Annotated in this window: 214 protein-coding genes, 1 tRNA gene, 1 other RNA gene and 1 pseudogene (2 of these 217 only partly in view); 95 read left to right on the forward strand and 122 right to left on the reverse strand. The window is 67.9% G+C overall.

The annotated features are described in order from the left end of the window. Positions 1-433, reverse strand: the 5' portion of a protein-coding gene (locus AC07PR_RS04275; RefSeq protein ID WP_495134519.1) for a DUF1801 domain-containing protein. 11 nt of this gene lie to the left of the window's left edge; the window shows 433 of its 444 coding nt (coding positions 1-433); its start codon is at positions 431-433; its stop codon lies off the left edge, out of view. 61 nt (positions 434-494) lie between these two features. On the opposite strand from AC07PR_RS04275, the gene AC07PR_RS04280 reads away from it, so the two are divergent. Next, a complete protein-coding gene (locus tag AC07PR_RS04280; protein ID WP_495134520.1) occupies positions 495-863 on the forward strand; it encodes a glyoxalase superfamily protein in 369 nt (122 codons plus the stop codon). A 33-nt stretch (positions 864-896) separates the two neighbouring features. Here AC07PR_RS04280 and AC07PR_RS04285 read toward each other — a convergent pair whose 3' ends face one another. From AC07PR_RS04285 to AC07PR_RS04295, 3 genes are all read right to left on the reverse strand, one after another. Further along, on the reverse strand, positions 897-1,268 hold the full coding sequence (locus AC07PR_RS04285) for a YciI family protein (protein WP_431104880.1): 372 nt from the start codon (positions 1,266-1,268) through the stop codon (positions 897-899). Positions 1,269-1,365: 97 nt separating this feature from the next. Continuing rightward, the gene (locus AC07PR_RS04290) at positions 1,366-1,701 is read right to left on the reverse strand and encodes a YciI family protein (RefSeq protein ID WP_495134521.1); all 336 of its coding nucleotides are present in this window, start codon (positions 1,699-1,701) and stop codon (positions 1,366-1,368) included. 76 nt (positions 1,702-1,777) lie between these two features. Further along, on the reverse strand, positions 1,778-2,200 hold the full coding sequence (locus tag AC07PR_RS04295; protein ID WP_495134522.1) for a hypothetical protein: 423 nt from the start codon (positions 2,198-2,200) through the stop codon (positions 1,778-1,780). Positions 2,201-2,318: 118 nt separating this feature from the next. On the opposite strand from AC07PR_RS04295, the gene AC07PR_RS04300 reads away from it, so the two are divergent. The 13 genes from AC07PR_RS04300 (at position 2,319) to AC07PR_RS04360 (ending at position 15,540) form a co-directional block, all read left to right on the forward strand. Continuing rightward, positions 2,319-2,741: a hypothetical protein gene (locus AC07PR_RS04300; RefSeq protein WP_495134523.1), complete on the forward strand. Its 423-nt coding sequence runs from the start codon at positions 2,319-2,321 to the stop codon at positions 2,739-2,741. Next, positions 2,734-3,129: a nuclear transport factor 2 family protein gene (locus AC07PR_RS04305; protein WP_495134524.1), complete on the forward strand. Its 396-nt coding sequence runs from the start codon at positions 2,734-2,736 to the stop codon at positions 3,127-3,129. The genes AC07PR_RS04300 and AC07PR_RS04305 overlap by 8 nt, the downstream gene beginning before the upstream one ends. Beyond that, a complete protein-coding gene (locus tag AC07PR_RS04310; RefSeq protein WP_495134525.1) occupies positions 3,090-3,599 on the forward strand; it encodes a hypothetical protein in 510 nt (169 codons plus the stop codon). Before AC07PR_RS04305 ends, AC07PR_RS04310 begins: the two co-directional genes overlap by 40 nt. Positions 3,600-3,866: 267 nt before the next feature. Continuing rightward, positions 3,867-4,850, forward strand: coding sequence for a DUF4365 domain-containing protein (locus AC07PR_RS04315; RefSeq protein ID WP_495134526.1), 984 nt, complete (start codon positions 3,867-3,869; stop codon positions 4,848-4,850). Next, entirely contained in the window at positions 4,847-5,326 is a 480-nt protein-coding gene (locus AC07PR_RS04320) for a hypothetical protein (protein ID WP_495134527.1), read from the forward strand. Before AC07PR_RS04315 ends, AC07PR_RS04320 begins: the two co-directional genes overlap by 4 nt. Then, on the forward strand, positions 5,326-5,976 hold the full coding sequence (locus tag AC07PR_RS04325) for a DMP19 family protein (protein WP_495134528.1): 651 nt from the start codon (positions 5,326-5,328) through the stop codon (positions 5,974-5,976). The genes AC07PR_RS04320 and AC07PR_RS04325 overlap by 1 nt, the downstream gene beginning before the upstream one ends. 191 nt (positions 5,977-6,167) lie before the next feature. Next, positions 6,168-7,403 carry a hypothetical protein gene (locus AC07PR_RS04330; RefSeq protein ID WP_495134529.1) on the forward strand — a complete coding sequence of 412 codons (1,236 nt, stop codon included), beginning with the start codon at positions 6,168-6,170 and terminating at the stop codon, positions 7,401-7,403. Positions 7,404-7,409: 6 nt separating this feature from the next. Further along, positions 7,410-8,732, forward strand: coding sequence for a hypothetical protein (locus AC07PR_RS04335; protein WP_377155425.1), 1,323 nt, complete (start codon positions 7,410-7,412; stop codon positions 8,730-8,732). Then, positions 8,729-10,870, forward strand: a complete 2,142-nt coding sequence (locus AC07PR_RS04340; RefSeq protein WP_495134530.1) for a carboxypeptidase-like regulatory domain-containing protein — start codon at positions 8,729-8,731, stop codon at positions 10,868-10,870. The genes AC07PR_RS04335 and AC07PR_RS04340 overlap by 4 nt, the downstream gene beginning before the upstream one ends. Before the next feature lie 13 nt (positions 10,871-10,883). Beyond that, on the forward strand, positions 10,884-12,098 hold the full coding sequence (locus tag AC07PR_RS04345; RefSeq protein ID WP_495134531.1) for an aminotransferase class I/II-fold pyridoxal phosphate-dependent enzyme: 1,215 nt from the start codon (positions 10,884-10,886) through the stop codon (positions 12,096-12,098). Then, on the forward strand, positions 12,095-13,345 hold the full coding sequence (locus AC07PR_RS04350) for a hypothetical protein (protein WP_495134532.1): 1,251 nt from the start codon (positions 12,095-12,097) through the stop codon (positions 13,343-13,345). The genes AC07PR_RS04345 and AC07PR_RS04350 overlap by 4 nt, the downstream gene beginning before the upstream one ends. Positions 13,346-13,369: 24 nt before the next feature. Further along, entirely contained in the window at positions 13,370-14,731 is a 1,362-nt protein-coding gene (locus AC07PR_RS04355; protein WP_495134533.1) for a peptidoglycan recognition protein family protein, read from the forward strand. 14 nt (positions 14,732-14,745) lie between these two features. Beyond that, positions 14,746-15,540 carry an amidohydrolase family protein gene (locus AC07PR_RS04360; RefSeq protein ID WP_495134534.1) on the forward strand — a complete coding sequence of 265 codons (795 nt, stop codon included), beginning with the start codon at positions 14,746-14,748 and terminating at the stop codon, positions 15,538-15,540. On the opposite strand, the gene AC07PR_RS04365 is transcribed toward AC07PR_RS04360, so the two are convergent. Both AC07PR_RS04365 and AC07PR_RS04370 read right to left on the reverse strand, forming a co-directional pair. Further along, positions 15,488-16,849 carry a sigma 54-interacting transcriptional regulator gene (locus AC07PR_RS04365; protein ID WP_495134535.1) on the reverse strand — a complete coding sequence of 454 codons (1,362 nt, stop codon included), beginning with the start codon at positions 16,847-16,849 and terminating at the stop codon, positions 15,488-15,490. The two genes, AC07PR_RS04360 and AC07PR_RS04365, sit on opposite strands and share 53 nt — an antisense overlap. Before the next feature lie 174 nt (positions 16,850-17,023). Continuing rightward, the gene (locus AC07PR_RS04370) at positions 17,024-19,246 is read right to left on the reverse strand and encodes a bifunctional diguanylate cyclase/phosphodiesterase (protein WP_495134536.1); all 2,223 of its coding nucleotides are present in this window, start codon (positions 19,244-19,246) and stop codon (positions 17,024-17,026) included. Between the two features lie 148 nt (positions 19,247-19,394). Here AC07PR_RS04370 and AC07PR_RS04375 point away from each other — a divergent pair, with 148 nt between their 5' ends. Further along, positions 19,395-21,353: a T6SS phospholipase effector Tle1-like catalytic domain-containing protein gene (locus AC07PR_RS04375; RefSeq protein WP_495134537.1), complete on the forward strand. Its 1,959-nt coding sequence runs from the start codon at positions 19,395-19,397 to the stop codon at positions 21,351-21,353. Between the two features lie 37 nt (positions 21,354-21,390). Here AC07PR_RS04375 and AC07PR_RS04380 read toward each other — a convergent pair whose 3' ends face one another. Continuing rightward, positions 21,391-21,822, reverse strand: coding sequence for a hypothetical protein (locus AC07PR_RS04380; RefSeq protein ID WP_495134538.1), 432 nt, complete (start codon positions 21,820-21,822; stop codon positions 21,391-21,393). Positions 21,823-21,959: 137 nt separating this feature from the next. On the opposite strand from AC07PR_RS04380, the gene AC07PR_RS04385 reads away from it, so the two are divergent. The 3 genes and pseudogenes from AC07PR_RS04385 to AC07PR_RS04395 all read left to right on the forward strand — a co-directional run bounded on the left by AC07PR_RS04385 (position 21,960) and on the right by AC07PR_RS04395 (position 24,544). After that, on the forward strand, positions 21,960-23,189 hold the full coding sequence (locus AC07PR_RS04385; RefSeq protein WP_495134539.1) for an esterase-like activity of phytase family protein: 1,230 nt from the start codon (positions 21,960-21,962) through the stop codon (positions 23,187-23,189). A gap of 328 nt (positions 23,190-23,517) precedes the next feature. After that, positions 23,518-23,961 (forward strand): annotated as a pseudogene (locus AC07PR_RS04390) (serine hydrolase); the annotation flags it as partial. After that, positions 23,951-24,544, forward strand: a complete 594-nt coding sequence (locus tag AC07PR_RS04395; RefSeq protein WP_495134540.1) for a serine hydrolase — start codon at positions 23,951-23,953, stop codon at positions 24,542-24,544. The pseudogene AC07PR_RS04390 and the gene AC07PR_RS04395, both read left to right, overlap by 11 nt. A gap of 90 nt (positions 24,545-24,634) precedes the next feature. On the opposite strand, the gene AC07PR_RS04400 is transcribed toward AC07PR_RS04395, so the two are convergent. Then, positions 24,635-25,048: a YfeK family protein gene (locus tag AC07PR_RS04400; protein ID WP_495134541.1), complete on the reverse strand. Its 414-nt coding sequence runs from the start codon at positions 25,046-25,048 to the stop codon at positions 24,635-24,637. 112 nt (positions 25,049-25,160) lie between these two features. On the opposite strand from AC07PR_RS04400, the gene chrA reads away from it, so the two are divergent. Further along, positions 25,161-26,513: a chromate efflux transporter gene (gene chrA, locus AC07PR_RS04405; protein WP_495134542.1), complete on the forward strand. Its 1,353-nt coding sequence runs from the start codon at positions 25,161-25,163 to the stop codon at positions 26,511-26,513. Positions 26,514-26,598: 85 nt separating this feature from the next. Then, positions 26,599-27,990, forward strand: coding sequence for a 3-deoxy-D-arabino-heptulosonate 7-phosphate synthase (locus AC07PR_RS04410; protein ID WP_495134543.1), 1,392 nt, complete (start codon positions 26,599-26,601; stop codon positions 27,988-27,990). A gap of 24 nt (positions 27,991-28,014) precedes the next feature. On the opposite strand, the gene AC07PR_RS04415 is transcribed toward AC07PR_RS04410, so the two are convergent. Then, on the reverse strand, positions 28,015-32,262 hold the full coding sequence (locus AC07PR_RS04415; protein WP_495134544.1) for a P-loop NTPase fold protein: 4,248 nt from the start codon (positions 32,260-32,262) through the stop codon (positions 28,015-28,017). Between AC07PR_RS04415 and AC07PR_RS04420 the strand changes: the two genes are divergently transcribed. From AC07PR_RS04420 to AC07PR_RS04435, 4 genes are all read left to right on the forward strand, one after another. Next, positions 32,167-32,949: a 5'-nucleotidase, lipoprotein e(P4) family gene (locus AC07PR_RS04420; protein WP_495134545.1), complete on the forward strand. Its 783-nt coding sequence runs from the start codon at positions 32,167-32,169 to the stop codon at positions 32,947-32,949. The two genes, AC07PR_RS04415 and AC07PR_RS04420, sit on opposite strands and share 96 nt — an antisense overlap. Positions 32,950-33,072: 123 nt before the next feature. Further along, positions 33,073-33,525 (forward strand): BlaI/MecI/CopY family transcriptional regulator, encoded by a 453-nt coding sequence (locus AC07PR_RS04425; protein ID WP_495134546.1) that lies wholly within the window; start codon positions 33,073-33,075, stop codon positions 33,523-33,525. Then, a complete protein-coding gene (locus AC07PR_RS04430) occupies positions 33,518-34,780 on the forward strand; it encodes a M56 family metallopeptidase (RefSeq protein WP_495134547.1) in 1,263 nt (420 codons plus the stop codon). Before AC07PR_RS04425 ends, AC07PR_RS04430 begins: the two co-directional genes overlap by 8 nt. 241 nt (positions 34,781-35,021) lie before the next feature. Then, positions 35,022-35,333, forward strand: coding sequence for a T6SS amidase immunity protein Tai4 family protein (locus AC07PR_RS04435; protein WP_495134548.1), 312 nt, complete (start codon positions 35,022-35,024; stop codon positions 35,331-35,333). A 272-nt stretch (positions 35,334-35,605) separates the two neighbouring features. Here the strand turns inward: AC07PR_RS04435 and AC07PR_RS04440 are convergent, their stop codons facing one another. Beyond that, the gene (locus AC07PR_RS04440; protein ID WP_495134549.1) at positions 35,606-36,280 is read right to left on the reverse strand and encodes a hypothetical protein; all 675 of its coding nucleotides are present in this window, start codon (positions 36,278-36,280) and stop codon (positions 35,606-35,608) included. 218 nt (positions 36,281-36,498) lie between these two features. On the opposite strand from AC07PR_RS04440, the gene AC07PR_RS04445 reads away from it, so the two are divergent. Next, positions 36,499-37,302 carry a hypothetical protein gene (locus AC07PR_RS04445; protein ID WP_495134550.1) on the forward strand — a complete coding sequence of 268 codons (804 nt, stop codon included), beginning with the start codon at positions 36,499-36,501 and terminating at the stop codon, positions 37,300-37,302. A gap of 151 nt (positions 37,303-37,453) precedes the next feature. On the opposite strand, the gene AC07PR_RS04450 is transcribed toward AC07PR_RS04445, so the two are convergent. After that, the gene (locus AC07PR_RS04450; RefSeq protein WP_495134551.1) at positions 37,454-37,663 is read right to left on the reverse strand and encodes a hypothetical protein; all 210 of its coding nucleotides are present in this window, start codon (positions 37,661-37,663) and stop codon (positions 37,454-37,456) included. Continuing rightward, positions 37,647-37,895, reverse strand: coding sequence for a hypothetical protein (locus AC07PR_RS04455; RefSeq protein ID WP_495134552.1), 249 nt, complete (start codon positions 37,893-37,895; stop codon positions 37,647-37,649). The genes AC07PR_RS04450 and AC07PR_RS04455 overlap by 17 nt, the downstream gene beginning before the upstream one ends. 102 nt (positions 37,896-37,997) lie before the next feature. On the opposite strand from AC07PR_RS04455, the gene AC07PR_RS04460 reads away from it, so the two are divergent. The 3 genes from AC07PR_RS04460 to AC07PR_RS04470 are packed head-to-tail and all read left to right on the forward strand — an operon-like array spanning position 37,998 to position 41,869. After that, the gene (locus AC07PR_RS04460; RefSeq protein ID WP_495134553.1) at positions 37,998-39,707 is read left to right on the forward strand and encodes a hypothetical protein; all 1,710 of its coding nucleotides are present in this window, start codon (positions 37,998-38,000) and stop codon (positions 39,705-39,707) included. Further along, a complete protein-coding gene (locus AC07PR_RS04465) occupies positions 39,704-41,476 on the forward strand; it encodes a hypothetical protein (RefSeq protein ID WP_495134554.1) in 1,773 nt (590 codons plus the stop codon). The genes AC07PR_RS04460 and AC07PR_RS04465 overlap by 4 nt, the downstream gene beginning before the upstream one ends. A 54-nt stretch (positions 41,477-41,530) precedes the next feature. Next, positions 41,531-41,869, forward strand: coding sequence for an H-NS histone family protein (locus tag AC07PR_RS04470; RefSeq protein WP_495134555.1), 339 nt, complete (start codon positions 41,531-41,533; stop codon positions 41,867-41,869). Between the two features lie 119 nt (positions 41,870-41,988). Here AC07PR_RS04470 and ggt read toward each other — a convergent pair whose 3' ends face one another. From ggt to AC07PR_RS04640, 34 genes are all read right to left on the reverse strand, one after another. Further along, positions 41,989-43,659, reverse strand: a complete 1,671-nt coding sequence (gene ggt, locus AC07PR_RS04475) for a gamma-glutamyltransferase (RefSeq protein ID WP_495134843.1) — start codon at positions 43,657-43,659, stop codon at positions 41,989-41,991. Between the two features lie 144 nt (positions 43,660-43,803). After that, positions 43,804-44,298: a DUF1178 family protein gene (locus AC07PR_RS04480; protein WP_483106100.1), complete on the reverse strand. Its 495-nt coding sequence runs from the start codon at positions 44,296-44,298 to the stop codon at positions 43,804-43,806. Between the two features lie 12 nt (positions 44,299-44,310). Next, positions 44,311-44,970 (reverse strand): NUDIX domain-containing protein, encoded by a 660-nt coding sequence (locus tag AC07PR_RS04485; protein WP_377155448.1) that lies wholly within the window; start codon positions 44,968-44,970, stop codon positions 44,311-44,313. Then, complete coding sequence (locus tag AC07PR_RS04490) at positions 44,951-45,286, reverse strand: DUF2818 family protein (protein WP_377155449.1); 336 nt, start codon at positions 45,284-45,286, stop codon at positions 44,951-44,953. The genes AC07PR_RS04485 and AC07PR_RS04490 overlap by 20 nt, the downstream gene beginning before the upstream one ends. Positions 45,287-45,344: 58 nt before the next feature. Continuing rightward, positions 45,345-46,826 (reverse strand): NADH-quinone oxidoreductase subunit NuoN, encoded by a 1,482-nt coding sequence (gene nuoN / locus AC07PR_RS04495; RefSeq protein ID WP_377155450.1) that lies wholly within the window; start codon positions 46,824-46,826, stop codon positions 45,345-45,347. 12 nt (positions 46,827-46,838) lie between these two features. Continuing rightward, entirely contained in the window at positions 46,839-48,308 is a 1,470-nt protein-coding gene (locus AC07PR_RS04500) for an NADH-quinone oxidoreductase subunit M (protein ID WP_377155451.1), read from the reverse strand. Between the two features lie 18 nt (positions 48,309-48,326). Next, a complete protein-coding gene (nuoL, locus tag AC07PR_RS04505; protein ID WP_495134556.1) occupies positions 48,327-50,387 on the reverse strand; it encodes an NADH-quinone oxidoreductase subunit L in 2,061 nt (686 codons plus the stop codon). 25 nt (positions 50,388-50,412) lie between these two features. Then, complete coding sequence (nuoK, locus tag AC07PR_RS04510) at positions 50,413-50,724, reverse strand: NADH-quinone oxidoreductase subunit NuoK (RefSeq protein ID WP_067273420.1); 312 nt, start codon at positions 50,722-50,724, stop codon at positions 50,413-50,415. Next, entirely contained in the window at positions 50,724-51,365 is a 642-nt protein-coding gene (locus AC07PR_RS04515; RefSeq protein ID WP_377155454.1) for an NADH-quinone oxidoreductase subunit J, read from the reverse strand. The genes nuoK and AC07PR_RS04515 overlap by 1 nt, the downstream gene beginning before the upstream one ends. Positions 51,366-51,444: 79 nt before the next feature. Next, positions 51,445-51,927, reverse strand: a complete 483-nt coding sequence (gene nuoI / locus AC07PR_RS04520) for an NADH-quinone oxidoreductase subunit NuoI (protein ID WP_255362648.1) — start codon at positions 51,925-51,927, stop codon at positions 51,445-51,447. 15 nt (positions 51,928-51,942) lie between these two features. Next, positions 51,943-53,040: an NADH-quinone oxidoreductase subunit NuoH gene (nuoH, locus tag AC07PR_RS04525; protein ID WP_377155455.1), complete on the reverse strand. Its 1,098-nt coding sequence runs from the start codon at positions 53,038-53,040 to the stop codon at positions 51,943-51,945. Positions 53,041-53,053: 13 nt separating this feature from the next. Further along, complete coding sequence (nuoG, locus tag AC07PR_RS04530) at positions 53,054-55,387, reverse strand: NADH-quinone oxidoreductase subunit NuoG (protein ID WP_495134557.1); 2,334 nt, start codon at positions 55,385-55,387, stop codon at positions 53,054-53,056. A 21-nt stretch (positions 55,388-55,408) separates the two neighbouring features. Beyond that, positions 55,409-56,806 carry an NADH-quinone oxidoreductase subunit NuoF gene (nuoF, locus tag AC07PR_RS04535; RefSeq protein ID WP_431103177.1) on the reverse strand — a complete coding sequence of 466 codons (1,398 nt, stop codon included), beginning with the start codon at positions 56,804-56,806 and terminating at the stop codon, positions 55,409-55,411. Between the two features lie 12 nt (positions 56,807-56,818). Further along, positions 56,819-57,361, reverse strand: a complete 543-nt coding sequence (locus AC07PR_RS04540) for an NADH-quinone oxidoreductase subunit NuoE family protein (protein WP_377155458.1) — start codon at positions 57,359-57,361, stop codon at positions 56,819-56,821. A gap of 11 nt (positions 57,362-57,372) precedes the next feature. Continuing rightward, positions 57,373-58,629 carry an NADH-quinone oxidoreductase subunit D gene (locus AC07PR_RS04545; RefSeq protein ID WP_483106097.1) on the reverse strand — a complete coding sequence of 419 codons (1,257 nt, stop codon included), beginning with the start codon at positions 58,627-58,629 and terminating at the stop codon, positions 57,373-57,375. A 2-nt stretch (positions 58,630-58,631) separates the two neighbouring features. Then, entirely contained in the window at positions 58,632-59,228 is a 597-nt protein-coding gene (locus tag AC07PR_RS04550; RefSeq protein ID WP_297526090.1) for an NADH-quinone oxidoreductase subunit C, read from the reverse strand. Between the two features lie 20 nt (positions 59,229-59,248). Beyond that, a complete protein-coding gene (locus AC07PR_RS04555) occupies positions 59,249-59,725 on the reverse strand; it encodes a NuoB/complex I 20 kDa subunit family protein (protein ID WP_067273441.1) in 477 nt (158 codons plus the stop codon). Between the two features lie 173 nt (positions 59,726-59,898). Then, positions 59,899-60,258 (reverse strand): NADH-quinone oxidoreductase subunit A, encoded by a 360-nt coding sequence (locus tag AC07PR_RS04560; protein WP_067273444.1) that lies wholly within the window; start codon positions 60,256-60,258, stop codon positions 59,899-59,901. A gap of 264 nt (positions 60,259-60,522) precedes the next feature. After that, a tRNA-Leu gene (locus tag AC07PR_RS04565) sits at positions 60,523-60,607 on the reverse strand. A 134-nt stretch (positions 60,608-60,741) separates the two neighbouring features. Continuing rightward, complete coding sequence (gene secG / locus AC07PR_RS04570; RefSeq protein WP_377155460.1) at positions 60,742-61,134, reverse strand: preprotein translocase subunit SecG; 393 nt, start codon at positions 61,132-61,134, stop codon at positions 60,742-60,744. A 34-nt stretch (positions 61,135-61,168) separates the two neighbouring features. Further along, positions 61,169-61,909 (reverse strand): triose-phosphate isomerase, encoded by a 741-nt coding sequence (tpiA, locus tag AC07PR_RS04575; protein WP_495134558.1) that lies wholly within the window; start codon positions 61,907-61,909, stop codon positions 61,169-61,171. 48 nt (positions 61,910-61,957) lie between these two features. Further along, positions 61,958-62,944, reverse strand: coding sequence for an NAD(P)H-quinone oxidoreductase (locus tag AC07PR_RS04580; RefSeq protein WP_495134559.1), 987 nt, complete (start codon positions 62,942-62,944; stop codon positions 61,958-61,960). 28 nt (positions 62,945-62,972) lie between these two features. Further along, a complete protein-coding gene (gene pnp / locus AC07PR_RS04585; protein ID WP_377155463.1) occupies positions 62,973-65,111 on the reverse strand; it encodes a polyribonucleotide nucleotidyltransferase in 2,139 nt (712 codons plus the stop codon). Positions 65,112-65,394: 283 nt separating this feature from the next. Next, positions 65,395-65,664, reverse strand: coding sequence for a 30S ribosomal protein S15 (gene rpsO / locus AC07PR_RS04590; RefSeq protein ID WP_067273461.1), 270 nt, complete (start codon positions 65,662-65,664; stop codon positions 65,395-65,397). A gap of 187 nt (positions 65,665-65,851) precedes the next feature. After that, on the reverse strand, positions 65,852-67,183 hold the full coding sequence (locus AC07PR_RS04595) for a branched-chain amino acid ABC transporter substrate-binding protein (protein ID WP_495134560.1): 1,332 nt from the start codon (positions 67,181-67,183) through the stop codon (positions 65,852-65,854). Further along, positions 67,183-68,241, reverse strand: coding sequence for a tRNA (adenosine(37)-N6)-threonylcarbamoyltransferase complex transferase subunit TsaD (tsaD, locus tag AC07PR_RS04600; RefSeq protein WP_377155465.1), 1,059 nt, complete (start codon positions 68,239-68,241; stop codon positions 67,183-67,185). The genes AC07PR_RS04595 and tsaD overlap by 1 nt, the downstream gene beginning before the upstream one ends. Positions 68,242-68,253: 12 nt before the next feature. Further along, positions 68,254-68,592, reverse strand: coding sequence for an ISC system 2Fe-2S type ferredoxin (gene fdx, locus AC07PR_RS04605; protein ID WP_067273474.1), 339 nt, complete (start codon positions 68,590-68,592; stop codon positions 68,254-68,256). A gap of 58 nt (positions 68,593-68,650) precedes the next feature. Beyond that, positions 68,651-70,519, reverse strand: coding sequence for a Fe-S protein assembly chaperone HscA (gene hscA / locus AC07PR_RS04610; protein WP_377155466.1), 1,869 nt, complete (start codon positions 70,517-70,519; stop codon positions 68,651-68,653). A 55-nt stretch (positions 70,520-70,574) separates the two neighbouring features. Continuing rightward, positions 70,575-71,096, reverse strand: coding sequence for a Fe-S protein assembly co-chaperone HscB (gene hscB / locus AC07PR_RS04615; protein ID WP_377155467.1), 522 nt, complete (start codon positions 71,094-71,096; stop codon positions 70,575-70,577). An 84-nt stretch (positions 71,097-71,180) separates the two neighbouring features. After that, positions 71,181-71,504: an iron-sulfur cluster assembly protein IscA gene (gene iscA, locus AC07PR_RS04620; RefSeq protein ID WP_377155468.1), complete on the reverse strand. Its 324-nt coding sequence runs from the start codon at positions 71,502-71,504 to the stop codon at positions 71,181-71,183. Between the two features lie 8 nt (positions 71,505-71,512). Next, complete coding sequence (gene iscU, locus AC07PR_RS04625; RefSeq protein ID WP_377155469.1) at positions 71,513-71,929, reverse strand: Fe-S cluster assembly scaffold IscU; 417 nt, start codon at positions 71,927-71,929, stop codon at positions 71,513-71,515. Between the two features lie 71 nt (positions 71,930-72,000). Then, positions 72,001-73,221 (reverse strand): IscS subfamily cysteine desulfurase, encoded by a 1,221-nt coding sequence (locus tag AC07PR_RS04630; protein ID WP_377155470.1) that lies wholly within the window; start codon positions 73,219-73,221, stop codon positions 72,001-72,003. Between the two features lie 55 nt (positions 73,222-73,276). Beyond that, complete coding sequence (locus AC07PR_RS04635) at positions 73,277-73,810, reverse strand: Fe-S cluster assembly transcription factor (RefSeq protein WP_067273486.1); 534 nt, start codon at positions 73,808-73,810, stop codon at positions 73,277-73,279. A 168-nt stretch (positions 73,811-73,978) separates the two neighbouring features. Further along, positions 73,979-74,443, reverse strand: coding sequence for a low molecular weight protein-tyrosine-phosphatase (locus tag AC07PR_RS04640; RefSeq protein WP_495134561.1), 465 nt, complete (start codon positions 74,441-74,443; stop codon positions 73,979-73,981). 120 nt (positions 74,444-74,563) lie between these two features. Between AC07PR_RS04640 and AC07PR_RS04645 the strand changes: the two genes are divergently transcribed. The 3 genes from AC07PR_RS04645 (at position 74,564) to AC07PR_RS04655 (ending at position 77,568) form a co-directional block, all read left to right on the forward strand. Further along, positions 74,564-74,728, forward strand: a complete 165-nt coding sequence (locus AC07PR_RS04645; RefSeq protein ID WP_483106091.1) for a hypothetical protein — start codon at positions 74,564-74,566, stop codon at positions 74,726-74,728. A gap of 123 nt (positions 74,729-74,851) precedes the next feature. Continuing rightward, a complete protein-coding gene (locus tag AC07PR_RS04650) occupies positions 74,852-75,829 on the forward strand; it encodes an aliphatic sulfonate ABC transporter substrate-binding protein (RefSeq protein ID WP_377155473.1) in 978 nt (325 codons plus the stop codon). 56 nt (positions 75,830-75,885) lie between these two features. Next, positions 75,886-77,568, forward strand: coding sequence for a rhodanese-like domain-containing protein (locus AC07PR_RS04655; protein ID WP_495134562.1), 1,683 nt, complete (start codon positions 75,886-75,888; stop codon positions 77,566-77,568). Positions 77,569-77,710: 142 nt separating this feature from the next. Here the strand turns inward: AC07PR_RS04655 and uvrB are convergent, their stop codons facing one another. Next, the gene (uvrB, locus tag AC07PR_RS04660) at positions 77,711-79,876 is read right to left on the reverse strand and encodes an excinuclease ABC subunit UvrB (RefSeq protein WP_495134563.1); all 2,166 of its coding nucleotides are present in this window, start codon (positions 79,874-79,876) and stop codon (positions 77,711-77,713) included. A 133-nt stretch (positions 79,877-80,009) separates the two neighbouring features. Between uvrB and AC07PR_RS04665 the strand changes: the two genes are divergently transcribed. From AC07PR_RS04665 to AC07PR_RS04700, 8 genes are all read left to right on the forward strand, one after another. Beyond that, positions 80,010-81,212: an amino acid aminotransferase gene (locus AC07PR_RS04665; protein WP_495134564.1), complete on the forward strand. Its 1,203-nt coding sequence runs from the start codon at positions 80,010-80,012 to the stop codon at positions 81,210-81,212. A gap of 250 nt (positions 81,213-81,462) precedes the next feature. Next, positions 81,463-82,785: a polyhydroxyalkanoate depolymerase gene (locus AC07PR_RS04670; RefSeq protein WP_377155477.1), complete on the forward strand. Its 1,323-nt coding sequence runs from the start codon at positions 81,463-81,465 to the stop codon at positions 82,783-82,785. Positions 82,786-82,847: 62 nt separating this feature from the next. Then, entirely contained in the window at positions 82,848-83,480 is a 633-nt protein-coding gene (rsxB, locus tag AC07PR_RS04675) for an electron transport complex subunit RsxB (protein ID WP_495134844.1), read from the forward strand. A gap of 54 nt (positions 83,481-83,534) precedes the next feature. Next, a complete protein-coding gene (gene nth, locus AC07PR_RS04680; protein WP_377155479.1) occupies positions 83,535-84,173 on the forward strand; it encodes an endonuclease III in 639 nt (212 codons plus the stop codon). A gap of 47 nt (positions 84,174-84,220) precedes the next feature. Next, positions 84,221-84,475 carry a cell division protein ZapB gene (locus tag AC07PR_RS04685; protein WP_377155480.1) on the forward strand — a complete coding sequence of 85 codons (255 nt, stop codon included), beginning with the start codon at positions 84,221-84,223 and terminating at the stop codon, positions 84,473-84,475. After that, complete coding sequence (locus AC07PR_RS04690; RefSeq protein WP_495134565.1) at positions 84,472-84,804, forward strand: cell division protein ZapA; 333 nt, start codon at positions 84,472-84,474, stop codon at positions 84,802-84,804. The genes AC07PR_RS04685 and AC07PR_RS04690 overlap by 4 nt, the downstream gene beginning before the upstream one ends. A 29-nt stretch (positions 84,805-84,833) precedes the next feature. After that, positions 84,834-85,014: non-coding RNA, 6S RNA (ssrS, locus tag AC07PR_RS04695), on the forward strand. 124 nt (positions 85,015-85,138) lie between these two features. Further along, a complete protein-coding gene (locus AC07PR_RS04700) occupies positions 85,139-85,576 on the forward strand; it encodes an EVE domain-containing protein (protein ID WP_495134845.1) in 438 nt (145 codons plus the stop codon). A 33-nt stretch (positions 85,577-85,609) separates the two neighbouring features. Here the strand turns inward: AC07PR_RS04700 and AC07PR_RS04705 are convergent, their stop codons facing one another. Further along, on the reverse strand, positions 85,610-86,629 hold the full coding sequence (locus tag AC07PR_RS04705; RefSeq protein WP_377155482.1) for a GGDEF domain-containing protein: 1,020 nt from the start codon (positions 86,627-86,629) through the stop codon (positions 85,610-85,612). Positions 86,630-87,087: 458 nt separating this feature from the next. Between AC07PR_RS04705 and rpsU the strand changes: the two genes are divergently transcribed. The 5 genes from rpsU (at position 87,088) to AC07PR_RS04730 (ending at position 90,705) form a co-directional block, all read left to right on the forward strand. Then, a complete protein-coding gene (rpsU, locus tag AC07PR_RS04710; RefSeq protein ID WP_012346814.1) occupies positions 87,088-87,300 on the forward strand; it encodes a 30S ribosomal protein S21 in 213 nt (70 codons plus the stop codon). A gap of 157 nt (positions 87,301-87,457) precedes the next feature. After that, positions 87,458-87,904, forward strand: a complete 447-nt coding sequence (locus AC07PR_RS04715; protein ID WP_377155483.1) for a GatB/YqeY domain-containing protein — start codon at positions 87,458-87,460, stop codon at positions 87,902-87,904. Between the two features lie 38 nt (positions 87,905-87,942). Continuing rightward, positions 87,943-88,284 carry a protein tyrosine phosphatase family protein gene (locus AC07PR_RS04720; protein WP_377155484.1) on the forward strand — a complete coding sequence of 114 codons (342 nt, stop codon included), beginning with the start codon at positions 87,943-87,945 and terminating at the stop codon, positions 88,282-88,284. 283 nt (positions 88,285-88,567) lie between these two features. Next, on the forward strand, positions 88,568-89,176 hold the full coding sequence (locus AC07PR_RS04725; RefSeq protein ID WP_431103148.1) for a TRAP transporter small permease subunit: 609 nt from the start codon (positions 88,568-88,570) through the stop codon (positions 89,174-89,176). Next, positions 89,176-90,705 (forward strand): TRAP transporter large permease, encoded by a 1,530-nt coding sequence (locus AC07PR_RS04730; RefSeq protein WP_495134846.1) that lies wholly within the window; start codon positions 89,176-89,178, stop codon positions 90,703-90,705. The genes AC07PR_RS04725 and AC07PR_RS04730 overlap by 1 nt, the downstream gene beginning before the upstream one ends. Here the strand turns inward: AC07PR_RS04730 and AC07PR_RS04735 are convergent. Beyond that, the gene (locus tag AC07PR_RS04735; protein WP_377155486.1) at positions 90,702-91,022 is read right to left on the reverse strand and encodes a hypothetical protein; all 321 of its coding nucleotides are present in this window, start codon (positions 91,020-91,022) and stop codon (positions 90,702-90,704) included. The genes AC07PR_RS04730 and AC07PR_RS04735 overlap by 4 nt on opposite strands. A 143-nt stretch (positions 91,023-91,165) precedes the next feature. After that, positions 91,166-91,486: a quaternary ammonium compound efflux SMR transporter SugE gene (gene sugE, locus AC07PR_RS04740; protein ID WP_377155488.1), complete on the reverse strand. Its 321-nt coding sequence runs from the start codon at positions 91,484-91,486 to the stop codon at positions 91,166-91,168. A 99-nt stretch (positions 91,487-91,585) separates the two neighbouring features. Here sugE and AC07PR_RS04745 point away from each other — a divergent pair, with 99 nt between their 5' ends. Further along, entirely contained in the window at positions 91,586-92,605 is a 1,020-nt protein-coding gene (locus AC07PR_RS04745) for a LysR family transcriptional regulator (RefSeq protein WP_495134566.1), read from the forward strand. Here AC07PR_RS04745 and AC07PR_RS04750 read toward each other — a convergent pair. The 5 genes from AC07PR_RS04750 to AC07PR_RS04770 form a co-directional block, all read right to left on the reverse strand. Beyond that, positions 92,520-93,479: an amino acid ABC transporter substrate-binding protein gene (locus tag AC07PR_RS04750; protein WP_377155490.1), complete on the reverse strand. Its 960-nt coding sequence runs from the start codon at positions 93,477-93,479 to the stop codon at positions 92,520-92,522. The two genes, AC07PR_RS04745 and AC07PR_RS04750, sit on opposite strands and share 86 nt — an antisense overlap. 27 nt (positions 93,480-93,506) lie before the next feature. Continuing rightward, complete coding sequence (locus tag AC07PR_RS04755) at positions 93,507-94,919, reverse strand: replication-associated recombination protein A (RefSeq protein ID WP_483106082.1); 1,413 nt, start codon at positions 94,917-94,919, stop codon at positions 93,507-93,509. Between the two features lie 21 nt (positions 94,920-94,940). After that, a complete protein-coding gene (gene lolA, locus AC07PR_RS04760) occupies positions 94,941-95,561 on the reverse strand; it encodes an outer membrane lipoprotein periplasmic chaperone LolA (RefSeq protein ID WP_495134567.1) in 621 nt (206 codons plus the stop codon). A 65-nt stretch (positions 95,562-95,626) separates the two neighbouring features. Further along, positions 95,627-97,999: a DNA translocase FtsK gene (locus tag AC07PR_RS04765; RefSeq protein WP_495134568.1), complete on the reverse strand. Its 2,373-nt coding sequence runs from the start codon at positions 97,997-97,999 to the stop codon at positions 95,627-95,629. Between the two features lie 88 nt (positions 98,000-98,087). Further along, positions 98,088-98,756 (reverse strand): Crp/Fnr family transcriptional regulator, encoded by a 669-nt coding sequence (locus AC07PR_RS04770; protein WP_067273553.1) that lies wholly within the window; start codon positions 98,754-98,756, stop codon positions 98,088-98,090. Positions 98,757-98,948: 192 nt separating this feature from the next. Here AC07PR_RS04770 and trxB point away from each other — a divergent pair, with 192 nt between their 5' ends. From trxB to rpmG, 3 genes are all read left to right on the forward strand, one after another. Further along, positions 98,949-99,908 carry a thioredoxin-disulfide reductase gene (trxB, locus tag AC07PR_RS04775; protein ID WP_495134569.1) on the forward strand — a complete coding sequence of 320 codons (960 nt, stop codon included), beginning with the start codon at positions 98,949-98,951 and terminating at the stop codon, positions 99,906-99,908. 253 nt (positions 99,909-100,161) lie between these two features. Then, complete coding sequence (gene rpmB, locus AC07PR_RS04780) at positions 100,162-100,395, forward strand: 50S ribosomal protein L28 (RefSeq protein WP_377155495.1); 234 nt, start codon at positions 100,162-100,164, stop codon at positions 100,393-100,395. Positions 100,396-100,417: 22 nt separating this feature from the next. After that, complete coding sequence (gene rpmG, locus AC07PR_RS04785; protein WP_067273562.1) at positions 100,418-100,588, forward strand: 50S ribosomal protein L33; 171 nt, start codon at positions 100,418-100,420, stop codon at positions 100,586-100,588. An 88-nt stretch (positions 100,589-100,676) separates the two neighbouring features. Here rpmG and AC07PR_RS04790 read toward each other — a convergent pair whose 3' ends face one another. The 3 genes from AC07PR_RS04790 to AC07PR_RS04800 all read right to left on the reverse strand — a co-directional run bounded on the left by AC07PR_RS04790 (position 100,677) and on the right by AC07PR_RS04800 (position 104,057). After that, positions 100,677-101,195, reverse strand: a complete 519-nt coding sequence (locus AC07PR_RS04790) for a DUF3016 domain-containing protein (protein WP_483106080.1) — start codon at positions 101,193-101,195, stop codon at positions 100,677-100,679. 149 nt (positions 101,196-101,344) lie between these two features. Continuing rightward, positions 101,345-102,556, reverse strand: coding sequence for a DesA family fatty acid desaturase (locus AC07PR_RS04795; protein ID WP_377155498.1), 1,212 nt, complete (start codon positions 102,554-102,556; stop codon positions 101,345-101,347). A 232-nt stretch (positions 102,557-102,788) separates the two neighbouring features. Then, positions 102,789-104,057, reverse strand: coding sequence for an RsmB/NOP family class I SAM-dependent RNA methyltransferase (locus tag AC07PR_RS04800; RefSeq protein WP_483106079.1), 1,269 nt, complete (start codon positions 104,055-104,057; stop codon positions 102,789-102,791). 69 nt (positions 104,058-104,126) lie between these two features. Between AC07PR_RS04800 and AC07PR_RS04805 the strand changes: the two genes are divergently transcribed. After that, positions 104,127-104,405 (forward strand): DUF1653 domain-containing protein, encoded by a 279-nt coding sequence (locus AC07PR_RS04805; protein ID WP_495134570.1) that lies wholly within the window; start codon positions 104,127-104,129, stop codon positions 104,403-104,405. Positions 104,406-104,423: 18 nt separating this feature from the next. Continuing rightward, positions 104,424-105,074 carry a DUF1345 domain-containing protein gene (locus AC07PR_RS04810; RefSeq protein WP_377155501.1) on the forward strand — a complete coding sequence of 217 codons (651 nt, stop codon included), beginning with the start codon at positions 104,424-104,426 and terminating at the stop codon, positions 105,072-105,074. 59 nt (positions 105,075-105,133) lie between these two features. Here AC07PR_RS04810 and purN read toward each other — a convergent pair whose 3' ends face one another. Further along, entirely contained in the window at positions 105,134-105,772 is a 639-nt protein-coding gene (gene purN / locus AC07PR_RS04815; RefSeq protein WP_495134571.1) for a phosphoribosylglycinamide formyltransferase, read from the reverse strand. 157 nt (positions 105,773-105,929) lie between these two features. On the opposite strand from purN, the gene trpS reads away from it, so the two are divergent. From trpS to AC07PR_RS04830, 3 genes are read left to right on the forward strand one after another with little or no spacing between them, the layout of a single operon-like run. Continuing rightward, positions 105,930-106,946 (forward strand): tryptophan--tRNA ligase, encoded by a 1,017-nt coding sequence (gene trpS, locus AC07PR_RS04820; RefSeq protein WP_495134572.1) that lies wholly within the window; start codon positions 105,930-105,932, stop codon positions 106,944-106,946. 10 nt (positions 106,947-106,956) lie between these two features. Beyond that, a complete protein-coding gene (locus AC07PR_RS04825; RefSeq protein WP_377155504.1) occupies positions 106,957-107,412 on the forward strand; it encodes a DUF3717 domain-containing protein in 456 nt (151 codons plus the stop codon). Continuing rightward, positions 107,409-108,797 carry an MATE family efflux transporter gene (locus AC07PR_RS04830; RefSeq protein ID WP_377155505.1) on the forward strand — a complete coding sequence of 463 codons (1,389 nt, stop codon included), beginning with the start codon at positions 107,409-107,411 and terminating at the stop codon, positions 108,795-108,797. The genes AC07PR_RS04825 and AC07PR_RS04830 overlap by 4 nt, the downstream gene beginning before the upstream one ends. 3 nt (positions 108,798-108,800) lie before the next feature. On the opposite strand, the gene AC07PR_RS04835 is transcribed toward AC07PR_RS04830, so the two are convergent. From AC07PR_RS04835 to ettA, 4 genes are all read right to left on the reverse strand, one after another. Further along, positions 108,801-110,324 carry a sensor histidine kinase gene (locus AC07PR_RS04835; protein ID WP_483106075.1) on the reverse strand — a complete coding sequence of 508 codons (1,524 nt, stop codon included), beginning with the start codon at positions 110,322-110,324 and terminating at the stop codon, positions 108,801-108,803. 13 nt (positions 110,325-110,337) lie between these two features. Then, positions 110,338-111,051, reverse strand: a complete 714-nt coding sequence (locus AC07PR_RS04840; RefSeq protein WP_067282373.1) for a response regulator — start codon at positions 111,049-111,051, stop codon at positions 110,338-110,340. A gap of 94 nt (positions 111,052-111,145) precedes the next feature. Next, positions 111,146-111,733 (reverse strand): Spy/CpxP family protein refolding chaperone, encoded by a 588-nt coding sequence (locus tag AC07PR_RS04845; RefSeq protein WP_377155507.1) that lies wholly within the window; start codon positions 111,731-111,733, stop codon positions 111,146-111,148. 289 nt (positions 111,734-112,022) lie between these two features. Further along, a complete protein-coding gene (gene ettA, locus AC07PR_RS04850; RefSeq protein WP_377155508.1) occupies positions 112,023-113,687 on the reverse strand; it encodes an energy-dependent translational throttle protein EttA in 1,665 nt (554 codons plus the stop codon). A 187-nt stretch (positions 113,688-113,874) separates the two neighbouring features. On the opposite strand from ettA, the gene AC07PR_RS04855 reads away from it, so the two are divergent. Continuing rightward, positions 113,875-115,521 (forward strand): ABC transporter substrate-binding protein, encoded by a 1,647-nt coding sequence (locus AC07PR_RS04855; protein WP_495134573.1) that lies wholly within the window; start codon positions 113,875-113,877, stop codon positions 115,519-115,521. Between the two features lie 70 nt (positions 115,522-115,591). On the opposite strand, the gene AC07PR_RS04860 is transcribed toward AC07PR_RS04855, so the two are convergent. Then, positions 115,592-116,299, reverse strand: coding sequence for a winged helix-turn-helix domain-containing protein (locus AC07PR_RS04860; protein WP_483106072.1), 708 nt, complete (start codon positions 116,297-116,299; stop codon positions 115,592-115,594). Between the two features lie 457 nt (positions 116,300-116,756). On the opposite strand from AC07PR_RS04860, the gene AC07PR_RS04865 reads away from it, so the two are divergent. Beyond that, positions 116,757-118,325 (forward strand): DEAD/DEAH box helicase, encoded by a 1,569-nt coding sequence (locus AC07PR_RS04865; protein ID WP_495134574.1) that lies wholly within the window; start codon positions 116,757-116,759, stop codon positions 118,323-118,325. 111 nt (positions 118,326-118,436) lie between these two features. Then, entirely contained in the window at positions 118,437-120,374 is a 1,938-nt protein-coding gene (mnmC, locus tag AC07PR_RS04870; RefSeq protein WP_495134575.1) for a bifunctional tRNA (5-methylaminomethyl-2-thiouridine)(34)-methyltransferase MnmC2/FAD-dependent 5-carboxymethylaminomethyl-2-thiouridine(34) oxidoreductase MnmC1, read from the forward strand. Positions 120,375-120,379: 5 nt separating this feature from the next. Here the strand turns inward: mnmC and AC07PR_RS04875 are convergent, their stop codons facing one another. Together AC07PR_RS04875 and AC07PR_RS04880 are read right to left on the reverse strand one after the other, a co-directional pair. Beyond that, positions 120,380-120,760 (reverse strand): hypothetical protein, encoded by a 381-nt coding sequence (locus tag AC07PR_RS04875; RefSeq protein ID WP_431103120.1) that lies wholly within the window; start codon positions 120,758-120,760, stop codon positions 120,380-120,382. Positions 120,761-120,909: 149 nt separating this feature from the next. After that, a complete protein-coding gene (locus AC07PR_RS04880; protein ID WP_483106069.1) occupies positions 120,910-121,272 on the reverse strand; it encodes a putative quinol monooxygenase in 363 nt (120 codons plus the stop codon). Positions 121,273-121,466: 194 nt separating this feature from the next. Here AC07PR_RS04880 and AC07PR_RS04885 point away from each other — a divergent pair, with 194 nt between their 5' ends. Then, positions 121,467-123,017 carry a methyl-accepting chemotaxis protein gene (locus tag AC07PR_RS04885; RefSeq protein WP_483106068.1) on the forward strand — a complete coding sequence of 517 codons (1,551 nt, stop codon included), beginning with the start codon at positions 121,467-121,469 and terminating at the stop codon, positions 123,015-123,017. A 67-nt stretch (positions 123,018-123,084) separates the two neighbouring features. Here the strand turns inward: AC07PR_RS04885 and rpiA are convergent, their stop codons facing one another. From rpiA to AC07PR_RS04910, 5 genes are all read right to left on the reverse strand, one after another. Beyond that, positions 123,085-123,744 (reverse strand): ribose-5-phosphate isomerase RpiA, encoded by a 660-nt coding sequence (gene rpiA, locus AC07PR_RS04890; protein ID WP_495134576.1) that lies wholly within the window; start codon positions 123,742-123,744, stop codon positions 123,085-123,087. Between the two features lie 67 nt (positions 123,745-123,811). Continuing rightward, positions 123,812-124,285 carry a DUF6152 family protein gene (locus tag AC07PR_RS04895; protein ID WP_377155519.1) on the reverse strand — a complete coding sequence of 158 codons (474 nt, stop codon included), beginning with the start codon at positions 124,283-124,285 and terminating at the stop codon, positions 123,812-123,814. Between the two features lie 37 nt (positions 124,286-124,322). Then, on the reverse strand, positions 124,323-124,751 hold the full coding sequence (locus tag AC07PR_RS04900) for a hypothetical protein (RefSeq protein ID WP_377155520.1): 429 nt from the start codon (positions 124,749-124,751) through the stop codon (positions 124,323-124,325). A gap of 4 nt (positions 124,752-124,755) precedes the next feature. Then, entirely contained in the window at positions 124,756-125,898 is a 1,143-nt protein-coding gene (locus AC07PR_RS04905) for a 3-deoxy-7-phosphoheptulonate synthase (protein WP_377155521.1), read from the reverse strand. A 52-nt stretch (positions 125,899-125,950) separates the two neighbouring features. Beyond that, complete coding sequence (locus AC07PR_RS04910; protein ID WP_495134577.1) at positions 125,951-126,925, reverse strand: DMT family transporter; 975 nt, start codon at positions 126,923-126,925, stop codon at positions 125,951-125,953. Positions 126,926-127,040: 115 nt separating this feature from the next. On the opposite strand from AC07PR_RS04910, the gene AC07PR_RS04915 reads away from it, so the two are divergent. From AC07PR_RS04915 to AC07PR_RS04935, 5 genes are all read left to right on the forward strand, one after another. After that, positions 127,041-127,991 (forward strand): LysR family transcriptional regulator, encoded by a 951-nt coding sequence (locus AC07PR_RS04915; protein WP_495134578.1) that lies wholly within the window; start codon positions 127,041-127,043, stop codon positions 127,989-127,991. A 155-nt stretch (positions 127,992-128,146) separates the two neighbouring features. Continuing rightward, complete coding sequence (locus tag AC07PR_RS04920) at positions 128,147-129,187, forward strand: quinone-dependent dihydroorotate dehydrogenase (protein ID WP_377155524.1); 1,041 nt, start codon at positions 128,147-128,149, stop codon at positions 129,185-129,187. A gap of 173 nt (positions 129,188-129,360) precedes the next feature. Continuing rightward, a complete protein-coding gene (locus tag AC07PR_RS04925) occupies positions 129,361-129,687 on the forward strand; it encodes an iron uptake protein (protein WP_495134579.1) in 327 nt (108 codons plus the stop codon). Positions 129,688-129,704: 17 nt separating this feature from the next. Further along, positions 129,705-131,390 (forward strand): PepSY-associated TM helix domain-containing protein, encoded by a 1,686-nt coding sequence (locus AC07PR_RS04930; RefSeq protein ID WP_495134580.1) that lies wholly within the window; start codon positions 129,705-129,707, stop codon positions 131,388-131,390. After that, the gene (locus tag AC07PR_RS04935; protein WP_377155528.1) at positions 131,383-131,694 is read left to right on the forward strand and encodes a DUF3325 domain-containing protein; all 312 of its coding nucleotides are present in this window, start codon (positions 131,383-131,385) and stop codon (positions 131,692-131,694) included. The genes AC07PR_RS04930 and AC07PR_RS04935 overlap by 8 nt, the downstream gene beginning before the upstream one ends. Positions 131,695-131,792: 98 nt before the next feature. On the opposite strand, the gene AC07PR_RS04940 is transcribed toward AC07PR_RS04935, so the two are convergent. The 5 genes from AC07PR_RS04940 to AC07PR_RS04960 all read right to left on the reverse strand — a co-directional run bounded on the left by AC07PR_RS04940 (position 131,793) and on the right by AC07PR_RS04960 (position 138,325). Next, positions 131,793-132,293: an FxDxF family PEP-CTERM protein gene (locus tag AC07PR_RS04940; RefSeq protein WP_377155529.1), complete on the reverse strand. Its 501-nt coding sequence runs from the start codon at positions 132,291-132,293 to the stop codon at positions 131,793-131,795. A 230-nt stretch (positions 132,294-132,523) separates the two neighbouring features. Continuing rightward, a complete protein-coding gene (gene parC, locus AC07PR_RS04945; RefSeq protein WP_495134581.1) occupies positions 132,524-134,884 on the reverse strand; it encodes a DNA topoisomerase IV subunit A in 2,361 nt (786 codons plus the stop codon). Between the two features lie 154 nt (positions 134,885-135,038). Next, positions 135,039-135,767 (reverse strand): lytic transglycosylase domain-containing protein, encoded by a 729-nt coding sequence (locus AC07PR_RS04950; protein ID WP_483106061.1) that lies wholly within the window; start codon positions 135,765-135,767, stop codon positions 135,039-135,041. Then, positions 135,764-136,309, reverse strand: a complete 546-nt coding sequence (locus AC07PR_RS04955) for a GNAT family N-acetyltransferase (RefSeq protein WP_431103104.1) — start codon at positions 136,307-136,309, stop codon at positions 135,764-135,766. The genes AC07PR_RS04950 and AC07PR_RS04955 overlap by 4 nt, the downstream gene beginning before the upstream one ends. A gap of 15 nt (positions 136,310-136,324) precedes the next feature. Beyond that, a complete protein-coding gene (locus AC07PR_RS04960) occupies positions 136,325-138,325 on the reverse strand; it encodes a DNA topoisomerase IV subunit B (protein WP_495134582.1) in 2,001 nt (666 codons plus the stop codon). A 214-nt stretch (positions 138,326-138,539) separates the two neighbouring features. Here AC07PR_RS04960 and AC07PR_RS04965 point away from each other — a divergent pair, with 214 nt between their 5' ends. From AC07PR_RS04965 to bamC, 7 genes are all read left to right on the forward strand, one after another. Further along, on the forward strand, positions 138,540-140,021 hold the full coding sequence (locus AC07PR_RS04965) for an amidohydrolase family protein (RefSeq protein ID WP_495134583.1): 1,482 nt from the start codon (positions 138,540-138,542) through the stop codon (positions 140,019-140,021). Positions 140,022-140,131: 110 nt separating this feature from the next. Beyond that, entirely contained in the window at positions 140,132-141,355 is a 1,224-nt protein-coding gene (locus AC07PR_RS04970) for an MFS transporter (protein ID WP_495134584.1), read from the forward strand. Positions 141,356-141,377: 22 nt separating this feature from the next. After that, positions 141,378-141,515, forward strand: coding sequence for a hypothetical protein (locus AC07PR_RS04975; RefSeq protein WP_377155534.1), 138 nt, complete (start codon positions 141,378-141,380; stop codon positions 141,513-141,515). A gap of 93 nt (positions 141,516-141,608) precedes the next feature. Continuing rightward, complete coding sequence (locus AC07PR_RS04980; RefSeq protein ID WP_377155535.1) at positions 141,609-142,412, forward strand: SDR family oxidoreductase; 804 nt, start codon at positions 141,609-141,611, stop codon at positions 142,410-142,412. Further along, positions 142,409-143,080: a class I SAM-dependent methyltransferase gene (locus tag AC07PR_RS04985; protein WP_495134585.1), complete on the forward strand. Its 672-nt coding sequence runs from the start codon at positions 142,409-142,411 to the stop codon at positions 143,078-143,080. Before AC07PR_RS04980 ends, AC07PR_RS04985 begins: the two co-directional genes overlap by 4 nt. A 62-nt stretch (positions 143,081-143,142) precedes the next feature. Beyond that, positions 143,143-144,024: a 4-hydroxy-tetrahydrodipicolinate synthase gene (gene dapA / locus AC07PR_RS04990; RefSeq protein WP_483106056.1), complete on the forward strand. Its 882-nt coding sequence runs from the start codon at positions 143,143-143,145 to the stop codon at positions 144,022-144,024. 83 nt (positions 144,025-144,107) lie between these two features. After that, on the forward strand, positions 144,108-145,268 hold the full coding sequence (bamC, locus tag AC07PR_RS04995) for an NlpB/DapX family lipoprotein (RefSeq protein ID WP_377155537.1): 1,161 nt from the start codon (positions 144,108-144,110) through the stop codon (positions 145,266-145,268). 284 nt (positions 145,269-145,552) lie between these two features. On the opposite strand, the gene AC07PR_RS05000 is transcribed toward bamC, so the two are convergent. The 3 genes from AC07PR_RS05000 to AC07PR_RS05010 form a co-directional block, all read right to left on the reverse strand. Next, a complete protein-coding gene (locus AC07PR_RS05000; protein WP_082938518.1) occupies positions 145,553-145,753 on the reverse strand; it encodes a hypothetical protein in 201 nt (66 codons plus the stop codon). Between the two features lie 157 nt (positions 145,754-145,910). Next, the gene (locus AC07PR_RS05005) at positions 145,911-146,435 is read right to left on the reverse strand and encodes a hypothetical protein (RefSeq protein WP_377155538.1); all 525 of its coding nucleotides are present in this window, start codon (positions 146,433-146,435) and stop codon (positions 145,911-145,913) included. A 44-nt stretch (positions 146,436-146,479) separates the two neighbouring features. Next, a complete protein-coding gene (locus AC07PR_RS05010; protein ID WP_495134847.1) occupies positions 146,480-147,607 on the reverse strand; it encodes a cupin domain-containing protein in 1,128 nt (375 codons plus the stop codon). Positions 147,608-147,714: 107 nt separating this feature from the next. On the opposite strand from AC07PR_RS05010, the gene AC07PR_RS05015 reads away from it, so the two are divergent. Beyond that, positions 147,715-148,248: an FKBP-type peptidyl-prolyl cis-trans isomerase gene (locus AC07PR_RS05015; protein WP_431103091.1), complete on the forward strand. Its 534-nt coding sequence runs from the start codon at positions 147,715-147,717 to the stop codon at positions 148,246-148,248. 54 nt (positions 148,249-148,302) lie between these two features. Here the strand turns inward: AC07PR_RS05015 and AC07PR_RS05020 are convergent, their stop codons facing one another. The 20 genes from AC07PR_RS05020 to AC07PR_RS05115 all read right to left on the reverse strand — a co-directional run bounded on the left by AC07PR_RS05020 (position 148,303) and on the right by AC07PR_RS05115 (position 166,974). After that, a complete protein-coding gene (locus AC07PR_RS05020) occupies positions 148,303-148,794 on the reverse strand; it encodes a hypothetical protein (RefSeq protein WP_495134586.1) in 492 nt (163 codons plus the stop codon). A 31-nt stretch (positions 148,795-148,825) separates the two neighbouring features. Further along, positions 148,826-149,278, reverse strand: coding sequence for a hypothetical protein (locus AC07PR_RS05025; RefSeq protein WP_495134587.1), 453 nt, complete (start codon positions 149,276-149,278; stop codon positions 148,826-148,828). A gap of 36 nt (positions 149,279-149,314) precedes the next feature. Continuing rightward, the gene (locus tag AC07PR_RS05030) at positions 149,315-149,833 is read right to left on the reverse strand and encodes a hypothetical protein (RefSeq protein ID WP_495134588.1); all 519 of its coding nucleotides are present in this window, start codon (positions 149,831-149,833) and stop codon (positions 149,315-149,317) included. A 15-nt stretch (positions 149,834-149,848) separates the two neighbouring features. Then, entirely contained in the window at positions 149,849-150,193 is a 345-nt protein-coding gene (locus tag AC07PR_RS05035; RefSeq protein ID WP_495134589.1) for a hypothetical protein, read from the reverse strand. A 264-nt stretch (positions 150,194-150,457) separates the two neighbouring features. Then, a complete protein-coding gene (locus AC07PR_RS05040) occupies positions 150,458-151,396 on the reverse strand; it encodes a YuxH family protein (protein ID WP_495134590.1) in 939 nt (312 codons plus the stop codon). Positions 151,397-151,591: 195 nt separating this feature from the next. Further along, a complete protein-coding gene (locus AC07PR_RS05045; RefSeq protein ID WP_495134591.1) occupies positions 151,592-153,691 on the reverse strand; it encodes a sensor histidine kinase in 2,100 nt (699 codons plus the stop codon). After that, positions 153,684-154,352: a response regulator gene (locus tag AC07PR_RS05050; protein WP_067273685.1), complete on the reverse strand. Its 669-nt coding sequence runs from the start codon at positions 154,350-154,352 to the stop codon at positions 153,684-153,686. Before AC07PR_RS05050 ends, AC07PR_RS05045 begins: the two co-directional genes overlap by 8 nt. Before the next feature lie 116 nt (positions 154,353-154,468). Then, entirely contained in the window at positions 154,469-154,738 is a 270-nt protein-coding gene (locus AC07PR_RS05055) for a hypothetical protein (RefSeq protein WP_495134592.1), read from the reverse strand. Positions 154,739-155,090: 352 nt separating this feature from the next. Further along, a complete protein-coding gene (locus tag AC07PR_RS05060; RefSeq protein ID WP_377155543.1) occupies positions 155,091-156,239 on the reverse strand; it encodes an ABC transporter substrate-binding protein in 1,149 nt (382 codons plus the stop codon). A gap of 109 nt (positions 156,240-156,348) precedes the next feature. After that, positions 156,349-157,671: a TRZ/ATZ family hydrolase gene (locus AC07PR_RS05065; RefSeq protein WP_495134593.1), complete on the reverse strand. Its 1,323-nt coding sequence runs from the start codon at positions 157,669-157,671 to the stop codon at positions 156,349-156,351. Positions 157,672-157,772: 101 nt separating this feature from the next. After that, positions 157,773-158,753, reverse strand: coding sequence for a nucleoside hydrolase (locus tag AC07PR_RS05070; protein ID WP_495134594.1), 981 nt, complete (start codon positions 158,751-158,753; stop codon positions 157,773-157,775). Between the two features lie 19 nt (positions 158,754-158,772). Then, positions 158,773-159,774 carry a ribokinase gene (locus AC07PR_RS05075; protein ID WP_495134595.1) on the reverse strand — a complete coding sequence of 334 codons (1,002 nt, stop codon included), beginning with the start codon at positions 159,772-159,774 and terminating at the stop codon, positions 158,773-158,775. After that, positions 159,771-160,787 carry a LacI family DNA-binding transcriptional regulator gene (locus tag AC07PR_RS05080; RefSeq protein WP_377155547.1) on the reverse strand — a complete coding sequence of 339 codons (1,017 nt, stop codon included), beginning with the start codon at positions 160,785-160,787 and terminating at the stop codon, positions 159,771-159,773. Before AC07PR_RS05080 ends, AC07PR_RS05075 begins: the two co-directional genes overlap by 4 nt. Before the next feature lie 209 nt (positions 160,788-160,996). Next, positions 160,997-162,307 (reverse strand): citrate synthase, encoded by a 1,311-nt coding sequence (gltA, locus tag AC07PR_RS05085; protein ID WP_421037247.1) that lies wholly within the window; start codon positions 162,305-162,307, stop codon positions 160,997-160,999. A 30-nt stretch (positions 162,308-162,337) separates the two neighbouring features. Next, positions 162,338-162,619 carry an FAD assembly factor SdhE gene (locus AC07PR_RS05090; RefSeq protein ID WP_377155548.1) on the reverse strand — a complete coding sequence of 94 codons (282 nt, stop codon included), beginning with the start codon at positions 162,617-162,619 and terminating at the stop codon, positions 162,338-162,340. A 28-nt stretch (positions 162,620-162,647) separates the two neighbouring features. Continuing rightward, positions 162,648-163,352 carry a succinate dehydrogenase iron-sulfur subunit gene (locus AC07PR_RS05095; RefSeq protein WP_495134596.1) on the reverse strand — a complete coding sequence of 235 codons (705 nt, stop codon included), beginning with the start codon at positions 163,350-163,352 and terminating at the stop codon, positions 162,648-162,650. Positions 163,353-163,374: 22 nt separating this feature from the next. Continuing rightward, on the reverse strand, positions 163,375-165,183 hold the full coding sequence (sdhA, locus tag AC07PR_RS05100) for a succinate dehydrogenase flavoprotein subunit (protein WP_377155550.1): 1,809 nt from the start codon (positions 165,181-165,183) through the stop codon (positions 163,375-163,377). Positions 165,184-165,186: 3 nt separating this feature from the next. Continuing rightward, positions 165,187-165,549: a succinate dehydrogenase, hydrophobic membrane anchor protein gene (gene sdhD / locus AC07PR_RS05105; protein ID WP_067273716.1), complete on the reverse strand. Its 363-nt coding sequence runs from the start codon at positions 165,547-165,549 to the stop codon at positions 165,187-165,189. A 75-nt stretch (positions 165,550-165,624) separates the two neighbouring features. Further along, a complete protein-coding gene (gene sdhC / locus AC07PR_RS05110; protein ID WP_377155553.1) occupies positions 165,625-166,065 on the reverse strand; it encodes a succinate dehydrogenase, cytochrome b556 subunit in 441 nt (146 codons plus the stop codon). Positions 166,066-166,191: 126 nt separating this feature from the next. Then, positions 166,192-166,974, reverse strand: coding sequence for a GntR family transcriptional regulator (locus tag AC07PR_RS05115; protein WP_377155555.1), 783 nt, complete (start codon positions 166,972-166,974; stop codon positions 166,192-166,194). 255 nt (positions 166,975-167,229) lie between these two features. Between AC07PR_RS05115 and AC07PR_RS05120 the strand changes: the two genes are divergently transcribed. From AC07PR_RS05120 to acnB, 6 genes are all read left to right on the forward strand, one after another. After that, on the forward strand, positions 167,230-168,216 hold the full coding sequence (locus AC07PR_RS05120) for a malate dehydrogenase (RefSeq protein ID WP_297531473.1): 987 nt from the start codon (positions 167,230-167,232) through the stop codon (positions 168,214-168,216). A gap of 190 nt (positions 168,217-168,406) precedes the next feature. After that, positions 168,407-169,417, forward strand: coding sequence for an HpcH/HpaI aldolase/citrate lyase family protein (locus AC07PR_RS05125; RefSeq protein WP_495134597.1), 1,011 nt, complete (start codon positions 168,407-168,409; stop codon positions 169,415-169,417). Between the two features lie 181 nt (positions 169,418-169,598). Continuing rightward, on the forward strand, positions 169,599-170,174 hold the full coding sequence (locus AC07PR_RS05130) for a hypothetical protein (RefSeq protein WP_377155557.1): 576 nt from the start codon (positions 169,599-169,601) through the stop codon (positions 170,172-170,174). 232 nt (positions 170,175-170,406) lie between these two features. Next, positions 170,407-170,652: an AbrB/MazE/SpoVT family DNA-binding domain-containing protein gene (locus AC07PR_RS05135; RefSeq protein WP_483106040.1), complete on the forward strand. Its 246-nt coding sequence runs from the start codon at positions 170,407-170,409 to the stop codon at positions 170,650-170,652. Between the two features lie 4 nt (positions 170,653-170,656). Further along, a complete protein-coding gene (locus AC07PR_RS05140) occupies positions 170,657-171,079 on the forward strand; it encodes a type II toxin-antitoxin system VapC family toxin (protein ID WP_377155560.1) in 423 nt (140 codons plus the stop codon). Positions 171,080-171,129: 50 nt separating this feature from the next. Then, on the forward strand, positions 171,130-173,718 hold the full coding sequence (acnB, locus tag AC07PR_RS05145; protein ID WP_495134598.1) for a bifunctional aconitate hydratase 2/2-methylisocitrate dehydratase: 2,589 nt from the start codon (positions 171,130-171,132) through the stop codon (positions 173,716-173,718). A 168-nt stretch (positions 173,719-173,886) separates the two neighbouring features. Here the strand turns inward: acnB and sodC are convergent, their stop codons facing one another. The 9 genes from sodC to AC07PR_RS05190 form a co-directional block, all read right to left on the reverse strand. Beyond that, positions 173,887-174,423, reverse strand: a complete 537-nt coding sequence (sodC, locus tag AC07PR_RS05150; protein WP_377155564.1) for a superoxide dismutase [Cu-Zn] SodC — start codon at positions 174,421-174,423, stop codon at positions 173,887-173,889. 15 nt (positions 174,424-174,438) lie between these two features. Continuing rightward, positions 174,439-174,936, reverse strand: a complete 498-nt coding sequence (locus AC07PR_RS05155) for a tetratricopeptide repeat protein (protein WP_495134599.1) — start codon at positions 174,934-174,936, stop codon at positions 174,439-174,441. Positions 174,937-175,076: 140 nt separating this feature from the next. Then, on the reverse strand, positions 175,077-175,814 hold the full coding sequence (locus tag AC07PR_RS05160; protein ID WP_495134600.1) for an anti-sigma factor: 738 nt from the start codon (positions 175,812-175,814) through the stop codon (positions 175,077-175,079). Further along, complete coding sequence (locus AC07PR_RS05165) at positions 175,811-176,386, reverse strand: sigma-70 family RNA polymerase sigma factor (protein WP_377155569.1); 576 nt, start codon at positions 176,384-176,386, stop codon at positions 175,811-175,813. The genes AC07PR_RS05160 and AC07PR_RS05165 overlap by 4 nt, the downstream gene beginning before the upstream one ends. Positions 176,387-176,432: 46 nt before the next feature. Beyond that, entirely contained in the window at positions 176,433-177,044 is a 612-nt protein-coding gene (locus AC07PR_RS05170) for a DUF3455 domain-containing protein (RefSeq protein WP_495134601.1), read from the reverse strand. A gap of 120 nt (positions 177,045-177,164) precedes the next feature. After that, on the reverse strand, positions 177,165-177,836 hold the full coding sequence (locus tag AC07PR_RS05175; protein ID WP_495134602.1) for a retron system putative HNH endonuclease: 672 nt from the start codon (positions 177,834-177,836) through the stop codon (positions 177,165-177,167). Then, positions 177,833-179,149, reverse strand: coding sequence for an AAA family ATPase (locus AC07PR_RS05180; RefSeq protein ID WP_495134603.1), 1,317 nt, complete (start codon positions 179,147-179,149; stop codon positions 177,833-177,835). Before AC07PR_RS05180 ends, AC07PR_RS05175 begins: the two co-directional genes overlap by 4 nt. A gap of 57 nt (positions 179,150-179,206) precedes the next feature. After that, complete coding sequence (locus AC07PR_RS05185; protein WP_431102879.1) at positions 179,207-180,088, reverse strand: YbgC/FadM family acyl-CoA thioesterase; 882 nt, start codon at positions 180,086-180,088, stop codon at positions 179,207-179,209. Next, entirely contained in the window at positions 180,085-181,170 is a 1,086-nt protein-coding gene (locus tag AC07PR_RS05190; protein WP_495134848.1) for an alpha/beta hydrolase, read from the reverse strand. The genes AC07PR_RS05185 and AC07PR_RS05190 overlap by 4 nt, the downstream gene beginning before the upstream one ends. 141 nt (positions 181,171-181,311) lie before the next feature. Between AC07PR_RS05190 and gbd the strand changes: the two genes are divergently transcribed. Further along, entirely contained in the window at positions 181,312-182,472 is a 1,161-nt protein-coding gene (gene gbd, locus AC07PR_RS05195) for a 4-hydroxybutyrate dehydrogenase (protein WP_495134604.1), read from the forward strand. 57 nt (positions 182,473-182,529) lie between these two features. Next, positions 182,530-183,117, forward strand: a complete 588-nt coding sequence (locus AC07PR_RS05200; RefSeq protein WP_495134605.1) for a TetR/AcrR family transcriptional regulator — start codon at positions 182,530-182,532, stop codon at positions 183,115-183,117. Between the two features lie 176 nt (positions 183,118-183,293). On the opposite strand, the gene AC07PR_RS05205 is transcribed toward AC07PR_RS05200, so the two are convergent. Together AC07PR_RS05205 and AC07PR_RS05210 are read right to left on the reverse strand one after the other, a co-directional pair. Beyond that, entirely contained in the window at positions 183,294-185,021 is a 1,728-nt protein-coding gene (locus AC07PR_RS05205) for an IlvD/Edd family dehydratase (RefSeq protein WP_495134606.1), read from the reverse strand. Between the two features lie 7 nt (positions 185,022-185,028). Next, positions 185,029-186,072, reverse strand: a complete 1,044-nt coding sequence (locus AC07PR_RS05210) for a Bug family tripartite tricarboxylate transporter substrate binding protein (RefSeq protein WP_495134607.1) — start codon at positions 186,070-186,072, stop codon at positions 185,029-185,031. A 162-nt stretch (positions 186,073-186,234) separates the two neighbouring features. Between AC07PR_RS05210 and AC07PR_RS05215 the strand changes: the two genes are divergently transcribed. From AC07PR_RS05215 to AC07PR_RS05235, 5 genes are all read left to right on the forward strand, one after another. Then, positions 186,235-187,125: a LysR family transcriptional regulator gene (locus AC07PR_RS05215; protein ID WP_495134608.1), complete on the forward strand. Its 891-nt coding sequence runs from the start codon at positions 186,235-186,237 to the stop codon at positions 187,123-187,125. Between the two features lie 129 nt (positions 187,126-187,254). Further along, positions 187,255-187,620 carry a helix-turn-helix domain-containing protein gene (locus AC07PR_RS05220; RefSeq protein WP_495134609.1) on the forward strand — a complete coding sequence of 122 codons (366 nt, stop codon included), beginning with the start codon at positions 187,255-187,257 and terminating at the stop codon, positions 187,618-187,620. Then, positions 187,617-189,008 carry a HipA domain-containing protein gene (locus AC07PR_RS05225; RefSeq protein ID WP_495134610.1) on the forward strand — a complete coding sequence of 464 codons (1,392 nt, stop codon included), beginning with the start codon at positions 187,617-187,619 and terminating at the stop codon, positions 189,006-189,008. Before AC07PR_RS05220 ends, AC07PR_RS05225 begins: the two co-directional genes overlap by 4 nt. 161 nt (positions 189,009-189,169) lie before the next feature. Beyond that, positions 189,170-190,135 carry a tripartite tricarboxylate transporter substrate-binding protein gene (locus AC07PR_RS05230; RefSeq protein ID WP_495134611.1) on the forward strand — a complete coding sequence of 322 codons (966 nt, stop codon included), beginning with the start codon at positions 189,170-189,172 and terminating at the stop codon, positions 190,133-190,135. Positions 190,136-190,346: 211 nt separating this feature from the next. Next, positions 190,347-191,360, forward strand: a complete 1,014-nt coding sequence (locus tag AC07PR_RS05235; protein ID WP_495134849.1) for a Bug family tripartite tricarboxylate transporter substrate binding protein — start codon at positions 190,347-190,349, stop codon at positions 191,358-191,360. 4 nt (positions 191,361-191,364) lie between these two features. Here AC07PR_RS05235 and AC07PR_RS05240 read toward each other — a convergent pair whose 3' ends face one another. Beyond that, positions 191,365-193,761, reverse strand: a complete 2,397-nt coding sequence (locus AC07PR_RS05240) for a M66 family metalloprotease (protein WP_495134612.1) — start codon at positions 193,759-193,761, stop codon at positions 191,365-191,367. Between the two features lie 188 nt (positions 193,762-193,949). Between AC07PR_RS05240 and AC07PR_RS05245 the strand changes: the two genes are divergently transcribed. Next, positions 193,950-195,485, forward strand: coding sequence for an alkaline phosphatase D family protein (locus AC07PR_RS05245; RefSeq protein ID WP_495134613.1), 1,536 nt, complete (start codon positions 193,950-193,952; stop codon positions 195,483-195,485). Positions 195,486-195,720: 235 nt separating this feature from the next. On the opposite strand, the gene AC07PR_RS05250 is transcribed toward AC07PR_RS05245, so the two are convergent. After that, positions 195,721-196,410 carry a M15 family metallopeptidase gene (locus AC07PR_RS05250; protein WP_495134614.1) on the reverse strand — a complete coding sequence of 230 codons (690 nt, stop codon included), beginning with the start codon at positions 196,408-196,410 and terminating at the stop codon, positions 195,721-195,723. Positions 196,411-196,515: 105 nt separating this feature from the next. Continuing rightward, on the reverse strand, positions 196,516-197,631 hold the full coding sequence (locus AC07PR_RS05255; RefSeq protein ID WP_495134615.1) for an AraC family transcriptional regulator: 1,116 nt from the start codon (positions 197,629-197,631) through the stop codon (positions 196,516-196,518). 137 nt (positions 197,632-197,768) lie between these two features. Between AC07PR_RS05255 and AC07PR_RS05260 the strand changes: the two genes are divergently transcribed. Further along, positions 197,769-198,620 carry a class I SAM-dependent methyltransferase gene (locus AC07PR_RS05260; protein ID WP_495134616.1) on the forward strand — a complete coding sequence of 284 codons (852 nt, stop codon included), beginning with the start codon at positions 197,769-197,771 and terminating at the stop codon, positions 198,618-198,620. Positions 198,621-198,677: 57 nt separating this feature from the next. On the opposite strand, the gene AC07PR_RS05265 is transcribed toward AC07PR_RS05260, so the two are convergent. The 3 genes from AC07PR_RS05265 to AC07PR_RS05275 form a co-directional block, all read right to left on the reverse strand. Beyond that, positions 198,678-199,394 (reverse strand): GAF domain-containing protein, encoded by a 717-nt coding sequence (locus AC07PR_RS05265; protein WP_483106022.1) that lies wholly within the window; start codon positions 199,392-199,394, stop codon positions 198,678-198,680. Between the two features lie 51 nt (positions 199,395-199,445). Next, on the reverse strand, positions 199,446-200,417 hold the full coding sequence (locus tag AC07PR_RS05270) for a bifunctional helix-turn-helix transcriptional regulator/GNAT family N-acetyltransferase (RefSeq protein WP_495134617.1): 972 nt from the start codon (positions 200,415-200,417) through the stop codon (positions 199,446-199,448). 100 nt (positions 200,418-200,517) lie between these two features. Then, positions 200,518-201,009 (reverse strand): response regulator, encoded by a 492-nt coding sequence (locus AC07PR_RS05275; RefSeq protein WP_377155589.1) that lies wholly within the window; start codon positions 201,007-201,009, stop codon positions 200,518-200,520. Positions 201,010-201,211: 202 nt separating this feature from the next. Between AC07PR_RS05275 and AC07PR_RS05280 the strand changes: the two genes are divergently transcribed. The 4 genes from AC07PR_RS05280 (at position 201,212) to AC07PR_RS05295 (ending at position 211,033) form a co-directional block, all read left to right on the forward strand. Next, the gene (locus tag AC07PR_RS05280; protein WP_495134618.1) at positions 201,212-206,350 is read left to right on the forward strand and encodes a HAMP domain-containing protein; all 5,139 of its coding nucleotides are present in this window, start codon (positions 201,212-201,214) and stop codon (positions 206,348-206,350) included. Then, on the forward strand, positions 206,341-208,752 hold the full coding sequence (locus AC07PR_RS05285; protein ID WP_495134619.1) for a response regulator: 2,412 nt from the start codon (positions 206,341-206,343) through the stop codon (positions 208,750-208,752). Before AC07PR_RS05280 ends, AC07PR_RS05285 begins: the two co-directional genes overlap by 10 nt. An 84-nt stretch (positions 208,753-208,836) precedes the next feature. Then, positions 208,837-209,034 carry a hypothetical protein gene (locus AC07PR_RS05290; protein WP_377155595.1) on the forward strand — a complete coding sequence of 66 codons (198 nt, stop codon included), beginning with the start codon at positions 208,837-208,839 and terminating at the stop codon, positions 209,032-209,034. Positions 209,035-209,173: 139 nt separating this feature from the next. Further along, on the forward strand, positions 209,174-211,033 hold the full coding sequence (locus AC07PR_RS05295) for a hypothetical protein (protein ID WP_495134620.1): 1,860 nt from the start codon (positions 209,174-209,176) through the stop codon (positions 211,031-211,033). A gap of 145 nt (positions 211,034-211,178) precedes the next feature. Here the strand turns inward: AC07PR_RS05295 and aceA are convergent, their stop codons facing one another. Next, positions 211,179-212,477: an isocitrate lyase gene (gene aceA / locus AC07PR_RS05300; protein ID WP_483106016.1), complete on the reverse strand. Its 1,299-nt coding sequence runs from the start codon at positions 212,475-212,477 to the stop codon at positions 211,179-211,181. 469 nt (positions 212,478-212,946) lie between these two features. On the opposite strand from aceA, the gene AC07PR_RS05305 reads away from it, so the two are divergent. Then, entirely contained in the window at positions 212,947-213,135 is a 189-nt protein-coding gene (locus AC07PR_RS05305) for a hypothetical protein (RefSeq protein ID WP_377155599.1), read from the forward strand. A gap of 337 nt (positions 213,136-213,472) precedes the next feature. Beyond that, positions 213,473-215,023 carry a methyl-accepting chemotaxis protein gene (locus AC07PR_RS05310; RefSeq protein WP_495134621.1) on the forward strand — a complete coding sequence of 517 codons (1,551 nt, stop codon included), beginning with the start codon at positions 213,473-213,475 and terminating at the stop codon, positions 215,021-215,023. On the opposite strand, the gene AC07PR_RS05315 is transcribed toward AC07PR_RS05310, so the two are convergent. The 3 genes from AC07PR_RS05315 to AC07PR_RS05325 all read right to left on the reverse strand — a co-directional run bounded on the left by AC07PR_RS05315 (position 215,010) and on the right by AC07PR_RS05325 (position 217,842). Next, positions 215,010-215,987 carry a tripartite tricarboxylate transporter substrate binding protein BugE gene (locus AC07PR_RS05315; protein WP_377155601.1) on the reverse strand — a complete coding sequence of 326 codons (978 nt, stop codon included), beginning with the start codon at positions 215,985-215,987 and terminating at the stop codon, positions 215,010-215,012. The genes AC07PR_RS05310 and AC07PR_RS05315 overlap by 14 nt on opposite strands. Before the next feature lie 79 nt (positions 215,988-216,066). After that, complete coding sequence (gene cuyB / locus AC07PR_RS05320) at positions 216,067-216,882, reverse strand: cysteate racemase (RefSeq protein ID WP_495134622.1); 816 nt, start codon at positions 216,880-216,882, stop codon at positions 216,067-216,069. An 18-nt stretch (positions 216,883-216,900) separates the two neighbouring features. Further along, positions 216,901-217,842 carry an amino acid ABC transporter substrate-binding protein gene (locus tag AC07PR_RS05325; protein WP_483109237.1) on the reverse strand — a complete coding sequence of 314 codons (942 nt, stop codon included), beginning with the start codon at positions 217,840-217,842 and terminating at the stop codon, positions 216,901-216,903. A 134-nt stretch (positions 217,843-217,976) separates the two neighbouring features. Here AC07PR_RS05325 and AC07PR_RS05330 point away from each other — a divergent pair, with 134 nt between their 5' ends. Further along, on the forward strand, positions 217,977-218,858 hold the full coding sequence (locus tag AC07PR_RS05330; protein WP_495134623.1) for a LysR family transcriptional regulator: 882 nt from the start codon (positions 217,977-217,979) through the stop codon (positions 218,856-218,858). Here AC07PR_RS05330 and queG read toward each other — a convergent pair. Continuing rightward, the gene (gene queG, locus AC07PR_RS05335) at positions 218,836-219,915 is read right to left on the reverse strand and encodes a tRNA epoxyqueuosine(34) reductase QueG (RefSeq protein ID WP_495134850.1); all 1,080 of its coding nucleotides are present in this window, start codon (positions 219,913-219,915) and stop codon (positions 218,836-218,838) included. The two genes, AC07PR_RS05330 and queG, sit on opposite strands and share 23 nt — an antisense overlap. A 95-nt stretch (positions 219,916-220,010) precedes the next feature. Between queG and tsaE the strand changes: the two genes are divergently transcribed. From tsaE to AC07PR_RS05350, 3 genes are read left to right on the forward strand one after another with little or no spacing between them, the layout of a single operon-like run. Continuing rightward, positions 220,011-220,517, forward strand: a complete 507-nt coding sequence (tsaE, locus tag AC07PR_RS05340; RefSeq protein ID WP_495134624.1) for a tRNA (adenosine(37)-N6)-threonylcarbamoyltransferase complex ATPase subunit type 1 TsaE — start codon at positions 220,011-220,013, stop codon at positions 220,515-220,517. A 36-nt stretch (positions 220,518-220,553) separates the two neighbouring features. Continuing rightward, positions 220,554-222,035: an N-acetylmuramoyl-L-alanine amidase gene (locus AC07PR_RS05345; protein ID WP_495134625.1), complete on the forward strand. Its 1,482-nt coding sequence runs from the start codon at positions 220,554-220,556 to the stop codon at positions 222,033-222,035. Then, positions 222,032-222,445, forward strand: coding sequence for a hypothetical protein (locus AC07PR_RS05350; protein WP_495134626.1), 414 nt, complete (start codon positions 222,032-222,034; stop codon positions 222,443-222,445). The genes AC07PR_RS05345 and AC07PR_RS05350 overlap by 4 nt, the downstream gene beginning before the upstream one ends. Before the next feature lie 45 nt (positions 222,446-222,490). Here AC07PR_RS05350 and AC07PR_RS05355 read toward each other — a convergent pair whose 3' ends face one another. After that, positions 222,491-223,852: the end of a S41 family peptidase gene (locus tag AC07PR_RS05355; RefSeq protein ID WP_495134627.1), read on the reverse strand. It continues 2,118 nt past the right edge of the window; the window shows 1,362 of its 3,480 coding nt (coding positions 2,119-3,480); the start codon falls outside the window, past its right edge; it ends in the stop codon at positions 222,491-222,493.

Raw genomic sequence — 223,852 nt, forward strand, 5'->3', positions numbered from 1 at the left:
ATGGGTGCTCTTGAGCCGGATAACGCCGACGAAGCTCCTCCACGGACGCCGACACCAACTGCTCAAGCACATCGACATCAACATCGGCGAGCTGCTTCACATACAGGCACCCCTTGCCGGCCTTGAACTTCCCGAGCCTGCTCAACCAGGCTTGCGCGCCTCCCCAGTCCGGCGCCAGATAGAGGACGAACTCCTTGCCCCGGATGGCGAAGCCCACGAGGCACGAGATGCCCGAGCGACCGGACGCGTAGGTGTAGCGGTAGGCGCCAAAGCCCACGATGCTGGCGCCCCACATCGCCGGCGCCTCGCCGGTGACGGCGGAGAGAAGCAGCACCAGTCGCTTCACGTCCTCGAGCTGCTTGGGCGTCGCCTTGGCGAGGAGATGGTCCCGCACCGCATCGGGGATGGGGAACGTCTTCATGTCGGAGTCCATGCCCCCTCCCTTTTCTCTGGCGAATGGGTTTGGAGACTGTAGCCGTAGGATGATCGCGCTCATGAAATTCGCCAAGACCACACCGATCCTGCGCATCTTCGATGAAGCCAAGGCGCTGGAGTTCTACGTGCAGTTCCTGGGCTTCCAGGTCGACTGGGATCATCGCTTCGAGCCCGCACTGCCGCTCTACCTGCAGGTCTCGCGGGACGGCTGCGTGCTGCACCTCTCGGAACATCACGGCGATGCCTGTCCGGGTGCGGCGATGCGCATCGAGACGGACGACATCGAAGGCTTCCACGCGGAACTGACCGGGCGGCAGTACGGCTACGCCCGGCCCGGGCTGGAGGAGACGCCGTGGGGGTCCAAGGACGTCTCAGTGACGGATCCGTTCGGGAACCGGTTGACGTTCACCAACGCGATCAGCACCTGACGCAGCCGGGCGCCGTGCAGTTCCTCCGAGTCCTCAACGGCTCAAGTAGAAGTCCATCGGAATCAGCTCCACGGCCCAGCCGCCCGCTTCGCCCAGCGTGGCGGCCGGATGCATGGAGGCGATGCGCAGCGCTTCTTCCTCGCTGTCCGCCTCGATGATGAACAGGCCCCCGACGACTTCCTTCGCTTCGGTGTAAGGCCCGTCGGTGACGTGCGTCTTGCCGCCGCTCGGACGAAGCGTCTTCCAGCCCTCCAGATCGCCAAGCGACGCGGACACCAGGACCTTGCCCGTGGCGCGCATCTTCTCGTCCAGCGGCGGACATTGGCTCACCAATGCCTTGACGTCTTCAGGCGACATCTTGGCGAATGCGTCGGGGGTGAAGTAGGCGAGGCCGAGGTATTTCAAGGGAAGTCCTTTGAAGGTGGTGATGCACTGACGACGAAGCGGAGGGTCGGAAATCGACAAGCCCGTGCAGAAATCTAGCAGCGGGATCCGATGATCGTCACTGCGGCGGTTCCTGCAGAGGCCAGACCTCCACGACGCCGTGCGCCACGGCGCATGGCGTCTTCGACACCATCGCGATCGCTTCCTGCAGGTCCTTCGCCTCGATCACGGCGAATCCGGCGATCGGCAAAGCGCTGCGCAGGTAGGCGCCCGACGTCGTCTGGACGCCCGAGTTGTCGGGGTTACGGACCTGCACAGGAGCGCCGGCCATTCCGATCAAGGCACCGCTGGCCTTGAGCTTCGCATCGTGCGCATGAGCCGCATCGCGCACGGCTGCGTCGGTCTGCCTGTATCCGGCCTCGTCGCCGTAGCCCACGGTGAGGAACTTTGCCATTGACGTCTCCTTGTCGAAGCCAATGGGTTCGGGGGAGCAAGCCGGGCTCCTGGAGACACGCAGAAGCGACAGCCACTCAGTCGCGGCAGTAGCCCTCTCCCGGATGAACCGTCAGGCACGTCGACTTGCCCGCAAGCCACTTCATCCCCGTGGCATCGCCGTTGGTGGGTTTGATCGACTCCTGCTTGCCGTCCCGTTCGAAGTGGACGGCGCCGTCCTTGGCAACGCCCTTGAACGTCCGTTCCGCATCCAGGTCCTTGATGCGCACTTCGTAGGTCGCATTGCCAGTGGCGTTCAGTTGCAAGTAGGTGCCTTCCGGCCCGTTCCATCGACCCAGCCAGGTCTGCGTGGGGTCAGGCGTTGCGGTTTCGGTTGCGGGCGCTGAGGCGATTGGCATCTGGGACGTTGGTGCCGATGTCGAGTTCCCAGTGCGGTCACAGCCGATGAGTGCCACGGACAGCACGATGGTCGAGGCTGCGGTGAATTTCATGATGATCACTTCCAGTTCTCCTTCAGCTCTGTGTTTCCGGTCGTCGATCCGGATTCCATGTTCGTGAGCAAGCCAGGTGCCAAGGCGACGCAACCCTGCCCCCGCGCCTATGATCGACACCGACCACATGAACGCCTACGAGACCGCCCCATTCGACACTGCCGCGCTGGAGCGACTGCTCGCCGATACCGGTGACCGACGCGGCGCCGGAACGGCCAGGATCTTCGCTTCAGTCCAGACGATCGTCGTCGGACACCGCGGCTACCTGGTCCGTCTGCCAGTGGAACAAGGTCCCGACCACCAGGCTGAGCACGCCTTCGTTCACGATGGAAACGCATTCCTTGTCGTGCTTGATCTCTGGGGCTGGGAAACGCTCATCGGAGAGCTTCGGGTCGTTCACCCCTACGACAGGGCCGATGTAATGACTGCGCTGATCTCCGCGCTGGAAGCTCAGGCCACGGACGGGTGCGGGAGAGCCGTGGTCAAGGAGAGTTTGTTCTGGACCAGCTTCCTCAATCGAGGCAAGCCGCAAGGAGGAACCGATGCATGACGATGAGCGCGCTCCGAACCTAGCCCCCGAAGACTTCTTCCCCGCCCTCGAGATCCGCCGCACGCGCGCCATCGTCGAGCGCGACATGCCGGTCATCGAGTCGCTGCACGCGCCGGAGTACGAGCTCATCACGCCGGCGGGCCGCTTGTTCAGCCGCGACAAGTACCTCGGGCTGATCGCCGAGGCGCCCTTCTACACCGGCTGGGAACACAGCGACATGCAAGTCCGCGCGTCCGCGGACCTCGCGGTCATCCGCTACCGCGCGCGACTGAGCTTCCCGTCGGGCAAGGTCGTCGACTGCTGGCACATGGACGTCTACGAGCGACGCGCGGCCGGTTGGATGGCCGTATGGTCCAAGGCAACGGCCGTCCCGGCCATCACGCCATGAAGCTGCGCGCCATCGCATTCTCCATCGGCAGTCTGCTGCTGTCCGCGCTCATCTTCGCGAAGGCGTTCACGATCGAGAGGCAGCCGCCGGAGGACCTCCAATTCATCAGCGGCGTCGTCGTCGACAGGGAGCCGATCTACACCCGCAAGCAACTCACCGGGTTCAAGCTGCGGATCGGTCACCCGAGCGTCACGTTCACCTACCAGTACCCGGACCCGGACGTGGCGCGCGCCTGGTCGACGATCCAGGCCGCACGCGCGGTGCGGGTCCGCTTCCACGCACATGTCGATGACCAACCCACCTTGTGGTCCCTGGACGCCGACGGCAAGCCGGTCGCCACCGTGGCGCAGGTCGAGGCCGCACGGAACACCTCGTTCTGGCTGCACTTCGGCGCCGCCGTGTTCGCGGGCGGCATCGGACTGACCTCAGTCGCGTCGTGGTTCAGGAAGAATTCGAAGTTTCGCCGTTGACCCTGTTCGACTGACAGTTCCTCAGACTTCGATTCATCGAAATGACGGCCATGAGCCTGGTGATAGGCTGCCGCCCGATCAGCACAGACCCTCTCGTCTCATGAGCAACGCGTCGCCCATCCCTGGGATCGATACGCGCCCGCCCAACCTGTGTTGCGGCTACGGCGGCATCCGCTTCGTGCGCGAAGGCTGTTCGAAACAACGGACACCTTGCGACTGCGGACGCGCGACGGCACAGTTGCTGCAGGCGTGCCCCGAGGAGAACTGATGACTGAAAGCAAATACCCTGTCGCGTCCGATAGCGAACAACAAGGCAGGACGGGGGTTCATCTCGTGGGCTTGAAGATTCACCAAGACTTGAAGTGGATCTTCAGGGAAAAACCCACGACAGACATCGGAATCGATGGCGAGATTGAAATCCGGCAAGACAAGGGCGAAAGCCATGGTCGACTGATTTCAGTCCAGATCAAGTGTGGCCCCTCCTACTTGAAAGAGCAGGACGGCACTTCAATCACTTACCGCGGCGACTACCAGCACCTCCGCTATTGGGCCGACTACGCAACCCCTGTCGCAATCATCATCTGCGACCCGAAAACAAACGTCTGCTGGTGGGAGGCCGTTGAGATGCGAAAGGTCTCGTTCCACGAGAAGGGCTGGAGTCTCATGGTGGACAAGGCCAATGTGTTGGGTGACTCAACCGCCACTGCGCTGCAAGCGTTGGCGGCAGGACTGCAGAGAAAGGATCTCATCGAACTCGCGCTTCGTGATTGGATCGGATGGAGATTTGAGCACCGCATGCGGTTGGCATCGATATTTGCCAGTCCGGAGGACTACTGGTGGTTTGCCATGCTTGGCCACTTGGACGAGGACTTCTTCATGATTGACTATGTCCTGGCAGACGTGGATGGATTCAATCAAGAAGAAGTTTCTCAATTCATCAAAGCGGCGCAGGTCAATCACTCCAGGTTTGATTACCAGAACGTACTTCTCGGCTTTGTAAGCGAATCGCCCCACCACCTGAAAACGCTGCCAGTTCCTCCTACCATTCCTGGTCTGCGCATTGAGTACGTTCCATTGCTCCTTCAGCTCAAGGAGACCCCTCCATTGAGTGAACTGGGCACTGGAGGCGAGTCGATCTTCTTCTATGAGCAAGGTGACACGCTCGGATCGGGGGCAAACGCGGTTGGGACCAATAGAAAGTTCTCCGACGCTCGAACTGTCCCTCCTTCGGCAGTCCCGCCCCCTCCATGAAGCCGAAGCCCATCCTCCTTCCCGCCGTGAACCTGATGCTCTGCGTGCTGTTCTTCGCGATGACCTTCATGGTCGACTCGCGAGCGCCGCAGGATCTGGAAATCGAGAGCGGCTTCATCGTCGACAAGGAGCCGCTCCGCGAGGCGGGCCTGCTGACAGGTTTCAGGATTCACGTTGGACACCCGCCCCTCACCTTGACCTATCGGCGCCCCGATCCGGACATGGAACGCGTCTGGTCCACCATCCAGACGTCCCGCACGGCAAAGGTCCGATATGCCGTTCACACCGACCGTCCGCCCACCCTGTGGGAGCTGGAAGCCGACGGCCGACCGGTCGCAACACTCGCCGACATCGAAGCAGCGCGGAGCACCTGGTTCTGGTTGCACCTCGGTGCCGCCGTGCTTGCGGGCGCCATCGGACTGGCCTCTGTCGCGTCCTGGTTCAGAAAAACTTCGAGGTTCCACCGTTGGCCCTGATGCGATCCACCGTGCTCACCGTCGCCGTGCTCCTCGGCGCCACGGCCTGCACGCCAGCCCCACCGTCCACGCCTGCCTCTCAAGGCGCGATGTCGCCCGAACTGCGCCAGGCGCTGCAGGAGATCGAACGGCAGGGCCGCGAAGAGGAAGCTCGTCGTCCGCGCTTGACCTCGCTGAACGGCGACGCGTGGCGCGCCATCCCCGAGGACCAGCTCGATGCCGCCGTGATGGCATTCATCGAGGGACGCATCCACGGCCAGATCGGCGAACCGAAGCCGCTGGCTTCCCTGCCGCGCGGATTCCAGATCTTCCACGTCTCTTTCATCGTCGAAGCCGAGGTCGCCAACGGCGGCTTCCATCAGTACTTCTGGAACAGCTCGGGCGAATCCGCACCCCAAGTGCCGGCCGCCTTGCGGACAATCGGCGCGGACGAAGCCGCCACCCTGTTCGAGCAAGTGCGGCGCGTCGCGGACCAGGACAGCCCGCGACGCGCCCCTTTCAAGGCGCAAGGATCCCTGCGGGCGTTTTCAGACTCCTACAAGGGCTCGCCGCTGAACGCCTTCGACAAGCCGTTCATGGAACTGGCGATGAAGTTCCCCGCGCTGCGCATCGAATACCTGAAGCGGCATATCGATCAGTTCCGGGAGTGATCGCCGCGGCCGACGCCGCACGCGCCAGACGGCCACGGACGAACGTCCTTTCGGCCATGAAGCCCTCTCCACGCCGAAAAGCGAATCGCGCTTCGCCGCCATCGCCGCTTTTGAGGCCCTCACCCAGGTAGATCCACGTCCCCGCGCAGTGGCACGGTGCTTGCAAAAGATGAGGCAAGGAGCACCGCCCCATGTCGCATCCACTGGTCGACTACAGCCCCGAGACCGAGGCTCAGGAAGGCACCTCGCCAGGTCCGCTGGCCGCCGTCGCGCAGCGCACGCCGGCCTCGGCCGGCGTGTTCAACGAAGGCCAGGTGCTGGAGCTCGCCGCGCAGCTGCTGGAGGCGCGCACCGCGCCCGCGCTGGCCGCTTCGCTGAACCATCTGATCGCCCGCACCTCCCGCCAGCTCGGCACGTCCGTCGATCCCGCCGCGGCGCGTGCGTTGCAAGGCGCGCTGCTCCAGAGCGCCGCCCGCGTCCTCCCCTGCACCGGCTGCCCGCGCGGCAACCAGCCCCTCGCCGCCGCGACGCGCGCCGCGGGCCTCGAACTCGAGGGCCTCAGCCCCGAGGACAAGGAGTTCGAGCTCGCGCGCAACTTCGTGCGCCTGTCCGCCGACGCCGTGCGCCATCTCGTCACCGCCCCTGCCCGCCTGTCCGCGCCCTTCGCGCCCTCACCGCAGCGGGCGGCCCGGGACGCCTTCGCACTGGCCGCGCGCCATCACGCCCCCGGCCTCCTTTCCTCACCCCACCGCAACCAGGAGCCCACCATGCACGACATCGACCGCACCCAGATGGAGTACGAGAACGAGCAGTTCGAATTCGGAGAGAACGAGTGGTCGACGGAATCCGGCGCCTTCAGCGAGGCCGAAGAACTCGAGCTCGCCGGCGAGTTGCTGTCCGTGGCCAACGAAGGTGAGCTCGACCGCTTCCTCGGCGACCTCGTCAGCCGCGCAACCAAGGCCGTCGGCTCCTTCGCGCGCTCCCCCATCGGGCAGGCCGTCGGCGGCGTGCTCAAGGGCGTGGCCAAGAAGGCCCTGCCCATGGCCGGCACCGCCATCGGCACCTACTTCGGCGGGCCGCTCGGCGCCAAGATCGGCAGCGGGCTGGCCAACGCCGCCAGCAATGCGCTCGGACTCGAAGCCGAGATGGCCGGCGAGGACCGCGAGTTCGAAGGCGCCAAGCAGTTCGTGCGTCTGGCCGCGCAGACCGCCGCGCAGGCCGCCTCCGCGCCGCCCAACGCGGACCCGCGCGCGGTCGCGCAGCAGGCCGCCGTCGCCGCCGCGAAGCAGCACGCGCCGGGCCTGCTCACCGGCGGTGCGTCCGCCGCGTCCGCCGCATCCGCCCCGCCGACCGCCGCACGCCCGGGCGCCGCCACCAGCGGCCGCTGGGTGCGCCGCGGCCATCGCATCGTCATCTTCGGCGCGTGAACCACCATGGCCATCGGCACCTATCCCGCGTGGTTCCTGATGCAGGAATCGCGTGCGCTGCTGACGCGCCTGGCGCGGGTCAAGCCCTTCGCGCTGGTCGAGCCGATGGTGCCCGCGGCCAACCTGCTGCCGGCCGCGCAGAGCGCGATTGAAGGCCACCTGATCGCCGGCCGGCGCGAGCTGCGCCGCCTGGTCCACGGCTTCATGGGCTGGCTCGACAGCGGCGCCGCGCAACGCGCCAGCGCCGCCGAGGCGCAACGCCGCTTCGCCTACCTGCGGCTCAAGTTCAACGCCGTGCTGACGCAGTTCGACCTCTTCAGCGACGTCGTCACGCAGCGCAGCGAAAGCGAGAGCGGCGTCTGGCTGTCCGGGCTGGACGTGCTGTCGGCCGATGCGCTCGCGCTGCGCGGCCGCTACTACCGCGCGCCGCCGGTGATCTGCTACCTCGACCGCGGCCCCGGCGCGGCCATCCGCCGCGCGCGCACCCGGCTGCCCGGCGGCGGCACCAGCCCCGTGGCCGTGATCCGCGTGCCGCGCGAACGCATGATCGGCAGCGGCATCGCCTCGTCGCTCGTGCACGAGGTCGGTCATCAGGCGGCGGCGCTGCTCGGGCTGGTCGATTCGCTGCGGCCGGTGCTGCGCGGGCTGCAGCAAGGCGCCGGCGACGGCGCGGTGGCCTGGGGCCTGTACGAACGCTGGATCAGCGAGATCGTGGCCGACTTCTGGTCCGTCGCGCGCATCGGCGTGGCCGCGCCGACCGGGCTGATGGCCGTGGTCAGCCTGCCGCGCGCCTTCGTCTTCCGCATCAACGTCGACGACCCGCACCCCGTCCCCTGGCTGCGCGTGAAGCTCAGCTGCGCGATGGGCGACGCGCTCTACCCGCATCCGCAGTGGGCGCGGTTGGCCGCGATGTGGGAAGCCTTCTATCCGACCCGCGGCCTGGACGCCGAGTCGCTGCGCCTGCTGGATCGCCTGCAGGCGCTGATGCCGGCCTTCGTCAGCGTGCTCGTGCAGCACCGCCCCGCGGCGCTGCGCGGCCGCACGCTGGCCCAGGTGCTGGACGTGGCCGAACGGCGTCCGGCGCGGCTCTCGGCGCTGTTCCGGCTCTGGACCCGGGTGCCGGCGCTGATGTACCGGGCGCCGCCGTCGCTCGTCTTCGCGGTCATCGGCCAGGCGCGCTGCGACGGCCGGCTCAGTCCCGAGGACGAATCGCTGCTGCTGGGCAAGCTGCTCACGCACTGGGCCCTGGCCAGCACGCTGGACACCACGCAAGCCTGCGCCGCGGCGCAGGGCCGCAGCTTCACTGTCACCGAAGGAGAACCCTCATGAGCAAGCACCATCACGACCACGATACCGATCGCCGGTCCTCGATCGAGGTCCGGGTGCGCGACAGCGGCGGCGCGCACCGTCCGATCGCCCAGGCCCAGGTCGGCCTGTTCCACACCACCGGGCTCGCCGCCGGGTCCCACCCGGCCGACGAGCAGGTGCTGCTGCTCAAGCGCAGCGACGGCGACGGCCACCTGTGCTTCGACGACGTCGCACCGGGCGAGTACGTGCTCGGCTTCCTGCACCACCCGCGGACCTACTCGGCCCGCTTCACCGTCGGCGACGGCGGCACCCGCACGCAAGACCTGGAACCGGAGTTCTGCGCCCAGCTGGAAGCGCGCTGGATGACGCGCGACTGCGAGACGCTGGACTGCCGCCCGCCCCAGGTCGGCGACTACCTGAAGGCCACGGTCAACCACACCGTCAATCCGCAGCTGCACATCGTGCCGCCGCACGGTTCGACCGAGCTGTCGCACGACGGCAGCTTCACCAGTTTCTCCACCCCCGTGTCGCGCGCCGGCCGCGTCGACTTCGTCTACGAGCTGCGCTCCCCGGCGCTGGGCGCCGCCGCGGGGCAGCCGCCGGCCGTGCTGACGCTGGCCCACTCCGGGCACGCCGGGTCGGTGCCGACGCAGCCGGTCTCCGGTCAGCTCGGCATCGCCCTCAGCCGCACCGGGACCGAGCCGACCGACGACATGGCGCTGTGGCTGGCCATCCGCAACGGCACCGATGCGCTGGGCTTCAACCACTACCTGCGCTTCATGGACGTGCTGTTCGGCGGCCGGCGGCACGGTCCGCGCCACGGCGACCGCCACAACGACCGTAACGGCGACCGCGACGGCGACCGCGGCGGCTTCGGCCACGGCGGAGGAAGCGGCAACGCCGGACGCGGCTTCGAAGCCGAGAAGGAGGCGTTCGAGAAGCTCTCGCTGAAGCGCTTCCTGCCCTTCAACGACAGCGACTCGTACCGGGTGCTGAAGGCCGCGACCGAGGCCTTCGTGATGGTCAACTGCGGCGTGCTGCAAGGCGGCGAACACGACCGGGCCTTCCGCCCGCGCCACGACAACGCCTACCTGGACCGGCGCGACCTGCCGGCCTTCGACGACGCGCGCGGCAGCTTCGACGACTACCTCGAACAGCCCGGGGGCCTGCTGCCCTACCTGGCGCTGGTGGCGCGCAAGCTGCCCGACATCCCGATCATCGAGGGCAACCCCGACGGCGCGAACCTGGCCGTCGGCTTCGTGCACGACAAGCTGGCCAACCCCTGCCTGATCGAGCTGATCTGGTCGTACTGGCATGAGGAAGCGATGCTCGTGCAGACGATGAACGCGGTGACGCGGCGCTTCCAGAACCGCGGCTCGCCGACCACGCCCGACCCGCTCGCCAACCTCGAGATCGATCCGCTGCGGCCGCTCAACAGCCTGCTGTGGGGCTACACGCAGGACGAGCAGCACCGGCTCACCGTGAACCGCCGCAACGCCGAGTACGCCCACCAGTACGGCCTGACGCTGCGCGGCAAGGCGGTGAAGGACTTCCGGATCGCCGACTCGCGCTCGCAGTTCCTCGAGGGCTTCCACCACCTGCTGCGGCTGCTGACGGCGTTCTACAAGCAGGACGACGACACCACGGTCAAGGCCGACGCCTTCCCGGTGCTGAACGCGCTCAAGGAGGTGCACCTGGTGATGTCGCAGGGCGCGCACAACAACTTCGGCGAGCTGGCGACCACCGCGCGCATCGAGATGCTGATGCAGCAATGGCTGCTCGGGCGGCCCGAGTTCCGCGAGTTCCTGCCCAGCCGCATCATGGTGGCCTACCCCGAGCCATGGATGGACCGCGTCGATGCGATGAAGAAGCTGCAGGGCTGGACCGACACCAGCGTCGTGCACTTCCGCAACCTGGCGATCTTCGGCGAGCAGGTGATGCTGGCGATCCGCGTCGGCAACTGGAGCGAGGTCTTCGAGCCGACCCCGGCCTTCAACTTCGCCCGCTACTGGCGGCCGCAGATCCAGGGCTACATCCATGCCTACCGGGCGGCCACCGGCATCGACCTGAGCAGCGAGACCGCCGATCCGAGCGCCGACGCGATGCTGCCCTCGCTGCTGATGCAGCGTCGGCTGGCCCAGCAGCAGCGCAACGCCTGACGGAGTCGCGGTCATGCTGGACTTCACATCGTCCCTGTACCTGGGGCTGCGCCACGCGGAAGGCAGCGCCCGGCGCTGGCCGGCCCTGAGCCTGGGCCGGCCCGCGGCGCTGCAGGCGCCGCCGGGCGCCGAGGCGGTGGCGCGCGAGCTGGCGGCGCTGCAGGGCTGCGAGGCGGCCACGCTGCTGCCGTCGACGCTGCACCTGTTCTGGGACCTGTTCGGCCTGCTGGCAAGACCTGGCACCGTGATCTGCGTGGAGGACGGCACCTACGCCATCGCGCGCTGGGGCATCGAGCGCGCCGCCGCACGCGGTGCGACGGTGCACGGTTTCGCGGCGTCGGATGCGGACGGCCTTGAACGCCTCGCCGCCGGCGCCGCCCGGGCCATCCAGACCGCCGGGTCCGCGGGGACCGACGGCGCGGGTCCGCGCCTGCTCATCGTCTGCGACGGCTTCCGTCCGGGCCGCGAGCAGCAGTCGCCGATCGCCCGCTACGCCGCGACGGCCGCGCGCCACGGCGGCTGCCTGGTGCTCGACGACACGCAGGCGCTCGGCGTGCTCGGGCCGGCGGGCGGGGGCTCGGTGCGCCGGCACGGCCTCGAGGGCGCGCCGGTGATCGTCGGCGCATCGCTCGCCAAAGGCTTCGGCGTGCCGATGGCGGTGCTCTCCGGCAGCAGCGCGACGCTGCGCTGGTTCGAAACCCGCAGCGAGACGCGCGTCCACACCAGCCCGCCGACGTTGGCGGTGATCGAGGCGGCACGCCACGCGCTGGCGCTGAACGGCCGCTTCGGCGACGCGCTGCGCGCGCGGCTGATGCAGCGCGTACGGCAGTTCCGCGACCGGCTCGCCGCGCTGCGCTTGCGTTGCGTGGGCGGCGACTTCCCGGTGCAGTCGCTCGCGCCGCTGCCCGGCGTCGACATGCCGGCGCTGCACGCCGCGCTGCTGCAGCGGCAAGTCCGCACCGTCCTGCACGCCGCAGGCGTGGCGGCGCCGTCGCATCCGCTGTCTCATCCTGCGTCGCATCCTGCGTCGCATCCGGCGTCGCACACGCAGTGGCGTCCGCAGTCGCGTTGGCCGTCGCCATCGCGATCGCAGGCGCAGGCACGGCTGAGTTTCGTGATCACCGCGGCGCACACCGCGGCCTGCATCGAGCGCGCCGTGCAGGCGCTGATGCAGGCCCTGGCGGCGTTGCGGCGGCCCTTCCACCCCTTCCTTGCGGAGGCTCCATGAATCCCACGACATCCTTCGAGTTGCTGTCCACCGGCAACGAATTCGAGACCGCGTCCGAGGAGTTCGAGCGCGGTTACCGGGGCGGCCGCTCCGGCGGCTCGCGCTACGGTGGCTCGCAGCGCCGCTCTCCGTCGTCGCAACGGCGATCGCCACAACGATCCCCGCAGCGTTCACCGCAACGGCCGCCATCGCATGCGTCGCGGCCCTCGCGCTCGTCGCCCTGGGGGCGCTATGGCGGCCCCGCCTGGGATCCCACGCCGTGGCCGGCCTGGGGCGGCCCCGGATCGCGCTACCAGCGCTGCATGCAGCAATGCCTGGCGTCGCCCTATGCGCCACCCGATGTGCCGCCGTACGCGCCACCTGAACCCGCCCCTGCTGCTGCCGCCGACCCCGGTCCCGCGGCAGCGCCCGATGCCCCCAGCGAGGAGATGACCATGCATCCGATCCGTTGCAATTGCCCCCGATGCGGGGGCGCCCAGGAGACCTTCGAGTTCGCCGCGGAAGGTGAAGGTGAATTCGAGGGGGCGTACGAAGGCGAAGGCGAGTACGAGGGTCAATACGAAGGGCAATACGAGGGCCAGTACGAAGGCCCTTACGAGGGCCCCCACGAGAGCCAGTTCGAAGGCGCGTACGAATACGAGGGCGAGTACGAAGGCGAATACGAAGGCCAGGGCGAATACGGACGCGGTAGCGGCTCGCCGTTCAGCGAGGCCGAGGAGATCGCCCTCGCCGCCGAGCTGCTGTCGGTGTCCAGCGAGGCCGAGCTCGAGCAGTTCCTCGGCAAGCTGTGGAAGGGGGTCAAGAAGGTCGCCGGCACGGTCGGCAAGATCGCCAAGCCCTTCTCGGGCGTGTTGAAGGCGGTGGCCAAGAAGGCGCTGCCCTTCGTCGGCGGCGCGCTCGGGTCGATGATCCCGATCCCGGGGGTCGGCACCGCGCTGGGCACGGCGCTGGGCAGCGCGGTGAGCTCGGCGCTGGAGATGGAGTTCGAAGGCCTGGAGCTGGAGGACCGCGAGTTCGAGATGGCGCGCCGCTTCGTGCGCATCGCCGGCACGGCCGCACAGCAGGCCACCGACGGCACGGCGCCGGCGGAGTTCGAAGCCGCCGTGGCGGCCGCCGCGCAGCAGCACCTGCCGCACTTCAGCGGCCGCGCGTTGCCGGGCCGGTCCGGCGCATCGGGCGGTTCGGGCACGCGCAACGGCGGCCGCTGGACGCGTCGCGGCTCGACGCTGGTGCTGCACGGCGTCTGATCAGCCATCCACCGGGAGACGCACATGGACACGCGTGAATTCGAGATCGTCGGCGAATGGGGCCTGGGCGACGTGATCGGCGGCATCGGCAGCCGCATCGGACAGGTCGCGGGCCAGATCGCCGGCACGCTGGCGGGTGCGGCGGGCGCCGCGAGCGCGGCCGGCGCCGGCATCATCGACCTGACCGACAAGGCCGACAAGAGCAACCGCCACGGCATGCGCCCGGCCGCGCAGGTGAAGGCGCTGGTGCTGCATCAGATGGCTTGCTGCCGCAACCGCAAGAACGCGCTGACGGACTACCTGAAGATCGGCTCGCACTTCGCGATCATGGCCGACGGCCGCATCCTGCAGCTGCATCCGGAGCTCGCGATGGTCTGGGCCAGCAACGGCTTCAACCACGGCAGCGTGGCGGTGGAGTTCGCGGGCAACTTTCCCAACACCAAGGGCAAGTGGTGGCAGGGCGACAAGTACGGCCGCGACCAGGTCACGCCGGCGCAGCTGGAAGCCGGCCGCCGGCTGGTGCGCTACCTGGTGGCGAAGATCGGCTTGAAGACGATCCTGGCGCATCGCCAGAGCAGTGCCTCGCGCGAGAACGACCCCGGTCCCGACATCTGGTACCACGTCGGGCAATGGGCCGTCGACACGCTGAAGCTCAGCGACGGCGGGTCGGGCTTCAAGGTCGGCGACGGCAACGCGATCCCCGACCTGTGGCGCACCTGGGGCCGCAGCGCGCCGGTGAAGGAGGCCGAGTTCGGCGGCGTCGGCGCCGGTGAGTTCGGCGCGTACGAGAGCGAACAGGAAGGCGAACAGCAAGCCGAACAGGAAAGCGCCTTCGGCCCGCTGAACGCGCGGCTGAGCTGGCTGCCGAAGTCCTACTCGCGGGCGCAGATCGTGCGGGCCGGCAGCTCGTTCACGGGCTTCGGCGGCGTGTACATCGCGTTCGAGCCTGCCGCGGCCGGCGGGGCCGACGCGAAGCCGAAGATCCTGAAGGTCGGCATGAGCGACACCTTCGCGCGGCGTATGGGCGATCCGGCGCACATCGCGCTGAACCGCGCCCACCCGAAGCTGCAGTACTACCTGGCCAAGGTGCACGGCCACCGCGGCTCGCACGGCGTGGCCGGCGTGGTGCGCATGGTCGAGCTCGCGCTGGCGCGGCTGCTGCGCCGCTCCGACGACCTCACGGATGCGCAGTTGCCCTTCAAGCCGTCGATGACCCGCGGTCCCGTGAAGATCGTCAACGTGCTGCCGCCGCAGCTGCAGGCCGCGATGACACGGGCCCTGCGCAAGACACCGATCGATCCGAAACCCTTCGACCCGATGCCGCCGGGTCAGCTGGTGCTGCCGCGCGGCGTGCGCTGGGAGTTCGAGCAGATCGGCCCGGCTTGACGACGAGCATCCCCATGATCATCGACTGCCACTGCCACGCCGGCCCCGGCGACGGCTTCACCGGCCCGTGGGACAGCGGCGCGCCGCTGCGCGACTACGCCCGGCGCGCCGCGCAGGCCGGCATCGGGCGCACGGTGATCTTCGCGGCCTTCCACTCCGACTACGGGCGGGCGAATGCCGAGGTCGCGCGCATCGTGGCCGCGCAGTCGGAGCGCTGGATCGGTTTCGTCTTCGTGCACGCGGCGCGCGATCGCGGCCGCATCGGCGAGCTGGTGCGCATCGGTGTCGAGGACCACGGCTTCGTCGGCATCAAGCTGCACCGCCACGATGCCAACATCTCGCGCGAGGTCTGCGAGGCGGCGCGCGAGCACGCGCTGCCGGTGCTCTACGACGTGGTCGGCGAGGTGGCGCAGGCGGAGCTGCTCGCGCAGGAGTTCCCGGATGTCGATTTCATCGTGCCGCACCTGGGCAGCTTCTCCGACGACTGGCGCGCGCAGCGCGCGCTGATCGATCCGTTGGTCCGCCGCGCCAACATCCACGCCGACACCTCCGGCGTGCGCCGCTTCGACCTGCTGGCCGAGGCCGTGCGGCGCGCCGGCGCGCACAAGCTGCTGTTCGGCAGCGACGGCCCGTGGCTGCATCCCGGCGTCGAGCTGGCCAAGGTGCGCGCGCTGGGCCTGTCCGCGTCCGACGAGGCGCTGGTCACCGGCGGCAATCTGCTGCGCCTGACCGCGCGGGCGCGGCGGCGCGCCGCGTTCACACCAGCGCCCGCTGACTGGCGCGCCGGATCTGCAAGGCACGGTCGGTGACGCCGAGCCGCGTCGCCGCGCGCTGCAGATTGCCCTCTTCGCACTCCAGCGCCATCTCCACCGCCAGTTCGGTGGCGCGCTGGCTGATGTCCTTCATGCCGATGCCCAGTTGCACCGCCGAGCGGATGGCCGACCGGAAGCTGTTGTCCGGCCACAGCGGCGGCGCGCCCGGCACCGTGTGGTCTTCCGGCGGAATGTCGCCGACGGTGATCGCCCCGCGGCCGCAATGGCGTTGGCAGATGCGCGTGACCAGTTGGCGCAGGTCGCGCACGTTGCCGGGGTAGTCGCGCGCGATCAGGAACTCGCGCACCGCCGGGTCGATGGTGAGCTCGGGCTGCGACGGGAGCAGCTCGCGCATGAAATGCAGCGCCAGCGGCAGCACGTCGTCCTTGCGCTCGCGCAGCGGCAGCGTGCGGCACCGCCAGCCGGCGATGCGGTAGTAGAAGTCGGCGCGGAAGCTGCCCTCGGCGATGCCGCGCTCCAGGTCGCGGTGGGTGGCCGAGACCAGGCGCAGATCGCTGTGCTGCCAGGTGTTGCTGCCCACGCGCTTGTACTGGCGCTCCTGCACCGCGCGCAGCAGCCGGGCCTGCAACTCGCACGGCAGCTCGCCGACCTCATCGAGGAACAGCGTGCCCTTGTGCGCCAGCGCGAAGGCGCCCTCGCGTGATCCGACCGCGCCGGTGAAGGCGCCGCGCTCATGGCCGAAGAACTCGCTGCCGGACAGCTCGGGCGACAAGGTCGTGCAGTCGACGACGACGAACTCGCCCTTGTCGGGACGCGGGTCGAGGTCGTGGATCAGCCGGGCGATCAACTCCTTGCCGGTGCCGCTCTCGCCGGTGATCAGCACCGACGACGAGGTGGAGACCGTCGCCTCGATCACGCTGCGCATCGAGCGCCGCCACGCCGGGCTGGTGCCGACCAGGCAGGACGCGACCGCCGGCGAATCGACCAGGGCGTCGACACGCAGCCACTGCTGCAGCCGCGCGCTGATCTCGTCGGCCGTCGCGGGCAGCTCGGGCCACTGCAGCACATCGCGCGCGCCGGCATGGACGAGGTGCCACTGCACCGCGCTCGACAGCGCCTCGGCGCCGACGCAGATCGCCAGCACCAGGGCGCTGTCGCCATGTCGTCGCAGCAAGGTGAGGACCTCGTCGTCGCACGCGCCGAAGACGACCAGGCCCAGCGCCGCGCCGTCCTCCGGCGCTGAAGCGCTCACGGCGATGCCCGCGCGCGTGAGCAGCGAGACGCAGCGCTCATGCAGACCGGCGTCGCACGACCCGGTAAAGGCGATCCAGGCCGATGGCGCCAATTGCTCCCCCCAAAGGAATGTCTTGTCCGATTCGTAACCGGCGACCTTCCCATTCCCGTCCGAGAGGCCTGAACCGCGATCACGTCCGAGTCAGTCTAGGTTCTGTCGTCGTGCGCGACATCCCTAACCTCGCGATGCAACGAGATGCTTCCTTACCCCGCCCTGAACCGGCCCTCAACCGGCCCTCACCCGCCCCTTCCCATCGCGCTTCCCCCGCAGCATCTCGTGGTCCGCGCGCTCGATGAGCTCGTGCGCGCCGACGGTGTCGTCCGGCGAGAACACCGCGACCCCCGCGGTGACGCCCACCGCCACCTTCGCCCCGGACGACAACACGATCGGCTCGCCGATCGCGTCGATGACGCGCGCCAGCACCGTGCGCCATTCCCCGTCCTCGATGCAGGTCAGGACCAGGACGAACTCGTCGCCGCCCAGCCGCGCGACCGTGTCCAGCGGGCGGATGCCCGCCGTCAGGCGCGCCGCCACCGTCTGCAGCAACTGGTCGCCCGCGTCGTGCCCCTGCGCGTCGTTGACCGCCTTGAAGCCATCCAGGTCCAGGTAGCAGACCGCCACCTGCTGGCGCTCGCGCCGCGCCAGCGCCAGGGCCTGCTCGATCCGGTCGTACAGCAGCACGCGGTTGGGCAGCTGCGTCAGCGCGTCGTGGAAGGCCGCGTGCGCCAGGTCCTCGTGCGCCGCCTTCATCGCGGTGATGTCGACCGCCATCGCGAAGATCTCCGTGTCCGACAAGGGCACCGCGCCGAAGTCCACCCACACCGCCTCGCCGGTCTTGCTCCGCATCCGGATCTGCGAGCGGTAGTAGCCGTGCTCGGCCAAGGCCGCGTAGACCTGCCGACCCACCTCCTCGAACTGCGCGTCGTCCCAATAGAACACCCGCGCCGACACGCCCTGCAGCTCACCGGGCCCGTAACCGAGCAGCCGCTCCAGCGCGCGGTTGCGCCAGCTGATCGTGCGGCGCGAGATCCTGGCCATGCCGACCAGGTCGCTCTCGAGCATCGCCGCCTGCTCGCGCAACAGCCGCCGCTGCTGCGTGACGTCGCGGCCCGAGGAGAACACCATCAGTTCCCCGCCGATCTCGGTGACGCTCAGCTGCAGTTCCACGTCGATCACCTCGCCGTCGTCGCGCCGGTGCTGCACGTCGACGCGCTGCCGGTCCCCGGCCTTGACTCCGGCGAGCCAGCGCGTGATCGCGGCCTCGTCCTGGTTGGCATCCCAGCTCGAGATGTGCCGCCCCAGCAGCGACGCACGCGTCGACTTCAGCATCTCCGCGAAGGCGTCGCTGAACTCCACCAGCCGTCCCTGCCGGTTGACGATGTGGATGCCGTCGGCCGAGACGCGCATCAGCGCCTGGATCCGCTTGCCCTGATCGGCCAGCGCCTGCATCGCGCCATCCTGCCGCCGCGTCACGCGATGGACCTGCCACGCCGCCAGCGCCACCAGCAGCCAGGCCAGCACCGCCAGCGAGGCCACCGTCCAGGCCTGCTGGCGCCAGGGCTTGAAGAAGCGCTCGTTGTTCACCCCGGCGTAGACGACGAAGGGCCAGTCGTCCAGCGCGCGGTACGCGCTGGTGCGGTTCTGCCCGTCGATCGTCACCGTCGACACGAAGGTCCCCTGGCGCGGCTGCGCGGCCTGCATCTCGCGCAGCTTGTCGGAGACCTGCGTCTCGCCGATCCCGCCCTGCGCCGGGCTGCCCGGCGCCATGCGCGCGACCAGGCGCAGGTCGTCGCGGCGCAGCGTCATCGCGTCGAGCGGCGCGAGGTCGTAGCGTTCGAAGAGATGCCGGAAATGATCGACGCCCACGGTCACGTAAAGGAAGCCCGCGAACCGGTTGCGCACCACCAGCGGCCGTCCGAAGCCGATCACCCAGTTGCCGGACACCCGCGAGACCAGCGGCCCGGTGACCTGCGTCAGCGGCTTCGAGAGGTCGCGGGCCTTGATGAAGAAGTCGCGATCGGAGATCCACGCCGGCGCGTCGGCCGGCAGGCGCGTGCCCCAGCGCACCTGCCCGGACGCGTCGGCGGCGCGCAGGGCCTCGATGCCGAAGAGCAGGCCGAAGCGCGCGTGGAGCACCTCGTTCAGCACCGCGTCGGAGGCGCCGCCCGGCGCTTCGAGCAGCCGTTCCATCTCGCCGGCGGTCGCGCGCAGCACCGCGTCGACGCGGCCCATCTCGGCCGCGACGTTGAGTTGCGCCACGGCGGCCAGGCCCTCGGAGACATCGCGCGCCTGCGCCGCATACGCGCGATGGGACGTGACCAGCACATGCGCCACGAGCGCGCCCAGCACCAGCGCGACGGTGAGGTTGGCGCCGATCAGCCAGGCCGTCATGCGGCGCCGGCGGCGCACGGCGCCATCGACGAGGTGTTGCGGATCGGAAAGCGGCATGCCCTGAATGGTGCCTCAGCGGGACGTCGTCCAACAGCCGCACCGGTCCCCCGGGCCCTGTGTTTTCCCGAGTCCCCACATTCGGGGATGACCGCCTGGCCCTTCCGTCCTAGCCTTCCGGTTTCGACAGAAGAAGCACAGAGGGGGGATGGCCATGGACACGAGCACGACGGGCGCCGGCAGCGGCGGCGGTGGCGGCCTCGACCTCCGCAAGCGCAACCTCGTGCTGTTCTGCGACGGCACGAACAACACGCTGACCGGTGGGATCGAGGACACCAACGTCCTCAAGCTGTTCGGCTACCTGCGCAGCCGGCGGCCGGCCATCGACTCGCTGCTGTACTACGACCCCGGCGTCGGCTCGCCCGACTCGGCACCGCCCACCGGGCTCATCGACCTGATCAAGCGCCGCTGGGCGCGCATCGCCGGGCTGGCCTCGGGCCAGGGCGTCTACGACAACATCGGCGAGGGCTACCGCTTCCTGATGCGCCACTTCGACGAGCGCATCGACGACCGCATCTTCTGCTTCGGTTTCTCGCGGGGTGCGTTCACGGCGCGCGCGATCGTCGGCATGGTCAACCTCTTCGGCATCCTGCGCCCCGAGCACGAGGAGCTGATCCCGACGCTGGTCCGGATCTATTTCTCGCAGCCGCCGATCGAGGAGCAGGCCGAGGGCCGCAAGAACTGGCGGCGCTCGCTGGCGCGCTTCGTCCACCGCGGGTTCGCCAGACCGGGCCAGGAAGGCGCGCGCGGCGCCCAGGGCGGCGAGGAGGCGACCGCGGCCACGCGCAACCGGCTCGCGGAGCAGGTCCGGCGCAACTTCGCGCGGCCCGCGGACGTCTTCTGGGTCGGCGTCTGGGACACCGTCGAATCGGTCGGCCTGCCGCCCTTCGGCTCGCGCGACAACCCGGCCACGGCGACCTTCGCGGACAAGCGGCACATGCTCAACGTCCGCCACGCGCTGGCCTTCGACGAGCACCGCTGGCCCTTCCTGCCGCGGGTCTACGACTCGCCGAGCCGCGTCGACGTGCCCGGGGTCGACCGCTTCAATCGCCCGATCGTGCGCACGCTGCGCCAGCTCTGGTTCCCGGGCGTGCATTGCGACGTCGGCGGCAGCTATCCGGCGCAATCGGCGGAGAGCCGCCGCTATCCCCACGGCCGCACCGGCCTGCCCGATGCGTCGATGGTGTGGATGGTCAACGAGGCGGCGGCGGAGCTGGGCGTCCCGCCGCTGTCCAGCCTGCCCGCCGGCAGCGATGCCTTCGGCATGCCGCTGCCCGAGTCCTTCGTCGGCACGCTGCCGCTGCGCCACGACGCGCTCCACGACACGCCGTTCTGGGCGCTCGCCGGCATGACGGTGCGGCGCATGACGACGGAGGTCGTCCGCATCCCCAAGGGCAGGCAGAAGATCCCGGTCGACGTGGCGCCCGAGTCACCGCCCGCGCCGTTCCAGGGCCCCAGCGTCTGGGACGAGCGGCGGTCGCTGCCGTGGCTGCTGTTCGCGGTCCTCGCGGGCGCGGCCTTCCTGCTGCTCTCCGGCTGGAACCTGCAGCAGCTGCCCTTCCTGCAGTCGAGGCTGCCGGCGCCGGGCGGCTGGTGGGAGTGCCTGATGCGCAGCGCCGTGGCGCCGTGGGAGTTCGCTCGCCACCAGGCGGGCTTCCTGGTCCACGTCGTGGTGCACGGCTGGCCCGATCACCTCGACTGGATCCGCCAGAACCGCGCGGGCATCTTCTGGGGCCTCGCGGGGGACCTGCTCTTCCTGCTGGCGGCGGCCTACCTGCTGTCGCGGCTCGCGTCGCGCGTGTTCACGTGGATGGCGGGATGGCGCCACCCGGGCGAGTCGCGGTCACGGCTGCTGCTGGCCATCGGCTGGCTGCCGGCGCTGGCCTTCGGCGCCGACGCGCTGGAAGACCTGTCGACGCTGGCCGCGGTCGCGATCGACACCCTCGGCATGCCCCGCCTTGCCGGCGTGGCGCTGCTGGCGATGAGCGCCTGCTCGCTGGTGAAGCTCCTCGCGTGGGGCCTCGGCATCGCCGTCTTCGGCGTGGGCCGCGTGCTGCTGGCGGTGCTGCCGGTCAAGACGGTCGGCAAGGTGGGACGCAAGACCTGACCCTGCGCGGACCTCGTTCGAGGCAGGCGCCGAGGCCTCAAAGGCCTTCCATCGCCTTCTCCTGCGCCTGGTCCTTCAGCGTGCCGCCCTTGGGCTTGAGCAGGTCTCGGGCGTTGGGGATGCCGGAACCGGCCGACGCGGGTGCCGGCGGCGCCTTGAAGGCCGGCATGACGGTGATCGTGCCGCCCTTGACCTGCTGCTCGGTGCTGCCCGCCGGGCAGGCATCGTTGGTGTAGAGCACGCTGCCGTTGACCAGGCAGCGGCGCGCGCGGCCGGGGACCGGATTCGTCCGCAGGTCATCCGCCGTGACGGGCGGGCTCTCGGCGAAGGGGTTCTTGGGAATCTCGACCTTGTCTGCCTGGCGCTCGACCTGCCGCGCGGCATCGCGCAGGAACGGGATCTCGTCGCGCTTCTTCCAGCCGACGACACCCAGGATGGCGACAACGATGATGAGCAGCACGGCTCGCATGACTTCTTCTCCCTGATCGGCCGGCCATGTGTTTCGAAATGATGCGGCGCGGCGGGTGCGAATGATAGCGACGGCCTGTCACCTCGGCGCAACCTTGCGCAACGAACATGACACGCATCACGACCTCCATCGCTGTCATGTCCTTCACCTCGACGCCGTCCTTCCGCCGTTCCATCGCTTGCTCCCTCGCCGCGACCCGCGGCCTCGTGCCGCTGCTGGTGGCGACCGCAGCGCTGGTCGCCTGCGGCGGCAGCGACGACGACGCCGGCGAGCCCATCAACGGCAACAACAACATCACCGTCTCCAGCCTGCGCCTGATCGGCCAGCAGGTGCTGCCGCGCCGGATGGACTACGCGGGCACGGTCGTCGGCGGGCTGTCCGGCGTCGACTACGACCCCAAGACCGACACCTACGTGCTGATCAGCGACGACCGCACGACGACGGACTCCGCCGGCGCGCCCCGCCTCTACACCGCCAAGCTGAGCTTCGACGCGAACACCTTCAGCGCGGCGAGCTTCACCGGCGTGGTGACGATGAAGCAGCCGGACGGCAGCGTCTATCCCAAGGTGCCGGACGCGAAGGTCGCGGATCCGGAGTCGGTCCGCGTGGATCCGGTCACCGGCAACTGGGTCTGGCTCAGCGAGGGCGACCGCACGCTGACGAGTACGCCGCCGCGCGTGATCAACCCCTTCATCCGCGAGATCTCGCCGCAGGGCGGCCACGTGCGCGAGTACACCCTGCCGGCGATGTTCCAGATGAGCGCGCAGGAGACCGGCCCGCGCGGCAACCTGGTCTTCGAGGGCCTGAGCTTCTCGCCCGACGCCCAGTCGGCCTGGGTGCTGATGGAAGGCGCGCTGATCCAGGACGGCGCCACACCGACGCCGGCGGCGGGCAGCGCGTCGCGCCTGACGCGCTTCGATCGCGCGAGCGGCGTGGCCAACGCGCAGTACGTCTATCCGATCGAGAAGGTGCAGGCCACGCCGGTGCCGGCCGACCAGTTCACGGTCAACGGTCCGACGGAGATCCTGGCGCTGTCGGCGACGCGTTTCCTGGTGCTGGAGCGCAGCTTCTCGGTCGGCGTGATCGGCAACCAGGTGCGGCTCTACGAGATCGACACCGCCAACGCGACCAACGTGCTGACGGCCACCTCGCTGACCGGCGCGACGCCGGTGAGCAAGAAGCTGGTGCTGGACTTCGAGACGCTGAAGACACAGCTCGGCGGCATCGCCAACCTCGAAGGCATGACCTTCGGGCCGAAGCTGCCCAACGGCAAGCGCAGCCTGGTCGTCGTCGCCGACGACAACTTCCCGACGGCGGACTCGCTGACGGACCGCAACCAGATGCTGGTCTTCGAAGTCCAGCCTTGAGGTCAGGGGCGCGTTACGGCGGCCGCCCGTAACGCGCCTTTCGCCTTCAGCCAGAGGGCGGCAGCCTCTATGGTCCGGGTTGAACGCCGCGCATCTCGCGCGGACCGATTCCAACGATTCCAACGAGGCTTCATCGATGCATGGGATTCCACGCGCCGCGGCGCGACTGACGGCACAACTGACGGCGCTCGCCGCGTCCGGTCTCGCGCTCTTCTCCGCGCAGGCAACGACTGACCCCGTGCGTGACCCCGTGCATGATGCCGCGGCGATCCGCGCGGCCGTCGACGCGGCGGTCCGCCCGATGATGGCGAAGAACGACATCCCCGGCATGGCCGTCGGCGTGACGGTCGGCGGACGGTCCTTCGTCTTCAACTACGGCGTCGCGTCGAAGCAGTCCGGCCAGCCGGTCGACGACAGGACGCTGTTCGAGGTCGGCTCCGTCAGCAAGACCTTCAACGCGACGCTGGGCGCGAAGGCGCTGGTGGCAGGCAAGCTCCAGCTGTCGGACCACCCCAGCCGTTTCCTGCCCGCGCTGAAGGGCCATCCGATCGACCGCGCGACGCTGCTGAACCTCGTCACCTACACGGCCGGCGGCCTCACGCTGCAGGTGCCCGACGCGGTGACCGACGAGGCGTCGATGCTGCGCTACCTCCAGCAGTGGAAGCCCGACTTCGCGCCGGGGGAGAAGCGTCGCTATTCGAATCCGAGCATCGGCCTGTTCGGCCGCGCTGCGGCCGCGGCGCTGGGACGCGATTACGCCGATGCGGTCGAAGCGGACCTGCTGCCCAAGCTCGGCCTGCGAGAGACCTACTTGCGGGTGCCGACGGCGGCCATGGCGAACTACGCCACGGGCTACGACAAGGTCGAGCACCAGGGAGCGACCCAGGACATGGCCGTTCGGGTCTCGCCGGGCGTTCGACGCGGAGTCCTACGGCATCAAGACGACGGCGGCGGATCTGGTGCGATTCATGCAGGTCAACATCGATCCCGGCGGCCTTGACGCGACGACTCGCCAGGCGGTCGAGGCCACCCACGTCGGTCACTTCCAGGTCGACGGCATGACGCAGGGCCTGGGCTGGGAGCAGTACCCGTGGCCGGTGTCGCTGGCGCAGCTCCAGGCGGGCAACACGCTGGGGCGCGTGACCACGGCGGTCAAGGCGCTGGACCACACGCCGGCGGGACCGCGGCTGTTCAACAAGACCGGCTCGACGCGCGGCTTCGGCGCCTACGTCGTATTCGTGCCGACGCAACGCATCGGCGTCGTGCTGCTGGGCAACCGGAGCTGGCCGATCCCGGAGCGCGTGGACGCGGCCTACGCGATCCTCGGCAAGCTCCAGGCGAGCACCACCCGCTGAAGCGACCCGGCTGGACAGCTTCAGCGTGAGAACTTCAGCGTGAGAACTTCAGCGTGATCGCTTCAGCGCAAGCGCTTCGGCAAGATGAACTCAGCGCGCGGGCGAAGGCGCCGAGGCGCCCTTCCCCGCGGCGCGCACGGTCGCGAGCTCGCGCGTGAGCCAGGTCTTGCTCTCGACCGGCGCCGCGCCGCCACAGCGCACGAGATAGGGCTTGCCGCTCATGCTGCTCTTGGACGCACCGAGGTCGATGAACTGCTCCGCGGTCTTCACGAGGTTCTTGTCCTCGAGGTAGCTCAGCTTGCGCTCGAGGTGGGTCTTCGCCTCGGCGGCGGAGTGCCAGTCCCCGTTGCGGTTGAACTGGCAGGACGACGCGGTCAGCTTGTCGAGCAGCGCGGCGACTTCGGCTTTCGCGGCCGGGGGCAGCGGGTCGGCCTTGACGAAGGCGGGTGCGAAGGTCGCGGTCAACGCAGTGGCGAGCAGCATCGTGATCACAGGGGCGCGCATGGCAAGGTCGTCGTGGCAACGGAAAGCGCGATGTTGCCATGGCGGCTGATGAGGCACACTTCGCTGCCATCGCCCGGCCCTCGCGTCCGGCCCGCCGCCATTCGATCTCCGCATGACCCGCCCTGTCTCCCCTCCGCCGGACCGCCCCCCCGCGGTCGGATTCCGGGAAGCCTTCCGCTTCTGGCTGAAGCTGGGATTCATCAGCTTCGGCGGTCCCGCCGGGCAGATCGCGATCATGCATGCCGAGCTCGTCGAACGGCGCCGCTGGATCAGCGAGGGGCGTTTCCTGCATGCCCTCAACTACTGCATGCTGCTGCCCGGTCCGGAGGCCCAGCAACTGGCCACCTACATCGGCTGGCTGATGCACCGGACCTGGGGCGGGCTGGTCGCCGGCGGGCTCTTCGTCCTGCCGTCGCTGCTGATCCTGGTCGCGCTGTCGTGGGTCTATGCCGCCTTCGGCACCCAGCCGGTGATCGCCGGGCTGTTCTACGGCATCAAGCCCGCCGTGACGGCGATCGTGCTGCATGCGGCGCATCGCATCGGCGGGCGCGTGCTCAGGAACGGCTGGCTGTGGGCCATCGCGGTCGCGGCCTTCGTCGCGATCTTCGCCTTCGACACCCCTTTCCCATTGATCGTGCTGACGGCCGGCGTCGTCGGTGCCGTCGGCGCGCGCCTGGCGCCGGCGGCGTTCTCCGGCGCCGGGCCCCACGCGGCCCGGAGCGGCTATGGCCCCGCGCTCATCGACGACGACACGCCCACGCCCCCGCATGCGCGCTTCACGCGGCGTCGGCTGCTGGGCGTGCTCGGCGTCGGTCTCGGCTTGTGGGCCGTCGCGATGGGCGGACTGGTGCTGCTGTACGGCGTCGACGGCGTGCTGACGCGGATGGGCGGCTTTTTCACGAAGGCCGCGCTGATGACCTTCGGCGGCGCCTACGCCGTGCTGCCCTACGTGGTCCAGGGCGCCGTCGACCAGCATCACTGGCTCAGCGGGCCTCAGATGATCGACGGGCTGGCGCTCGGTGAGACCACGCCCGGCCCACTGATCATGGTGGTGGCCTTCGTCGGTTTCATGGGCGGCTGGAACACGCATCCCTTCGGGCCCGAGGCGCCCTTCCTCGCCGGCGCCATCGCGGCCGCCGTGGTCACCTTCTTCACCTTCCTGCCGTCCTTCGTCCTCGTGCTCGCCGGCGGACCGCTGATCGAGTCGACGCACGGCAACCTGCGCCTGAGCGCGCCGCTCACCGCCATCACCGCGGCCGTCGTCGGCGTGATCGTCAATCTCGCCTGCTTCTTCGCCGGGCACGTGTTCTGGCCGGACGGCCTGCATGGCCGCTTCGACCTCGTGGCCGCACTGATCGCCGCCGGCGCGGCGTTCGCGCTGTTCCGCCTCAAGTGGGGCGTGCTCCCCCTGCTCGGCGCCTGCGCGGCGATCGGGCTGGCGTGGTCGATGGCCATGGGCGCTTGAGGTGTCGCAGGCCCTGCCCCCGCTCCTCGAAGACGCGCTGCGGCGGACGGCCCGGCGGTATCGCGCGCCCGCGCTGCCGGCGACCTTGCAAGACGCTCGCGCCGCGGGCGCGGCGACCGCGCTCGCCGTCGCGATCGAACACGCACGGACGGCACTCGCGAGCGGGGAGGCACCCGAAGACGCCGTGCAGACGCTGTTCCTCAACGCGCTCGCCGACCTGATCGGCGAGGCGATGCGTCCGCTCAAGACGCATGGCGACGACATCGCGGAAAGCGGCGGCGACCCCGCCTTCCAGGCCATGGTGTTGCGCCACCGCTCGGCGGTGGTCCGCGAGTACGCCTCGCTCAGCGCGCATGCCGAGCGCGATCGTCGCGCGGTCCGCGCCGCGGTCAACGCCCTCGCCCACCCCGCGAAGACGCAGCGCCGATCGCCGGGACCGGCGCGCGAGGCGCTCCTGGCGCTTCACGCCGCGGGCGAAGCGGGCGACTGGGCGCGTGTGTCCGACGTCATCGCGCCGTTGCGCGACCTGCCCGAGGTTCGCGCCGAGCCGCTGCTCCTTCGCGGCCTCGAGCGCCTCGCCGACGACAGTGCGATGAAGCATCTCCGGCGCCTCGACGCGCTGTCCTCGGATGCACTCGTGGCGCGTTATCGCGCGCTGTGGGACCGGCAAGGACCGGTCGCCGGTAGCGAGCAGGCGGCCGCCAGCGGCGCAGGCGCGCAGCAGCGCGGCGACGCGGTGGAGGCGCTGGCCACCGAGGCGCTCGACGCGCTCGTCAGCCGCATGAATGCTGAAGGCGGCAGCGGTGTCGGCACGGGCCACGGCGATGTTGGTATCAGTGCCGGTGTTGGTATCAGTGCCGGTGTTGGTGGCACGCGATACCGGGTCGCGACTTCGCTGCGGGTGCCGCCCTCCTTCCCCGGCGATGCGCAACGCGCGAAGAGCGAATGGGACGTGGCACTGCTGCGGCGCCATGAGACCGCGGAGCCTGGCGGCGAGGACTGGGACCTTTGCCTGCTCATCGAAGCCAAGGCCTCCCCGGATGCCGCGACGACGGACCTGCCCCGTCTGCTGCGCGGCTTGCGCCTGCTGGCGCGGGCCGACATCGGCACAACCTACGGGTTCGCCTCGAACGACGGCGACGTGCGCCTGCGCGGCGCCTCGCTGAGCACGCTGCCCACCGAGCAGGGCCATCTCGCGCGCGCCGTGCTCTATTGCTGCGACGGTCCGGAGGAGCGCGCGCCGCGGCTGCTCAACGCGGCGAGCCGCATGCAACTGCTCTCCGCGGAGGCCAGCCTGGACGTCGCCATGCGGCTGGAGGACGGCTCGCCGGTCACCCCTTCCCTGCTGCGCCCGGTCTGGCGACTGCTGCTCGAAGCGCCCGCCTTCACCTCGGTCCTGCACCAGTACGCGACGCTGCGCGTCGTGCGCGAGTTGATGGTCCATCCGCTTGACCTGCTGACTGCGGTGACGGCCTGAGAGCGATCGATCGGCAGCGACCGGTCATTTCATTTCGGGCCGACTGGACGAAGGCGAAGGCGAAGGCGGCTCCGAATCCGGCTCCGCATTTGCTGCCGCGCTGTTCTCGGACGGCCCGCGCATGTCGACCTCTTCCGATTCGCCAGGCATGCGGATCCCGTCGAGCAGGCGCGCGAAGACCTCCACCTCTTCCGGACGCGGCGGCCATCCGGTGCCGAACAGCAGTTCGTGCTTCGCGATGAAGCGCTCCGCGTCATCGATCAGTCGCACGTCGTCGTACTGGGAAAACGTCGAGAAGTCGCCTGGCCGGCTGTGACCCAGATCCGACCGGAATCGCGACAGCCAGTCTGCGCCGAAGGCTTCGTGCAGCGCGCCCAGCGCCACGAGCTGCTGCGCGGCGATCCGTCGATTCGGCTCTGCGCTCGGCGGGTTCGCCGCCGAGGCCGCGTCGTCGCCCTTCGTGGCGAAACGGCGCAGCCGCGCCTTGAGGTCATCGAGCAACGTGCGATCGCGCGCTTCCCCTTGCTGCAGCATCTCGAAGTAGCGCAGCTTGTTGCCGAAGCGCTTGACCGCGCGCGGGGTGTGGGCGGACTCGCGGACCAGCTCGGTCCAGACCTTGAGCGCGTCGCGGAAGTCCTTGGAATCGGTGGCCTCGCGATGGCGCCGGCTCGCGGCGCGCAGGAGCAGCAGTCCCGCCAATGCGGCGCCGACGACCAGCACGCCGGCCACGATCCATTCATCCGCATGACTGTCCGCGCCGGCTTGCACGAGCACCCGCGTCGCCGACTGCGCGGGGGATCGCCCCCAGGCCAGCGTCGGATCGGATGCGCCAAGGCCCGGTGTCGGTACCCAGCGCGGCGCGCTCGCGGCGCTCGCGACAGCGGCGGCTTCCGGCGCGGACGCGGCCGTCAACACAGGCCCCGTTGCCAGGTCTTGCGCTTGCGCCTTCAACGGAAGCTGCGGACGCAGCAGGACGCCCACGCTCACGCCGCCTGCGATCGCTCCCGCGAGCGCCAACCACATCGCGTGGCGACGGAGCCCCTGCATCGCCTCGCGCCGCCACGACGACGAGGCGGCCATCGCCGGATCGTCGGTCAGCAGCCGCCACGCCTCGTATGACTGCGCGGTCGGCACCTTGATCTCCAGGTTGATCAGCTTCTGCAGGTAGTTGGCCGCGTAGGCGCGGCGCTGTTCGCGCGCGGCCTGCTCGGGATTGGCGTTGGCATCGGACGCGGACGCGCTCGCCAACTCCTTCGCGATGCGCTCGAACGCGATCGCCAGCGCCGCCTGCACCTTGTCGGTCGCCATGCCGAAGAGCACGAAGCACTGCCCCGACGAGGTCAGGAAGTTCACCGCTTCCATGATCTCGAGCACGGCCTCGGGCCGGCAGCGGTCGAGATCGTCGATAACGACGACCACGCGCTCGGGCAAGGCGCGCGAGACCTCGCCGAACTGCTCGGCGAATCGCGTGCGGAAGCTGTTCTGCTCGGCGGCGAGCTTGGGTTTCATCCCTTGAAGCCCGCCGGCCAGCAGCGCGGCGGGATCCGCGCCGAAGGCCGTCAGCGCCTTGCGCAACGCGGCCAGCGTGGTGCCCGCGACCGTCAACAGCGCGAGCCATTCCGCCCAGGGCAAGGGCGGTGCACTCGGCGTCGTGCTCGAAGCGGCATCCGACGCCGGTCCCGCCGCCGTCCTTGTCGGCGCGGCGGCGGTCTTCGCGGGCTCCTGCCCTGCCAGCGAGCCCAGCACCTGGTCGACGCGCCGCAGCATCTGAGCCTCCGCTGCGGGATCGTTCATCCCCGCGTGCAAGGTCAGGATCAACGCCGCCGCCGCGCACAGCAGCACCGTGAACGCCCAGTGCTTGCGCGAGCGCAGCCACAACAGGCGCAGCCGGAAGCCGATGCCATCGAGGCTGAGCCAGGGCGGCAGCGCCTGCTTGCTCAGCGCGCCCAGCAGCGCGGCGAAGAGGTGATCCTCCTTCTGGTGGTGCCAGGCGTTGAACCAGATCGGACGCGAGCCATGCTTGCGCAGGTCCGCGCACACGAGGCCCATCAGCGAGCTCTTGCCCGAACCCCAGTCGCCGGTGACGGCGAGCGTCAGCGGCGGCTCGGTCGCCGGGTTGCGCAGGAAGCGGGAGATGCCCGCGGCGAGCGGCTCGAAGTTGAGCCGGTCCTGCTTCGGGTCGGTCAGCGCCGCGTCGGTGGCCGGCGTGTCGGCCATGCCGGCCACCACCTGGCGCGCCTGCGTGAACGACCGCCAGGCGCGAAGGAACATCGGCACCGACAGGAGCAAGGCGAGCCAGTACCAAGGCGCCGGGTAGCGCGCATAGACGCGCGGATCAGTCCAGGTCTTGCCGCCGTCGATCGTGGTCAACAGCAGACCGCCGTCACCGACAGCCCAGCCGCGGCCGCTGTCCGGCTCGACGTAGCCGCCGAGGGTTTCCCGAGGCACTGGCATTGGCGGAGACAGCGGCAGGCGAGCGCGCAGCATCAGCGCGCTCGCCTCCGGCGTCAGCTCGCCCGGCGCCCATCGCGCGCCGCCGTCTGTCGTCTGGAACACGCGACCGCTGTCCTGCGCCGTCACCCAGGCCTTCATGCCGTCGCCGCTCACTTGCAGCAGTCCAAGGTCGCTCGAAGTGCCCGACGTTTGTTGACGCCACGTGGCACCGCGATCCTCGCTTCTCAGCACGATGCCATCGGCGCCCACAGCCCAACCGCGGTGGCCATCGTCCGAGAACCCGACGCTCTTGAGCGAGCCCATGGCCTGTCTTGTCGTCGGGGACCAGGATCTCCCGCCGTCGCGAGACAAGACCAAGTAGCCGTCATCGCCCAACACCCAGGCATTCCGTCCGTCAGCGCTGAATCGGACCGACATCAAACGCCTGTACGAGGCTTTCGGCTCTTTCCGCCAAGTCAGACCTCCGTCTGCAGTAGTCGCGAGCCAGTGGAAGCCTCCTATCGCGACGCCCCTGCGACCGTCCGGGCTGAAGGCCCAGTCCGACGGGAGCACCGGCCCGCCAGATGCTGGTGGTGTCCAGGTCTTACGCTCGACCTCCCACCAGGAGACGCGGCCTTGCTCACTCAGCAAGCCGGCGCGCTTCCCATCGGGGGTCAACATGGCATGCGTCCACATGTCGCCTGCGGGCAAGGCGACTAGCGCATCGACTACACGCCAGGTATGCCCGCCGTTCTCCGACGTGAAAACACCCCCACTCCACCCTATTGCCAGCCCCGCGCGCCCGGCGTCGTCGAAGTGCAGATCTCTGATGCCGAACCTCGGCAGCCCTGGCATGCCTTTCCAGCCCAGCCCGCCGTCTTCGGTGAGGCTCGCCACGTATTCCCTGCCCGCAATCCATCCGCGGCGTGAGTCCGACGCCAGCTGAATGGTGGTGAGATATCGATCCGTGTCGGTGCGCAACTTGGCCCAATGCGCGCCGCCATCGTTAGACGCGATAAGCGTGCCGGCCTCGCCGGCGGCCCACAGATGTTGACCATCGGCGTTGGCATAGACCACGGCCAGTTGCCGAGTGGTCCCAGTGGCTTGAGGTTGCCAGGTCGCGCCGCCGTTGATGGATGCGACCATCGCGCCACCGCATCCGACTACCCACAGGCGCTCCCCACCTGCATCGACCGCCATCGAGTTGAAACAGCCATTGACCGCGGGTAGCCGGAGGAACGCGTTGCGCTCCACGGGTAAGCGCCACCAGTCCCACAGCCCGTGTTCGGTGCGGGTTGAGGGGAGCATCGACGTCACCGGCCCGGGCGGCTGCAACAGCGCCCCGACGGTGGCCGCGGCGCACCAGACCAGTCCCATCACCAACAAGATGCGGCCACCGCGTCGATGCGTCGCAGGCGAGCCGGTAGAAGGAGCGTCCATGGCGGGGAACGAGTGGGCCACGCCGTTCGTATATCCCGCGCCTGTGGCCGGTGCATCATCAATCTGTATGACGCCGGGGACGCCGCACAATCCACGCGTTCCGATGCCGAGAAAGCCTCCGACATGCGCCTCGCCGTGCCCCGTCCCCGCCTCGCGCGGCCCTTCCCTGCAGCGCTCACTGCTGCGCTCATGGCCATGGCGTCGATGAGCGCCGCGGCTTCGACGGCAGAGGCCGCTGCGGCCGTATCCGCGCCAAGCGCCGACACGCTGCCGATCGTGGGCCGCGAAGGCGTGACGGCCACCATGTGGTTCCAGACCGCCGTCGAGCGGCGGGCCGCGACGCTCGCGGTCTATCGCGCCGCGACCGCCCGCCTCCCCGCCGCGCGCAAGGCCACCCACGAGACCGCGTCGCTCGAACAGGCCGCGCAAGGCGGCTTCGCCCGCAAGCCGCCGGCGATCGTGCTGGACGTCGACGAGACGGTGGTCGACAACTCGCCGTACGAGGCGTGGCGCATCCAGGCGGGCAAGCCCTACGACAGCGCCTCGTGGGCCGCCTGGGTCGCTTCCGCGCAGGCCACCGCGATCCCGGGGGCGCCCGCGTTCATCGCCCGTGCGCGCGCCCTCGGCTTCCGCGTCGTCTTCGTCACCAACCGGACCTGCCCCGCCAACGGGCCTTACGGACCCGATGGCCTTCACGCCGCGTGCCCACAGAAGGCGCAGACGCTCGCGAATCTGGAACGGGTGCTGGGCCGCCCCGTCGCTCCCGGCGACCTGATGCTGCGCGGCGACCGCGCGGACTGGGCCGAATCCGACAAGAGCGCCAGACGCCTGGCGGTGGCGCGCACGCATCGCATCGCCATGCTCGTCGGCGACGACCTCAACGACTTCGTGCCCCGCGCGAAGTACGTCGAGCAGGACCACGCGAAACGCTGGGGCCTGACCTGGGTGCCGATCCCCAATCCGACTTACGGATCCTGGGGCGATTCCCTGACGCTGCCTCAACGCTACGACGCGCTGAAGCCCTGGCGCGGACCCGGCACCGTCGAACCAGCCGTCCCGGCGTCCGGAGCGTCCGCCGCTCAGTAATCGATCAACGCAAGGCCACCGGACGTGGCCCCTCTTGGGCCTAAGCGCTTGAGGGCTTGAGGGCTTGACGATTCCATTTACAGCTGTAATCATTCATTCGATTACATGCGTAAACGGAATCACATGCCCGACGATCTCCCGCCCATCACCTCCGCCGAAGCCGAGGTCATGGAAGTGCTCTGGCGCTCCTCGCCACTGTCGGCGGAGGACATCGCCGCGGCGCTTTCCGACCGGCAGGACTGGCAGCTCGCCACGGTGAAAACGCTGCTGAACCGGCTGCTGAAGAAGGACGCCCTCGTCGCCGAGCGCGACGGCCGGCGCTTCCTCTACGCGCCGCGCTTCCCGCGCGCCGACTGGGCGCACAGCGAGAGCCTCTCGCTGCTGGACCGCCTCTTCGGCGGCAGCCTCGCGCCGCTGGTGTCGCACTTCTCCTCGCAGCGCAAGCTCAAGGCCGGCGATGTGAAAGCGTTGAAGCAGCTCATCGACGACTACGAGCAGCGCGACGCGAAGCCCGCCAAGTCGGCCATCGCGGGCAAGAGCGCCAAGGGCGGCAAGGGCGGCAAGTCCCATGACTGACGCGCTCCTCCCCTCGCTGCTTCAGGCGGGGCTTCAGGCGCTGCTGCGCCAGACCGCCCTGCTCTCCACGATCGTGCTGGTCCTGCTGGCGCTGCGCCGCCCGTTGGCACGCCACGTCGGCCCCGGCTTCGCCTACGTCGCCTGGGTGGTGCTACCGCTGCTGCTCATCGTCGGTCTGCTGCCGGCGAGCCCATCTGCGACGCAGTTCTCGGCGGAATTCGTCCGCCAGATCGCACCGGCGCTGGGCCAGGCGACGGCCCCCTCGTTGCAAGTCCTTGCACCGACCAACGGTGCCGCCTTGTGGTTGACGCTCTGGGCCGCCGGCGCGCTCATCGTCGTCGCGCGGATGGCGTGGCTGCAGCGCCGCTTCAGCGTGCAAGGCCCCGCGCTGGTCGGGCTGTGGCCGCCGCGACTGGTCCTGCCGCAGGACTTCGAGCAGCGTTTCGACGCCGCTCAGCGCCCGCTGGTGCTCGCGCATGAAGAGGTCCATCGTCGCCGCTTCGACAACCACTGGAACGCCCTGGCCGCCGCCCTGTGCGTGCTGCACTGGTTCAACCCGCTGGCCTGGCTCTCGCTGCGCGCGATGCGCGCCGACCAGGAGCTCTCCTGCGATCACGCGGTGATGCGTCGTCACCCCGGCTGCGAAGCCGACTACGGCCGCGCGCTGCTCCGCGCCCAGCAGTCCCTGTCCCCGCTCCAGCCGTGGTCCGGCTGGCGCTCGTCCCACCCGTTGATCGAAAGAGTCGCCATGCTCGCCGTCCGTCCCCGTTCCCGCTCGCGCCGCCTGTTTGGCGCCTCCGCCCTCGCGGTACTCACCCTCGGCGCCGCCGGCGCCGTGCACGCGGTCAACGCGGTAATGCCGGAACTCGCCCGGGACCCGATTCCGCTGGAACTCTACGTCGAGGTCAACCGGCGCGACGGCAGCCCGCCGACGGACAAGCGCGTGTCCAAGATGCGCCTCGTCACCGAGGAAGGCAAGTCGGCGCTGGTCGTGCTCGGCGGCCGGCCGGATCAGCCGACGCCGGAACAGGTCCGCGTCGAGATCACCGCCAAGCGCCGCAACGACCGGCAACTGACGATGACCTTCTCCGTGACCGAGGGCGGCCAGCCGTTGATGAACAACACGGTCCTGGTGAAGGAAGGCGTCGAGGCGACCGTCTGGTCGGCGCCCGACGACCTCAAGCAGAGCGAGGTCCTCATCCGCGTGCGCAGCATCACGTTGGCGGAGGTGCCGGGCTACAAGCCGAGGCAGTGAGTCCGCGTCAACTCGCCAGCCACGCCGTATTCGCTAGCTAGTCGCAAGGCGCTTGCGCATTGGACGGTGCCCTTGAAGTGTTCTCCCCCGTCTGCCACCTGTTGCACTACCCCGACAACGGCCACTTCGTTCCGGAGACGGCCTCCATCTGGACCCTGCGATGAAAGCTCTCCTGTTCGGCGCCGCGATGGCCTCATCCGCCGTTTGCGCCCAGTCAGCTCCTGCCCCTGCAGCGAAGCCCGTGGCGAGCGCAACCGCCACCTACTCCCAAAGAACGCTGCTCAAGAACTGGGCCGTCAGCGTGTGCTTGGCCAAGGTGGCGAAGACCCAGGAGGCCAAGGAAGATGCGAACGCGACCGCCAGCGCCTACATGGAGTTCGGCAAGCAGCCCATCGAGGCCTACGAGCCCCTGCGCGAGCTCGCCGACAGCTACTCGAAGCGCGTCTATGGCGGCGCCGTCCAGTCGGAATTCAACACCATGAAGTGCATCGACCTGATGCACAGCAAGGAGCTCGATGTCCTTGCCACACGGCTGTCGAAGCAAGTCCGGTAGCGCCTCACATTGGCGACGGTGCTTTCGATAGGGATGCATCCTTCTTCGAGCGTTTCGCCAGCTAGGCGTCGAGTTCAGCCTGGGCCACCAGCGTTCGGAACGTAATCCAGCACTCGTCGCTGCAGTTCGGGCATTGCATCGGCCGGATCAAAGGCCGAGATCATCACGACCGTCAGGGGGGCGAAGCTTAGTGTTTTGATCGGCTATCCCGATCTATGTATCGCGCGAGCGGGAATCTATCGGGTCTGAAAACATTTGCAATGTGCCCATGCCTAGGGGCTTCGCCTCTCCCAGTTGAATGACTCCACGAACGGTTGACTGTCACCAGCGAAAGATCGCGCTGAATGGAAACTCGCTTCGTGTTGTCCAACGCTGCCACGGCCGTCCCTGAAGCCGATGACCAGCCTGACGTTGGCGTTTACGTCTATTCGGAACTTGATCCGTTCCGACCGGCCTGATGCGATGAATGGCAACGGGTGTAATTCGATGGAGATGGCTTCCACTGGGCCGGCGAAGAGCACCACGTCTGCCGCCGGGCCGCCCGAGTTGTGAAGTTGGCATGTCCAAACGAAGCAGTCAAGGTTGTCGAGCGTTGTCGCATGTTCATGGTGAAGGGTGAACACGGGCTGCGCGGCAATGTGCGCGGCGATCCGTTCTGCCTTCAGCGCCTCAGCCTCCTGCGCGAGCTGTGCCCGACTCACCTCCACCAATGCCGTTTGCTGCCTCACAGAGTTCTCGAGCTCCGCGGCCTGTGCTCGAAGCTCCTCGCCTTGCTGCATGTAGCCAAGAACTAGCCACAGGAAAGCGATCGGCGCAAAGAAGCCCGCGAAGAAGTCTCCCCAACCGTTGATCTCGGCGGGTCTCTTTCCCCAAATGATGAACGCCACCATGACGCCCAGCCACCCGACGGACAGCCCGATACCGAGCCAGAATCTCTTGTCTCTCATCTCCACCTCCCTTGGTGGAGTGATTCTGCCGCGCGGCCAGACCGGTCGCGGCCCGTCGCATCCTCGCTTAGCTTGATCACGGCCGGGACATGGTCGATCCGACGCCCGCCGCCTCGGTTGCCGGCCGCTCTATGTCGCGCTGGTCGCGCAGGAAGTGCTGATCCGCTAAACATTTCCCACCTCCTCGCGGCAGAATCAGTCTGCGGAGGAAACACCACATGACTGAAAACATGGGAAACGAAGGACGGAGAGGATTCTGGGATCGCGCGCAACGGTTTTCAGTATCTGGCCGCGGCGCCTTGGTCTTCGGCTTGGTTGGCCTCGTCGGCTTCGCGTTCGGCATCTACGCCTTCGTGTATCAGGAAAACAAACGCTCCGAACTAAGCATGGCGCTGGTCTCCACGGCAGATGCGGTCCACCCGGACGCACGATTCCCGAGCGTTTCCCTTACCCTAGGTGGCAAGAGCATCAATCCGTCCACGACAGCGGTGAAAGTCGTGGTTGTCCGGGTTTGGAACTCTGGCGACTTCACCATCAAGGCAAGTGATTTTGAGCCGGGTGTGCCGTTTGGGTTCCGCGTCAATGGCCCAGTGCTTGCCGTTGGTAGCGAATCGCAGAGTAGCGCGTACCTAAGTGAACGGTCCGCACCGAGCATGGGCGGCGACGCTGGGCAAGTCCTTCTGCCAGCGCTCACACTAGAACCTGATGATGCGATTCTGGTTCGAGCACTGATCCAGAAGGTTTCGCCCGAGGAGCTGAGTTTCGTTCCAACGGGGAAGGTCGCCGGGCTCAAGGATTTCACCCTGCGCGTCCCATTCAGAAACGAAAAAGGAGAGATCGTCAGCTACCCGACCCCATATTTTCACCGGTTCAGGGTCGAGTTTCCGAGGGCGCTCACTATCCTCAGCGGAGGGCTTCTGGCCATCTCCTTCCTTCAGCTCGCCAAACAACTGCTGCGCACGCGCAATGAGATGAAGAAGCAACTGGCCGACATCCAGCAGGCGGTCAAACGACTGAAGTAAATTCTCAGATGCGGTAGGTCGTATCGCGCATCGAACGGGTTAAGAGCGGCCCAAGGAGCCGCTCAATTATCGTTCCATGGCGGTCCATGACGATGGATTCCATGCCGTGGCTGTCGCGCAAGACCCCCCAATCCGGTCCAGTCGTCTCGATTCAAATCGCCGCCACGGGAGAGGGTCGCATGATGAAAGCGCGCTGCTCGTCCGCGAAAAGGTCAGCTTGGCCGACCGCGAGAAATGGCAGATGCCGTTCGTACCCATCGGGCTCTTCGTAGCCGCGCAAAGTGATCTTACGCATCCGGAACCAGCGCCCTGGGGCAATCTGGATCTCCAAGTTCAACGTCGTCTCAGCGTGCCAGTACATCGGAGACTCCCAGCAGACGCGCCATGTCGGCGCGCAGGAGCGAAACGCGTCGGTCCAGTGGGGCTGCCATCCATTCGGCATGCTCGCGCAACTTCGGCGGCACCTCGCGCGCCAGCGGGCGCTGGCCGATGGTGTGGCAGCAGCTGCACGCCTCAGGCGTCAGGCGGCCCGCGCCCTCGTCCGAGTCCTCGACCATCGCCTCGACGTAGCTCGTGCGCCGCTGAGGCTCCATCGCGCCCACCTCCTGCCCTACTAAAGTATGTGAGTCTTGGCGGTCGCCATGCTGCCCTGGACACCACTTCCAAAATCAACCGATGGCGTAGGCGGAGGCGCTATGGATTCCTTGTCCAGGGAAGAACTCGATGAGCGTCTCGCGCTCTTGATAGACGGGCGCTACGCGGAACTGCGGAGCCTCACCAGAGAGCAGGACGACGGGCAGGACGTTCAACTACAGCAACGGCTCGCTGAAGCGGACATGGGGGAAGTCGACCTCCTTGACGTCTTCGTGCAGTGGGTACCTGACGATCAGTTCGGCGCTTGCCACATCCTGCTTCCAGCTCTAGGCATGTCCGACCGAGCCGACGCTGCGCGGCTGGCTCGCCTCCTGAGGTTCATTCCTGACCGTGAGGATGGGCTCGCGCACTACATCGGCGAGACTCTTCAAGCCCGCTTCACGAGCGAACCGTCCCTAGCACTGGACCTGGTAGGCGGTATCTGTTCGGACACACCCCTCGGGGACCGGGCATGCCGAACGTGGGCGCTCAGCTTCGCGATGGCCCAGCCAGTCCTTGCGGCGAAGTTCGTCCTCGACCGCCTCGGATCTCCCGTGCGAGACGCTCGTGCCGTCGATGCGCTCGTGGTGATGCTTCCCTGGCGTTTCGAGATGGTCAAGGAGGTCATAGCGCCTCACCTCCAAGCGATCCTCGGCTACTTGGCGGCGCTGTCCGACACGAATGCAGCGAACGCCTGGTACTGCATCGTGGAGCTTGCGCAGTTCGACAAAGCCGCATTCCGCTTGGTTGCGGAGGCGCTCTCGGCGGGAGTGCCGGACGCTGCATCCCAAGTTTCACGCTCGGTATTCCGGGTCGAGGGTGCGAACTACGGCGCCGAGTCTGTCCCCCTGGATGACGTCCTCCGCCGGCTGGTAGAGCTCGCGCTTCAACACAAGAGCATCTGCCACAACGTCGACCTGGCCCTTAGTTCGTGCTTGCGGAATGCCGCTCAGAAGAGCTTCGCTATCGAGCAGCTGCTCGCGCTGGGAGACGGCCCAGGCGACGTCTTGCAGCGATTCAACCTCACGTTCCAATCGTCGGCGGATGACGCGGTGCTCTTCCAGACGCTTATCACCCACTGGTTGCTCAGTCCAACCGCCTCATTCCCGGTACTTCGCGGAATGCTCGAGTTCCTCTACGCCAGGCCCGCCCGAGCTGTCTTGGACGAGGCGCTGTTCGCCGCAGCCACTCCGCTCGTCAGGACGAAGGCGATCCGCCGTGTGCTCGGTCTCCATGAGGAAGGTCCAACCCTCTGCCATTTCGCAGCGAGCATCGCGCGGATGGAGAGCCTTGGCGACTCGGGGCTGTCCATGGCCGGCGACATGCTCAACTTCTTGAAGATCGAATACCCCGGTGCAACTGAGGCGTTCTTGAAGCCACTGTGCAGGCCTTCTTGCCGAAGCGCCCGCGGCGCGGTCGTATTTCGAGGTATCTATGCCTCCATCCTCAGATGGACGCGGCACCTTGAGCGCCTACCTCGCCGGCGCGAACTTCGAATCAGCGACGTCGATGCCTTCTCTCTGCGAAGCGCGCAAGCAAAGCAACAAGAGCACATCCAGCAGTTGGGGGAGCAGAACTCCGCCTTCGCTTCGCTTGTCACCAAAGCTCATTTGGCACAAGGAAGACGATTTGTGACTCACCTAGCAGATGGGCCAAGCCAAATTGTCGACTTGGTTTCTGGCGGCCTTTCGTTCGAGCTACCGTCCTCCGAACTCTCTGACCCGATGCAGGGGTACATCCGACGTTTCAAGATGCTGGAGCAAGCTCGATGAACGACGCCTTGCAACTGTTGGTGGCCGACTATCTGGAGTTGATGAAGGAGTCCGGCGAACTCGATGCCTTCATGCCACTCCTCATCTCGGCCATGGGGCATCAGGTGCTTCACACAGCTCAAAAGGGCGTGCGCGAGAACGGCGTGGATATGGCCTCTGTCGGGAAGGATGACGACGGCCGCAAGACGCTCTTCATGTGGGTACTCAAGTGCGGAACCATCGGGCGCACCGAATGGAACTCAGGACCTCAGTCCATTTTTCAGACCCTGCAAGACCTGGCACACACATACGTACGCGCGAATATCGCGCCCGAGCACAGCGGGTTGCCAAGAATGGCTCTGGTCGTCACCAACGGGGAATTCCTGTCCAGCATTCAAGGACAGATGGCGGGAGCCTACGAGAACTACGCGAGCCAATACGGGATCACGGTAGTGAACGTCAACGGTTCCAAGCTTGCAGCGTGGACCGTCGAACACCTCTTGGACGACCACATCCTCCCCGTCGAGCGGAGGTCCCTGTTCCGACGCATGCTGGCCAACGTGGGTCAACCGGACCTCTGCATCAGCGTCGGCAGGCAGTTGGTGAATGGCCTGGTGTCGGAGCTTCCCGCCAGTGGAGGAAGTGCCGCATCGCGCAAGAAGCGCACGCTGCAGGCCTTGCGGGGCATCCGCGCAGCGCTGTCTGCGCTGACTCTCCGAGCCGCTGAGGAAGACAACCTCCTCGCCCCATACAGGCATTCCGAGTACGCCGTCCTTGCGACATGGGCCAAGGTGCACGCCGATCTGCTCAATCCTGCATCTGCCTACGCGGTCGAGTTTGGCCAGATTCTGGGCGACGCCATGAGCATCGCCATGCGATATCACACGCGCCTCGATGCCTTCTATCGCACAGAGAACGGGTTCGCCTATGTCCTGCCTCACAACCTCTTTCTGTCGAAGCGAGTCTTCGAAGAAGCTGGTCGGCTTGGATTGCAGGGGTGTTTTTGGGCTTGGCACGCCTCGACTACCGGAAGCACAGCTGGAGGGCACTGGGCGTACTCCGCTCGGCTGGTCGATCTCCTCAGTTCCCATTCGAGCCTCCAGTTTCCCGCCTTCGACCACCAGGCGACTGACATCCATCTTGCGATGTTGCTGCTGGTCATTACCGGCCGCACCGAGGTTGCGACAGCATGGCTGACGTCGCTGTGTCAGCGGATCGGCGTCGCTCGCACGAAGCGGGATTTCTGGCCGACCGTGAAGACCATGGACCAGCAGCTCCAGGTGAGATTCGACCTTCAGGAGCCTACGGATGCCTCGACAGCAAGCTCCACATTGATCCCGGTCCTGCTGACCTGGACGGCAGCACTTGGGCTCGATGATGGTTATCAGTTCCTGCGCGAGGTTGTGATGCCCGAAAGCTCGTGGAGCACTCCCAACTTCTGGAGCTCGGACGCGGGGTATGACGATGTTGTAGCAGACCCGCGCGCGCTGCACAGCCACGGGATCGGCGAGGCCCTCGCCTTCGTGCCGGCTAAACCGAAGGACTTCCTTGAACGCATGGCCAAGCCGCTTCCCGGGGTAGAGAGCATTGAGGCCTCGGGCTGGTACAGGGCCCGATTCCCATTCATACCGATGCTCGCTGCACTGCAGTGGGAGCTTCAAATCCCACGTCAAATGCTCGTCCAGCAAGCGGTCGCATTCTGTGAAGTCGGGGTGTCCCTCAACAACAGCCCGCAAGCAGTAGCAGCGAGTGGGACTGAAGGACCGGCACGCGTCGAGGATGATGACTGACACAGGCAGCTACGATGCCGCAGCCTCAACCCTTGCTGGAAGTGAATATCGCAAATGGATGTCTCCCGCCTCTCATATGCAGAACTCGTTGCTCTGCGCAAGCAACTTGACCATCAGATAGACGAGAAGCGCGGGGAAGAACTCAAGGTTCTGGTGGACGGCTTTGCCAGAAAGCTCGTGGCGGCCGGGTTCACGGTTGCTGAGGCCGTTGAGGCACTCGCTCCGTACATGGGAACGGCAGGCAAGCGCGGGCGCCAGGCCGGCTCCGAGGCACCCGTGCTGTACCGCGACCCCACTAACGCTGCGAACACTTGGTCCGGGCGCGGCCGCGCTGCGAAGTGGCTGGCCGACTACGAGGCCCAGGGCCGTGACCGGCAGGAGTTCAAGGTGTGATCGTTCAACGGTGCTGACCACCGTGATCGGTGCGCAGCATGGCAGTGCGGCAGTTCGAACGCACCCTCGTTCATCACGAGGGTCAGGGCTTGCCCCGCGGACGCGAGGCGCGGCGGGCCTCAATACCCGGCCGCCAGACCCGTGTTCCGCCGCGGATCGTTCGCGCCGTAGAAGCGGTTGTTCCCCACCGGCTTCCCATTGAGCGACGGCGCGCCGACGATGATCGCCGCCAGGTGGTTCGCCGGATGCGGCGCGCCCAGCTTGTGGCCCATGCCCTCCAGCAGCTTGCGCGTGTCCGGCGAGAACGCATACGGTTCGACGTTGGTCACGTCCGGCAGCCATTGCTGGTGGAAGCGCGGCGCGTCCACCGCCTCCTGCACGTTCATGTCGAAGTCGATGGCGTTGAGCATCGTCTGCAGCACCGCCGTGATGATGCGGCTGCCGCCCGGCGTCCCCACCACCATCACCGGCTTGCCGTCCTTGGTCACGATCGTCGGGCTCATCGACGACAAGGGCCGCTTCCCGGGCGCGATCGCGTTCGCCTCGCCCTGCACCAGCCCATACATGTTGGGCACGCCGACCTTGGAGGTGAAGTCGTCCATCTCGTTGTTGAGCAGCACGCCCGTCTTCGCCGCCGTGACCTTCGCGCCGAACCAGTCGTTCAGCGTGTAGGTCACCGACACCGCGTTGCCCCACTTGTCCGCGATCGAGTAGTGGGTCGTGTTGCTGCCCTCATGCGGTGGCACGCCGGGCTTGATCTCCATCGACACGCCCGCCTTCGCCGGGTCGATCGCCGCGCGCAGCTTGGCCGCGTAGTTCTTGTCCAACAGCCGTTGCAGCGGGTTCTTCACGAAGTCCGGATCACCCAGCGTGCTGTTGCGATCGACGTAGGCATGGCGCATCGCCTCGATCTGGTAGTGCGCGCCCTGCGCCGATCCCCAGCCGAGCTGCCGCAGCGGGTAGCCCTCGAGGATGTTCAGCATCTCGCAGATGATCACGCCGCCCGAGCTCGGCGGCGGCGCCGACACGACGTGGTAGCCGCGGTAGTCGCATTCCACCGGGGGGAGCTCACGCGTCTGGTACTGGTCCAGGTCGGCCTGCGTCAGGATGCCCTTGCCGGCCTGGCTGGACTCGACCAGCGCCTTCGCCACCCAGCCCTTGTAGAAGCCGTCCGTGCCCTTGGCACCGATCTCGCGCAGCGTCTTCGCGAGGTCCTTCTGCACCAGCTTGTCGCCGGCCTGGAAGGGCTTGCCCTTGTTCAGGAAGATCGCGCCCGAGGCCGGGTCCGCCACGAAGTCCTTCGTGGCCGTCTGGAACATGTCGACGTCGCCCTGGTCCAGCGCGAAGCCGCGGTCCGCCAGCGCAATCGCGGGCGCGATCAGCGCGGGGCGCTTCATCGTGCCGTACTTCTCCCGCGCGTACTCCATGCCGGAGACCGTCCCCGGCACGCCCACCGCGAGGTGCCCGTGCGTGCTCAGGCCCTTGATGACGTTGCCGTCCTTGTCGAGGTACATGTTGGCCGTCGCGGCCAGCGGGGCCTTCTCGCGGAAGTCGAGGAAGGTCTTGCGGCCGTCGGCCAGCTGGATCGTCATGAACCCGCCGCCGCCGAGGTTGCCCGCCGCCGGGTACACGACCGCAAGCGCGTAGCCCACCGCCACCGCGGCGTCGACGGCATTGCCGCCGTCCTTGAGCACGTCGACGCCGACCCGCGTCGCGAGGTGCTGCGCGGTCACCACCATGCCGTTCTGCGCGGCCACCGGCGCGGCCGACGCCGCGAGGGATGGCGCCATCGGCGCAAAGGCCAGGGACGCGGTCACCGCCGCGGCACACGTGAGCAAACGGAAAGTCTTCATGAACCTGATTCCTCAAGAGATGCGACGGGGCATTCGACACCCGCGGCGGTGTCGCCCGCAATCCCAAGCGGCGTCAGGTCGTTACTGGAGAGGGTCTTTCAGCGCATCGGGCACCGGCAGTGCGACGATGTCGATGCCCTCGTCCGCGAGCTCGCGCGCCTCGTCCGGCGTCGCGCGGCCGCGGATGCCGCGCTCCTCGGCTTCGCCGTAATGGATGCGGCGCGCCTCGGTGGCGAATCGGTCGCCCACGTCCTCGGTCTTCGCCATCAGCGTGCGAACCGCCTGCAGGACCTGCTTCTGCATCTCGATCGCGATCGGCGGCACGCCGTCCGGCATCGAGGGCCCCGAAGGCAGCGACGGCGCTTCGGCGCCGCTCGTGCGCGACTTCGCCGTCGTCGGCTCGGCGGCGGAAGAGAGATTCAGCCGCGGTGCGCTCGGCATCCGCCGCACGGCCGCGCTGTTGCACAGCGGGCAGCTCAGCAGGCCGCGCGCTTGTTGCGACTCGAAATCGGTGGCGGAGGCGAACCAGCCCTCAAAGGCATGGCCGGCCTCGCAGGCCAGGTTCAGTACCAGCATGATGGACCGATGCTAGCGGCTGGACGCTTCGTCCGCCGGCATCCAGTCCAATGGCCATGCGCCGGCCCGCCAGCGCTGCAGCCATTGCAGGCAGATCAGCGTCTTCGCGTCGGTGACGCGGCCGTCGAAGGCCATGCGGTCGAGCTCGTCCTCGGCCACCGGCAGCAGGTCGAGGAACTCCTCGTCGTCGAGCTGCCGTTCGCCGGCGATCAGGCCGCGGGCGAAGAAGATCTCGATGCGTTCGTCCGAATAGGCGATCGCGTTGTGGAGCACGCCCGCGTAGGCCCACTCGCGCGCGCGGAAGCCGGTCTCCTCGAACAGCTCGCGCATCGCGCAGCGCAGCGGAGATTCGTCCGGATCCAGCTTGCCCGCGGGAAACTCCAGCACCACGCGGCCCATCGGATAGCGGTACTGGCGTTCCAGCAGCACGCGGCCGTCGTCGAACAGCGGCACGATCACCGCCGCGCCGGGGTGGCGGATGTACTCGCGCGTGGCCTCCCGGCCATTGGGCAGCGCGACACGGTCGCGCTTCACATGAAGAAAATTGCCCCGAAGGATCCACTCGGACGCCAGCGGGGCTTCGCGCAGATGTTCGTCGGCATCGGCGGCCGGCGGGATGCCGATCACGCCGTCGTCATCGGGTCGGTTGGCGTCAGGCAGCTTCTTCGTCATCGAACTCTCGCACCTTGGCCCGCGAGCGGCGCAGGTAGCGCCACACGAAACCCGGGAAGCCCAAGGTCACGAACATCGCCAGCGCCGCCGCGTAGAACTCCCAGCCCTGCGGGAAACGCTGGCCCTGCTGCGACTCGAGGCCGAAGCCCACGGCCAGCGTCACCAGCGCGAGCAGGAAGAGCTCCAGCAGGCGCCAGCCGCCGGCCTTGGGATCGCGACGCGGCCCCACCAGCAGGATGCGCGAACTCAGGTAAGGCAGGTTGGCCGCGACAAGCGCGACCACCAGCACCATCCAGACAGAAACGCCTTGATCCATGGTCGTGCTCCGTATCCCGTCGTCGGCCGCTGCCGTTTCCGCCCGCCGTCGCCGGCGATCAGTGCGCCAGCGCGCGCGTGACGGCCTGGCTGCACAGCGCCAGCAGGCCGCTCGGCACCAGGCCCAGCACCAGCACCGCGGCGCCGTTCAGCGACATCACCACGCGGGCGTCCGCGGGGGCGCTCAGCGGGCTGTGGTCGGTCGGTTCATCGAAGAACATGACCTTCACGACCCGCAGGTAGTAGAACGCGCCCACCAGCGACAGCAGCACCGCGATCACGGCCAGCCAGATGTAGAGCGACTGGCCCGTCGTGACCATCGCCTGCAGCACGGCCAGCTTGCCGTAGAAGCCCACCATCGGCGGGATGCCGGCCAGCGAGAACATGTAGATCGCCATCACGAAGGCGTACCACGGGCTGCGCTTGAACAGGCCGGCCAGATCGCTGATCTGCTCGGACTCGAAGCCCTGGCGCGCCAGCAGCATGATCAGGCCGAAGCTGCCCAGCGTCGTCAGCACGTAGGTGATCGCGTAGAACATCGCCGAGCTGTAGGCGTTCAGCGCATGCAGGTCCGGCTGGCCGTTCACCACGCCCGAAGCCAGGCCCAGCACGACGAAGCCCATCTGCGAGATCGTCGAGTACGCCAGCATCCGCTTCAGGTTGCTCTGCGCGATCGCGGCCAGGTTGCCCACGACCAGCGAGGCCACCGCCATCACCAGCATCATCTGCTGCCAGTCGGTCGCCAGCGGCAGCATGCCTTCCACCAGCAGACGCAGCGTCATGCCCAGCGCAGCCAGCTTGGGCGCGCCGCCGATCAGCAGCGTCGCGGCCGTCGGCGCGCCCTGGTAGACGTCCGGCACCCACATGTGGAACGGCGCGGCGCCCAGCTTGAAGCCCAGGCCGGCGACGACGAAGACCACGCCCAGCACCAGCACGCCCTTGTTGACGGTGCCGGTGGAGATGACCTCGAACACGCGCGGGATCGAGAGCGAGCCCGTGGCGCCGTACATCATCGACAGGCCGTACAGCAGGAAGCCCGAGGCCAGCGCGCCCAGCACGAAGTACTTCATCGCGGCTTCGGTCGAGATCGTGTGATCGCGACGCAGCGCCGTCAGCGCGTACAGCGACAGGCTCATCAGCTCCAGACCCAGGTAGGTGGTCAGGAAGTTGTTGGCCGCCACCATCACGTTGACGCCCAGCAGCACCAGCAGGCTCAGCGTGAACAGTTCGCCCTTGAGGATGTCGCGCGACTCGGCGTACGGACGCGCGTAGACCAGCGTGACGATCAGCGCGATGGCGCTGACGCCGCTCAGCAGGTGGCTGAGCGGGTCGACGACCAGCATGCCCTGCATCGTCTCGGTGGGCACGTCGCCCATCGCGGCGAAGTGCATCACGCCGACCACCGCCAGGCTGAGCTGCGTCAGCCAGTAGGTCGTCGTGCGGCGCGCGTCGGTGACGAACAGGTCCACCAGCGCGACCACGCAGGCCAGCGCCAGCAACAGGATTTCGGGATAGACCGCGACCCAGTTCATGTCGTTCATTGTGTTGGGCCCTTATTGGATCTTGGACACCGCGACGTGCTTGAGCAGCGCGTCGACGGATTGATGCATCACGTCGGTGAACGGCTTCGGGTACACGCCCATGTAGAGCGTCGCGATCGCCAGCACGCCCAGCATCAGGAACTCGCGGCCGTTGATGTCGGTCAGGTTGCGGACGTTGTCGTTGGTCACCGCGCCGAAGTAGACGCGCTTGATCATCCACAGCGTGTAGGCCGCGCCGAAGATCAGCGCCGTGGCCGCCAGCAGGCCGATCCAGAAGTTGTGGCCGACGGCGCCCAGGATCACCATCCACTCGCCCACGAAACCGGCCGTCGCCGGCAGGCCGCAGTTGGCCATGCCGAAGAACACCGCCAGCGCCGCGAACTTGGGCATCGTGTTGACGACGCCGCCGTAGTCGGCGATCTCACGCGAATGCACGCGGTCGTACAGGACGCCGATGCACAGGAACATCGCGCCCGACACGAAGCCGTGCGAGATCATCTGCACCAGGCCGCCGGCGACGCCCAGCTCGTTGAAGATGAAGAAGCCCAGCGTCACGAAGCCCATGTGGGCCACCGACGAGTAGGCCACCAGCTTCTTCATGTCGCGCTGGACCATGGCCACCAGGCCGATGTAGATCACGGCGATCAGCGACAGGCCGATGATGAACCAGTCGTAGTGACGCGCGGCGTCAGGTGCGATCGGCAGCGAGAAGCGCAGGAAGCCGTAGGCGCCCAGCTTCAGCATGATGGCCGCCAGGACCACCGAGCCGCCGGTCGGCGCCTCCACGTGGGCGTCCGGCAACCACGTGTGCACCGGCCACATCGGCACCTTCACCGCGAAGGCCGCGAAGAAGGCGAAGAACAGCAGGGTCTGCGCCGGCATCCCCAGCGGCAGCTTGTGCCACAGGAGGATCTCGAAGCTGCCCGACTGGCTGTACAGGTACAGCAGCGCGATCAGCATCAGCAGCGAGCCGGCCAGCGTGTACAGGAAGAACTTGAAGGCCGCGTACACGCGACGCGGTCCGCCCCAGACGCCGATGATGATGTACATCGGGATCAGCGTGGCCTCGAAGAACACGTAGAACAGCATGCCGTCGAGCGCGCAGAACACGCCGATCATCAGGCCCGACAGGATCAGGAAGGCGCCCATGTACTGGTGCACCCGCGTGTCGATCACTTCCCAGGCCGCGATCACCACGATGATCGAGATGAAGGCCGTCAGCGGGACGAACCACATCGAGATGCCGTCCACGCCCAGGTGGTAGTGGATGTTGAAGCGCGGGATCCAGGTCGCGACCTCGACGAACTGCATCGCCGCCGTCGAGTTGTCGAAGCCGCTGATCAGCGGCAGCGTCACCAGGAAGGACGCGACCGCCGCGACCAGCGCCATCCAGCGCACCGCGCCGGCATTGTTGTCGCGCCCGAGCGCGAGCAGCAGGCCACCGCAGACGATGGGCAGCCAAATGGAGAGACTTAGCAACATTCTTATTCTCCGCCCGCGTCAGAGGCCGAACAGGGCCTTGAATTGGGGCCCCATGTAAGGCCACAGCTGCCAGGTCATCAGACCCACGACACCCAGGATCATCACCAGCGCGTACCAGTACAGGTGGCCGGTCTGGATCAGCCGCACCAGGCCGGCGACGCCGCCCACCGTGCGCGCCGAGCCGTTGATCAGCACGCCGTCGATGACGCCCTGGTCGCCGCCCTTCCACAGGCCGGATCCGAGCGCGCGCGCGCCGCGGGCCAGCACGTTCTCGTTGAACCAGTCCATGTAGTACTTGTTCTCGAGGATCGTCACGATCGGGCGGAAGATGCGCGCGATCGCGGCCGGGATCGCCGGGCTGATCATGTAGAACCAGTAGGCCACGGCCACGCCGGCGATCGCCAGCCACAGCGGCAGCGTCTGCAGGCTGTGCACCGCCATCGCGACGGCGCCGTGGAACTCCTCGCCCAGTTCGGTCATCGCGTGATGGACCTCGTGGTTCACGAAGATCGAGTCCTTGAAGAAGTCGCCGTGCAGCATCGGCTTGATCGTGAAGAAGCCGATCAGCACCGACGGGATCGCCAGCAGCACCAGCGGCACCGTCACCACCCACTTCGACTCATGCGGGGTGTGGTCGTGCGCGTCACCGTGATGGTCGTCGTGATCATCGTGGTGGTCGTGCTCGCCCGGGAAGGGCTTGTGGTGGAAGTTCTCCTTGCCGTGGAAGACCAGGAAGTACATCCGGAAGCTGTAGAACGCCGTCACGAAGACGCCGGCCACCACAGCGACGTAGGCGAAGCTCGCGCCCGGCAGGTGCGAGGCGTGGACCGCCTCGATGATCGAGTCCTTCGAGTAGAAGCCCGAGAAGAACGGCGTGCCGATCAGCGCCAGCGAGCCCAGCAGCGAGGTGATCCAGGTCACCTTCATGTACTTGCGCAGGCCGCCCATGTTGCGGATGTCCTGGTCATGGTGCATGCCGATGATCACGGAGCCCGCGCCGAGGAACAGCAGCGCCTTGAAGAACGCGTGCGTCATCAGGTGGAACACCGCCACCGAGTAGGCCGAGGCGCCCAGCGCCACCGTCATGTAGCCCAGCTGCGAGAGCGTGGAGTACGCGACGACGCGCTTGATGTCGTTCTGGATGATGCCCAGGAAGCCCATGAACAGCGCCGTGATCGAGCCGATCACCAGCACGAAGCTCAGCGCCGTGTCGGACAGCTCGAACAGCGGGCTGAAGCGCGACACCATGAAGATGCCGGCCGTCACCATCGTCGCCGCGTGGATCAGCGCCGAGATCGGGGTCGGGCCTTCCATCGAGTCCGGCAGCCACACGTGCAGCGGGAACTGCGCCGACTTGCCCATCGCGCCGATGAACAGGCAGATGCAGGCCACGCTCAGCATCATCCAGCTCTCGCCGCCGAAGGGATTCGCGAAGCCGATCTTGGCCAGTTCCGCCGACTTGGCGAAGGTCTCGGTGTAGTTCAGCGAGCCGCCGTAGGCGACCAGCAGGCCGATGCCCAGGATGAAGCCGAAGTCGCCGACCCGGTTCACCAGGAAGGCCTTCATGTTGGCGAAGATCGCCGTCGGCTTCGTGTACCAGAAGCCGATCAGCAGGTAGGACACCAGGCCCACCGCTTCCCAGCCGAAGAACAGCTGCAGCATGTTGTTGGACATCACCAGCATCAGCATGCTGAAGGTGAACAACGAGATGTAGCTGAAGAAGCGCTGGTAGCCGGGGTCTTCCTCCATGTAGCCGATGGTGTAGATGTGCACCATCAGCGAGACGAAGGTCACCACGCACATCATCATCGCGGACAGGCCGTCGATCATGAAGCCGACTTCCATCTTCAGGCCGCCCAGCACCATCCACTCGTAGACGGTCTGGTTGAAGCGCGCGCCGTCGAGCACGGCGTTGAGCGTCATCACGGAGATGATCAGCGCCACCAGCACGCCGAGGATGGTCACCACGTGGGCGCCGCGGCGGCCCACCTGCTTGCCGAACAGGCCCGCCACGATGGCGCCGGCCAACGGCGCCAGGGGCACCGCCAGCAGCATGTTCTGAGAGAGTGTTGCAGACATTGTTTTTCTCGCTTCCTGACGCTCGTCAGCCCTTCAGGGCGTCCAGCTCTTCCACGTCGATGCTGCTGCGGTTGCGGAACAGCACGACCAGGATCGCCAGGCCGATCGCCGACTCGGCGGCCGCCACGGTGAGGATGAAGAACACGAACACCTGGCCGGCCATGTCGCCCAGGTAGTGCGAGAACGCCACGAAGTTCATGTTGACCGCCAGCAGCATCAGCTCGATGGCCATCAGCAGCACGATCAGGTTCTTGCGGTTCAGGAAGATGCCGATCACCGACAGCGCGAACAGGAACGCGCCCAGGATCAGGAAATGGTTCAGGCTCAGCGCACCCATCACGCGGCTCCTTCGTTCTTGTCAGCCGCCGGCAGCGACGGCGCTTCGACGGTCGGGGCGACCTTGACGATGCGCAGGCGGTCCGCCTTCTTCACGCGCACCTGCTGCGACGCGTCCTGGTGACGCGAGTCCTTGCGGCCGCGCAGCGTCAGCGCGATCGCCGCGATGATCCCCACCAGCAGCAGCACCGCGGCGATCTGCACCGGGAACAGGTAGTTGGTGTAGATCTCGATGCCCAGCAGCTTGGTGTTGCCCAGCTGCGCCATGTTGGGGATCTCCGGGGCGTTCTCGACGCCGCGGAAGCCGCCCATCAGCACGGCCGCGATCTCCAGCGCGATGACCGCGCCGACGAGGCTGGCCACCGGCAGGTGCTTCCAGATGCTCTCGCGCACGGCGGTGGACTCGAAGTCCAGCATCATCACGACGAACAGGAACAGCACCATCACGGCGCCGATGTAGACCAGCACCAGCGTGATGGCCAGGAACTCCGCCTTCAGCAGCATCCACAGACAGGAGGCGCTGAAGAAGGACAGGATCAGGAACAGGGCCGAGTGCACGGTGCTCTTGGCCGTGATGACACGGACCGCGGAGGCCAGCAGTACGAACGAGAAAACGTAGAAGAGCGCGGTAGTGATATCCATGCGATGTCCTGCAAGCAGGCCGCCGGTCGCGGTCCTCTCCCCTCGCCTCGCGGCGCGGTGGAAGAGACCGCCGGACCGGTCAGCGGTACTTGGCGTCGGCCTCCTTGCTGGCTGCGATCTGCGGCTCGTACCGGTCCCCCACCGCCAGGAGCATCTCCTTGGTGAAGTACAGGTCGCCGCGCTTCTCGCCGTGGTATTCGAAGATGTCGGTCTCGACGATCGAGTCGACCGGGCAGCTCTCTTCGCAGAAGCCGCAGAAGATGCACTTGGTCAGGTCGATGTCGTAGCGCGTCGTGCGGCGAGAGCCGTCCGCGCGCACCTCCGATTCGATCGTGATCGCCATGGCGGGGCACACGGCCTCGCACAGCTTGCAGGCGATGCAGCGCTCTTCACCGTTCTCGTACCGGCGCAGCGCGTGCAGACCGCGGAAGCGAGGAGACAGCGGGGTCTTCTCTTCCGGGAACTGCACCGTGATGTTCTTCGAGAGGAAATGCCGGCCGGTGAGGGCCATGCCCTTCAGCAGCTCGGTGAGCATGAAGCTCTTGACTAGGTCCTTGATCACAGCGGATACCTCGGATTACTTCCAGATATTGAACGGCGACTGGATCCACAGACCCACCACGACGAGCCACACCAGGGTGACCGGAATGAAGATCTTCCAGCCCAGACGCATGATCTGGTCATAGCGGTAGCGCGGGAAGGTCGCGCGCACCCACAGGAAGCAGGTCACGACGAAGAAGGTCTTGGCGAACAGCCAGAACCAGTTCCAGAACGCCATCGAGTGCTGGATCCACGCGGGCGTGTCCATGCCCAGCAGCGACCACGAGATCGGGGCCGACCAGCCGCCCAGGAACATCAGCACCGCCAGGGCCGACACCAGGATCATGTTGGCGTACTCGGCCAGGAAGAACATCGCGAACGACATGCCCGAGTACTCGATCATGTGGCCGGCCACGATCTCCGATTCGCCTTCGACGACGTCGAACGGGTGGCGGTTCGTCTCGGCCAGGCCGGAGATGAAGTACACCAGGAAGATCGGCAGCAGCGGCAGCCAGTTCCAGGACAGGATGTTCACGCCGTGCGATGCGAACCAGCCCTGCTCCTGGCTGGTCACGATGGCGCTGACGTTCATCGAGCCGGTCACCATCAGCACGACGACCAGGCAGAAGCCCATCGCGATCTCGTAGGAGACCATCTGTGCCGAGGCGCGCAACGCGCCCAGGAAGGCGTACTTCGAGTTCGAGGCCCAGCCCGCGATGATCACGCCGTAGACCTCGAGCGAGGTGATGGCCATCAGGAACAGCAGGCCGGCGTTGACGTCGGCGATCGCGACGCCCGGGCCGAAGGGCACGACCGCCCAGGCGGCCAGCGCCGGCATGATCGTCATGATCGGGCCGAGGAAGAACAGGCCCTTGTTCGCGGCGCTCGGGACGATGATCTCCTTGAAGATCAGCTTCACGGCGTCGGCGATCGGGGTCAGCAGGCCCAGCGGACCGACACGGTTCGGACCCGGACGGATCTGCGACCAGCCGATGGCCTTGCGTTCCCACAGCGTCAGGTAGGCGACGCAGCCCAGCAGCGGCAGCAGCACGGCGATGATCTTGAGCACGCTCCAGACCACCGGCCAGACCACACCTCCCAGCAGCGAGGCGCCGGCGTTATAGAAGTTTTCCATCGTCGTCTCGTCCTCAGGCCTTGGTCACGGCGATCGCGCCGGTGAACGCGCCCAGTGCGGCGGTCTCGGGGATGCCGGCGGGGATGCGCACCACGGTCGCGGGCAGCGATGCGTCCAGCTGCGCGGCCAGCACGGCCTCGCCGCCGTTCTGCGTCACGCGCACCTGCGCACCCTGCTCGGTCAGGCCGAGTTCGGTCCACAGCGCCTGCGGCAGCGAGGCGATCGCCGCGTCACGGCCGTCGCGGGTCAGCTGCAGCGAGGTGGCGCGGCGCACCAGGGCGTCGGTCGCGTAGATCGGCACCGTCGTCAGGCGTTCCAGGCCTTGCACCGGCGCGGCTGCGGCGGACTGGGCCGACACGGTGTTGCCCAGGCGGTTCGCCAGGTCCAGCGACGAGCCCAGGGCCGCGGTGCGGACCTGCTCGGAGCTGTCGAAGTCGAAGCCTTGCAGGCTCAGCAGGTTGCCCAGCACGCGCAGGATCTTCCAGCCCGGGCGGGTCTCGCCGCGGGCCTTGGCCACGCCGACGAAGCTCTGCAGGCGGCCTTCCGCGTTGACGAAGCTGCCCGAGGTCTCGGTGAACGGCGCCGTCGGCAACAGCACGTCGGCGAACTCGACCACCGGGCCGGTCTTGAACGGCGTCAGCACGACGACCATCTCGGCCGCGTTGACGGCCTTGGCGGCGGCGGCGGCGTTCGCGCCGTCCAGCACCGGGTCGGTGTTGAGCAGCAGCAGCGCCTTGGCCGGCTGGTCGTTCAGCAGCTGGGCCGCCGTGCGACCGCCCTGCCCCGGACGGGCGTTGACGAGCTGCGCGCCGACGCTGTTCGCCGCGGCCGACAGCACGCCGACGGTGGCGCCGGTCTGCTCGCCGATCCAGTTCGCCAGCGACAGCAGCGTCGCGGCCTGCGGATGCTGGATCGCGGCGTTGCCGATCAGCACGGCCTTGCGCTCGCCCGACAGCAGCGTGTCGGCGATCGCCTTGGCGGCGTCGGTCGCGTTGCCTTGCACCGGCGCGCTCACGCCCTTGGCGGCGCCGATGGCGGCGGCGACGTTGGCCAGTTCAGCGACCCAGGCCGACGGCGCGGCGGTGATCGCGGCAGCGACCGGCATCTTCCAGTCTTCGACCGAGCCGGCCAGCGACACGATCTGCGCGCCGCGGCGGGCGGCCTGGCGCAGGCGTTGCGCGAACAGCGGATGGTCCTTGCGCAGCGAGGAGCCGACGACGAAGGCGCGGTCCAGTTGCGACAACGATGCGATCGAGGTGCCCAGCCACAGCGCCTTGCCGTCCGCGGCGCGCAGCGCCGGGTCGACGACGCGCAGCTGCGTGTCGATGTTCTCGCTGCCCAGGCCGCGCACCAGTTGCGCCAGCAGGTGCAATTCCTCGACGGTGCTGTGCTCGGAGCCCAGCGCGGCGATGGACGCGCCGCCCTTCTCCGTCTTGACCTGCTTCAGGCCGTTGGCGACGTATTCCAGCGCGGTGGTCCAATCGACCGACTTCCACTCGCCGCCCTGCTTGAGCATCGGCGTGGTCAGGCGTTCGTCGCCGTTCAGCGCTTCGTAGGAGAAGCGGTCGCGGTCGGCGATCCAGCACTCGTTGACGGCTTCGTTCTCCAGCGGGACGACGCGCATCACTTCGTTGTTCTTGACCTGGACGATCAGGTTCGCGCCGGTCGAGTCATGCGGGCTGACGCTCTTGCGACGCGACAGTTCCCAGGTGCGGGCGCTGTAGCGGAAGGGCTTGCTGGTCAGCGCGCCGACCGGGCAGATGTCGATCATGTTGCCCGACAGCTCCGAGTCCACGGTGCGGCCGACGAAGGTCTGGATCTCGCTGTGCTCGCCGCGGTGCGCCATGCCCAGCTCCATCACGCCGGAGATCTCCTGGCCGAAGCGGACGCAGCGCGTGCAGTGGATGCAGCGGCTCATCTCTTCCATCGAGATCAGCGGGCCGACGTTCTTGTGGAACACCACGCGCTTCTCTTCCGAGTAGCGCGAGGCGCTGGCGCCGTAACCGACGGCCAGATCCTGCAGCTGGCATTCGCCGCCCTGGTCGCAGATCGGGCAGTCCAGCGGGTGATTGATCAGCAGGAACTCCATCACGCCCTGCTGGGCCTTGATGGCTTTCTCGCTCTTGGTACGGACGATCATGCCCTGCGTCACCGGCGTCGCGCAGGCGGGCAGCGGCTTGGGCGCCTTCTCCACGTCCACCAGGCACATGCGGCAGTTGGCCGCGATGCTCAGCTTCTTGTGATAGCAGAAGTGCGGGATGTAGGTGCCGGCCTTCTCGGCGGCATGCATCACCATGCTGCCTTCGGGCACTTCGACCTTCTGGCCGTCGAGTTCGATTTCAACCATAGTTCTTCTCAGCGGCTCCGATCAGGCGTGCGCCGGCGACTTCGCCGTGGCGGACGGGGACGACGCGGCAGGCGCCTTGTTCTGCTGGGCCTGTTCGATCATCGCGATGAACTCACCCTTGAAGTGCTTGAGCATCGCCCGCACCGGCATCGCCGCGGCGTCGCCCAGCGCGCAGATGGTGCGGCCCTGGATGTTGTCGGCCACGGAGTTCAGCAGGTCGATGTCCTCGACGCGGCCCTTGCCGTGGGCGATGCGCTCGATCACGCGGTGCATCCAGCCCGTGCCTTCGCGGCAGGGGGTGCACTGGCCGCAGGACTCGTGCGCGTAGAAGTAGGACAGGCGCAGCAGGCTGGTCACCATGCAGCGGGTCTCGTCCATCACGATGACGGCGCCCGAACCCAGCATCGAGCCGGCCTTGGCGATGGAGTCATAGTCCATCGTGCACTGCATCATGACGTCGGCCGGCAGCACCGGGGCCGACGAGCCGCCGGGGATGACCGCCTTGAGCTTGCGGCCGCCGCGCATGCCGCCGGCGAGCTCGAGCAGCTTCTCGAACGAGGTGCCCAGCGGGATCTCGTAGTTGCCGGGACGCTCGACGTCGCCGGAGATTGAAAAGATCTTGGTGCCGCCGTTGTTGGGCTTGCCGACCTCGAGGTAGGCCTGGCCGCCGTTGCGGATGATCCAGGGCACCGCCGCGAAGGTCTCGGTGTTGTTGATGGTCGTCGGCTTGCCGTACAGGCCGAACGAGGCCGGGAACGGCGGCTTGAAGCGGGGCTGGCCCTTCTTGCCTTCGAGCGATTCCAGCAGCGCCGTTTCCTCGCCGCAGATGTAGGCGCCGAAGCCGTGGTGGCCGTGCAGCTGGAAGCTGAAGTTGCTGCCCAGGATGTTGTCGCCCAGCAGGCCGGCCGCGCGGGCCTCTTCCAGCGCGGCTTCGAAGCGTTCGTACACCTCGAAGATCTCGCCGTGGATGTAGTTGTAGCCGACCTTGATGCCCATCGCGTACGCCGCGATCGCCATGCCTTCGATGACGATGTGCGGGTTGTACATGAGGATGTCGCGGTCCTTGCAGGTACCCGGCTCGCCCTCGTCGCTGTTGCAGACCAGGTACTTCGCGCCCGGGAACTGGCGCGGCATGAAGCTCCACTTCAGGCCGGTCGGGAAACCCGCGCCGCCGCGGCCGCGCAGGCCGGAGGCCTTCACTTCCGCGATGACCTGGTCGGAGGTCATGCCCTGACCCTCGCCCTGGGCGAGGATCTTGCGCAGGGCCTGGTAGCCGCCGCGCGCTTCGTAGTCCTTCAGCGACCAGTTCTTGCCATCGAGGCCCGCGTAGATCTGCGGGGTGATGTTGCGGTCGTGGAAGCAGGTCTCGGCGCCCGTGGCCTGCCACTTCGAGAGGTCGATGTTCGCGATGTTGGTCATCGTCCAGGTCCCTCAGTTCTTGTTGGCCACAGATTGCTGGCCATGGTGCGCTCTGAGCGCATCCACCAGCTCATCGAGACGTTCGGCGCTCATGAAGCTGAGCATCTGGCGATCGTTCACCAGCATCACCGGCGAGTCGGCGCAGGCGCCCAGGCACTCGCTCTGCTGCACGGTGAAGACGCCGTCGGCGGTCGTGCCGCCGGCCTCGACGCCCAGCTTCTTGCACAGGTGGTCCAGCGCCTTCTGGCCGTCGCGCAGCTGGCACGGCAGGTTGGTGCAGACGTTCAGCTTGAACAGGCCCAGCTTGCGCTGGTTGTACATGTTGTAGAAGGTCGTGACCTCGTAGACGGCGATCGCCGGCATGCCCAGGTACTGCGCGATCGCGTCCTCGGCCTCGCGGGACACGAAGCCCTGCTCCTGCTGGACGATGGACAGGCAGGCCATGACGGCCGACTGCGCCTGCTCGGCCGGGTACTTGGCGACTTCGCGCGCGAAGCGGGCCGCGGTGGCCTCGCTCAACACGAACCCGGTGCTCACAATTTCAGTGCTGCTCATGCGGTCACCACTCAACGGTCAATTTCACCGAACACGATGTCCATCGTGCCGATCACGGCCACCGCGTCGGCAATCATGTGTCCGCGGGCCATCTCGTCCAGCGCGGCCAGGTGCGAATAACCCGGCGCGCGGATCTTCAGGCGGTACGGCTTGTTGGCGCCGTCGCTGATCAGGTAGATGCCGAACTCGCCCTTCGGGTGCTCGACCGAGGCGTAGGCCTCGCCCTCGGGGACGCGGAAGCCTTCGGTGAACAGCTTGAAGTGGTGGATCAGCTCTTCCATGCTGGTCTTCATCGCCACGCGGCTGGGCGGCGCCACCTTGTGGTTGTCGGTGATGACCGGACCCGGGTTGGCCTTCAGCCACTTCACGCACTGCTGGACGATGCGGTTGGACTGGCGCATTTCCTCGACGCGCACGCAGTAGCGGTCGTAGGTGTCGCCGTTGGTGCCGACCGGGATGTCGAAGTCCATGCGGCCATAGACGTCGTAGGGCTGCGTCTTGCGCGTGTCCCACGCGATGCCGGAGCCGCGCAGCATCGGACCCGTCAGGCCCAGGTTCAGCGCGCGCTCGGGCGTGACGACGCCGATGCCCACGGTGCGCTGCTTCCAGATGCGGTTGTCGGTCAGCAGCGTCTCGTAGTCGTCGACGTTGGCCGGGAAGCGGGCGCAGAAGTCCTCGATGAAATCGAGCAGCGAGCCCTGGCGGTTCTCGTTGAGCTTGTCGATCGCCTTCTGGTTCTTGATCTTGCTGACCTTGTACTGCGGCATCGAGTCCGGCAGGTCGCGGTACACGCCGCCCGGACGGAAGTAGGCCGCGTGCATGCGCGCGCCCGAGACCGCCTCGTACATGTCGAAGATGTCCTCACGCTCGCGGAAGCAGTAGATGAGGATGTTCATCGCGCCGCAGTCGATGCCGTGCGCGCCCAGCCAGAGCAGGTGGTTCAGGATGCGGGTCAGCTCGCCGAACATCACGCGGATGTACTGCGCGCGCTCCGGCACTTCCAGGCCGAGCATCTTCTCGATGGCCAGGCAGTACGCGTGCTCGTTGGACATCATCGACACGTAGTCGAGGCGGTCCATGTAGGGCAGCGACTGGATGAAGGTCTTGGTCTCGGCCAGCTTCTCGGTGGCGCGGTGCAGCAGGCCGATGTGCGGATCGGCGCGCTGGATGACTTCCCCGTCCAGCTCCAGCACCAGGCGCAGCACGCCGTGCGCGGCCGGATGCTGCGGGCCGAAGTTCAGGGTGTAGTTCTTGATTTCGGCTGGCATGCTCACAGGCCCCCGTAGTTGTCTTCGCGGATCACGCGCGGCGTGATCTCGCGCGGCTCGATGGTCACCGGCTGGTAGATCACGCGCTTCTGCTCGGGGTCGTAGCGCATCTCGACATGGCCCGTCACCGGGAAGTCCTTGCGCATCGGGTGGCCGATGAAACCGTAGTCGGTCAGGATGCGGCGCAGGTCCTCGTGGCCTTCGAAGATGATCCCGTACAGGTCGAACGCTTCGCGCTCGAACCAGTTGGCGGCGTTCCAGATCGGGGTCACGGCGGCGACGGACGGGAAGTCGTCCTCCGGCGCGAAGACCTTCAGGCGCAGGCGCCAGTTCTTGTTGATCGACAGCAGGTGGGTGACGACCGCGAAACGCGCGCCTTCGTAGGCGCCGTCCTTGTAGGCGGAGTAGTCCACGCCGCACAGGTCGATCAGCTGCTCGAAGCGAAGCTCGGAGTGGTCGCGCAGCAGCTTGGCGACGTTGAAGTAGTCCTTGGCCGCGACGGTGATCGTGATTTCACCCAGCTCGCGCTTGAACGCGACGATCTGGTCGCCCAGCACGCTGTGCAGGGCCGCCTGCAGGGTGTCGAGTTTGATGGTCATGGGGGTCTGCCTGCTTCTGCTCAGCGAGCGATGGTGTTCTCGCGGCGGATCTTGGCCTGCAGCTGCAGGATGCCGTAGAGCAGCGCCTCGGCGGTCGGCGGACAGCCCGGGACATAGACGTCGACCGGGACGATGCGGTCACAGCCCCGCACGACCGAATAGCTGTAGTGGTAGTAGCCGCCGCCGTTCGCGCAGCTGCCCATCGAGAGCACCCAGCGCGGCTCGGCCATCTGGTCGTAGACCTTGCGCAGCGCCGGCGCCATCTTGTTGCACAGCGTGCCGGCCACGATCATCAGGTCGGACTGGCGCGGGCTGGGACGGAACAGCATGCCGAAGCGGTCGATGTCGTAGCGGGCGGCGCCCGCGTGCATCATCTCGACCGCGCAGCAGGCAAGACCGAAGGTCATCGGCCACAACGAACCGGTCTTGGACCAGTTCACCAGCTTGTCCAGCTGGGTGGTCATGAAGCCTTCCTTCATTACGCCTTCGTTACCCATATCGAATTCCCATCTTTCGAGATCAGCGGAGAAGGAACTTCGTGACTGCGGACGTTGCATTAACGCCGCGTTGACGCGTCGCCCTTCCCTAACGGACACGCGCCCGAAACGGGCGCCGTGTCCTGAAGCATTCACGGATCCGGCGCGTCATCGCGGATCCGCCCATCGGGTCGTCACTCCCAGTCGAGCGCGCCCTTCTTCCATTCGTAGGCGAAGCCCACCACCAGGATGCCGAGGAAGAGCATCATCGCCCAGAAGCCTGCCGGTCCGATCTCGCGCAGCGAGACGGCCCACGGGAACAGGAAGGCGATTTCCAGATCGAAGAGGATGAAGAGGATGGCGACGAGGTAGTAGCGCACGTCGAACTTCATGCGCGCGTCCTCGAAGGCCTCGAAGCCGCATTCGTAGGGGCTGTTCTTTGCCGCGTCAGGGCGACGCGGGCCCGCCAGGAAGCCCAGTACTTGCGGGGCGATACCCACTCCGCAACCGACCAGGATGAAAAGGATGACGGGCAGGTATTGTTCCAGGCTCACGACTTGCTCTCGTTTTATGGCCGGGAAAACCAATTCCCGACGTGTCACCGAAGATTGGCGGGCCAGGGCCGACCAACGATTCGGCAAAAGCAACGGGCGCGCCGCCAGCGATTATCCAATCGCTCACGGACCGCGCCCGCCTTGTCCTCCGGAAATTCGCACACGGGATGTGCGCTGGGATTTCCTGAGTCCTACGACCTGCTTGATCACCTTCGATCCGGCTTTCCGGCTAGATCGCGAAGACCATGGCAGGCCGATTTATTCTGGTGCCGACGGCGAGACTCGAACTCGCACAGCTTTCGCCACTACCCCCTCAAGATAGCGTGTCTACCAATTTCACCACGTCGGCTTGTCGTCACCTTTCAGTGACCTTGTCTTGACGGCTCGCGTTTCAGACAGCCTCGAATTCTATAGTGCTTTCTGAGCCCCAAAAGGAAACCAAAGCAATTTTGTCGAGGTGCTTGCGCTTGCCGCCCACCTCTGTCAGTTCGAGGCGCCGGATGCGGCAGCCGACGGCGCCGCTTGCGGAGCGATCGACGCGCCAGGCAGCACCGCGGCCGAGGCCGGCGCGGACGGCACGGCGGCGCGTTCGAGCAGTTGCTCGCCCGCCGACGGACCCGAACCGATGCCGCCGTCACGATGGCTGCCCATGTAGGCCAGCGCCAGCGTCGACACGAAGAAGATGGTCGCCGCGACGGCCGTCGAGCGCGACAGGAAGTTCGCGCTGCCGGTGGCGCCGAACAGCGAGCCCGAGGCACCGCTGCCGAACGACGCGCCCATGTCGGCGCCCTTGCCGTGCTGCACCAGCACCAGGCCGATCATCGCCAGCGCTGCGAGCAGTTGCAGCACCAGCACCAGATTCATCATCACTTGCATTGCTATTTTCTCCAGGAACCTTGAACGCCGGGCATCAGCCGGCAGCGCGGCAGATCGCCGCGAAATCGGCCGCCTTCAGCGCGGCGCCTCCGATGAGGCCGCCGTCGATGTCCGGCTGCGCAAACAGTTGGGGGGCGTTGTCGGGCTTGACGCTGCCGCCGTACAGGATCTGCATCTGATCGGCCTTCTGCGTGGCCGCGCGCAGTTGCTGGCGCAGCAGCGCGTGGACCTGCTGGGCCTGCTCCGGCGTGGCCGTCAGGCCGGTGCCGATCGCCCACACCGGCTCGTAGGCGACCACGATCTCGCCGATGCAGTGCGTCAGCGTGTGGATGACCGCCGCGAGCTGGCGCTTGACGACTTCCTCGGTGCGACCCGCCTCGCGCTCGGCCAGCGTTTCGCCGACGCAGACGATGGGCGCGACGCCGTGCGCCAGCGCGGCCTTGGCCTTGTCGGCCACCAGCTGGTCGCTCTCGGCGTGGTACGCGCGGCGCTCCGAGTGGCCGACGATCGCGTAGCGGCAACCCAGATCCGCGAGCATGGCCGACGACACCTCGCCGGTGTAGGCGCCCTGCTCGTGCGTGGACACGTCCTGCGAGCCGTAGGCGACCTGCGTGCCGGTCAGCGCCAGCGCCGTGTCCGTGATGTACGGGAACGGCACGCACACGGCGACCTGGGCGTTCCACGGACCCGCTTCCTTCAGGCCCGCCAGCAGCACGGCGTTGGACGCACGGGTGCCGTGCATCTTCCAGTTGCCGACCACCAGTTTCTTGCGCATCAGATCAACTCCCTTGAATCCGAAAAATCCTGCGGATGAGCGGACCGCTCACCAGCTCAGCACGATCTTGCCGACGTGCTCGCCCGACTCCATCAGCGCATGCGCCGCGGCGGCTTCCGACGCGGGCAACTGCTTGAAGATCACCGGCGAGATCGCCCGCGACTCGAGCAGCGGCCACACGCGTTCGCGCAAGGCACGAGCGATACCCGCCTTGAACGCGATCGGACGCGGACGCAGCGTGGAGCCAGTGATCGTCAGACGGCGGCGCAAGACCTGACCCGCATCGAACTCCGCCTTCACGCCGCCCTGCACCGCGATGATCACGGCACGGCCGTCGTCGGCCAGGCACTGCACGTTGCGGGCGACATAGCTGCCGGCCACCATGTCCAGGATCACGTCGACGCCGCGACCGTCCGTCGCCGTCTTCACTTCCTCGACGAAGTCCTGGTCGCGATAGTTGATCGCGACGTCGGCGCCGAGCGCCAGGCAGGCCTTCGCCTTGTCCGCGTTGCCGACGGTGACCAGCACCGTCGAGCCCAGCGCCTTCGCCAGCTGGATCGCCGTCACGCCGATGCCGCTGCTGCCGCCGTGGACCAGCAGGCTTTCGCCAGGCTGCAGGCGAGCACGCTCGAAGACGTTGCTCCAGACAGTGAAGAAGGTCTCCGGCAGGCTCGCCGCCTCGACCATGCTCCAGCCCTTCGGCACCGGCAGGCACTGGGCCACCGGCGCCACGCAGAGCTCGGCATAACCACCACCCGCCACCAGCGCGCAGACCGCGTCGCCGACCTGGAGGCCGGCGGCGGCCAGCGCCTGGACATCCCCCGACTCGACCGTGCCCGCAACTTCCAGACCTGGAAGATCGCTGGCACCGGCCGGCGCCGGATAGGCACCCTTGCGCTGCAGGACGTCCGGACGGTTGATGCCGTAAGCCTGCACGCGGATCAGGCACTCGCCAGCCCCGGCGGCGGGGTCGGCGCGCTCGATCAGCTGCAGGACCTCCGGTCCGCCGGGTTGGGTGATGGCGATGGCCTTCATGACGTGAGCTGCCGGGCTGCTTCGCCGATTACTCGGCCGAGCCTTCGCCGTGGAACGGAGCGGCCGGGGCCGCATCGCGGTCCAGCAGCGCCTTCATCGACAGCTTGATGCGGCCCTTCTCGTCGGTCTCGAGCACCTTGACCTTGACGATCTGGCCTTCGCTCAGGAAGTCGGTGACCTTCTCGACGCGCTGATGCGCGATCTGGCTGATGTGCAGCAGGCCGTCCTTGCCGGGCAGGATGTTGACCAGCGCGCCGAAGTCCAGGATCTTGGTGACCGCACCTTCGTAGACCTTGCCGATCTCGGCTTCCGCGGTGATCTCGGCGATGCGCTTCTTGGCGATCTCGGCCTTGGCGCCGTCGGTCGACGCGATCGTGATCGTGCCGTCTTCGCCGATGTCGATCTGCGTGCCGGTCTCTTCGGTCAGCGCGCGGATGGTCGCGCCGCCCTTGCCGATCACGTCACGGATCTTCTCCGGATTGATCTTCATCGTGTACAGGCGGGGCGCGAACTGCGAGATCTCGGCGTTGGCCGTGCCTTGCGCGCCGACCATGGCTTCCAGGATGTGCAGGCGGGCTTCCTTGGCTTGCGCCAGGGCGACCTGCATGATTTCCTTGGTGATGCCCTGGATCTTGATGTCCATCTGCAGCGCGGTGATGCCCGAGGTCGTGCCGGCCACCTTGAAGTCCATGTCGCCCAGGTGATCTTCATCGCCCAGGATGTCGGTCAGCACGGCGAAGCGGTTGGCGTCCTTGATCAGACCCATCGCGATGCCGGCGACGTGCGCCTTCAGCGGCACGCCGGCGTCCAGCAGCGACAGGCAGCCGCCGCAGACCGAAGCCATCGACGAGGAGCCGTTGGACTCGGTGATTTCCGAGACCACGCGGATCGAGTACGGGAAGTCTTCCTTGGTCGGCAGCACGGCGACGAGCGCGCGCTTGGCCAGACGGCCGTGGCCGATTTCGCGGCGCTTGGGGCTGCCCACGCGACCGGTTTCGCCGGTGGCGAACGGGGGCATGTTGTAGTGCAGCATGAAGCGCTCGGAGTACTCGCCGGCCAGCGCGTCGATGGTCTGCGCGTCGCGGTCGGTGCCCAGCGTCGCGGCGACCAGCGCCTGCGTTTCGCCGCGGGTGAACAACGACGAACCGTGGGCGCGCGGCAGCACGCCGTTGCGGATCTCGATGGCGCGGACGGTGCGGGTGTCGCGGCCGTCGATGCGCGGCTCGCCGGCCAGGATCTGGCCGCGGACGATGCGGGCTTCGATCTCGAACAGCAGGCCGTCGACTTCAACGCCGTCGAAGGCGGTGCCTTCGGCGGTCAGGGCGGCCTTGACCTTCGAGTAGGCGCTGCGGCAGGCCTCGGTACGGGCCTGCTTCGAACGGATCTGGTAGGCGGCGCGCAGGTCTTCCTCAGCCAGGGCGGTGACCTTGGCGATGAAGGCCTCGTCCTTGGCCGGGGCGACCCAGTTCCACGACGGCTTGCCGGCGTCGCGGACCAGTTCGTTGATCGCGGCGATGGCGACCTTGCCCTGGTCGTGACCGAAGGTCACGGCGCCCAGCATGATGTCTTCGCTCAGCTGGTCGGCTTCGGACTCGACCATCAGCACGGCGGCTTCGGTGCCGGCGACGACTAAGTCCAGCTTGGAGTCGATCAGTTGGGTCTTGCCCGGGTTCAGCACGTACTCGCCGTTGACGTAGCCCACGCGGGCGGCGCCGATCGGGCCGTTGAACGGGATGCCGGAGATGGCCAGCGCGGCGCTGGTGGCGATCAGGGCGGCGATGTCGGCCTGGACTTCAGGGTTCAGCGACACCGTGTGGACGACGACCTGGACTTCGTTGAAGAAGCCTTCCGGGAACAGCGGGCGGATCGGGCGGTCGATCAGGCGCGAGGTCAGGGTCTCGAGCTCGCTCGGGCGGCCTTCACGCTTGAAGAAGCTGCCGGGGATCTTGCCGGCGGCGTAGGTCTTCTCGATGTAGTCGACGGTCAGCGGGAAGAAGTCCTGGCCGGCCTTCGGGGAGGACTTGGCGACGACGGTCGCCAGCACCACGGTGTCCTCGATGTTCACCAGCACGGCGCCGGAGGACTGACGGGCGATTTCGCCGGTCTCCATCACGACTTGATGTTGGCCCCATTGGAAGGTCTTCACGACCTTGTTGAACATGCTCATTCGAGTTCTCCTCAGTTCAGGGATGCGCCGCTTGCGGTGCGGCACAGAGACCGGGAGTGAAACTGGGTTTGGCGGGATGCCATTCCAGAGCGGCTGCCTGTCCGGCTGCCACCGGCAAACGCTTTGGAATGACACATCGGCGCCACGTCAGTTCAACTCCGTTGTCCGACCGGTCCGTGGACCGGTCGGGCCGCCTGCCGGAACACTCCGGCCGACGGCACGCAGAAACGACAAAGAGCCTGTTGGAGTCAGACCAATCAGGCTCTTTGCTTTCATGCGCCGATTACTTGCGCAGACCCAGCTTCTGGATCAGGGCGGTGTAGCGGTCGGCGTCCTTCTTCTTCAGGTAGGACAGCAGGCTCTTGCGCGCGTTGACCATCTTCAGCAGGCCGCGGCGGCCGTGGTGGTCCTTGGCGTGCAGCTTGAAGTGGGGGGTCAGCTCGTTGATGCGCGCGGTCAGCAGGGCGACTTGGACTTCCGGCGAGCCGGTGTCGTTGGCGCTGCGCGCGTTGGCCTTGACGATCTCGGCCTTGTTTTGGTCGAAGCTGGACATGATGCGTTCCTTGTTCCGGAATGATTCGGAAGGTCCGCCGGCATGGCCAGTGAAGGCGTCAGGTGCGCAGACGGTTTCCGAGGTTGGACTTGCGATCACAGGTGAAACCGACCCGTGTCGTGCTGATTGCCGCCGCCAGGACGAACCTGACAGGACAGCCTGGGAGTATAGCCGCAAACCATACCTTTCAGTAGGGCCGCTTCATCCGGCAGCTGGAAGGCTGCTCCGCCTGCGCCGCATCGAGGAAGCGCAGCGTGCGGAAGCCGTAGCCGGACCCCTCGTTGTCGTGGGGCGTGCCGGCTTCGCCGGCGCGGCGCATGACGCTGACGTAGAGCGGCTGCTGGAGCTGGTGATCCGACGGCCGCATCCAGCCCTGGTGAGCCACGCCGAGCGGCCGACCATCGAGCCTCAAACCTTCCAGCGCCAGCGCGACCGCCTTCGGATCGGTGCTGCCGGCCTTCTCCATCGCGGCGGCCAGCATCTCGACCATCAGCTGCATGCGCGCATGGAGGTAGTCGTGCTCCGGCTTCGGGAAGCGCTGGCGGAAGGTCGCATAGAAGCGCTCCGAGTCCACGGTGCCGACGTTCGGATGCCACTCCGCCACCGCCAGCACACGGTCGACGCCCGCCTCGCCCAGCACGCCGGGCACCCCCAGCGCGTTGCCGTAGAACGTGTAGAAGCGTGCATCGAGGCCGATGTCCTTGGCCGCCTTGATCAGCAGCGTCAGGTCGTTGCCCCAGTTGCCGGTGAGCACGGCCTGGGCGCCACTGGCGCGGATCTTCGTCGCGTACGGAAGAAAGTCCTTCACGCGGCCGAGCGGGTGGAGTTCATCGCCGACGATCTGCAGGTCCGGACGACGCTGCGCCAGCATCGCCCTCGCCTGCTCTCGCAGGTGTTGGCCGAAGCTGTAGTCCTGCCCGATCAGGTAGAGCCGCTTGAGATTCCGATCCTGGGCGATCACCTCGACCAGCGCAGCCAGCCGCATGTCGGTATGGGCGTCGAAACGGAAGTGCCAGAAGCTGCACTGCGCACCGGTCAGCGCAGGGTCGACGGCCGCATAGTTGAGGAACAACGCGCGGCGGTCGGGCTCACGGGTGTTGTGCTTGTCGAGCGCGCCGATCAGCGCGCTCGCAACGGCCGAGCTGTTGCCCTGGAGGACCACCGGGATACCCTGGTCCGTCGCCGCGCGCAGCATCGACAGCGACTCCTCGACGGAGCCCTTGCTGTCGAAGCGGACGATCTCCAGACGGCGCGCGCCGCCCGGCAGCTTCACGCCGCCACGCGCGTTGACGCGCTCGGTCGCCCAGATGAGATTGCGGAAGACAGCCTCGCCGCCGTTGCCGAGCGGACCGGAGAGCCCCTCGATCAAGGCGAGCCGGATCGGAGCGGCAGGCGTCACCGGGACAGTCGGGACGGCGGCGGCCGGGGCGACTTGAGCGAGCACGACACCTGCGGCAAGCGCGGAAGCGACAACCGTCGCAGCGGTCAGCGCGACCGCCGCCCTCCTCGTCCAGCGCATCACAGCTGCGCAGGGCTGGCGAGCTGCGACAGGTCCCAGCGCGGCTTGACCTCGAAGCCACCATCGCGCGTCAGGTTCGCCATGTCGCGCTGCAGACGCAGTCCGGCCGCGAGGGCAATCATGGCGCCGTTGTCCGTGCACAGGTGCAACTCGGGATAGTGGACGCGCACGCGGCGCTTCTCGCAGGCTGCATCCAACTGCTCTCGCAAGCGCCTGTTCGCGCCGACGCCGCCTGCCACGACCAAGCGCTTCAGGCCGGTCTCCTTCAGCGCCAGCAACGCCTTCTTGACCAGCACCTCCACGATGGCGGCCTGCGTCGAGGCCGCGAGATCGGCCCGCTGCGACTCGGTGATGCCGCCGGGCTGCGCCTCGAGCTTGCGGACTTGCGTCAGCACCGCCGTCTTCAAGCCGGCAAAGCTGAAGTCCGGCTTGCCACTGTGCATGAGCGGGCGCGGCAGCGCGAAGGCTTCCGGATTCCCCTGCTCCGCCAGCTTCGACAGATGGGGACCACCGGGATACGGCAGCCCGAGCAGCTTGGCCGACTTGTCGAAGGCTTCGCCAGCGGCGTCGTCGATGGTCTCGCCGAGCAGCTCGTAGCTGCCGACGTCGTCGACGCGCATCAGTTGCGTGTGCCCCCCGGACACCAGCAGCGCGACGAACGGGAACTCCGGCGGGTCCGCCGAGAGGAACGGCGACAGCAGGTGCCCTTCGAGGTGATGGATGCCCATCACCGGCCGATCAAGCGCGACGCCCAGCGAGGCGGCAACGCCCGCACCGACCAGCAGCGCGCCAGCCAGGCCGGGACCTTGCGTGTACGCGACGACGTCGACATCCGCCAACGACAGGCCGGCGCTCGCAAGAACTTCGCGCGTCAACGGCAGCACACGGCGGATATGGTCACGCGAGGCCAGCTCGGGCACGACGCCGCCGTAGGCCTGGTGCATCGTGATCTGGCTGTGCAGCGCATGGGCGAGCAGCGTCGGCACGCCATCGCCGGACGCGTCGACCAGCGCCACGCCGGTTTCGTCGCAAGAGGATTCGATGCCGAGGACGCGCATGGGCTCAGACGCTCAATGGTTCTCTTTGGCGTGGTTGATCGAGTACTTGGGGATCTCGACCGTCACGTCCTTGTTGGACAGGATGGCCTGGCAGGACAGGCGCGAGTTGGGCTCCAGCCCCCAGGCGCGGTCCAGCATGTCTTCCTCGTTCTCCTCCATCTCGGACAGGGACGCGAAGCCCTCGCGCACGATCACGTGGCAGGTCGTGCAGGCACAGACCTGGTCGCAGGCGTGTTCGATGTCGATGTGGTTGTCGAGCATCGCCTCGCAGATCGTCGTGCCCGAGGGGGCCTCGATCGACTTGCCCTCGGGCGCGTATTCGGGATGGGGAAGGATCTTGATGACGGGCATGGGGAGGTGTCCTTGAGGCTGGCGAGCTGAGCTTGTCCGGCTGGGCGTCGGCTTGCGGTCAGACCTGATCGATGCTGCGGCCGGTCAGGGCCTGCTGGATGCCGCGGTTCATGCGCGCGGCGGCAAAGGCCTCGGTGCCCTTGGCCAGCGCCTCGACGGCGGCATCGATCGCATCGGCGTTCGCGACCGCGTCGTCGGCCTGCGCCTTGGCGAGCAGGTCCGTCTGCAGCGCGGCGATCTCGGCGCGCTCGGCGTCACTGAGCAGGTCGCCGTCGGCGCGCAGCGCGGACTGGGTCGCGAGGATCATCCGCTCGGCCTCGACGCGCGCCTCGCGCAGCTTGCGGGCGACCATGTCGCCCTCGGCACTCGCGAAGCCCTCGCGCAACATCGTGGCGATCTGGTCGTCGGAGAGCCCGTAGCTCGGCTTGACCTGCACCGCCGCCTCGACGCCCGAGCCCAGCTCGCGCGCGGAGACGCTCAGCAGGCCGTCGGCGTCGACCTGGAAGGTCACGCGGATGCGGGCGGCGCCGGCGACCATCGGCGGAATGCCGCGCAGCTCGAAACGCGCCAGCGAGCGGCATTCGCTCACCAGCTCGCGCTCGCCCTGCAGCACGTGCACCGCCAGCGCGGTCTGGCCGTCCTTGAAGGTGGTGAAGTCCTGCGCCTTCGCCACGGGGATGGTGGCATTGCGCTCGATGATGCGTTCGACCAGGCCGCCCATCGTCTCCAGACCGAGCGACAGCGGAATCACGTCCAGCAGCAGGATCTCGCCATCGGCGCTGTTGCCGGCCAACTGGTTGGCCTGCACGGAAGCGCCGAGCGCAACGACCTCGTCCGGATTCAGATTGGTCAGGACTTCGCGACCGAACAGCTCGCCGACGACGCGACGCACGATCGGCATGCGCGTCGAGCCGCCGACCATCACCGTGCCCTGGACCTCATCCGCGGTGACCTTGGCGTCGCGCAGCACGCGTCGCACGGCCAGCAGTGTCTTGTTGACCAGCGGCTGGGCCAGCTCGTCGAACTGACCGCGCGAGACCTCGACGCTCAGCGCGCCGGCATCCAGCGCGGCGCTCAGCGTCACGCGCTCGTGATCGGTCAACGCTTCCTTGGCCTCACGCGCGGCGACGAGTACGCGGCGCTTGTCCGCCGCGCTGCTGACGCTCAAGCCCGCCTGCGCCAGCGCCCAGTCGGCCAGCAGGCGATCGAAGTCGTCGCCGCCAAGTTGCGCGTCGCCGCCGGTGGCCACCACTTCGAAGACGCCCTTCGTCAGGCGCAGCAGCGAGATGTCGAAGGTGCCGCCACCCAGGTCGTAGACGGCGTAGAGCCCTTCGCTGCCGTTGTCGAGCCCGTAGGCGATCGCGGCGGCGGTGGGCTCGTTGATCAGACGCAGCACGTTCAGGCCCGCCAACTGGGCCGCATCCTTGGTCGCCTGGCGCTGCGCGTCGTCGAAGTACGCGGGCACCGTGATGACGGCACCGAACAGGTCGTCGTTGAACGTGTCCTCGGCGCGCTGGCGCAGCGTGGCGAGGATCTCGGCGCTGATTTCGACCGGCGACTTCAGGCCCTCGCGGGTGACCACGCTCAGCATGCCGGGCGTGTCCTCGAAGCGGTAGGGGAGCTTGTCGCGGTTGGCGATGTCGTCGAGCCGGCGCCCCATGAAGCGCTTCACCGAGACGATGGTGTTCTCCGGATCCTCGGCCTGCGCGGCGAGCGCCTCGTAACCGAACTGGCGGCGGCCTTCCGGCATCACGCGCACGGCCGACGGCAGGATCACGCGACCCTGCTCGTCCGGCAGACACTCGGCGACGCCGTGGCGCATCGCCGCCACCAGCGAATGCGTCGTGCCGAGGTCGATGCCCACCGCGATGCGACGCTGATGGGGATCGGGCGACGCGCCGGGTTCGGAGATTTGCAGCAGGGCCATGGTGTGTTGTCTTGTTCTTCGAAGGTCGAATCGAATGTCGAATCGGATGCCGGGTTCAGGAAGGCTCGAGCGCATCCAGCCGATGGTCGATGTCCGAGCGGAAACGCGTCAGGAACATCAGCGCGCGCACCGATTCGGCGGCGCCGGCGGCGTTGTCCTCGTCATCGAGCTGGCGGCCGGCCTGCGCCAGCAGCGCCCGTTCGCGATCGGCGACCTGCTTGTCGATGGCCAGGATCGCGTCGGGCGTCTTCGCCTCGTCGAGCGACTCGCGCCACTCCATCTGCTCCATCAGGAAGGCCGCGGGCATGCGGGTGTTCTCGTTGGCCTGGATCGGCGCGCCGCGCAGTTCGCAAAGGTAGGAAGCGCGCTTGAGCGGATCGCGCAGGCGCTGGTGCGCCTCGTTGACGCGCAGCGCCCATTGCATCGCCAGACGCTGCGACGCCGCGCCGTCGGCGGCGAAGCGGTCCGGATGCACCTTGGCCGCGAGCGCCTTCCAGCGCTCGGCGATCTCGGCGCCGTCCTGCGCGAAGCGCTGCGGCAAGCCGAACAGGATGAAGTCGTCGTCGTCGAGTTTCATGAACTCACGCTCGGCGCGAAGCCGAATCAATCGCACGAACAAAAAAGCGCGGCACCGTGGCCGCGCCTCTCTTCGCTTGCGAACTCAGACGCGGAAAGACTCGCCGCAGCCGCAGCGGTCCTTTTCGCGAGGGTTGCGGAACTTGAAGCCCTCGTTCAGGCCCTCGCGGACGAAGTCCAGCTCGGTGCCGTCCAGGTACGGCAGGCTCTTCGGGTCGATCAGCACCTTCACGCCATGGCCCTCGAAGATCACGTCCTCGGGGGTCACCTCGTCCGCGTACTCCAGCTTGTAGGCCAGGCCCGAGCAGCCGGTGGTCTTCACGCCCAGGCGCACGCCCACGCCACGGCCGCGCTTGGCGATGTAGCGCGTGACGTGCCGGGCGGCGGCTTCGGTCAGGGTGACGGACATCGCTGACCTCAGGCGGTGGCGGTGGCGCCCGCCTCGGCGTTCGAACCGTGCTTGGCGCGGTAGTCGTCCACGGCGGCCTTGATGGCGTCCTCGGCCAGGATCGAGCAGTGGATCTTCACCGGCGGCAGGGCCAGTTCTTCCGCGATCTGGTTGTTCTTGATGGACAGCGCCTGGTCCAGCGTCTTGCCCTTGACCCACTCGGTGACCAGCGAGCTCGACGCGATCGCCGAGCCGCAGCCGTAGGTCTTGAACTTGGCGTCCTCGATCAAGCCGGTCGCGGGATTGACCTTGATCTGGAGCTTCATCACGTCGCCGCAGGCCGGCGCGCCGACCATGCCGGTGCCGACGGACTCGTCGCCCTTGTCGAAGCCGCCCACGTTGCGGGGATTTTCGTAGTGGTCGATGACCTTGTCGCTGTATGCCATGTCGTGTTCTCCAACAACCTTGTTCGTAATGATCAGATGGCGATCAATCCGCCGCTATCAATGAGGGGCGCTCAATGCGCGGCCCATTGAATGCTGCTGATATCGACGCCTTCCTTGAACATGTCCCACAGCGGGGACAGTTCGCGCAGCTTGGCGACCCGGTCCTTCAGCAGCGAGACGGCGTAATCGATTTCCTCTTCGGTCGTGAAACGGCCGATCGTCATGCGCAGCGAGGAGTGCGCCAGTTCGTCGCTGCGGCCCAGCGCGCGCAGCACATAGCTGGGTTCCAGGCTCGCCGACGTGCAGGCCGAGCCCGACGACACGGCGATGCCCTTGATGCCCATGATCAGCGACTCGCCCTCGACGTAGTTGAACGAGGCGTTGACGTTGTGGGGCACGCGGCGGGTCAGGTCGCCGTTGATGAACACCTGCTCGATGTCCTTCAGGCCGTCCAGCAGGCGCTGCTGCAGCGCCTTGATGCGGGGCAGCTCGGTGGCCATTTCCTCGCGGGCGATGCGGAAGGCTTCGCCCATGCCGACGATCTGATGCGTCGGCAGCGTGCCCGAACGCAGGCCGCGCTCATGACCGCCGCCATGCATCTGCGCTTCCAGGCGCACGCGCGGCTTGCGACGCACGTACAACGCGCCGATGCCCTTGGGGCCGTAGGACTTGTGCGAAGCCAGGCTCATCAGGTCGACGGGCAGCGTGGTCAGGTCGATCTCGACCTTGCCGGTGGCCTGCGCGGCGTCGACATGGAAGACGATGCCCTTCTCGCGGCACAGCGCGCCGATGGTCGGGATGTCCTGGATCACGCCGATCTCGTTGTTCACGAACATCACCGAGATCAGGATCGTGTCCGGGCGGATGGCCGCCTTCAGCACGTCGAGGTCGATCAGGCCGTCTTCCTGGACGTCGAGGTAGGTGACCTCGAAGCCCTGGCGCTCCAGCTCACGCGTCGTGTCGAGCACGGCCTTGTGCTCGGTCTTGATCGTGATCAGGTGCTTGCCGCGCGACTGGTAGAAGTTCGCCGCGCCCTTGATGGCGAGGTTGTTCGACTCGGTCGCGCCGGAGGTCCAGACGATCTCGCGCGGGTCCGCGCCGATCAGCTTCGCGACTTCGACGCGCGCCTTCTCCACGGCTTCTTCCGCCTCCCAGCCCCACGCGTGACTGCGCGACGCCGGATTGCCGAAGTGCTCGCGCAGCCACGGAATCATCGCGTCGACGACGCGCGGGTCCACCGGCGTGGTGGCGCCGTAGTCCATGTAGATGGGGAAGTGCGGGGTCATGTCCATGGGAACGTTCTTCTTATCGACTACTGAATGGTTGACGTGGACCGGAGGGCCGGGATCACTTGCTCATGGCATTGCCGAGCGCGAACACGGAATTCGGCGCGGTGATGCGGATGGGCTTGACGACGGGAGTGCTCGAGATGGCGCGCTTGATCGGCGCTTCCTCGACGGTGACGCCCTTGGCGAGCTGGTCGTCGACGAGCTTGCGCAGCGTGACCGAGTCGAGGTACTCGATCATCTTGTTGTTCAGCGCCGTCCACAGGTCGTGCGTGATGCAGCGGCCGGTGTCGTCGCCCATGCAGTTTTCCTTGCCACCACAACCGGTCGCGTCAATGGGTTCGTCGACGGCGACGATGATGTCGGCGACCGTGATCTCATCGGAGCGGCGGCCCAGCGAATAACCGCCGCCAGGACCGCGGGTGGATTCGACCAGCTGGTGGCGGCGGAGCTTGCCGAACAGCTGTTCGAGATAGGACAACGAGATCTGCTGGCGCTGGCTGATCGCCGCCAGCGCGACGGGCCCGCCGTTTTCGCGCAGGGCCAGATCGATCATCGCGGTGACGGCAAAACGACCTTTGGTGGTGAGACGCATCGAACTTCTCCTTGGCGCCCTTGTCGGGCTACAGGACATGGAGGCGGCGGCTCGGCTGACGCCGGGTCGACTCACGGAGCAGGGTTAACCCCCGCTAAGTCCGACCATTTTACTCAATTAAGAGGAAGCTTGCTCGGGTTACCCCGGACAGGGGTCGAGGGGGCCCTTTCAGGCCAGTCGACTGGCTGCGATTTGCGCCAGACGACCGCAGCCTGACTCCAGCAGATCGAGCACCTGCTCGAAGCCGTCGGCACCGCCGTAATACGGATCTGGTACCTCGATCTCCCCGGGCAGCAGGGAAATCTTGTGCTGCAGCGCAGCAGGGCAGCGGCGTCGGAGCTCGCGAAGATGGCCGCCATCCATGGCGACCAGCAGGTCGAAGCGCTCGAAATCGTCGGTGCGAAGCGCGCGCGCCCGTTGATCGCAGAGCTCATAGCCCCTTTTTCGGGCGTGGTCTTGGGAGCGTTCATCCGGGGCCTCACCGGCGTGCCAGCCCTGCACGCCGGCGGAGTCGACGTGGACGCGGTCCGCCAGCCCCATCTCCACCAATTGGTGACGGAGCACGCCTTCGGCCGTCGGCGAGCGGCAAATGTTTCCCGTGCAGATAAAGAGGATGGAGAGCTCGGCAGGCATGGGGCGGCATTGTGGCGCCGGCGCCGCCGATTGCCATTCGGCAGATCCGCGATCGGCAGGACCGTCACATGGGACCAGAATTTGCTAATCGACCCATCACACCCACCCTGGAGCCCCGCCATGAACCTCACGCAAATCGAAACCGTCCGCGCCGCTCGCCTGCAGCTGATCGACCTCGGCGACGAGAAGACGGCGGCGCTACTGGAGTGGGCGCTAAAAGAGGAAGCCGCCCCCTCCCCGGCTTCCGGCACCACGCCTCAGCGTGACGATCCGCGGGCGGGCTGACATCCCGAACGCGCTTGAGCAGAGCGCGTTTATCGATCCTCGCTTTGCTTCCTTCCGATCCCCGGCCTGGATCCGTAGCCTGCGGCGTTCCCCTGTTTCACGCTCGATCTCGAGCACGCTGCCATGGTTTCCCTGCGCTTCCAGACCTCCCGCCGCCAATGGCTGGCACAAACCGCCGCCCTCGCGGGGGCGGCGGCCCTCCCCGCGTTCCCGGTCCGCGCGGCCGAGGCCAGGACCCTGCGCATCGGCTACCAGAAGTCCAGCACGCTGACGCTGTTCCTGAAGTCTCGCGGCATCCTCGAGAAGGCGCTCGCGCCGCAGCAGGTCGCCGTGAGCTGGCATGAGTTCACCTCCGGCCTGCCGCTGCTGGAAGCGCTCAATATCGGCGCGCTCGACCTCAGCGCGGACGTGGCCGACGCCGTCCCGCCGTTCGCGCTCGCCGCCGGGGCCAAGCTCACCTATTACGCGATCGAGACGCCGTCGCCCACCGCGCAGGCCATCGTGGTCCGCAAGGATTCGCCGATCACCAGTATCGCCCAGTTGAAGGGCAGGAAGATCGGCTTCGCCAAGGGCGCCGGCGCGCACTACCTGCTGCTGGAAGCGCTGAGCCAGGCCGGCCTGTCGATCCGCGACATCGAGCCCGCCTACCTCAACCCCGCCGACGGCCGCTCGGCCTTCGAGAACGGCGCCATCGCCGCCTGGGTCGTCTGGGATCCGTTCCTGGCCGCCGTACAGCGCCAGTCGGGCGCGCGCATCCTGGTCGACGGCACCCGCATCGCCGCCTACCGGCGCTTCTACCTGGCGGCCACCTCGTTCGCGCAACAGAATCCCGAGGTTCTCCAGCGCGTCTACGACGAACTTCAGCGTGCCGGCGAGTGGGTGAAGAAGAACCCCGCCGCCGCGGCCGAATGGCATGCGCCGGTGCTTGGCCTGGACGCTTCGATCGTCGCCGCCGCGAACGAGCGCCGCAGCTATGCGGTCCGCCCGGTCGACCCGGAGTCCCTGTCCGAGCAACAGCGCATCGCCGACGCCTTCAGCGGTGCGCAGATCCTGCCCCGCCGCATCGCGGTCCAGGAATCGCCCGTGTGGCGCCCGGCTTGAACACCGCCCCGTCACCCGACCCGCACCGCCCCGGTCCGATCGCAAGGAGCATCGCCATGTCCGTCCTGAACTCCGACACGGGAACCGCCCAAGGGCTGCCCCGTCCGCCGGCCCCGAAGCACCCTGCGCCGCTGCCGACCCGCACGCCCGCCGACGTCCGCGCCGCGCTGCTCGCGCGCGTGGAGATCGCCCTGCTCGACGTCCGCGAAGAGGCCGCCTACGCCGAAGCCCATCCGCTGTGGGCCGCCAATCTCGCGGCCTCGCGGCTGGAGCTCGACGCCTGGGGTCGCCTGCCCCGCCGCGACGTGCCCATCGTCGTCTACGACGACGGCGAAGGCGTCGCCGCGCCATCGGCGCGCAAGCTGCAGTCGCTGGGCTACACGGATGTCGCCCTGCTCGCGGGTGGCCTGTCCGCCTGGCGCGACGACGGCCTGGAGCTCTTCCGCGACGTCAACGTTCCGAGCAAGGCCTTCGGCGAACTCGTCGAAGCGCGCCGGCACACGCCATCACTGCCGGCGGAGGAAGTCCAGGAACGGCTCGCGCGTCGAGACAACATCGTGCTGCTGGATGCCCGCCGCTTCGACGAGTACCGCACGATGAGCCTGCCGGGCTCGATCAGCACGCCTGGCGGCGAACTGGTGCGGCGCGCGCGCGACCTCGCGCCCGATCCGTCGACGACGATCGTCGTGCACTGCGCCGGCCGCACTCGCAGCCTCATCGGCGCGCAGTCGCTGATCGACGCCGGCGTGCCGAATCCTGTCGCCGCGCTCCGCAACGGGACCATCGGATGGACGCTCGCCGGCCTCACGCTCGCGCAGGGCCAGGGACGCTCGCACGAGGACGTGCCGGTCGGCGATCTGTCCGCCGCGAGAGAAGGGGCGGCCGCCCTCGCCCGCCGGGCTCACGTGCAACGCATCGACACCTCCGTTCTCGCGGAATGGCTGGCCGATGCACGACGGTCGACCTATCGATTCGATGTCCGTAGCGCCGCCGAGTACGGCCGCGGCCACCGCCCCGGTTTCCGCAACGCGCCCGGCGGGCAGCTCGTCCAGGAGACGGACCACCATGTGCCGGTGCGCGGCGCGCGCATCGTGCTGGCCGACGACGACGGCATCCGCGCGCCGATGGCCGCGGCCTGGCTGGCGCAGATGGGGTGGGAGGTCGCCGTGCTGCCGCCCGACGCCACCGCCCACACCGAGACCGGCCCCGACCTGCCGCCGCAGCCGCTCTCGCCGACGGTCGCGACCGTGACGCCCTCCGAGCTCGCCCGCTGGCGCGTCGAGGAGGCGGATCGGGAGCAGCCGGATACGGTCGTCGTCGACGTGGCGCCGAGCATCACCTACATCGTCCGTCACATCCCCGGCGCGTGGTGGAGCCCCCGGGCGCGGCTTGCCGATGCGCTTCGGACGGTGATCCCGCCGGCACGTCGCGTCGTGCTCACGGGCAACCTGGGTGTGCTCCCGCGTTTCGTCGCCGCCGACCTCGCGGCCGAACTGGCCTCAGAGGGGCGCGAACTGCTGGTGCTCGAAGGCGGCACGACGGCCTGGTATGACGCCGGCCTGCCGATCGAGTCCGCCAATCCGCGCCTGGCCTTCCCGCGCGACGACCGTTATCGGCGCCCTTACGAGGGCACGAATCACCCGCGCGACGCAATGCAGGCCTACCTCGACTGGGAGTTCGGACTGATCGCGCAGCTCGACCGCGACGGGACGCACTTCTTCCGCGTCATCGAGAACTGACGCAGCCCGCACCACCGAACTCGCGGTCCCCAGTTCCCACTGGGGCCGGAATGGGGCTGGGGGTCCCTGGAGGGGCGCCCCCTGCCCCGTGGAGTGCCCGCGCTTGGCCACGCGAAGTCGGGGAGCCTCGACCAGAAGCGGCCTACTTCCCCTTGCCGGCCGTGATTGGTACGACGTTGTCGTGCACGGCCGCGCCGAACGCCTGCTCCTTGAGTTGCGAGAGCTGGTCGCGCAGCCGCGCGGCCTTCTCGAACTCCAGGTTGCGCGCGTGCTCCAGCATCTGCTTCTCCAGCTGCGTGATGCGCTTGCTCAGGTCCTTTTCACTCAGGGCCTCGACTTCAGCGGCGTCGTGGATCACCTTGGCGTCGTCGCGGCCCGGCTTGTCGCTGTAGACGCCCTCGATCAGGTCGCGGATGCGCTTGACCACGCCGCGCGGCGTGATGCCGTTGGCCTCGTTGAACTCGATCTGTTTGGCGCGCCGGCGCTCGGTCTCCCCGATCGCCTTCTTCATCGACTCGGTCATGCGATCCGCATACAGGATCGCCTTGCCATTCACGTTCCGGGCGGCCCGCCCGATGGTCTGGATCAGGCTGCGTTCCGCGCGCAGGAAACCTTCCTTGTCCGCATCCAGGATCGCCACCAGCGACACCTCGGGGATGTCCAGGCCTTCGCGCAGCAGGTTGATCCCCACCAGCACGTCGAAGGTCCCGAGCCGCAGGTCACGCAGGATCTCCACCCGCTCGACGGTATCGATGTCCGAGTGGAGGTAGCGCACCTTCACGCCGTTGTCGCTGAGGTACTCGGTCAGCTGCTCGGCCATGCGCTTGGTCAGCGTCGTGATCAGCACGCGTTCCTTGATCTCGACCCGGTCGCGGATCTCCTGCAGGACATCGTCAACCTGATGCACGGCCGGTCTCACCTCGACGATCGGATCCACCAGACCGGTGGGCCGCACCAACTGCTCGACGACGTTGCCGGCCTGGCGCTTCTCATAGTCACCCGGCGTCGCGCTGACGAAGATGGCCTGGCGCATCTTGCGCTCGTACTCCTCGAACTTCAGCGGCCGGTTGTCCATCGCCGACGGCAATCTGAAACCGTACTCGACCAGCGTGCTCTTGCGCGCCCGGTCACCGTTGTACATGCCGCCGAACTGGCCGATCAGCACGTGGCTCTCATCCAGGAACATCAGCGCGTCGGGCGGCAGGTAGTCCACCAGCGTCGGCGGAGGATCGCCCGGCGCGGCCTGCGACAGATGACGCGTGTAGTTCTCGATGCCCTTGCAGTGGCCGACCTCCTGGAGCATCTCCAGGTCGAAGCGCGTGCGCTGCTCCAGCCGCTGGGCCTCGACGAGCTTGCCTTCCTTGATGAAGAAGGCGACGCGCTCGCGCAGTTCCTCCTTGATCGTCTCGATCGCGGCGACCACGCGGTCGCGCGGCGTCACGTAATGGCTCGAGGGATAGACCGTGAAGCGCGGAATCTTCTGCCGGATCTGTCCGGTCAGCGGATCGAAAAGCACCAGGCCCTCGACTTCGTCGTCGAAGAGCTCGATCCGCAGCGCCAGCTCCGAGTGCTCGGCCGGGAACACGTCGATCGTGTCGCCGCGCACGCGGAAGTGGCCGCGGGTGAATTCCATCTCGTTGCGCGTGTACTGCATGCGCGCCAGCTGCTGAATCACGTCGCGCTGACCGACCTTGTCGCCGACCCGCAGCGTCATCACCATCTGGTGGTAATCGCTCGGGTTGCCGATGCCGTAGATCGCCGACACCGACGCCACGATCACCACGTCGCGCCGTTCCAGCAGGCTCTTCGTGCAGGACAGCCGCAACTGCTCGATCTGCTCGTTGATCGCACTGTCCTTCTCGATGAACAGGTCGCGCTGCGGAACGTAGGCCTCGGGCTGGTAGTAGTCGTAGTAGCTGACGAAGTACTCGACCGCGTTCTTCGGGAAGAACTCGCGGAACTCGCTGTACAGCTGCGCCGCCAGCGTCTTGTTGGGCGCAAAGACGATGGCCGGGCGTCCGAGCCGCGCGATCGTGTTGGCCATCGTGAAGGTCTTGCCTGAGCCGGTCACGCCCAGCAGCGTCTGGAAGCTTTCGCCGTCGTTGACGCCGTCCACGAGTTGCTGGATCGCCGTCGGCTGGTCGCCCGCGGGCGGGTACGGCTGGAACAGCTGGAAGGGAGAGCCTTCGAAAGAGACGAATTCGCCCTTCGGCGGCTCGCCCGCGCCGGAGGTCTCCACCTCTGGCGGGACGGGGCTCTCCCCCTTGGCGACGGGAGTTTCAGGCTTGGCGGCGGTGGATCGACTCATCAGGGTTTCCCAGGGGCAACGCATGTTCCCTGCCTACAATCGGCGGGCTTCGCTGGGCGCTCAGGAGGCGCCTCGGGCGTCAGGACGCGACAGCGTAGCGCAGTCCTCTCCACCGTTTGTCAGGAAAGCCTCCATGTCCTTGTTCGCCGCCGTCGCCATGGCCCCTCGCGACCCCATCCTGGGTCTGAACGAGCAATTCAACGCCGACCCGAATCCCGACAAGGTCAACCTGGGCGTCGGCGTCTACTACGACGACAACGGCAAGCTGCCGCTGCTGGCCTGCGTGGCCGCGGCGGAAGCGCAGATGCAGGCCGCGCCCAAGCCGCGCGGCTATCTGCCCATCGACGGCATCGCCGCCTATGACCTGGCGGTGCAGGGACTGGTCTTCGGCGCCGACAGCGAGGTGCTCAAGAGCAAGCGCGTCGCGACGGTCCAGGCCATCGGGGGCACCGGCGGTCTGAAGATCGGCGCCGACTTCCTCAAGCGGCTGAACCCGGACGCGAAGGTCCTGATCTCCGACCCCTCGTGGGAAAACCACCGCGCGCTGTTCACCAACGCCGGCTTCCCGGTCGACACCTACCCCTACTATGACGCCGCCAACCGCGGCATCAACTTCGACGGCATGCTGTCGGCGCTCAACGCCGCGCCGGCCGGCACGGTCGTCGTCCTGCACGCCTGCTGCCACAACCCGACCGGCTACGACCTGACGCCCGCGCAGTGGAGCCAGGTCGTCGAAGTGGTCAAGACGAAGAACCTGGTCGCCTTCCTGGACATGGCCTACCAGGGCTTCGGCGAAGGCATCGCCGAGGACGGCGCCGTGATCCAGCAATTCCTGGCCGCGGGCCTGGACTTCTTCGTGTCGACGAGTTTTTCCAAGAGCTTCTCGCTCTATGGCGAGCGCGTCGGCGCACTGAGCGTGGTCTGCGCCTCGGCCGAGGAAACGGTCAAGGTCCTGAGCCAGCTGAAGATCGTCATCCGGACGAACTACTCCAACCCGCCGACGCACGGCGCCCAGGTCGTGGCGACCGTGCTGTCGACCCCGACGCTGCGGGCCCAGTGGGAAGAGGAACTGGCCGGCATGCGCGTGCGCATCAAGCAGATGCGCGAGGCGCTCGTCACCGAGCTCAAGGCCGCCGGCATCACCGACGACCTGAGCTACGTCACCCGTCAGAAGGGCATGTTCAGCTACAGCGGCCTGAGCGCCGAGCAGATGCAGCGCCTGCGTTCCGAGTTCGGCGTCTATGGCGTCGATTCGGGTCGCATCTGCGTCGCCGCGCTGAACAGCAAGAACCTGAAGCCGGTCGCCACCGCGATCGCCGCCGTGAAGAAGGCCTGACCTCCGGGCTCCTCTCCGACACCACACTTCGATGCGCTGATCGCACGATCAGCCTCCGAACACAGGGCCGGACCCGCCGCAAGCGGGCCGGCCCTGCGCATTTATGGCGAAATGCGTCGGTTCGAAGTCCCTCCTCCCGCCTTGCTCGGCGCACCGGCGACACACACTGCAAGAAGCCGGGCACTAGAATTGCTGCATTGCACAACGGGTGCCAGCCTTCGCCTCACTCCCCCCTCCAGAGGTCCGCCAGATGCTCTACCAGCTTTATGAAACCCAACGCGCGCTGCTGAGCCCGTTCTCCGAATTCGCCAGCGCCACGGCCAAGCTGTACAGCCACCCGCTGTCGCCTTTCGCCCATACGCCGTTGTCGCACCGGATGTCCGCGGGCCTCGACCTGATGCACCGGCTGGCCAAGGAGTACGAGAAGCCGGAGTTCGAGATCAACAGCGTCGAAGTCGACGGTGTCGACGTCGCCGTGCAGGAACTGGTGGCGCTGGAGCAGCCGTTCTGCCGTCTGCTCCGGTTCAAGCGCTACACCGACGACCAGGCCGTGCTGGCGAAGATGAAGGCGCAACCGACCGTGCTGGTCGTCGCACCGCTGTCAGGCCACCACAGCACGCTGCTGCGCGACACCGTCAAGCAGCTGCTGAAGGACCACAAGGTCTTCATCACCGACTGGACCGACGCCCGCATGGTGCCGCTCGCGGCTGGCGCCTTCCACCTTGACGACTACATCTACTACGTCCAGGACTTTATCCGCCACGTCGGCGAGGACTGCCATGTGATCTCGGTCTGTCAGCCGACGGTGCCGGTGCTCGCGGCGATCTCGCTGATGGCCTCCAAGGGCGAGACCACTCCGCGCTCGATGACGATGATGGGCGGTCCGATCGACGCCCGCCGCAGCCCGACGGCCGTCAACAACCTGGCGATGAACAAGAGCTACAGCTGGTTCGAGAACAACGTGATCTACCGCGTTCCGACCAACTTCCCGGGCGCGGGCCGCGAGGTCTATCCGGGCTTCCTGCAGCACACCGGCTTCGTGGCGATGAATCCGGACCGTCACCTGAGCTCGCACTACGACTACTTCCTGGACCTGGTCCGCGGCGACGACGACAACGTCGACGCCCACCGCCGCTTCTACGACGAGTACAACGCCGTGCTGGACATGCCGGCCGAGTACTACCTGGACACGATCAAGACGGTGTTCCAGGACTTCGCACTGGTGAACGGGACCTGGGAAGTGGGCGGCGACCTGGTGCGCCCGCAGGACATCACCCAGACCGCACTGCTCACGGTTGAAGGCGAACTGGACGACATCTCCGGCGCCGGCCAGACCAAGGCGGCGCACGAGCTGTGCAGCGGCATCGACGCGAAGAACCAGGCCCATTACGACGCGGTCGGTGCCGGCCACTACGGCATCTTCTCGGGCCGCCGCTGGCGCGAGAAGGTCTATCCGGTGATCCGCGACTTCATTGCGAAGTACGATGCGGCCCCGTTGCACCAGCCCGCCGCGACGAAGCGTGCTGCCGCCCGTCCGGCTGCGGCCCGCCGGCCGCGCAAGCCGACCGAGTGAATCCCGCCGCTGCCGCCTCCGCTGAACCGACCTCCTCCGCGTTCGACGACTTCGTCGAACGGCTGAACCTGGCCCTGCCGCAGACGCAATGCACGCGCTGCGGCTATCCCGACTGCCACTCCTACGCCCACGCGATGGCGAGCGGCGAGGCGGCGATCAACCAGTGCCCCCCCGGCGGCGCCGAAGGCATCGCGCGCCTGGCCGCGCTGACCGCTCGCGAACCGTCGCCCCTCAATCCGGACCACGGTATCGAGGGACCTCGCCGGCTTGCCGTCATCGACGAAGGCTGGTGCATCGGCTGCACCTTGTGCATCAAGGCCTGTCCCGTCGACGCGATCATCGGAACCAACAAGCAGATGCATGTCGTCATCGACGCGGACTGCACCGGATGCGAACTGTGTATCCCGGTCTGCCCCGTCGACTGCATCTCGCTGGCGGACGTCACGCCGGGGCGAAGCGGTTGGGCTGCATGGAGCGCGCCGCAGGCAGAGCGCGCTCGCGAGCGCTACCGTTGGCACGAGATCCGTGTCACGCGCGACCAGCATGAGCACGATGCGCGCCTCGAAACCAAGGCGCAGCACAAGCTCGATCACCTCGAAGAGGAAACGCGGCTCACCGACGCGGCACAGATCGACCGCAAGCGCGCCGTCATCGAGGCCGCGCTCGCGCGGGCTCGTGCCAAGCGCGGCGCCTGAACGCTGCCTCTCTTCGATCCCGCCCCGCCCATCGCCAGCCGTTTCCCGCTCGCCATGAATCAAACGCAAGTCCGCGAATTCTTCGAGATCCTCCGCCGCGCCAATCCGTCGCCGCAGACCGAACTGGAATATGCCAGCGTCTTCGAACTGCTCGCCGCGGTGCTGCTGTCCGCGCAGGCCACCGATGTCGGCGTCAACAAGGCGACGAGACGGCTGTTCGTCGTCGCCAACACGCCGCAGAAGATCCTGGACCTGGGCGAGGAACGGCTCGCCGAATACATCAAGACGATCGGCCTTTACAAGACCAAGGCGAAGAACCTCTACGCGACCTGCGGCATCCTGGTCGAGCAGTACGGCGGCGCCGTGCCGCAAAGCCGCGAGGCGCTCGAATCCTTGCCCGGCGTCGGTCGCAAGACGGCGAACGTGGTGCTCAACGTCGCCTTCGGCGAAGCGACGATGGCCGTGGATACGCACATCTTTCGCGTCGGCAATCGCACCGGCCTCGCGCCGGGCAAGAACGTGCTGGAAGTCGAACAGCAATTGCTTCAACGCGTGCCGGAGGAATTCCTGGTCGACGCGCACCACTGGCTGATCCTTCATGGCCGCTACGTCTGCCAGGCACGTCGACCGCTGTGCGAACGCTGCGCCGTCGTCGCGCAATGTGACAGCGCCCCGATGGCTGCGGCGCGCTGAGCGAACCCCGCCCCCTACAATCCGCGCGTTCATCCGTCAGGGAAGCCATGTCCAGCATCAACGACCTAGTCGACCGCGTCGAGCGCCTGCTGGTGCGTCACGAGGAACTCAAACGCACGAACGGCTTGCTCGAGCAACAGGTCCAGGCGCTCACCCTGGAGCGCGACAGCTTGCGCTCCAGACTGGCCGCGGCGCGCGCGCGCGTCGACGCCCTGCTGGATCGTCTCCCGCTGGAGGCGGCCGATCTGCTGGAGAGCGGCGACGGCACTGAACCCTCAGATTCTCGAAAGACGGGCGCATGAAGCAAATGGAAGTCACGATCATGGGCCAGAGCTATCTGCTCGGCTGCCCGGAGGGCGGCGAAGCCGCGTTGCAGAAGGCCGTGGCGCGTGTCGACAAGGAAATGTGTGCGATCCGCGACGCGGGTCGCATCAAGGCACGCGAACGGATCGCGGTGCTGGCGGCCCTGAACCTCGCCTATTCGCTCACCGAATCGAACGCACCGGCAGTGGCGCCTGGCGATGCAACGGATGCAATCGCCGGTGGCGCGCGCGGCACCACCGTACCCGATCTTGAAACGCTGATGAAGCGGCTCGATGAAGCCCTTGTCCAAGACGGGCAACTGCTGTGAACGCGGAGTCGCGGCGCGTAGAATCCATCCTGTCCACTGCGTTCGCGTGAGTTTTATATTTCCTTGAACCGATGCTTTCGCGAGCAAGGGCTTGGAACATTGCAGAGCTGGTGTGAGCGTCTCGCGTCAGATGAACCCGAAGCCCTGCTGACCTCGCCCACCTGTACCCCTAGGGTTCAGGAATGCGGCTCACGGTTCGCCGTGGACACCTCTTCCCAAACCGCGCCTGATTTTTTCGTCACGCGCGGTTTTTTCATGGTCGAGCTTGATCGGCCATCGCCATGAGGGTTCCGCCTTGAGCACCGCATCGCACGATTCCCGGCAGTACTGGCTGATGAAGTCCGAACCGGATGAGGCCTCGATCGACCATCTGCAGGCCGCCGGTGAACTTCCGTGGACCGGCGTCCGCAATTACCAGGCACGCAACTTCATGCGCGACCAGATGCGCATCGGCGACGGCGTGCTGTTCTATCACTCGTCCTGTCCAGAGCCGGGCATCGCCGGGTTCGCCGAGGTCAGCAGCACGGCCTATCCGGACGAGACCCAGTTCGATCCCGGGAGTCACTACTTCGATGCGAAGGCCAGGCGCGAGGAACCGCGCTGGCAGCACGTCAACGTGCGCTTCGTGCGCAAGACCCGGTTGTTGAGCCTGGCAGAGATGAAGCGCGATCCCGCGCTTGCCGGCATGCGCACCCTGCAGCCGGGCAACCGGCTGTCGATCACGCCGGTGACGCCGTCGGAATGGCAGCACCTTCAGAAGCTGCTCGCCTGACCGGCGAGCGCGACGCTCGGTCCGGCGGCAGCTTCAGCCGCCCATCCCGAACGGGATCGACGCCAGCACGACCTGATTGCCGCCGCGCCGCTGCGCTTCCTTGACCGCCATCTCGGCGGCGCCCAGCAGTTCCTCCTGGCGCGAGGCAGTGTGCGGGAAGCTCGCCACGCCCATCGACAACGACAGGCCGATGTCCTGCCCATGCAGCACGACGATCTGGGCATGGCACTGGCGGCGCAGCTGTTCCATGCGCGCATGCGCGGTCGCGAGGCCGACGCCCGACAACAGCACCGCGAAGAGGTCGTCGCCGATGCGGCAGGCCGCATCCATCGCGCGAGTGTTGGCGCGCAGCATGCGCCCCAGGCCTTCGAGCAGGCGTTGCCGAGCTTCCTCGCCGAGTCCAGCCTCCGGAGCCACCGGATCCAGCGCGATCAGCACCAGCGTGAACTCGCGGTGCTCGCGGGTCGAGAGATCGATCTCGCGCAGCAGTTGATCGTCGAACTGCGCGCGCATGTAGAGGCCAGAGACCTCGTCGCGGCCGCTGCCCTGCTGCAACTCGCGGCGCATCTGTTCGAGCGACTTCTGCTGCTGCTCGAGTTGCTGCAGCGCGCGCTGCAGGTGCGTCTCGCGGTGACGCTCTTCGGTCTTGTCGCTCCACAGCGCCATGACGTGCTCCGCGCCGAGCGGCACGCGCATGACCATGAACTCGCGACGGCGTCCGCCGATCTCCAGCCGGTGCTCGGAACTCACCACGCCGCGCTGCGCGAGCGTGGCCTGCTCGGAGCGTCGCATCGCCTGCACTTCGTCGCCGCGCATCAGCTCGGCATCGGTGGCGCCAACGATGCCGGTCTCCAGGCGACCGAAGAGCTCACTCATGCCCGGGCTGGCGAAGACATAACGTCCGGTCGCCATCGACTTCACGGTCAGGCAGGCGCCGGTCGGCTCCAGCAGGCTGAGCAAGCCGGCCGCAACGGGCGTCTGGGGCGTTCCCGACGATTCCAGCCAGGCATCGAAACTGGCAGGCGCGGGCGTCGCGGCGGCTTGTAATTCCATGGGTCGGGCCGGGCCAGGGGGAGGCCCCTCGCGGTCGAATGGTGGTGGATCGAATGTAGATGGGCGTCCGTCGCCGGGGCAAGTGCCGATGGCAGGACAGAGGTGCCACTCCCCCTAAGCTTGGGGTGCGGCATCCTAGCTTGCCACGGCTTGGGCCGAGAGCGATGCACTTCGCCCAGCGAGGCGGGCCTGCGCTCCGGCGGGGACAAGGCGTGAAAATGTCACACCCGCCTGCAAGGCGAGCATGCGGCCTTCACAGGGGACACGCTGGCGGGAACCAGACGTTGTCTCCTGCGCGGCGCGGCTGCATCGAGTTGAGTGGTCACCGGTCAAAAATAAGGCTAGAATCCTCGTTTTGCTGGCAAACCCTGCGCGTCGATTCGGAAGTGGAATCCGGATACTCCGCTTCGAAGGCAAGCCCTTCCTCGCGAACACCGAGCGCTATTTGAAGGAATTTCATGACCACCATTCGCGTCAAAGAAAACGAGCCGTTCGACGTGGCCCTGCGCCGCTTCAAGCGCACGATCGAAAAGCTGGGCCTGCTCACCGAGCTGCGCGCCCGCGAGTTCTACGAGAAGCCGACTGCCGAGCGCAAGCGCAAGAAGGCGGCTGCCGTGAAGCGTCACTACAAGCGCGTGCGCAGCATGCAGCTGCCCAAGAAGCTGTACTGATCGCCTGATCGGACCGCTTCGGCACCGGGGACCCGTCCACTGACGATCCCCACCGCCGGAACAGCACAGAAAGCCCGCGCAGGACGCTGCCGCGGGCTTTTCTGTTTCTGCGCGACATTACGACATCTCCATCGAGAGTAGGAACCAAGGAGCCCTCATGAGCCTGAAGGAACAGATCACCGAAGACATGAAGACGGCAATGCGCGCCAAGGACAGCGAACGCCTGGGCACGATCCGGCTGCTGCTGGCCGCGGTGAAGCAGAAGGAAGTGGACGAACGCGTCGTGGTGGACGACGTGATGCTGGTGGCCATCGTCGACAAGCTGATCAAGCAGCGCAAGGACTCGATCAGCCAGTTCACGGCGGCAGGCCGCATGGACCTGGCCGACAAGGAAACCGCGGAGCTGAAGGTGCTGGAGGTCTACCTGCCGCAGCGCTTGAGCGAAGACGAGATCAAGGCAGAAGTCGCCGCCATCGTGACGGAGCTGGGCGCCAAGGGCCCTGCCGACATGGGCAAGGTGATGGGCGCCGTGAAGGGCAAGCTGGCGGGCAAGGCCGACATGGGCCTGGTCTCGGCGGCGGTGAAGGCGGCGCTGGCGGGCTGAGCGCCCTCCTCGCTTCGACTCAACGACAGGAGTTCGCGATGGAACTGACCGTCCAACAATTGACGCCCGATTTCTGCGTCGCGCCGCAGCTGACGCCGGAGGCGATGGCTGCACTGGCCGAAGCCGGCTTCAAGTCGGTGATCAACAACCGGCCCGATTTCGAGCACGGCCCTGACCAGCCAACCAGCGAGCAGGTCCGCGCCGCGGCCGAAGCCGCGGGACTGGTGTATCGCCACTTGCCGGTGCAGGGCGGTTATCAATCGCCGGAAGAGATCGCCGCGATGCGCGCGTTGCTCGACGAAGTGCCGAAGCCGGTGCTGGCGTTCTGCCGTTCCGGCGCGCGTTCCACGCGCCTCTTCGCCGCCGCCACCCAACTCTGAGCCGACGAGAGCCCCTCGGTGCCTCAGATCGAGGCGACCGGGGGCCCTTTTCGGAGGTCAAGGAGGGAATTCGACTGCCGGGAGGCAGTCGAAGGAGGGACACGGAGAAAAGGGACCCCGGTCGCCTCGATCAACGCTCCATTCTTCGCATGTCGGGGCTTTCCCGCAGCCCCTCCCGAATTCAGGTTCCCGACAGCCCCCGCTGGCTACAGTCCACGTCTATACACAAGAACCGAGCCCCCCCCCCCCCGTCGGGGTTCGAGATGGAGACCTGGACTCGTCGATGAAAGCCCTGCTTGCATTTGCCAAGGGCATCGACTGGCTGACGGACCGGTTCGGCACGCTTGCCGCCTGGGCTGTCCTGCTGTCGTGCTTTATCAGCGCCGCGAACGCGGTGATCCGCTACGGCCTGGACATCAGTTCCAACGCCTTCCTTGAGATCCAGTGGTACCTGTTCGCCGCCTGCGTGATGGGCGGCGCCGCGCAGGTGCTGCGGCTCAACGAGCATGTGCGCGTCGACATCCTCTACACGCGGCTGCGCGGCCACGGCAAGGTCTACGTCGACCTGTTCGGACTCATCGTCTTCCTGATCCCCGTGATGGGGTATGCGGGCTGGCTGTCGTGGGACTTCTTCCTGGTGAAGCTCACCACCGGCATGCGCGCGGAGGACACCGTCGCCGCGCTCGGCTACGGCGGTTATGCGTGGAAGCTGTTCACCAGCGGCGAGGTGTCAGGCAACGCCGGCGGGCTGATCCGCTGGCCGGCCGCGCTGACGCTGCCGGTGGGCTTCGCGCTCGTGTTCCTGCAGGGGATCTCGGAGGTGATCAAGCGCATCGGCTACCTGGCCCATCTCGTCGAGATGGACACGCACTACGAGAGGCCGCTGCAATGATCACGATGGAGCAGTTCCCCCCGCTGATGTTCGCGGGGCTGATCATCATCATGCTGATCGGCTTCCCCGTGGCGTTCTCGCTGGCCGCGCTGGGCCTGGCCTGCGGCTTCTTCGCGGTGAGCCAGGGCTGGTTCCCGCCGTCGTTCATGTCGGCGCTGCCGCAGAACGTCTTCGGCATCCTCTCCAACGAACTGCTGCTCGCGATCCCCTTCTTCACGCTGATGGGCGCGTTGCTGGAGAAATGCGGCCTGGCCGAGGACATGCTCGATTCGATGGGCCAGCTCTTCGGGCCGGTGCGCGGCGGGCTGGGCTACTCGGTGATCATCGTGGGCTTCATCCTGGGCGCGATCACCGGCACGGTGGCGGGTCAGGTGATCGCGATGGCGATGATCTCGCTGCCGGTCATGATGCGCTACGGCTACAACATGCGCTACGCCACCGGCGTGCTGGCCGCCTCGGGGACGATCACGCAGCTGGTGCCGCCCTCCCTGGTGCTGGTGGTGCTGGCGGACCAGCTCGGCAAGCCCGTCGGCGACATGTACAAGGGCGCTTGGGGACCGTCGATCCTGCAAGTGCTGATCTTCGCGCTGTACACCTTCATGGTCTCGCGCTTCAGGCCGGAGCATGTGCCCGGCGTACCCAAGGAGGCGCGCACCCTTGACGGCTGGGCGCTGTGGGCGAAGTGCCTGCGCGGGATCATCCCGTCGGCGATCCTGATCTTCGCGGTGCTCGGCTCCATGGGCGGATTGCCCGGCATCGACAAGGCGATCTGCACGCCCACCGAGGCCGGCGCGATGGGGGCGGTCGGCGCGTTCATCCTGGCGGCGTCGCACCGGCGGCTGAACTGGCCGGTGGTCAAGGACGCCATGATCGGCACGATGCGCATCACCGCGATGGTGGTGTTCATCCTGATCGGGTCGCGGACCTTCTCCCTCGTGTTCCAGGGCGTCGAAGGCGGCAAGTGGATCGAGCATCTGCTCTCCAACCTGCCCGGCGGTCAGATCGGCTTCCTGATCATCGTCAACCTCTTCATCTTCTTCCTGGCGTTCTTCCTCGACTTCTTCGAGATCGCCTTCATCATCCTGCCGCTGCTCGGCCCGGTCGCCGACAAGATGGGCATCGACCTCGTGTGGTTCGGCGTGATGCTCTGCGTGAACATGCAGACGAGCTTCATGCACCCGCCGTTCGGCTTCGCGCTGTTCTACCTGAGAGGGATCTCGGACACGCTGTTCAAGAACGGCGCGCTGCCCAAGCGGGTGCTTTCGAGCGATATCTACCTGGGCTCGATCCCCTGGGTGGTGATGCAGCTGATCCTGGTGGCGATCGTCATCTTCTTCCCGGTCACGGTGACGGCGTTCCTCGACAAGGCGGAAGCGGTCGACATGGACAAGGCGACGGAGATGCTCCAGGGCATCGACGCCGGCCAGGCTGAGCGCACCGATCCCAACGCGGACACGAACGCGCTGTTCGGATTGCCGGCGGAGGCCGCGTCCGCACCGGCCTCCGCTGCCTCTGAAGGAACTCCCTAGCGCGTCGAGGGCGGCATGTTCGACGCCTCCTTGATGCGATCCCAGGCGTCCTTCACCGCGGGCTTGGCGCGCGCCCATTCGAGCGACGAGCCCTGGCGCTGATTGCCCCAGTCCCGATGCAGCTCGGCTTCGAAGTCCTCGAAGTCCCGGTCCGGATAGCGGGCAAACGCATCGACCCCATAGGCATACGCCGGACCGAAGTCGTCATGCGTGTCGCCTTGCTGGATGTAGGGCCGGTTGGCGTAGTTGTCGCGCCAGTAGGCGGCCTCCTGCTCGTGGTCGTAGGCCTTGTCCCGGGGTTCGTTGAAGTCGGGCATGGGAGTCTCCGGAAGTCTTCGATGACCTTCGTCGGCAAGTGCCATGCCCTGCGCTCGCTACAGCCAACAGGCGCCGAGGACCTTCTGCTGACAACTGATCAGGCGCCGGTCGGCAACCGCGAACGACGCGGCAGTTGGCGGGCTTACTGCGGCGTGACGATCTTGAGCCCGACGATGCCCGCGGCGATCAGGCCGATGCACGCGAGCCTCGCCGGCGACGCCGACTCGCCCAGCAGCGCGATGCCCGCGATCGCGGTGCCGACGGCACCGATGCCCGTCCACACCGCGTAGGCCGTCCCCACCGGCAGATGCTTCAGCGCCCAGCCCAGCAGCACGACGCTCGTCACCATCGCCGCCACGGTGCCCACCGTCGGCCATGGCCGTGTGAACCCCTCCGTGTACTTCAGGCCGACGGCCCAGCCGATCTCGAACAATCCGGCCAGAAACAACACGCCCCACACCATCGCCATCTCCTTGAAAGTGGAATGGACGCCACTGTATGTTCGTGGTTCTGATAGTTAAAGTCAGCATCCATCAGATTGCCTGACAGATCACGGACCACAATGGCTTTCGACCTCGACAACCTCCGCGTCTTCCTCGCGGCGATCGACCACGGTTCGTTCTCCGCTGCGGCGCGCGCGCTGGGGCGCGTGCCCTCAGCCGTCAGCATGACGATCGCGAACCTGGAAGCTCAGCTCGACCTCCCTCTCTTCGACCGCGCCGGCCGGGAACCCGTCCCCACCGCGCAGGCGCTCGCGCTGGTGCCGCAGGCGCGCCGGCTGGCCGAGCAGCTCGGCCAGCTCAACCGCCATGCGTTGTCGATGACCCAAGGGCTGGAGCCCTCGCTGACGATCACGGTCGTGCCCGAGCTCGTCGCAGCAACGCCATGGAGCGACGCACTGACGACGCTGTCCGCCGAGTTCCCGCTGCTGGACGTCGAGGTACTGACCGCGCCGCAGGCGGACGCGCTCGCGATGCTGAAGTCCGGCCGCGCGCAACTGGCCCTCGTCTTCGAGCGACAAGGACTCGACCCGTCGGAGCAGTTCCAGGAAGTGGCCCGCGAAACGCTGATCGCCGTCGCGGCAGCCTCGCATCCGATGCTCGCGCGCGATCCTTCAGCGCTCCGCGACGAGCACCTCATCGCCGAACGTCAGATCCTGGTCGCCGGTCGCGACGCCTGCGACGTCGACAAGCGGATTGCCGCGTCCCGCGTGCAATGGCGCACCGACAGTCCGGTGGCGGCCTTGCGGATGGTGTCCGCGGGCCTAGGATGGGCGTGGTTGCCGTCGGGGTTCGTGCGCGCGGCGCTGGCCTCGGGGGAACTGGTGCAGATTCCCGCAGGCAACTTCACGACCGCACTGCAGCTCTACGTCGACGTCGTCTGGACGCAGACGCGGCCGCTCGGACTCGCCGCACGGCGTTTCGTCGAACTGCTGAACGGTCGCGAAGGCTGCTCCGGCACGATCGCTGGCGATCGGACGCCGGCAGGTACGCCGTTCAGCGGTAGCGCTCCGGATCCGGCGAGTCCGTCGGCTGAGCGACCACGCGCCGGAAAGCAGCGTTCATCGGCAGCTTCAGGTTGATGCCCGTCGGCGGCAGCGGCGACTCGAACCAGCGTCTGTAGATGGTGTGGATCTCGCCGCTGCGGTACAGGCCGGTCAGCACGTCGTCGACCATGGTCTTGAACATCGGATCGTCGCGATTGAGCCCGATCGCATAGGGCTCCACGGTCAACGCGCGATCGGAGATCACGTAGTCGTCCGTCGAAACCGCCGCACCCTGCTGCGCCAGCAGGCTGCGGATGATCACGTCGTCCATCATGAACGCGTCGGCGCGGCCGCTGCGCAGCAGCTGGAATGCGTCCGGGTCGTCCAGCCCCGCGACGATGCGGATGTTCAGCCCCTGTTGCTCATTGACCTTGGCCAGGTGCTGGATGCTGGTCGTGCCGATGGTGCTCACCACCGGCCGGCCGCGAAGGTCAAGCAGGCTCTGCACCTTCTCGCCGTGGCGCGTCATCAGCTTGGTCTCGGCCACGAAGATCGTCACCGAGAATGCCTGACTGCGCGCGCGCTCGGCGGTGTTGGTCGTGATGCCGCACTCCATGTCCAAGGTGCCGTTGCTGACCATCGGCATGCGCGTCGCCGAACCGACCGCGACGCGTCGCACCTCCAGGTCGGGCAGCTTGAGCCGCACGCGCAGCGACGCGATCACGCGCTCGCAGAGTTCGACGGAATAGCCCGTCGGCCGCAGCTGCGCGTCGAGATAGCTGAACGGTGCCGACGCCGGCCGGTAACCGATGACGACGACCCCGGTTTCGCGGATGCGCGTCAGCGTCGGGCCTTCTGGCGGTTGCGCCAGGCGCGACGCCGACGGTCCGGCGAGTCCCGGCTTGACCGGCGCGGCGCTCGCGGGCAACGCGCCCGCCGTCCACACCAACATCAGAAGGACCGCGGTCACAACGCTGACGATCCGCGCACTCATCGATCAGGCCTCGCCGTTTTCACCGTTTTCGCCGATGCCATCGGTGCCGCCTCGACCGGGGGCATCGTCCTGTCCGAGCGCTCCGGCGTCGAGCCGCCGCAATTCGTCGAGCCGCGCGCCGATCTTGATCTCCAGGCCGCGCGGCACGGGTTCATAGAAGCGCTGATCCTCGAGGCCGTCCGGCAGGTACTGCTCGCCGGCCACGTACGCACCGGGGAAGTCATGCGCGTAGCGATAGGCCTTGCCGTAGCCGAGCTCCTTCATGAGACGCGTCGGCGCGTTGCGCAGGTGGACCGGCACCGGCCGCGAGCTGTCCTGCTTGATCAGCGCGCGGACCTGGTTGTAGGCGTTGTAGACGGCATTCGACTTCGGCGCGATCGCCAGATAGACGACCGCCTGCGCCAGCGCGAGCTCGCCTTCCGGCGACCCGAGACGCTCATAGGTTTCGGCCGCGTCCAGGCAGATCCGCAGTGCACGCGGATCGGCGTTTCCAATGTCTTCGCTGGCCATCCGGACCAGTCGCCGCGTGATGTAGCGCGCATCGACACCGCCGTCGAGCATCCGCACCAGCCAATACAACGCCGCATCCGGATGGGAGCCTCGCACCGACTTGTGCAGCGCCGAAATGACGTCGTAGAACTGGTCGCCGCCCTTGTCGTAGCGCCGCAATTGCTCGCCCAGCGTGCGCTCCAGCAGTGCCTCGTCGATCTCCGCCGTGCCCGCGGGGGTCAGTTGCGCCACGGTCTCCAGCGTGTTCAGCAGACGCCGCGCATCGCCGTCGGCATAACCGATCAAGCGCAGCGTGGCGGCCTCGCTCACCGGTGGCGCGCCGAGCGCCTCGCGCCCGCGCGTCAGCAGTTCGCGCATGTCCTGCTCGTCCAGCGACTTCAGCACGTGCACCGTCGCCCGCGACAGCAGCGCCGAGTTCACCTCGAACGACGGGTTCTCGGTCGTCGCTCCGATGAAGCTGAACAGCCCCGACTCGACGTGCGGCAGGAAGGCGTCCTGCTGCGCCTTGTTGAAGCGGTGGACCTCATCGACGAACACGATCGTGCGCCGCCCCTGCCCCGCCGCGACCTGCGCGCGGTCGACCGCCTCGCGGATGTCCTTGACGCCGCCCAGGACCGCGGAGATCGCGATGAACTGTGCATCGAAGTGCTGCGTCATCAGGCGCGCCAGCGTCGTCTTGCCGACGCCGGGCGGACCCCACAGGATCATCGAATGCGGCCGGCCGCTCTCGAGCGCGACACGCAGCGGCATGCCCTCACCCAGCAGGTGGCGCTGGCCGACGACCTCGTCGAGCTTGTGCGGCCGCAGCCGTTCCGGCAGCGGTGCGTGCTGGCTCGGTGCGGCCCTCGCAGGCCGTCCGCCCGGGACGGAATCGAACTCGTCCGGAAAGAGCGACGCGTTGCTCATCGATGCTGACTCAGTCACCGCTCAGGGTTGGCGAGCGATGTCCGTGCCCGGCGGCGGGTTGAAGCGGAAGCGGTCGGCCGACACCTTGGCGTTCGGCTCGATCGCACTGAACTGCATCACCGACTGCTGGCCGAAACCGTCGACGATCTCCAGCGCGCCCAGTTCGCGCCCCTTGAAACCGAGCTTCAGGCTCTGCAGACCGCTGTCGTTGCGCTTGGGCGTAGCCTGCACCCAGTCCAGGCCGTTCGCGGCCGGCAACGACTTCAGCGTGAAATCCTTCGACAGGTCGCCGCCCGCGAGCAGCGACACCGGCGTCGCGCCCAACGCCTGGTCCATGTTGCGGACGCTGGCCTGCTGCAGATCCGGGTCGTAGATCCACACTTCCTTGCCGTCGGCCACGATCAATTGCTCGGCCGGCTTGGCGTAGCTGAAGCGGAACTGGTTGGGACGTTGGAACTCGAAGGTGCCGGTCGTCGTCTTCTTGCGCTTGCCATCGGGTGCGGTGACGGTCTGCGTGAACGCCGCGCGGCCGCTCTTCACTTCGGTGACGAACTGCTGCAGCGCGCTCACGCCGTCGGCGCGAGCCAATTGCGTGACGCAGACGGCGATCGCCGCGATGCCACGGGTCAGGATACGGAGCATGGAGGAAGCCTCAATCATTCGTCGCGTTCATTCGTCGCGTTCAGTGGTCGCGTCCGGTGACGCCGTCAGTCGTCCCGCTTGGGCACGATGATGTCGCGGTTGCCGTTGGTGGCCATCGCCGAGACGACACCGGACTTCTCCATCTGCTCCAGCAAACGGGCGGCCCGGTTGTAGCCGATGCGCAGATGTCTCTGCACCAGCGAGATCGATGCCCGCTTGTGCTGCAGGACGATGCCCACCGCCTGGTCGTACATCGGGTCGGATTCGCCGTCGCCGCCTGCTGTCAGGCCGGGCAGCCCATCGCCGCCCCCATCGCCGTCCAGCACGCCGCCTTCCAGGATGCCTTCGATGTAGTTGGGCTCGCCTTGCTCCTTCAGGTACTCGACGACACGATGCACCTCGTCGTCGCTGACGAACGCGCCGTGCACGCGCACCGGCAGGCCGGTACCCGACGCCATGTAGAGCATGTCGCCCATGCCCAGCAGCGCTTCCGCGCCCATCTGGTCGAGGATGGTCCGCGAGTCGATCTTGCTCGATACCTGGAAGGACAGGCGCGTCGGGATGTTGGCCTTGATCAGGCCGGTGATCACGTCGACCGACGGACGTTGCGTCGCGAGGATCAGATGGATGCCGGCCGCCCGCGCCTTCTGCGCCAGGCGGGCGATCAGTTCCTCGATCTTCTTGCCGACGACCATCATCAGGTCGGCCAGTTCGTCGATGACGACGACGATGTGCGGCAGACGCTCCAGCGGTTCCGGCTCTTCCGGCGTCAGGCTGAACGGGTTGGGGATCTTCTCCTCGCGTTCGGCCGCGTCGGCGATCTTCTTGTTGAAGCCCGCGAGGTTGCGCACGCCCATCTTGGACATGAGCTTGTAGCGCCGCTCCATCTCGTTGACACACCAGTTCAACGCGTTGCTGGCCTGCTTCATGTCGGTCACGACGGGTGCCAGCAGATGCGGGATGCCTTCGTAGACGCTCATTTCGAGCATCTTCGGATCGATCAGGATCAGACGGACATCGCGGGCCTCGGCCTTGTAGAGCACCGACAGGATCATCGCGTTGATGCCCACCGACTTGCCCGAGCCGGTCGTGCCGGCCACCAGGCAGTGCGGCATCTTGGCCAGGTCGGCCACCACCGGCAGACCGACGATGTCCTTGCCCAGGCCCATCGTCAGCGGCGACGCGGCGTCGGCGTAGACCTGGGAGCCCAGGATCTCGGACAGCCGGATGGTCTGGCGGCGCGCGTTCGGCAGCTCCAGCGCCATGTAGTTCTTGCCCGGGATGGTCTCGACGACGCGGATCGAGGTCAGGCTCAACGAGCGCGCCAGGTCCTTGGCCAGGCCCAGGATCTGCGAGCCCTTCACGCCGGTCGCCGGCTCGATCTCGTAACGCGTGATCACCGGCCCCGGCGAGGCCGCCACCACCCGCACATCGACGCCGAAGTCCTTCAACTTCTTCTCGATCATGCGGCTGGTCATCTCCAGCGATTCGGGCGTCACCGTCTCGATGCGCGGCGGCGGCGCGTCCAACAGGTCCACCTGGGGCAGCTTCGCGTCCGTCGGATCGGTGAACAGCGTCTGCTGGCGCTCCTTGATGACGCGCGTGGACTTCGGCACCTCGGCGACCGGCGGCTCGATGACGATCGGGATGTGATGCTCTTCCTCGACCAGACGCTCGACCTCGACGACCGCTTCGCGCTCGCGTTTGGCTTCCTTGCCGACGCGCTTGTCCTCGGCGATCTCGCGACGGACCTCGCGCTTCTCGATCAGACGTTCGATCTTGGTTCCGATCTGCTCGGCCACGCGCAGCCAGGAGAACTTCAGCGCCAACGACACGCCGGCCACCAGCGCGGCGATCCACACGACGCCAGAACCCGCGAAGCCGAGCAGCTTCATGCTGGCGGGTCCGAGCAGGTAGCCCAACACGCCGCCGGCATGTCCGGGCAGGTGCGACTCCCAGCCGTAGAGGCGGGTCCATTCGAGCGCGCAGCTCGCGGCCATCAGGAGCACGAGGCCGGCCACGGTCGGCAGGCGTTCCTTGAACGTGAGCATCGGACCGCCGTCGGCGCGCAGCATGCGCGCCAAGCCGCTCAGCCACGCACGCAGCGAGATGAGCATCAGCCACCAGCAGGAGTAGCCGAAGCCGAACAGCATCAGGTCGGAAATCCAGGCGCCGAGCGCACCGACGCGGTTGTGCGCCGGGGCTGAGGTGCCGGCGGTACTGAAGGCCGCATCGGCGCGGTCATGGCTGACCATGGCGAGCAAGACCAGGCACCACACCAGCGCGCCGATCAGCAGCCACAGCGGCGTGCGCAGCGGACTGGGCGGCGCGGGCGGCGCGGCGCGCGGCGCGGCCTTCTTGGACTTGCGTGCCGGCGCGGGGCGCTCGGTCGGAGCGGCGTCGTCACCGCCGCCCAGCAGGGAACCGGGAAAACTCATTCCTCGATTGTGACGCACAAGCCCCGCGTCTCGGACGCGGGGCTCCTCACCAAGGTGAAGAAACGTTGAAGCGTCAGTCTCTGGCGCCTCAGTCGTGCTGCAGGCGTTCCTTGATGACCACGGAGCCGTTCTCGAGCGTCTCAATGACGCCCTTGTCCTCCAGGTCCTTCATGACGCGGCTGACCATCTCGCGCGACGCGCCGACAACCTTCGCCATGTCCTGCCGCGATACCTTGCCGCGAATGATCTTCACGCCCTTCTCTTCCTCCGCCATGTCCAGCAGCGTACGCGCGACGCGACCGTAGACATCGAGCAGCGCGAGCGACTCGATCTGGCGGTCCGCGTTTCTCAGCCGCGCGACGAGGCCGCGCAGGATGCCGTAGGCCAGGCTCGACGAATCCGGCAGACCGCGTCCGAAATCGGCGCGGCCCAGCACCAGCATGTCGGTCTGCACCTCGGCGCGGACCGTCGCCGAGTGCGGCTCGTTGTCGATGAGGCTCATCTCGCCGACGTAGTCGCCAGGCTGCAGCACGGCGAGGATGACTTCGCGGCCGCGGCTGTCCGCGGTCAGCACGCGGGCGCGGCCGTTGAGCAGGATGAAGAGCGCGTTGGACTTGGTGCCCTGCTCGACGATCAACTCGCCGCGTTTGAAGCGCCGTTTGACGACGCTGTCCGCGATGGACTGGGCCTGGTCGGCGGTCAGCAGGGAGAACAAGGGAACCCTGCGGATCAGATCCAAATTGGACAACATGGCCATGAAGGGATGCCTCCTGTCGGGGGTTAGGGTCAATCGTGGTTGTCAGGATGGCAGAGAGACCCGCCACCTAGAATGGATGCATTGTGCCAATTTGTTCACGCCTGTTCATAGGGTCAACGCCATAGGCCGCCCGCCGGTCCCCTTAGGCTGTCGACCCTTGCGTCCGTTGAACGCATCCCCATTTCCCCCGTCATGAGCCAAAACACCCGCCACGCCCAGCTGTTGATCCTCGGTTCCGGCCCCGCCGGCTACACCGCCGCCATCTATGCGGCGCGTGCCAACTTGAAGCCGCTTCTGGTGACGGGCATGGCGCAAGGGGGTCAGTTGATGACCACGACCGAAGTGGACAACTGGCCCGCCGACGTGATGGGCGTGCAAGGCCCCGAACTGATGCAGCGCTTCCAGGAACACGCCGAGCGTTTCCAGACCGAGATCGTCTTCGACCACATCAACAGCGTCGACTTTTCCAAGCGTCCGTTCACGCTCACCGGCGACAGCGCGGTCTACACGGCCGACGCGGTGATCCTGGCCACCGGCGCTTCCGCGCAATACCTGGGACTGCCGTCGGAAGAATCGTTCATGGGCCGCGGCGTCAGCGCCTGCGCGACTTGCGACGGCTTCTTCTATCGCGAGCAGGAAGTCTGCGTCGTCGGCGGCGGCAATACCGCGGTCGAGGAAGCGCTGTACCTGTCCAACATCGCCAGCAAGGTCCATCTGATCCATCGTCGCGACAAGTTCCGCGCCGAGCCGATCCTGGTCGACAAGCTGATGGACAAGGTCAAGGCCGGCAAGATCGAACTGCACGTGTTCCAGACGCTGGACGAGGTGCTGGGCGACGCGAGCGGCGTGACCGGCGTGCGCATCAAGAGCACGCAGGACGGCACGACCACCGACATCAAGTTGCAGGGCTGCTTCATCGCGATCGGTCACAAGCCCAACACGGACATCTTCCAGGGCCAGATCGAAATGAAGGACGGCTACATCCGCACGAAGAGCGGTCTGGAAGGCTTCGCCACGATGACCACCGTGCCGGGCGTGTTCGCCGCGGGCGACGTGCAGGACCATGTGTATCGCCAGGCCATCACCAGTGCCGGCACCGGCTGCATGGCGGCGCTGGATGCTCAGCGTTTCCTGGAGCAGGAATCAGCCTGACCCTTCCGCTCTGCGCGACCGTGGCGCCCCTGGACGGGCGCCCCCGAGGCTCACTGACCGGCCCGCCTTTGCGCGGGCCGGTTCGTTTCTGCTACACTCTTCGTTTCCCCGCGCCATCAACCTGTGAAGGATCTTGACGCGAGGAGGATGGGATACCGCCACCCTATGGCGAGGTGAGGCCGCCGCCCGCGACTCGACAGCGAGGTCGAGACGATTGGGACGGTCGCCGGATGACAAGTATCGGAGTGTCCTCATGGCACGCGTCTGCGAAGTCACGGGCAAGAAGCCCATGGTCGGGAACAACGTTTCCCACGCCAACAACAAAACCAAGCGCCGGTTCCTCCCGAACCTGCAATACCGCCGTTTCTGGGTCGAAAGCGAAAACCGCTGGGTCCGTCTGCGCATCACCAACGCCGGGCTGCGTCTGATCGACAAGAAGGGCATCGACGCCGTGCTGGCCGACCTGCGCGCGCGCGGTCAAGCCTAATCACTGAACCAGGAGCGACACCATGGCATCCAAAGGCGGACGCGAGAAGATCAAGCTGGAATCCACTGCCGGCACCGGTCATTTCTACACCACCAACAAGAACAAGAAGACCACGCCTCAAAAGCTGGAATTCATGAAGTTCGACCCCAAGGCACGCAAGCACGTGCTGTACAAGGAAACCAAGCTGAAGTGATTCAGCCCGGTCCTTGAAGAAGAAAACCCGCCTCTCGGCGGGTTTTTTCATGGGCGACCGAAAAGGGGCGTCACGGCCCCCATCGCGATCAGCGGGTCGGCGCCAGGTGCGCCTTGCCAAGCAGTTCGCGCGCCATCCAGTCGTCGATCATCTTCTTCTCATAGCGCAGCGGCTCGGAGTCGAAGTAGCGGTTGCCGACGCCATTCTGGTAGTCCATGTCCTTCAGGTCCGCCTTGCCGGACTTCAGGACCTGGCCGTTCTCGCTGAGCGTATAGGTGAAGCTCATGCGCGGAATCGTCACCGATCGAAGGATGCGGAGCCGATCGGTGCGGACATGCGGTTCGACTTCCCCCGCCAGGTCGACGTCGGTGACGTCGATCTTGAGCTGCTTGCCGGGCAGCTCGCGCGCCGCGAGCGCCTTGAAGTGCTCTTCCAGTTGCTTCATGGCGTTGTCGCGGTCCACGCCGACCCAGCCGATGTCGGAGAAGTTCTCCGGCTTGATGAAGTTGACTTCCGCTTGAGCCTGCGCAGCCGCGGCGATCGCGCCCAGGCTGGCGCCCATCAGGCCGAACAACACAGTGCGCTTGAAAAGGGTCGAGGCCATCATGTCAATCTCCTTGTCTGAGAGTTCAACAAATTATGGGCGCCGCCAAGAAAAAAGGCGCCCGGTAGGGGCGCCCTTTGCATTGCTTCATCTCCGCCTGGGTGTCAGCCATCACTCTGGCCGACCTCGGCGCACGATGAGCCGACCTTCGCTCAGACGCGCACCGTGCGCAAACCCGTCGCGAAGGCCTTCAGTTCGGCGATGCCGCTTTCCTCGGCCTTGCGGCACCAGGCCTGCAGGTCATGCACCAGCTGCTCAGCCGACACGTTCGTGCGGGTCCACAACTGACGCAGTTCTTCGCGCATCGTCACCAGCTTGTCGAGCACCGGGCTCGCCGCGCGGGCGCCGTTCAGTTGCTCCTGATAGGCAGCCGGGATCTTCTCGGCATCGCGATGCAGCCAGCGGGTCGCCAGCTTGAACTGATGGAACTTGACGCTGTGCTGCTCGCCCGCAGCCTTCAACTGGAGCAGCTCGGCCTTGCAGGCGCCGCGCAGGCCGCGCGCATAACGCGCCATCACTTCATAGCGGTTGGCGATGATGGCCTCCAGGGTGTCCTTGTCGGCCACCGCCTTGAGTTCGCCGGTCTTCATCTGGGGCGCGGTCTTGCGCACCTTCGCCCAGCCGATCATCTCCATCGCACGGATGTAGCCCCAGCCGATGTCGAACTCGAAAGGCTTGACCGAGAACTTGGCCGACGTCGGATAGGTGTGGTGATTGTTGTGCAGCTCTTCGCCGCCAATGATCACACCCCAGGGCGAGACGTTCGTCGACGCGTCCTGCGCCTCGAAGTTGCGATAGCCCCAATAGTGACCGACGCCGTTGATCACGCCGGCGGCCCAGAACGGGATCCAGGCCATCTGCACCGCCCAGACCGCCATGCCGGCCACGCCGAACAGCGCCAGGTCGATGATCATCATCAGGGACACGCCCCACACCGAACGGCCGGTGTAGACATGGCGCTCGATCCAGTCGTCCGGCACGCCATGGCTGAACTTCTTGATCGTTTCCTCGTTCTTGGCTTCGGCGCGGTACAACTCGGCGCCACGCGTCATCACCGTCTTGATGCCGCGGGTGACGGGGCTGTGCGGATCATCCTCGGTCTCGCACTTCGCGTGGTGCTTGCGGTGGATGGCCACCCATTCGCGAGTGACCATGCCGGTCGTCAGCCACATCCAGAAGCGGAAGAAGTGCGACGGAATCGGACCCAGGTCGAGTGCCCGGTGCGCCTGGGCGCGGTGCAGGAAGATCGTGACGCCAGCAATGGTGATATGCGTCACCACGAGGGTGAAGACCACGATCTGCCACCAGCTGGCGCCGGTGAGGCCGTCGATCATCCACGCCAGGATGGCGTCGTGCACAGACATCAATACGTTCATTCGGTCCTAACCCTGCTCGCGAGGAGCCAGTTGTCCACAGGAAGCCCCGATTGTAGGCGACGCACTCTAGAAATCGCCCAGATGTAAGCCGCTTTCCCGTCGGTCTTTTGACGCTTCGCGACCGGAAGGGCCTGAAGACGTGATCGAACAGACACGACGGCCAGTTCGCAATAAGAAACATGCCGCTGACAGGACCCCTGCCAGGTCCGGTCGGCAGGGCTCATTTCTTACGTTCCCATACTGCTGCGAAGAAGCCGTCGCTCTGGTGACGATGGGGCCACAGGCGCAGATAACCGTTCTCGGACAGCTGTGCCGCCTGGGTCGCGTCGACCTGGGCGTGGGTCAGCACGTCCTGCGCGGGCATCAGGACGAAGTCGGGATGCGCCTCCGCGAAGGCCTGGGCGACCGACTCGTTCTCGGCATCGAGCAGCGAACAGGTCGCATAGACCAGGCGGCCGCCCGGCTTGAGCAGGCGCGAGGCGCTGTTCAGGATGGCCAGCTGCTTGTCGTGCAATTCCAGGACGCTGTTCGGGGATTGGCGCCATTTCAGATCGGGATTCCGGCGGAGCGTGCCCAGGCCCGAGCACGGCGCATCGACCAGCACGCGGTCGATCTTGCCGGCCAGGCGCTTGACGCGCTCATCGCGTTCGTTGCTGATCTGCACGGGGTAGACGTTCGACAGCCCGCTGCGCGCCAGGCGCGGCTTGAGCTTGTCGAGTCGATGCCCCGAGACGTCGAATGCGTACAGCCGACCGGTGTTGCGCATCGCGGCACCCAGCGCCAGGGTCTTGCCGCCGGCGCCGGCGCAGAAATCGACGACCATCTCTCCGCGTTTGGCCTCGGTGAGCAAGGACAGCAATTGGCTGCCCTCATCCTGCACCTCGACCTGGCCACTGGTGAAGACGTCCAGCTTCTGCAGCGCCGGCTTGCCTTCGAGCCGCAGGCCCCAGGGCGAGAACGGCGTCAGCGACGACGCGAATCCCTTGTCCTTCAAGGCCGCCTGCACGTCCTCGCGCTTGGCCTTCAGCAGGTTGACACGCAGGTCCAGCGGCGCGGACACGTTGACGGCGTCCGCCAGTTGCCAGAACTGCTCATCACCCAGACGCTGCCTCAGCGGCTCGACCAGCCAGTCGGGCAGGTTGTGGCGCAGCTTCTCCGGCAGCTTGCTGCGGTCGACCTTCGCCACCTGCTTGAGCCATTGCTGCTCCTGGTCATCGGTCGCCGCGCGGAGGAAGGTGTCGCTGCCGGCCCAGGCGAGGATCGCCAGCCGCCGCGACATCGGACCGCGGCCCGACTGGGCCAGATGCTGCAGCACCGGACGCTGGCGCAGCACGGCGTAGGCGGTTTCGGCGATGGTGTGGCGCTCGCGCTGGCCGAGCGCCTTGTGCGCACGGAAGAAATCGGAAACGAGGGCGTCGGCGGGCTTGTCGAACAGCAGCAGGCTGTCCACCAGTTCGGCGCAGAGTTCAAGAAGGGCATTAGGATGCATCGCGCGATTATCCCCGGCTCCGGCGTCAGGCCCACGCCCTGCCCCATTCCCGCCGTCACGACCCTGCCCATGAGTGCCTCCCACACCGTCCCAGACCCTGCCGCGCACGGCGCCGGCGATCCGCTGCAACCGCTGCCCGAGGCGCCCACCGGGCGCTACCGCCACTACAAGGGCGGCGAGTACGAGGTCCGCGGCGTCGTCCGCCACAGCGAGACGCTGGAGCCCCTCGTGCTCTACGTGCCGCTCTACAACGACAGTGGCCTGTGGGTGCGTCCTTACGACATGTTCTTCGGCTCCGTCGACATCGACGGGGTGACGCAGCCGCGCTTCGCCCGGATGCCGGACTGATTGCGCGTGGATCGGCCCATGCCCCTGCTGCACCAGATCAAGCGCCGCCCCCGCCTGCTGATCGGCGCGGCCACCGGCGCACTGCTGGCGGCTGCCTGGCCGGTCGAACTGGCCTGGCACACCCGCGCGTTGCTGGGCTGGAGCGCCGGCGTCTGGACCTACCTCGTGCTGATCGGCTGGATGATGTTCCGCACCGATGCGGAAGACGTCGAGGAGCAGGCCGGCGCCGTCGCGGACGGTGCGCCGACGGTGCTGGTCTTGGCGATCCTCGGCGGTGCCGCCAGCATGGCGGCGATCGCGCTGGAACTGGCGCAGGTGAAAGAGGCCGGCCTGTTGAAGGCCTGGCCGCACCTGCTGGTGGCATCGGCGACGCTGACCGGTTCGTGGCTGCTGCTTCCGGTGGAGTTCGGACTGGCGTATGCGTCGCTGTTCCACTGCGGCCCGAAGGCGCCCCACGGGCTGGAGTTCCCCGGCGACGAGGATGCCCCCGACTACCTGGATTTCTTCTATTTCGCGGCCACGGTCGCCGCGACCTCACAGACCTCGGACGTCGTCGTCAGCGCGCGACCGATCCGGCGACTGGTGCTGGTGCAGGCGATACAGGCCTTCGTGTTCAACACCGTCGTGCTGGCGCTGACGATCAACTTCCTTGCCGGCATGCTGGGCTGAACGCCGGGCCGGGGATTCAGCCCTCGGCGCAGCCTGCGACGGGTCGTGCGGCCATGCGGTCAGTTGAACATCTGCGGCTCGCCGCCGCGATGGAGGACGCGCGCGCCCTCGATCGCGAGCTGCCCCTCGACGAACCAGCGCACGGCGCTCGGGTACATGCGGTGTTCGACCTTGAGCACGCGCGCCGCCAGCGCCGCCTCGTCGTCGCCGTCCAGCACCGGCACGATGGCCTGCGCGACGATCGGACCATGGTCCAGCTCCGCCGTCACGAAGTGCACCGTCGCGCCCGCCACGCGGCAGCCGGTCTCGATGGCGCGCTGGTGCGTGTGCAGCCCCGTGAATGCCGGCAGCAGCGACGGGTGGATGTTGAGCATGCGCCCCGAGTAATGACCGGTGAACGCCGGCGTCAGGATGCGCATGAAGCCGGCCAGCACCACCAGATCGGGGGCGAAGCCATCGACGACGCGCTGCAGTTCCGCATCGAACGCAGCGCGCGCGGCGTCTCCCTTGCCGAAGGCCTTGTGGTCGACGACCGCGGTGGCGACGCCATGCGCCCGCGCGAATTCAAGCCCGGCGGCATCCGGCCGGTTGCTGATCACCGCGGCGATGCGGGCCGGCCATCCACCGGCCGTGCAGGCCTGGACGATGGCCTCCATGTTGGAGCCTCGCCCGGAGATCAGGATCACGATGTTCTTCATGGGCCGGCAGTGTAGCCAAGGGCATCGGCGCCAGCGCACTGCCATGACCGGCGGCGACCGGGCCGACGCTCCCTACAATCGCCCTCCCGCCGTCGCATGTCCGACCTCGTCCCGAGATCGCCGCGCGCCGGTGCGGCCACCGCCCCAGCCTTCCGCCATGACCGACCAACCCACCCTCACCCCGCGCCAGCGCGTGCTCTCCGGCATGCGTCCGACGGGCGCGCTGCACCTCGGCCATTACCACGGCGCGCTGAAGAACTGGGTGCGATTGCAGGACGCCTACGACTGCTTCTTCTTCGTCGCCGACTGGCACGCCCTGACCACGCATTACCAACACCGCGAAGGCCTGGAACAGAGCGTCTACGACATGGTCGTCGACTGGCTGGCGGCCGGCGTCGATCCGGAACAGGCGACGCTCTTCATCCAGAGCCGCATGCCGGAACACGCCGAGCTGTTCACGCTGCTGGCGATGAGCACGCCGTCGAGCTGGCTGGAACGGATGCCGAGCTACAAGGACCTCGTGGCCGAGAACCGCGAGCTGGCGACCTACGGCTTCCTCGGCTACCCGCTGCTTCAGGCGGCCGACATCCTGATCTACAAGGCGGCCTTCGTGCCGGTCGGCGAGGACCAGGCACCGCACGTCGAGGTGACGCGCGAGGTCGCGCGACGCTTCAACCACCTCTACCGGCAGCCCTCGGCGCCGCTGTTCCCGGAGCCGCAGGCGCTGATGACCGAGAACTCGCGACTTCCCGGCCTGGACGGACGCAAGATGAGCAAGACCTACGGCAACGCGATCGCGATGCGCGACGCGCCGGAGGTCGTCGCCGACAAGGTGCGCAAGATGCAGACGGATCCGCAGCGCGTGCGTCGCGGCGATCCGGGCGAGCCCGAGCGCTGCCCGGTGTGGGCACTGCACAAGGTCTATGCCGACAGCGACACGCGGGCATGGGTCGAGTCGGGCTGCCGCAGCGCGGGCATCGGCTGCCTGGACTGCAAGCAGCCGCTGATCGAGGCGATCCACGATGAGCAGGCGCCCTGGCGCGCCCGCGCCGACGAACTGCTCGCCGATCCGAAGAAGGTCCACTGGATCGTCGAGGTCGGCACCGAACGTGCCCGTGCGGTGGCACGCAAGACGCTGCGCGAGGTGCGCGGCGCGATGGGCATCGACTACTGAGCACGCACAGATGGCCGGCATCCACATCACCGACATCGAGTCCGCCATCAATTGGTGGCGACAGCGCTCGCCGGGCGACGGCGTGACGCTGGGTCCCGAGCTGCGCGCGCTGGCGGAGGTCTATGCGCTGATGGTCTTCCATCACGAGACCGAGTGCGACGAGGACTCGATGCCGCCGCGCGCGCTCGCGGCCTGGACGCGCTGGTACGACACCACGCCGGACGCGCCCTGCATCGCGATCTGTTCGACCAGCCAGGGCGACGAACTCTGCAAGGGCTGCGGACGCAGCTTCGACGAGGTCCAGAACTGGCCGGTGCTGACGCCCGGAGAGAAACGCGCCACCTGGCGGCGGATCACGATCGAAGGCACGGCGTGGCGCTTCAACCGCTATGCGGAGCGGGCGATCGAGCGGCGCAACGCCGCCGGCGCCGACGCTCAAGCGGCCGCCGACAAGGATCCCGCTTGAGCGCTGCGCTCCACGGCCGCCTCGCGAGCCTGCGCCAGATCCTGCCGCTCGCGTGGCCCGTGTTCATCGGGCAACTCGCAGTGCTGGCGTATTCGACGATCGACACGCTGCTCGTCGCCCGCCACTCCGCCATCGACCTCGCGGCCCTCGCGGTTGGCTCGGCCGTCTACACGTCGGTGTTCGTGGGATTGATGGGCGTGGTGCTGGCGATCTCGCCGGTGGCCGGGCAGCTCTTCGGCGCGAAGCGCATGGCCGAAGCCGGCGACAGCCTGCATCAGGCCGCGTGGCTCGCGCTGGCGCTCACGGTGATCGGCGAATTGATCCTGTGGTTCCCGCAGCCCTTCCTCGCGATCTCGCAGGTCAGTCCCGAGATCGCCGCAAAGATCCGCGACTACCTGCGCATGCTGGGCATCGCGCTGCCCGCGGCCTTGCTGTTCACCGCCTACCGCGGATTCAACACGGCGGTGTCGCGACCGAAGGCGGTGATGGCGTTGCAGATCGGCGGACTGCTCTTGAAGTTCCCGGCCAGCGCGCTGCTGATCGGCGGATTCACGCTGGGGCCGCTGCACGTGCCACCGCTGGGCGCGGTCGGCTGCGCGATCGCGACGGCAATCGTGATGTGGAGTCAGCTGCTGATCGCACTGGCCGTGCTGCGTCGCGATCCGTTCTATGCCGCGTTCGGCTTCGCTCGGACCGGGCTGCATCGCCCGCGCAAGGACACGTTGATGCGGCTGCTGAAGCTGGGCGTGCCCATGGGCGCGTCCGTGCTGATCGAGGTGACCGGCTTCACCTTCATGGCGATCTTCATCGCGCGGCTGGGCACGACGCCGGTGGCGGGGCACCAGCTCTGCGCCAACCTCGTGGCGATGATGTTCATGCTGCCGCTGTCGCAGGCGAACGCCTGCAGCACGCTCGTGGCGCAGGCCATGGGCGCGCGCGACTATGCGGCGGCGCGCCGGCTCGGCTGGCATGGATTGGAGATCGCGCTGGCGATCGCGTTCGTGCTCGGCGGCGTGGTCTTCTCGCTGCGGGAGCAGGTGCTGGGCCTTTACACCAGCAATGCCGCCGTCATCGCCGCCGCGCTGCCCCTGCTGGGCTGGTTGTGGCTCTTCCACGTGTCCGACGCCGGCCAGACCGTGGCCGCCTTCGTGCTGCGCGCCCATCACATCGCGACGGCGCCGATGCTCATCTACGCGTTCGCGATCTGGGGGCTCGGCCTGGGCGGCGGCTACTGGCTGGTCTTCGGCGACCATGCCGTCGCGTTGCCCGCGATCATGCAGGGCGCGATGGGGTTCTGGAGCGCTGCCTCAGTCGGACTTGCCGCCGCCGCGATCGGGCTCGGCGTCCTGCTGGCCCTCGTTCATCGCCGGGAGATCGGGCGTTGAGCGTCAGCCAGCCGCGTTCAGCGGCAATGTGATCACGAAGCAGCTGCCGCCGCCCTCGCGGGCATCGCATCGCACCGTGCCCTGGTGGGCCGTCGCGATCTGCTTCACCAGGCTCAGGCCGAGTCCCACGCCGCCCGACACCTCGGCATGGCCGGGCAGACGGAAGAAGGCCTCGAAGATCCGCTCGCGCATCGGCTCGGGCACGCCCGGACCGCGGTCGCAGACTTGCAACTCGACGCGATCCTGCCCGGCGCGGCGCACCTTGAGCTCGACGACCGGCCCGCCGTAGCGGCGTGCGTTCTCGAGCAGGTTGCGCAGCGCGCGTCGCAGCAGGCGGTCGTCGCCGTTCAGCGGCAGGCGGGCGATGCCGGTCTCGATCTCGAGTTCGGCGTCACCCAGCGCGGCCGATTCGGCGGCGATCGCCAGCAGGTCCACCGGCTCCAGCCGCAGCGACTGCGCGCCGCCTTCCAGCCGGCTCGCCAGCAGCACCTCTTCGACGAGCGCGTCCAGCTCCACGATGTTGGTGTTGATCTCCTGCCCCAGGCGCGCGCGCTGGGCCGGCGACGCGTCGTCCAGCATCGAGAACGCCATCTTCAGCCGCGCCAGCGGCGAGCGGAGTTCATGGCTCGCGTTGGCGAGCAGGCTCTTCTGCGATCTCAGCAAAGCCTCGATCCGTTCGGCGGCGAGGTTGAAGCTGGTCGCGAGCGCGGCGACTTCGTCCTTGCCGTTGTCCTGCACGCGGAAACTCAGATCGCCGGAGCCGAATTGCTCGACCCCGGACTTCAGCGATTCGAGCCGGCGCGTCAGCCGGCGCACGACCGGATAGGCCCCGACGGCCACGGCCACGAACAGCACCGCCAGCAGCACGGCCAGGGCTTCGCCGCTCGGGCGGGGGATCCAACCGGGCAGCCAGGAGCCGTTCGCCGCATCCTCGCGACGCTGCTGCTCCAAACGGTCCAGCATGCGCTGGCGCATCTGCTCGACTTCGGGCCGCGGCTCGCGGCGGATGGGACTGCGCACGTCGTTCGGCGGCGGGCCATCGACGAACGGATCGCGGCGCTCGCGCTGCATCCGGTGCGGACCGCTCGCGGCACGCGCGTCGGCTTCGAGCTTGTCCTGGCCGGTCGGCCCAGATGCGCCCGGCGGGCGGGCCAGGCGCAGGAACAGCAGGTGCCGGCCGTCGTCCAGCGGCACGCGCTGCACGCGCGAACCGGGCAGGTCCTCGCGGCGCTCGAACAGCGGCGAGGCGCCGATGCGGCGTCCGCGCGAATCCTCCAGCGCCAGCGCCATCCGCAGGCGCTGACCCCAGTCCTCGACGGCGTCGGCCTGCTCGTCGGTCGACGCCGTGACCGGCGGCAGCGCGCGCTGCACCAGCACCGCGAGCGCCACCAGCCGCTCCGAGGCGGCCTGCTCGAAGGTCCCGCGCTCCTGCTCGATGCGGCCCTGGAAGAGCCACGCCGAGCCCAGCGCAAATGCCAGTAACACCACCACGACGGTGATGTAGATGCGCAGGTACAGCGCCTTCACTGCGTCGCAGCCTTCATTCCAGGCCTTCGGCGTCCTGCTTGCGAGCGAACACGTAACCGGCACCGCGCACCGTGAGCACGCGGCGCGGGTTCTTGGCGTCGTCCTCGATGACCGAACGGATGCGGGAGATGTGCACGTCGATCGAGCGGTCGAAGGCCTCCAGCGGGTGGCCCTTGAGCGCGTCCATGATCTGGTCGCGCGACAGCACCCGGCCCGGGCTCTGCGCCAGCACGACCAGCAGGTCGAACTGGTGGCTCGTCAGGTCGCAGGCATTGCCGTCCAGGCGCACCTGTCTCGCCGCCAGGTCGATCTCCAGGCGGCCGAAGCGCAGCACCTCGTCGCCCATCGCCTGGGGCTCGGTGCGGCGCAGCAGCGCCTTCACGCGGGCCTGCAGCTCACGGGGCTCGAAGGGTTTGGGCAGGTAGTCGTCCGCGCCCAGCTCCAGGCCGAGGATGCGATCCATCGGCTCGCCGCGTGCCGACAGCATCAGCACCGGCAGGCGGCGCCAGCGCTTGTCGCTGCGCAGTTGGCGGCAGAACTCGAGGCCGTCGCCGTCGGGCAGCATCAGGTCCAGGACCAGCAGTTCGAACTGGCCGGCCTCGAGCTCGGTGCGGCCCTGCGCCAGCGAACCGGCGAAGCTGACGTCGAAGCCGGCGCTGCTGAGGTAGTCGCCCAGCATCGCGGTGAGCCGGGCGTCGTCGTCGATCAGGAGCAGTCGTGGGTTCATCGGGCGTTGCGGTGCAGCCACCGACCGGGCCGGATCGGCCAGGCCGCGCGCCGCGGACTCATCGAAAGACTGAAGCATAGCCGGCCTCGTGCGTTCAGCGGTCAGTGAAAGGCTTCGGGACCGGGTTGGCCTCGTTGGCGCCGCGGCGTTCCTTGGCGCGCTCGGCGCGGTCCTTCATGCGCTCCTTCATCTTCTCGCGCTGCTGGTCCTTCAACTGGGCGATCTTGGCGCGCTGCTCGGGGGTCAGGACACGCGACGCGTCGATCATGGCCAGCGTGATGCGCTTGGACTCGACGTCATGCGCGGCGTGCATCTGCTGGCGCACCTGCTCGACGGCGTTGGCGTCGACGGTCGGCGCGGTGAACAGCGCCTGCATGCGTTCGTGCAGTTGACGCTCGGTGTCGCGCTGCGTCTTCAGGTCCTTGTGCGCGGCGTCGAAGATCTGCTTGATCTGGGCCCGCTGCGCATCGGTGACGCCGGCGTCCTTCAGCAGCTTGCCGTGCATCGGGCCCATGGGGCCGAAGCCGGGGCCGCCGAAATCGGGGCCACCGCGGTGCATGCCGTGCGGCGGGGGCGGCGGCGCGTCGCCCGGTGCCGTCTGGGCGTGCGCCGCCAGGGCGGCCACGCTCATCGTCGCGGCCAGGGCCAGCATCTTGAGGGGGCGGGAGAAGCTCTTGACCATCTCGGGATCTCCAAATCGTTCTGGGGTGAGGAAATGGTCGAGGGCGCGCGTCAATTGGCCGTGGGCGCGCCGTAAAGATTCGTGAAATGAATCAGCGCCAATGAAAAACGCCCGCGGTGCCTCTTGAAATCGAGACATCGCGGGCGGATTGGCGTCTGCACACCGCTCGGCATTGCGTGACCGCCGCGGCTCCGATTCGGGAGGCTCCGCTAGGCGCAAACCGGAGCCATAGCCCAGCTATGGCGAGGATCTGCAACGACGCGGAGCGCCCGAAGCGGGGCTGCGGAGGTTACGCAATAGGTTTGAAGCGCACGCGCTTCGGTCGCGCGCCTTCTTCGCCGAGGCGCTTCTTCTTGTCAGCTTCGTACTCGTGGAAGTTGCCGTCGAAGAAGAACCACTGCGAGTCGCCCTCGCAGGCCAGGATGTGCGTGCAGATGCGGTCCAGGAACCAGCGATCGTGGGAGATCACCATCGCCGAGCCGGCGAACTCCAGCAGCGCCTCTTCCAGCGCGCGCAGGGTTTCGACGTCCAGGTCGTTCGACGGTTCGTCGAGCATCAGCACGTTGCCGCCCTGGGCCAGGGTCTTGGCCAGGTGCAGGCGGCCGCGCTCACCGCCGGACAACTGGCCGACCATCTTCTGCTGGTCGTTGCCCTTGAAGTTGAAGCGACCGATGTAGGCGCGCGACGGCATCACGAACTTGCCGACGATGATGTTGTCCAGACCGCCGGAGACGTCCTCCCACACGGTCTTGTTGGCGTCCAGGCTCTGGCGGCTCTGGTCGACGAAGGCCAGCTTGGCCGTCTTGCCGATCTTCACCGTGCCGCTGTCCGGCTGCTCCACGCCCTGGATCATGCGGAACAGCGTCGACTTGCCGGCGCCGTTCGGGCCGATGATGCCGACGATCGCGCCCGCCGGGACCTTGAACGACAGGTTGTCGATCAGGACGCGGTCGCCGAAGGACTTGGTCACGCCTTCGAACTCGATCACCTCATTGCCCAGGCGCTCGGCCACGGGGATGAAGATCTCGTTGGTCTCGTTGCGCTTCTGGTATTCGACGTCGCTCAGTTCCTCGAAGCGGGCCAGACGCGCCTTGCTCTTGGCCTGGCGGCCCTTCGCGTTCGAGCGCACCCACTTCAGTTCTTCCTTCATCGCCTTGGCGCGGGCGTCCTCGGTCTTCTGTTCCTGCTCCAGGCGGCGTTCCTTCTGGTCCAGCCAGTCGGAGTAGTTGCCCTTCCAGGGAATGCCGTGGCCGCGGTCCAGTTCCAGGATCCACTCGGCGGCGTTGTCCAGGAAGTAGCGATCATGGGTGATCGCCACCACGGTGCCGGGGAAGCGCTGCAGGAACTGCTCCAGCCACTCGACCGATTCGGCGTCCAAGTGGTTGGTCGGTTCGTCCAGCAGCAGCATGTCGGGCTTGGACAGCAGCAGGCGGCACAGCGCCACGCGGCGCTTCTCGCCGCCGGACAGCACGCCGATGTTGGCGTCCCACGGCGGCAGGTTCAGCGCGTCGGCGGCCAGTTCCAGCTGCAGGTCGGTGTTCTCGGAACCGGCGGCGGCGATGATCGCCTCCAGCTCGCCCTGCTCGGCGGCCAGCGCGTCGAAGTCGGCGTTCTCTTCGGCGTAGGCGGCATAGACCTCGTCCAGGCGCTTCTTGGCGGCCAGCACGCCGCCGATGCCTTCCTCGACCGCTTCGCGCACGGTCTGGTCCGGATTCAGCTGCGGCTCCTGCTCCAGGTAGCCGATCTTGATGCCAGGCATCGGGACGGCTTCGCCCTCGATCTCCTTGTCGACGCCGGCCATGATCTTCAGCAGCGTGGACTTGCCCGAGCCGTTCAGGCCCAGCACGCCGATCTTGGCGCCGGGGAAGAAGGACAGCGAGACGTTCTTGAGGATGTGGCGCTTCGGAGGAACCGTCTTGTTGACGCGGTTCATCGAAAAGACGTATTGAGCCATGGCGATGGTTCTTCAGCGTTTCGTGGGTTGACCTGGAGCCCTGGGGCCGCCTGCAGCAGCGGGTGCGACAGTGGGGCCGGAGCCTGCGTGGGCGGCGGGGCGCCCGGGCAATAGTCGTGCATTGTCGCAGCTTCCGCCGGTGCCCCTAAACTCGACCGCCCTGCCCGTTCCCTCAGAGATGACCACCATGCTGTTCCGTTCCATCTCGCGTTCCATCTTGCGCGCCATCCCGGTTCGTTCGCGCACATCGGCCGCCCTGGGCGCCTGGCCGCTCACGATCGCCCTGAGCCTGGGGCTCCTGGGCGCCGCGCACGCGCAGACCCTGCGCTGGGCCAGCCAGGGCGACATGCAGACGGCCGATCCGCATTCGCAGAACGAGATCGTCACCAACGCGATGAACGGCCAGGTCTACGAGCGCCTGGTCTCGCGCGACCGCAACCTCAACCTGGTGCCGGGTCTTGCCACCGAATGGACGCAGCTCAAGCCCACGCTGTGGCGGCTGAAGCTGCGCCAGGGCGTGAAGTTCCAGGACGGCACGCCGTTCACGGCGGACGACGTCGTGTTCTCGATCAACCGGGCCAAGGATCCGTATTCGCAGATCAGCGTCTACGCGCAGGCCGTCGGCACGCCGAAGAAGATCGACGACCAGACGGTCGAGTTCCAGCTCGACAAGGTGAATCCGATCTTCCTGCAGCACCTGGACACGCTGTTCATCATGAGCCGCAAATGGTGCGAGCAGCACAACGTCGTCAAGCCGCAGAACTTCAAGGACAAGCAGGAGACCTACGCCGCCACGCATTCGAACGGCACCGGGCCGTACACGATGGTGGCCCGCGAGCCCGGCATCCGCACGACCTTCAAGCGCAATCCGGCCTGGTGGGGCAAGTTCGACGGCAACGTGCAGGACGCCGTCTACACGCCGATCGCCAACGACGCGACCCGGCTGGCCGCGCTGGTGTCGGGCGAGATCGACTTCGTGCTCGACCCGTCGCCGCGCGACATCCCGAAGCTCAAGCAGACGCCGCAGGTCAAGGTCCAGGAAGGCCCGGAGAACCGCATCGTCTTCATCGGCATGGACCAGTCGCGCGACAAGCTGCTCTACGGCAAGGTGCCCGGCGACAAGAACCCGTTCAAGGACCTGCGCGTGCGGCAGGCGCTGTACCAGGCGATCGACATCAACGCGATGCGCACCAAGCTGATGAACGGCCTGAGCCTGCCCACCGGCGGGCTGACGCCGTCGCCGCTGGGCGCGTTCAACGATCCGCAGCTGGAAACGCGCCTGCCCTTCGACCTGGCCGCGGCGCGCAAGCTGATGGCCGACGCCGGTTATGCCAACGGCTTCGAGGTCACGCTCGATTGCACCAACAACCGCTACATCAATGACGAGCGCATCTGTCTGGCGCTGGCCTCGATGTGGGCGCAGCTCAAGGTCAAGGTCAGCGTGAACGCGCGGCCGCGCGTGCTGATGTTCCCCAAGCTGGAGAAGCTCGACACCAGCCTCTACATGTACGGCTGGGGCGGCAGCATCACCGACGCGGAGGTCGCGATGACGCCGTTGATGCGCAACCGCGGCGAGAAGTCGGTCGGCCAGTACAACTTCGGCAACTGGCGGGACGACAAGTTCGATCAGCTCGCCGCCGCGTCCAGCGAGGAAGCCGATCCGAAGAAGCGCGAGGAACTGATCAAGGCCGCGCTGCGCGAGTTCCGCGCGCAGACGCACCTGATCCCGCTGCACCGCCAGATGATCCCGTGGGCGACCCGCGCCAACGTGACGGTGGTCCACCGTCCCGACAACTGGTTCGAACTGCGCTGGGCCTCAGTCGCCCCGAAGTAAGGCAGATCGAACTCCCTCTCCCCGCTTGCGGAAGAGGGTCGGGGTGAGGTCCATCGGCCGCATCCGTGCGTCAGCGCAGCGGCGGATCGAACAGATACCCGATGCCGCGCACCGTACGGATCAACGGCGAACTCGGATCGTCGTTCAGTTTCTGTCGCAGCCTCGACACCATCAGGTCCACCGAGCGCTCCAGCGCCGTGACGCCGTCGCCGCGCGCCAGGTGCAGCAGCTCCTGGCGTTGCAGCACGCTGTGCGGACGTTCCAGGAAGGCGCGCAGCAGCTTGTATTCGCTCTGTGACAGCACCACGCAGAAGCCCCCCGGTCCGGACAGTCGACGCGTCATCGGCTCCAGCTTGAAGCGGCCAAACATCAGCACCTCGGCCGCATCGCCCTCGCGGGGTCGCAGCAACGCCTTGATGCGGGCCTGCAGTTCGCGCGGTTCCCCGTCCTTGGGGAGCACCGCGTCCGCACCGCGCTCCAGGGCGAGGACGCGTTCCAGCGTGCTGTCGTGCTGCAGCAGCACGATCACCGGCATCCGCGAGCGCTGTCTCAATCGGGTCAGCGCGCCCCAGCCGGCCTCGCGGGCGTCGCTGGGATCGATGAGGGCGAGGTCCACCGGCAGCAGCGGCACGCGGTCCAGCAGGGCCGCCTCCGCGCTGTCGGTGACGCGGAAGCCCCAGGCCCGTATCAGGCCGGCGAATCGCAGGCGCGCATGCGGGTCGGGGTCCAGCAGCAGCAGATGGGTGCCGGCGGCAGGATCGGGAAACAGGGCGCTCATGACGATGGGACAAGTGGACACATTGGCGCAAGACTATGCCGCCGCAATCCCGTTTGAACGCCGATCAGGACGGGCCTCACCGCCCTTTTTACCCACGGTTTACCGCACTGAAACACGGCTGCGGACACCGACACGCTTGCCTGAGTGAGGCCTGTCACCGAGCTTGCGGGAAGCTGTCCGGATCGCCGTATTTGCGCCCTTGCGGTGCACGCGTTCCCTCTTCTTCCCCCTCTTCCGCGTCGCGGGAGAGGAATGGGGCGAGGCTCGTCGACCGAACCAATTGCTCACAGGGGTGACAGACCCCGTCAGCTACAATGCCCCCATCGCCGCGGCTCAGTCTTGCCGCGGCTTTATCTTTTGAGCTCACGCTCTCCCACGGCAGCCGAAGACTGGCGCCAGCCCTCACCGGGCCGGCGTGCTGCACACAAAGCCCGTTCGGGCACCAACAAAGCAGCTTATGAGTTTTGACGCATTGGGGCTCTCCCAGCCCCTGCTCCGCGCGATCGCCGATGCCGGCTACTCGACCCCCACCCCCATCCAGAGCCAGGCGATCCCCGCCGTACTGACCGGCGGCGACCTGCTGGCCGGCGCCCAGACCGGTACCGGCAAGACCGCCGGTTTCACGCTTCCCCTGCTGGAGCGCCTGTCCGCCAGCAAGCCCGTCCGTGACGCCAAGGGCCGCGTCGCGATCCGCGCGCTGGTGCTGACGCCGACCCGCGAGCTGGCCGCCCAGGTCGAGGAAAGCGTGCGCACCTACGGCAAGTACCTGCCGCTGACCAGCATGGTCATGTTCGGCGGCGTCGGCATGAATCCGCAGATCAGCCAGCTGCGCAAGGGCGTGGACATCCTGGTGGCGACGCCGGGCCGTCTGCTGGACCACGCACAGCAAGGCACGCTGGACCTGTCCAAGGTCGAGATCCTGGTGCTGGACGAAGCCGACCGCATGCTCGACATGGGCTTCATCCACGACATCAAGAAGGTGCTCGCGCTGCTGCCGGCCAAGAAGCAGAGCCTGCTGTTCTCCGCGACCTTCAGCGATGAGATCAAGGCGCTGGCCGACCGCCTGCTGGACAAGCCGGGCCTGATCGAGGTGGCGCGCCGCAACGCGACGGCCGACACGATCGCGCAGCGCATCCACCCGGTCGACCGCGACAAGAAGAAGGAACTGCTCGCCCATCTGATCACGAAGAACGACTGGCACCAGGTGCTCGTGTTCACGCGGATGAAGCACGGCGCGAACCGTCTGGCCGAGTACCTGGACAAGTCGGGCATCACCGCGATGGCGATCCACGGCAACAAGAGCCAGGGCGCCCGCACGAAGGCGCTGGCCGAGTTCAAGAGCGGCGACCTGAAGGTCCTGGTCGCGACCGACATCGCCGCGCGCGGCATCGACATCGACCAGTTGCCTCACGTCATCAACTACGAGCTGCCGAACGTCGCCGAAGACTACGTGCACCGCATCGGCCGCACCGGCCGCGCGGGCGCGCAGGGCGAGGCCCTGTCGCTGGTGTGCGTCGACGAGGAAGGCTTCCTGCGCGAGATCCAGAAGCTGATCAAGCGCGAGATCCCGCGCGAGGTCGTGCCGGGCTTCGAGCCGGACCCGAACGCCAAGCCCGAACCCATCGTGCTGGGCCGCATGGTGCTGAACGGCGGGCTGGGCAAGTCCTCGGGCTCGCCGCGTCCGGCGGGTGGCGGCGGTGGTGGTGGTGGCCGTCGCGGCGGTGGCGGTGGCGGCGGTGGCCGCTCGCAGGGCCAGGGTGGCCGTCCGCAGGGCGGCGGTCAAGGCCAGGGCCGTCCGGCGCAGGGTGCGCAAGGCGGCGGCCAGAGAGCCGGCGGCCAGCCGCAAGGTCAGCGCCAGGGACAAGGCCAAGGCCAAGGCCAAGGCGGCCAGGGTCAAGGTCAACGTCAGGCGCAAGGTCAAGGCGGTCAGGGCCAAGGTCCAGGCCAGGGCCAGGGCAGCCGTCACGGCAGCCAGGGCAACCGTCCGGCAGGCGCGGCACTGACGCGTCCGAAGTCGAACTCCTGATCCCGGACCTTCCGTGATGCAACGGCGCCCTCACCGGCGCCGTTGTCGTTTCCGCCTCCGTGCCGCCGTGCGAGACCGCATTGGGCATACTCGCGGCCACTCCCCGTCCCCATGAAGACCGCGCCCATCCTTCCGGCCCGCGTCGATTTCTCCGGCGCCATCCCGAACGCGCCGGACTTCGGCGATCTCTACCACGCCCCTTTCGGCGCGTTCGCGCAGGCGCGGCAGGTCTTCCTCGACGGCAACGAGATGCCGGAACGGTGGGCGGGTCGACGGCACTTCGTCGTGCTTGAAACGGGCTTCGGCCTGGGCAACAACTTCCTCGCCACCTGGGCCGCGTGGCGCGAGGATCCCGCGCGTTGCGAGCGGCTGGTCTTCCTCAGCATCGAGAAGCATCCGCTGACGCAGGACGACCTCGAGCGCGCTCATGCGGCGTCGCCGGAGCCTGCGCTGGCGCGCCAGTTGCTCGAGGCCTGGCCGGCACTCACGCCCAACCTGCACACGCTGGACTTCGACGAAGGCCGCGTCCGGCTGATGCTGGCGTTCGGCGACGCGCACGATTGGATGCCGGAGCTGGTGGCGTCGGTGGATGCGTTCTTCCTCGACGGCTTCGCGCCGGCGAAGAACCCCGAACTGTGGGACGACGCCATCTTGAAGCAGGTCGGCCGGCTGGCCGCGCCGGGCGCCACGGCGGCGACCTGGAGCGTCGCCCGCGGCGTGCGCGACGGATTGACGGCGGCGGGCTTCGAGGTCCGGAAGCGACCGGGCACCGGCGGCAAGTGGCAAACGACCGTGGCGCGTTTCGCTCCTCGCCATCGGGCGCCGGTGCCGCCGGGCCGGACGGCCGTCGCGCCGCAGGCCAAGGACGTGCTGATCATCGGCGCCGGGCTGGCGGGCGCCGCCTGCGCGCGCGTGCTGGCGCGGGAAGGCTTGCGAGTCACGGTGCTCGAAGGCGGCGCAACGACCGCGGCGCAGGCCTCCGGCAATCCAGGCGGACTGTTCCACGGCACGCTCCACGCCGAGGACGGTCCGCATGCCCGCTTCAGCCGCGCCGCGGCGCTCGCCACGGAGCGCGAACTGCGCCGCATCGCACCCGCCCTGCCCTGGCTGCAATGGGGACTGCTGCGCGTCGAGCGCGATCCCCAGGCGCTGGCATCGATGCAGGCGCTGTTGGCGCGCAGCGGGCTCCCCGCCGACTATGCGCAGGCCCTGAGCGCCGAGGAAGCGGGAGCGAAGGCAGGCCTTGCATTGACCCAACCCGCATGGTTCTTCGCGGGGGGAGGCGCGGTGTCGCCGCCGGCGCTCGTGACGGCGTGGCTGGATGAAGCGGCGCGATCCGACGGCTTCCAGTTGCGTTTGAACACGCCGGTCGAACGACTGCATCGTGACGACGCCAGCGGTCGCTGGGCCGCGCTGGACATCGTCGGCGAATCCATCGCGACCGCGGATGCCGTGGTGCTGTGTGGCGGCATCGGAAGCGCTCCGCTGGCCTCCGCATGGACGGCCGGCCCGTCGTGGCCATGGGTGGCGCAGCGCGGGCAATTGAGCGTCATGCCGCAAGACCTGTCCCCGCCGATGCTGGCGATGCCGGTGGCGGGACTGGGCTACGCGCTCACTCTCCCCGACGGCACGCTGTGCTTCGGCGCGAGCACCGATGGCGGCGACATGGACCCCACGCTGCGTGCGTCGGACCACTCACAGAACATGGGTCGGTTGCGTTCGTTGCTACCGTCGACCGCGCTCCCCGATGACATGCCCCTCGCGGGTCGTGTGGGCTGGCGCAGCCTGGTGCCGGACCGGCTTCCGATCGTGGGCGCGCTGCCGGCCGCCATGCCCGAGCGCCGCGCCGAGCAGGCGCGCTTCTGGCCGCGCCAGCCCGGCTTGATGGTGCTGGGCGCCCTCGCCTCCCGTGGGATCACATGGGCGACGCTGTGCGCCGAACTCGTCGCCGCGCAGTTGACTGGCGCACCGTGGCCGGTGGAATCGAGCCTCGCGGACGCGCTCGATCCAGCCCGCTTTGCCGCCAAGGCGCACCGGGCCACGACGTAGAGCGCCTACTCGCGCTGCAGGTCTTGCGCCTTGTCGGCCACCATCGCCAATGCCAGGGCATCCCGACCGCGCGGCGAGAGCTGGAGCATCGGCGCCATGGCCGTCACGACGGCCGCCGCAGCCACGATCGACGTCAACGCGACGCCGACGCCCCACTTCAGCAGGTTGGTGAACGCCTGATGCATTTCCGACCGGAGGCTGCCGATCTCGGCACGCACCGTGCCGATCTCCCCGCGGAGCGCGCCCACCTCCTGCTGCAGCTGCTCTCGCGTCGCCAGGGTCGGCAACACCACATCCAAGCGCGTCTTCAGCATCTGCACCTGCAGCGCCAGTTCGGCGTTTCCGCCCATCGCGCTTGCGCGCTGTCCTTCTTCATTGAACTGCATGAACTTCCCCATCGCAACGACGGGCGTCGCCCATCCATGGCCATTACTCTGCCACTGCGAGAGAAGTTGCGGATTCAACTTTCGGGGGAAGCGGCGGGGGATTCGACCTCCCCTTGCGCGGCGTCAACACCCCTCGTCATTTCGGGGGGTCAGGCCTTGACGGCGTCCACCGGCTTGCCGTCGGCGCCCACGCGCACGACGTAGCTCGTCACCTCGCGCGACACCAGCATCGGGATGATCGTGCCGAAGCCCAGCCGCTGGAAATGCTCGGAGGCCCGGTGCTCGTCCAGGCCGCTCGCATCGGTGTACTGCTCGAGGATCACGTAGCGGTCCGGATCCTGCGGCGAGCGGTAGAACGCATACGCCAGGTTCTTGGCCTCGCGGCGCGTGGCCTCGGTCAGTTCGACGAGCAGCGCGCCGACCTGGTCGCCCAGACCCGGCTTGACGTGGTAATGCGCGATCACCTGCAGGAAGCTGCCGCGCTCGGCGGTCGGGAGAGTCGTGTCGGACATGGCGGACATCGGTGATGGACGGGGTCGTGACGGATGGCGCATTGTCCGGCGCCCCGCCGTCGAACCATTTAAGTTTCTTCACGTACGCGTCGATATGAAGCGAAGGTGCCGTCAAGGCGTCGCGCGCCCGCATGGGCGCAGACATACGAATCCAAACGGATCCAAGCGGATTCAATATCTCGGGAGACACATTCATGATTCATCTCGTGGCGGGCCGATCGATCGGCCAGCGGCTCGGCGTGGTGCTGGGCCTGGTGCTGCTGATCGCCTTCGTGGGCTCGGGCCTGAGCTACCTGGCCCTGGGCCGCGTGGCCGCCGAGACCGACGTGATGCTCAACCAGGACCTGGCCGCCGAACGTGTCGCGTCCGACTGGTACCGCAACATCACCAATGGTGTGAACCGCACCAGCGCGATCGCGGTCAGCGCGGACCCCAGCCTGGCCCAGTTCTTCGCCGCCACCTCGGCCGAATCGACCAAGCAGTCGGGCGAGCTGCAGAAGCAGCTCGACGGCTACATGGTCACGCCCGAGGAACGCAAGATGTTCGAGACGCTCAGCGAGGCCCGCAAGGGTTACCTGAGCACGCGCGACGCGGTGGCCGCCGCCAAGAAGGCCGGTGACGCGGACAAGTCGCGCGAGGTCTTCGACCGCGAATTCCAGCCGGCCGCGGCGAAGTTCCAGGAAGCGATCCAGGCCATCGTGCAGCACAAGCGCAGCTTGCTGGACGACGCCGCCAAGCAGCTCGACGCGACCAACAGCCGGGCGCGGACCGCGCTGCTGGTGTTCTCGCTGGTCGCGCTGGCGCTCGGCGTGTGGTTCGCGGTGACGCTGACGCGCTCGATCACTGGCCCGCTGCGTGGTGCCGCCGAAGTGGCGGACGCCATCGCCCATTTCGACCTGACGCAGCGCGTGCCTCAAGGCGGCCGTGATGAAACGGGCCAACTGCTCGGCTCGCTGGGCGGCATGCAATCGCAATTGCTGAAGCTGATCGGCGACGTGCGCGGCTCGGCCGAGAGCATCGGCACCGCCAGCGCGGAGATCGCCACCGGCAACCACGACCTGAGCGCGCGCACCGAACAGACAGCCTCCAACCTGCAGGAAGTTGCCGCGTCGATGACGCAGTTGACGGGCACGGTGCGCCAGACGGCGGATTCGGCGATGACGGCCAACCAGCTGTCGAGCTCGGCAGCGGAGACGGCGCAACGCGGCGGCTCGGTGATGAGTCAGGTGGTGAGCACCATGGGCGACATCAGCAACAGCTCGCGCCGCATCGCCGACATCATCGGCACCATCGACGGCATCGCGTTCCAGACCAACATCCTGGCGCTGAACGCGGCCGTGGAAGCGGCGCGCGCCGGCGAACAGGGCCGCGGTTTCGCGGTGGTCGCGAGCGAGGTGCGTTCGCTCGCACAGCGCAGCGCCGAGGCGGCCAAGGAGATCAAGACGCTGATCGGCGCCAGCGTCGAGCGCGTCGAGTCGGGCTCGCGCCTGGTGGAAGACGCCGGCGGCGCGATGACCGAGATCGTGGCCAGCGTGCAGCGCGTGGCCGACATCATCGGCGAGATCAGCGCCGCGTCGCGTGAGCAGAGCGACGGCATCAACCAGGTCAACGCGGCCATCGGCCAGCTGGACCAGATGACGCAACAGAACGCGGCGCTGGTCGAGGAATCGGCGGCGGCGGCCGAGAGCCTCAAGGAGCAGTCGCAACGGCTGGCCACCGCGATCTCGGTGTTCCGGCTGCGCTGAGCGCTCGGGGAGCAGAAGAAAGATCGGGGCCCCGCGGGGCCCCGACGTCATTTCCTCCGGCGTTCGCTCAGAACGTCATCGTCTTCACGCCCTGCGCCGTCCCGAGCAGGCACACGCCCGCCTTGTTGCGGGCGAAGACGCCGACGGTGACCACGCCGGGCCACTGGGTGACCTCGGCCTCGAACGCGGCCGGGTCCGTGATCTTCAGGCCCTTGACGTCCAGGATCTGGCAGCTGTTGTCCGTCACGCAGTCCTTGCGCAGCACCGGCTCCGCGCCCATCGCCCGGAAACGGCGCGCGATCTGCGCGGCGGCCATCGGGATCACCTCGACCGGCAGCGGGAAGCCGCCCAGCACGTCGACCAGCTTGCTCTCGTCGGCGATGCAGACGAAGGTCTTCGCCAGATCGGCCACGATCTTCTCGCGCGTCAGCGCGGCACCGCCGCCCTTGACCATGTGGCCCTGGCGGTCGATCTCGTCGGCGCCGTCGATGTAAACCTGCAGCGACTCGACCTCCGACGCGTCCAGCACCGGGATGCCCAGCGCCTTCATCCGCTCGGTGCTGCGCAGCGAGCTCGACACCGCGCCCGAGATGCGGATCGCGCTGGCGGCCAGCGCGTCGATGAACTTGTCCACCGTCGATCCGGTGCCCACGCCCACCACCGTGTCCGGCGTCACGTACTGCAATGCGGCCTGGCCGACCAGGGTCTTCAATTCGTCTTGGGTCATGGCGAAGGGATCGAGCGAAGGCTCGTCGTTGATGGCGGGAGAGGAAAGGCGGGATTATCTCCGCCGCTCACGCCGGCGACGACCTCAGTCCGTACACCTTCCCGCCGACGAACAGGTACTCCGCCCGCAGCACCGCCTCGCCCTGCTCGCCCGGGGCGGCGAAGCCGATCACCGACACGTCGGTGCCGGGCCTGATCTCCTCGACCTTCCAGGCCTCCAGCCGCGTCAGCGGCGCGAGTTCGACCTCCCAGCGCCGGTCGCGCCGCGTCGGCACCTGCGTCTTCGCGAGCAGCGCCTGGCCATCGACGGCGGTCGTCTGCTTCGGCAGCGTCCGCTGCTTCAGGTCCGCCGGCAGCACCAGCCGCTCCGGCACCTCGAGGTCCAGTTCCGCATGCGGGTTGCGCCAGGCGACCTTGAGCGCCTTGCCTTCGAGATACAACGGGCGATCCTGATCGAAGCCGCTCCACCCGTGATGGGCGCGGACGGTGGCGGGCATCAGGGGCGCGGCCGCGAGCGCGGCCAGCAACAGACGACGTTCCATCGAAGCCTCCTTGAAAGACGCGCCGGCGGGTGGGAAGTCAGACGAACGCGATCCAGCGCCCGCAGATGATGACAGCGACCCAAATCCCCAACGACAGCAGGCATTGCCAGCGCCCGAGCCGGTCCTGCGCGCGGACGCCACCGCGCCAGTGGAACCACGCGGCGTTCAGGCCCGCCAGCGCGATCAGCGCGACCTTGATCCGCAACGCCGGATTGACCCACAGTTCCTGGGGCTGGATCGCGAACATCGCCGCGCCGGACACCGCGCACAGCGCGAAGCCCGCCAAGGCCGCGGGAATCGCCAGCCGGGCCAGCGACGACGGATCCAGCTCGCGCCGCAGACCCAGCGTCCTTAGCTCGAAGACCAGCAGCCCACCGAACAGCGCGCCCAGCCCGATCAGGTGCACGACCGAGAACGCTGGGTAAGCCCACGGATGGGCCACCAGCGTCGTCATCGTGCGCCACATGCGCTCAGGCCACGCGACGCTCGCGACGCTCTCGACGTTCACGCACCGCGGCCGCCAGCGAGCGCATCAGCGGCTCGGTCTGGCTCCAACCCAGGCAGGCGTCGGTGATCGACACGCCCGGCAGCAGGTCGGCCTTGGTCTGACCGGCCAGCAGGTCCTGGCGACCTGGCTGCAGGTGGGACTCGACCATCACGCCGGTGATGCGCGCATCGCCGCCGGCGATCTGCGCGCCGACATCGTGGCCGACGTCGATCTGGCGCTCGTACTTCTTCGACGAGTTCGCGTGAGAGAAGTCGATCATCAACTGCTCGCGCAGGCCCGCGGCCTTCAGCACCTCGGCCGCCGCCTGTACCGACGCCGCGTCGTAGTTCGGCGCCTTGCCGCCGCGCAGGATCAGGTGGCAGTCGTCGTTGCCGCGGGTCTCGAAGATCGCGGCCAGGCCCATCTTCGTCATGCCCATGAAGGCGTGGCTCGCGCGCGCCGCCAGCACCGCGTCGGCGGCGATCTTCACCGAGCCGTCCGTGCCGTTCTTGAAACCCACCGGGCAGGACAGGCCCGACGCCAGCTGGCGGTGGCTCTGGCTCTCGGTGGTGCGCGCGCCGATCGCGCCCCAGGCGATCAGGTCCGAGATGTACTGCGGCGACAGCAGGTCCAGGAACTCGGTGCCAGCGGGCAGGCCCAGCGCCGTCACGTCCAGCAGCAGCTGGCGCGCCAGCCGCAGGCCTTCGTTCATGTGGAAGCTGCCGTCCAGGTGCGGGTCGTTGATGTAGCCCTTCCACCCCACCGTCGTGCGCGGCTTCTCGAAGTACACGCGCATCACGATCAGCAGATCCTGCTCGAGCTCGCCGCGCAGGTCCTTCAGCAGCCGGGCGTAGTCCATCGCCTGGCCATGGTCGTGGATGGAGCACGGCCCGACGATGCACAGCAGCCGGTCGTCGCGGCCGTGCAGCACGTCGCTGATCTCGCGGCGCGCGGTCTCGACGACCTTCAGCGAGGCCTCCGGCAGCGGCAGCTCGTCGAGCAGCAGCGCCGGCGAGATCAGCGGGCGGACCGCATCGATGCGGGTGTCGTCGGTGCGGGTGTCGTCGCGGGTGGAATCGGCGGAACCGATCTCGCGATCGTGCTGCGGGTGGTCGAGGTGCTTCATGGCGGCGGCGCTGCGCCCTCTCGGGCGTCGATACGCGAAATTGAACCGCCGATTATCCGCCCGCCCGAGACATCGAGGCCAGTCCCACCGAGGCCGCCGACACGACGAAGCCCACCAGGGCCAGCGCGCCGAAGTGCTCGCCGAGCAGCCCCATGCCCATCAGCGCCGACACGCCGGGGATCAGGTAGAAGAGCCTGGCCACCGCGCCGGCCTGACCGCGCCGGATCATCACGAACATCAGGCTGAACGCGCCGATCGAGTTCACCAGCCCCAGCCACAGCGTCGAGCCGATCAATTCCGGACTCCAGTCAGGCATCCCGGGTTCGCGCCACCAGGCCAGCGCCAGTACGGTGAGCGCGGAGACCGTCATCTGGATGCCGCTGCCGGTGCGCAGGTCCATGCCGGCGCAGAAGCGCTTCTGGTACAGCGTGCCGGCGACCAGGCCGGCCAGCCCGAGCAGCCCCGCGCCGTAGGCCATCCACGCCCCACCGCCCAGCGGCCGGTCGACGATCACCAGCGCCACGCCAGCCGCGCCGCCGAGCATGCCCAGCCACTGGCCGGCGCTCATCCGTTCGGCCAGCCACAGGTGGGCGCCCATCGCGGTGGCCAGCGGCATCATCCCGATCAGCAGCGCGGCCACGCCGGTCGGCAGACCCCACGCGATCGCGCAGTAGACGCCGGAGAAATGCAGCACCTGCATCAGCAGGCCGACGACGCCGAGGTGGATCCAGGCCCGCGCCGTCTTCGGCCACGGTGCGCGCGTCGCGACCGACACGGCCAGCAGCACCACCGCCGCCAGCCCGAAGCGCAGCGCCAGCAGCGTGAACGGTCCCGCGTGCGGCAGCGCCAGCTTGCCGGCGACGTAACCCGTGCTCCACAGCAGGATGAACAGCGCCGGCAGGCTCAGCGCCACCAGGGCGCCGAGACGGTCGGGTCGCGTGCCGCCACCCAGCCGTGGAAGTCGGCGCGACGCCGGGGGCGACTGCGGTGAATGCGGCGTGGCAGTGGTGAGGGTCGAGGTCGTCATGGCGAACTCCCAGGTGAACGTCGATGAGACGAACTCTAGAAATGGAAGCCCCTGGACACAATCCGTCAGCGATTCGTTTTAGAGTTTCCAGATCGAGAACAATCAAGGGACCGTCATGGGCCGCCTGGAAGACCTGCAAGCCTTTGCCCGCGTCGTGGACGCACGCAGCTTTTCGGGCGCGGCCAAGCTGCTGGGCGCGACCAAGTCCGCCGTCAGCAAGCAGGTCGCGCGGCTGGAACAGCAGCTCGGCACGCGGCTGCTGCACCGGACCACCCGCAGCATCAGCGCCACCGCCGAGGGGCGCAGCGTCTACGAGCGTGCCCAGCGCCTGATCGAGGAGGCGCAGGCGCTCGATGCGGAACTCGCCGGCCAGCGCGAGCAGCCGCGCGGCGTGCTGCGGCTGAGCACCTCGACCGCCTTCGGCAACCTGCAATTCACCGCGTTGATGGCGGAGTTCTGCGCGATGCATCCGCAGCTGCAGATCGTGCTCGGCCTCAACGACCGCTATGTCGACCTGGCCGAGGAAGGCTTCGACGTCGTGATGCGCCTGACGGGGCGTCCGAGTCCCGGGCTTGTCGCGCGCAAGCTGGCCGACATCCGCTTCGTGCTGTGTGCGTCGCCGGACTACCTCGCCAGGCATGGCACGCCGACGGCGGTCGCGGACCTGGCCGGCCACCGCTGCCTGCGCTTCGGCTACCTGCACGCGCCGGAGCGCTGGCGCTTCCGCCATGCCGCCGAGGGCAAGTCGGAGGTCGAGATCTCCGGGGCTCTGCGCTTCGAGAGCGGCCTCACGGCCAACAGCAGCGAGTCGCTGCGGGTGGCGGCGCTGGCCGGCATGGGCCTGGCGGTGCTGCCCACCTACGCGATCGGTCGCGACCTGCGCGAGGGCCGCCTGACCGCCCTGCTCCCGGACTGGACGCCGCTGGGCGGTCCGGCCGAGGCCAACGTGCTCTACGCGGTCTACCTGCCGAGCCGCTTTCCGAGTCCGAAGGTGCGCGCGCTGATCGATTTCTGTGTCGAACGGTTCGGCGACGTGGCGCCATGGGATCGCCCGGCACCCACCTGACACCAGCGCCGGCGGGCCCGCGGCGGGAGCCGCCCCGAAGGCTCCGCCAGGCCCCGGCCCGAACGGGCCAGGGGGAGTCCCCCATCACCGTTCGCACGCCAGGAGTAGGCGCGGCCAGGGGCGTGCGAAGGGCGATGAGACAATCCGCCCCCATCATGGCTCTCATCCCCTACGGCTTCGCCCGTCCCTTCCTATTCGGTCTGGATCCCGAACACGCGCACGAACTGACCCTGGGCAGCATCGCCCGTCTGCAGAACACCCCCGCCCAATGCGCCTGGGCGCAGACGCGGGTGTCCGATCCGGTGACCGTCGCCGGACTGCGCTTCCCCAACCGCATCGGCCTGGCGGCCGGCCTCGACAAGAACGGGCGCTGCATCGACGGCCTTGGCGCAATGGGCTTCGGCTTCATCGAGGTCGGCACCGTCACGCCCAAGGCGCAGCCCGGCAACGACAAGCCGCGCATGTTCCGTCTGCCGGCCAAGCAGGCGCTGATCAACCGCCTGGGCTTCAACAACGAGGGGCTGGACGCGTTCATCGCCAACGTCAAGCGCTCGCACAGCTTCCGTCACCATGGCGGGCTGCTCGGCCTGAACATCGGCAAGAACGCCGCGACGCCGATCGAGCATGCCGTCGACGACTACCTGATCGGCCTGGAAGGCGTGTTCCCGCATGCCGACTACATCACCGTCAACATCTCCAGCCCCAACACCAAGAACCTGCGCCAGTTGCAGAGCGACGAGGCGCTGGATGCGCTGCTCGGTCCGCTGCAGGCGCGTCGGCTGGCGCTGCAGGACGAGAGCGGGCGGCAAGTCCCGCTGTTCGTGAAGATCGCGCCGGACCTCGACGAGGAGCAGGTCGCCGTCATCGCCGCGAGCCTGAAGCGCCACGGCATCGACGGCGTCATCGCGACCAACACGACCATCTCGCGCGAGGCCGTGCAGGGCCTGCCGCACGCGAACGAGACCGGCGGCCTGTCCGGCGCGCCGGTCTTCGAGGCCAGCAACCGGGTGATCCGCCTGCTGCGCGCGGCGCTGGGCAGCGGCTATCCGATCATCGGCGTCGGCGGCGTTCTCGGCGGCGAGGATGCGCGGGCCAAGCTGCAGGCCGGCGCGGATCTGGTCCAGCTCTATACCGGCCTGATCTACAAGGGCCCGGCGCTGGTGCCCGAGTGCGCGAAGGCGATGGCGCGGCTCTGACCCCGCACTCGTCGATCCACGTCCCACCTGCCAGACAAAGCGCTCCCGAGGGAGCGCTTTTTCGTTGGCGCATCCAGCAAAGACCTGCTGGCGAGAGCTAGAACTTCATTCGGTTGGGCCATTGCCGAGACGATAATGCCTCGCATTCACATCTCCCCGATGCCTGCCCGCTCATGATTGATGCCGCTACCCGCCCCGCTCGAGGCACTGGCCGACGACCTCCGCTCGCCCTTCTCTCCCGCATCGGCGCGGCGATCCTCGGCGGCTACGCGTTCTGCTGGGGCTTCATCGCGATCGCGCACAGCGGGCTCTATGCGCTGGGCATGCCCTTCCACGACGCCGAGCACCTGAGCGCGATCCTGGGCGTGCTGCTCTTCCTGGTGGTGTTCCTCTGGACCTTCGCGGCACGCCGCGTCGGCCTGTGCTGGGTGGTGCTGCTGGCCGGCGGCGGCGTCATGACCGGGGCAGCCGCGCTGATCCAGCGCGCGCTGCTCGCCTGACGCGAAAGGATCGGACCGTGTTCCAGAATTTCCGGCTGTCGATGGCCTGGCTGCACACCTGGTTCGGCCTGGTGCTGGGCTTCGTGCTGATGGTGGTGTTCTTCTTCGGCGCGCTGTCGGTCTTCGACCGCGAGATCGACCGCTGGGCGATCCCGTCCTCGCGCTTCGAGCCGCAGCCGATGCCGTCCTTCGACCAGATCCTCAAGCCCGCCTTCGAGAAGATGCAACCGGCCAAGGAGACCGTCGCGCTGCTCGAAGGCCGCGTCAACGGACCGCTGCCCGAGCGCTTCGATGTCGTCAGCAGCTGGGGCGCGTACACGACCCACCGCGATCCGGTGGTGTCGGTGTTCGCCGGCTTCAAGGTGCCGAACGCGAAGGATCCGGACGAGACCGTCTTCGCGGTCCATGCGCTCGATCCGCGCAATGGCGCGGTGCTGCCGCAGGGTCAGTTGCGCATCGGCAGCGAGTTCTTCTATCCGCTGCACTACAGCCTGCACGTCACGTGGAAGGACCTGGGCTACTGGATCGTCGGCTTCTCGGCGCTGATGATGCTGGCGGCGCTGGTCAGCGGCGTGGTGATGCACCGCAAGATCTTCCGCGAGTTCTTCACCTTCCGTCGCAACAAGACTGTGCAGCGCAGCGCGCTGGACCTGCACAACCTCACCGGCGTCGTGGCGCTGCCCTTCCATTTCTTCTTCGCGTTCACGGGGCTGGTGATCTTCGCGGGCATCTATTTCCCGGTCGCCCACACACAGTTGCATGACCTGCACGACCTCCATGAACGCGTGGAGGCGCAGGAGACCGGCTTGCCGCACGAGCGCGCCGGCACCGCGGCGCCGCTGGCCTCGGTGGACGCGATGGTGGCCGAGGCGCAGCGTCGCTGGGCGGCCAAGGGCATGGCGGGCGACGTGGGCTTCGTCAACGTGCAGCACGTCGGCGATGCCAACGCCTATGTGAGCGTGTATCGCGCCGGCACCGACCGCGTCGCGCTGACCGGCGAAGGCATCCACTTCAAGGGGACCACCGGCGAGCTGCTGCGCGAGGATCCGCCGCGCACCGCCGTCGACAGCGTCAACGAGTTCCTCACCGGGCTGCACCTGCAGCACTTCCGGCATTGGCTGCTGCGCTGGCTCTACGTGCTGGGCGGCCTGCTGGGCTGCGTGTGCATCGCGACGGGTTTCCTGTTCTTCGTGGAGAAGCGCAAGCAGCAGCACGCGAAGGCCGGCGGACAGGGCAGCCGCATCGTCGACGCGCTGGCGGTGACGACCGTCACCGGCATGCTGGTCGCGACGATGGCCATGCTGATCGCCAACCGCCTGCTGCCGGAGTCGCTCGCCGACAAGGGCGCGTGGGAGCGCAACGTGTTCTGGAGCACCTGGGCGCTGACGATGGCGCATGCCTTCCTCCGCGGCGGCGCGGTCGCGCAGGCGCGCATGAATCCGGCCTGGCGCGAGCAATGCTGGGCGATCGCCTTGGGCGCGGCGTCGGCGGTCATCGCGAATGCGGTCACGACGGGCGACCACCTCGGCAAGACACTGTCGGCCGGCTACTGGCCGGTGGCCGGCGCGGACCTGAGCCTGATCGCGATGGCCGCCATCGCCCTGTTCGCCGCCAGCAAGCTGGCGCAAAGGGCCAGGCGTTCAGCGTCGCCGGAGCCTGCCTCGCCGTCCGCCCTCAAGACCGCGGGAGTCCGTCATGGCTGAGCCCGTTGTGCTGTTGAGCGCTGCCGCCGTGAACGCCGTGCTGGGCTTCGGCTGGCTGGCGTTGGCGATGGACACCCACTGGGAGCAGGTCCACGGCGAAGCCGCGCCGACGGCGGCCACCGTCCGGAATCTCCGCGCGGCCGGCGTGCTCGCACTGGCGCTGTCGCTCGGCCTGTGCCTGCAGGCGGATCACCCGTCGATGGCCGCGCTGGTCTGGCTGATGCTGCTGGCGGGCTCGGCAGCGGCCATCGCGGCCACGCTGTCGTGGCGCCCGCGATGGCTGAAGGCGCTGTGGCCGCGTTGAGCGGCTGAAAGACAAACGGCCGCGTGAGCGGCCGAATGAAGAACGGCCACTCACGCGGCCGTCGAGGCAGTGGCCGCAACCCGCGGCCCGGATGCCGATCAGTCCTGGCGACGACGACGCGCCGCGAAGCCGATGCCGGCGATACCGGCCAGCATCAGCGCGTAGGTCGCGGGCTCCGGCACGGCAGCCGCCGCGGCGACGTTGACCGTCGTCGACAGCACCGCGATGCCACCGAAGCCGGCACCGCCCAGCGTGCCGCTGGCGAGCAGCTGATACGTGCCGGCGGCCAGGTTGGCGTAGTGGAAGCCGGCGGCGCTCGCGTCCAGGTCGGTCAGCCCGTTCAGGCCCGCGAAGCTGAAGCTCACCGACTGCAGCGGCACCGTGAAGCCGTTGCCGAAGCTGATGGTGGTTGCGGCCAGCACCGAGCCGGTGACGTCCGAGGCCTGCGTCAGGGTGAAGGATCCGAGGACCACGTCCGAAAAGCTATTGCCGCTCGGGGTCACCGTCGGCGTGACAAACACCGGATCCAGGGTCGCGGCGCCCGCGGCGCCACCGATCAGCGCGGCGCCCAGCGCCAGCACGAGAGACTTCAATTTCATGGCTGCCGATCCCGTCAGTCGAGTTGATTCGTGACGGAGTTTGCACTGCAGCATGGGTTCGCGTCCTGCACAAACCGGCGACTTTTGTTGCGGTGCGTCACTGGCGTGTCACATCCACAGGGGACAAGGGCCAGGTTTTGTCCCCTTCCCTTGTCCCATGTGTGCCCACTTCAGGCACGCCGCCGATCGAACAGGCGATGGGCGGTGACCGGGGAGAAGATCCCTCAGCTTTACCCTGCCGTGATGCGCATCGGCTTCTGCATCACGTCGCAGGGCTTGCCCTTCTTGGCTCGTTTGCCGGCGTAGCCGGCGAGCGCCACGCCCTTCAGCGGCTCTTCCCGGGCCTTGCCGCCGCGGATCGTGCCGCTGACCAGCAGATGGGTCGTGAACGCGGCCACGCTGACCAGCGCATCCTTCGCGTCCAGGTCGATCAGCGTCAGGCCGCGACCGCCCTTGGGCTGGTGCTTGAGCTCGTCCATCGCGAAGGTCAGCAGGCGACCGGTCATCGACAGACAGGCGACCTGCACGCCGGCGACCTCCCCGGCCGGCACCACCGACGGCGGCAGCGGGCGCTCCTCGCCTTCCAGGCTCAGGAAGCTCTTGCCCGCCTTCTGGCGGCCGACCAGGTCGCCGACCTCGGCCACCAGGCCGAAGCCGCCCGTCCCCGCGAGCAGCAGCTTCTGCGTCGCCGCGCCGGCGAAATAGTGCGCGATCTGGGTGCCCGACTCCAGCTCGATCAGCGTGGTGATCGGCTGGCCGTCGCCGCGGCCGCCCGGCAGCGCCGAGACCGGCACCGAGTAGGCCCGGCCGTTGGTGCCCAGCACCACCAGCGGATCGACGCTGCGGCACGGGAACACGCCGTACAGCGAGTCACCGGACTTGAACGCCAGCGCCGCAGGATCCACCTCGTGGCCCTTGAGCGCGCGCACCCAGCCCTTCAGGCTGACGACCACCGTCACAGGCTCGTCGACGATGCGCACCTCGGCGACCGCGCGCTTGTCTTCCTTGATCTCGGTGCGGCGGTCGTCGCCGTACTGCTTGGCGTCGGCCTCGATCTCCTTGACCACCGTGCGGCGCAGCACCGACGGGTTGGACAGGATCTCCTCGAGCTTGCCGGCTTCTTCGCGCAGGTTCTTCAGCTCCTGCTCGATCTTGATGAACTCCAGTCGCGCCAGCTGGCGCAGGCGGATTTCCAGGATGTCCTCGGCCTGGCGCTCGCTGAGCTTGAAGCGCTCGATCAGCGCCGGTTTCGGTTCGTCCGAGTGGCGGATGAGCGCGATGACCTCGTCGATGTGCAGCAGGATCTCGTGGCGGCCTTCCAGGATGTGGATGCGGTCGCGGACCTTGTCCAGGCGATGCTGCGTGCGTCGCGTCACCGTGTTCAGGCGGAAGCCGATCCACTCGGTCAGGATCTTGCGCAGCGTCTTCTGCGTCGGTCGGCCGTCGTCGCCGACCATCGTCAGGTTCAGCGGCGCCGTCGTCTCCAGGCTGGTCTGCGCGAGCAGCGTGTTGATGAAGTCCTGCTGGTCGACCGTGCGGCTCTTGGGCTCGAAGACCAGGCGCACCGGCGCGTCCTTGTTGGACTCGTCGCGGGCCTTGTCCAGCACCGCCAGCATCGCGCCCTTGAGCTGCAGCTGCTCCGGCGTCACCGTCTTCTTGCCGGTCTTGACCTTGGGGTTGGTCAGCTCCTCGATCTCCTCGAGCACCTTAGCCGTGCTGACGCCTTGCGGCAGCTCGGTCACGACCAGTTGCCACTGCCCGCGGGCGAGGTCCTCGATCTTCCAGCGCGCGCGCACCTTCAGGCTGCCGCGACCGGTGCTGTAGGCCGCGCGGATTTCGTCCGCCGAGCTGATCAACTGGCCGCCGCCCGGATAGTCCGGGCCCTTGATCGCGCCGAAGAGGTCATCGTCGCTGGCATCCGGCCGCTTGAGCAGCAGCACCGCCGCCTCGGCGACCTCGCGCAGGTTGTGGCTCGGGATCTCCGTGGCCATGCCCACCGCGATGCCCGAGGCGCCGTTCAGCAGCACGAACGGCAAGCGCGCCGGCAGTTCGCGGGGCTCGCTCTCGGAGCCGTCGTAGTTGGGCTGGAAGTCGACCGTGCCCTGGTCCAGCTCGTCCAGCAGCAGGCGCGAGTAGGCCGACAAGCGCGCTTCCGTGTACCGCATCGCGGCGGCGTTGTCGCCGTCCCGGCTGCCGAAGTTGCCCTGGCCGTCGACCAGCGGATAACGCTGGCTGAAGTCCTGCGCCATGCGCACCATCGCGTCGTACGCGGCCTGGTCGCCGTGCGGGTGGTACTTGCCGAGCACCTCGCCGACCACGCGGGCGCTCTTGACCGCCTTGGCGCCGGTCGTCCCGGTGAAGCCCAGGCCGAGCCGCTCCATGGTGAACAGGATGCGCCGCTGCACCGGCTTCTGGCCGTCGCTGTAGGACGGCAAGGCCCGGCCCTTCACCACCGACAGCGCGTATTCCAGGTAGGCCTGCTGCGCGTACTGCGCCAGCGTCAGCGCGTCGCCCGACGGGGACTGACCGCCCGGGCCGCCGGCGCCGTTGGGGTTCTCGAAATCAAAGGTCTCTTGGGTCATCTCTCTCATGCCGGCCTGCGCCGGTCGTTCGAATCTGCTTGCGAATGTCTGGAAAAACGTTCTTGCGAATGTTCTTGCGAATGTCTTTGGGAAGGTGCTTGGGAACGTTCCCGGGAATCTGTTGCTCAGGAATCCTTCGGCGTCCGCCGGTCGCCGCGACCGCTCATTCGAGCGGCGCCGCGACCATCGTCAGTTGCCTGGCCCGGCTGCCGAGGCTGCGCTGCAGCAGCGCCCAGTAGAGCTCCATCACGAGGTGGACGTGCGCCTGCGTCTCGTCGATGTCGGGCATGTGGCCGCCTGCGCGACGCACCGCGCCTTCGCCGGCGTTCCAGGCCGCCAGCGCCGCGTCCAGGCGGCCGAAGCGCCGTGTCAGGTCCGCCAGCATCCGCGCGCCGATCAGCACGTTGGTGCGCGGATCCTGGAGGTAGCCGGTGCGCCGCAATTCTTCCGGCGTGGCGTAGCGTTGCGCCGTGACCGCGGTGATCTGCATCAGACCGGTCGCGCCGCGCGGCGACACCGCGTCGGGCTTGAAGCCGGACTCGACCGCGATGATCGCCTTGAGCAACTCCGCGTCGATGCCGGTCGCGGCCGCGGCCTCGCGCAGATACGGCTGCACGGCCTTGACCTCGGGCGCGATGTCCAGCCAGGTCAGCATGCGCTGGCCGTGGTCGGTCTTGCCCGGCACGCGCCGGATGCCGCTCAGCGGCGACATCACCGGCTGGAAGCGGCTGTCCACCTGCACCGGCGCGAAATGCGCGATGCCATCGGCATCCACGTAACCCCACAGCTCCGCATGCGCCGGCGACATCTTGGCCGCGAAGGCCACGGCGATGCTCAGCGCCAGCCGCTTGCGCAGCCCGCGTCCGCGCGGCGTGGGGCGGCCATGGCTCATGGCGCCTCCAGGCCCTGCGCGGCGCGCGCCTCGTACTCGCGCTGGAGCAGCGACATCACGATCAGGTCGTCGTAGCCCTCGCCCATGACGCCTTCAGCATCGGCCAACGGCTCGGCCCGCACGCATTCGCGCAGCCGGCCTTCCTCGACGTAGCCCTCGCTGAGGTACAGCGATTGCGCCCGCGTGTTGCGGCCCTTCACGTCCAGCCAGAAGCGGTGCGCCCCCAGCTGCGTGAACGCCATCTTCTTGAGCAGCCGCACGCACAGGCGACCGACGCCCTGCCCCTTCGGGCCGAGCACGATGCGCTTGAGTTCCACCGAACGATTCGGGTTGCGGCAGCCCTGCAGGATCACGAAACCCGCGCGTTCGGCATCGAGCTCCACGATGAAATGCCGCGCGTCCGGAAACCGGACGGCGCCCTCGTGCTGCGTGCGTTCCCACGGCGTGATGAAGGGCCGGTTGCCCGCGTCCTGCTCCACGCCGACGACGAAGTCCAGGTCGGACAGCATCGTGGGTCGAAGCGTGACGCGGTGTTCCAGCATGGCTCGGTCCGGGAATCAGACGTCGACTTCGATGGAGTCGCCGTGCAGCTCCATCAGCTCGCGCCGCGCGGCCGCTTCACCCTTGCCCATCAGCTTGTTGATGGCGCCTTCGGTGTCGCCGAAGTCCAGCTCGCCGTACTGCACCTGCAGCAGGCGGCGCGTCTCGGGGTTCAGCGTCGTGTCCCAGAGCTGCTCGGCGTTCATCTCGCCCAGGCCCTTGAAGCGGCTGATGCTCCAGCTGCCTTCGCGCGTGCCCTCCTTGCGCAGCTTGTCGAGGATCGCGGTCTGTTCGCCCTCGTCCAGCGCGTAGAGCTTGGCCGCGGGCTTCTTGCCGCGCGCCGGCGCATCCACGCGGAACAGCGGCGGCCGCGCCACGTAGACGTGGCCGGTGGCGATCAGCTTGGGGAAGTGGCGGAAGAACAGCGTCAGCAGCAGCACCTGGATGTGGGCGCCGTCGACGTCCGCGTCCGAGAGGATGCAGATCTTCCCGTAGCGCAGGCCGGACAAGTCCGGCTCGTCGTTCTTGCCGTGCGGATCGACGCCGATGGCCACCGAGATGTCGTGGATCTCGTTGTTGGCGAACAGCCGGTCGCGCTCGACCTCCCAGGCGTTGAGCACCTTGCCGCGCAGCGGCAGGATGGCCTGCGTCTCCTTGTCGCGGCCCAGCTTGGCGGAACCGCCGGCGGAGTCGCCCTCGACCAGGAACAGCTCGTTGTGCAGCAGGTCGGTGCTCTCGCAGTCGGTCAGCTTGCCGGGCAGCACGGCCACGCCCGAGCTCTTGCGCTTCTCGACCTTCTGCGCCGCGCGCTGGCGCGTCTGCGCCTGCTTGATGACGAGCTCGGCCAGCTTCTTGCCGTGCTCGACGTGCTGGTTGAGCCACAGCTCCAGCGCCGGCTTCACGAAGGCCGACACCAGGCGCAGCGCGTCGCGCGAGTTCAGCCGTTCCTTGGTCTGGCCCTGGAACTGCGGATCCAGCACCTTGGCCGACAGCACGAAGCTGGCGCGCGAGAACACGTCTTCCGCCATCAGCTTCACGCCTTTCGGTGCGAGGGCGTGCATCTCGATGAAGCCCTTGATCGCGCCGAACAGGCCGTCCTTCAGCCCGGACTCGTGCGTGCCGCCGGCCACCGTCGGGATCAGGTTCACATAGCTCTCGCGCATGACCTGACCCTCCTCGGTGAAGGCCACGCACCAGCTCGCGCCCTCGCCCTCGGCGAAGTTCTCGCTCTCGGAGGCCGTCGCGAACTGCTCGCCCTCGAACAGCGGGATCAGCGGATCCGCCGGCAGCGCCTGCATCAGGTAGTCGCGCAGGCCGCCCTTGTAGGTCCAGGTCTGCGTCTCGCCGGTCTTCTCCTGCGTCAGCGTCACCGTGACGCCGGGCATCAGCACGGCCTTGGAGCGCAGCAGGTGCACCAGCTCGCCCTTGGGCAGGTCGGCGCTCTCGAAGTACTTGCCGTCGGGCCAGACGCGCACCGTCGTGCCCTGCTTGCGGTCGCCGGTCTTGAGCTCGGCCTTGCGCGTAGCGACAGGCTCGATGACGTCGCCGCCGGAGAAGGCCAGCGTCGCGACCTGACCCTCGCGATAGACCGTCACCTGCAGCCGCTTGGCCAGCGCGTTGGTCACCGAGACGCCCACGCCGTGCAGGCCGCCGGAGAAGCTGTAGGCGCCGCCCGAGCCCTTGTCGAACTTGCCGCCGGCGTGCAGTCGTGTGAAGACGATCTCCACGACCGGCACGCCTTCCTCGGGGTGCAGGCCGTAGGGAATGCCCCGTCCGTCGTCCTCGATGGTGATCGAGCCATCGGTATGCTGGATGACGGCGATGCGCTTGCCGTGACCGGCCAGCGCCTCGTCGGCCGCGTTGTCGATCACCTCCTGGATGATGTGCAGGGGGTTGTCGGTGCGGGTGTACATGCCCGGGCGCTGCTTGACGGGCTCGAGTCCCTTGAGGACGCGGATCGAGCCTTCGCCGTAGCTGCCAGGAGCGCTGCCGGTGGAAGTGACTGCTTTGGTTGCCATGGGGCGGGATTCTATGCAGCGTCGGCGACGCTTCCGGACGCCTGCGGGCACGGGTCGTTCCCATGGGGGTTTCCACCCCCACGAGACGGCCTTCGCGCGCATGCCGCACGCCACACGCGCTCCCGCACGTCCCGTTACCGCTGGAGCCCCGACGGCATGGGAGCGCTGACGTAGCATCCGCCGCTTGTCCGCACGCCCCCGCCCGACTGGTCCGATGTCGCTCCTGCCCCGTTCCTCGCGCCCGCTGCTGGCGCCCCTGCCCCCCCTCGCCCTGGTGTTGGCCGCCCTCCTCGGGGCGGGGCCGGCCCGGGCTGACAACTACAAGGCCAGCCCGGAGATGGCGATGGAGCTGCGCCACGCCCGCTGGTTCGACGGCGAGAAGCTGCAGAGCGGCACGCTCTACGTCGAGGACGGCCGTTTCGTCGAGAAGCGGCCCCGCAAGGTCAACCGCCTGCTGGAGCTGCGCGGCCAGACGCTGGTGGCGCCGCTCGCCGACGCGCACAACCACAACCTGCAGAGCGCCTGGGGCCTGGACAAGTTCGGTCAGGATTACTTGCGCGACGGCGTGTTCTACGCGGCGATGCTGTGCGCCGACCCGGCCGCGATCGAACCGATCCGCGCCCGCATCTCGCAGCCGGAAGCGCCGGACGTGCTGTTCGCCACCGCCTGCATCACCTCGTCGGACGGCCAGCCGCTGGCGATGCTGCAGTCGGGCACGCCGCCGATGGCGCTGGACCAGATCGTCGACAAGGCGGTGCTGGTCATGGACACGCCCGAGCAGGTCGGCCAGAAGTGGCCGCTGATCGCCGGCCGCCACAGCGACCTGATCAAGGTCATCATGAGCTACCACGACCGCCCCGAGCTGCGCCAGGTGCCCGAGCAGCGCGGCCGCCTGGGCGTGACGCCCGAGGTCGTGGCGGAGGTGGTCCGCCGCGCGCATGCGGAGCAGCGGCGCGTCGTGGTCCACATCGAGAGCGCCGCCGATTTCGCCGCCGCCGTGCGCGCCGGCGCCGATTTCATCGCCGAGTTGCCGGGCTACTTTCCGCAGCATGGCGAGGATCCCGAAACCCATCTGATTGCGCCCGACGTCGCCGCCCTGGCCGCAGAGAAGAAGATCGGCATCATCACCGCGACCGTGGCGACGCGGCTGTTCCAGCCGGCGCCGGAGCTGCTCGCGCGCATCGAGGCCGTGCAGAAGCAGAACCTGGAGCGGCTCAGGACGGCCAGTGCCCAGTTGCTCGTGGGTTCGGACCTGTTCACCGGCAACGCGCTGAGCGAGCTCCACCACCTCGAGCAACTGGGCGTGCTGGACAAGCCGGCGCTGTTGCGACTGGCCACGGTGGACACGCCGAAGGCCCTGTTCCCGCAACGCAAGCTCGGCTGCTTCCAGCCCGGCTGCGAAGCCAGCTTCCTGGTGCTGATCGGCAACCCGCTCGAGGACCTCGACGCGCTGGACAAACCGCTGCTGCGCATCAAGCAGGGCCGCGTGCTGACGCAGCTGGAGGACGTCGCCGCGACGGCGGGCGAAGAGAACAACGCGCTGAACTCCGCCGCCGGCGCGCAGAAGAAGTCCTCCGGCAAGAAGTCCGGCGCGAAGTCCACGAAGAAATCGTCCAACACGAAGGCCAAGCCCGCGGGCAAGACCACCAAGGGCACGAAGACGAGCGCCCGCAACGCCGCGACCCCGCGCGCCTGAACGCCGCGGGCCCGCCGATCGATCGCCCTTCGGAGGGAGCGCGGCGGCCCCGCGTCATCCAGGCGTCAGCGGAACGCGCATGAAGCCATTACATTGACCGGATGAGCGCGATGCCGATCTCCCCTTCCTCCTCCCGCACCCTGTCGATGCGGCAGGTGCTGATCTGCGGCGCCGCGATCGTCACGCTGTCGATGGGCATCCGCCACGGCTTCGGCCTGTGGCTGACGCCGGTCACGATGGACCGCGGCTGGACCCGCGAGGCCTTCTCCCTCGCGCTCGCCGTGCAGAACATCGCCTGGGGCGCCGCCGGCCCCTTCGCCGGCATGCTGGCCGACCGCTTCGGCGCGCTGCGCGTGCTGATCGCCGGCGCCCTGCTCTACGCGGCGGGGCTGGCGCTGATGGCCGTGTCGTCGTCGACCGCCGGTTTCCTGGGCAGCGCCGGGGTGCTGATCGGGCTGGCCCAGTCGGGCACCACCTACGCGGTCATCTACGGCGTCATCAGCCGCAACGTCTCCGCGGAGAAGCGCTCCTGGGCCATGGGCGTGGCGGCGGCGGCGGGCTCCTTCGGGCAGTTCCTGATGGTCCCGGTCGAGAACTGGCTGATCGGCTACACCGGCTGGCAGAACGCGCTGTTCGTGCTGGCGATCGCCGCCTGCCTGATCATCCCGCTGGCCTTCGGCCTGCGCGAGCCGGCGCGCGACGCCGTCCACGGCGCGCACCACCAGAGCATCGGCCAGGCGCTGCGCGAGGCCTTCGGCTACCGCAGCTTCCAGCTGCTGATGCTGGGCTACTTCGTCTGCGGCTTCCAGGTCGTGTTCATCGGCGTGCACATGCCCAGCTACCTGAAGGACCACGGCCTCACGCCCCAGGTCGCCACCAACGCGCTGGCGCTGATCGGCCTGTTCAACGTCTTCGGCACCTACGCTGCCGGCACGCTGGGCCAGAAGCTGCCCAAACGCTACCTGCTGTCGGGCATCTACCTGCTGCGCTCGATCGCGATCATCGTCTTCCTGTCCGTGCCGCTGACGCCCGCGAGCGTCTACGTCTTCGCCGCGGTGATGGGCGTGCTCTGGCTGTCCACCGTGCCGCCCACCAACGCGATCGTGGCGCAGATCTTCGGCGTGCAGCACATGTCGATGCTGGGCGGCTTCGTGTTCTTCAGCCACCAGATCGGCAGCTTCCTGGGCGTGTGGCTGGGCGGCAAGCTCTACGACGCGACGGGGTCCTACGACGTCGTCTGGTACCTGGCCATCGCGCTGGGCGTGATGGCGATGCTGGCCAACCTGCCGGTGCGCGAGACCGCGATCACGCGGCACGCCACGGCGGCCGCCTGACGGCGTGCGACGGAGCGACACGATGACAGGCAGGCGACGCGGACTCTGGCGGATCGTGGCGTGGCTGGGCGCGTGCGGCGTGCTGGCGGCGGTCTTCCTGGCCTACGCGCAGCCCTCGCTGATGCAGCAGCTGGGCGATGCGATCTGGGCCTGTTTCTGATCTACCTGATCCGGTTCCCGAACCGGGCTTTCTCTCTGACGATCTGACGACGAATACAACCAGCGCCACGAGCGCAACGACAACGGAGACAACATGGTCGTGATCATCACCGGCGCCTCCGACGGCATCGGCGCCGAACTGGCGCGTCAATGGGCGCGGCGCGAGGGCGCCAAGCTCTCGCTGGTGCTGGCGGCGCGCAGCGTCGACAAGCTTGAGAAGGTGGCGGCGGAGTGCGAGTCGCTCGGCGCCCACACCCGCGTGCAGCGTTGCGACGTCGAGTCGCAGGAGGACTGCCAGGAACTCGTGCGCACGACGCTGGGGGCCTTCGGCGCGATCGACGTGCTGGTCAACAACGCCGGCATGTCGGCGCATGCGCTCTTCGACCAGGTCAAGGACCTCGCCTGGTACCAGCGGCTGATGCAGATCAACCTGTGGGGCTCGGCCTGGTGCACCCAGGCCGCGCTGCCGGCGCTCAAGGCCAGCAAGGGCCGCATCGTGGCGGTCTCGAGCCTGGCCGGCCTGCTGGGCATCCCGGGTCGCACCGCCTACAGCGCCAGCAAGTTCGCGATGACCGGCTTCTTCGAGGCGCTGCGCACCGAGGTCGCGGCCAGCGGCGTCAGCGTGACCATCGCCTATCCGGGCGTCGTCGACACGCAGATCCGCTATCGGGGCTTCAACGCGCAGGGGCACGCCTCGGGGCTGAGCAGCCTCGACGAACGCGGCGCGATGCCGGTCCAGGAGTGCGCCAGACTGATCCTCGACGGCACGCTGGCCCGCGAGCGCGACATCGTCATGACCGCCAAGGGCAAGCTGGGCCGCTGGCTCAAGCTGCTGGCGCCGGCGATGGTCGATCGCATGGCGATGAAGGCCCTCAAGAAGGAACAACGCCCCGCATGAGCTTCTCCTCTTTCCCCAGCCCCCCGTTCCCGAGCGCCTGGGTGCTGCGCTGGGCGCAGGCCTGGCGCGACCGCGACGGCGTCACGGCGCTGGACCTGGCCTGCGGCTCCGGCCGCCATCTGCGCCTGCTGACGGGCGAAGGCGTGGCCGTCACCGGCGTCGACCGCGACGCCGCGGCGCTGGCGACGCTCGCCGGGCTCTCCGACCGCGTCGAGCTGATCGAGGCCGACATCGAGCAGGGACCCTGGCCGCTGACCGACCGCGTCTTCGACGTCGTGCTCGTCACCAACTATCTGTGGCGCCCGCTGCTGCCGCGCGTCATCGAGGCCGTCGCGCCCGGCGGCTGGCTGATTTACGAGACCTTTACCGATGGACAACAGACGGTCGGCCGGCCCGCGCGACCGGACTTCCTGCTGCGGCCCGGCGAGTTGCTGGCCGCCGTCGACGGCCTGCGCGTGATCGCCTACGAGGACGGTTTCATCGAGGCGGAGCCCCCCGTCACCGGGGGCGGCGCCGTCAACGGCCGGTATGTCCAGCGCGTTGCTGCCGTTCGGGAGAACCGGCCCGCCGCCGGTGCCGCGACCGCAGCCGGCCTTGACGGCGGCGGCGGCAGGGGCGGCGACAGCGATGTGCCGCCTGGGGTCTACCCGAGATACCGGCTGCGCTGAGCGCGCAGGCCCGGAAGCGCCCCGGCGCTTCAGTAGAATCCGCCGATCCAGAGGAATCCTCAATGAACGCAATTGTTGGCAGCATCGTCGCGCTGGTCACGCCGATGCATGAAGATGGCCGCATCGACTTCGATGGGCTGCGCAGCCTGATCGACTGGCACATCGACCAGGGCACGGACGTCATCGGCGTCGTCGGCACGACCGGCGAGTCCCCGACGGTCACGATGGAAGAGAACCGCGAAGTCATCCGCGTCGCGGTCGAGCACGTCAAGGGCCGCAAGCCGGTCCTCGCCGGCACGGGCGCCAACGCCACGGCCGAGGCCATCGAGCTGAGCCGCTTCGCCAAGCAGGTCGGCGCCGACGCCACGCTGTCGGTCGTCCCCTACTACAACAAGCCCTCGCAGGAAGGCATCTACCAGCACTTCAAGGCGATCGCCGAGGCGGTCGACATTCCGATGATGCTGTACAACGTGCCCGGCCGCACGGTGGCGGACATGTCGGTGGAGACCACGCTGCGCTGCGCCTCGCTGCCCGGCGTGTTCGGCATCAAGGACGCGACCGGCAACGTCGAGCGCGCCGCCTGGCTGATCAAGCACGCCCCGCAAGGTTTCAGCATCTACTCGGGCGACGACGCGACCGCCATCGCGATGATGCTCATGGGCGGCCGCGGCTCCGTCAGCGTCACCGCCAACATCGCGCCCAAGGCGATGCACGAGATGTGCATGGCCGCGATCGAAGGTCGCGTGCGCGAGGCCACCGCGCTGCACTTCCAGCTGCTGCCGCTGCACAAGCAGCTGTTCTGCGAACCCAGTCCCGCCCCGAGCAAGTGGGCCCTGAACAAGCTGGGCCGCTGCCCCAACAACCTGCGCCTGCCGCTGACGCCGCTGACCGCCGCCGGCCAGGATCTGGTCGAAGGCGCCATGCGCGAAGCCGGCCTGCTCTAATCACCCCCGGCCGGCGCGCGCCGGCCGCACCCTTTTCCTTCAGCGGCCGCGGGCCGCAGCGACCTACCTCGGAGATCTCCAGCGTGACTCGTTCCCTTTCTGAATCCGGCGCGCCCACTCCGGTGCGCGTGGCCTGCCTGATGGCGCTGGCCTCGCTGACGGCGTGCAGCACGTTCGAGAGCATCACCAGCAGCGACAAGGTCGACTATCGCACCCAGGCCAAGCAGACCACCGGCCTGGACGTGCCGCCGGACCTGACGCAGCTGCCCAAGGAAAACCGTCCCACCGGCCCGATCAGCGCCGCGCAACTGGCCGCACAGCCGAACGCCCAGCGCCAGGCCGTCGCCACCGCCGGAGCGCCCGTCGCGCTCGACAAGGCCGGGACGATTGAATTCCACCGCCTGGGCAACGCCCGCTGGCTGCACAGCACGCTGCCGCCGGAGCAGCTCTGGCCGCAGGTCAAGGGCTTCTGGCAGGACCGCGGCTTCACGATCGAGTCCGAGGACCAGAACGTCGGCCTGATGGAAACCAACTGGGCCGAGAACAAGGCCAAGCTGCCGCAGGACTTCATCCGCAAGACGCTGGGCTCGCTGCTGGATTCGCTGTACTCCACCGGCGAACGCGACAAGTACCGCACCCGCCTGGAGCGCAACGAGCAGGGCGGCACCGACATCTACGTCACGCACCGCGGCCTGGTCGAGGTCTACACGAACTCGCAACGCGACGACACCGGCTGGCAGCCGCGCCCCTCCGATCCGGAGCTGGAAGCCGAGATGACCTCGCGCCTGATGCTCAAGCTCGGCGGCAAGGAAGAGGACGCCAAGACGCTCGTCGCCAACGCGCAGCAGCCGGCGCCCTCCTTCGCCGAAGCGCCGCGCGGCAACGCACCGCGCTCGCTGGCGGACGTGCCGGATCAGCTCAAGATCAACGAGGACTTCGACCGCGCCTGGCGCCGGGTCGGCCAGTCGCTGGACCGCCACGGCTTCACCATCGAGGACCGGGACCGCAAGCAGGGCCTGTTCTTCCTGCGCTACGCCGATCCGAACCAGGCCGGCAAGGAAGAGCCCAACTTCTTCCAGCGTCTGTTCGGCGCGACCAGCGCGTCCACCGCGGTGCGTTATCGCGTGTCGGTCAAGACCGAGGGCACGACCTCGACCGTCATGATCCTGGACGACAAGGGTCAGCAGCAGACCAACGAAATGGCCAAGCGCATCCTGCAACTGCTGATGGAAGACGTGCGCTGATCTCCCTGGATGGCGGACCACCGTACGCCATCAGTTTGCGCAAAACAAAAACGCCACCTTCGGGTGGCGTTTTCATTGGCGAGCCATTCGTCGGGAGCGACCGGCCACATTCGGTTGGGCGAGGCTAGGTAAACTCCACTCTAATACCAGCGCGGGGCGCTCAGCGCGCGGATTCCCGAAGCGGGGAAGAGGCAAAGGCGATGGGCCTGGGACAGGCAAAAGGACAGGCAAAGAAAAAGCCGCAAGGGCGAACCCTTGCGGCTTTCTCAGGACGAGAGATCGTCTTAGTTGCTGGCGGCCGAAGCGGGCGCAGCAGCGTCGGAAGCGGCAGCCGAAGCTTCCACAGCCGGGGCCGAGGCCTCAACAGCGGGAGCCGAAGCTTCCGGAGCCGGGGTGGCCACGGGAGCAACGACTTCTTCCTTCTTGCCGCAAGCGGTCAGGGCAACAACGGCCAGCAGGGAGGCCAACAGGATCGACTTTTTCATACTTGTCCTCAAGTAACTTTTAGACGAACAATCAATTACCGGTAATTAATGAAGTCGTACCAGATGACAAGTACGAACTTCAGCAGACCAAGACGTGAGAAACCTCGAGCGCTTCCCCCGCCTAGCCAGCAATTATAGCCACCAGTTTGTAATCTCCTTACAAGCCTAGGGTGCTGCTGGCGAACGAGTCGGCAGACCGTTGCTCAATAGCGTCAAACCACTCGCGGGCCATGGCTTCTTCGCGGGCGTCTTGTACCGAAAGAGAGGCCCGCGCCGGCGTCCACAGCTTCATCGTCAGCAATCCGGGTGCCAGCAGCAGGCCCATGGGAGCGGGGGTGCTGCGCTCCGCGAGGTCGGCGGGATCGAAGGCGCGCGCCTGCACCACATGGTCATGCGCCTGGCGCCACTGGACGAAACGAGGATGGACGCGCCGCAGCGTCTCGTAGTCATGGGCTGCCAGCAGGCGCAATTTGCGGTGGGGCAGCGCCCATCGATGCAGGGCATCCAGCAGCGCGGGATCGGACAGCGGCCAGTGGGCGAAGTCCGGGTCCAGCCAGCACAGCTCGCGACCGCCCTGCTCCGCAGCCCGCTGCAGCGCTTGCTGCAGCATTTGCCGGACCTCCGCGGCGGTTTCGACGAGTCCGGGCGTCAAAGCTTCTGGCATCGTGGGTTCCGGCGACATGTCGAACTCCTCATGACGTTGGCGTGGGATGGAGGCGGGACCGGTCAGGCGGGGTTCACCCACCCGTCCTCGGTCCACTGATCCAGCAAATCGCGTGCACCGTCGCTCAGTTTCGCGACCTCGGCAGGAGACAGCGCTCGGCTGTCCGCCATCCGGCGCATCAGCGTCGCATCGCGTCCGCCGGCCCGGAAGGATTGTCCATTGATGAAGACATGGGCCGCGTCGTACATCATGCGGGTGCGGGCGCTCAGCCGCGCCCCCTGCCCCGGCGGCAAGGCGGCGCCGGGTTCGAAGAAGACGCGGGGCTTGGGCTCGGTCAGCGCCTCGCCCAGCGCGCGCTCCAGCGCCAGCGGCTGCGAGGCCGCTCTCAGCACCGCTTCGCGCGCAAAGGCCGTCAGCGCCTCGGGAATGCGTCCCGGCTCGCCGGTCGCCGGCTGACGGGGGTCGACATACATCCGGTCGCCGCGCGGCGCCTCCTCGTCGTCGGTCAGGCGGACCAGCAGTTCATTGGCCAACTCGCTGCGCCAGGGCGAACGGAAACCCACCGAGGCGGTCATGCAGCCGCCGCCGACGGCCACGCCGTCGTGCGCCCATCCCGGCGGCAGGTACAGCATGTCGCCGGGCTCGAGCACGAAGTCCTGCTCCGGCTCGAAGTCCGCCAGCACCTTCAGCGGGACGTCCTCGCGCAGCTCGCCGGTGGTCGACACGCCCAATCGGCCGATGCGCCAGTGGCGACGGCCGCTGACCTGGATCAGGAAGACGTCGTAGGAATCGAAATGCGGACCGACGCCGCCGCCCTCGCTGGCATACGACAGCATCAGGTCGTCGAGCCGGGCCTCGGGAACGAACCGGAAGCGGCTCAGCAGCGCCGCGGCCGGCTCGACGTGCAGATCCAGCCCCTGCACCAGCAGTGTCCATTGCGGCTTGCTCCAGGCGGGCAACTTGGCGATCGGGCCCTGGCGCATCGTCCAGCGATCGCCGTCCTGCTGCGACACGAGTCGGGATTCCACCTCGTCGCTGGCCGCCAGCCGGGCCAGGCCGGCGCGATCGATCGGCGGCACCACGCCGGGCAAGGCCTGGCGCACGAGCAGCGGCTGCTTCTGCCAATGGCGCTTCATGAACTGCGCGGGGCTCAGGCCGCCGAGCAGCGGCAGCTTCGCGTCGATGTCGATGCCGGAGGCGCCGGAAGCGGCCGGGGCTCGCTTGGACGGGATCGGGGATGTCTGGGGGGACTTGGACTTGGAGGTCATGGGCGCGCATTGTCTGAGAGAATTGCGCGATGCAAATCACTGCCCCCTGCGTCGTCTCCCTGACTTGGAGACTCGAGGACGCCCAAGGCCAATCCGTCGAGGTGCTGGACCCGCCGATGGAGTTCTTTTACGGCGGTCAAGACCTGTTCACGAAGGTCGAGGAAGCGCTCGCCGACAAGCTTGCCGGCGACGAGGTCAGCGTGGCGCTCGAGCCCGAGGACGCGTTCGGCGACTACGACAGCGCCCTGGTGTGCTTCGAGCCGCGCGAGGTGTTCCCCGAGAACGTCGATGTCGGCATGCAGTTCGAAGGACTGCCCGAAGGCGCGTCGACGCCCGACATGCCGGCCGACCGCATCTACACCGTGACCGAGGTTTATCCGGAGCACATCGTCCTGGACGGCAACCACCCGCTGGCCGGTGTCGGCCTGCGCATCCACGTGACGGTGCACGATGTGCGCGAGGCCACGGAGGAAGAGCTGGAAGCCGGCTCGCTGGGCGACTCTGGCTTCACCGTTGCCACCGGCCTCACCGCCGGGCCGGGGCCGGATGAGCCGATCCACTGAGCCCCGCCGAAGTCCGAATCCATGGAAGCCCCGCGATGCGGGGCTTTTTGCTGTCTAGACGCCGAGCAGGCGCCACCGCGCCTCCAGCGAAGCGAGCTCCGGTTCGGCATGGGGATCGCCTGCTTCGGCCGCCAGGGCATACCAGCGCCGCGCGGACTCGACATCCGGAGGATCCTCACCGATGCCGAAGCCGTATCCCCGGGCGACTTCGAGCTTGAAGTGCGGATCGGGCTGGTGCATGGCCAGGGCCATCATGTGCTTGAAGCGCATGCGCATCGCATCCTGGACGGACTGGTCGCCGATCATCAGCTCATAGGCCTTCAGGAATTCGATCTGGGTGTCCCCGTCGTCGTCGCGGGCGATCGCTTCGGCTTCGGCGAGAAGGCGCCCGACCGTCGCGGGATCCTTGTCGCGACTGGCGAGCGACAGGGCCATCGCGACGAGCGCCCAGACCTGGCCCTCCTCGATGGCTTGATGGAGCAAGCGGTCGACGAGTTCCTCGTCGCCATTGACCGCTGCGTCCAGGTAGTCCATCCGATCGATCACGGCCCGCCTCGTGCTTCTTGTACCCGCGACCTCATTGCTGCGCTCGCTCCCGGAGCTCCGCAGGCGCCATCGTCGTCACCGAGATGGCCCGGACTCCGCCGATCGGGGAATGCAGGGACAGCAGCATGTCGTCTCGCCAATATTCGAGGACCTCATCATTCATGCTGTGTGAGCGCCGCCATCCGCGGCCGTCGATGAACGCGACCATGACAGTCTCCGGAGGCCGGCCCAGCGGCGCCGACAGCGCCACCCTCCCGAACCAGCGATGTTTCCCCGACCAGTCCACAGGCTCGCAATTCGCCAAGGGAGGCTGCGCGAGTTGCTCGCAGAGAAGGGACAACTCCCGTTCGATGCGCTGTCGGGCTTCAGAACTGAACGTGCCGAGAGTCTCCCGGTTCCTGGCGGGCCCGGTGACGAATACAAAAACGACGTAGATCGCCAGCGCGATGGCGCCGAACACCTTCACATGGACCTTGATGCGCATCTCCCCGCTTCCTCAAGACAAAGATTCGTGGCGAGATCAACAGTCCCAGATCGCCCGCTGGAACTCCTCGCTGGATTCGAAGGCCAGGCCGGTCCTCTTGCCGCGAAATTCCGCCACGCGCCAGCGATCGATCTCGAGCCAGACGAGGAGTTCATCCGTTCCGGATGGAGACCTGCAGGGCACCCAGACGCGGACTGACCAGTTGCCTGGAATGTCGTCGGCCAAGGCGGACTTCAGGTCCTGACCAAACGCCAGGCCCGCCTGGCGCCTCAATGCCGCGGTATCGAGCACACCCGCGTCCAAATAGTGATCGGCGAGAGCAATGAGCGCGTCGATCGATCCAGCATCGGCGCACTCATTCATGTGGCGCAACGCCTTGGCCACATCGCCTTCCTGGAGCCAACGTCTCGCTTCTTCCTTGTCGAAGTCCATCACTCGGAACAGATCAGAGAAGTCGCTCATCGAATCGCACCAGGCGGCAGACGATGACCATCGTCCCGTTTCGGAACTGCAGGTGATGGCGAAACCGCCCCTCTGAATCTTGAACAAGCTCATGAGCATCGAGATCGTTCAATGCGGCCCAGTCACGATCCGAATGGAACTCCTCGTGACCACGCCAGTTCCGGTAGGCGACCATTGGCGCCCCAGACAGAAGCCAGTACAGGCCACCATGCCAGTACGCGGGCCGGCGATGATGTTGCTCCGCGCTTCGATCCCCGCGATGCCCGGCACGACCTTGATCGGCACATTGATGCTGGCGGCACCACTCGCGTTGACGGAGAACTCGTGGGGCGTCGTCATCTCGGCCCGCGCATCGGGACTGGTAGCAGCCAGCGCCAGCACGACTACCGCCGCGTGGCCGGACAAGCGCCGCATCCCGTCCGGAGACGGACTCAACAGGGTGTGGAGATTCATTCGCATCGTGTGTCTTCCGCCTCGTGCCGCGTCCGGGGCCGGACAGGCACGGGCAGACCCGATGCGGATCGACCGCGAACGGTCGATCGCACTCAAGCTGCGCGCTTCCTCCCTCCCCTCGACGCGGCGTTGCTCCGCGTGTCAGGTCTTGCCGTGCGTATTCGCATCTGGCAAGACCAATGGGCGCGCAGTATACAAATTACTTAACGAATATTTAACTCAACATCAACGCCAGAAAAACCTTCGTGCGAGGACATCCGTCCGTCACACATCGCGGGCACAAAGCCGCCGATAGAGATCGAAGACCTTCGCCTCCAGTTCGGCCGGACTGCAGCAGATGCGTGCGCCGATCAGCCGCGCGCGATAGTTGTGGATCTGCTCGCGAACCGCGTGCGACCAGCTCTGGGTGCTCGGCGTCAGGTCGAAGGTGCTGCTGCGCAGCACGTGCAGCCAGCCGATGAGCACCGGCTCCGGCACTCCCGCCAAGGTCTCGGCGAGGGTCTCCGGCGGTCGCGCCCGGCCGGCATGCAGGCGGTGGAGCATCAGCAGCCGGATCACCAGCGCCGGGTCCGAGGCCGCGGTCATCGCCAACGCCTCAGGCGGCGCGCCATGCCGCACCAGGCGGAAGAGGCGCCCCAGCACGTCCAGATCGCAGCTCGGCAGCGATCGCGGCGACTCCTCCTGCGGCGCCATCAGCAGGTCACCCTGGAAGTAGCGCACGCCCAGCGCCTTGAGGCGCAGGTAGTCCGCGGACTCCGTCATGCGGTCGGCGATCAGCGTCGCACCGGCCTGGCGCGCCAGCTCCTGGACCGTCGCCCAGGCGCTCACCGGCGCCAGCGACACATCGAGCTTCACGAACGAGAGCATCGGCAGCCAGGCGGTACGCGCATCATCCGGCGACACCACGCCCGCCAGTGCGAATCGGTAGCCTCGCGCATGCAGTTGCGCGATGCGGCGGGTCACCGACTCCTGGACGGGCATGCCCACGGGCAACTGGATCGCGCCGAGCGAGCCGCACAGGACATCCCCGATCGGACTGAGCAGGGTCGCCGCGTCCATGTCGATGAACAGGCAGCCGGGACGGCGATGCGCCAGGCCGCCGTCGAGCAGGGCCTGGCTCAGCAGCAGGCTGGTCGCATAGGCACTGGGCGGCGGCGCGCGGCGCGAGCCCGCGCTCCATCGGAAGCACAGTTCCTGTCCCATCGGTTCGACGGATCCGTCGATGATGGATTGGCGTGCGAAACGGGAACTGGCCGGTTCGGGTTGAATCAGCAGCCGGGCTACCGTAACGCCGTTGCGGGAGGGTCGGGAAGATTGCATGACCATGGAAATCGTCGGCAGACCCGGATGCCCGGGCGGGATATCAGTATTTCCAGGAACGGCCAAACGTTCGATGGCTCAGCTCAGTGGCAATGCAGCGGTTTCCGACTGGGAACAGTCGTCGACCGACTCGTTTGCTGAGTCCTGGGCCGGCAATATCGTCAACGGCAGGCTCAAGCAGGTGCGCGCGCCTTGCGGCGTGCGTTCGAAATGGAAGACCGCGCCGATGCGCTCGGCGCGGCGCCGCAGACCGTGCAGGCCGGTTCCTCCGGTCAGCGGCGACTCGTCGCCGGACATCTCCGCGCGCGCGTCGCGCTGGGCCGCCCCGGACTGGCCGTTGTCCTCGATGAGCACTTCCAGCCGCGCGCCCTGCGGCACCGTCATGCGGATCGAGAGCCGGCTCGCCTGGGCGTACTTGATGGTGTTGGCGACGGACTCCTCCACGATGCGCATCACCTGCCTGGAAAGATCAGCCAGCAGCACGATCTCGGGTCCTTCGGGAATGTCGTACTCGATCTGGAAGTCGGCCCGGGTGAGCGATTCGTCGAGGTTGCTGCAGTAGGTGAACAGGATGTCGTGGATCGTCCGCTGCTCGTGGACTTCCGTCACCGAGATGATCTCGCGCAGGTCCTTCAACGCATCCATCAGCCCGCGCTCGAGACGGTCATGGTCGATATCGCGGTCTCGCACGCTGAACAGCGTCGTGACCAGCTTGGAGCCGATGCCGTCGTGCAGGTCGCGGTAGATCCGGTCCCGCTCGGCCTGCGCGGCGGATTCGGTCTCCATCTCGCGCTGCCGGTTGTAGCTGATCAGCAGCTCCCGTTCGCGCTGCTGCAGCGTGTCCGTGAGGATGCGGTTGTTGTCGCGGACGCGCTTCACGCTCGCCTGGAACTTCGTCAGCAGGATCTGCGCGACGACGAACAGCAGCAGCGGCACGCTCAGGTGACTCAGGAAGATCGGCGTCACCAGCAGATGGGAGAGCGACCAGCCTGCATCAGGCATCGGGAAGGACACGAGCTGTCGCACCGCGTTGTGGTCGCGCAGCGCGAAGACCTGTGCCAGCACGGACTGGAACAGCAGCGACATGGCCGTGCGCGAGCGCGTCCGCGCCACGTGCAACGCCAGACGCGAGCAGGCGTAGAGATGGAACACCAGCAGCACGGGCAGCCAGTAGGTGTCCAGCCATTCCCGCCCGCGCAGATCCAGCAGCGGATAGGTGAGCGCCGCGAACGCGCCCGCGCCGAACAGGGCCAGCATCCCGCCCCGGCCCAGGGGCTCGTCGACGAAGGCGAAGATGAACAGCGTCAGCACCACCACGACGCCGCCGATGCAGGCGTACTGGGCCCAGAGCCACAGCGGCAGCATCGCGGCCGGGACGTACGGCAACAGCACCAGCGAGAACAGCACCGACCACAACACTGTCGTCGCCCCCGCATGCAGGAACACGGCGCCCTCCCGCCGGTTCGCCAGCCAGGCGCCCAGCATGAACATGCCCGCCAGCAGGCAGAACACGTTGGACGCATTGGCCAGCGAGGTCCCGACGAACAGGGTCAGTTCGCCGATGTAGGAGATGGTGTCGAGGTCGCCGATGTAGATCGGCGCGATGTGGATCTGCCGGTCCCAGGTCGTGAGTTCGACCGTCAGCACGTTGCCTTCCGGCCGCACGAGGCTCCGCGCCAGCGGCACCTGCAAGGGGCGGTACCACTTGTAGCGCGCGTCGGCGGTCGACTTCGGCAGGCCGGCGACCCAGACGCCGTTGAGGTAGACGTCCATGCCATCCAGGGCCTGGCTGATCAGCAGGCTGGTGCCTGGGATCCGCGACTCCTGCCGGAAAGGCGTGCCCGCCGGCGTCTCGCAGCACGGCGCCGGGCGGGCGAGATAGCGGTCCAGGTCGATCCGGAATCTCGCCCGCTTCAATCCGGCCGACTGGCTGACGTCGTGAAAGTAAGGGAGGGCGAAGCCCCCCTGGTGGGCGAGGATCAGCCCCTCCAGCCGGGGGATCTCCGGACCCGCATCGCGCGCAGCGTAATTGGCTTCGACGATCTCCAGGTCCTGGGCCCCCTCCACGCGGTAGACCCGCGTCGCCAGACTGCTGGTCGCCACGACCAGCAAGGCCAGGATGAAGAAGGTCAGCCAGAAGAACACCGTCTTCAGCGAGCTCCGCCTCGGACTACTCATCGATGAGACCGTGCAGGCGCGCGGCGTTGGCCGCCATGGCCCGCGACTTCACACCGAGCTTGCGGTAGACGCTGCGCAGGTGCTGGTTGACGGTGTGATGCGAGATGCTCAGCCGGCGTCCGATCTCGACGATGGGCAGGCCATCGACCAGATGCCGCAGGACCTCCCATTCCCGCTCGCCCAGCCCGAGGTCACGGAGCACCTTCTGCCGGTCGACATGCGGCCGCACGTTGTTCTCGAGCATCGTGATCCGCTCGACGACCAGCTGCGCGACCGCCGGGCTCAGCGGGGCCTGCCCGTTGTGCGCGCTGACGAGCTTGTCCACCATCGACGGCTGGATCTCCTCCTTGAGCAGGTAGCCGCTGGCCCCCGCCCGCAGGCTGCGCATCACATGCTTGCTGTCGCCGAAGGTGCTGACGACGACGCTGCGCGACTCCGGGCATTTGTCCTGGATCAGCCGGATCAGTTCGACACCGTCCACGTCCGGCAATCCCAGGTCGACGATGTACAGGTCCGCGCGGTTGGCGAGGATCGCCGCCACGGCCTCTCCGCGATTCTTGGCGATGCCCACCACCTCGCAAAAGCTACTGTTCGAAATCACGTCCACCAACCTCTTCATGACGGTGGGGTCGTCCTCGATGATCACGACGGCGATACTCATTCATTGGCTCCTTCTCACTCGTTATCCCATTGCCCAGAGGCGGGCACAGTTTCGCGAGCGAGCAGAAACGAGCAATCACCGAAGCAAGTAAACCCGAAAACGCCAGACTACTGAATTCAGTGGTGGTCCAGGATTCGCGGCGGCGGCTGGTCCCACTCCCTGTCGACGGGCCGCGCGACCCGATGCCATCGGCCTTTGATCCAGCCTTCCGTGCTGGCGGCCAGGCAGGCGATCAGCAGCATCAGTCCACCAATCGCCAGCAGATAACCAATGACAGTAAGTTCAAATAAGGGATGCCCGGGGGGCGACGACTCGGTCCGCTCGGCCACCAGGCATCCCACGCCGGCGAGCGCCAAGCCGATCGAGATCGCATACATATTTCGCATGACACAAATCCATTCGCAAACTGTTGGCGGCAGTGTCACCGACTGCGATCAGTTTGCTAATCACTCATGAATGCATTTATCGACTTAAACATGTCAGCCTCCGGCGATTCGAATGACGAATTCATTGGTCGACCAACGAATTCGTGTCGTTCGAGGAGGTCGTTTCGAATAAGTGGGTCGGTCTGACCCATTCTCGGGCCGCCATTGCCGATATCGAGGCCATGGGCGGGATGCACCGACTCAGTCGCTGGAAACCGCCCGACGGCGACCTGTCTGGCCGGCTTGCGCGTCAGGAAAAACAGGACGGGCGCCCGAAGGCGCCCGTCGCGAAGGGAAGTTCCGACCCCTGGATTCAGCGCAGGAAGCGGCCTCGCGGATCGATGATCGCGATGTCCGCGTAGTTCGTGCCCGTGTGGTCGGTGGGCGAATACCCCACCTCCATGCCGCCCAGATCGAAGCGGGTCATGCTGTTGAGGACCTTCTGGATGGCGGCGCGGCTGGGATCCTTGCCGGCGCGCTTGAGCGCCTCGACCAGGACCTTGGCGGAGGCAAAGCCTTCCATCATGGCCGGCGTGACCTGGCCGTTGGACTCGGCGGGATTCGCCTTCACCAGGTCGCCGAGTTCGCGGACCATCGGCACGTTGGTCGAGCGCTCGCTCGGGAAGACCTGCGACACGATGATGCCGGCGGCGTTCTGGCCCAGCAGCTGGACGAACCCGTTGGACGCGTTGTTCGACAGGGTGGCACCCAGGATGCGCGAACCGGCCGCGCGCAGCGCATTGATCGTGTCGGCGGTGATCTGCTGCGAGGCGACCATCAGCACGACCTGCGGGTCGGCGGCGATCAGCTGCTTGACGACGCCGGCGATGTCCGGCTTCTCGCGCTCATAGGTGAAATGGGCCACCGGCTTCATCTTGCGGTCGTTGAAGCCCGCCATCGCACCGACGATGCCGTCCGCGCCGAAGGTGTCGTTCACCTGCACCAGCGCGATGCGCGTGTTGCCCATCTCCAGCAGCAGCTGGACGGCACGCTCGGCCTCGCGCTGGTAGGTCGAACGCACGTTGAAGACAAGGGGATGGACCGGCTTGTGCAGCAGCATGGCGCCGGTGGACGGCGCGATCAGCGGCACCTGGCCCTTTTCCAGCAGCGGGAGCACGGCTTGCGTGTGCGGCGTGCCGCGCGTCAGGAACAGGGCGACGGCGCCCTTGTCGATCAGCGTCTGCGCGTTGGCGGCGGCGCGCTTGGGATCGAAGCCGTCGTCCAGCGACTGCAGGTCGATCTTCTGACCGTTGACGCCGCCGGTGGCGTTGACCTTGTCGATGTAGAGCCTGGCGCCCAGCGTCAGTTCCTTGACGCTGGCCGCGACCTGGCCGGTGAAGCCGGCCGTCTGGCCGATCAGGATGTCCGCGCGGGCCGCGGCGCTGAGGCCGAAGGCCACCAGGGCGGTGGCGATGGAGGCGGCGAACCGGCTCAGGGGCCGGTTCCGTGTAGGCTTGCTCATGGTGGTCTGTCCCGCCGGCTCGCGGTGGCGGCCGGCTTGTGTCTCCAGCACGCCGACGGTCAGTTCGCCGCCGGCCCCTCGGCGCCGCGACCCCCACGTTCAGGGGGGATCAGCGCCCCGCGCGCATCTTAGCCACGATGTCCGTGACCCGCCCCAGCAAAGCCTGCGTGTCGAAGGTCAGAACGTTGCGATTCGACAGCACCTGACGGCCGCCCACCCAGACGTCCGTGACATGTTCACGCCCCGCCACATAAACGAGTTGCGCGTCGGCGTGATAGACCGGCTGGCATTCGATCGAGTCCAGCGCCACGGCCACCACGTCGGCCAGCTTGCCGGCTTCCAGCGTGCCCAGATCGTTCGCGCGGCCCATGGCCTTGGCGGCGCGCACCGTGGCCATCTCCAGCGCGGTGCGCGCGGAGACCGTCAGCGGATCGCCGGTCACGCCCTTGGCGAGCAGCGCCGCGGCGCGGATCTCGCTGAACATGTCCTGGCGGTTGTTGGAGGCCGCGCCGTCGGTCCCGAGGATGGTGTTGACGCCGGCCGCCTCCAGGGCCTTCACCGGCGCCACGCCCGAGGCCAGCTTGAGGTTGGAGCTCGGGTTGTGGACCAGGTGCACGCCCTGCTTCGCGACGAGGTCGATCTCCTCGGGGCTCAGGTGGACCATGTGCACGGCGATCATCTTCGCGTTCAGCAGGCCGAGCTTGTTCAGGCGCGCCAGCGGGCGCTCGCCGTACTGCTTGATGCTGCCGTCGATCTCGTCCTGCGTCTCATGGATGTGGCAGTGCATCTGCAGGTCGTACTTCTCCGCCAGCTCGCGCAGCTGGATGAAGGTCTCGTCCGAGACCGTGTACGGCGCGTGCGGCGCGCTGGTCCAGTCCAGCAGCTTCTCGCCCTTGAACTGCTCGTAGGCGGCCAGGCCTTTCTCGATGTAGTCCTGCGCGTTGGCGGCGTAGCCGGTGGGGAAGTCGATCACGTTGATCGACACGCCGGCGCGGATGCCGCTGTCCACCGCCGCGCGGGCCATCGCGGTCGGGAAGAAGTACATGTCGTTCAGGTAGGTCACGCCGCCGCGCAGCGCCTCGGCCGCGGACAGCAGCGAACCCTGGTAGGTCCAGTCCTCGCTGACCCACTGGCGCTCCAGCGGCCAGATGTGGTTGTTGAGCCAGTCCATCAGCGCGAGGTCGTCCGCGACGCCGCGCAACAGCGACATCGCCGAATGCGTGTGGGCGTTGATCAGGCCGGGGATCAGCACGTGGTTCGGGAGCTCGACGCGCTCGGCGTCGGCGTAGCGCTTGAGCGCTTCCTCACGCGGCAGGACGGCGGCGATGCGTTCGCCTTCGATGGCCAGCGCGTGCTGCTCGAGCACCGGGCTGTCCGGGGTCATGGTGATCAGCCAGCGGGGCAACAGCAGCTTCACGGCTTGGGTCGTCATTCGGGTTCTCCTTGCTCGCGCCGTTCGGCGCGACGTGCATTGTCTTGATTCTTTAGAGCGTCGTCGCGCGATCGCATCGCGTCGCGGCGACAACGCCGGCGTCAAAAGATCTCGTCGAACAGCGCCAGCACGCGCGCCGCATCAACCTCGACGCAGACCTGCTGCGCCGGATGGCCGCTCCAGGGCGTGCCGCCGCCGTGTTCGCCGCGCCAGTCCTGGATGGTCTGGCCGGTGGCGATGCCTTCCAGCGCCACGCGCACCGGGCCGGCACGCAGGGTGAAGGCGTCCGGCACCAGCAGGATCGCCGCCGCGCTGGCGTCGTGCGCGTAGATGCCGCCGATGCCGTCGCGCGCATCGTAGAACTGCTGGTAGTGGCGCGTGGCCTGCCAGAGCAGGTCGCCCGCGCCCTCCCCGCGGCCGCGCAGCTTCCCCAGGTCGGCCTCGCGCATGATCGCTTCCTGCGTCACGTCCAGACCGACGATGGTCACCGGCCAGGCCGCGGTGAAGACCTGGTCCGCGGCTTCGGGATCGGCCAGGATGTTGGCTTCGGCCACCGGCGTCACGTTGCCGCCGTGGCCCTTCAGGCCGAAGGCGCCGCCCATCACGACGACGCGCTTGACCTTGCCGGCGATCGCCGGATCGTGCGCCAGCGCGAGCGCCAGGTTCGTGAACGGACCGACGGCCACCAGCGTGATCTCGCCGGGCCGCTCATTGACGAGGTCGCAGATCAGCTGATGCGCGGGCCGCGGATCGAGCGGCCGCGTCGGCGCCGGCAGACGGTCGGCGACGCCGCCCAGTCCGTCATCGCCGTGCACGTGCGCGGCATCCTTGCGCCGGCGTTCGTCGCGCAGCGGGCCTTCGGCGCCGGCCGCGACGGGCACATCCTTGCGGTAGAGCGCGGTCAGCCCGCGCGCGTTGCGCGTGGTCGTGGCGACGGGGCCGTTGCCGAAGGCCGTCGTGACGGCCACCAGCTCGAAACGCGGATGGCAGGCCAGCAGCGCGAGCGCGAGCGCGTCGTCGATGCCGGGGTCGGTGTCGAAGAGGACCGGGATGCGGCCGGAAGCGGGGATCTTGCTGTCCATGGGGTACTGCGCTCCAGGGTCAGGAGTTGCCGTCGGCGGAGTGTGCCCCGTTCGCCGTCAACGTGGCGAGCTCGGGCAATTCCGGCAGCTCGGAGCGGTGCGGCATCGCCTGCTGCACGCCGGTGCGGCTGACCGCGAGCGCCGCGGCCAACTGCCCCAGCGCGGCCGCGCGGGCCGGCACCAGGCCCTCGGCCAGACCGACCGCGAGGCCGCCCACCAGCGTGTCGCCGGCACCGACCGTGTCCACCGCATCGACGCGGGAGGCGCGCAGATGCAGCCCCTCCGGATGCTCGTCGCTGAGCAGCCACGCGCCGGCGCCGCCCAGCGTCACGAGCACGTGGCGCGGTCCCAGCGTCCGCAGATGCGCGGCGGTCGCGCGCGCGATGGCGATGCCGTTGGCATCGCCGGGCAGCGCCACGGCGCGGGCCAGTTGCAACGCCTCGGTCTCGTTGACGATCAGCCAGTCGCTCAGGCCCAGCAGCGCGGCCGGCAGGTCCTGCGCGGGCGCGGCGTTCAGCACCGTGATCACGCCGGCCTCGCGGGCGATCTCGAAGGCGCGCTGGATCGCCGGCACCGGCACCTCCAGCTGCGCCACGACGACCTTGGCCTGCCGCAGCAACGCCCCGCCCTGCTCCACGTCGGCCGCGTCGAGGTCCGCATTGCTGCCGGGCACGACGACGATCGCGTTCTCGCCACCCTCGCTCGCGACCATGATCACCGCCACGCCGGGCCACGCGGCCTCGTCGCGTCGGATCGCCTGGACATGCACCCGCTCCGCTTCCAGCGCCTTCAGCAGATCCTGGCCGTGCTGGCGCATGCCGACGCGGCCGATCAGCGCGACCTCGGCGCCGAGCCGCGACGCGGCCACCGCCTGGTTGCCGCCCTTGCCGCCGGGCGTGCCGGCGAAGGCCTCGCCGATCAGGGTCTCGCCCGGCGCGGGCAGGCGCACGGCGTGGGCCACGAGGTCCATGTTGACGCTGCCCACCACCACCACGGTGGCCGCAGCCTTTGCTGAAGTCATGAAAGCTCCGGAGACGACGGCGCCGCGGTGCTCTCGCGCAGCACGACCTGCGGCACGAGTTGCAGGTCCTTGAAGGGCGCCTGGGGATTCTCGATGCGCTCGATCAGCGCGCGACCGGCCTCCCGGCCGAGCTCGCGGATCGAGCAGCCCACGCTGGTCAGCGCGGGATAGACATAACTGCCGAGCTCGATCGCATCGAAGCCCACGACCGACAGCTGACGCGGCACGTTCAGTCCGAGTTCGGCGGCGGCGCGCAGCGCGCCCATGCCCATCAGGTCGTTGCAGGTGAAGACGGCCGTCAGCTCGGGCTGGCGGGTCAGTAGCGCCTTGACGGCCTCGTAGCCGCCGGCGGTGCTGAAGTCGCTCTCGGCCAGCCACTCCGCGCGCGCCTCGAGGCCGCGCTGCTGCAGCGCGTTGCGCCAGCCGGCGACGCGTTCAGTCGTCACTTCGAATTCGGCGGGGCCGCTCACACAGCCGATGCGGCGATGGCCCAGTTCCAGCAGATGGCGGACGACCTCGAAGGCGCCCAGCTGGTTGTTCACGCTGACGCGGTCCGCGCGCGCGCCGGGCACCAGGCGGTCCACGGTCACCACGGGCACGCTCGCATGACGGAAGGTGCTGGCCAGCGTCTCGGCATCGCCGGCGGAGCTCAGCAGCAGGCCGTCGATGCGCTTCTCGAGCAGCGTGCGCAGGTAGGCCTGCTGGTGCTTGGGGTCGTTGTCCGAGTTGCAGAGGAAGACCGAGTAGCCCGCCTGCCGGCACCACTCCTCGGCGCCGACGACCAGCTCCGCGAAGAACGGGTTGCGCACGTTGGGCACCAGCACGCCGACGATCTTGGTCTCGCTGCGCCGCAGCGAGCGAGCCACCGCGCTGGGCAGGTAACCGATCTCGTCGACCGCCGCCAGCACGCGCGCGCGGGCTTCGGCGCTCACCGGTCGCGTGTTGTTCAGCACATGCGACACCGTGGTGAAGGACACCCCCGCCAGCGCGGCCACATCCTTGATGGTGCTCATCGGTCGATCCGATCCTCTGCTCGTGCCAAACTGGCTGGTTCAGTCAATTGCAAACGTTTGCAGAGCATACCCCAAGGGCAATGGGCGCCAGGCCGGGGCGAACCCCGTGCATCAAATATTCAAATGCCGGTCCAGATGAAGAAAAGCCCCTGGGCCGAGGCACAGGGGCTTGGTGGGGTGAGCCGGTGTTCCGGCTCGGCGTCTGCTGATCAGCGTTGGGCGATCGGCGTGACGTCGCGCTTGGTGGCGCCGACGAAGAGCTGACGCGGACGGCCGATCTTGTACTCGGGGTCGCCGATCATCTCGTTCAGCTGGGCGATCCAGCCGACCGTGCGGGCCAGCGCGAAGATCGCCGTGAACAGCGGCACCGGGATGCCGATGGCGCGCTGCACGATGCCGGAGTAGAAGTCGACGTTCGGGTACAGCTTGCGGGCGACGAAGTATTCGTCTTCCAGCGCGATCTTCTCCAGCTCCATCGCCAGCTTGAACAGCGGGTCGTCGTGCAGGCCCAGTTCGTTCAGGACTTCGTGGCAGGTCTCGCGCATCAGCTTGGCGCGCGGGTCGTAGTTCTTGTAGACCCGGTGACCGAAGCCCATCAGCTTGACGTTGCTGTTCTTGTCCTTGACCTGCTTGATGAACTCGCCGATCTTGGCCACGCCACCCATCTGCTGGATGTCGTTGAGCATGTTCAGGCAGGCCTCGTTGGCACCGCCGTGCGCGGGACCCCACAGGCAGGCCACGCCCGCGGCGATCGCCGCGAACGGGTTGGTGCCCGACGAGCCGCACAGGCGCACCGTCGAGGTCGAGGCGTTCTGCTCGTGGTCCGCATGCAGCGTGAAGATGCGGTCCATCGCGCGGACCAGCACGTCGTTGGGCTTGTACTCCTCGCACGGCGTAGCGAACATCATGCGCATGAAGTTGCCGGCGTACGAGAGGTCGTTCTTCGGATAGATGTACGGCTGGCCGATCGTGTACTTGTAGGCCATCGCCACCAGCGTCGGCATCTTCGCGATCAGGCGGATCGCGGCGATCTCGCGGTGCTCGGGGTTATTGATGTCGGTGCTGTCGTGATAGAAGGCCGACAGCGCGCCCACCAGGCCCGTCATGACCGCCATCGGGTGCGCGTCGCGACGGAAGCCGCGCAGGAAGAACTGCATCTGCTCGTTGACCATCGTGTGGTTGGTCACGCGGTTGACGAACTCTTCCTTCTGCGACGGGCTGGGCAGCTCTCCGTACAGCAGCAGGTAGCAGGTCTCGAGGTAGTCGCAGTTGGTCGCCAGTTGCTCGATCGGGTAGCCGCGGTACAGCAGCTCGCCCTTGTCGCCGTCGATGTAGGTGATCGTGGAGTTGCACGACGCCGTCGACAGGAAGCCCGGGTCGTACGTGAACTTGCCGGTCTGCGCGTAAAGCTTGCGGATGTCGATCACATCCGGACCGATGGTGCCCTTGTACAGGGGCAGATCCATTTGCGGGCTGCCATCGGAGAACGACAGGGTGGCTTTGACGTCAGACGGGGTCATGGGCATTCCTTATGACTTCGGGGGTTCTGGTTACTGAGGAGTCCGCAGCATCGCGAGCACGGCATGAACGTCGGGCCGGTCCAGCTCGTCGGCCGGTTCCTTGCGGGCCAGCATCAGATCGAGCAGGTCGTTGTCCGACAGGTCCATCAGCTGGCGCAGGCCTTCCGCGTGGAATTCGGTCAACGCGCCTTCGTGCCGCCGGAAGAACCGCTCGATGAAAAGATCATTCTCCAACAGCCCGCGGCGGCAACGCCACTTGAGCTTGGAGAGATCCCTCTCATCGATGAGGGTGTTGGTGTCGGCGGCGTTCATGCGTGTGCGTAGGTTCGCGCGAGCAGGCTCAGACGGTGCGGCGCACCATCAGTTCCTTGATCTTGCCGATCGCCTTCGTCGGGTTGAGACCCTTCGGGCAGACGTCGACGCAGTTCATGATGGTGTGGCAGCGGAACAGGCGGTACGGGTCCTCGAGGTTGTCGAGGCGCTCCGCGGTGGCCTGGTCGCGGCTGTCGGCGATGAAGCGGTAGGCCTGCAGCAGACCGGCGGGACCGACGAACTTGTCGGGGTTCCACCAGAAACTGGGGCAGCTCGTCGAGCAGCTCGCGCACAGGATGCACTCGTACAGGCCGTTGAGCTCGTCGCGCTCCTCGGGGGACTGCAGGCGCTCCTTCTCGGGCGGCGCTTCCTCGTTCACCAGGAACGGACGGATCGAGTTGTACTGCTTGAAGAACTGCGTCATGTCCACGATCAGGTCGCGGACCACGGGCAGGCCCGGCAGCGGCTTGAGGATGATGACGTCCGGCAGCGAACGCAGGTTGGTCAGGCAGGCCAGACCGTTCTTGCCGTTGATGCTCATCGCGTCGGAGCCGCAGACGCCTTCGCGGCACGAGCGGCGGAACGACAGCGAGGGATCCACCGCCTTGAGCTTGAGCAGGGCGTCCAGCAGCATGCGTTCGTTGCCGGCGAGCTCCAGCTCGATGGTCTGCATGTACGGCTTGGCGTCCTTGTCCGGGTCGTAGCGGTAGATCTTGAAGGTGCGCTTGATCATGTTTGAGTGCTCCTGCGGCCGGTCAGAAGGTACGGACCTTCGGGGGGACGCTATCGACGGTCAGCGGTTGCAGATTCACCGGCTTGTAGGTCAGGCTGTTGGACTTGGAGTGCCACAGCGTGTGCTTCATCCACTCCTTGTCGTTGCGGCCCAGCGGGAATTCCGCATCGTCCGCGCCGCGCTCGAAGTCGTTCACCGTGTGGGCGCCGCGGCATTCCTTGCGCGCGGCGGCGGACACGATCGTCGCCTGCGCGGCCTCGATCAGGTTGTCCACTTCCAGGGCCTCGACACGCGCGGTGTTGAAGACCTTGGACTTGTCCTGCAGCGTGATGTTCTTGACCCGCTCGCGGATCGCGGCGATGGCGGTGACGCCCTCGTCGAGCAGCTTGCTGGTGCGGAACACGCCGGCATGCGACTGCATCGCGGCGCGCAGGTCGTCGGCGACACCCTGCGCGTATTCGCCGCCGGTGTTGGACTCCAGGCGGTTCAGGCGCGCCAGCGTCTGGTCGGCGGCGTCCTTGGGCAGCGGCTTGTGCGACTTGCCGCCGTTCTTGACCGCGTCCACGATGTGATTGCCCGCGGCGCGACCGAAGACCAGCAGGTCCAGCAGCGAGTTGGTGCCCAGGCGGTTGGCGCCGTGCACCGACACGCAGGAGCATTCGCCCACCGCGTACAGGCCGTTGACGATGTCCTTGTAGTTGTCGCCCTTGGGAGCGACGACCTGGCCGTGGACGTTGGTCGGGATGCCGCCCATCTGGTAATGGATGGTCGGCACGACGGGGATCGGTTCCTTCGTGATGTCGACGTTGGCGAAGTTGTGGCCGATCTCCAGCACCGACGGCAGGCGCTTGGCGATGGTGTCGCCGCCCAGGTGGGTCATGTCCAGCACGACGTAGTCCTTGTTGGGACCGCAGCCGCGACCTTCCTTGATCTCCTGGTCCATGCAGCGCGAGACGAAGTCGCGCGGTGCCAGGTCTTTCAGCGTCGGGGCGTAGCGCTCCATGAAGCGCTCGCCGTTGGCGTTGCGCAGGATCGCGCCCTCGCCGCGGCAGCCTTCGGTCAGCAGCACGCCCGCGCCGGCCACGCCGGTCGGGTGGAACTGCCAGAACTCCATGTCCTGCAGCGGGATGTCGGCGCGCGCCGCCATGCCCAGGCCGTCGCCGGTGTTGATGAAGGCGTTGGTCGACGCGGCGAAGATGCGGCCGGCACCGCCGGTGGCCAGCAGCACGGTCTTCGCTTCGAGGATGTGGATCTCGCCCGTCTCCATCTCCAGCGCGGTCACGCCGACGCAGTCGCCATCGGCGTCGCGGATCAGGTCCAGCGCCATCCACTCGACGAAGAAGTTGGTGCGGGCCTTGACGTTCTGCTGGTACAGCGTGTGCAGCAGCGCGTGGCCGGTGCGGTCGGCCGCGGCGCAGGCGCGCTGGACCGGCTTCTCGCCGTAGTTGGCGGTGTGGCCGCCGAACGGGCGCTGATAGATCGTGCCGTCCGGGTTGCGGTCGAACGGCATGCCGAAGTGTTCGAGCTCGTAGACGACCTTGGGCGCTTCACGGCACATGAACTCGATGGCGTCCTGGTCACCCAGCCAGTCCGAGCCCTTCACGGTGTCGTAGAAGTGGTAATGCCAGTTGTCCTCGGACATGTTCCCCAGGCTGGCGCCGATGCCGCCCTGGGCGGCCACGGTGTGCGAGCGGGTGGGAAAAACCTTGGACAGGACGGCCACGTTCAGGCCGGCCAGCGACAGTTGCAGCGACGCGCGCATGCCGGAGCCGCCGGCACCGACGATCACCACATCGAATTTGCGCTTGGGCAGCGAGGTTCCGATTTGCATTTCTTACAGCCTCCAGAGCACTTGGATCGCCCAACCCGCGCAACCCGTCAACCACACCAGCGTGAACGTGTGCAGGAACAGCCGCACGCCCACCGGTTTCACGTAATCCATCCAGATGTCGCGCACGCCGACCCAGGCGTGGTACGCCAGGGACACGATCAGCGCGAAGGTCAGGAACTTCATCCATTGCTTGCTGAAGATGCCGGCCCACAGGTCGTAGCCGATGGCCTGGCTGGTGAACAGCACTTGCGCCAGCAGCACGATCGTGAACAGCGCCATGAGCAGCGCGGTGGCGCGCTGGATCATCCAGTCGCGCAGACCGTAGTGCGCACCGGTGACGATGCGCTTGGTTCCGTAGGTGGTCATTGTTGATTTGCCTCTTGGGTCAATCGTCGGAATTCAGTCCGACCGCACGGCCCGCGCCGCCCGGTCGCGGCCTGATCAGTACAGGCCGAACAGCTTCGCGCCGAGCGCCAGCGTCAGCACGACGCTCAGCACCAGCGTCGCGACGGCGCTGACGTGCCCTTGCTGCTTGCTCACGCTGTGCGTCGCGTCCATCCACAGGTGGCGGACGCCGGCGATGAAGTGGTGCAGGTAGCCCCAGATCAGGCCCAGCGTCACGAGCTTGATGAACCAGCCCGGCAGGAAGCCGATGCCGGACACGAAGGCCGCGGTGAAGGTCTCGTACGAGATCTCCGACGTGAGGCTGGTGTCGAACATCCAGATCACGAACGGGAGCAGGAAGAACATCAGCAGGCCGCTGATGCGATGCAGGATCGAGACGATGCCGGCCGGCGGCAAGCGGTACGCCACGATCTGCGTGACATGGATGTTGGTGTAGACCGGTCGATTCTTCTTGGTGGCTTGGGTGGCGTCCGTCATGTCCGACCTTGTAATCAATGTGAAACCCGAAGATTTTATGGCAACGCAACACCCCTCAAGGGTGTCCTGGGCGCATGTCGTCTTCCGGCGTTGCCATGAAAACGTCAGCGCCGCAACGCGAAAGCATCAGTTCAGGCTGTTGCGATAAAAGTGGTGGGAAGTGTTGTAGAGACCGCGGCGCAACTCCACCGGCTTGTCGCCGTAGGTGAAGGAGAGCCGCTCCACGCTCAGCAGCGGACTGCCGGGCGTCACCTGCAGCAGCGCGGCGGCATCGTCCTCCGCCGCGACCGCACGGATCTTTTCCTGCGCCCGGATCATGGGCACGTTGAATTCGGTTTCGAGCAGGCTGTAGAAAGGGCCGCGATGCTCGAGCAGCCGCTCGGTCGTCAACCCCTTGAACAGCGTGCCGGGCAGCCAGATGTCGTCGAGCACGACCGGATGGCCGCCGCTGTGCAGCAGGCGGCGGATCTCGATCACGGGATCGCCGGCGCGCAGCTGCATCAGCTTGGCGATGAAGGCCGGTGCGCGCTGGCGTTTGCAGTCCAGCAGCTGGCGGCCGAGCGACGAGGCCTCGTCGGCGTCGGGCGTCAGGCGCAGGAAGCGGTATTGCTGCTGCTGTTCCGCATGGGTGGCGACGAAGGTGCCCTTGCCCTGCTTGCGGACCAGCAGGTTGTCGGCGGCCAGTTCGTCGACGGCCTTGCGCACGGTGCCCTGGCTCACCCCGAAGCGGGCCGCCAGGTCCATCTCGCTGGGGATGGTCTCCCCCGCCTTCCATTCGCCGGCCTGCAGCCCCTTCAGGATCAACCCCTTGATCTGGCGATACAGCGGACTGAACGACGGCGCGGCTTCCGCGCGCGCCAGCTCATTGAGCGGCGTCACGGGGTGGACCGGTGCGGCGGGGGGCGACATGGGGCGCGATTCGAGCACAAACCCGAATGCAGCGTCCACCCTCCGGAGGGAGTCCGACCGGATTAGTCTTATATAAGACAGAAGAGTGTCAGTTCCGCGCAATGGTCGTGCGCTACTTTTGGGGGCAACTCCCCAGACCGGTGGGCGAAGAAGACCCTTTCGCGATCCGTGCCGGGGCCGCGCTGTCCTACACTTGCCGCCGCTGGCGCGGACTGCGCCTCACGCATCATTCACTCGCACTTCTCGGAGACCCTGATGAGCAAGAAACCCGTTCGCGTCGCCGTCACCGGCGCCGCCGGCCAGATCGGCTATGCCCTGCTGTTCCGCATCGCTTCCGGCGAGATGCTGGGCAAGGACCAGCCCGTCATCCTGCAACTGCTGGAGATCCCCGACGAGAAGGCCCAGAACGCGCTCAAGGGCGTGATCATGGAGCTGGAAGACTGCGCCTTCCCGCTGCTGGCCGGCATCGAGGCCCACAGCGACCCGATGACCGCCTTCAAGGACACCGACTACGCGCTGCTGGTCGGCTCGCGTCCGCGCGGCCCGGGCATGGAACGCTCGGAACTGCTGTCGATCAACGGCGCCATCTTCACCGCGCAGGGCAAGGCCCTGAACGCCGTGGCCTCGCGCAACGTCAAGGTGCTGGTGGTCGGCAACCCGGCCAACACCAACGCCTACATCGCGATGAAGTCGGCCCCGGACCTGCCGGCCAAGAACTTCACCGCCATGCTACGCCTGGACCACAACCGCGCCGCCTCGCAGATCGCCGCCAAGACCGGCAAGCCGGTCGCCGGCATCGAGAAGCTGGCCGTGTGGGGCAACCACTCGCCGACGATGTACGCGGACTACCGCTTCGCCACGATCGACGGCCAGTCGGTCAAGGCCCTGATCAACGATGAAGAGTGGAACCGCACGACCTTCCTGCCGACCGTCGGCAAGCGCGGCGCCGCGATCATCGCCGCCCGCGGCCTGTCGTCGGCCGCCTCGGCCGCCAACGCCGCCATCGACCACATGCGCGACTGGGCCCTGGGCACCAACGGCAAGTGGGTCACGATGGGCGTGCCGTCCAACGGCGAATACGGCATCCCGAAGGACGTGATGTTCGGCTACCCGGTGACGGTCGAGAACGGCGAGTACAAGATCGTCGAAGGTCTGGAGATCGACGAGTTCTCGCAAGGCGCGATCAAGAAGACGTTGGACGAACTGCTGGAAGAACAAAACGGCGTGAAGCACCTTCTGTAAACCACCCCTACCGCCTTCGGCGGCCCCTCAAGGGGCGGCTCCGAGGCCTGGCAAAGCCAGATCCTCGTGCCCTGCTTGATAGGGACCAGGCTTCGCCGGTCCGTCGCTGAAGGCAGTATCGTTGGGCCGACCTTCGCAAGAAGGCCGGCCCTTCTTCTTTCCAGACCTCCTCATCGCCCCTCCTCATCGCATGAGCACCCTCCTCACTCCTGCCCAGGCCCTGTTCGAAGAAGGCCAGGCGCCCGTCGTGCTGCCGGTCGTCGATCACTACTGCGGCGTCGAGGCGCGCATGCTCAAGAGCCTCGAACTGCAGGTGCGCATGGGGCCGGTCTTTGACATCACGCTCGATTGCGAGGACGGCGCGCCCGTCGGCGGCGAGGCCGAGCACATGCTGCTGGTGCTGCACCTGCTGAACGGATCGCTGAACGCCCATGGACGCGTCGGCGTGCGGGCGCATCCGTTCAGGCACCCGGCCTTCGAGGCCGATGTCGAGGCGGTGATCGCCGGCGGCGGCGAGAAGCTCGCCTTCCTGATGATCCCGAAGCCCGAAGGCATCGAGGATCTGAGCCGCGCCATCGCCTTCATCGACGACTGCCTGAAGCGCCACGAGATCAGGAAGCCGCTGCCGCTGCACACGCTGATCGAGACGCACGGCGCGCTGCGCGACGTGATGGCGATCGCCGCGCATCCGCGCATCGAATCGCTCTCCTTCGGCCTGATGGATTTCGTGTCCGCGCATCGCGGCGCGATCCCGCGCTCGGCGCTGACGGTCGAGGGCCAGTTCACGCACCCGCTGGTGCAACGCGCGAAGCTGGCGATCTCCGCCGCCGCGCACAGCTACGGCAAGACGCCGTCGCACTGCGTCGTCACCGAGTTCAAGAGCGAACGCGCGATCCAGTCCGCCGCCGAGCGCGCCGCGCGCGAGTTCGGCTACACGCGGATGTGGAGCATCCATCCGAACCAGATCCAGCCGATCATCGATGCCTTCGCGCCCAGCGTCGCGGAGATCGACGAAGCCATCGACATCCTGCAGGCCGCGCAAGCCGCGCAATGGGCACCGATCCAACACCGCGACATGCTCCATGACCGCGCCAGTTACCGTCTGTTCTGGCACCTGCTGCAGCGCGCGCACGGCACCGGGCAGAGCTTGCCGACAGAGGTCGAGCAAGCGTGGTTTGCGCCGCATCCATCGCCCCTGTGACGGCACGAACACCCCGTGAAGACCCTAGCAACGATCAACGGTTTGACACATTAAATCCCCGCTTCAGGGGACGCGCGCGCAGTCACAATCGCGCATCGCCGAGTTCCGGCGTTTCGTTTTTCCGGCCGTTGCTTCGGCTGGTGATCCAAGGTCCCTCAGGTCCAACTTTCACGTCCTCCCCATGCGACTGACCGCCCTCCTCCTTTCCGGCGCCGCTGCCGCCGCGCTGACGCTGACCACCGGCATCGCCGCCGCCCAGCCCGCCGCCAACACCGGCACCGCCAAGCCCGCGGCGCCGGCCAAGCCCGCGGCCGCCAAGCCCGCACCGGCGAAGACCGCCGCGAAGAAGCCGGCCGCCAAGACGCCCACCCCGCCGCCTCCGCTGCCGGAAGCGAACGAGGAACAGCTGGCCGCCGCCAAGCGCGCCTACCTGGGCCTGTACGAGTGCGAGTTCAAGCAGTCGATCACCATCGAGCCGAACGCCAAGGACGTGGGCTACATCAACGTGGCCTTCAAGAAGGACACCTTCGTGATGAAGCCCGTGCTGTCGACCACCGGCGCCCTGCGCCTGGAAGACGTCACCGGCCGCACGCTGATGGTCCAGATCGCCAACAAGTCGATGCTGCTGGACGTGAAGGCCGGTCAGCGCCTGGTCGACGAGTGCGTCCACCCGGAACAACGCGCCGCGATCGAAGCCGCGCGTTCCGCTTCGGCTCCTGCCGGTGGCGGCCTGGGCATCACACCGAGCGCGCAGTAAAGCCTTCGCGCCCGCTGGACGAAGCCGCCTCTCGAGGCGGCTTTTTCTTGTCCACCGCCCCTATCCATACTTCGGGAGTCGGGCTTCCGGTGCTGACGCTGGCTTTCATGGACTGAAAGTACGTACAATTCATGCATACTTTCTGATTCATACCGTTCGTGCGACGCCGCACTGAACGGTCATGAATTCGCCAGAGCCGTCGTCTAATCTCCCAGCATCGCCAGGAGCCCGCATGGAAGCCACCGTCGCCGAACGAGGTCAGATCACCCTGCCCAAGGCCGTGCGCGACGCGCTGGGCCTGACCAAGGGCACGACGCTCAAGGTCGAGCTCGACGGCGCGCGCATCATCCTGCGCAAGAACGTCGACGACGCCATCTCCCGCGCCCGTGGCCGCTTCAAGCTGCCCGAAGGCACCGCCACCGACGACGTGATGCGCGACCTGCGCGGCCGCGGCCCCGACGACGCCACCGACGCCTGACCCGATGATCGCCGTCGACAGCTCCGTCCTCATCGACCTCCTGGGCGACGCGCCCGGCGCGGACGCGGCCGAGGCCGCCCTGCGCCTGGCGCTGTCCAGCGGCCCGGTGGTGCTGTGCGACGTCGTGCTGTCCGAGGTCACCGCCGGCCTGGGCCATGGTTCCGAGGTGATGGACGCGCTGGAGGAGATGGGCCTGAGCTTCCTGGCCATCGACCAGCGCGCCGCGATCCGCGCCGGCGAGATGCAACGCAAGTTCAAGCAACGGCTGGCCGACAAGGGGGCGAACGCCTCGTCGTCGCGCGCCATGCCCGACTTCCTGGTGGGCGCGCACGCGATGCTGCAGTGCGACGGCCTGATCACCCGCGACCAGGGATTCTTCCGAGACTATTTCAAGGGCCTCAAGGTCATCGTGCCCAGCGCGCCATGACCGGTCAGACCCGCCTTTTGACCCAAGCAGAGACAACGACTGGAGTTCGCATGCTGCAAGCCTACCGCCAACACGAAGCCGAACGCGCCGCGCTCGGCATTCCGCCGCTGCCACTCGACGCCAAGCAGGTGGCCGAGCTGATCGAACTGATCAAGACCCCGCCCGCCGGTGAAGACGCGTTCCTGCTGGACCTGCTGACCCACCGCGTGCCCCCGGGCGTGGACGACGCCGCCAAGGTCAAGGCCAGCTTCCTGGCCGCCGTCGCGCACGGCGACCTGAAGGTGGGCCTGATCTCCAAGGCCAAGGCCACCGAGCTGCTGGGCACCATGGTCGGCGGCTACAACGTGCATCCGCTGATCGAGCTGCTGGACGACGCGGAAGTCGCCGGCGTCGCCGCCGAGGGCCTGAAGAAGACCCTGCTGATGTTCGACTACTTCAACGACGTCGCCGCCAAGGCCAAGGCGGGCAACGCCAAGGCCAAGGAAGTGATGCAGAGCTGGGCCGACGCGGAGTGGTTCACCTCGCGCCCCGAGGTCGAGAAGAAGATCACCGTCACCGTCTTCAAGGTGCCTGGCGAGACCAACACCGACGACCTGTCGCCGGCCCCGGACGCCTGGAGCCGCCCCGACATCCCGCTGCACTACCTGGCGATGCTGAAGAACACGCGTCCGGACGCGGCCTTCAAGCCCGAGGAAGACGGCAAGCGCGGCCCGATGCAGTTCATCGAGGAACTGAAGAAGAAGGGCCACGTCGTGGCCTACGTCGGCGACGTCGTCGGCACGGGCTCGTCGCGCAAGTCGGCGACCAACTCGGTGATCTGGGCCACGGGCCAGGACATCCCCTTCGTCCCGAACAAGCGCTTCGGCGGCGTGACGCTGGGCGGCAAGATCGCGCCGATCTTCTTCAACACGCAGGAAGACTCGGGCTCGCTGCCGATCGAGGTCGACGTCAGCAAGCTGGAGATGGGCGACGTCATCGACGTGCTGCCGTACGAAGGCAAGCTGGTGAAGAACGGCGAGACCGTCACCGAGTTCAAGCTCAAGAGCGAGGTGCTGTTCGACGAAGTGCGCGCCGGCGGCCGGATCAACCTGATCATCGGCCGCTCGCTGACCGCCAAGGCGCGTGAGTTCCTGGGCCTGCCCGCCTCGACGCTGTTCCGCCTGCCGCAGGCCCCGGCCGAAACGAAGGCCGGCTTCACGCTGGCGCAGAAGATGGTCGGCCGCGCGGTCGGCCTGCCGGAAGGCCAGGGCGTGCGTCCGGGCACCTACTGCGAGCCCAAGATGACGACCGTCGGTTCGCAGGACACGACCGGCCCGATGACCCGCGACGAGCTGAAGGACCTGGCCTGCCTGGGCTTCTCGGCCGACCTGGTGATGCAGTCCTTCTGCCACACCGCGGCCTACCCGAAGCCGGTGGACGTCAAGACGCACCGCGAGCTGCCCGCCTTCATCTCCAACCGGGGCGGCGTGTCGCTGCGTCCGGGCGACGGCGTGATCCACAGCTGGCTGAACCGCCTGCTGCTGCCCGACACCGTCGGCACCGGCGGCGACTCGCACACGCGTTTCCCGATCGGCATTTCGTTCCCCGCAGGTTCGGGCCTGGTCGCCTTCGGCGCGGCCACCGGCGTGATGCCGCTGGACATGCCGGAATCGGTGCTGGTGCGCTTCAAGGGTGAGATGCAGCCGGGCGTGACGCTGCGCGACCTGGTGCACGCGATCCCGCTGTACGCGCTCAAGGCCGGTCTGCTGACCGTCGCCAAGGCCGGCAAGAAGAACATCTTCTCGGGCCGCATCCTGGAGATCGAAGGCCTGCCCGACCTGAAGGTCGAGCAAGCGTTCGAGCTGTCCGACGCCTCCGCCGAGCGCTCGGCCGCCGGCTGCACGATCAAGCTGAATCCGGCGCCGATCAAGGAGTACCTGAGCTCCAACGTCGTCCTGATGAAGAACATGATCGCCGACGGCTACGCCGACGCGAAGACGCTGCAGCGCCGCATCGAGAAGGTCGAAGCCTGGCTGGCCCAGCCCGACCTGCTGGAAGCCGACAAGGACGCCGAATACGCGGCCGTGATCGAGATCGACCTGGCCGACATCACCGAGCCGATCGTCTGCTGCCCGAACGATCCGGACGACGCCAAGGTGCTGTCCGAAGTCGCCGGCACGAAGATCGACGAGGCTTTCATCGGCTCGTGCATGACCAACATCGGTCACTTCCGCGCGGCGGCCAAGCTGCTGGGCGGCCAGCGCGACATCCCGGTCAAGCTGTGGGTCGCGCCGCCGACCAAGATGGACCAGAGCGAGCTGATCAAGGAAGGCCACTACGCCGCCTTCGGCACGGCGGGTGCGCGCACCGAGATGCCGGGCTGCTCGCTGTGCATGGGCAACCAGGCGCAGGTCCGCGAGGGCGCGACGGTGATCTCCACCTCCACGCGCAACTTCCCCAACCGTCTGGGCAAGAACACCAACGTGTTCCTGGGCTCGGCCGAGCTGGCCGCCATCGCGTCCCGCCTGGGCCGCCTGCCGACCAAGGAGGAGTACCTCAAGGACATGGGCGTGATCGATGCCGACAAGGCGAGCGTCTACCGCTACATGAACTTCGACCAGATCGAGGAATACGCGGAAACGGCGAAGTCGGTGTCGTGATGCAACGAGCGACCTGACGGTCGCTCGGTCGCGAGATCGGCGGGGGATGTTGAGTCCCCTGCCCCTCGCCAAAGAACAAGGGCCCGGAGGTGCAAACCTTCGGGCCCTTTGCATTGGGCGAACGTGTCGTCGCCACGACTCGGGCATCGCGTGCCCGATCAGGGAGGCTCAACCGCCGATGACGCCGCAGGCGACACGCGCCCCGCCACCGCCCAGCGGCGCGGGATGGTCGGAGTGGTTGTCGCCGCCCATGTGGACCATCAACGCGTGACCCTTCACCTCGTCGATCTTCTTCAGCCGCGGCGACAGCACCGGGTTCGTCGCCTGGCCCTCGTGTGACACGTACAGCGGCGGCAGGTCGCCCAGGTGGCCGTCGCCCCACGGCTCGCCGTGGCGCTTGCTGCCCAGCGGATCAAAGTGCCCGCCCGCGGCGCCGGCCGGCGTGACCGTGCCGTTGGTCGTCGACGGCGCGCACGAGGGGTTCTCATGCACGTGGAAGCCGTGCACGCCGTGCGGCAGTCCGGTCAGTTGCGGATAGAACGCCAGGCCGTAGGGCGTCTCCACGATGCGCACCGTGCCGACCGAAGGGCCGGCGCCATCCGCCTGCGCGGCGGCGAGGTTCACGGTCAGCTCGGCGGCATGGGCCGCCGCCATGGCGCCGCAGGACACGAACAGGCCCAGGCACAACGACTTCACGAGGTTCATTCAAAGCTCCTTGGTTTACCAACCACCCTGGGCCACGTACTTGTTGCCGTTGGCCTGGTAGCGCGCGATGGCTTCCTTCAGCTCCGTGTGCTGCTCGCAGGACGACTTGCACTCGGTGGCCAACGAAGCCAGACGGGCCTGCGCCTTCGGCAGGTCGCCCTTCATCAGGTAGAGCTCGCCAGAGTACTCCAACGCGTTGCGGTGATGGGGATCGATGCGCAGCGCCTCGTCGTAGTAGCGCTCCGATGCGGCCAGGTCCGGATTGCCGGCCTTGCGCGACACGTAGCCCATCAGGTTGTTCCAGTCCGCGTTGCGGCGATCGTCGACGCGCTTCAGTTCGTCACGGGCCGCTTCCCACTGGCGGGCCTCGATCAGTTGACGGGCGGTGGCCAGGCGGTTCACCGCCGGCGCTGGCGCGGCCGACGGCGACATGTCGGCGGCCTGCGCGGACGGGATGGAACCGGCCAGCGCCCAGACGGCGGCCACCAGGGACAGCAGCTTCATGGTCTTCATGTGTTGCTCCTCGAGCGTGATGCAGGACATCCTGCTCCTTGACTTACGGGCTTGTCATGACGGCGGACGCACCCGGCTTCGAAAATTCGTTGTAACGATTCGTCGGGCGCCCGAGGGCTGATGCCGCCCTCACCCGGGCCTCACCACACCTTGACGCAGGCCCCTTCGAGCACGAAGGTCGACGGCGTCGTCGGTGCCGGTCCATCGCTCGACTCCAGGCTGATCGCGACGCGACTCACGCTGAAGAAGAGCTTCTCGGACTCGGCCGGCAACGCGATCTGCGTCTGACCCGATGGGGAGACCGTGCCGACCACGAACGGCGCGCCGTCCTTCGGGATGGCCCACAGCGTGGCGCGACGGCCTTCAGACACGGCGATGGGGCGCAGCACTTTCACGGTGAGCAGCTTGCCGTGGCGCTTCGAACTCACGACGACGGACGGCGGCGCGGCTTCCGCGCTGAGCACGCCGACGTAGCTCGCGGGCAGCGCTTCCGAGGCGGGCTCCAGACCGACCGTGGTGGGCACCGTCTTCACGAGCACCACCGCGAGCAGCATGCCCGCCAGGACGCCGCCGGCCGCGCGACCGGTGAGCCAGCCCAGCACGGCGCTCAAGCCGCCACTCGCCTGGGTCGATTGCGCTTGCTGAGCACGCGGGAACAAGCGCTGCTCGATGCCCTGCCAGGTCGTGACGGGCGGCTGGATCGGCACCGGCGAACGCTCCATCACCGCCATGCGCTGCTCCCACTGCGCGACCGCAACCGCGATCGGCCGTGAGTCGCGCATCAGCGCGACGAAGCGCCGCCGCGCGGGTCCTTGCAGCGTGCCCAGCACGTACTCGCGCGAGAGGTGTTCCACCAGCTCGGGTCGGTTGTAGTTCATGGCGCGGTCACTCCCCCGGCTTCGAGGCAGGCCTTGAGGCGATCGAGCCCCCGGCGCACCCACGCCTTGATCGTGCCGAGCGGCGCATGGAGCGCTTCGGCGATCTCGGTGTGGACCATGCCGCGGTAGTACGCGAGCGCCAGGGCCTGACGCTGCTGCGCGGACAGCGCCTGCATGCAGGCACCGATGCGGGCGTCGGCGAGATTCTGCTCGAGCAGCTGCAGCGGCTCGCCGGCCGCGTCCGCCGGCACGGCGAGCGCGTCCTCGTCGAGCTCGACCGAGTGCTCGTCCTCGTTGCGGCGCGAGCGCAGCTGGTCGATGGCCTTGTTGCGGACGATGTTGATCATCCAGGTCATCGGCGTGCCGGCATCGGGCCGGTAGGCCTGCGCGTGGTGCCAGATGCTCACGTAAGCCTCCTGGAGGTTCTCCTCCGCGCGCTGTTCGTTCCTCAACATACGCAAGGAGACGGAGAACAGATGCGCGCTCGTCAGTCGATAGACGAGCTCGAAGGCCGCGCGGTCGCGCAGCGCCACGCGGGCCATCAGGTGGGGGAGATCTTGATTCGCTTGCATCGCCGGGGTCACTGCCAGGACCCGGGATGATCGGTCAAGACGGACCTCACCGCGACGGGGTGGAACCCCAAAAGAGGTAGTCGGCGGTGTAGTCGATCCGGACGGTCCGGCCGGTGGCCGCCGCGACGCACTCCTGCGCCGACGGCGCGACACCGCCCACCGTATTGATGCGCTGCACGGCGTCGACGGGATCGAGGCCGCCGGTACCGCTGCGCGACTTCACCGTCAGCAGCAGCCAGGGAATGGCGCCCGCCGTCGGCGACGGAGACGATGCCTTGGCCTGGCCGACGATGCGAGAGCCATCCTCCAGGCGCCAGAACGGTCCGGCGCCGTGGTCGCCGACCTTGGCATTGCGCGCGTCGAAGAGCGTCGCTTCGGGCCCGCGGAACTGCCACTCCCAGGCGCCGTTGGCGGCCTGGGCGCATTCGTAGATCTGGACGCCGGTGGCATGGACCTGAAGCACCAACCGCGAGCCGTCTGCGGGGCGAAGCGCCGAGGGGACGTCGGGGACCTTCACCGCGATCGCGTTCGCGGTCGCATTCGCCGGGTCAGGCAGGCGGGCCAGCACGCCCGCGGACGGTCGGGAGGCCTGCGCACTCGCGCAGGTGGCGACGGCGATGGCCAGAGCGGGAAAAACGGTAGCGGCGATTCGCTTCATGGAAATCTCCTTGGTCGGATGGCAGAAGGAGCGGCGTCAGTGCCGCACATCATCCACTTACGGAGAGAGGTCCAGGACGGATGCACCCGGCTCAACACCAGTTGAGCGCACCCAAACGATTCAGCGGTTTGCGGCTTGCCGCATGTCCTCGATCATCTGTTCGGCGTGGCGGGCCAGAACATGTCCAAACTTCCGAGCCCTGCCGTCGTCTGCAGGTTTTCGCCAAGCCTCAGCAAACATCCGAAGTTGCTCTTCGGTGGTCGACTTGACGAACTCATCGCTGAAGACCTCTTCGAGCGCCTCTCGCCGCTTCTCACGGAGGATTTCGACGTCCAAACCCAGCAGCTTGCTCATGTATTTGGCGCCTTCATCGAGGGGATCAGCCGCAAACACAACGCCGCTCAGCGCATAGATAAAGCGCTTTTCGCATGCGTCATCGGTCGGCGAAATGAACCGTTCCCCGCAAAACTCGTTCTGCTTGGCATGACCACAGTGCCAGCTCGACCGCATTCCCTTCGGAGTCCTGACACAAGAGGCGTGCAGGTTGGCGTAGTCGAGATCCAAATGCTCAAACTGCGACTGAGGCCGGAAGTGCTCGATGTGGCTGTCCGCCTCTGCAATCACCCCGCCGCAATAGCAGCAGAGATGCGCCTGTTCTTCCCGCAGAGCCTGATGAAGATCGCGTTTGGGCTCGCCTCGCAGATCGCCGTAGCGGGGATTCCATTCGGCCTCCCCTTCCGTCTTCCAGCGCTCGAACGCCTGCGGCGGCTCTCGCTTAGCGATGTACCTCATCGTCCCAAAGTCCGTTTCCGCTGGAGCAACGCTTCCTTGCCGATCAACTCGCGCAGCTCCGGCGCTGTCTTGGAGAGTTCATCGATCTTCTGTTCAGCCACGTCCAGTTGGTTTCGCGTAAGAGCCTCGTCGATCTCATCCAGACTCGCTTTGACCGGCGTCGCGCGGACTTCCGCCGACATCAGCTCCTGGAGCACCTGATTCGAAGTCATGCCAAAGCTACCTGGAGGGTTCACCGGGCCCTCCGGCGTCAGCAGAATGACGTGGTCATGATCCAGTTCGCCAATCACCTGTGGCGAGTGGCTAGCAACGATGAACTGCACCCTCGGGAAGGCTTTCGTCAGACCGCGCGTCAGTGCGCGCTGCCACTCGGGATGAAGATGGACATCGAGCTCATCGATGAGGATGACGCCATCTGTCTCACCAATCACATCTGCACCAAGCTGCGGATTGAGCAGGCACATGCGACGGGCAATGTCGGCAATCAAGCAGATGACGGCCCGTTGTCCGGCACTCAAATGCTCGAACGCGACAGGCGCGCGCGGCTGACCCTGGTCATCAAGCCAACCGATCAGAACTCTTTTGCTGGGAAAGTCATAGCGAATGGAATCGAACACATCGAGGGTCATGCGCAACGCACGCGTGATCTGTCCGAGCTCGTCGGAATCGTCAGTCGAAGTCGTCGTCCCTGCATGCACCGCAACTTGAAGGCGCTCAAGCGACTTTGCGACTATCCAACGTTGGAGCGCATCGGCGCTCAATCCCGCGTGCCACCAACCTTCATAACCATCGCCGCGCGAGTTCCGCTCCATCGCCGTGCCGATCTCGTCGATCTGACCAAGCTGCCAAGCGCGTGAAGCCCTGTAGTAGGCGAAAACTGGAATGACCTGCCACTGAGACTCAGCCGGATCAAAGCTCTTTTCCTGAGCCTTGGTCCAGGTCCAGTCGGAAGGTGAAGCGCCTATGTACCCCATCCCACCGGGCGAGGAGGAGCTAATGGTCCACCGGAGAGGGTCAACTCCTTGAATCCTTGCCTCAGCCGTGACCTCAACAGGATACTGATCCTCGAAACGCACGCGTCCGTTCGGCGCAAACACTTTGGTGTGTGCAAATCCGCTCTCGCCGAAGGGCCGGTGGCCCTCGTCCATTGCGAGGTTAGGGACCGCGCATGTCAGCGCGTCGAAGAGTCCGTGGAGCAGCGAAGACTTGCCGGCACCATTGATCCCGGCGATGACCGTCATGCCGCGATTGAATCGCACGTCGAGATGCTCGTGCCCACGGTAGTTCTTCAGCTCGATGCGTTCGATGTACATGTCAGGTGCCCTCTCCTCCTCATCTTCCCACGAGCTGGCGCTTCCGCGGACGAGCGCTCAGAGCCCCCGCACCATCTCCACGTGCGCGATCCCCGCCTCCTCGAACACCGGCCCGCGCCGCTGGAACCCCGCGCGGGTGTAGAACCCTTCGGCGCTCAGCTGCGCATGCAGCAGCACCTCGCGGTAGCCCTGCTCGCGACCGGCCTGCATCAGCGCGTCCAGCACCTGGCGACCGACGCGGCTGCCGCGCATCGGCGACAGCACCGCCATCCGCCCGATCTTGGCCACCCCCGGCACGTGCTCCAGCAGCCGGCCCGTCGCCAGCGGCCGGCCCAGCCGGTTGTAGGCCACCGCGTGCGTGCAACTCTCGTCGGCGGCGTCCCACTCCATCTCGGCGGGGATCTTCTGCTCCTCGACGAAGACGGCCTGGCGGATGCGGTGCGCGTCCTCGCCCACCGTCGCCCAGTTGCCCACGCGCGCCTCGGTCATCGCCTCGCCGCGCTCGAAGCCCAGCAGCAGGTCGCGCAGCGCCTGGGGCACCGCCTTGGGCACGCGCGCAACCGGATCCGCGAAGACATAGACCAGCTCGCCGTGCACCAGGCACTCGTCGCCGCGGAACACCGCGCAGCTCACCGTCAGCGAGCTCGTGCCCACGCGTTCCGTGCGCACGCCGATGTCGAGCAGCTCGTCGTAATGCGCCGAGCCGAGGTACTCGATCGTCGACTTGCGGACGAAGAGGTCGCCCTCCAGCGCCTGCATCGTCGGCGCGTAGGGCAGCGCCAGCGCGCGCCAGTAGCCGCCCACCGCCGTGTCGAAGTAGGTCAGGTAGTGGCCGTTGAAGACGATCTGCTGCGCGTCGATCTCGGCCCAGCGCACGCGCAGGCGTTCGAAGAAGCGGAAGCGGTCGCGGGTCAGGGCGTGGGGCGCGGTGGTGCTCATGCGGAAGCCCCGGTCGGGGTCGAGGAAGTCGTCGTCCCGGAAGCGGGATCGGAAGCGCGATCGGAAACAGGAACGGAAGCAGGAACGGAAGCAGGAACGGAAGCAGGAACAGGAGCAGAAACGGAAACCGGCGCCGGCAGGCCGAAAGCCGTCCTCAGCGCGTCCGCGCAGGCATCGAGCGCCTGCTCGGCCTCCGGAATGCTACGACCCATCTTGATGAAGTCGTGTGTCACGCCGCGGTACAGCTCCAGCCGCACCTCGTTGCCGCTGGCGCGCAGCAGGTCGGCGTAGGCGATGCCTTCGTCGATCAGCGGATCGGCCTCGGCCAGGATGAGCGTGGCGGGCGCCAGGTCCTCGTGGTCCTCGGCCTGCAGCGGCGCGAAGCGCCAGTCGTCGCGCTGTTCCGTCGGGATGTACTGGTTGAAGAACCAAGCGATCGTGTCGGCGTCCAGCAGATGGCCCTTGGCGAAGCGGCGGTGCGAGTCGGTGTCCGCATGCGCCGTCGCGCCGGGCGTGATCAGCAGCTGCATCACCAGCGACAGGCCCAGACGGTCACGGATGTCGCGCGCATGCAGCGCCGTCACCGCGGCCAACGTGCCGCCGGCGCTGTCGCCGCCGACGGCGATGCGCGCACGGTCCAGGCCCAGGTCGGTGGCGGCTGTCGCCAGCCATGCCAGCGCGGCCCAGCAGTCGTCGACCGCGGCCGGGAACGGATGGTCCGGCGCCAGGCGGTAGTCGACCGCGATCACCGCGGCGCCGGTGCGCAGCGCCAGCTGGCGGCACAGGCTGTCGTGGGTCTCGAGGCTGCCGATGACGAAGCCGCCGCCGTGGAAGTACAGCAGCACCGGCAGGCCGCGCGCGTCCCGCGCGGCCGCGTCCTCACGCGTGAACGGGGCGTAGAGCCGCGCGGCGATGTCGCCGGCGGGACCGGGGATTGCCAGATTCTCGATGCGCGGCAGCGGCGCCCGCGGCAGGTCCAGGATCTCGGCGCCCATGAGGTAGGCGATGCGGGCCTGCTTGGGCGTGAGGCTGTGGAACGACGGGCGGTTGGCGCGGTGGATGCGCTCCAGCACCGCGGCCATCCGCGGTGTCAACAAAGTGCTACTCAACGGGAACTCCAGGACGTAGGCTCGGCTGCTGCCAAGCCCCAATCGCGGGATTCTCCCAGACCCCGCGGGCCCGCGCCGATGCGGCCCGCCATTACCAGGCAAAGGACGTCGCCCATGGCCCTGATCCAGTACCTCACCCACATCCACCTGGAGGCCGGCGCGCGCCGGCTGATCGGTGCCGAATGCGTGCGCGCCGGCATCGGCAAGCCGCTGATCGTCACCGACAAGGGCGTGCGCGCGGCCGGCGTGCTGGACCTGGTGCTCGAGGCCTGGGCCGCGTCGCCGATCGACGCGGCCGCTCTGCCCGTCTACGACGGTACGCCGCCCAACCCGACCGAGGCCGCCGTGCGCGAGGCCGTCGAGCTGTTCCGCGCCCACGGCTGCGACGGGCTGATCGCCGTCGGCGGCGGCTCCAGCATCGACCTGGCCAAGGGGGTGGCGATCGCCGCGAGGCACGACGGGCCGCTGACGCGCTACGCCACCATCCTCGGCGGCGCCGGCAACATCACGTCCCAGGCCGTGCCGCTGATCGCGGTGCCGACGACGGCGGGCACCGGCTCCGAGGTCGCGCGCGGCGCGATCATCATCGTGGACGACGGCCGCAAGCTCGGTTTCCACAACTGGGAGCTGATGCCCAAGTCGGCAGTCTGCGATCCGGAGCTGACGCGCAAGCTGCCCGCCTCGCTGACGGCCGCGACCGGCATGGACGCGATCGCGCACTGCATGGAGACCTTCATGTCCTCGGCCTTCAATCCGCCGGCCGACGGCATCGCACTGGAGGGCCTGCGCCGCGGCTGGCGCCAGATCGAACGCGCCACCACGCATCCCGACGACATCGACGCCCGCCTGGACATGATGGCCGCGAGCACGATGGGCGCGCTCGCCTTCCAGAAGGGATTGGGCTGCGTGCACTCGCTGAGCCACGCGCTCGGCGGGCTCATGCCCAGGCTGCACCACGGCACGCTGAACGCGGTGTTCCTGCCGGCGGTGATCCGCTTCAACGGGATGCACGACTCGATGCGGCGCGACGACAAGATCGCCCGCATGGGCCATGCGATGAACCTGCAGGCAGGCACGCCGGCCGACGAGCTCGCCGCCGCCGTCAAGGCGATGAACCAGCGGCTGGGACTGCCCGCCGGGCTTGGCGCGATGGGCGTGACGGTCGATCTCTACGAGCAGATCGTCGACCGCGCGCTGCACGACCACACCCACAAGACCAATCCGCGCGAGGCCTCGGCGAGCGACTACCGGAAGATGCTGGACGAGTCCCTGTGATCTACCAACTGGTAGATCACCCGTAGAATCGGGGCTCATTCATCCGATGCAGGCCCCATGACCGTCGAGCTCTCCCCCAAGGCTGCCGAGATCGTCGCGCACACGCGATCGCTGCTGGTCTCGGGCGGCTACAACAGCTTCAGCTACGCCGACCTGGCCGAACGCGTCAGCATCACCAAGGCCAGCATCCATCACCACTTCCCGAGCAAGGCGGTGCTGGTCCAGCGCGTCGTCTCGCTCTATCGCGAGGAAGCGAGGAACGGCCTCGCCGGCCTGGTGCAGAAGATCGACAACCCGGTGGCCGAGCTCAACGCCTACGCGGACTACTGGGCCGGTTGCATCCGCAGCGGCGAACACCCGTTCTGCATCTGCGCGATGCTCGCCACCGAGATGCCGACCATCCCCGAGGAAGTCGCGATCGAGGTGCGAGGCCACTTCCACGATCTGGGTGCGTGGCTCGCGTCCGTGCTCAAGCGCGGCGTCGCGGCCGGACAGTTCCATCTGCCCGGCAGCCCGGCCGCGTCGGCGCGCGCCTTCATGGCGGTGGTGCACGGTGCCATGCTGGTGGCCCGCGCCGTGGACGACCCGAAGGCATTCGCCGCTGTCGTGCAGCCGGCGATCGTCAAGCTGACACAACCGTCCTGAAGAACCGACCCGCTCCGTCGAGGTCCGCGACCTCTTGCTCCCTCTCCCGCTTGCGGGAGAGGGTGGGGGTGAGGGCCAGCGGCGGCGGAAGTGCGGAAGCCGTCTTGCTGACTGCCTAGTCCGCTGGCCCTCACCCCTGCCCTCTCCCGCAAGCGGGAGAGGGGGTAAGACAGTGCTCAGCGGTCTTCGGGGGCCTTGCCTCTCGTCTTCACCGCGCGCAGGAAGTCGAAGTCCACGCCCTGGTCCGCCTGCGTGACGGTCTGCAGGAACAGCTTGCGATAGCCCCGCTCCGCCGTCGGCTCGACGACCGGGTGCTCGGCGGCACGCTTCGCCAGTTCCTCGTCGGAGACCAGCAGCGCGATCTCCCGGTCCTTCACGCTCAACCGGATGCGGTCGCCGTTGCGCACGTGGGCGAGCGGGCCACCCACGGCCGCCTCCGGCGTCACGTGCAGCACGATCGTCCCGAAGGCCGTGCCGCTCATGCGGCCGTCGGACACGCGCACGATGTCCTTCACGCCGGCCCGCGCGAGCTTGCGCGGGATCGGGATGTAGCCCGCCTCGGGCATGCCCGGCGCGCCCTTCGGCCCGATGTTCTTCAGCACCAGGATGTCGTCGGCGGTCACGTCGAGGTCGTCGCTGTCGATGCGCGCGGCGAGGTCCGCGCTGTTCTCGAAGACAACCGCCCTGCCCTCATGCTCCATGAGCTTGGGATCCGCCGCCGACTGCTTGATGATCGCGCCGCCGGGCGCCAGGTTGCCGCGCAGCACGGCCAGGCCGCCCTGCGGATAGATCGGCCGGTCGAAGGTCCGCACGACGTCCTGCGGAAAGCCCTCGCCGGCGCGCTCGATCTCCTCGCCCAGCGTGCGGCCGGTGACCGTCAGCGCCTCCAGGCGCAGCAGCGGCTTGAGCTCGCGCAACAGCGTCGCCATGCCGCCCGCGTGGTGGAAGTCCTCCATGTAATGCTGACCCGACGGCTTCAGGTCCAGCAGCACCGGCGTCTCGCGCCCCAGGCGGTCGAGGCCCGCGAGGTCGATGTCGATGCCCATGCGGCCAGCGATCGCGGTCAGGTGCACGATGCCGTTGGTGGAGCCGCCGATCGCGAGCAGCACCCGCAGCGCGTTCTCGAACGCCGCCGGCGTCAGGATCTTGTCGATCGTCAGGCCTTTGCGCGCCAGCTCCACCGCCTGTGCGCCGGTCTGCTCGGCCACGCGGATGCGGTCCGCCGTGACGGCCGGCGGCGAGGCACCGCCCGGCACCGTCATGCCGAGCGCCTCCGCCACGCAGGCCATCGTGCTGGCCGTGCCCATCACCGAGCAGGTGCCCACGCTCGCAACGAGCTGGTTGTTGACGTCGGCGATTTCCTGGTCGTCGATCTCGTCCGCGCGGTACTTGCCCCAGTAGCGGCGGCAGTCGGTGCAGGCGCCGACGCGCTCGCCGCGATGGCTGCCGGTCAGCATCGAGCCGGTGATCAGCTGGATCGCCGGGATGCCCGCCGACGCCGCGCCCATCAGCTGCGCCGGCACCGTCTTGTCGCAGCCGCCGATCAGCACCACCGCGTCCATCGGCTGCGCGCGCACCAGTTCCTCGGTGTCCATCGACATCAGGTTGCGCAGGTACATGCTGGTCGGGGCCGAGAAGCTCTCGTGCACCGAGATCGTCGGGAAGTCCATCGGCAGCCCGCCGGCGAGCATGATCCCGCGCTTCACCGCCTCCAGCAGCTGCGGCATGTTCCCGTGGCACGGGTTGTAGCTGCTGCCGGTGTTGGTGATGCCGATGACGGGGCGGTCCAGCGCGTCGTCCGTGTAGCCCGCGCCCTTGATGAAGGCCTTGCGCAGGAACAGCGAGAAGCCCTGGTCGCCGTAGTGGGTGAGGCCCTTCTTCAGGCCCTTGGGTTGATCGCTCACGACTGCCTCACTCGTCTGCCTTGATGTTGGCCGCGGCGATGACCTTGGCCCATGTCGTCACTTCGCCCTTGAGGCGCTCCTGCGCGGCGGCCGGCGTCAGCGGCGCCTGCGCCACCACGCCCTGCTGGGCCAACTGTGCCAGCACCTCGGGCTTCTTGAGCGCCTTGTAGATCTCCGCGTTCAGGCGCGACACGACGTCCGCCGGCGTGCCCGCCGGCACCAGCACGCCGAAGGTCGAGGTCGCCAGCAGGCTGGGGAAGCCCGCCTCGGCCGTGGTCGGAACGTCGGGCAGGTTGGGATCCCGCGCGGACGCCGCCACGGCCAGCGGCGTCAGCTTGCCGCCCTTGATGAACTGCAGCACCGCCGGCACGGTCTCGGCCATGAACTGGATCTGACCCGCGATCAGGTCGGTGACGGCGGGGCCGCTGCCGCGGTAGGGGATGTTGTCGGTGGCGAGCTTGCCCTGGAGCTTCAGCATCTCCGACGCCATGCGCTGCGGCGCGCCGGCGCCGGAGGAGCCGAAGGAGGTCTTGCCGGGATTCGCCTGGATGTGGGCGACGAGCTCCTTCAGCGACTTCGCCGGCACCGAGGGGTTGGCCACGAAGACCAGGGGCACGCTGCCGACGACGGCCGCGGTCTGGAAGTCCTTGACCAGGTCGTAGCGGACCTTGCCCTTCTCCAGCGTCGCGATGGTGGCGTGGGAGGTCATCGCGCCCATCAGGATCGTGTAGCCATCGGGCGCGGCCTTGGCCACCGCCTGCGCGCCGAGGTTGCCGCCCGCGCCGGCGCGGTTCTCGACGATGACCTGCTTGCCCAGCCCCGTCGACAGCTCCGCCGCGAGGATGCGGCCGATGATGTCGGTGGCGCCGCCGGGCGAGAACGGCACGATCATCGTGATGACCTTGTCCGGCCAGGTCGCGGCGGCGGCGGATCCGCCCAGGACGAGCGAGGACGCCGCCGCCGCGGCGGCGACGGCGAGGACCTGGCGGCGACGGACGCCGGAAGTCCGAAGCACGGGACGGGGCAATGAGCGCGGCAATGAACGGGGCATGTTGTCTCCTGGCTGTGGTCAGCGGGGTTGTTATGAGTCGTTGTGGGTAGCGATGGTTGGCCAAAGACGACCTGAGAACAATTTGCTTCCCATTGCTTCAGAGCAAAAAATTCCTTATGTTCCGGAGCCGCCCGGTCGGGGCGAGGGATGAAGGACGCCGGGATGGATCTGCGCTACGTTCAGAGCTTCGTGACGACCGTGGAGTGCGGCTCCATCGCGGAGGCCGCGCGGCGGCTCGACATGACCGCGCCGGCGGTGGCCGCGCGCCTGAAGGCGCTGGAGGACGACCTCGGCACGGCGCTGATCCGGCGCTCGGGGCGTTCGGTGAAGCCGACGGCGGCGGGGCTCAACATCTTCGACCGTGCCCGCAACATGCTGCGCGAGGAGCGCGACCTGCGCGCGCTCGCCAACGAGAAGGTGCAGTTGGGCGAACTGCGCCTGGGCGCGTTCGTCTCGGCGCTGACGACGGTGCTGCCGCCGGTGCTGCGGCGCCTCTACGCAAGCCATCCCGACCTCTCGGTCTCGGTCGTCTCGAACGCGTCGACGGAGCTGGTGCGCTTGGTCGCGGCCGGCGACCTGGACGCCGCGGTGGTGGTGGAGCCTCAGTTCACGATCCCCAAGACCTGCGAGTGGCGCGAGCTGATGACGGAGCCGCTCGTCGTCGTGGCGCCGAAGGAGCTCGCCCGGCGCGACGCGCACGACCTGCTCCAGACCGAGCCCTTCATCCAGTACGACCGCTCCGTGCTCGGCGGTCAGCTGGCGGACCGATACCTGCGTCAGCAAGGCCTGACCCCGCGACGGCGGCTGGAGATCAACGGCCTGATGTCCATCGCCGCGATGGTCGACCAGGGGCTGGGGATCTCGCTGCTGCCGGACTGGTCGGCGCTGTGGTCCAGCGGCTTGTCGATCCAGAAGGTGCCGCTGCCCGGCACGGCACCGGTCCGCAAGAGCGGCTTCGTCTGGAGCGCACGGAGCCCGCGCGCGCCGCTGGCACGGATGTTCCTGGAGCAGGCGGAGGCGCTGTTCGCCCCGAAGGTCAAGCGGAAACGGTGAGCCTTAAATCCTGGCAAAGCAGTCGGATAGATGCTTAAAATGATGCATGCTAGTAAAAACCTGCCAAACCATCCGAATACAACTCCATTGACTTGATAGGCGTATAGTCCTGGTAAAACAGGAGGAAAGATGCGCAAAGTTGTTCGCGAACCTTTTCCCGACCCCATGGTTCGGGACGCCCTGGCCTTCGGGCAGGCAGTCCGTGCTGCCCGGACGGCGGCAGGCATCACCCTTGAAGCCGCCGCCGAGGCGCTGAGCATCAGCAAGGCGACGATGAGCGATCTTGAAGGCGGCAAGGGGACGGTGGCATTGGGTACGGCGCTGCGCGTCGCGCGGGATCTCGGCGTCGCCTTCTTCACGACGCCGCTGGTGACGCACTACGAGGCCGCGAGCGCGCTCCAGCATCTGCGCGTGAGTGACCCCATTCCATGGGGAGGCCCCAGCGCCGAACGCACCCGCTCCCTGAACGGACGCGTGGAAGGACCCGCAAAGTGATCAAGCTCGCGATCTGGGCGGCAGACCGCCGCGTTGGGACTCTCGCGTACGACCCGGCTGGCACGCTTTTCGATTTCAGCTATGCCGAAGAGTGGGAGCACTGGCCCGGCACCTTCCCTCTGAGCCCCCAGATGCACATGGCGCCGCGACTCCTCTCGCAGGCATCGGGTCCGGCGCGATTCGGGGACCTATCGCCAGAGACGCGCTCCGCGATCACCCGAGCGTTCTTCCAGAACCTCATGCCGGAAGGGCAGGCCCTGGACGTGGCGGCACAGGCGAATGGCTTGTCGAAAGCAAATCTGGCGGGACTGCTGGTGGCCCTGGGCACCGAGACGGCGGGCGCGCTGAGCGTCAGTCTGGCCGATGCATCGACGCCGCCACGGATCGACATCGGTCGAAGCACACTGCGCCCGCTGCCGCCCGCAGAGCTGAGCGAACGCATCCGGGGGCGCCTCCAGACGCCCTTCTCCGTCTGGGACGGCAAGGTCAGGCTGTCGATTGCCGGGCTTCAGGACAAGATCGCAGTCTTCGAGGACGACAACGAGTTCTTCCTCGCCAACGGCGGCGACTTCGCCTCGACGGTCATCCTCAAGCCAGCACCGCTCGATCCACGTTTCGGCGAGCTTCCGGCCATCGAGCATGTCTGCATGCACCTCGCCGCCGCCGTCGGTATTCCGGCCGCCAAGACCCGCCTGCTCCACGTGCCGGAGCCAGTGCTGCTGGTCCAGCGCTTCGATCGCAGGCGCTCGGCAGACGGACGGGTCGAGCGGCTGCACATCATCGACGCCTGCCAGGCGTTGGGGCTCACGCCCGAGCTCAAGTACGAACGCGCCTACGGCGATCAGGACGCGGTGAAGCATCTGCGCGACGGGGCGTCGATGCAGCAGCTGTTCGGACTCGCTGCGATCGGCACGACGCCGCTCGAGATGCAATCGCAACTCCTGGATCGCGTGATCTTCAACGTCCTCATCGGCAACACCGATGCGCATGGCAAGAACTGGTCGTTCTTCATCGAACGGCATCCCGGGCTGCTGCGCCTGGCGCCCGCCTACGACCTCGTGGACGTCGAAGCCGTGGCCGACGAGCACATGAGCACGAGCTTCGCCATGGGCATCGGCGATGCGTTCCATCTCGACGAACTCGGCGCATTCCAGTGGGCGAGCATGGCCCTGGAATGCGCCCTCGCACCGCGACAACTGGCAACGCGAATCCGGGCCTTGAGCACCCGACTGCCCAAGGCGCTCAAAAACTCACGTCCGATGCTGGAGGAGCAAGGCGTGCCCACGGCATTGCTGGATGCCATGGCCGCACGCCTCCAACATCGTTGCGAGTTCATCGCAAAGCATGCGTCGTTGATTCCCCAGGTCTCGCCAGAGGACCTGATGTGACGCGTTCACACCGGTCCCCCGCCATGCCGCCCCGGCATAACAGCTAGCGCCATTCCAGCATTGGTCGCGGCGAGGCCACCGACCAGAATGCGCGCGGGCGGCTCCTCCCGGTCCGACCCGCAGCGCGCCGTCTCCGGCGCCGATTCCCCCACAAGGTCCCCATGAAGAGACAAGCATTCCTCTGGGCCGGCGCCGCGATGGCGTTCGCCGCCCCGCTCGCGTTCGCGCAATCCCTCCCCGCCGGTCCGCTCAAGATCGTCGTCGGCTACTCGGCCGGCGGCGCCGTGGACGTGGTCGCCCGCGCGGTCGCCGTGCGGCTGCAGGCCGAGCTGAAGCAGCCCGTCATCGTCGACAACAAACCCGGCGGCGGCAGCAACATCGCCGCCCGCACCGTCGTGTCCGCGCCGGCCGACGGCGCCACGCTGCTGATGGCCGCCAACGCCGTCGCGGCCAACATGGCCCTCTACCAGCCGCCGCCGTACGACTCGGAGAAAGACCTGGCCCCCGTCGCGCTGATCGGCCGCGTGCCGGTCATCATCGCGGTCAACCCGGAGTCGCCGTACAAGACGCTGGCCCAGCTGGTCGAGGCCGCCAAGGCCAAGCCGGAATCCGTCGGTTATGCGACGCCGGGCAACGGCTCCACGCCGCATCTGGCCGTCGAGCTGTTCGCCAGCGCCGCCAAGATCAACCTGATGCACGTGCCCTACAAGGGCGGCGCCCAGGCGCTCACCGACGTCATCGGCGGCCAGGTGCCCGTGGTGGCGCTCAACGCGCTCGAGATCCTGCCGCACTGGAAGAGCGGCAAGCTGCGCCCGCTCGCCGTGCTGAGCGCCAAACGCTCCAGCCTGTTCCCCGACGTGCCGACGATCGCGGAGTCCGGCTTCCCCGGTTTCGAGGCCTCGGTCTGGTACGGCCTGATGGCGCCGGCCGGCACGCCCAAGCCGGTGCTCGCCGCGCTGAGCGCCGCCGCCGTCAAGGCCGCCCAGTCGGCCGAGGTCAAGGAACGCCTGGCCCAGGCCGGCGGCGAGAGCACGCCCGGCGACGCCGCGGCCTTCGCCAAGCACCTGCATGCGGAGCGCGAGCGCTACACGAAGCTGATCACCGCCGCCAAGATCAAACCGGATTGAGCGGGACCTTCCCTTCGCAGGCCAGCCCTCGCGAGGCGTTCGGGCGAGGCGCGCGCGCCTTGCCGGACGACGGGCGATCTGCGCGTCCGCCGCACGCTCCGCCCGGGTAATCACGCTCGTGATGCGCGGGGAATCGACGTCTCATCGATCCACAAGATCAGGAGACCTCATGTCCATGCCCCGCTTTGCCCCCCGGCCCGTCCTCCGCCCGATGCGCTCCGCCGCCTCCGGTCTGTCGCGCCGCGCTTCCTCCCGTCGAGCGATCCTCGCCACAACCGCCGCCGCCCTGCTCGGCGCGTGGGCCGCACTGCCCGCCTTCGCGCAGGACGCCTTCCCCACCAAGCCGATCCGCTTCATCGTGCCCTACGCGGCCGGCGGCACCACCGACCTGGTGGCCCGCACCGTCGGCGCGCACATGTCGCAGACGCTGGGGCAGGCCGTCGTCATCGAGAACCGTGGCGGCGCCGGCGGCAACCTCGGCATGGACGCGGTCGCCAAGGCCGCGCCCGACGGCTACACGGTCGGCATGGGCGCCATCTCGACCAACGCGCTGAACCCGCACATCTACAAGAAGATGTCCTTCGATCCGCGCAAGGACTTCAGCGCGATCGGGCTGCTCGGGAACTCGACGATCGTCCTCGAGGTCGGACCGTCCCTGCCGGTCAAGACCGTCGCCGAGCTGCGCGCCCATGTCGCGAAAAATCCGGGGCTGCCCTTCGGCACGGCCGGCGCGGGCACCTCGATGCATCTGGCCGGCGTGCTGTTCGGCCAGCTCAGCCACACCGAGTGGGTGCATGTGCCCTACAAGGGCAGCGCGCCGCTGATCACCGACCTGATCGGCGGCCAGATCCCCGTCGCCTTCGACAACCTGCCCGCGTCGCTGCCGCACATCCAGGCCGGCAAGCTGCGCGCGCTGGCGGTGGCCGGCTCGCAGCGCAATCCGGCGCTGCCCGACGTGCCGACGCTGGCCGAGGCCGGCCTGCCGGGCTACGCGATCGAACCGTGGTTCGGCGTGTACGGTCCCGCCGGATTGCCCGCGCCGGTCGTGCGCCGCCTGGAGCAGGCGCTGAAGGCCGCGCTGGCCGATCCGGGCGTGAAGGAGAAGCTGGTCGCCGCCGGGTTCTCGCCGAAGTCATCGACCGCCGCGGAGCTCGCGACGCTGTCGGCGCAGGAGTACGAACGGCTCGGCAAGGTGGCGCGCAGCGCCAACATGACGGCGGATTGAAGGGTCAGCGCGCGGGCCGCTTCACCACCGCGCCGACCTTGCACGACGCCGTGTCGAACTGCGTCGTCCCCGGCGCGCCTCGGCCGCCGGTGGTGCCGTCGGCCGGCGTCCACTCGTTCACCAGCGGCAAGGTACCGCCGAAGTCCGCCGCGTTCATCGCGGTGAACCGCGTCTGCCATAGCGAGCCGTGCGGCGTGCTGAACAGCTGCAGCTTCACCAGCCCGCCGCGACCGGTCGGCAGGTTGACCGCGTAGGTCGCGAAGTTGTCCGCGCTGGTTGCGTCCTTCGCGCCGCGCTTGTAGCCGGTCGCATCGTTGGGCTTGTTCCAGTCGCGGTACCCGATCGGCAGCAGGTGGCGCAGCACCGTGCCGTCGGCATAGGTCGCCACCAGCGTGTAGTCGCAGCCGCTGGTCACGCAGTAGTAGCCGCTCCAGCCGCCGGGCTTGTCGCTGAGGAGGCGGTCCACATCGCCTTGCACCGTCGGATCGATGCGCTGCGGCAGGTTGCCGGTCCACGCCGGCGTCACCACCATCGTGCTGGCCGTCGGCGCCGCATTGAAGTGCGACACCGTGCCGATCACCGTCTGCACCTGCTGGTCCAGCTGCAGCACGTCCGTGCCGGCACGCGCGCGGTCGTCGTTCGAAATCTTCTCAAAGGCGCCCGTCGTGCGGTTCCAGCGCTTGTAGCCGCCGTCGAAGGTCGAGTCCGGGAACAGCTTGTCCAGGAAGCCCTGCTGCAGGACCGCCGCCTGGTAGTCGGAGAACGCGTTCCACCGGTAGCTCGCCGCGTTGCGGTCGTCGTCGCCGCCGGACATCGGCGTGCGCTGATAGCAGACGCCGTCGACGGTGCGCGTGTCGCAGGACTGGCCGCTGAACTCGCGCGTTGTCAGCAGCTGCTGCTTCACGCTGTCGAAGCCCCAGGCCGAGCCGCTCTTCGTGCCCAGCTTGTACGGATCGTCGCCCGCCTCCGCCGCGGCATCGGCATGCGGCAGCCCGTAGGCATGGCCCATCTCGTGATTGAAGATCGCCGAGTAGATCGTGTCCGGCCGGTAGTCGCCGCCCGACACGGCCACGCCGTTGCCGCCCAGTCCGCCGCCGGTCGAGGCCGCGACCTGCCTGCCGCCGCTGAGGGTCTGGACGAAGCCGTAGAAGCCCGCCGCGAAGGCCTGGTCGCGGTTGGCCGTCCAGCCGCGCAGGTCGCGCAGGAGACGCAGCATCCGGGCATTCGTGTCGCCATCGATGGCGCGGTAGTCGGCCCACGAGGACACCGTCATCGCGGGATAGCAGAACTTGTCGTCGTTGCGGCCGGGCACCGCCAGCTGGTCGATCGTGACCGCGCCGGCAAGACGCGCGTCCAGCTTCGCGATGGGCAGCTTCTCGCGGTACTCGAGGTCGATCGGATACCCCGCCGTCGAGAACGCGCTGAGGTTGAAGTCGGGCACGACCGATTGCGACGCGCGCGCGCCGAACAGGTAGATCGGCACCGTGTGATGCTTCAGCGTCGTGGCCGGCGTGACGGTCAATGCGATCGTCCGCGGCGACGAGAAATCGGTCTGCCCGACTTCCAGCGTCGCGCCGATCTGCACCCATTCCTTGGGCAGCAGCGCGCTGTACTTGACCGACGAATACGCAACACCGCCGCCGTCCGAGGTCGGCAGCCGGCCCGGCGTGTTCATCGTCAACGGACCGAGCGTGCGACCGTCCGCCAGCTTCGCGCGGACCAGCAGCGAGCCCACCGAGCCCGCCGTCGTGGACGGCTGCAGCATCAGCAGCGCCGCGCGGTCGGCGACCAGTTGGAGCTTGCGGCTCTTGTTGAGCTTGGCCTCGTTGGGCGACTGCAGGGTGCGACCGTGGGCCGGGATCACATGCGTTTGCGCCAGCTCGACGCCCAGCAGTTCCGGCGTCACCGTCGGCGCGGGCGGAGACACCTGCACGGGCGCCGACGCCGGTGCAGGCGCGGGAGCGGGTGTCGGCGCGGGAGCGGGTGCAGGCGACGGCGCGGACGAAGGTCCCGGCAGGTAGAGCGCCATGGCGCGCACCGGCGCGGGCGCGGGCTCCACCGGCTGCGTCGACACGCTGGAGACGGCGAAGCGCATCGGCACGGACGGACTCGATCGCGCCGTCACGGTCGCCGGAACGGGCGCCGGCGGGATGACCGGCGGCGGCGTCGGCACCGCGCCGGTCAAGGCGAATTTCGGTTTCTTGATGGCCGGTGCCGGCGGCTCCGGCGGCCGCACGGGCCCCATGCCGGCGAAGGCGCGCGCGTTGGCGCCGCCGCCCTGCGCGGCAGCGCTCACGCTGGGTTCGGGTTGACTGCTGCCTCCCGCCTTGTACGCGGCGAACGACGCTGCGGCGATGAACGCGGCAGCGGACACGACCGCTTTCGGGTAGGGAACCGTCATGAGTGCGACATACGAATCTGCAAAAAGGCGGCGAATGATCAACGATCCTTCCAGGTTCTTTGCCTCGCCTTGACCAACTCTTACGCCTGATGCAGCCCGCTACAGGTCACCCGGGAGAGGTAGTCAGGGGCATCGGATCCCATCGGCGGTCACGGGGCCGTCAGGCTTCGCGGCTACGCTCCGGGGTCATGACTTGCCTCTGGACCCCCTCGCGCCGCGGCCTGCTGCAGGCCGCCCTCGCCGCCGGTTGCGCGCCGGCCCTGCTCCGTCATGCCGACGCCGCCGAGGCGCCCCTGTTTGCATTGGGCGTCGCCTCCGGCAGCCCGCGCGCCGAGCGCGTCGTGCTGTGGACCCGGCTGATCGGCGACCGGCTGCCGGCCGAGGTGCCGGTGCAATGGGAACTGGCGGAGGACGAGGCCTTCAAGACCATCGTCGCGCGCGGCACCGAGCGCGCCGAGCCGGGCACCGCCCACAGCGTGCACGCCGAGCCGGCGGGCCTGCGCCCCGACCGCTGGTACTGGTATCGCTTCCGCGCGCTGGGCCAGCAGAGTGCGGTGGGACGCACGCGCACCTCGCCGGCCGCCGGCGCCGCCGCGTCGTCGCTGCGTTTCGCCATCGCGTCCTGCCAGCGTTACGACCACGGCGAATACGCCGCCTGGGGCGACATGGCGACGCAGAACCTCGACCTGGTGCTCTTCCTCGGCGACTACATCTACGAGTCCGCCACCGCGGTCGACAGCAAGGCACCGCGCCGGCATCGCGGCGGCCAGTGCCGCACGCTGGACGACTACCGCCAGCGCTACGCGCAATACAAGAGCGATCCGCAGCTCCAGGCGATGCACGCCAACGCGCCGTGGATCCTCACCTGGGACGACCATGAGACCCAGAACGACTGGGCGGGCGACGTGTCGCAAGACCTGGCCCCCGATTTCCATGAGCGCCGCATCGCCGCCGCGCAGGCCTACTGGGAGCACCAGCCTTTCCCGAAGCACCTGCGTCCGCGCGGCGCCGACATGACGCTGAACCAGCGCTACGACTGGGGCAGCCTCGCGCGGCTCGTGACGATCGACGACCGCTCGTGGCGCGATCCGCAGGCCTGCCCGAAACCGGGCCGCGGCGGCTCCAACACGGTCGACCTGAAGGACTGCCCGTCGCTGCGCAATCCGCAGCGCACGCTGCTGGGCGCGGCACAGGAGCAGTGGCTGCGCGACAGCTGGGACGCGACGCGTCCGTGGAACCTGCTCGCGCAGCAGACGCTGATGGCGCGCTTCAACTCGCAGGATCCGGCGAAGGGGCCGGGCCGCTACTGGACCGACGGCTGGGACGGTTACCCCTTCGCCCGCGAGCGGCTGCTGCGCGACCTCGCGGCGCGGCAGGTGCCCAACGCGGTGGTGCTCGGCGGGGACGTGCACGCGAACTACGTGTCCGACCTGAAGCTCGACTGGGACGACCCGACAGCCCCGGTGCTGGCCAGCGAGTTCTGCGGCACGTCCATCTCCAGCAACGGCTCGGAGCAGTCGCGGCTGGACCAGGCCCTGCCCTTCAATCCGCACATCCGCTATGGCCGCAGCGATCAGCGCGGCTACATGCGCTTCGAGCTGCGCGCCGAGCGGCTGGAAGCCGAGCTGCGCAGCGTGCGGACGCCGTGGGACGCGAAGAGCCCCATGTTCACCGCGGCGCGCTTTGCGGTGGAGGCGGGACGGCCGGGCGCTCAGGCGGCTTGACCGGCGCCAGTGCCGGTGGACTGCCGAGGCCGCTGGCCCTCACCCCTGCCCTCTCCCGCAAGCTTCGGGAGAGGGAGCAAGAGGCGCTTGACATGGTTGCTCTCCCGCAAGCGGGAGAGGGAGAGGGAGTAAGCGCGCTTCGTTCAGTCCTTCACATTCGGCGTCTTGAAGGTGCCGCTCGCGAGCGCCCGCTGCGCGCGGGCCTCGTCGAACTCCCAGTGCCACGGCTCCCGGCTCACCGTGCGGACGAAGCCGAAGGACGTGGCATGCCGCTTGAGCCACTGTAGGTCGGGTTGCCGTCGCCGCCCGCGACGGAGAGGTCGAACGCGATGCCGTTCTGGTGCTTGGAGAAGCCCGGCTTCGCCGCCGTGTTGAATCCGGGCAGTCCCCGCACGAAGCCGTCGTGCAGCAGCTTCTGCTCCGGGTAGGACCGGAAGCCGCTGTTGAGCGTGATCCTGACGCCGTCGTCCTTCGCGGCCGCCACCAGCGCGGCGAACGGCGCGATGGTCTTCATCGCCAGGCGCTCGATCTCGAGGTTCGAGTCGACGATCGCGACGAGGTCGAGCTGCTCCAGGAACTCGCCGTTGTCCCACGCGGCATTCGGGCCGAAGCGGTTGGCACCGGGCTCGGGCGGCACGAGGCCGATCGTCTCGTTCATGAAGGTGCCGGCGAGGTTGCGCGTCGACGTCCAGCCGAGGACATTCCCGCCGGCGGCCGCCGCCGCGCGACCGAAGACGATGCGCTTCTTGCTGCCGGCCTCCTCGAGCCTGACCGCGACGATCGTCACCGACGTGCCCTTCGCGATGGTCTTGAAGCCGCCGCCCGGCGACGTCACGAAGGCCATCAGATCGTCGTCGCGGCGGATGCGCGCATCCGGGTCGTCGACGACGAAGGTCCTGTCGCGGAAGCTTTCTTCGAGGCTCACGGCGGGCTCCAGGAGTGGGCACCGCCAGCGTAATCCCGAGCGGCCCGCCAAGGCCAACCGGCGGGCCGGCGCGTCATCAAGGAAGGGGACTTGAGGAAGGGGACGTCAGGCCGCCGCGCTCCCTTGCTGCGCCCGTCGCCACGTCGCCGGCGGCAGTCCTGCCGCGCGCTTGAAGGCGCGCGAGAACGCGGCCTCCGAGTCATACCCGACCTCCAGCGCGATCGCCGCCACCGCGGCCCGGCTCTCGCGCAGCAGCCGCGCGCCGCATTGCATCCGCCAATGGGTCAGGTACTGCATCGGCGGCATGCCGGCGAGCGAGACGAAGCGCTCATGCAGCGCGGACCGCGACAGTCCGACGCGATGCCCCAGTTCCTCGAGGGTCCACGGCGCCGACGGATCGCCGTGCATCAGCGTGATCGCGTGGCCGACCTGCCGGTCCTTCAGTGCGCCGAGCCAGCCGCGCGAGGCCGCCGGCAAGCTCTCCAGGTAGCGGCGCGCGCCGTCGACGAACACCATCTCGCTGACCCGCTCCAGCATCGCCGCCGTGCCCGCGCGCCGGCTCACCGTCTCGCTGGCCGCGTGCGACAACATCGGCGCCACCCACTCACCGACCGAGTCCCGCGGCAGCACCAGCAGCCGCGGCAGCGCGTCGATCAGCGGATTGAAAGGCCGCAGGTCGCAGGCGATGAATCCGCACAGCAGCACGGCGCTCGCGTCCTCCGACGGCAGCAGGCCGGGCTCGACCATGAAGCCGCGGTAGGTCACAGGAATGGGCTTCGGGTCCTCGGGCTGGAACAGCAGACCGTCGCCGCGCGCCGGGTGCAAGCCAGGCGCGCTGGACACCGCGTGGGCATCGCCATGCGGGAGCATGGCGATGTCGCCGGCCTGCAGGCGCCGCGGCGCCTCGCCGTCGAGGGCGATCCAGCACTCGCCCTTGACCACCAGGTGGTATTCGATGACGTGTTCGGCGCCGGGCATCACCGCCGGCGCGAGCTCACGCGACGGCGGCGCCCAGGCGGCCCAGTCGTCGCGGCAGCTGACATGGAAGAACACCGAGCCGCGCAGGCGCACGCTGCGCAGCACATCGGACAGAGGGTCGGACGCGCGATCGGAGGCACGGTCGAACGAGCGGTCGAACGAGCGGTCTGACGGAAGGTCGGACGGGGAGTCGGACGTGGGAGCCGCGTGGGGGTCGTGGGGGTCGTGGGGGTCGTGGGACATGGCCGATGCCGCCGCGACGGCGGACGTTCGAGCAAAGCGGCGCGACATCGGGTGAAGCGCCCGGCGCGGTGCCTCGGAATCATAGGCACACCGACGGACGCACCGCCGGACACCCCCCAGTTTGAAGGAACCGAGACATGACGACCCCCGCGAACATTCCCGCCTCCGCTGTCGGCAGCACCGCCGTGCCGGACTACACCGCCATCAAGCAACGCCAGCAGGCCACCTGGGCCAGCGGCGACTACACCATCGTCGGCACCACGCTGCAGATCGTGGGGGAGTCCCTGGCCGAGGCGGTCGACCTGCGTGCCGGCGAGCGCGTCCTGGACGTCGCGGCCGGCAACGGCAACGCGACGCTGGCCGCCGCGCGCCGGTATGCCGACGTGACCTCGACCGACTACGTCGAGGCGCTGCTCGATCGCGGTCGCCGCCGCGCCGATGCCGAAGGTCTCTCCGTCCGCTTCGAGGTGGCGGACGCCGAGTCGCTGCCCTACGAGGCCGGCAGCTTCGACGTGGCGCTGTCCACCTTCGGCGTGATGTTCGCGCCGGACCAGGCCAGCGCCGCGCGCGAGCTGTTGCGCGTGGTCCGTCCGGGCGGTCGCATCGGCCTGGCCAACTGGACGCCGGAGGGTTTCATCGGCCGGCTGTTCAAGACGATCGGCGCGCACGTGCCGCCACCGGCGGGCGTGCGTTCACCGGCGCTGTGGGGCGCGGAGTCGCATCTGGTCACGCTGTTCGGGCCGAAGGCGCAGGAGCTGCGGGTGCAGCGCAGGCACTTCAACTTCCGCTATCGCTCGGCGGACCACTTCCTGCAGGTCTTCCGCGACTACTACGGTCCAACGCACAAGGCCTTCGGCGCGCTGGATCCGGCGGGCCAGGCCGCGCTGAGCGACGACATCCGCGCGCTGCTGGATGAGCTCGACGTCGGCGGCGGTCGCGGACTGGTCGTGCCGAGCGAATACGCGGAGATCGTGATCACCGTGGCGTGAGGCGGCGGTGGCAGGACCGCATTCCGAGGCGGTGCTCCGCCTCGGGCTCTCCGCGCCTCACTGCGGTTGCGCGATCAGGCCGCCGGACAGCGTGATCGCCACGGCGATCACCAGCGCCAGCTCGTCCCCGCCGAAGAAGTCCTTGTCGAAGGCTTCGGAATCGAGGATGCCGACGACGCGCCGGTCGGCGTCGAACAGCGGCAGGCAGGCTTCGGCCTTCACCTTCGGATCGCAGGTGTAGTAGCCGCCGCCCTCGGCCACGAACGCGGCCACGTCGTTGATCAGGCGCGCGCGGCCGCTCAGGCCCACGGCGCTGTTGTTGCTGCCTGCGGCGAAGGCCTCGGTCAACGGGAACTCGGCGCGGCTCTCCGCGCCGAAGTAGGCCAGCTTCACCAGCACCGACTCGTCGGCGGACTTGCGCCGCGCCTGATACACGCCGAACCAGTGGCTGCGGCTGTGCTCGCGGTAATAGCGCGTGACGATCGTGGCTTCGGCCAGCAGGCGCCGGTTGTCAGCGCCCTGCCCGCCCAGGATGCCGGCGAGCTCATAAGGCTGCTCCGCCAACTGGCCGAACAGGGAGCAGGCGCCGCCTTCGCCGAGTTCCGGCACGCGGAAGCTCCAGCTCACCGGCGAGGCGGCCAGCGTTTCCGGTGTCAGCAGCGCTTGCAGCGCCGCCCGGTGCGCGCGCACGGCCTCCGTGAACGACGGGGAAGAGGCGGCGTCGGCGAGGTCGGCCCGCAGGCCGCTCCAGTCAAGATATTGATCGAGAGTCATGGTCGGGAAGGAAACAGGAGGATGTCGGGAACGTCGCCGACAGCGGCGCCGTCACGCGGTCCTCTCAAGATCGAGTTCCCAAGTTTCGCCGACAAGGTCCAACCCGAATCCCTGGAAGGGCTCTGTCCCCGTCAGCCGGTAGCCCGCCTTGCGATAGATGTGCTTGGCCGCATCGAGCTGGCTGTTGGTCCACAGCCGCACGCGCTGGTAGCCGGCCTCGCGTGCGAAGCGGTGGCATTCGGCGACGAGCCGATCGCCCAGTCCGAGCCCGCGCGCGGCCGGCTCCACGAGCAGCAGCCGCAGCTGCGCGACGCCGTCGATCGGCGCGTCGGTCGTCTCGTCGCGCGCCTGCACCAACGCCACGCTGCCGATGTTGGCGCCGTCGCGCTCGGCGATCCAGCAGGCTTCGCGGCGGGCATCGAAGCGCTCGATGAAGTCGGCGGCGATGCGCGCCACGAGCGCCTCGAAGCGCAAGTCGAACTGGTACTCGCGCGCATAGAGCGCGCCGTGCCGCGACACGATCCACCCCATGTCGCCAGGCCGGTGCGGGCGCAGGATGAAGCCCTGCTTCGCGGGCTTGTCGTCGGGCGCTTCCAGCAGCCCTTGCACGCGGCGGAAGGCCTGCAGCAGCTCGGTCTGCTGCGCCTCGCCAAGTTGGCCGAGCAACGCCCCGACCTGCTCCTGCGAGCGCCGTTCCAGCGGCTTGAAGGCCTTGCGCCCCGCCGGACTCAGCTGCAGCAGCGACTGGCGCGCGTCGACCGCGCTGCGGGTCGCACGCACGAGGTCGCGCTCCTTCAAGTCGCGCAGCAGGCGGCTCAGATAGCCGCCGTCGAGGTCGAGCAGACGACCGAGGTCGGTGGCGGTGATGCCGTCGCTGTTCTCGAGATGCGCGAGCTCGAAAAGGATGCGCCCTTCGGTCAGGCTGAACGGGGAATCCAGCAGGCCTTCGTTGAGCACCCCGATGCGGCGCGTGTAGAAGCGGTTGAAGCGGCGGACGGCTTCGATGCGGTCAGGATCGGACATGGCGGCATGCTCCGCCAATTGATTGCTTTTAGCAAGTAATTGATTGCCAGCGCATCAGCGAGCTGCGTCGTCGACATTCGCCATGGCGTCGCCGCCACACTCAGTGTTTCGGTGTGCGATCCCTGTACATCGGACGCGCGGGACGGATCGCCGGCGCGTTGCTTCCTGCCGCGAAATTGCCCGGTCTTGCCGCCAGCAATACCGCCAGCAGGTCGGTCACGTTCAGCGGCTTGTAGAGCAGGCGATTGAATCCGGCCGACCCGGCCGACTCGTCCGTGATCTCCGGTCCACCGCCGGTCAGGCACACGTACATGACGTGGCGGCCGGCCTCGGCGTCGATCAGCTTGGCTTCGGACACGACCTCCAGGCCGTTCATGTCCGGCATGTCGAAGTCGACGAACACCAGCTCCGGCTTGAACAGCTTCAACAGGCGCAGCCCCACCCGGCCGCTGTAGGCGACCGAGGTCGCGCAGCCATAGCAGCGGAACAACTCGCTGAGGCTGCGCGCGCCCTCCGGGTCGTCGTCGATCACGAGGACCCTCAGCGCGTGCGGCGACGTGTGGGACGCCGCGTGAGGCGATGTATCGGACATCGAAGTCTTCTCCCTGAATGCAACACGACGCAACAGCGGCCCGCGCACGACAAAGCGCGGGCGGCATCCGCCGTCCGTCCACACCGCATATCGGCAAGCTGCGTGCCCGGCCCTGCCCTCCTAAACCCAGGTCCCGCCCGCGTTGTCGCACGGCTAAAGTCGATCGGTTGAGCCGCGATCAGACGGCCGTCGGGAGTCCTCAATGAGCGTCTTGGAAGAAGGGGTGGCCGTGGTCCCGGCCGAGCACCTGAATGCAATGCTGCTGGCGCTCCATGCGCTGCGCCGCGGAGACCCGGACGTGCGGCTGCCCTTCCACTGGACCGGCGTCGCCGGCAAGCTCGCCGACGCCTTCAACGAGGTGGTCGAGCAGAACGCGTCGATGGCCGCCGAACTCTCCCGCCTGCGACAGGTCGTCGGCCGCGAAGGCCGGCTCAAGCAGCGCGCCACCCTGCCCGAACTGCGCGGCTTCTGGGGCCAGCAGATCGACTGCATCAACGCGCTCATCGACGATCTCGTCCATCCCACCAGTGAAGCCGCGCGCGTGATCGGCGCGGTCGCCGAGGGCGACCTCACCAAGTCCATGGCGCTGGAGGTCGACAGCCGCCCGCTGCAGGGCGAGTTCCTCCACACCGCCAAGACCATCAACCGGATGGTGGAGCAGCTCGGCGACTTCTCCGCCGAAGTGACCCGGGTCGCGCGCGAGGTCGGCACCGAAGGCAAGCTCGGCGGCCAGGCCGAGGTCAAGGGCGTCGCCGGGACCTGGAAGGACCTGACCGACTCCGTCAACTCGATGGCCGGCAACCTCACCGACCAGGTCCGCAACATCGCCGACGTCACCACCGCCGTCGCGCAGGGCGACCTGTCCAAGAAGATCGAGGTCGACGTCAAGGGCGAGTTCCTGACGTTGAAGAACACCATCAACACGATGGTGGACCAGCTGCGCTCGTTCGCGTCGGAAGTGACCCGCGTCGCGCGCGAGGTCGGCACCGAAGGCTCGCTGGGCGGCCAGGCCCGCGTGGAAGGCGTGTCCGGGACCTGGAAGGACCTGACCGACTCCGTCAACTCGATGGCCGGCAACCTGACCTCGCAGGTGCGCAACATCGCCGACGTGACCAAGGCCGTGGCCGCGGGCGACCTCTCCAAGAAGATCACCGTCGACGTCAAGGGCGAGATCCTCGAGCTCAAGAACACCGTCAACACGATGGTGGACCAGCTGCGCTCCTTCGCCGCGGAAGTGACCCGCGTGGCGCGCGAGGTCGGCACCGAAGGCAAGCTCGGCGGCCAGGCCGACGTGCAGGGCGTGGCCGGCACGTGGAAGGACCTGACCGAGTCGGTGAACTTCATGGCCGGCAACCTGACCTCGCAGGTGCGCAACATCGCCGAGGTGACCACCGCCGTGGCCGCGGGCGACCTCTCCAAGAAGATCACCGTCGACGTCAAGGGCGAGATCCTCGAGCTCAAGAACACGGTCAACACGATGGTGGACCAGCTGCGCTCCTTCGCTGCGGAAGTGACCCGGGTCGCGCGCGAGGTCGGCACCGAGGGCAAGCTCGGCGGCCAGGCCGACGTGCAGGGCGTGGCCGGCACGTGGAAGGACCTGACCGACTCGGTCAACTCGATGGCGTCCAACCTGACCTCGCAGGTGCGCAACATCGCCGACGTGACCAAGGCCGTGGCCGCGGGCGACCTCTCCAAGAAGATCACCGTCGACGTGCTCGGCGAAATCCTGGAGCTCAAGACCACGATCAACACGATGGTGGACCAGCTCTCGTCGTTCGCCGCGGAAGTGACCCGCGTCGCGCGCGAGGTCGGCACCGAAGGCCGCCTCGGCGGCCAGGCCACCGTGCGCGGCGTATCGGGCACCTGGAAGGACCTGACCGACAACGTGAACTTCATGGCCGGCAACCTGACCGGCCAGGTGCGCGGCATTGCCAAGGTCGTGACCGCCGTGGCCAACGGCGACCTCGCGCAGAAGCTGACCGTGGAGGCCAAGGGCGAGATCGCCGCGCTGGCCGACACCATCAACTCGATGACGGACACGCTCGCGATCTTCGCGGACCAGGTGACCACCGTCGCGCGCGAGGTGGGCGTCGAGGGCAAGCTCGGCGGCCAGGCCAAGGTGCCGGGCGCGTCCGGCACCTGGAAGGGCCTGACGGAGAACGTGAACGAGCTCGCCGCCAACCTGACCACCCAGGTGCGCGCGATCGCGGAGGTCGCCACCGCCGTGACGCAGGGCGACCTGACGCGCTCGATCACCGTCGAGACGCAAGGCGAGGTCGCGTCCCTCAAGGACACGATCAACGAGATGATCCGCAACCTGAAGGACACGACGCAGAAGAACACCGAGCAGGACTGGCTCAAGACCAACCTGGCCAAGTTCACGCGGATGCTGCAGGGCCAGAAGGACCTGGTCACCGTCGGTCAGCTGATCCTCAGCGAACTGGCGCCCGTCGTCGGCGTGCAGCAGGCCGAGTTCTTCGTGCTCAACATGCGCGGCGAGATGCCCCGCCTGAAGCTGATCGCCAGCTACGCCTCCGGCGGCCTGGCCACGCACGGCAAGGAACTGGCGCTCGGCCAGGGGCTGGTCGGCCAGTGCGCGCTGGACCAGGAGAAGATCCTGCTGACCAACGTGCCGGGCACCGCCTTCCGCATCGCGTCCGGCCTCAGCGAGACCGCGGCGATGGAGGTGCTGGTGCTGCCCGTGGTCTTCGAAGGCCGCGTGCGCGGCGTGCTGGAGCTGGCCTCGCTGGAGCGCTTCAGCTCGACCCACCAGGCCTTCCTCGACCAGTTGACCGAATCCATCGGCATCGTGATCAACACGATCGAAGCCAGCACGCGGACGGAAGACCTGCTGATCCAGTCGCAGTCGCTGGCCGAAGAGCTGCAGCGCCGGCAGCAGGAACTGCAGCAGACCAACGGCGAGCTGCAGGAGAAGGCGCAGTTGCTGGCCCACCAGAACCAGGAAGTCGAGCGCAAGAACACCGAGGTCGAACAGGCCCGCCAGGCGCTGGAGGAAAAGGCCGAGCAGCTGGCCCTGACCTCGAAGTACAAGTCCGAGTTCCTCGCCAACATGTCGCACGAGCTGCGCACGCCGCTGAACTCGCTGCTGATCCTGTCCGACCAGCTCTGCAAGAACAGCGAGGGCAACCTGACGCTCAAGCAGGTCGAGTTCTCCAAGACCATCCACGCGTCCGGCAACGACCTGCTGATGCTGATCAACGACATCCTGGACCTGTCCAAGATCGAGTCGGGCACGGTGGCCGTGGACGTCAGCGAGCTGCGGCTGGACGAGCTGCAGCGCTCGGTGGAGCGCAGCTTCCGCCACTTCGCGGACTCCAAGCACGTCGGCTTCGCCGTCGAGATGGACCAGCCGCTGCCCAAGTCGCTGGTCACCGACGTCAAGCGGCTGCAGCAGATCATCAAGAACCTGCTGTCCAACGCCTTCAAGTTCACGCACCAGGGCCAGGTCACCTTCAGCGTCACCGCGGCGTCCGACGGCTGGGCCGCCGACAACGAGGTGCTCAACCACGCGGGCCAGGTGATCGCCTTCGCGGTCGCGGACACCGGCATCGGCATCTCCGCCGACAAGCAGCAGATCATCTTCGAGGCCTTCCAGCAGGCGGACGGCTCGACCTCGCGCAAGTACGGCGGCACCGGCCTGGGCCTGGCCATCAGTCGCGAGCTCGCGCGGCTGCTGGGCGGCGAGATCCGGCTCGTCAGCGCGCCAGGTCGCGGCTCGACCTTCACGCTCTACCTGCCGCAGCACTACACGCCGGCGCGCAATGCGCGGCCTCGCCTGGCGCCGGCCGCGCCGGCCAAGCCCGAGGCCGGCGGCGCGCCGTCGACCGCGCCCGCCGATGACCGCGACGATCTGCCGACCCACTCCCCGGCCGCGATCTCCGCCGCCGAACTGGCCGAGGCGGCCGTGCAGCGCGCCGCCGCGCGGCGGGCGCCGTCCGCGCAGGCCCGCCCGGTCGAAGGTCGTGGCGATGGCCGCGATGAGGGCAAGGGCCAGGGCAAGAGCGACGGCGCCGGCGATGGCGGCATGACACCGCTCGACGCGCACCGCGTCCAGATGGACACGCCGCCCGACAGCATCGTCTTCGCCAACGTCGCCAAGGACGACCGCGAGGACATCGGCAGCGGCGACCGCGTGCTGCTGATCGTCGAGAACGACCTGGCCTTCGCGAACGTGCTGCTTGAAGCGGCGCGACAGTCCGGCATGAAGGGCCTCGTGGCAACCACCGGGGCGGGCGCGCTGGCGATGGCGCAGGAGTTCCGCCCCAGCCTGATCACGCTGGACATCTTCCTGCCCGACATGCAGGGCTGGCGCGTGCTGGACCGGCTCAAGTCCGACCCGGACATGCGTCACCTGCCGGTGTGCGTGGTCTCGACCGACGATGCGCGCGAACGCGCGTTGCAGGCCGGCGCGCTGGGCTTCCTGCCCAAGCCGCTGCAGTCGCGCGACGATGTCGATGTCGCGCTGCGCGACCTGCAGCGCTACCTGGACCGTCCGCGACGGCGACTGGCCGTGGCGATGCCCGAAGGACCGGAGCGGCTCGCGCTGCTGACGCCGCTGGCCGACGACATCGAGACGGTGTTCGTCCAGACCGCGGCGCAGGCGCGCGACGTGCTGCCCGGCGTCGATGCGCTGCTGGTCGACGCAGTCGCGAGCGCCTTCGGTCCGCAGGACGTCCTGGACGCGCTCGAGACGCGGCCCGGCACGCTGCCGCTGCCGGTGGTCGCGCTGAACACCGAGATGCCCGCCGCCGCCGGCGCCACGGAGCCCTCCGAGGAACAGGCCGCCGCGCGCCGCTGGACCCGGCCGCACGGCCTGCCGGTGCGCACGGCCACGGGCACCGACGCGGCGCTCGCGGCGCTGGCGCTGGCGCTGCACCGCGCGCCCGCCGACATGGGCGACGGCGAGCGCCAGGCAATGCACGACGCGCAGGAGACCAGCTGCCCGCTGGCCGGCAAGAAGGCGCTGATCGTGGACGACGACATGCGCAACATCTTCGCGCTGGCGACCGTGCTGGACGGCCACGGCATGGTCATCGTCTCCGCCGACAACGGCCGCGAGGCGATCCGGCTGGTGCAGGAGGACCCGTCGATCGACATCGTGCTGATGGACATCATGATGCCGGAGATGGACGGCCTGGAGACGATGCAGCAGATCCGCCGCCTGCCGCGCGGACGGGAGCTGCCGATGGTCGCCGTCACCGCCAAGGCGATGAAGGGCGACCGCCAGAAGTGCATCGAGGCCGGCGCCTGGGACTACCTGTCCAAGCCCGTCGACCCCGCCAACATGCTGACCGTGCTGCGGGGCTGGCTATGCCGCTGAGCGCCCTCTTCGACGGCTACGCGACGCCGGACGCGGCGGAGCGCGCCAGCATCCTGATCGTGGACGACCTGCCGGAAAAGCTGCTCGTCTTCGAGACCATCCTGGCCGACCTGGACCAGCACCTGGTCATCGCGCGCTCCGGCAGCGAGGCGCTGCGCGAGGTGCTGCGCCAGCAGTTCGCGGTGATCCTGATGGACGTGAACATGCCGGGCATCGACGGCCTGGAGACGGCGCGGCTGATCCGCGGCTACCGGCGCTCGGCGCACACGCCCATCATCTTCGTCACCGCGTATGCGGACGAGCTGCAGACGGCGCAGGGCTACTCGCTCGGCGCGGTCGACTACATCCTCTCGCCGGTCATCCCCGACGTGCTGCGCAGCAAGGTGCGGGTCTTCGTCGACCTCTTCATCATGCAGCAGCGGTTGCGGCAGCAGGCGCTGGAGCGCATCGCCATCGCGCGCGCCGAGGCCGCGCAGCGCGCCGCCGAGGAGAACACGCGGCGCTCGATCTTCCTGGCGCAGGCGGGACGGGAACTGGCCGACTCGCTGGACGCGGACGTCGCGATGCGGCGCCTGCTCGCGCTGCTGGTGCCGAACTTCGCCCCGCGCGCCCTGCTGTGGCTGCGCGACGCGGGCCACGGCCATGAGCGCGTGCTGCGCTGCGACGCGCCGCCCGCGGCCGGCGAACCCGCCCCGTTCATCGAAGGCCGCGAGCAGATGCTGTCCGAGGTGCTCTACGACGCCACGCGCACCGCGATCGAGCAGATGATGCCGCCTCTGCCGCACGGCGCTTCCGCGGCGCCGCACGCGCCCCCGGCCTTCGCCCCCGCCCTCCCGCCCGGCGTGCCCGGCCTGCCCGACGACGAGCCCCCGCCCCGCGCGCCGCTGCGCCGCGACACCGCCAGCGGCGTCGTGCTGCCGCTGGTCGCGGGCGAGCGCATGCTCGGCGGCCTGCTGCTGGTCGAGCCGCATCAGCCGCCCGACTGGCCGACGCTGGAGGAACTGGCGGGCCGCGCCGCGATCGCCTTCGAGAACGCGCGGCTGTACGGCGCGCTCCAGGCCGAGATCGTCGAACGCCGCCAGGCCGAGGCCGGGCTGCTTGAAGCGAGCCGGCGCAAGGACGAGTTCCTCGCGATGCTGTCGCACGAGCTGCGCAATCCGCTGGCGCCGATCCGCAACGCGATCGAGGTGATGCGCGCGCTCGCCGACACGTCCACGCGCGACGGCCAGCCGCACCCCGACGCGCAGGACCGCGACCGGCGGCTGGGCGAAGCGGTCGCGGTCACGGATCGCCAGGCCCGGCACCTGACGCGGCTGGTCGACGAGCTCCTCGACGTGGCGCGGATCAGCCAGGGCAAGATCGTGCTGAAGAACGAGACCGTCGATCTGCGCGACATCGTGCGCCACGGCCTGGAGCCGGTGCAGTCGTTGATCGACGGGCAGGGCCAGCAGCTCTGCCTGACGCTGCCCGATCGCCCGGCGCGCGTGCGCGGCGACGCGGCGCGCTTGATCCAGGTCGTTACCAACCTGCTGCACAACGCGAGCAAGTACACCGGCGCCGGAGGCCGCATCGAGCTGACGCTCGTCCACCAGGACACCGACGGCGTCGGACAAGAGGGCGTGTTCGTGCTGACCGTGCGCGACAACGGACGCGGCATCGCCGCGTCGCTGCTGCCGCATGTCTTCGACCTGTTCGAACAGGGACCGCGCGGACTCGACCGCAACCAGGGCGGCCTCGGCGTCGGACTGACGCTGGTGCAGCGCCTGGTGCAGCTCCATCACGGCCAGGTGGAGGCCCGCAGCGAAGGCCCCGGTCACGGCTCCGAGTTCGAGGTGCGCCTGCCCGCCGCCGTGGACGAGTCGCTCGGGACACCGCCCGCGCCCGTCGCTTCCGAGGAGCGCGTCGTGCCCCCGCGCGCCGAGATGGCGGTCGGCAATGACGTTCGCAATGAAGTTCGCGGCGATGTCCGCGGAGACGAGCACCACGACGAGGACCAGTGCCCGTGCCGCGTGATGGTCGTCGACGACAACCGCGATGCGGCCGACTCGATGGCGGTGTTCCTCGAACTCGCGGGCTTCGACACCGCGGTGCAGCTCGACGGCCCCAGCGCGCTGGACGCCGCGACCACGCGGGCGCCGCAGGTGGTGCTGCTCGACATCGGCCTGCCCGGCCTGGACGGTTATGAGGTCGCGCGCCGCCTGCGCGCCCTGCCCGGCGGCATGGACTGCCTGTTGATCGCGCTCACCGGCTACGGCCAGCAGGACGACCGCCGCCGTGCGCACGAAGCCGGCTTCGACGTCCATCTGGTCAAGCCGGCCGATCCGGATGCGGTCGTCGAACTGATCCAGGAATGGCGGCAGCGCGATCGGAGCGCACGTCCCGCGGAGGCGGCCGCGCGCTGAACGGGAGGCACGGGACGGGAGGCGCCGAACGGGAACGGCGGCCGGGGCACTACGGGGACTCCCTTCTCATCAAAGTCGATCACCATGCCTCTTCCCCTCCTCGCCACCGTGCTCGCTCCCGCCGTCTCGTCGCTTGTCGGCGGTCTCGTCCAGAAGGGCGTCTCCAAAGTTGCCGGGCCACGGGCCGGCATGATGGCCGGCGACCTCGCCGGCGCCGTCGCGCCCAGCCTGATGCAGAACGCGGGCGCCAGCGTGCCTTCGACTTTCCTCCAAAGGCGCTGACCGCAACCAGCACGGGGCTGCTCATCGGCAGCCTCGCACCCAGCCATCGCAACGAGCCAGGTCTGCACCCACCCGATCCATGAACCGGGACTGCGACCGGCCACTGCCGCACGGTGTGGTCCCTCTCGGAAGACACACCATGACTGGCCTGTTCCCGCTCGGCGTTACGAGCGGCCCCTCGCTGCCGCCGGACGATCCGGTGAGCGTCACCTTGGGTCACCGCTTTCTCTCGTCGCGTCCCCAGGTGATCGACGACTTTTCCGGATCCGGCTTCCTGCCGCTGCTGCGGATGCTGGCGCGCGTTCGCAACCTCGACGGCCCGGACGACATCGCGAGCGGCATTCCGACGGCGATGTCCCGGGCCCAGGCGCCCTACGCGGAGATGGGGCTGCTGGCCGCCTTCTTCCCGCTGGTCGCCGCCGCCGCGGTGGGCGCGGTCAGCTCGGCGCGCGCGGGCTACGCGCAGGGCTATCCCGACAGTGTGCGGCGCACCCTGGACCAGCAGCAGCGGCTGATCGACGCATTGAGGCACGGCAACAGCGTCGGCAACGGCAACGGCAACGGCAACGGCGCCGGCGCCGTCGAATCGGAAGCCACGCTGCAGCCGCTCATCGACCTGCACGCGCAGGGCGTCGAGCGATTCGAGGCGCGTCGACGGCATCGCGACAAGGGCCTCCTCTCGCTGCTGAAGCACAACCTGACCAGCAAGCGGCTTCACACCCCGGGCAACGGCGTGCTGAGCGACGCCTTCAACAAGCGGGCCGCCGACATCATCGCCGAGCGCCTGGCACGCCACTGGCGGCTGGACACCGAGGAGACGAGTTATCAATCGCATCTGCTGCGCCAGTGCGAAGGCGAGCGGCAGGTGGCCAAACGCACCCGGACCGTCAGGCTGCTGACGGGCATCGGCATGCCGGGCATGGCGGCCGGCATGGTGGCCTCCATGGGCAAGTCGGCGGCCTCCGCCGGGGCGGTGGCGGCGCAGGCCGCGGGGAGCGTGTCCAGCCAGGTGGCCGCCGAAGCGGCCCATCACGCCCTCGGGGTGGCGACTGGCGGCATCATGATGGGCGCCCAGTTGGCCCAGGGCCTGTCGGGCGTCGTGAACGGACGCGTCCATGCCGCGCAGCACCGCCAGATCCGCCGCGACCGGGACGCCTTGCAGGCGATCGCCGCCGACCTGCCCGAACGCGTTCCGACGCTGTATGCGCGGGATGCGCGGTTCCGGCTGGCCGACAGCGCCAGGAGCCAGGCGTGCGACGCGATGCTGAGCGCGGGCCAGGGACTGATGCTGGGCGCCTCCGTGTCGACCTTCGCCTGCCCGCCGGTGGCCCTGGCGCTGGCGGTTCCGGGCATCGCCCTCACGCTGGGCGGCAGCGTGGGCGCCGGCATCAACGAGGCGCATCGGGACGGCTATCTCGGCGAACAGGCGCCGGCGTCGATGAAAGCGGCGATGCGCCTGGGCAACCTCGGGTCGCGCTTGCGCGAAGGGACGCTGGGCCAGGTCTTGCGGGAGGTCGCGGACCGGTTCGAGGGTCACCAGGACCGGGCCTCGCTGGCGCGCCGTCGGAGCGATCCGAAGTCCCGCGGCGGGGAGACCGGACTCGCGCCTCAGGAACAGTGGGCAGGCGAGCTGCGGCAGCACCCGGCCACCGCCGCCATCACCGCGCTGAAGTCTTTCCGGCAGGAGGTGTTCTTCGCCACGGCCCGCGATCTGGCACGCCGCCGGGATCCGGCGACGCAGGCGCTGTTCCATGACGCGACCGGGCGCCGGCTGAAGACGCTGACTGACGATGAACGCTTCGCGCGGTACCTGGCCGCCGATCCCGAGGCCCGGGCCATCCAGCGGCGACGGCACAACGAGATCCTCGCGCGCCACCTCCAGGCGGTGGACCGCTTCGGACGCGCTGACAGCCGCGAGGCCCTGACCGACCTGGCGCACGTGAAGCGGGACCGCGCCGCCCGACACGGGCCCACGCCCCCAGCGATGCGAGCGACTTGAGCGACATGCGCGACAGGAGCGGCAACAGCAACTAGAGCGGCGGACCGGACACGACCGGCGCCATCGGAGCGACGAAAAAAGGGCTGCTTCCCAGCAGCCCTTTCCGGTTCACGGGCCCCGCCGCGACGGGGCCTCGGCGCGTCGATCAGCCGTGCTTCGCGTCGAAGAACTGTTCGTCCTCCGTCGACCCCTTCAGCGCCGCGGTCGACGCCTGCGCCTCGATCGTGGTGGTGACCGCGTCGAAGTAACCCGTGCCCACTTCGCGCTGGTGCTTCACCGCGGTGAAGCCCTTCTCGGCGGCGGCGAATTCCGCCTCCTGCAGCTCGACGAAGGCGCTCATGTTGTTGCGCGCATAGCCGTAGGCCAGGTTGAACATCGAGTAGTTCAGGCTGTGGAAGCCGGCCAGCGTGATGAACTGGAACTTGTAGCCCATCGCGCCCAGCTCGCGCTGGAACTTGGCGATCGTGGCGTCGTCCAGGTTCTTCTTCCAGTTGAAGCTCGGCGAGCAGTTGTAGGCCAGCAGCTTGCCGGGGAACTTCGCGTGAATGGCTTCGGCGAAGGCTTTGGCGAAGGCCAGGTCCGGCTTGCCCGTTTCGCACCAGATCATGTCGGCGTACGGCGCGTAGGCCAGGCCGCGGCTGATGGCCTGCTCCAGGCCGTTGCGGGTGCGGAAGAAACCTTCGACGGTGCGCTCGCCGGTGCAGAAGGGCTTGTCGTTGTCGTCGATGTCGCTGGTCACCAGGTCGCCGGCCTCGGCGTCGGTGCGGGCCAGCAGCACGGTGGGCACGCCCATCGTGTCGGCCGCCAGGCGCGCGGCGACCAGCTTGGCCACCGCTTCACGCGAAGGCACCAGCACCTTGCCGCCCATGTGGCCGCACTTCTTCGCGGCGGCCAGCTGGTCTTCGAAGTGCACGCCCGAAGCGCCCGCCTCGATCATGGCCTTCATCAGCTCGAAGGCGTTCAGCACGCCGCCGAAGCCGGCTTCCGCGTCCGCGACGATGGGGGCGAAGTAGTCGATGTCGCTCTTGCCTTCGCTCCATTGGATCTCGTCGGCGCGCTTGAAGGTGGCGTTGATCTTCTTGACGACCTTCGGCACCGAGTCCACCGAGTACAGCGATTGGTCGGGGTACATCTCGCCATTGCTGTTGGCGTCGCCGGCGACCTGCCAGCCGGACAGGTAGATCGCCTTCAGGCCGGCCTTGACCTGCTGCATGGCCTGGTTGCCGGTCAGCGCGCCCAGCGAGTTGATGAAGGGCTCGGTGTTCACGAGGTTCCACAGCTTCTCGGCGCCGCGCTTGGCCAGCGTGTGCTCGATGTTGATGGAGCCGCGCAGGCGGACCACGTCGGCCGCCGAGTAGCCGCGCTGGATGCCCTTCCACCGGGGGTTTTCCGCCCAGTCCTTCTCGAGGGCGGCAATCTGCTGTTCGCGGGTCAAGGTCGTCATGGTGAGCTCCTGCTGGTTCGAGTGAAGTTGCAAAACCGATGGCTCAAATCTAGACGCCTGGACCTCCGGCGTGTGAGGCGATGTCTTATATAAGACTGATTTTTTAATCCTTTGAAATCAACGACTTGGAAAACAGAAACCGGATCGTGAGAACAGCTCTTCCATGATGAGAAATCTTGCGGCACTGCAGCACGTCAGTTTTTTGCATGCCGGCAAGTTCTTTTCATAATTTGAAATCCATCGATGCACCGCGCGGACGGATTCATTGCAAATGAAGGAGTCACTCCCTCATTTGCAGCAGGCGGTCGGCGCTCAGTCGCAATTCGATGGTCGACCCTTTGAGTCCGACCACCGCACTAGAGCATTCGTGCCGCGACCTGATTTCAGGCCGCCGCGCGCCGGGGAACCGGTCGTGCTCCGCGGCACCGTGGCGACCTCCCGATCGCGCGGCGGTTTTCAAGGAAAAACGATGATTGGTGCAATTGCAAGTGCTGTGCTTCCGGGCCTGCTGGGCGGCGTCGGCGGCAACAAGGGTTCGGGTTCCGCAGGCGGCGGCGGCCTGCTGTCGGGCATCGGCGGCATCGCCAACAGCCTGACCGGCGGCCTGCTGGGCGGCGCGGCCAACTCGCTGGGACTGGGCAAGCTGTTCGGCGGCTGATCCGCACCCGGCGGTGCGGCGGATGTGGCGACAGCGGTCTCTTGACCACCTGTCGCCCGCATCCGGCGCTATCCGGCCACGCTGACAAGGGGCGCTTCGTGCGCCCCTGTTCTTTGGTGACATGGCGATGTTTCATCGCGCATCGCCCGGCACAACTGCACGTTCGCGCCGATTCACCCCGCACGTTGTCAGACAACTAGCTTCTACAGTCCTTCCCATGCACGCGTCAGCAAACCTGTTGGTGCGGCGTTAAGAGCGCACACCGATGATCCATCGGCCACGGCGTTGTATGACAACTGGCTTCCGCCATGACGGAAGTCGAGACTGGGGAGATGCTGTGAAACTGAATGACATGCGCCTGTCGGTGCGGCTGGCAACGGGCTTCGGCGTGGTGCTGCTGCTGGTGGCGGCGCTCATGACCGTCGGCTGGCTGGGACTGAACCGGACCGCCGACGCCACCCGCACCATGATGGCGGTGCCGCTGCAGAAGGAGCGCCTGGTGAGCGAGTGGTACATGCTGACCATCGTCGGCGTGAAGCGCTACACCGCCATCGCCAAGAGCACGGACGCCTCGCTGGCCGACTACTTCGCCGGCGACGTGAAGATCTCCACCGCGCGCGGCAACGAGATCGTCAAGGCGCTGGACGAGCTGCCCAAGAGCGACGCCGAGAAGAAAGTCGTCGCCGAGCTGACCGAGGCGCGCCAGACCTACATCGCGACGCGCAACAAGATCGCCGAGCTCAAGAAGAGCGGCGACACCGACGCCACCGAGCGGCTGCTCAACGACCAGTTCCGTCCGCAGGCCGAGGCCTATCTCCTGAAGATGACGGGCTACCTGAAGTTCCAGCAGCAGACGCTGGACGAGATGGCCGCGGAGGTCGACCACGTGACGCAGCGCGCGCAGACCCGCATCACGGTGATGGGCCTGCTGGCGATCGTGGCGGGCACGCTGTTCGCGTGGGCGTTGACGCGCTCGGTGACCAAGCCGCTGTCGGAAGCGGTGCGGCTGGTCGAGGCCGTGGCCGAAGGCGACCTCACCTGCGCCGCGCCCCCGCAGGGCAAGGACGAGATCGGCGCGATGGTCGGCGCCCTGGAGCGCATGCGGACCAGCCTGCAGACGGCGATCTCGCAGGTGCGCGAGTCCTCGGAGAACATCCAGAACGCCTGCCACGAGGTGTCGGCGGGCAACCAGGACCTGAGCCAGCGCACCGAGCAGACGGCGTCCAACGTGCAGCGCGCGGCCAGCACGATGGAGCAGCTCAGCGGCACCGTCGGGCACACGGCCCAGTCGTCGGGAGAAGCGAACAAGCTCGCGGTGGCGGCGTCCTCGGTGGCGGAGCGCGGCGGCCAGGTCGTGGCGGAGGTCGTCACGCGCATGCAGGGCATCCACGACAGCTCGCGCAAGATCGCCGACATCATCGGCACCATCGACGGCATCGCCTTTCAGACCAACATCCTGGCGCTGAACGCGGCGGTCGAGGCGGCGCGCGCCGGCGAGCAGGGCCGCGGCTTCGCGGTCGTCGCCTCGGAGGTGCGCACGCTGGCGAGCCGCTCGGCGGCCGCGGCCAAGGAGATCAAGTCGCTGATCGCGGCCAGCATGGAGCAGGTCGAAGCCGGCACCGGGCTGGTGAACCGCGCGGGCGACACGATGAACGAGGTGGTTCAGGCCATCGCCCAGGTCAACCGCATCGTGGGCGAGATCAGCGTCGCCAGCGCCGAGCAGGCGACGGGCGTGTCGCAGGTGTCCAGCGCGGTCAGCGAGATGGACGCCGCCACACAGCAGAACGCCGCGATGGTCGAGGAGATCGCCAGCGCGGCGTCCAGCCTGCGCGGCCAGGCGCTGGGCCTGGTCGACGCGGTGCGGGTCTTCCGGATCAGTCGAGCTTGAGCTTCTGCTGCTCGACGACCTTCTTGTAGACCGCGTACTCGGCCTTGATCTGCTCGGTGAACTGCTCGGGCGTATTGCCGATCACGATCGAGCCGGTCTCCTCGATGCGCTTCCTGACCTCGGGCATCTCGACGGTCTTGCGCGCGGCCTCGTTGATCTTGGCCACGACTTCCTTGGGCAGGTTCTTCGGGCCGAGGATGCCGTAGTAGGCCATGCGGTTCACGGGCTCGAGGCCGAGCTCCTTGAAGGTCGGCACGTTGGGCAGCACGGCCAGGCGCTGCGGCGCCGCGACGGCGATCGCGACCAGGCGGCCGTCCTTGATGAAGGGCAGCGCCGACGGCAGGTTGTCGAAGATCATCGGCACCTGGCCGGCGACGGTGTCGTTCAGCGCGGGGCCCGCGCCGCGGTACGGGATGTGCGTGACGAAGACGCCGGTCAGGCTCTTGTACAGCTCCATCTGCAGGTGGCCGATGCCGCCGGTGCCCGAGGTCGAGTAGCTGTACTTGCCGGGGTTCTTCTTCAGTTCGGCGACGAAGGCCTTGTAGTCCTTGGCCGGGAAGGACGGATGCACGGCGATCACGTTGGGCGTGGCCGCGAGGTTGATGATGGGCGTGAAGTCCGTCAGCGGGTTGTACGGCGTCTTGGGATTGATCGCGGGGTTGGTGGCCGTGGTGGACACGGTCGCGACGCCGAGGGAGTAGCCGTCGGGCGCGGACTTGGCGGTGTCGTTGGCGCCGATGATGCCGCCGCCGCCGGCCTTGTTCTCGACGATCATCGTCTGGCCCAGCGGCCCGTTGATGTGCTGCGCGACGACGCGGGCCACGATGTCGGTCGTGCCGCCCGGCGCGAACGGCACCACCAGCTTGACCGGCTTGGTCGGATAGGACTGGGCCAGCGCCGCGGCGCAGGACAGCGACAGCGTGCTCAGCAGCAGGCCGTGTTGGAGGATCGAGCGACGGTTCATTGGGCTCCTCGTCTTTTGAACAATAGGTAACGTGATCGGAACAGCTTAAGTATGTGCCGGCTGGCCCGGCCTAGCGGAACTACGTAGAGACCTCGTCACAGGAGCGGGAAACCCCTGGCGCACACTGAGGAAGGGTTCGGGAGTTCCGATGTGCCCAGGCCACCGTCTTGCGGGCCAGCGCCGCCGTCGCGTCGATCACCGGCAATCCGGCCGACGGCTCATCGAGCACCAGCGGTATCTCCGTGCATCCGAGCACGAGCGCGCGAGCCCCGCGTGCGCGCAGGCGCTGCGCGCACGCGGCCAATCGCGGCGCGGCGGCGGCGAGCTGTCCCGCCTTGACCTCCGCGATGGCCGGCATGATCAGCTCGAGCATCTCGCCCGCGGTCGGCAGCAGCCATTGCACCGCCCTGCCCCGCGGCGGCCTGCGGTTCAGATAGAGCCCGGAGGCCAGCGTCGCGTCGGTCGCCAGCAGGCCAACCTTGCCGCCTTCCGGCACGAGGTCGAGCGCCTCGGCGATCGCCGCGTCCACGAGGTGGATCATCGGCAGGCCCAGCGCCTGTTCGAGGTCGTCGAACCACAGGTGCGCGGTGTTGCAGGGCACGACGACCACGCCCGCGCCCGCCGCGGCCAGGCGACGGCCGCTGACGATCATCGCGGCGAGCGGCGATTCGCCCTCGCCACGGAAGGCCGCGGTGCGGTCGGGGACCTGCGGGATGCTGCTCACCACGACGGGGATGTGCTCCTGGTCCGTGGCGGCCGGCGTGGCGGCCAGCAGCTTGCGCATGAAGTCGACCGTCGCCAGCGGACCCATGCCGCCGAGGACGCCGACGATGCCCGGCGCGGCGGGCAAGGCTCCGCCCTCGCCGCGCGCGGGTCGCGGTGTGGTGTGCGTCATGACGGGATCAGTGCGTGATCAGCGCGCGGGCTTGTCCGACAGCGCCTGCAGGTTCTCCTGCAGCTCGCGGCTCATCGGCGCGCCCAGCGTGATGCCCTTGGGCGGGATCGGCGACTGGAACCACTTCTTGTAGAGCGCCTCGAACTCGCCGCTCTTCATCAGGCCCGTCAGCGTGGCGTCGACCAGCTTCTTGAACGCGGCATCGTCCTTGCGGACCATGATCGCGTAGGGCTCCACCTGGACCGGATCGCCGACCACCGCGAGCTCGGCCGGATTGAGCGCCCCGGCGCGCAACCCGTACAGCAGGATGTCGTCCATCGCGAACGCGTCGGCCCGGCCCGACTGCACCAGCAGCGCGGCGTCGGCATGGTCCTTGGCGCCGAGCATCTCGAAGCCCAGGTTCTGCTCCTGGTTCATCCGCCGCATCACCTGATAGTTGGTCGTGCCGGTGGTCGACACGACCTTGCGTCCCTTCAGGTCGGCGAAGGTCTTGATCGGCGAGCTCGACTTCACCAGCAGCCGGGTGCCCGTGTAGAAGTAGTTGATCGCGAAGTCCACCTGCTTCGCGCGCTCGCTGTTGTTGGTGGTGGAGCCGCATTCGATGTCGATCGTGCCGTTGTCCAGCAGCGGGATGCGGTTCTGCGAGGTCACGGACTGCGTGGCCACCTTCAGGTCGGCGCGGCCGGTGGCCTTCTTCACCTGCTCGACGACCTTGCCGCAGATCTCCCAGCCGAAACCGGTCGGCTGCCCGTCCGCGCCGAGGTAGGAGAACGGGATCGAGGAATCCCGGTACGCGACGGTGATCACGCCCGAGGACTTCACCTTCTCGAGCGTGCCCGAGGGCTGCGCCGCGGCGGGCCCAGCGATGAACGCGGTCATGGCGGTCAAGGCGCAGACGGCGATCGACGCGATCGGAGCCGTCGAGGCGAAGGACACGGCAACGGCACGGGGAGCGGGCATCTTCATGGCGTATTCCTTTGTCGGGAGAAGTGAAGTTTGCATGGGGTCAACGATAGTGACCATCGCCGTTTGCGAGCATCGGCATCGCGCCGCTTCGTATAAGCTGGCCTTATGTCCGTCGGCAATGTCCATCCATGCGACTGAAGCACATCGAGGTCTTCCACGCGGTCATGCTGACGGGCTCCGTGAGCGCGGCCTCGAAGCTGCTGCATGTCACCCAACCGGCGGTGACCCAGTCGCTGCAGCTGGCGGAGCTGCAACTGGGGTACGCGCTGTTCACGCGGCAACGGCGGCGCCTGATGCCGACGCGCGAGGCGCAGGCGCTCTACCCGGAGGTGCAGGCGCTGATGTCGCAGCTGGAATCGGTGCGGCGCATGGCCACGGCGCTGGGCACCGGCGAGGGACAAGGCTTCCGCATCCTGATCGTGCCCTCGCTGGCCGTGAAGGCCCTGCCCGACGCCTTGAAGGTCTTCCGCCGGCGCTATCGCGATCTGCCGATCAGCGTGCGGACGCTGCATTCGAACGACATCGCGCGGGCGATGCTGCTGCAGGAAGGCGATGTCGGCATCGTGTACGGACGCCCGTCCCACGCGGCACTCTCCGAAGAACTCGTCGCCACCGGGCGGCTGGTCTGCGCGTCGCCCCGCGGCAAGGCGGGTGCGGACCGTCGCACGACGGTGGCGCTGCAGGATCTGCTGCGGGAGCCGTTCATCCGCATCGACGAGCGCGATCCGCTGGGCGCCGTGCTCGCCGATCAGTGGGCGCGACTGGCGCTGTCGCCGCGCGCCGGCATCACGGTGCAGACGCACCACATCGCCATGGTGATGGCCGAGCAGGGATTCAGGCCGGCCATCATCGACTCCTTCACCGCCCAGGCCAGCGGCGGCGACCTGCACATCCGCACGCTGCTGCCGGAGGTGCCGGTCGAGGTCCGCGCCGTCCAGCCGCAAGGGCTGCATTCGCCGCAGCCGGTCGCGGACTTCATCGCGGCGTTCAGGCAGGCGATCGAGGAATAGCGTCCTGCGCCAGCGCCCACTCGATGTGCTCGGCCACGACGGGCGTCGCGGTCGTCAACGCGGCGTTCAGCGCCGCCAGCAGCTCCGAGCGCAGATCCGGCGCCAGGTCTTGCCTCAGCGCGTTCCCCATCGCCACGGCGATGTTGCGTTGCCATCGCGCATGGCCGATGCGTCGGATCGCGGAGCCTTCGGTGCGCTTGAGGAAGGTCGTCTCGTCCCAGCCGAAGAGTTCCAGGAGCGACGCATCTCCCAGCGGCTCGCGCCATTCGAAGTCCGGCAGCGGGTTCCTGCGCGCAAACTTGTTCCAGGGGCACGCGAGCTGGCAGTCGTCGCAGCCGTAGATGCGGTTGCCGATCGCCTCGCGGAACTCGATCGGGATGGGACCGTCCTGCTCGATCGTCAGGTAGCTGATGCAGCGCCGCGCGTCGAGGCGGTACGGGGCGATGATCGCCCCCGTCGGGCAGGCGTCGAGGCAGGCGCGGCACTGGCCGCAATGCGCGGTGACCGGCTCGCTGGTCGGCAGCGCGAGGTCCAGGTAGATCTCCCCGAGGAAGAACATCGACCCGCTGTCGCGATGCAACGTCAGCGTGTGCTTGCCGCGCCAGCCGATGCCGGAGCGGCTGGCGAGCTCGACCTCCAGCACCGGCGCGGAATCGGTGAACACGCGGTGCCCCATCGGGCCGACGCGTTCCTGGATACGGTCCGCCAGTTGCTGCAGCCGCTGGCGCAGCACCTTGTGATAGTCCCGGCCGCGGGCATAGAGCGAGACCTGCGCGCGCGCCGGGTCGCGCATCGCGGCCCATTCGCGGTCCTGCCAGTCGTCGCCGGCGGCCTCGGGCAGATAGTCCATGCGGGCGGTCAGGATGCTGATCGTGCCCGGCACCAGTTCGGCGGGTCGAGCGCGCTTGAGGCCGTGCGCGGCCATGTACCGCATCTCGCCATGGAAACCGGCGTCGAGCCAGGCCTGCAAACCGGCTTCCGCGTCGCTCAGATCGACGTGGGCCACCCCAATCTGTGAGAATCCGAACTCAAGCGCCCAGGCGCGGACCTCGACCATCAGCGCACGCAGCGCGTCGGGGTCTCGGGAGGGGCTCGACGGGTCATCGGAGGACGCGTCGGGCCGTGGCGTGTTGACCAGGGAATTCATCGCAGTTGAGCATTCTAGAAACCCGCCCGTACCGTTGGCCCGACGAGGCCGCCTGCGAACGTTTCGCACAGGCGTTGGCCCGCTGTCCGCAGATCGCGGACCTGAGCATTGAACTCGACGGCGGCCTGGGGGCCGGCAAGACCAGCCTGGTCCGTCATCTGCTGCGCGCGCTGGGCGTCACCGGCCGCATCAAGAGCCCGAGTTACGCCGTGGTCGAAGACTACGCCCCGCCGGGCCTGGGCGGCCTGCCCGCCCATCATTTCGACTTCTACCGCTTCAGCGATCCGCGCGAGTGGGAGGACGCGGGCTTCCGCGACCTGTTCGCCGCGCCGGGACTCAAGCTCAGCGAATGGCCCGAGAAGGCCGCCGGCATGCTGCCGACGCCGGACCTGCGGCTGTTCCTCACGGTCAACGACGACGACAGCCGCGACGTTCGGGCTGAAGCGCACACGGTGCGGGGTCAGGGTTTGCTGGTGGAGTTGGACCGGCAACTGGCCGGACCGTCCCACTGATCCGACGGCAAGCGCCCGCCACACATGAACGCAGACATGAACGGAGACATGACCGGCCTGCCCTCCTCCACCGCAGACACGACGCCGACGCGCGCCGACCTGCCCTCGCGGAGCCGCCGCAAGGCCCTGGGCCGCATGGGCGCGACGGTGCTGAGCTTCTCCGTGCTGCCCGCCGTGCCGGCGCTGGCCGCGAGCGCCACCAACATCGTCGCGGTGCGGGTCTGGCCGGCGAGCGACTACACCCGCGTGACGATCGAATCCGATCGGCAACTGGCCGCGAAGAGCTTCATGGCGGCGAATCCGGACCGGCTCGTGATCGACATCGACGGGCTGGAGTTGAACGCGGGCCTGAAGGAGCTGCTGGGCAAGGTCAAGCCGGACGATCCGTTCATCGCGGGCGTTCGCGTGGGACAGAACCAGCCGCGCGTGGTGCGCATCGTGCTGGACCTGAAGCAGACGGTGGCGCCGCAGGTGTTCACGATCGAGCCGGTGGCGGCCTACCAGAACCGGCTGGTGCTGGACCTGTACCCGACGCGCGAGCGCGATCCGCTGCTGGACCTGGTGCGTGGCAAGGAAGCGGCCGAGTCCGCCGCGGCGCAGTCGGTGAACGACGCGCTGGGCGAGCTGATCGGCCGCATCGACCGGCCGCTGTCGGCGGCCTCGTCGGCCGAGCAGGCCGCGAGCGCCGCCGCCACGCCGCCGCGCCCGGCGAGCGCGACGGCGATCGCGAAGATCGACACCCCGCCCCCGCCCGCGCCGCCGCTGAAGGAAGTGGCGCCGGAGATGAGCCAGACCAAGCTGGACCGGCTGATCGTGATCGCGATCGATCCGGGCCACGGCGGCGAGGATCCGGGCGCCATCGGGCCCACGGGCCTGAGAGAGAAGGACGTGGTGCTGGCGATCGGCAAGAAGCTGCGCGACCGGCTGAACGCGAACCCGCGCATCCGCGTGATGATGACGCGCGACGCCGACTTCTTCGTCCCGCTGGGCGAGCGCGTGCGCAAGGCGCGGCGGGTGCAGGCCGACCTGTTCGTGTCGATCCACGCGGACGCCTTCATCACGCCGAAGGCGCGCGGCGCGTCGGTCTTCGCGCTGTCGACCAGCGGCGCGAGCTCGACGAACGCGCGCTGGATGGCCGACAAGGAGAACGCCGCCGACGTGATCGGCGGCGTCAACACCAAGGCGGTGAAGGACGCGGGCGTGCTGCGCGCGATGCTGGACATGAGCACCTCGGCGCAGATCAAGGACAGCCTGAAGCTGGGCGGCGAGGTGCTGGGTCAGATCGGCAAGCTCGCCAAGCTGCACAAGGGCAGCGTCGAGCAGGCCGGCTTCGCGGTGCTGAAGGCGCCGGACGTGCCGTCGATCCTGGTGGAGACGGCCTTCATCTCCAACCCCGAGGAAGAGGCGAGATTGCGCGATCCGGACTACCAGGACGACCTGGTCAAGGCGCTGGCGACGGGCATCGCGCGCTACTTCGCGAAGAACCCGCCGCTGGCGGCGAGACACCGCGCGCTGTGACGGTGCTCGAGGATCAGCCTGCGGCGCCCCGGCCGCTGTTCGGGTTCGGCTCGATCCTGCTGGCGGGGTTCATCGGCGGGCCGCCCGCGGCGGGCGTGCTGGCGTTCCTCAACCTGCGAACGGCACCGGCTCGCGCACGCCATCTGGCGCTCGGCTTCTTCGTGGCGGCGTCCGCCGTCTGGTGGTGGTGCCTGACGCAGGTTCCACCGGATGCCCTCTCGCAGCTGCTGGCCCATCTCCCGGTCTGGGCCGTCCTGAGCTTGCCCGCCTGGCTGATGCTGCGCGGATCTCACCGCGCCCACAAGGTAGCGGGCGGAGCGTTCAGGTCTGCGTGGGCGGCAGTCGGGATTGCAGTGCTCGTCCGGGTCGCGCTGGCGGTGGTGACGCAGACAACAAGCTTCTTCCAATGAAAAACGGGGCCTCAGCCCCGTTCCGTTTCGTGATGGCGAGATGCCTTACTTGCCGACCTGCGTCGGCATCGCCGGCGCCGTCGTGCGCTGGATCGGTTTCCAGGTCTTGAGGCGTTCAAGGACGCTCGCCACGCCCGCTTCCAGCTGCACATCGCGTCCCGCGTTCACCGCCACCGGGTCCAGATCGACATCGATGTCCGGCGCGACGCCTTCGTTCTCGATGCGCCACTCGCCTTCCGGCGTGAAGAAGCGGAAGAACGGCACCACGAGGAAGCCGCCGTCGATCAGGCTCGGGTTCGCCGAGATGCCGATCAGGCCGCCCCAGGTCCGCTTGCCGATCAACGGGCCCAGGCCCGTGCGCTTGAACGCATAGGGCATGAAGTCGCCGCCGGAGCCCGCGTCCTGGTCGATCAGCATCGCCTTGGGACCGTAGATCGCGCCCGCGGGCGTGTCGTAGATCAGGCCGTCGCGGTCCTTCCAGCTGCCCAGGTAGGCGCGGTTCAGCAGCTCCGTCACGTAGTTCGCCGCCTGGCCGCCGCCGTTGCGGCGGTCATCGACGATCAGCCCCGGCTTGTCCACCTGCGCGAAGAACATCCGGTTGAAGTGCTGGAAGCCCGGACCCGCCGTGTCCGGCATGTAGACGTAGGCGATCTTGCCGCCGCTCAGGCGATCCACTTCCTCGCGGTTGTGGTCGATCCAGGCCCACTGGCGCAGCCGGCCCTCGGTCGCGATCGGCTCCACGGTCACGCGGCGCGCGCCCTGCCCGTTCGCGTTGGCCGACACCGTCAGCTGCACCTGCTTGCCGACCGTGTTCTCCAGCTGCTGGTACAGGTTGTGCGCGCCGTCCACCGGCTGGCCGTTGACCGCCAGCAGGTAGTCGCCTTCCTTGACGCCCAGGCCCGGTGCCGCCAGCGGCGCCTTCAGGTAGGGATCCCAGCGGTCGCCCTTGAAGATCGTCTTGATGCGGTACCGGCCGTTCTCGACACTGAAGTCCGCGCCCAGCAGGCCCACCGCGACACGCGCCTCCTGGTGCACGTCGCCGCCGCCCGTGCGGTTGTGGCCGACCTGCAGCTCGCCGATCATCTCGACGAGCAGGTCGTTGAGGTCCTCGCGGCGCTGCAGACCCGCCACCAGCGGCGAATAACGCTGGTACACGCCCTTCCAGTCGAGGCCGTGCAGGTTGGGGTCGTAGAAGAACTCCTTCTCCATCCACCAGGTCTCGTCGAAGATCTGACGCCATTCGGCGCGCGGATCCACGCGGGTCTTCAGGCCCGACAGGTCGATGCTCTTGGTATCGATCTTCTCCTTGGCATCGGCGATCTCCAGGCGGCCGCCGCCCGGGCTCAGCAGGATCTTCTTGCCGTCGGGGCTCAGGCTGTAGCCCTCGATCTGCGGCTTGACCAGCTT

This window comes from Roseateles sp. GW821-FHT09H11, from assembly GCF_059415845.1.

Excerpts from the sequence above, each read along its gene's own strand:
- AC07PR_RS04280 (WP_495134520.1), top strand. The coding sequence starts at position 495 with ATGAAATTCGCCAAGACCACACCGATCCTGCGCATCTTCGATGAAGCC.
- AC07PR_RS04290 (WP_495134521.1), bottom strand. The coding sequence starts at position 1,701 with ATGGCAAAGTTCCTCACCGTGGGCTACGGCGACGAGGCCGGATACAGG.
- AC07PR_RS04300 (WP_495134523.1), top strand. The coding sequence starts at position 2,319 with ATGAACGCCTACGAGACCGCCCCATTCGACACTGCCGCGCTGGAGCGA.
- AC07PR_RS04305 (WP_495134524.1), top strand. The coding sequence starts at position 2,734 with ATGCATGACGATGAGCGCGCTCCGAACCTAGCCCCCGAAGACTTCTTC.
- AC07PR_RS04310 (WP_495134525.1), top strand. The coding sequence starts at position 3,090 with ATGGTCCAAGGCAACGGCCGTCCCGGCCATCACGCCATGAAGCTGCGC.
- AC07PR_RS04315 (WP_495134526.1), top strand. The coding sequence starts at position 3,867 with ATGACTGAAAGCAAATACCCTGTCGCGTCCGATAGCGAACAACAAGGC.
- AC07PR_RS04320 (WP_495134527.1), top strand. The coding sequence starts at position 4,847 with ATGAAGCCGAAGCCCATCCTCCTTCCCGCCGTGAACCTGATGCTCTGC.
- AC07PR_RS04325 (WP_495134528.1), top strand. The coding sequence starts at position 5,326 with ATGCGATCCACCGTGCTCACCGTCGCCGTGCTCCTCGGCGCCACGGCC.
- AC07PR_RS04330 (WP_495134529.1), top strand. The coding sequence starts at position 6,168 with ATGTCGCATCCACTGGTCGACTACAGCCCCGAGACCGAGGCTCAGGAA.
- AC07PR_RS04335 (WP_377155425.1), top strand. The coding sequence starts at position 7,410 with ATGGCCATCGGCACCTATCCCGCGTGGTTCCTGATGCAGGAATCGCGT.
- AC07PR_RS04340 (WP_495134530.1), top strand. The coding sequence starts at position 8,729 with ATGAGCAAGCACCATCACGACCACGATACCGATCGCCGGTCCTCGATC.
- AC07PR_RS04345 (WP_495134531.1), top strand. The coding sequence starts at position 10,884 with ATGCTGGACTTCACATCGTCCCTGTACCTGGGGCTGCGCCACGCGGAA.
- AC07PR_RS04350 (WP_495134532.1), top strand. The coding sequence starts at position 12,095 with ATGAATCCCACGACATCCTTCGAGTTGCTGTCCACCGGCAACGAATTC.
- AC07PR_RS04355 (WP_495134533.1), top strand. The coding sequence starts at position 13,370 with ATGGACACGCGTGAATTCGAGATCGTCGGCGAATGGGGCCTGGGCGAC.
- AC07PR_RS04360 (WP_495134534.1), top strand. The coding sequence starts at position 14,746 with ATGATCATCGACTGCCACTGCCACGCCGGCCCCGGCGACGGCTTCACC.
- AC07PR_RS04370 (WP_495134536.1), bottom strand. The coding sequence starts at position 19,246 with ATGCCGCTTTCCGATCCGCAACACCTCGTCGATGGCGCCGTGCGCCGC.
- AC07PR_RS04375 (WP_495134537.1), top strand. The coding sequence starts at position 19,395 with ATGGCCATGGACACGAGCACGACGGGCGCCGGCAGCGGCGGCGGTGGC.
- AC07PR_RS04380 (WP_495134538.1), bottom strand. The coding sequence starts at position 21,822 with ATGCGAGCCGTGCTGCTCATCATCGTTGTCGCCATCCTGGGTGTCGTC.
- AC07PR_RS04385 (WP_495134539.1), top strand. The coding sequence starts at position 21,960 with ATGTCCTTCACCTCGACGCCGTCCTTCCGCCGTTCCATCGCTTGCTCC.
- AC07PR_RS04395 (WP_495134540.1), top strand. The coding sequence starts at position 23,951 with ATGCGGTCGAAGCGGACCTGCTGCCCAAGCTCGGCCTGCGAGAGACCT.
- AC07PR_RS04400 (WP_495134541.1), bottom strand. The coding sequence starts at position 25,048 with ATGCGCGCCCCTGTGATCACGATGCTGCTCGCCACTGCGTTGACCGCG.
- chrA (WP_495134542.1), top strand. The coding sequence starts at position 25,161 with ATGACCCGCCCTGTCTCCCCTCCGCCGGACCGCCCCCCCGCGGTCGGA.
- AC07PR_RS04420 (WP_495134545.1), top strand. The coding sequence starts at position 32,167 with ATGTGGTTCCAGACCGCCGTCGAGCGGCGGGCCGCGACGCTCGCGGTC.
- AC07PR_RS04425 (WP_495134546.1), top strand. The coding sequence starts at position 33,073 with ATGCCCGACGATCTCCCGCCCATCACCTCCGCCGAAGCCGAGGTCATG.
- AC07PR_RS04430 (WP_495134547.1), top strand. The coding sequence starts at position 33,518 with ATGACTGACGCGCTCCTCCCCTCGCTGCTTCAGGCGGGGCTTCAGGCG.
- AC07PR_RS04440 (WP_495134549.1), bottom strand. The coding sequence starts at position 36,280 with ATGAGAGACAAGAGATTCTGGCTCGGTATCGGGCTGTCCGTCGGGTGG.
- AC07PR_RS04445 (WP_495134550.1), top strand. The coding sequence starts at position 36,499 with ATGACTGAAAACATGGGAAACGAAGGACGGAGAGGATTCTGGGATCGC.
- AC07PR_RS04450 (WP_495134551.1), bottom strand. The coding sequence starts at position 37,663 with ATGTACTGGCACGCTGAGACGACGTTGAACTTGGAGATCCAGATTGCC.
- AC07PR_RS04455 (WP_495134552.1), bottom strand. The coding sequence starts at position 37,895 with ATGGAGCCTCAGCGGCGCACGAGCTACGTCGAGGCGATGGTCGAGGAC.
- AC07PR_RS04460 (WP_495134553.1), top strand. The coding sequence starts at position 37,998 with ATGGATTCCTTGTCCAGGGAAGAACTCGATGAGCGTCTCGCGCTCTTG.
- AC07PR_RS04465 (WP_495134554.1), top strand. The coding sequence starts at position 39,704 with ATGAACGACGCCTTGCAACTGTTGGTGGCCGACTATCTGGAGTTGATG.
- AC07PR_RS04470 (WP_495134555.1), top strand. The coding sequence starts at position 41,531 with ATGGATGTCTCCCGCCTCTCATATGCAGAACTCGTTGCTCTGCGCAAG.
- ggt (WP_495134843.1), bottom strand. The coding sequence starts at position 43,659 with ATGGCGCCATCCCTCGCGGCGTCGGCCGCGCCGGTGGCCGCGCAGAAC.
- AC07PR_RS04480 (WP_483106100.1), bottom strand. The coding sequence starts at position 44,298 with ATGCTGGTACTGAACCTGGCCTGCGAGGCCGGCCATGCCTTTGAGGGC.
- AC07PR_RS04485 (WP_377155448.1), bottom strand. The coding sequence starts at position 44,970 with ATGACGAAGAAGCTGCCTGACGCCAACCGACCCGATGACGACGGCGTG.
- AC07PR_RS04490 (WP_377155449.1), bottom strand. The coding sequence starts at position 45,286 with ATGGATCAAGGCGTTTCTGTCTGGATGGTGCTGGTGGTCGCGCTTGTC.
- nuoN (WP_377155450.1), bottom strand. The coding sequence starts at position 46,826 with ATGAACGACATGAACTGGGTCGCGGTCTATCCCGAAATCCTGTTGCTG.
- AC07PR_RS04500 (WP_377155451.1), bottom strand. The coding sequence starts at position 48,308 with ATGTTGCTAAGTCTCTCCATTTGGCTGCCCATCGTCTGCGGTGGCCTG.
- nuoL (WP_495134556.1), bottom strand. The coding sequence starts at position 50,387 with ATGTCTGCAACACTCTCTCAGAACATGCTGCTGGCGGTGCCCCTGGCG.
- nuoK (WP_067273420.1), bottom strand. The coding sequence starts at position 50,724 with ATGGGTGCGCTGAGCCTGAACCATTTCCTGATCCTGGGCGCGTTCCTG.
- AC07PR_RS04515 (WP_377155454.1), bottom strand. The coding sequence starts at position 51,365 with ATGGATATCACTACCGCGCTCTTCTACGTTTTCTCGTTCGTACTGCTG.
- nuoH (WP_377155455.1), bottom strand. The coding sequence starts at position 53,040 with ATGGAAAACTTCTATAACGCCGGCGCCTCGCTGCTGGGAGGTGTGGTC.
- nuoG (WP_495134557.1), bottom strand. The coding sequence starts at position 55,387 with ATGGTTGAAATCGAACTCGACGGCCAGAAGGTCGAAGTGCCCGAAGGC.
- nuoF (WP_431103177.1), bottom strand. The coding sequence starts at position 56,806 with ATGACCAACATCGCGAACATCGACCTCTCGAAGTGGCAGGCCACGGGC.
- AC07PR_RS04540 (WP_377155458.1), bottom strand. The coding sequence starts at position 57,361 with ATGAGCAGCACTGAAATTGTGAGCACCGGGTTCGTGTTGAGCGAGGCC.
- AC07PR_RS04545 (WP_483106097.1), bottom strand. The coding sequence starts at position 58,629 with ATGCCAGCCGAAATCAAGAACTACACCCTGAACTTCGGCCCGCAGCAT.
- AC07PR_RS04550 (WP_297526090.1), bottom strand. The coding sequence starts at position 59,228 with ATGACCATCAAACTCGACACCCTGCAGGCGGCCCTGCACAGCGTGCTG.
- AC07PR_RS04555 (WP_067273441.1), bottom strand. The coding sequence starts at position 59,725 with ATGGGTAACGAAGGCGTAATGAAGGAAGGCTTCATGACCACCCAGCTG.
- secG (WP_377155460.1), bottom strand. The coding sequence starts at position 61,134 with ATGCAAGTGATGATGAATCTGGTGCTGGTGCTGCAACTGCTCGCAGCG.
- tpiA (WP_495134558.1), bottom strand. The coding sequence starts at position 61,909 with ATGCGCAAGAAACTGGTGGTCGGCAACTGGAAGATGCACGGCACCCGT.
- AC07PR_RS04580 (WP_495134559.1), bottom strand. The coding sequence starts at position 62,944 with ATGAAGGCCATCGCCATCACCCAACCCGGCGGACCGGAGGTCCTGCAG.
- pnp (WP_377155463.1), bottom strand. The coding sequence starts at position 65,111 with ATGAGCATGTTCAACAAGGTCGTGAAGACCTTCCAATGGGGCCAACAT.
- rpsO (WP_067273461.1), bottom strand. The coding sequence starts at position 65,664 with ATGTCCAGCTTCGACCAAAACAAGGCCGAGATCGTCAAGGCCAACGCG.
- AC07PR_RS04595 (WP_495134560.1), bottom strand. The coding sequence starts at position 67,183 with ATGCGCTGGACGAGGAGGGCGGCGGTCGCGCTGACCGCTGCGACGGTT.
- tsaD (WP_377155465.1), bottom strand. The coding sequence starts at position 68,241 with ATGCGCGTCCTCGGCATCGAATCCTCTTGCGACGAAACCGGCGTGGCG.
- fdx (WP_067273474.1), bottom strand. The coding sequence starts at position 68,592 with ATGCCCGTCATCAAGATCCTTCCCCATCCCGAATACGCGCCCGAGGGC.
- hscA (WP_377155466.1), bottom strand. The coding sequence starts at position 70,519 with ATGGCCCTGCTGCAAATCTCCGAACCCGGCGCGTCGCCCGATCCCCAT.
- hscB (WP_377155467.1), bottom strand. The coding sequence starts at position 71,096 with ATGAAACTCGACGACGACGACTTCATCCTGTTCGGCTTGCCGCAGCGC.
- iscA (WP_377155468.1), bottom strand. The coding sequence starts at position 71,504 with ATGTCCGTCACCCTGACCGAAGCCGCCGCCCGGCACGTCACGCGCTAC.
- iscU (WP_377155469.1), bottom strand. The coding sequence starts at position 71,929 with ATGGCATACAGCGACAAGGTCATCGACCACTACGAAAATCCCCGCAAC.
- AC07PR_RS04630 (WP_377155470.1), bottom strand. The coding sequence starts at position 73,221 with ATGGACATGACCCCGCACTTCCCCATCTACATGGACTACGGCGCCACC.
- AC07PR_RS04635 (WP_067273486.1), bottom strand. The coding sequence starts at position 73,810 with ATGCGTCTCACCACCAAAGGTCGTTTTGCCGTCACCGCGATGATCGAT.
- AC07PR_RS04640 (WP_495134561.1), bottom strand. The coding sequence starts at position 74,443 with ATGCCTGCCGAGCTCTCCATCCTCTTTATCTGCACGGGAAACATTTGC.
- AC07PR_RS04645 (WP_483106091.1), top strand. The coding sequence starts at position 74,564 with ATGAACCTCACGCAAATCGAAACCGTCCGCGCCGCTCGCCTGCAGCTG.
- AC07PR_RS04650 (WP_377155473.1), top strand. The coding sequence starts at position 74,852 with ATGGTTTCCCTGCGCTTCCAGACCTCCCGCCGCCAATGGCTGGCACAA.
- AC07PR_RS04655 (WP_495134562.1), top strand. The coding sequence starts at position 75,886 with ATGTCCGTCCTGAACTCCGACACGGGAACCGCCCAAGGGCTGCCCCGT.
- uvrB (WP_495134563.1), bottom strand. The coding sequence starts at position 79,876 with ATGAGTCGATCCACCGCCGCCAAGCCTGAAACTCCCGTCGCCAAGGGG.
- AC07PR_RS04665 (WP_495134564.1), top strand. The coding sequence starts at position 80,010 with ATGTCCTTGTTCGCCGCCGTCGCCATGGCCCCTCGCGACCCCATCCTG.
- AC07PR_RS04670 (WP_377155477.1), top strand. The coding sequence starts at position 81,463 with ATGCTCTACCAGCTTTATGAAACCCAACGCGCGCTGCTGAGCCCGTTC.
- nth (WP_377155479.1), top strand. The coding sequence starts at position 83,535 with ATGAATCAAACGCAAGTCCGCGAATTCTTCGAGATCCTCCGCCGCGCC.
- AC07PR_RS04685 (WP_377155480.1), top strand. The coding sequence starts at position 84,221 with ATGTCCAGCATCAACGACCTAGTCGACCGCGTCGAGCGCCTGCTGGTG.
- AC07PR_RS04690 (WP_495134565.1), top strand. The coding sequence starts at position 84,472 with ATGAAGCAAATGGAAGTCACGATCATGGGCCAGAGCTATCTGCTCGGC.
- AC07PR_RS04700 (WP_495134845.1), top strand. The coding sequence starts at position 85,139 with ATGAAGTCCGAACCGGATGAGGCCTCGATCGACCATCTGCAGGCCGCC.
- AC07PR_RS04705 (WP_377155482.1), bottom strand. The coding sequence starts at position 86,629 with ATGGAATTACAAGCCGCCGCGACGCCCGCGCCTGCCAGTTTCGATGCC.
- rpsU (WP_012346814.1), top strand. The coding sequence starts at position 87,088 with ATGACCACCATTCGCGTCAAAGAAAACGAGCCGTTCGACGTGGCCCTG.
- AC07PR_RS04715 (WP_377155483.1), top strand. The coding sequence starts at position 87,458 with ATGAGCCTGAAGGAACAGATCACCGAAGACATGAAGACGGCAATGCGC.
- AC07PR_RS04720 (WP_377155484.1), top strand. The coding sequence starts at position 87,943 with ATGGAACTGACCGTCCAACAATTGACGCCCGATTTCTGCGTCGCGCCG.
- AC07PR_RS04725 (WP_431103148.1), top strand. The coding sequence starts at position 88,568 with ATGAAAGCCCTGCTTGCATTTGCCAAGGGCATCGACTGGCTGACGGAC.
- AC07PR_RS04735 (WP_377155486.1), bottom strand. The coding sequence starts at position 91,022 with ATGCCCGACTTCAACGAACCCCGGGACAAGGCCTACGACCACGAGCAG.
- sugE (WP_377155488.1), bottom strand. The coding sequence starts at position 91,486 with ATGGTGTGGGGCGTGTTGTTTCTGGCCGGATTGTTCGAGATCGGCTGG.
- AC07PR_RS04745 (WP_495134566.1), top strand. The coding sequence starts at position 91,586 with ATGGCTTTCGACCTCGACAACCTCCGCGTCTTCCTCGCGGCGATCGAC.
- AC07PR_RS04755 (WP_483106082.1), bottom strand. The coding sequence starts at position 94,919 with ATGAGCAACGCGTCGCTCTTTCCGGACGAGTTCGATTCCGTCCCGGGC.
- lolA (WP_495134567.1), bottom strand. The coding sequence starts at position 95,561 with ATGCTCCGTATCCTGACCCGTGGCATCGCGGCGATCGCCGTCTGCGTC.
- AC07PR_RS04765 (WP_495134568.1), bottom strand. The coding sequence starts at position 97,999 with ATGAGTTTTCCCGGTTCCCTGCTGGGCGGCGGTGACGACGCCGCTCCG.
- AC07PR_RS04770 (WP_067273553.1), bottom strand. The coding sequence starts at position 98,756 with ATGGCCATGTTGTCCAATTTGGATCTGATCCGCAGGGTTCCCTTGTTC.
- trxB (WP_495134569.1), top strand. The coding sequence starts at position 98,949 with ATGAGCCAAAACACCCGCCACGCCCAGCTGTTGATCCTCGGTTCCGGC.
- rpmB (WP_377155495.1), top strand. The coding sequence starts at position 100,162 with ATGGCACGCGTCTGCGAAGTCACGGGCAAGAAGCCCATGGTCGGGAAC.
- rpmG (WP_067273562.1), top strand. The coding sequence starts at position 100,418 with ATGGCATCCAAAGGCGGACGCGAGAAGATCAAGCTGGAATCCACTGCC.
- AC07PR_RS04790 (WP_483106080.1), bottom strand. The coding sequence starts at position 101,195 with ATGATGGCCTCGACCCTTTTCAAGCGCACTGTGTTGTTCGGCCTGATG.
- AC07PR_RS04795 (WP_377155498.1), bottom strand. The coding sequence starts at position 102,556 with ATGTCTGTGCACGACGCCATCCTGGCGTGGATGATCGACGGCCTCACC.
- AC07PR_RS04800 (WP_483106079.1), bottom strand. The coding sequence starts at position 104,057 with ATGCATCCTAATGCCCTTCTTGAACTCTGCGCCGAACTGGTGGACAGC.
- AC07PR_RS04805 (WP_495134570.1), top strand. The coding sequence starts at position 104,127 with ATGAGTGCCTCCCACACCGTCCCAGACCCTGCCGCGCACGGCGCCGGC.
- AC07PR_RS04810 (WP_377155501.1), top strand. The coding sequence starts at position 104,424 with ATGCCCCTGCTGCACCAGATCAAGCGCCGCCCCCGCCTGCTGATCGGC.
- purN (WP_495134571.1), bottom strand. The coding sequence starts at position 105,772 with ATGAAGAACATCGTGATCCTGATCTCCGGGCGAGGCTCCAACATGGAG.
- trpS (WP_495134572.1), top strand. The coding sequence starts at position 105,930 with ATGACCGACCAACCCACCCTCACCCCGCGCCAGCGCGTGCTCTCCGGC.
- AC07PR_RS04825 (WP_377155504.1), top strand. The coding sequence starts at position 106,957 with ATGGCCGGCATCCACATCACCGACATCGAGTCCGCCATCAATTGGTGG.
- AC07PR_RS04840 (WP_067282373.1), bottom strand. The coding sequence starts at position 111,051 with ATGAACCCACGACTGCTCCTGATCGACGACGACGCCCGGCTCACCGCG.
- AC07PR_RS04845 (WP_377155507.1), bottom strand. The coding sequence starts at position 111,733 with ATGGTCAAGAGCTTCTCCCGCCCCCTCAAGATGCTGGCCCTGGCCGCG.
- ettA (WP_377155508.1), bottom strand. The coding sequence starts at position 113,687 with ATGGCTCAATACGTCTTTTCGATGAACCGCGTCAACAAGACGGTTCCT.
- AC07PR_RS04855 (WP_495134573.1), top strand. The coding sequence starts at position 113,875 with ATGCTGTTCCGTTCCATCTCGCGTTCCATCTTGCGCGCCATCCCGGTT.
- AC07PR_RS04860 (WP_483106072.1), bottom strand. The coding sequence starts at position 116,299 with ATGAGCGCCCTGTTTCCCGATCCTGCCGCCGGCACCCATCTGCTGCTG.
- AC07PR_RS04865 (WP_495134574.1), top strand. The coding sequence starts at position 116,757 with ATGAGTTTTGACGCATTGGGGCTCTCCCAGCCCCTGCTCCGCGCGATC.
- mnmC (WP_495134575.1), top strand. The coding sequence starts at position 118,437 with ATGAAGACCGCGCCCATCCTTCCGGCCCGCGTCGATTTCTCCGGCGCC.
- AC07PR_RS04875 (WP_431103120.1), bottom strand. The coding sequence starts at position 120,760 with ATGCAGTTCAATGAAGAAGGACAGCGCGCAAGCGCGATGGGCGGAAAC.
- AC07PR_RS04880 (WP_483106069.1), bottom strand. The coding sequence starts at position 121,272 with ATGTCCGACACGACTCTCCCGACCGCCGAGCGCGGCAGCTTCCTGCAG.
- AC07PR_RS04885 (WP_483106068.1), top strand. The coding sequence starts at position 121,467 with ATGATTCATCTCGTGGCGGGCCGATCGATCGGCCAGCGGCTCGGCGTG.
- rpiA (WP_495134576.1), bottom strand. The coding sequence starts at position 123,744 with ATGACCCAAGACGAATTGAAGACCCTGGTCGGCCAGGCCGCATTGCAG.
- AC07PR_RS04895 (WP_377155519.1), bottom strand. The coding sequence starts at position 124,285 with ATGGAACGTCGTCTGTTGCTGGCCGCGCTCGCGGCCGCGCCCCTGATG.
- AC07PR_RS04900 (WP_377155520.1), bottom strand. The coding sequence starts at position 124,751 with ATGTGGCGCACGATGACGACGCTGGTGGCCCATCCGTGGGCTTACCCA.
- AC07PR_RS04905 (WP_377155521.1), bottom strand. The coding sequence starts at position 125,898 with ATGAAGCACCTCGACCACCCGCAGCACGATCGCGAGATCGGTTCCGCC.
- AC07PR_RS04910 (WP_495134577.1), bottom strand. The coding sequence starts at position 126,925 with ATGACGACCTCGACCCTCACCACTGCCACGCCGCATTCACCGCAGTCG.
- AC07PR_RS04915 (WP_495134578.1), top strand. The coding sequence starts at position 127,041 with ATGGGCCGCCTGGAAGACCTGCAAGCCTTTGCCCGCGTCGTGGACGCA.
- AC07PR_RS04920 (WP_377155524.1), top strand. The coding sequence starts at position 128,147 with ATGGCTCTCATCCCCTACGGCTTCGCCCGTCCCTTCCTATTCGGTCTG.
- AC07PR_RS04925 (WP_495134579.1), top strand. The coding sequence starts at position 129,361 with ATGATTGATGCCGCTACCCGCCCCGCTCGAGGCACTGGCCGACGACCT.
- AC07PR_RS04935 (WP_377155528.1), top strand. The coding sequence starts at position 131,383 with ATGGCTGAGCCCGTTGTGCTGTTGAGCGCTGCCGCCGTGAACGCCGTG.
- AC07PR_RS04940 (WP_377155529.1), bottom strand. The coding sequence starts at position 132,293 with ATGAAATTGAAGTCTCTCGTGCTGGCGCTGGGCGCCGCGCTGATCGGT.
- parC (WP_495134581.1), bottom strand. The coding sequence starts at position 134,884 with ATGAGAGAGATGACCCAAGAGACCTTTGATTTCGAGAACCCCAACGGC.
- AC07PR_RS04950 (WP_483106061.1), bottom strand. The coding sequence starts at position 135,767 with ATGAGCCATGGCCGCCCCACGCCGCGCGGACGCGGGCTGCGCAAGCGG.
- AC07PR_RS04955 (WP_431103104.1), bottom strand. The coding sequence starts at position 136,309 with ATGCTGGAACACCGCGTCACGCTTCGACCCACGATGCTGTCCGACCTG.
- AC07PR_RS04960 (WP_495134582.1), bottom strand. The coding sequence starts at position 138,325 with ATGGCAACCAAAGCAGTCACTTCCACCGGCAGCGCTCCTGGCAGCTAC.
- AC07PR_RS04965 (WP_495134583.1), top strand. The coding sequence starts at position 138,540 with ATGTCGCTCCTGCCCCGTTCCTCGCGCCCGCTGCTGGCGCCCCTGCCC.
- AC07PR_RS04970 (WP_495134584.1), top strand. The coding sequence starts at position 140,132 with ATGCCGATCTCCCCTTCCTCCTCCCGCACCCTGTCGATGCGGCAGGTG.
- AC07PR_RS04975 (WP_377155534.1), top strand. The coding sequence starts at position 141,378 with ATGACAGGCAGGCGACGCGGACTCTGGCGGATCGTGGCGTGGCTGGGC.
- AC07PR_RS04980 (WP_377155535.1), top strand. The coding sequence starts at position 141,609 with ATGGTCGTGATCATCACCGGCGCCTCCGACGGCATCGGCGCCGAACTG.
- AC07PR_RS04985 (WP_495134585.1), top strand. The coding sequence starts at position 142,409 with ATGAGCTTCTCCTCTTTCCCCAGCCCCCCGTTCCCGAGCGCCTGGGTG.
- dapA (WP_483106056.1), top strand. The coding sequence starts at position 143,143 with ATGAACGCAATTGTTGGCAGCATCGTCGCGCTGGTCACGCCGATGCAT.
- AC07PR_RS05000 (WP_082938518.1), bottom strand. The coding sequence starts at position 145,753 with ATGAAAAAGTCGATCCTGTTGGCCTCCCTGCTGGCCGTTGTTGCCCTG.
- AC07PR_RS05005 (WP_377155538.1), bottom strand. The coding sequence starts at position 146,435 with ATGTCGCCGGAACCCACGATGCCAGAAGCTTTGACGCCCGGACTCGTC.
- AC07PR_RS05015 (WP_431103091.1), top strand. The coding sequence starts at position 147,715 with ATGCAAATCACTGCCCCCTGCGTCGTCTCCCTGACTTGGAGACTCGAG.
- AC07PR_RS05025 (WP_495134587.1), bottom strand. The coding sequence starts at position 149,278 with ATGCGCATCAAGGTCCATGTGAAGGTGTTCGGCGCCATCGCGCTGGCG.
- AC07PR_RS05030 (WP_495134588.1), bottom strand. The coding sequence starts at position 149,833 with ATGAGCTTGTTCAAGATTCAGAGGGGCGGTTTCGCCATCACCTGCAGT.
- AC07PR_RS05035 (WP_495134589.1), bottom strand. The coding sequence starts at position 150,193 with ATGAATCTCCACACCCTGTTGAGTCCGTCTCCGGACGGGATGCGGCGC.
- AC07PR_RS05040 (WP_495134590.1), bottom strand. The coding sequence starts at position 151,396 with ATGGGACAGGAACTGTGCTTCCGATGGAGCGCGGGCTCGCGCCGCGCG.
- AC07PR_RS05045 (WP_495134591.1), bottom strand. The coding sequence starts at position 153,691 with ATGAGTAGTCCGAGGCGGAGCTCGCTGAAGACGGTGTTCTTCTGGCTG.
- AC07PR_RS05050 (WP_067273685.1), bottom strand. The coding sequence starts at position 154,352 with ATGAGTATCGCCGTCGTGATCATCGAGGACGACCCCACCGTCATGAAG.
- AC07PR_RS05055 (WP_495134592.1), bottom strand. The coding sequence starts at position 154,738 with ATGCGAAATATGTATGCGATCTCGATCGGCTTGGCGCTCGCCGGCGTG.
- AC07PR_RS05060 (WP_377155543.1), bottom strand. The coding sequence starts at position 156,239 with ATGAGCAAGCCTACACGGAACCGGCCCCTGAGCCGGTTCGCCGCCTCC.
- AC07PR_RS05065 (WP_495134593.1), bottom strand. The coding sequence starts at position 157,671 with ATGACGACCCAAGCCGTGAAGCTGCTGTTGCCCCGCTGGCTGATCACC.
- AC07PR_RS05070 (WP_495134594.1), bottom strand. The coding sequence starts at position 158,753 with ATGGACAGCAAGATCCCCGCTTCCGGCCGCATCCCGGTCCTCTTCGAC.
- AC07PR_RS05075 (WP_495134595.1), bottom strand. The coding sequence starts at position 159,774 with ATGACTTCAGCAAAGGCTGCGGCCACCGTGGTGGTGGTGGGCAGCGTC.
- AC07PR_RS05080 (WP_377155547.1), bottom strand. The coding sequence starts at position 160,787 with ATGAGCACCATCAAGGATGTGGCCGCGCTGGCGGGGGTGTCCTTCACC.
- gltA (WP_421037247.1), bottom strand. The coding sequence starts at position 162,307 with ATGACCCCGTCTGACGTCAAAGCCACCCTGTCGTTCTCCGATGGCAGC.
- AC07PR_RS05090 (WP_377155548.1), bottom strand. The coding sequence starts at position 162,619 with ATGAACGCCGCCGACACCAACACCCTCATCGATGAGAGGGATCTCTCC.
- AC07PR_RS05095 (WP_495134596.1), bottom strand. The coding sequence starts at position 163,352 with ATGATCAAGCGCACCTTCAAGATCTACCGCTACGACCCGGACAAGGAC.
- sdhA (WP_377155550.1), bottom strand. The coding sequence starts at position 165,183 with ATGCAAATCGGAACCTCGCTGCCCAAGCGCAAATTCGATGTGGTGATC.
- sdhD (WP_067273716.1), bottom strand. The coding sequence starts at position 165,549 with ATGACCACCTACGGAACCAAGCGCATCGTCACCGGTGCGCACTACGGT.
- sdhC (WP_377155553.1), bottom strand. The coding sequence starts at position 166,065 with ATGACGGACGCCACCCAAGCCACCAAGAAGAATCGACCGGTCTACACC.
- AC07PR_RS05115 (WP_377155555.1), bottom strand. The coding sequence starts at position 166,974 with ATGTCGCCCCCCGCCGCACCGGTCCACCCCGTGACGCCGCTCAATGAG.
- AC07PR_RS05120 (WP_297531473.1), top strand. The coding sequence starts at position 167,230 with ATGAGCAAGAAACCCGTTCGCGTCGCCGTCACCGGCGCCGCCGGCCAG.
- AC07PR_RS05125 (WP_495134597.1), top strand. The coding sequence starts at position 168,407 with ATGAGCACCCTCCTCACTCCTGCCCAGGCCCTGTTCGAAGAAGGCCAG.
- AC07PR_RS05130 (WP_377155557.1), top strand. The coding sequence starts at position 169,599 with ATGCGACTGACCGCCCTCCTCCTTTCCGGCGCCGCTGCCGCCGCGCTG.
- AC07PR_RS05135 (WP_483106040.1), top strand. The coding sequence starts at position 170,407 with ATGGAAGCCACCGTCGCCGAACGAGGTCAGATCACCCTGCCCAAGGCC.
- AC07PR_RS05140 (WP_377155560.1), top strand. The coding sequence starts at position 170,657 with ATGATCGCCGTCGACAGCTCCGTCCTCATCGACCTCCTGGGCGACGCG.
- acnB (WP_495134598.1), top strand. The coding sequence starts at position 171,130 with ATGCTGCAAGCCTACCGCCAACACGAAGCCGAACGCGCCGCGCTCGGC.
- sodC (WP_377155564.1), bottom strand. The coding sequence starts at position 174,423 with ATGAACCTCGTGAAGTCGTTGTGCCTGGGCCTGTTCGTGTCCTGCGGC.
- AC07PR_RS05155 (WP_495134599.1), bottom strand. The coding sequence starts at position 174,936 with ATGAAGACCATGAAGCTGCTGTCCCTGGTGGCCGCCGTCTGGGCGCTG.
- AC07PR_RS05160 (WP_495134600.1), bottom strand. The coding sequence starts at position 175,814 with ATGAACTACAACCGACCCGAGCTGGTGGAACACCTCTCGCGCGAGTAC.
- AC07PR_RS05165 (WP_377155569.1), bottom strand. The coding sequence starts at position 176,386 with ATGCAAGCGAATCAAGATCTCCCCCACCTGATGGCCCGCGTGGCGCTG.
- AC07PR_RS05170 (WP_495134601.1), bottom strand. The coding sequence starts at position 177,044 with ATGAAGCGAATCGCCGCTACCGTTTTTCCCGCTCTGGCCATCGCCGTC.
- AC07PR_RS05175 (WP_495134602.1), bottom strand. The coding sequence starts at position 177,836 with ATGAGGTACATCGCTAAGCGAGAGCCGCCGCAGGCGTTCGAGCGCTGG.
- AC07PR_RS05180 (WP_495134603.1), bottom strand. The coding sequence starts at position 179,149 with ATGTACATCGAACGCATCGAGCTGAAGAACTACCGTGGGCACGAGCAT.
- AC07PR_RS05185 (WP_431102879.1), bottom strand. The coding sequence starts at position 180,088 with ATGAGCACCACCGCGCCCCACGCCCTGACCCGCGACCGCTTCCGCTTC.
- AC07PR_RS05190 (WP_495134848.1), bottom strand. The coding sequence starts at position 181,170 with ATGGCCGCGGTGCTGGAGCGCATCCACCGCGCCAACCGCCCGTCGTTC.
- gbd (WP_495134604.1), top strand. The coding sequence starts at position 181,312 with ATGGCCCTGATCCAGTACCTCACCCACATCCACCTGGAGGCCGGCGCG.
- AC07PR_RS05200 (WP_495134605.1), top strand. The coding sequence starts at position 182,530 with ATGACCGTCGAGCTCTCCCCCAAGGCTGCCGAGATCGTCGCGCACACG.
- AC07PR_RS05210 (WP_495134607.1), bottom strand. The coding sequence starts at position 186,072 with ATGCCCCGTTCATTGCCGCGCTCATTGCCCCGTCCCGTGCTTCGGACT.
- AC07PR_RS05215 (WP_495134608.1), top strand. The coding sequence starts at position 186,235 with ATGGATCTGCGCTACGTTCAGAGCTTCGTGACGACCGTGGAGTGCGGC.
- AC07PR_RS05220 (WP_495134609.1), top strand. The coding sequence starts at position 187,255 with ATGCGCAAAGTTGTTCGCGAACCTTTTCCCGACCCCATGGTTCGGGAC.
- AC07PR_RS05230 (WP_495134611.1), top strand. The coding sequence starts at position 189,170 with ATGAAGAGACAAGCATTCCTCTGGGCCGGCGCCGCGATGGCGTTCGCC.
- AC07PR_RS05235 (WP_495134849.1), top strand. The coding sequence starts at position 190,347 with ATGCGCTCCGCCGCCTCCGGTCTGTCGCGCCGCGCTTCCTCCCGTCGA.
- AC07PR_RS05240 (WP_495134612.1), bottom strand. The coding sequence starts at position 193,761 with ATGACGGTTCCCTACCCGAAAGCGGTCGTGTCCGCTGCCGCGTTCATC.
- AC07PR_RS05245 (WP_495134613.1), top strand. The coding sequence starts at position 193,950 with ATGACTTGCCTCTGGACCCCCTCGCGCCGCGGCCTGCTGCAGGCCGCC.
- AC07PR_RS05255 (WP_495134615.1), bottom strand. The coding sequence starts at position 197,631 with ATGTCCCACGACCCCCACGACCCCCACGACCCCCACGCGGCTCCCACG.
- AC07PR_RS05260 (WP_495134616.1), top strand. The coding sequence starts at position 197,769 with ATGACGACCCCCGCGAACATTCCCGCCTCCGCTGTCGGCAGCACCGCC.
- AC07PR_RS05265 (WP_483106022.1), bottom strand. The coding sequence starts at position 199,394 with ATGACTCTCGATCAATATCTTGACTGGAGCGGCCTGCGGGCCGACCTC.
- AC07PR_RS05270 (WP_495134617.1), bottom strand. The coding sequence starts at position 200,417 with ATGTCCGATCCTGACCGCATCGAAGCCGTCCGCCGCTTCAACCGCTTC.
- AC07PR_RS05275 (WP_377155589.1), bottom strand. The coding sequence starts at position 201,009 with ATGTCCGATACATCGCCTCACGCGGCGTCCCACACGTCGCCGCACGCG.
- AC07PR_RS05280 (WP_495134618.1), top strand. The coding sequence starts at position 201,212 with ATGAGCGTCTTGGAAGAAGGGGTGGCCGTGGTCCCGGCCGAGCACCTG.
- AC07PR_RS05285 (WP_495134619.1), top strand. The coding sequence starts at position 206,341 with ATGCCGCTGAGCGCCCTCTTCGACGGCTACGCGACGCCGGACGCGGCG.
- AC07PR_RS05290 (WP_377155595.1), top strand. The coding sequence starts at position 208,837 with ATGCCTCTTCCCCTCCTCGCCACCGTGCTCGCTCCCGCCGTCTCGTCG.
- AC07PR_RS05295 (WP_495134620.1), top strand. The coding sequence starts at position 209,174 with ATGACTGGCCTGTTCCCGCTCGGCGTTACGAGCGGCCCCTCGCTGCCG.
- aceA (WP_483106016.1), bottom strand. The coding sequence starts at position 212,477 with ATGACGACCTTGACCCGCGAACAGCAGATTGCCGCCCTCGAGAAGGAC.
- AC07PR_RS05305 (WP_377155599.1), top strand. The coding sequence starts at position 212,947 with ATGATTGGTGCAATTGCAAGTGCTGTGCTTCCGGGCCTGCTGGGCGGC.
- AC07PR_RS05315 (WP_377155601.1), bottom strand. The coding sequence starts at position 215,987 with ATGAACCGTCGCTCGATCCTCCAACACGGCCTGCTGCTGAGCACGCTG.
- cuyB (WP_495134622.1), bottom strand. The coding sequence starts at position 216,882 with ATGACGCACACCACACCGCGACCCGCGCGCGGCGAGGGCGGAGCCTTG.
- AC07PR_RS05325 (WP_483109237.1), bottom strand. The coding sequence starts at position 217,842 with ATGCCCGCTCCCCGTGCCGTTGCCGTGTCCTTCGCCTCGACGGCTCCG.
- AC07PR_RS05330 (WP_495134623.1), top strand. The coding sequence starts at position 217,977 with ATGCGACTGAAGCACATCGAGGTCTTCCACGCGGTCATGCTGACGGGC.
- queG (WP_495134850.1), bottom strand. The coding sequence starts at position 219,915 with ATGGTCGAGGTCCGCGCCTGGGCGCTTGAGTTCGGATTCTCACAGATT.
- AC07PR_RS05345 (WP_495134625.1), top strand. The coding sequence starts at position 220,554 with ATGAACGGAGACATGACCGGCCTGCCCTCCTCCACCGCAGACACGACG.